The 230686-nt window shown below is 69.4% G+C and carries 183 protein-coding genes, 1 tRNA gene, 3 rRNA genes, 4 pseudogenes and 1 riboswitch (2 of these 192 running past the window's edge); of the genes and pseudogenes, 135 read left to right on the top strand and 56 right to left on the bottom strand.

Features of this window, described 5'->3' with window-relative positions:
- The 4 genes in view from OG963_RS13765 to OG963_RS13750 are tightly spaced (at most 23 nt apart) and all read left to right on the top strand, a layout consistent with a single transcriptional unit that may run on beyond the window.
- Nucleotides 1-1945: the 3' portion of a polyribonucleotide nucleotidyltransferase gene (locus OG963_RS13765; protein ID WP_030933195.1), read on the top strand. The gene continues 269 nt to the left of window position 1, outside the view; the window shows 1945 of its 2214 coding nt (coding positions 270-2214); its start codon lies off the left edge, out of view; the stop codon is at nt 1943-1945.
- Nucleotides 1942-3321: a pitrilysin family protein gene (locus OG963_RS13760; protein ID WP_030933192.1), complete on the top strand. Its 1380-nt coding sequence runs from the start codon at nt 1942-1944 to the stop codon at nt 3319-3321. The genes OG963_RS13765 and OG963_RS13760 overlap by 4 nt, the downstream gene beginning before the upstream one ends.
- A gap of 23 nt (nt 3322-3344) precedes the next feature.
- Nucleotides 3345-4097, top strand: coding sequence for a 4-hydroxy-tetrahydrodipicolinate reductase (gene dapB / locus OG963_RS13755; protein WP_093779680.1), 753 nt, complete (start codon nt 3345-3347; stop codon nt 4095-4097).
- Between the two features lie 14 nt (nt 4098-4111).
- Complete coding sequence (locus tag OG963_RS13750) at nt 4112-4606, top strand: tetratricopeptide repeat protein (protein WP_030933187.1); 495 nt, start codon at nt 4112-4114, stop codon at nt 4604-4606.
- Nucleotides 4607-4669: 63 nt separating this feature from the next.
- On the opposite strand, the gene OG963_RS13745 is transcribed toward OG963_RS13750, so the two are convergent.
- Both OG963_RS13745 and OG963_RS13740 read right to left on the bottom strand, forming a co-directional pair.
- Nucleotides 4670-5221, bottom strand: coding sequence for a hypothetical protein (locus tag OG963_RS13745; protein ID WP_030933184.1), 552 nt, complete (start codon nt 5219-5221; stop codon nt 4670-4672).
- 94 nt (nt 5222-5315) lie between these two features.
- Entirely contained in the window at nt 5316-5555 is a 240-nt protein-coding gene (locus OG963_RS13740; protein ID WP_030933181.1) for a hypothetical protein, read from the bottom strand.
- A gap of 186 nt (nt 5556-5741) precedes the next feature.
- Here OG963_RS13740 and thyX point away from each other — a divergent pair, with 186 nt between their 5' ends.
- From thyX to OG963_RS13705, 7 genes are all read left to right on the top strand, one after another.
- Nucleotides 5742-6479 carry an FAD-dependent thymidylate synthase gene (gene thyX, locus OG963_RS13735; protein WP_093779682.1) on the top strand — a complete coding sequence of 246 codons (738 nt, stop codon included), beginning with the start codon at nt 5742-5744 and terminating at the stop codon, nt 6477-6479.
- Between the two features lie 152 nt (nt 6480-6631).
- Nucleotides 6632-7531 (top strand): 4-hydroxy-tetrahydrodipicolinate synthase, encoded by a 900-nt coding sequence (gene dapA / locus OG963_RS13730; RefSeq protein ID WP_093779684.1) that lies wholly within the window; start codon nt 6632-6634, stop codon nt 7529-7531.
- A 129-nt stretch (nt 7532-7660) separates the two neighbouring features.
- Nucleotides 7661-9346, top strand: coding sequence for a ribonuclease J (locus OG963_RS13725; RefSeq protein ID WP_030933171.1), 1686 nt, complete (start codon nt 7661-7663; stop codon nt 9344-9346).
- A gap of 622 nt (nt 9347-9968) precedes the next feature.
- Nucleotides 9969-11494, top strand: a 16S ribosomal RNA gene (locus OG963_RS13720).
- A 298-nt stretch (nt 11495-11792) separates the two neighbouring features.
- Nucleotides 11793-14918 (top strand): 23S ribosomal RNA (locus OG963_RS13715).
- A gap of 79 nt (nt 14919-14997) precedes the next feature.
- Nucleotides 14998-15114, top strand: a 5S ribosomal RNA gene (rrf, locus tag OG963_RS13710).
- Together the 16S, 23S and 5S rRNA genes with 1 tRNA gene alongside form the textbook arrangement of a ribosomal RNA operon.
- 202 nt (nt 15115-15316) lie before the next feature.
- Nucleotides 15317-15389, top strand: a tRNA-Thr gene (locus tag OG963_RS13705).
- Nucleotides 15390-15518: 129 nt separating this feature from the next.
- On the opposite strand, the gene OG963_RS13700 is transcribed toward OG963_RS13705, so the two are convergent.
- A complete protein-coding gene (locus OG963_RS13700) occupies nt 15519-18146 on the bottom strand; it encodes a SpoIIE family protein phosphatase (protein WP_093777384.1) in 2628 nt (875 codons plus the stop codon).
- A gap of 403 nt (nt 18147-18549) precedes the next feature.
- Between OG963_RS13700 and OG963_RS13695 the strand changes: the two genes are divergently transcribed.
- The 9 genes and pseudogenes from OG963_RS13695 to OG963_RS13655 form a co-directional block, all read left to right on the top strand.
- Nucleotides 18550-23973 (top strand): HAMP domain-containing protein, encoded by a 5424-nt coding sequence (locus OG963_RS13695; protein WP_030927044.1) that lies wholly within the window; start codon nt 18550-18552, stop codon nt 23971-23973.
- Between the two features lie 244 nt (nt 23974-24217).
- The gene (locus tag OG963_RS13690) at nt 24218-24895 is read left to right on the top strand and encodes a two-component system response regulator (protein WP_093777382.1); all 678 of its coding nucleotides are present in this window, start codon (nt 24218-24220) and stop codon (nt 24893-24895) included.
- A gap of 167 nt (nt 24896-25062) precedes the next feature.
- Nucleotides 25063-27849, top strand: coding sequence for a DNA translocase FtsK (locus tag OG963_RS13685; protein WP_371798952.1), 2787 nt, complete (start codon nt 25063-25065; stop codon nt 27847-27849).
- 219 nt (nt 27850-28068) lie between these two features.
- Complete coding sequence (locus OG963_RS13680; RefSeq protein ID WP_371798951.1) at nt 28069-28869, top strand: helix-turn-helix domain-containing protein; 801 nt, start codon at nt 28069-28071, stop codon at nt 28867-28869.
- Nucleotides 28870-28990: 121 nt separating this feature from the next.
- Nucleotides 28991-30469, top strand: a complete 1479-nt coding sequence (rimO, locus tag OG963_RS13675) for a 30S ribosomal protein S12 methylthiotransferase RimO (RefSeq protein ID WP_319739471.1) — start codon at nt 28991-28993, stop codon at nt 30467-30469.
- Nucleotides 30466-31185: a CDP-diacylglycerol--glycerol-3-phosphate 3-phosphatidyltransferase gene (gene pgsA / locus OG963_RS13670; protein ID WP_030927054.1), complete on the top strand. Its 720-nt coding sequence runs from the start codon at nt 30466-30468 to the stop codon at nt 31183-31185. Before rimO ends, pgsA begins: the two co-directional genes overlap by 4 nt.
- The gene (locus OG963_RS13665; protein ID WP_030927056.1) at nt 31182-31691 is read left to right on the top strand and encodes a CinA family protein; all 510 of its coding nucleotides are present in this window, start codon (nt 31182-31184) and stop codon (nt 31689-31691) included. The genes pgsA and OG963_RS13665 overlap by 4 nt, the downstream gene beginning before the upstream one ends.
- Before the next feature lie 109 nt (nt 31692-31800).
- Nucleotides 31801-32184, top strand: a complete 384-nt coding sequence (locus OG963_RS13660) for a helix-turn-helix domain-containing protein (protein ID WP_030927058.1) — start codon at nt 31801-31803, stop codon at nt 32182-32184.
- A gap of 306 nt (nt 32185-32490) precedes the next feature.
- A pseudogene (locus OG963_RS13655) lies at nt 32491-32733 on the top strand (hypothetical protein); the annotation flags it as partial.
- Nucleotides 32734-32899: 166 nt separating this feature from the next.
- On the opposite strand, the gene OG963_RS13650 reads toward OG963_RS13655, so the two are convergent.
- From OG963_RS13650 to OG963_RS13640, 3 genes are all read right to left on the bottom strand, one after another.
- On the bottom strand, nt 32900-33664 hold the full coding sequence (locus tag OG963_RS13650; RefSeq protein WP_093777374.1) for an SDR family NAD(P)-dependent oxidoreductase: 765 nt from the start codon (nt 33662-33664) through the stop codon (nt 32900-32902).
- A gap of 36 nt (nt 33665-33700) precedes the next feature.
- A complete protein-coding gene (locus OG963_RS13645) occupies nt 33701-34501 on the bottom strand; it encodes a DNA-formamidopyrimidine glycosylase family protein (RefSeq protein WP_093777372.1) in 801 nt (266 codons plus the stop codon).
- A gap of 87 nt (nt 34502-34588) precedes the next feature.
- Nucleotides 34589-39280, bottom strand: coding sequence for a DEAD/DEAH box helicase (locus tag OG963_RS13640; protein ID WP_371798950.1), 4692 nt, complete (start codon nt 39278-39280; stop codon nt 34589-34591).
- A gap of 69 nt (nt 39281-39349) precedes the next feature.
- Here OG963_RS13640 and OG963_RS13635 point away from each other — a divergent pair, with 69 nt between their 5' ends.
- The 3 genes from OG963_RS13635 to OG963_RS13625 are packed head-to-tail and all read left to right on the top strand — an operon-like array spanning nt 39350 to nt 41326.
- Entirely contained in the window at nt 39350-40279 is a 930-nt protein-coding gene (locus tag OG963_RS13635) for an AraC family transcriptional regulator (protein ID WP_319739472.1), read from the top strand.
- Nucleotides 40242-41024 carry an AzlC family ABC transporter permease gene (locus OG963_RS13630; RefSeq protein ID WP_030927070.1) on the top strand — a complete coding sequence of 261 codons (783 nt, stop codon included), beginning with the start codon at nt 40242-40244 and terminating at the stop codon, nt 41022-41024. The genes OG963_RS13635 and OG963_RS13630 overlap by 38 nt, the downstream gene beginning before the upstream one ends.
- A complete protein-coding gene (locus OG963_RS13625) occupies nt 41021-41326 on the top strand; it encodes an AzlD domain-containing protein (RefSeq protein WP_030927072.1) in 306 nt (101 codons plus the stop codon). The genes OG963_RS13630 and OG963_RS13625 overlap by 4 nt, the downstream gene beginning before the upstream one ends.
- A gap of 67 nt (nt 41327-41393) precedes the next feature.
- Here the strand turns inward: OG963_RS13625 and OG963_RS13620 are convergent, their stop codons facing one another.
- Nucleotides 41394-42308, bottom strand: a complete 915-nt coding sequence (locus OG963_RS13620) for a hypothetical protein (RefSeq protein WP_093777368.1) — start codon at nt 42306-42308, stop codon at nt 41394-41396.
- Nucleotides 42309-42387: 79 nt separating this feature from the next.
- Between OG963_RS13620 and OG963_RS13615 the strand changes: the two genes are divergently transcribed.
- On the top strand, nt 42388-42582 hold the full coding sequence (locus tag OG963_RS13615; RefSeq protein WP_030927076.1) for a DUF3046 domain-containing protein: 195 nt from the start codon (nt 42388-42390) through the stop codon (nt 42580-42582).
- Nucleotides 42583-42765: 183 nt separating this feature from the next.
- Nucleotides 42766-43938 carry an AI-2E family transporter gene (locus tag OG963_RS13610; RefSeq protein ID WP_093777366.1) on the top strand — a complete coding sequence of 391 codons (1173 nt, stop codon included), beginning with the start codon at nt 42766-42768 and terminating at the stop codon, nt 43936-43938.
- 111 nt (nt 43939-44049) lie between these two features.
- Here the strand turns inward: OG963_RS13610 and OG963_RS13605 are convergent.
- Nucleotides 44050-44959, bottom strand: a pseudogene (locus tag OG963_RS13605) (SDR family oxidoreductase).
- Between the two features lie 267 nt (nt 44960-45226).
- Between OG963_RS13605 and recA the strand changes: the two are divergent.
- A complete protein-coding gene (gene recA / locus OG963_RS13600) occupies nt 45227-46360 on the top strand; it encodes a recombinase RecA (RefSeq protein ID WP_030927082.1) in 1134 nt (377 codons plus the stop codon).
- Between the two features lie 3 nt (nt 46361-46363).
- Nucleotides 46364-47041 carry a recombination regulator RecX gene (gene recX / locus OG963_RS13595; protein WP_030927083.1) on the top strand — a complete coding sequence of 226 codons (678 nt, stop codon included), beginning with the start codon at nt 46364-46366 and terminating at the stop codon, nt 47039-47041.
- A gap of 96 nt (nt 47042-47137) precedes the next feature.
- Here recX and OG963_RS13590 read toward each other — a convergent pair whose 3' ends face one another.
- Nucleotides 47138-47776 (bottom strand): hypothetical protein, encoded by a 639-nt coding sequence (locus OG963_RS13590; RefSeq protein WP_093777362.1) that lies wholly within the window; start codon nt 47774-47776, stop codon nt 47138-47140.
- Nucleotides 47777-47982: 206 nt separating this feature from the next.
- On the opposite strand from OG963_RS13590, the gene OG963_RS13585 reads away from it, so the two are divergent.
- Both OG963_RS13585 and OG963_RS13580 read left to right on the top strand, forming a co-directional pair.
- On the top strand, nt 47983-48621 hold the full coding sequence (locus OG963_RS13585) for a helix-turn-helix domain-containing protein (protein ID WP_093777360.1): 639 nt from the start codon (nt 47983-47985) through the stop codon (nt 48619-48621).
- Nucleotides 48618-51161, top strand: a complete 2544-nt coding sequence (locus tag OG963_RS13580) for an FtsX-like permease family protein (RefSeq protein ID WP_371798949.1) — start codon at nt 48618-48620, stop codon at nt 51159-51161. Before OG963_RS13585 ends, OG963_RS13580 begins: the two co-directional genes overlap by 4 nt.
- A gap of 60 nt (nt 51162-51221) precedes the next feature.
- Here the strand turns inward: OG963_RS13580 and OG963_RS13575 are convergent, their stop codons facing one another.
- The 8 genes from OG963_RS13575 to OG963_RS13540 form a co-directional block, all read right to left on the bottom strand.
- Nucleotides 51222-51629, bottom strand: coding sequence for a rhodanese-like domain-containing protein (locus OG963_RS13575; RefSeq protein WP_093777356.1), 408 nt, complete (start codon nt 51627-51629; stop codon nt 51222-51224).
- On the bottom strand, nt 51626-52189 hold the full coding sequence (locus OG963_RS13570) for a cysteine dioxygenase (RefSeq protein ID WP_371126463.1): 564 nt from the start codon (nt 52187-52189) through the stop codon (nt 51626-51628). Before OG963_RS13570 ends, OG963_RS13575 begins: the two co-directional genes overlap by 4 nt.
- Nucleotides 52190-52262: 73 nt before the next feature.
- Nucleotides 52263-52334: a putative leader peptide gene (locus tag OG963_RS13565; RefSeq protein ID WP_309544753.1), complete on the bottom strand. Its 72-nt coding sequence runs from the start codon at nt 52332-52334 to the stop codon at nt 52263-52265.
- Between the two features lie 48 nt (nt 52335-52382).
- The gene (locus tag OG963_RS13560) at nt 52383-53999 is read right to left on the bottom strand and encodes an FAD-dependent monooxygenase (RefSeq protein WP_093777354.1); all 1617 of its coding nucleotides are present in this window, start codon (nt 53997-53999) and stop codon (nt 52383-52385) included.
- Nucleotides 54000-54181: 182 nt separating this feature from the next.
- Nucleotides 54182-55093 (bottom strand): amino acid ABC transporter permease, encoded by a 912-nt coding sequence (locus tag OG963_RS13555; protein WP_093777353.1) that lies wholly within the window; start codon nt 55091-55093, stop codon nt 54182-54184.
- Nucleotides 55090-55755, bottom strand: coding sequence for an amino acid ABC transporter permease (locus OG963_RS13550; RefSeq protein WP_093777351.1), 666 nt, complete (start codon nt 55753-55755; stop codon nt 55090-55092). Before OG963_RS13550 ends, OG963_RS13555 begins: the two co-directional genes overlap by 4 nt.
- Nucleotides 55756-55830: 75 nt before the next feature.
- Complete coding sequence (locus OG963_RS13545) at nt 55831-56673, bottom strand: glutamate ABC transporter substrate-binding protein (RefSeq protein ID WP_093777349.1); 843 nt, start codon at nt 56671-56673, stop codon at nt 55831-55833.
- A 51-nt stretch (nt 56674-56724) separates the two neighbouring features.
- On the bottom strand, nt 56725-57510 hold the full coding sequence (locus OG963_RS13540; RefSeq protein WP_093777347.1) for an amino acid ABC transporter ATP-binding protein: 786 nt from the start codon (nt 57508-57510) through the stop codon (nt 56725-56727).
- A gap of 349 nt (nt 57511-57859) precedes the next feature.
- On the opposite strand from OG963_RS13540, the gene OG963_RS13535 reads away from it, so the two are divergent.
- Nucleotides 57860-58552 carry a response regulator transcription factor gene (locus OG963_RS13535; protein WP_093777345.1) on the top strand — a complete coding sequence of 231 codons (693 nt, stop codon included), beginning with the start codon at nt 57860-57862 and terminating at the stop codon, nt 58550-58552.
- 16 nt (nt 58553-58568) lie between these two features.
- Nucleotides 58569-59963: a HAMP domain-containing sensor histidine kinase gene (locus OG963_RS13530; protein ID WP_030927107.1), complete on the top strand. Its 1395-nt coding sequence runs from the start codon at nt 58569-58571 to the stop codon at nt 59961-59963.
- A gap of 122 nt (nt 59964-60085) precedes the next feature.
- Here the strand turns inward: OG963_RS13530 and OG963_RS13525 are convergent, their stop codons facing one another.
- Entirely contained in the window at nt 60086-61084 is a 999-nt protein-coding gene (locus tag OG963_RS13525) for a TAXI family TRAP transporter solute-binding subunit (protein ID WP_030927109.1), read from the bottom strand.
- Nucleotides 61085-61181: 97 nt separating this feature from the next.
- Between OG963_RS13525 and miaB the strand changes: the two genes are divergently transcribed.
- Nucleotides 61182-62684 (top strand): tRNA (N6-isopentenyl adenosine(37)-C2)-methylthiotransferase MiaB, encoded by a 1503-nt coding sequence (miaB, locus tag OG963_RS13520; RefSeq protein ID WP_093777412.1) that lies wholly within the window; start codon nt 61182-61184, stop codon nt 62682-62684.
- A gap of 120 nt (nt 62685-62804) precedes the next feature.
- Nucleotides 62805-63524 (top strand): class III extradiol dioxygenase subunit B-like domain-containing protein, encoded by a 720-nt coding sequence (locus OG963_RS13515; protein ID WP_093777341.1) that lies wholly within the window; start codon nt 62805-62807, stop codon nt 63522-63524.
- Nucleotides 63525-63622: 98 nt separating this feature from the next.
- Here the strand turns inward: OG963_RS13515 and OG963_RS13510 are convergent, their stop codons facing one another.
- Complete coding sequence (locus OG963_RS13510; protein ID WP_234322182.1) at nt 63623-63850, bottom strand: antitoxin; 228 nt, start codon at nt 63848-63850, stop codon at nt 63623-63625.
- 327 nt (nt 63851-64177) lie between these two features.
- Between OG963_RS13510 and miaA the strand changes: the two genes are divergently transcribed.
- The 6 genes from miaA to hflX all read left to right on the top strand — a co-directional run bounded on the left by miaA (nt 64178) and on the right by hflX (nt 72193).
- Nucleotides 64178-65116: a tRNA (adenosine(37)-N6)-dimethylallyltransferase MiaA gene (miaA, locus tag OG963_RS13505; RefSeq protein ID WP_093777339.1), complete on the top strand. Its 939-nt coding sequence runs from the start codon at nt 64178-64180 to the stop codon at nt 65114-65116.
- 107 nt (nt 65117-65223) lie between these two features.
- Nucleotides 65224-65661 (top strand): hypothetical protein, encoded by a 438-nt coding sequence (locus OG963_RS13500; protein WP_093777337.1) that lies wholly within the window; start codon nt 65224-65226, stop codon nt 65659-65661.
- 126 nt (nt 65662-65787) lie between these two features.
- Nucleotides 65788-66660: a diaminopimelate epimerase gene (gene dapF, locus OG963_RS13495; RefSeq protein WP_371798948.1), complete on the top strand. Its 873-nt coding sequence runs from the start codon at nt 65788-65790 to the stop codon at nt 66658-66660.
- Between the two features lie 142 nt (nt 66661-66802).
- Complete coding sequence (locus OG963_RS13490) at nt 66803-68974, top strand: bifunctional (p)ppGpp synthetase/guanosine-3',5'-bis(diphosphate) 3'-pyrophosphohydrolase (protein WP_093930914.1); 2172 nt, start codon at nt 66803-66805, stop codon at nt 68972-68974.
- Nucleotides 68975-69076: 102 nt separating this feature from the next.
- Nucleotides 69077-70528: a M1 family metallopeptidase gene (locus OG963_RS13485; RefSeq protein WP_371798947.1), complete on the top strand. Its 1452-nt coding sequence runs from the start codon at nt 69077-69079 to the stop codon at nt 70526-70528.
- Between the two features lie 144 nt (nt 70529-70672).
- The gene (gene hflX / locus OG963_RS13480) at nt 70673-72193 is read left to right on the top strand and encodes a GTPase HflX (RefSeq protein WP_371798946.1); all 1521 of its coding nucleotides are present in this window, start codon (nt 70673-70675) and stop codon (nt 72191-72193) included.
- 78 nt (nt 72194-72271) lie between these two features.
- Here hflX and OG963_RS13475 read toward each other — a convergent pair whose 3' ends face one another.
- Entirely contained in the window at nt 72272-73444 is a 1173-nt protein-coding gene (locus OG963_RS13475) for a hypothetical protein (RefSeq protein ID WP_371798945.1), read from the bottom strand.
- 260 nt (nt 73445-73704) lie between these two features.
- Nucleotides 73705-74931 carry a serine protease gene (locus OG963_RS13470; protein ID WP_371798944.1) on the bottom strand — a complete coding sequence of 409 codons (1227 nt, stop codon included), beginning with the start codon at nt 74929-74931 and terminating at the stop codon, nt 73705-73707.
- Nucleotides 74932-75285: 354 nt separating this feature from the next.
- Between OG963_RS13470 and OG963_RS13465 the strand changes: the two genes are divergently transcribed.
- Genes OG963_RS13465 through OG963_RS13445 form a run of 5 tightly spaced genes read left to right on the top strand, consistent with a single transcriptional unit; the run spans nt 75286 to nt 83457 of the window.
- Nucleotides 75286-76677, top strand: a complete 1392-nt coding sequence (locus tag OG963_RS13465; RefSeq protein WP_093777323.1) for a diaminobutyrate--2-oxoglutarate transaminase family protein — start codon at nt 75286-75288, stop codon at nt 76675-76677.
- Nucleotides 76678-76705: 28 nt separating this feature from the next.
- A complete protein-coding gene (locus OG963_RS13460; protein WP_371798943.1) occupies nt 76706-78601 on the top strand; it encodes an IucA/IucC family siderophore biosynthesis protein in 1896 nt (631 codons plus the stop codon).
- A 45-nt stretch (nt 78602-78646) separates the two neighbouring features.
- Nucleotides 78647-79516 (top strand): GNAT family N-acetyltransferase, encoded by an 870-nt coding sequence (locus OG963_RS13455; RefSeq protein ID WP_319739476.1) that lies wholly within the window; start codon nt 78647-78649, stop codon nt 79514-79516.
- 60 nt (nt 79517-79576) lie between these two features.
- The gene (locus OG963_RS13450; RefSeq protein WP_371798942.1) at nt 79577-81436 is read left to right on the top strand and encodes an IucA/IucC family siderophore biosynthesis protein; all 1860 of its coding nucleotides are present in this window, start codon (nt 79577-79579) and stop codon (nt 81434-81436) included.
- Nucleotides 81437-81486: 50 nt separating this feature from the next.
- On the top strand, nt 81487-83457 hold the full coding sequence (locus OG963_RS13445; protein WP_093777315.1) for an ATP-dependent DNA helicase: 1971 nt from the start codon (nt 81487-81489) through the stop codon (nt 83455-83457).
- A gap of 134 nt (nt 83458-83591) precedes the next feature.
- Here the strand turns inward: OG963_RS13445 and lexA are convergent, their stop codons facing one another.
- Complete coding sequence (gene lexA / locus OG963_RS13440) at nt 83592-84386, bottom strand: transcriptional repressor LexA (RefSeq protein ID WP_030927140.1); 795 nt, start codon at nt 84384-84386, stop codon at nt 83592-83594.
- 542 nt (nt 84387-84928) lie between these two features.
- Between lexA and nrdR the strand changes: the two genes are divergently transcribed.
- Together nrdR and OG963_RS13430 are read left to right on the top strand one after the other, a co-directional pair.
- Entirely contained in the window at nt 84929-85441 is a 513-nt protein-coding gene (gene nrdR / locus OG963_RS13435) for a transcriptional regulator NrdR (protein ID WP_030927142.1), read from the top strand.
- 160 nt (nt 85442-85601) lie between these two features.
- Nucleotides 85602-88505 carry a vitamin B12-dependent ribonucleotide reductase gene (locus OG963_RS13430; RefSeq protein WP_030927144.1) on the top strand — a complete coding sequence of 968 codons (2904 nt, stop codon included), beginning with the start codon at nt 85602-85604 and terminating at the stop codon, nt 88503-88505.
- A gap of 208 nt (nt 88506-88713) precedes the next feature.
- On the opposite strand, the gene OG963_RS13425 is transcribed toward OG963_RS13430, so the two are convergent.
- The gene (locus OG963_RS13425; RefSeq protein ID WP_319327197.1) at nt 88714-89250 is read right to left on the bottom strand and encodes a TerD family protein; all 537 of its coding nucleotides are present in this window, start codon (nt 89248-89250) and stop codon (nt 88714-88716) included.
- A 128-nt stretch (nt 89251-89378) separates the two neighbouring features.
- On the bottom strand, nt 89379-90359 hold the full coding sequence (locus OG963_RS13420) for a DUF1152 domain-containing protein (RefSeq protein ID WP_319327194.1): 981 nt from the start codon (nt 90357-90359) through the stop codon (nt 89379-89381).
- 80 nt (nt 90360-90439) lie between these two features.
- Between OG963_RS13420 and OG963_RS13415 the strand changes: the two genes are divergently transcribed.
- The 4 genes from OG963_RS13415 to OG963_RS13400 all read left to right on the top strand — a co-directional run bounded on the left by OG963_RS13415 (nt 90440) and on the right by OG963_RS13400 (nt 94718).
- On the top strand, nt 90440-91045 hold the full coding sequence (locus OG963_RS13415; RefSeq protein WP_051878748.1) for a YdbC family protein: 606 nt from the start codon (nt 90440-90442) through the stop codon (nt 91043-91045).
- A 151-nt stretch (nt 91046-91196) separates the two neighbouring features.
- Entirely contained in the window at nt 91197-91856 is a 660-nt protein-coding gene (locus tag OG963_RS13410) for a histidine phosphatase family protein (RefSeq protein WP_030927154.1), read from the top strand.
- A 12-nt stretch (nt 91857-91868) separates the two neighbouring features.
- Nucleotides 91869-92780 carry an ADP-ribosylglycohydrolase family protein gene (locus OG963_RS13405; protein ID WP_030927156.1) on the top strand — a complete coding sequence of 304 codons (912 nt, stop codon included), beginning with the start codon at nt 91869-91871 and terminating at the stop codon, nt 92778-92780.
- 183 nt (nt 92781-92963) lie between these two features.
- A complete protein-coding gene (locus tag OG963_RS13400; RefSeq protein ID WP_371798941.1) occupies nt 92964-94718 on the top strand; it encodes a DUF4153 domain-containing protein in 1755 nt (584 codons plus the stop codon).
- 177 nt (nt 94719-94895) lie between these two features.
- On the opposite strand, the gene OG963_RS13395 is transcribed toward OG963_RS13400, so the two are convergent.
- Nucleotides 94896-96449 (bottom strand): MFS transporter, encoded by a 1554-nt coding sequence (locus tag OG963_RS13395; RefSeq protein WP_030927160.1) that lies wholly within the window; start codon nt 96447-96449, stop codon nt 94896-94898.
- Between the two features lie 251 nt (nt 96450-96700).
- Here OG963_RS13395 and OG963_RS13390 point away from each other — a divergent pair, with 251 nt between their 5' ends.
- The 3 genes from OG963_RS13390 to OG963_RS13380 all read left to right on the top strand — a co-directional run bounded on the left by OG963_RS13390 (nt 96701) and on the right by OG963_RS13380 (nt 98835).
- On the top strand, nt 96701-97327 hold the full coding sequence (locus tag OG963_RS13390; RefSeq protein ID WP_030927162.1) for a TetR/AcrR family transcriptional regulator: 627 nt from the start codon (nt 96701-96703) through the stop codon (nt 97325-97327).
- A gap of 116 nt (nt 97328-97443) precedes the next feature.
- Nucleotides 97444-98154 (top strand): ribonuclease HII, encoded by a 711-nt coding sequence (locus OG963_RS13385; RefSeq protein ID WP_093777309.1) that lies wholly within the window; start codon nt 97444-97446, stop codon nt 98152-98154.
- A gap of 60 nt (nt 98155-98214) precedes the next feature.
- Nucleotides 98215-98835: a hypothetical protein gene (locus OG963_RS13380; RefSeq protein ID WP_093777307.1), complete on the top strand. Its 621-nt coding sequence runs from the start codon at nt 98215-98217 to the stop codon at nt 98833-98835.
- Between the two features lie 64 nt (nt 98836-98899).
- On the opposite strand, the gene OG963_RS13375 is transcribed toward OG963_RS13380, so the two are convergent.
- Nucleotides 98900-99523, bottom strand: coding sequence for a hypothetical protein (locus OG963_RS13375; protein ID WP_093777305.1), 624 nt, complete (start codon nt 99521-99523; stop codon nt 98900-98902).
- A 217-nt stretch (nt 99524-99740) separates the two neighbouring features.
- Nucleotides 99741-101861: a RecQ family ATP-dependent DNA helicase gene (locus OG963_RS13370; protein ID WP_371798940.1), complete on the bottom strand. Its 2121-nt coding sequence runs from the start codon at nt 101859-101861 to the stop codon at nt 99741-99743.
- A 110-nt stretch (nt 101862-101971) separates the two neighbouring features.
- On the opposite strand from OG963_RS13370, the gene OG963_RS13365 reads away from it, so the two are divergent.
- The 6 genes from OG963_RS13365 to OG963_RS13340 all read left to right on the top strand — a co-directional run bounded on the left by OG963_RS13365 (nt 101972) and on the right by OG963_RS13340 (nt 109949).
- Complete coding sequence (locus OG963_RS13365) at nt 101972-103279, top strand: DUF4192 domain-containing protein (RefSeq protein ID WP_093930908.1); 1308 nt, start codon at nt 101972-101974, stop codon at nt 103277-103279.
- Nucleotides 103280-103412: 133 nt separating this feature from the next.
- Nucleotides 103413-104177 carry an NUDIX domain-containing protein gene (locus OG963_RS13360; protein ID WP_093777299.1) on the top strand — a complete coding sequence of 255 codons (765 nt, stop codon included), beginning with the start codon at nt 103413-103415 and terminating at the stop codon, nt 104175-104177.
- 111 nt (nt 104178-104288) lie between these two features.
- Nucleotides 104289-106067: an ATP-binding cassette domain-containing protein gene (locus OG963_RS13355; protein ID WP_319739481.1), complete on the top strand. Its 1779-nt coding sequence runs from the start codon at nt 104289-104291 to the stop codon at nt 106065-106067.
- A gap of 181 nt (nt 106068-106248) precedes the next feature.
- The gene (locus OG963_RS13350) at nt 106249-107115 is read left to right on the top strand and encodes a FadR/GntR family transcriptional regulator (RefSeq protein ID WP_327129207.1); all 867 of its coding nucleotides are present in this window, start codon (nt 106249-106251) and stop codon (nt 107113-107115) included.
- A 322-nt stretch (nt 107116-107437) separates the two neighbouring features.
- Nucleotides 107438-108988 carry an RNA polymerase sigma factor gene (locus tag OG963_RS13345; RefSeq protein WP_030927180.1) on the top strand — a complete coding sequence of 517 codons (1551 nt, stop codon included), beginning with the start codon at nt 107438-107440 and terminating at the stop codon, nt 108986-108988.
- Nucleotides 108989-109118: 130 nt separating this feature from the next.
- Nucleotides 109119-109949 carry a trypsin-like serine protease gene (locus OG963_RS13340; RefSeq protein ID WP_093930907.1) on the top strand — a complete coding sequence of 277 codons (831 nt, stop codon included), beginning with the start codon at nt 109119-109121 and terminating at the stop codon, nt 109947-109949.
- A 105-nt stretch (nt 109950-110054) separates the two neighbouring features.
- On the opposite strand, the gene OG963_RS13335 is transcribed toward OG963_RS13340, so the two are convergent.
- Nucleotides 110055-110288, bottom strand: coding sequence for a hypothetical protein (locus OG963_RS13335; RefSeq protein WP_030927184.1), 234 nt, complete (start codon nt 110286-110288; stop codon nt 110055-110057).
- Between the two features lie 439 nt (nt 110289-110727).
- On the opposite strand from OG963_RS13335, the gene OG963_RS13330 reads away from it, so the two are divergent.
- The 6 genes from OG963_RS13330 (at nt 110728) to OG963_RS13305 (ending at nt 117503) form a co-directional block, all read left to right on the top strand.
- Entirely contained in the window at nt 110728-112848 is a 2121-nt protein-coding gene (locus tag OG963_RS13330; RefSeq protein ID WP_030927186.1) for a type IIA DNA topoisomerase subunit B, read from the top strand.
- A gap of 132 nt (nt 112849-112980) precedes the next feature.
- Nucleotides 112981-113499 carry a CcdC protein domain-containing protein gene (locus OG963_RS13325; RefSeq protein WP_093777293.1) on the top strand — a complete coding sequence of 173 codons (519 nt, stop codon included), beginning with the start codon at nt 112981-112983 and terminating at the stop codon, nt 113497-113499.
- A complete protein-coding gene (locus OG963_RS13320) occupies nt 113496-114662 on the top strand; it encodes a sensor histidine kinase (protein WP_371798939.1) in 1167 nt (388 codons plus the stop codon). The genes OG963_RS13325 and OG963_RS13320 overlap by 4 nt, the downstream gene beginning before the upstream one ends.
- Nucleotides 114659-115339, top strand: a complete 681-nt coding sequence (locus OG963_RS13315; RefSeq protein ID WP_319327168.1) for a response regulator transcription factor — start codon at nt 114659-114661, stop codon at nt 115337-115339. Before OG963_RS13320 ends, OG963_RS13315 begins: the two co-directional genes overlap by 4 nt.
- A 131-nt stretch (nt 115340-115470) precedes the next feature.
- Nucleotides 115471-115914, top strand: coding sequence for a DUF485 domain-containing protein (locus tag OG963_RS13310; RefSeq protein WP_030927194.1), 444 nt, complete (start codon nt 115471-115473; stop codon nt 115912-115914).
- Nucleotides 115911-117503, top strand: coding sequence for a cation acetate symporter (locus tag OG963_RS13305; RefSeq protein ID WP_093777287.1), 1593 nt, complete (start codon nt 115911-115913; stop codon nt 117501-117503). Before OG963_RS13310 ends, OG963_RS13305 begins: the two co-directional genes overlap by 4 nt.
- Nucleotides 117504-117569: 66 nt before the next feature.
- Here OG963_RS13305 and OG963_RS13300 read toward each other — a convergent pair whose 3' ends face one another.
- Nucleotides 117570-118247, bottom strand: a complete 678-nt coding sequence (locus tag OG963_RS13300) for a response regulator (RefSeq protein ID WP_093777285.1) — start codon at nt 118245-118247, stop codon at nt 117570-117572.
- On the bottom strand, nt 118244-119914 hold the full coding sequence (locus tag OG963_RS13295; RefSeq protein WP_371798938.1) for an ATP-binding protein: 1671 nt from the start codon (nt 119912-119914) through the stop codon (nt 118244-118246). Before OG963_RS13295 ends, OG963_RS13300 begins: the two co-directional genes overlap by 4 nt.
- 96 nt (nt 119915-120010) lie before the next feature.
- On the opposite strand from OG963_RS13295, the gene OG963_RS13290 reads away from it, so the two are divergent.
- Complete coding sequence (locus OG963_RS13290; protein WP_030927202.1) at nt 120011-121024, top strand: LacI family DNA-binding transcriptional regulator; 1014 nt, start codon at nt 120011-120013, stop codon at nt 121022-121024.
- Nucleotides 121025-121053: 29 nt separating this feature from the next.
- On the opposite strand, the gene OG963_RS13285 is transcribed toward OG963_RS13290, so the two are convergent.
- A complete protein-coding gene (locus OG963_RS13285) occupies nt 121054-122373 on the bottom strand; it encodes a citrate synthase (protein ID WP_093777281.1) in 1320 nt (439 codons plus the stop codon).
- Between the two features lie 111 nt (nt 122374-122484).
- On the opposite strand from OG963_RS13285, the gene OG963_RS13280 reads away from it, so the two are divergent.
- Both OG963_RS13280 and OG963_RS13275 read left to right on the top strand, forming a co-directional pair.
- Nucleotides 122485-123645: a citrate synthase/methylcitrate synthase gene (locus OG963_RS13280; protein WP_093777408.1), complete on the top strand. Its 1161-nt coding sequence runs from the start codon at nt 122485-122487 to the stop codon at nt 123643-123645.
- A 23-nt stretch (nt 123646-123668) separates the two neighbouring features.
- Entirely contained in the window at nt 123669-124802 is a 1134-nt protein-coding gene (locus OG963_RS13275) for a GTP-binding protein (RefSeq protein ID WP_176902316.1), read from the top strand.
- 44 nt (nt 124803-124846) lie between these two features.
- Here OG963_RS13275 and OG963_RS13270 read toward each other — a convergent pair whose 3' ends face one another.
- Entirely contained in the window at nt 124847-127297 is a 2451-nt protein-coding gene (locus OG963_RS13270; RefSeq protein WP_030927209.1) for a DNA topoisomerase (ATP-hydrolyzing) subunit A, read from the bottom strand.
- A gap of 224 nt (nt 127298-127521) precedes the next feature.
- On the opposite strand from OG963_RS13270, the gene OG963_RS13265 reads away from it, so the two are divergent.
- The 4 genes from OG963_RS13265 to OG963_RS13250 all read left to right on the top strand — a co-directional run bounded on the left by OG963_RS13265 (nt 127522) and on the right by OG963_RS13250 (nt 132446).
- A complete protein-coding gene (locus OG963_RS13265; protein WP_176902315.1) occupies nt 127522-128901 on the top strand; it encodes a pitrilysin family protein in 1380 nt (459 codons plus the stop codon).
- Nucleotides 128902-128927: 26 nt separating this feature from the next.
- Nucleotides 128928-130310, top strand: a complete 1383-nt coding sequence (locus tag OG963_RS13260) for a pitrilysin family protein (protein ID WP_030927213.1) — start codon at nt 128928-128930, stop codon at nt 130308-130310.
- A gap of 205 nt (nt 130311-130515) precedes the next feature.
- A riboswitch (cyclic di-AMP (ydaO/yuaA leader) is annotated at nt 130516-130686 on the top strand.
- Between the two features lie 12 nt (nt 130687-130698).
- The gene (locus OG963_RS13255) at nt 130699-131517 is read left to right on the top strand and encodes a M23 family metallopeptidase (protein ID WP_371798937.1); all 819 of its coding nucleotides are present in this window, start codon (nt 130699-130701) and stop codon (nt 131515-131517) included.
- Between the two features lie 212 nt (nt 131518-131729).
- Nucleotides 131730-132446, top strand: coding sequence for a GntR family transcriptional regulator (locus OG963_RS13250; RefSeq protein ID WP_093930902.1), 717 nt, complete (start codon nt 131730-131732; stop codon nt 132444-132446).
- Between the two features lie 205 nt (nt 132447-132651).
- Here the strand turns inward: OG963_RS13250 and OG963_RS13245 are convergent, their stop codons facing one another.
- A complete protein-coding gene (locus tag OG963_RS13245; RefSeq protein ID WP_030927219.1) occupies nt 132652-132933 on the bottom strand; it encodes an HPr family phosphocarrier protein in 282 nt (93 codons plus the stop codon).
- Between the two features lie 174 nt (nt 132934-133107).
- Here OG963_RS13245 and OG963_RS13240 point away from each other — a divergent pair, with 174 nt between their 5' ends.
- From OG963_RS13240 to OG963_RS13215, 6 genes are all read left to right on the top strand, one after another.
- On the top strand, nt 133108-136062 hold the full coding sequence (locus OG963_RS13240; RefSeq protein ID WP_371798936.1) for a GNAT family N-acetyltransferase: 2955 nt from the start codon (nt 133108-133110) through the stop codon (nt 136060-136062).
- 76 nt (nt 136063-136138) lie between these two features.
- A complete protein-coding gene (locus OG963_RS13235; RefSeq protein ID WP_371798935.1) occupies nt 136139-136747 on the top strand; it encodes a DUF5998 family protein in 609 nt (202 codons plus the stop codon).
- A complete protein-coding gene (locus tag OG963_RS13230; protein ID WP_093777271.1) occupies nt 136747-137934 on the top strand; it encodes an alkaline phosphatase family protein in 1188 nt (395 codons plus the stop codon). Before OG963_RS13235 ends, OG963_RS13230 begins: the two co-directional genes overlap by 1 nt.
- A gap of 54 nt (nt 137935-137988) precedes the next feature.
- Nucleotides 137989-138639 (top strand): thymidine kinase, encoded by a 651-nt coding sequence (locus tag OG963_RS13225; RefSeq protein ID WP_030927227.1) that lies wholly within the window; start codon nt 137989-137991, stop codon nt 138637-138639.
- Between the two features lie 83 nt (nt 138640-138722).
- Nucleotides 138723-139046, top strand: coding sequence for a helix-turn-helix transcriptional regulator (locus tag OG963_RS13220; protein ID WP_199822933.1), 324 nt, complete (start codon nt 138723-138725; stop codon nt 139044-139046).
- Nucleotides 139043-139462, top strand: a complete 420-nt coding sequence (locus OG963_RS13215; RefSeq protein WP_093777269.1) for an SRPBCC domain-containing protein — start codon at nt 139043-139045, stop codon at nt 139460-139462. The genes OG963_RS13220 and OG963_RS13215 overlap by 4 nt, the downstream gene beginning before the upstream one ends.
- A gap of 54 nt (nt 139463-139516) precedes the next feature.
- Here OG963_RS13215 and OG963_RS13210 read toward each other — a convergent pair whose 3' ends face one another.
- The gene (locus OG963_RS13210; protein WP_176902314.1) at nt 139517-140293 is read right to left on the bottom strand and encodes a VOC family protein; all 777 of its coding nucleotides are present in this window, start codon (nt 140291-140293) and stop codon (nt 139517-139519) included.
- A 231-nt stretch (nt 140294-140524) separates the two neighbouring features.
- Here OG963_RS13210 and OG963_RS13205 point away from each other — a divergent pair, with 231 nt between their 5' ends.
- Nucleotides 140525-141352 (top strand): sulfurtransferase, encoded by an 828-nt coding sequence (locus OG963_RS13205; protein WP_371798934.1) that lies wholly within the window; start codon nt 140525-140527, stop codon nt 141350-141352.
- 112 nt (nt 141353-141464) lie between these two features.
- Here OG963_RS13205 and sepH read toward each other — a convergent pair whose 3' ends face one another.
- The gene (gene sepH / locus OG963_RS13200) at nt 141465-142529 is read right to left on the bottom strand and encodes a septation protein SepH (protein ID WP_093777263.1); all 1065 of its coding nucleotides are present in this window, start codon (nt 142527-142529) and stop codon (nt 141465-141467) included.
- A gap of 496 nt (nt 142530-143025) precedes the next feature.
- On the opposite strand from sepH, the gene OG963_RS13195 reads away from it, so the two are divergent.
- Complete coding sequence (locus OG963_RS13195) at nt 143026-143979, top strand: hypothetical protein (RefSeq protein WP_093930899.1); 954 nt, start codon at nt 143026-143028, stop codon at nt 143977-143979.
- A gap of 16 nt (nt 143980-143995) precedes the next feature.
- On the opposite strand, the gene OG963_RS13190 is transcribed toward OG963_RS13195, so the two are convergent.
- Nucleotides 143996-145318: a D-arabinono-1,4-lactone oxidase gene (locus OG963_RS13190; RefSeq protein ID WP_093777259.1), complete on the bottom strand. Its 1323-nt coding sequence runs from the start codon at nt 145316-145318 to the stop codon at nt 143996-143998.
- On the bottom strand, nt 145275-146522 hold the full coding sequence (locus tag OG963_RS13185) for an MFS transporter (protein ID WP_093777257.1): 1248 nt from the start codon (nt 146520-146522) through the stop codon (nt 145275-145277). Before OG963_RS13185 ends, OG963_RS13190 begins: the two co-directional genes overlap by 44 nt.
- 164 nt (nt 146523-146686) lie before the next feature.
- Here OG963_RS13185 and OG963_RS13180 point away from each other — a divergent pair, with 164 nt between their 5' ends.
- Together OG963_RS13180 and OG963_RS13175 are read left to right on the top strand one after the other, a co-directional pair.
- Nucleotides 146687-147814, top strand: coding sequence for a ferrochelatase (locus tag OG963_RS13180; protein WP_030927245.1), 1128 nt, complete (start codon nt 146687-146689; stop codon nt 147812-147814).
- Nucleotides 147815-147847: 33 nt separating this feature from the next.
- Complete coding sequence (locus OG963_RS13175) at nt 147848-148666, top strand: inositol monophosphatase family protein (protein ID WP_093777255.1); 819 nt, start codon at nt 147848-147850, stop codon at nt 148664-148666.
- A 101-nt stretch (nt 148667-148767) separates the two neighbouring features.
- Here the strand turns inward: OG963_RS13175 and OG963_RS13170 are convergent, their stop codons facing one another.
- Nucleotides 148768-148941, bottom strand: a complete 174-nt coding sequence (locus OG963_RS13170; RefSeq protein WP_176902313.1) for a hypothetical protein — start codon at nt 148939-148941, stop codon at nt 148768-148770.
- A gap of 358 nt (nt 148942-149299) precedes the next feature.
- On the opposite strand from OG963_RS13170, the gene OG963_RS13165 reads away from it, so the two are divergent.
- The 4 genes from OG963_RS13165 (at nt 149300) to OG963_RS13150 (ending at nt 152906) form a co-directional block, all read left to right on the top strand.
- Nucleotides 149300-149953 (top strand): response regulator transcription factor, encoded by a 654-nt coding sequence (locus OG963_RS13165; protein WP_030927249.1) that lies wholly within the window; start codon nt 149300-149302, stop codon nt 149951-149953.
- A 6-nt stretch (nt 149954-149959) separates the two neighbouring features.
- Nucleotides 149960-151195, top strand: a complete 1236-nt coding sequence (locus OG963_RS13160) for a HAMP domain-containing sensor histidine kinase (protein ID WP_030927251.1) — start codon at nt 149960-149962, stop codon at nt 151193-151195.
- A 406-nt stretch (nt 151196-151601) separates the two neighbouring features.
- On the top strand, nt 151602-151898 hold the full coding sequence (locus tag OG963_RS13155; RefSeq protein WP_003965732.1) for a DUF4193 domain-containing protein: 297 nt from the start codon (nt 151602-151604) through the stop codon (nt 151896-151898).
- Between the two features lie 12 nt (nt 151899-151910).
- Nucleotides 151911-152906, top strand: a complete 996-nt coding sequence (locus tag OG963_RS13150) for a hypothetical protein (RefSeq protein ID WP_093777252.1) — start codon at nt 151911-151913, stop codon at nt 152904-152906.
- Between the two features lie 42 nt (nt 152907-152948).
- Here the strand turns inward: OG963_RS13150 and OG963_RS13145 are convergent, their stop codons facing one another.
- On the bottom strand, nt 152949-153404 hold the full coding sequence (locus OG963_RS13145) for a DUF3093 domain-containing protein (protein ID WP_093777250.1): 456 nt from the start codon (nt 153402-153404) through the stop codon (nt 152949-152951).
- A gap of 58 nt (nt 153405-153462) precedes the next feature.
- On the opposite strand from OG963_RS13145, the gene OG963_RS13140 reads away from it, so the two are divergent.
- The 12 genes from OG963_RS13140 (at nt 153463) to OG963_RS13085 (ending at nt 165968) form a co-directional block, all read left to right on the top strand.
- Nucleotides 153463-154047 carry a PaaI family thioesterase gene (locus OG963_RS13140; RefSeq protein ID WP_030927257.1) on the top strand — a complete coding sequence of 195 codons (585 nt, stop codon included), beginning with the start codon at nt 153463-153465 and terminating at the stop codon, nt 154045-154047.
- On the top strand, nt 154047-154583 hold the full coding sequence (dut, locus tag OG963_RS13135) for a dUTP diphosphatase (RefSeq protein WP_093777248.1): 537 nt from the start codon (nt 154047-154049) through the stop codon (nt 154581-154583). The genes OG963_RS13140 and dut overlap by 1 nt, the downstream gene beginning before the upstream one ends.
- 1 nt (nt 154584) lies before the next feature.
- A complete protein-coding gene (locus OG963_RS13130) occupies nt 154585-155358 on the top strand; it encodes a DUF3710 domain-containing protein (protein ID WP_319327123.1) in 774 nt (257 codons plus the stop codon).
- A 343-nt stretch (nt 155359-155701) separates the two neighbouring features.
- Nucleotides 155702-155791 (top strand): K(+)-transporting ATPase subunit F, encoded by a 90-nt coding sequence (gene kdpF, locus OG963_RS13125; protein WP_037823947.1) that lies wholly within the window; start codon nt 155702-155704, stop codon nt 155789-155791.
- A 7-nt stretch (nt 155792-155798) separates the two neighbouring features.
- Complete coding sequence (gene kdpA / locus OG963_RS13120) at nt 155799-157463, top strand: potassium-transporting ATPase subunit KdpA (protein ID WP_093777244.1); 1665 nt, start codon at nt 155799-155801, stop codon at nt 157461-157463.
- Nucleotides 157460-159598, top strand: coding sequence for a potassium-transporting ATPase subunit KdpB (gene kdpB / locus OG963_RS13115; protein ID WP_093777242.1), 2139 nt, complete (start codon nt 157460-157462; stop codon nt 159596-159598). The genes kdpA and kdpB overlap by 4 nt, the downstream gene beginning before the upstream one ends.
- A gap of 16 nt (nt 159599-159614) precedes the next feature.
- Nucleotides 159615-160283, top strand: a complete 669-nt coding sequence (locus tag OG963_RS13110) for a potassium-transporting ATPase subunit C (protein ID WP_093777404.1) — start codon at nt 159615-159617, stop codon at nt 160281-160283.
- Between the two features lie 157 nt (nt 160284-160440).
- Nucleotides 160441-161193 (top strand): ABC transporter ATP-binding protein, encoded by a 753-nt coding sequence (locus OG963_RS13105; protein ID WP_093777402.1) that lies wholly within the window; start codon nt 160441-160443, stop codon nt 161191-161193.
- 204 nt (nt 161194-161397) lie between these two features.
- A complete protein-coding gene (locus OG963_RS13100; RefSeq protein WP_093777240.1) occupies nt 161398-163941 on the top strand; it encodes an ATP-binding protein in 2544 nt (847 codons plus the stop codon).
- Nucleotides 163942-164005: 64 nt separating this feature from the next.
- Nucleotides 164006-164698 (top strand): response regulator, encoded by a 693-nt coding sequence (locus OG963_RS13095; protein ID WP_030927277.1) that lies wholly within the window; start codon nt 164006-164008, stop codon nt 164696-164698.
- Between the two features lie 109 nt (nt 164699-164807).
- A complete protein-coding gene (locus OG963_RS13090) occupies nt 164808-165215 on the top strand; it encodes an OB-fold nucleic acid binding domain-containing protein (RefSeq protein ID WP_037822942.1) in 408 nt (135 codons plus the stop codon).
- Nucleotides 165216-165218: 3 nt separating this feature from the next.
- The gene (locus OG963_RS13085; RefSeq protein WP_093777236.1) at nt 165219-165968 is read left to right on the top strand and encodes a DUF3159 domain-containing protein; all 750 of its coding nucleotides are present in this window, start codon (nt 165219-165221) and stop codon (nt 165966-165968) included.
- 144 nt (nt 165969-166112) lie between these two features.
- On the opposite strand, the gene OG963_RS13080 is transcribed toward OG963_RS13085, so the two are convergent.
- Complete coding sequence (locus OG963_RS13080) at nt 166113-166790, bottom strand: TrkA family potassium uptake protein (protein WP_030927282.1); 678 nt, start codon at nt 166788-166790, stop codon at nt 166113-166115.
- Complete coding sequence (locus tag OG963_RS13075; protein ID WP_030927284.1) at nt 166790-167458, bottom strand: TrkA family potassium uptake protein; 669 nt, start codon at nt 167456-167458, stop codon at nt 166790-166792. The genes OG963_RS13080 and OG963_RS13075 overlap by 1 nt, the downstream gene beginning before the upstream one ends.
- A gap of 428 nt (nt 167459-167886) precedes the next feature.
- Here OG963_RS13075 and OG963_RS13070 point away from each other — a divergent pair, with 428 nt between their 5' ends.
- Nucleotides 167887-169935: an APC family permease gene (locus OG963_RS13070; RefSeq protein ID WP_093777234.1), complete on the top strand. Its 2049-nt coding sequence runs from the start codon at nt 167887-167889 to the stop codon at nt 169933-169935.
- Nucleotides 169936-170034: 99 nt separating this feature from the next.
- Nucleotides 170035-171393, top strand: coding sequence for a class I SAM-dependent RNA methyltransferase (locus OG963_RS13065; protein ID WP_093777232.1), 1359 nt, complete (start codon nt 170035-170037; stop codon nt 171391-171393).
- A gap of 289 nt (nt 171394-171682) precedes the next feature.
- On the opposite strand, the gene OG963_RS13060 is transcribed toward OG963_RS13065, so the two are convergent.
- From OG963_RS13060 to OG963_RS13040, 5 genes are all read right to left on the bottom strand, one after another.
- A complete protein-coding gene (locus OG963_RS13060; RefSeq protein WP_371800290.1) occupies nt 171683-172078 on the bottom strand; it encodes a hypothetical protein in 396 nt (131 codons plus the stop codon).
- Between the two features lie 160 nt (nt 172079-172238).
- Nucleotides 172239-172634, bottom strand: a complete 396-nt coding sequence (locus OG963_RS13055) for a hypothetical protein (protein WP_371798933.1) — start codon at nt 172632-172634, stop codon at nt 172239-172241.
- A 215-nt stretch (nt 172635-172849) separates the two neighbouring features.
- Entirely contained in the window at nt 172850-174574 is a 1725-nt protein-coding gene (locus OG963_RS13050; RefSeq protein ID WP_319739526.1) for a stealth family protein, read from the bottom strand.
- Between the two features lie 267 nt (nt 174575-174841).
- A complete protein-coding gene (locus tag OG963_RS13045) occupies nt 174842-176320 on the bottom strand; it encodes an MFS transporter (RefSeq protein WP_371798932.1) in 1479 nt (492 codons plus the stop codon).
- A 253-nt stretch (nt 176321-176573) separates the two neighbouring features.
- Nucleotides 176574-178496, bottom strand: a complete 1923-nt coding sequence (locus tag OG963_RS13040; protein ID WP_371800289.1) for an anthranilate synthase family protein — start codon at nt 178494-178496, stop codon at nt 176574-176576.
- Nucleotides 178497-178899: 403 nt separating this feature from the next.
- Between OG963_RS13040 and OG963_RS13035 the strand changes: the two genes are divergently transcribed.
- The 15 genes and pseudogenes from OG963_RS13035 (at nt 178900) to OG963_RS12965 (ending at nt 193980) form a co-directional block, all read left to right on the top strand.
- Nucleotides 178900-180108, top strand: coding sequence for a 3-deoxy-7-phosphoheptulonate synthase (locus OG963_RS13035; RefSeq protein ID WP_371798931.1), 1209 nt, complete (start codon nt 178900-178902; stop codon nt 180106-180108).
- 9 nt (nt 180109-180117) lie between these two features.
- Nucleotides 180118-180288, top strand: a pseudogene (locus OG963_RS13030) (phosphopantetheine-binding protein); the annotation flags it as partial.
- Nucleotides 180289-180416: 128 nt separating this feature from the next.
- The gene (locus tag OG963_RS13025) at nt 180417-181613 is read left to right on the top strand and encodes a beta-ketoacyl synthase N-terminal-like domain-containing protein (RefSeq protein WP_371800288.1); all 1197 of its coding nucleotides are present in this window, start codon (nt 180417-180419) and stop codon (nt 181611-181613) included.
- Nucleotides 181606-182571 (top strand): beta-ketoacyl synthase N-terminal-like domain-containing protein, encoded by a 966-nt coding sequence (locus OG963_RS13020; RefSeq protein WP_371798930.1) that lies wholly within the window; start codon nt 181606-181608, stop codon nt 182569-182571. The genes OG963_RS13025 and OG963_RS13020 overlap by 8 nt, the downstream gene beginning before the upstream one ends.
- Nucleotides 182568-184112 (top strand): class I adenylate-forming enzyme family protein, encoded by a 1545-nt coding sequence (locus OG963_RS13015; RefSeq protein WP_093930890.1) that lies wholly within the window; start codon nt 182568-182570, stop codon nt 184110-184112. Before OG963_RS13020 ends, OG963_RS13015 begins: the two co-directional genes overlap by 4 nt.
- The gene (locus OG963_RS13010) at nt 184109-185251 is read left to right on the top strand and encodes a beta-ketoacyl synthase (RefSeq protein WP_371798929.1); all 1143 of its coding nucleotides are present in this window, start codon (nt 184109-184111) and stop codon (nt 185249-185251) included. The genes OG963_RS13015 and OG963_RS13010 overlap by 4 nt, the downstream gene beginning before the upstream one ends.
- Nucleotides 185248-186219 (top strand): beta-ketoacyl synthase N-terminal-like domain-containing protein, encoded by a 972-nt coding sequence (locus OG963_RS13005; protein ID WP_371798928.1) that lies wholly within the window; start codon nt 185248-185250, stop codon nt 186217-186219. The genes OG963_RS13010 and OG963_RS13005 overlap by 4 nt, the downstream gene beginning before the upstream one ends.
- A complete protein-coding gene (locus tag OG963_RS13000) occupies nt 186216-187535 on the top strand; it encodes a beta-ketoacyl synthase (protein ID WP_371798927.1) in 1320 nt (439 codons plus the stop codon). The genes OG963_RS13005 and OG963_RS13000 overlap by 4 nt, the downstream gene beginning before the upstream one ends.
- The gene (locus tag OG963_RS12995; RefSeq protein WP_371798926.1) at nt 187532-188515 is read left to right on the top strand and encodes a beta-ketoacyl synthase N-terminal-like domain-containing protein; all 984 of its coding nucleotides are present in this window, start codon (nt 187532-187534) and stop codon (nt 188513-188515) included. The genes OG963_RS13000 and OG963_RS12995 overlap by 4 nt, the downstream gene beginning before the upstream one ends.
- Nucleotides 188515-189321, top strand: coding sequence for an SDR family oxidoreductase (locus OG963_RS12990; RefSeq protein ID WP_371798925.1), 807 nt, complete (start codon nt 188515-188517; stop codon nt 189319-189321). Before OG963_RS12995 ends, OG963_RS12990 begins: the two co-directional genes overlap by 1 nt.
- A gap of 64 nt (nt 189322-189385) precedes the next feature.
- Nucleotides 189386-189640 (top strand): acyl carrier protein, encoded by a 255-nt coding sequence (locus tag OG963_RS12985; RefSeq protein WP_030927329.1) that lies wholly within the window; start codon nt 189386-189388, stop codon nt 189638-189640.
- Nucleotides 189641-189794: 154 nt separating this feature from the next.
- Nucleotides 189795-190541: a 3-oxoacyl-[acyl-carrier-protein] reductase gene (fabG, locus tag OG963_RS12980; protein ID WP_093777202.1), complete on the top strand. Its 747-nt coding sequence runs from the start codon at nt 189795-189797 to the stop codon at nt 190539-190541.
- 136 nt (nt 190542-190677) lie between these two features.
- Complete coding sequence (locus OG963_RS12975) at nt 190678-191625, top strand: alpha/beta hydrolase (RefSeq protein WP_143020015.1); 948 nt, start codon at nt 190678-190680, stop codon at nt 191623-191625.
- Nucleotides 191622-192680: an LLM class F420-dependent oxidoreductase gene (locus OG963_RS12970; RefSeq protein WP_093777198.1), complete on the top strand. Its 1059-nt coding sequence runs from the start codon at nt 191622-191624 to the stop codon at nt 192678-192680. The genes OG963_RS12975 and OG963_RS12970 overlap by 4 nt, the downstream gene beginning before the upstream one ends.
- 118 nt (nt 192681-192798) lie before the next feature.
- Nucleotides 192799-193980, top strand: a complete 1182-nt coding sequence (locus tag OG963_RS12965) for an NAD(P)/FAD-dependent oxidoreductase (RefSeq protein ID WP_093777196.1) — start codon at nt 192799-192801, stop codon at nt 193978-193980.
- A gap of 65 nt (nt 193981-194045) precedes the next feature.
- Here OG963_RS12965 and OG963_RS12960 read toward each other — a convergent pair whose 3' ends face one another.
- The 6 genes from OG963_RS12960 to OG963_RS12935 form a co-directional block, all read right to left on the bottom strand.
- Complete coding sequence (locus OG963_RS12960) at nt 194046-194468, bottom strand: thioesterase family protein (protein WP_030927339.1); 423 nt, start codon at nt 194466-194468, stop codon at nt 194046-194048.
- A gap of 25 nt (nt 194469-194493) precedes the next feature.
- Entirely contained in the window at nt 194494-196842 is a 2349-nt protein-coding gene (locus OG963_RS12955) for a LuxR C-terminal-related transcriptional regulator (protein WP_371798924.1), read from the bottom strand.
- Nucleotides 196843-197741: 899 nt separating this feature from the next.
- Nucleotides 197742-198362, bottom strand: coding sequence for an RraA family protein (locus OG963_RS12950; RefSeq protein WP_093777192.1), 621 nt, complete (start codon nt 198360-198362; stop codon nt 197742-197744).
- 48 nt (nt 198363-198410) lie between these two features.
- Entirely contained in the window at nt 198411-199082 is a 672-nt protein-coding gene (locus OG963_RS12945) for a DUF6445 family protein (protein WP_093777190.1), read from the bottom strand.
- Nucleotides 199083-199141: 59 nt separating this feature from the next.
- Nucleotides 199142-199564 (bottom strand): helix-turn-helix transcriptional regulator, encoded by a 423-nt coding sequence (locus OG963_RS12940; protein WP_093777188.1) that lies wholly within the window; start codon nt 199562-199564, stop codon nt 199142-199144.
- A gap of 204 nt (nt 199565-199768) precedes the next feature.
- Nucleotides 199769-201319 (bottom strand): FG-GAP-like repeat-containing protein, encoded by a 1551-nt coding sequence (locus tag OG963_RS12935; protein ID WP_093930886.1) that lies wholly within the window; start codon nt 201317-201319, stop codon nt 199769-199771.
- 389 nt (nt 201320-201708) lie between these two features.
- On the opposite strand from OG963_RS12935, the pseudogene OG963_RS12930 reads away from it, so the two are divergent.
- The 6 genes and pseudogenes from OG963_RS12930 (at nt 201709) to OG963_RS12905 (ending at nt 211560) form a co-directional block, all read left to right on the top strand.
- Nucleotides 201709-202487, top strand: a pseudogene (locus OG963_RS12930) (VOC family protein).
- Nucleotides 202488-202764: 277 nt separating this feature from the next.
- A complete protein-coding gene (locus tag OG963_RS12925; RefSeq protein ID WP_176902311.1) occupies nt 202765-205026 on the top strand; it encodes a SpoIIE family protein phosphatase in 2262 nt (753 codons plus the stop codon).
- Nucleotides 205027-205267: 241 nt separating this feature from the next.
- Nucleotides 205268-205471: a hypothetical protein gene (locus tag OG963_RS12920; RefSeq protein WP_143020014.1), complete on the top strand. Its 204-nt coding sequence runs from the start codon at nt 205268-205270 to the stop codon at nt 205469-205471.
- 171 nt (nt 205472-205642) lie between these two features.
- A complete protein-coding gene (locus OG963_RS12915; protein ID WP_093777178.1) occupies nt 205643-206197 on the top strand; it encodes a hypothetical protein in 555 nt (184 codons plus the stop codon).
- Nucleotides 206198-206482: 285 nt separating this feature from the next.
- The gene (locus OG963_RS12910) at nt 206483-210343 is read left to right on the top strand and encodes a S8 family serine peptidase (protein WP_371798923.1); all 3861 of its coding nucleotides are present in this window, start codon (nt 206483-206485) and stop codon (nt 210341-210343) included.
- Nucleotides 210344-210531: 188 nt separating this feature from the next.
- A complete protein-coding gene (locus OG963_RS12905; protein ID WP_319327046.1) occupies nt 210532-211560 on the top strand; it encodes a helix-turn-helix domain-containing protein in 1029 nt (342 codons plus the stop codon).
- Nucleotides 211561-211843: 283 nt separating this feature from the next.
- On the opposite strand, the gene OG963_RS12900 is transcribed toward OG963_RS12905, so the two are convergent.
- From OG963_RS12900 to OG963_RS12890, 3 genes are all read right to left on the bottom strand, one after another.
- Nucleotides 211844-213892 (bottom strand): PA14 domain-containing protein, encoded by a 2049-nt coding sequence (locus OG963_RS12900; RefSeq protein ID WP_371798922.1) that lies wholly within the window; start codon nt 213890-213892, stop codon nt 211844-211846.
- Between the two features lie 162 nt (nt 213893-214054).
- The gene (locus OG963_RS12895; RefSeq protein ID WP_371798921.1) at nt 214055-214930 is read right to left on the bottom strand and encodes an acyl-CoA thioester hydrolase/BAAT C-terminal domain-containing protein; all 876 of its coding nucleotides are present in this window, start codon (nt 214928-214930) and stop codon (nt 214055-214057) included.
- A gap of 13 nt (nt 214931-214943) precedes the next feature.
- The gene (locus OG963_RS12890; protein ID WP_371798920.1) at nt 214944-215828 is read right to left on the bottom strand and encodes an SIS domain-containing protein; all 885 of its coding nucleotides are present in this window, start codon (nt 215826-215828) and stop codon (nt 214944-214946) included.
- A 185-nt stretch (nt 215829-216013) separates the two neighbouring features.
- On the opposite strand from OG963_RS12890, the gene OG963_RS12885 reads away from it, so the two are divergent.
- Nucleotides 216014-216814, top strand: coding sequence for a DeoR/GlpR family DNA-binding transcription regulator (locus OG963_RS12885; RefSeq protein WP_030927378.1), 801 nt, complete (start codon nt 216014-216016; stop codon nt 216812-216814).
- Here the strand turns inward: OG963_RS12885 and OG963_RS12880 are convergent.
- Complete coding sequence (locus tag OG963_RS12880; protein WP_371798919.1) at nt 216801-217136, bottom strand: hypothetical protein; 336 nt, start codon at nt 217134-217136, stop codon at nt 216801-216803. The two genes, OG963_RS12885 and OG963_RS12880, sit on opposite strands and share 14 nt — an antisense overlap.
- Nucleotides 217137-217725: 589 nt before the next feature.
- Between OG963_RS12880 and OG963_RS12875 the strand changes: the two genes are divergently transcribed.
- The 13 genes from OG963_RS12875 to OG963_RS12815 all read left to right on the top strand — a co-directional run.
- Nucleotides 217726-218736 (top strand): sugar ABC transporter permease, encoded by a 1011-nt coding sequence (locus OG963_RS12875; protein WP_371126461.1) that lies wholly within the window; start codon nt 217726-217728, stop codon nt 218734-218736.
- The gene (locus OG963_RS12870; protein WP_093777162.1) at nt 218733-219692 is read left to right on the top strand and encodes a carbohydrate ABC transporter permease; all 960 of its coding nucleotides are present in this window, start codon (nt 218733-218735) and stop codon (nt 219690-219692) included. Before OG963_RS12875 ends, OG963_RS12870 begins: the two co-directional genes overlap by 4 nt.
- Before the next feature lie 56 nt (nt 219693-219748).
- The gene (locus tag OG963_RS12865; protein WP_093930883.1) at nt 219749-221386 is read left to right on the top strand and encodes a hypothetical protein; all 1638 of its coding nucleotides are present in this window, start codon (nt 219749-219751) and stop codon (nt 221384-221386) included.
- 39 nt (nt 221387-221425) lie between these two features.
- The gene (locus OG963_RS12860) at nt 221426-222598 is read left to right on the top strand and encodes a Gfo/Idh/MocA family protein (protein WP_371798918.1); all 1173 of its coding nucleotides are present in this window, start codon (nt 221426-221428) and stop codon (nt 222596-222598) included.
- Nucleotides 222599-222750: 152 nt separating this feature from the next.
- Nucleotides 222751-223926: a ricin-type beta-trefoil lectin domain protein gene (locus OG963_RS12855; protein WP_319739543.1), complete on the top strand. Its 1176-nt coding sequence runs from the start codon at nt 222751-222753 to the stop codon at nt 223924-223926.
- A gap of 338 nt (nt 223927-224264) precedes the next feature.
- The gene (locus tag OG963_RS12850; RefSeq protein WP_371798917.1) at nt 224265-225263 is read left to right on the top strand and encodes an MBL fold metallo-hydrolase; all 999 of its coding nucleotides are present in this window, start codon (nt 224265-224267) and stop codon (nt 225261-225263) included.
- A 91-nt stretch (nt 225264-225354) separates the two neighbouring features.
- A complete protein-coding gene (locus OG963_RS12845) occupies nt 225355-226725 on the top strand; it encodes an ATP-binding protein (RefSeq protein WP_319327029.1) in 1371 nt (456 codons plus the stop codon).
- Nucleotides 226722-227147, top strand: a complete 426-nt coding sequence (locus OG963_RS12840; protein ID WP_319327026.1) for a roadblock/LC7 domain-containing protein — start codon at nt 226722-226724, stop codon at nt 227145-227147. Before OG963_RS12845 ends, OG963_RS12840 begins: the two co-directional genes overlap by 4 nt.
- Nucleotides 227144-227497 (top strand): DUF742 domain-containing protein, encoded by a 354-nt coding sequence (locus OG963_RS12835; protein ID WP_030979254.1) that lies wholly within the window; start codon nt 227144-227146, stop codon nt 227495-227497. Before OG963_RS12840 ends, OG963_RS12835 begins: the two co-directional genes overlap by 4 nt.
- Nucleotides 227475-228089, top strand: coding sequence for an ATP/GTP-binding protein (locus tag OG963_RS12830; RefSeq protein ID WP_030927390.1), 615 nt, complete (start codon nt 227475-227477; stop codon nt 228087-228089). Before OG963_RS12835 ends, OG963_RS12830 begins: the two co-directional genes overlap by 23 nt.
- Entirely contained in the window at nt 228086-229354 is a 1269-nt protein-coding gene (locus tag OG963_RS12825) for a cytochrome P450 (protein ID WP_319327021.1), read from the top strand. Before OG963_RS12830 ends, OG963_RS12825 begins: the two co-directional genes overlap by 4 nt.
- Nucleotides 229355-229458: 104 nt before the next feature.
- Nucleotides 229459-229857, top strand: a complete 399-nt coding sequence (locus OG963_RS12820; protein ID WP_037822962.1) for a cell division protein SepF — start codon at nt 229459-229461, stop codon at nt 229855-229857.
- Nucleotides 229858-229912: 55 nt separating this feature from the next.
- Nucleotides 229913-230686, top strand: the 5' portion of a protein-coding gene (locus OG963_RS12815) for an AAA family ATPase (protein WP_371798916.1). 435 nt of this gene lie beyond the right edge of the window; 774 of the gene's 1209 nt are visible here — the first part of the coding sequence; its start codon is at nt 229913-229915; its stop codon lies off the right edge, out of view.

The raw sequence follows: 230686 nt of genomic DNA, 5'->3' as shown, positions 1-230686 counted from the left end.
CCCCTCCGAGGACGCGATCCTCACCTGCCGTCTGATCGACCGGCCGCTGCGCCCCTCCTTCAAGAAGGGCCTGCGCAACGAGATCCAGATCGTCGAGACGATCATGGCGCTCAACCCTGATCACCTGTACGACGTGATCGCGATCAACGCCGCCTCCTGCTCCACGCAGCTGGCCGGCCTGCCCTTCTCCGGCCCGATCGGTGGCACCCGTGTCGCCCTGATCAAGGGCCAGTGGGTCGCCTTCCCGACGCACACCGAGCTCGAGGACGCCGTCTTCGACATGGTCGTCGCCGGTCGCGTCCTGGAGGACGGCGACGTCGCGATCATGATGGTCGAGGCCGAGGCCACCGAGAAGACCATCCAGCTCGTCAAGGACGGCGCCGAGGCCCCGACCGAAGAGGTCGTCGCCGCCGGCCTCGAGGCCGCGAAGCCGTTCATCAAGGCCCTCTGCAAGGCCCAGTCGGAGCTCGCCGCCAAGGCTGCCAAGCCCACCGGCGAGTTCCCGGTCTTCCTCGACTACCAGGACGACGTCCTGGAGGCGCTCACCGCCGCCGTCAGCACCGAGCTCGCCAAGGCGCTCACCATCGCCGGCAAGCAGGAGCGCGAGGCCGAGCTGGACCGCATCAAGGAGATCGCCGGCGAGAAGCTGCTCCCGCAGTTCGAGGGCCGCGAGAAGGAGATCTCCGGTGCCTACCGCGCGCTGACCAAGAAGCTGGTCCGCGAGCGCGTCATCAAGGACAAGGTCCGCATCGACGGCCGTGGCGTCACGGACATCCGTACGCTCGCCGCCGAGGTCGAGGCCATCCCGCGCGTGCACGGCTCGGCGCTGTTCGAGCGTGGCGAGACCCAGATCCTGGGCGTCACCACCCTGAACATGCTCCGCATGGAGCAGCAGCTGGACACCCTCTCCCCGGTGACCCGCAAGCGCTACATGCACAACTACAACTTCCCGCCGTACTCCGTCGGTGAGACCGGCCGCGTGGGCTCGCCCAAGCGCCGCGAGATCGGCCACGGTGCGCTCGCCGAGCGCGCCATCGTGCCGGTGCTGCCGTCGCGCGAGGAGTTCCCCTACGCGATCCGCCAGGTCTCCGAGGCGCTGGGCTCCAACGGCTCGACGTCCATGGGCTCGGTCTGCGCCTCCACCATGTCGCTGCTGAACGCCGGTGTGCCGCTCAAGGCCGCCGTCGCCGGTATCGCCATGGGTCTGATCTCCCAGGAGATCGACGGCAAGACCCACTACGTCGCCCTGACCGACATCCTCGGTGCCGAGGACGCGTTCGGTGACATGGACTTCAAGGTCGCCGGTACGAAGCAGTTCGTCACCGCGCTCCAGCTCGACACCAAGCTCGACGGCATCCCCGCCTCGGTCCTGGCCGCCGCGCTGAAGCAGGCCCGCGACGCCCGCCTCCACATCCTCGATGTGATGAACGAGGCCATCGACGTCCCGGACGAGATGTCCCCGAACGCCCCGCGGATCATCACCGTCAAGATCCCGGTGGACAAGATCGGTGAGGTCATCGGCCCCAAGGGCAAGATGATCAACCAGATCCAGGAGGACACCGGCGCCGACATCACGATCGAGGACGACGGCACCATCTACATCGGTGCCCAGCAGGGCTCGCAGGCCGAGGCCGCCCGCGCCACGATCAACGCGATCGCCAACCCGACCATGCCGGAGGTCGGCGAGCGTTACCTGGGTACGGTCGTCAAGACCACCACCTTCGGTGCGTTCGTCTCGCTCATGCCCGGCAAGGACGGCCTGCTGCACATCTCGCAGATCCGCAAGCTCGCCGGTGGCAAGCGCGTGGAGAACGTCGAGGACGTGGTTGCGGTCGGAGCCAAGGTCCAGGTCGAGATCGCCGAGATCGACTCCCGCGGCAAGCTCTCCCTCATCCCCGTGATCGAGGGCGAAGAGGACGAGAAGAAGGACGACGCCGCCAAGTGACGTCCCGTAGTTCCGTGGCGACGGCCCGCACCTCTTCGGAGGCGCGGGCCGTCGCCCGTACCCAAACGCTTCTCAAGGGCACCAACGGCATCGGCACCGTTCGCCGCACGGTTCTCCCCGGCGGCCTCCGGATCGTCACCGAGACCCTGCCCTCCGTACGCTCCGCCACCTTCGGTATCTGGGCCAACGTCGGATCACGCGACGAGACGCCCAGCCTGAACGGCGCGACGCACTACCTCGAGCACCTCCTCTTCAAGGGCACGGCCAAGCGCAGCGCCCTCGACATCTCGTCCGCGATCGACGCGGTCGGCGGCGAGATGAACGCCTTCACGGCGAAGGAGTACACCTGCTACTACGCGCGGGTCCTCGACACCGACCTGCCGCTGGCCATCGATGTCGTCTGCGACATGCTGACCGGCTCGCTGATCGCCGCCGAGGACGTCGACGCCGAGCGTGGCGTCATCCTCGAAGAGATCGCGATGACCGAGGACGACCCGGGCGACTGCGTGCACGACCTGTTCGCGCACACGATGCTCGGCGACACGCCCCTGGGCCGCCCGGTCCTCGGCACGGTCGACACGATCAACGCGCTGAACCGTGGTCAGATCGCCCGCTTCTACAAGAAGCACTACGACCCCACCCACCTGGTCGTCGCCGCCGCCGGCAACGTCGACCACGCCACGGTCGTACGCCAGGTCCGCAAGGCCTTCGAGCGCGCCGGCGCCCTGTCGCGCACGGATGCCGTCCCGGTCGCACCCCGCGAAGGGTCCCGCACCCTCCGCACCGCGGGCCGGGTCGAGCTGCTGAACCGCAAGACAGAGCAGGCCCATGTCGTCCTCGGCGTCCCCGGCCTCGCCCGCACCGACGACCGACGCTGGGCGCTCGGGGTACTCAACACCGCCCTGGGCGGTGGCATGAGCTCCCGCCTCTTCCAGGAGGTACGGGAGAAGCGCGGCCTCGCCTACAGCGTGTACTCGTACACCTCGGGCTTCGCCGACTGCGGACTCTTCGGCGTGTACGCGGGGTGCCGGCCCAGCCAGGTCCACGACGTCCTGAAGATCTGCCGCGACGAACTCGACCGGGTAGCGTCCGACGGACTGAGCGACGAAGAGATCGGCCGCGCCATCGGGCAGCTCTCCGGCTCCACCGTCCTCGGCCTGGAGGACACCGGCGCCCTGATGAACCGTATCGGCAAGAGCGAGCTGTGCTGGGGCGAGCAGATGTCGGTCGACGACATGCTGAGCCGGATAGCGCAGGTCACCCCGGACGACGTCCGGGCAGTGGCCGGCGAGGTACTCGGACAGCGCCCCTCGCTCTCCGTCATCGGTCCGCTCAAGGACAAGCAGGCCGGCCGCCTCGACGAAGCGGTCTCCTAATCCACCCGTAAGGAAGCAGAGCAATGAGCAAGCTGCGCGTGGCCGTTCTCGGCGCCAAGGGCCGTATCGGATCCGAAGCGGTACGAGCCGTCGAGGCCGCCGACGACATGGAGCTGGTGGCCGCACTCAGCCGCGGCGACAAGCTGGAGACCCTTGCGGAGACCGGCGCCCAGGTCGCGGTCGAACTCACCACACCCGCGTCGGTGATGGGAAACCTCGACTTCTGCATCCGGCACGGGATCAACGCGGTCGTCGGCACCACCGGCTGGACCGACGAACGGCTCGCGCAGCTGAACACCTGGCTCTCCGCATCCCCGGAGACCGGTGTGCTCATCGCGCCGAACTTCTCCATCGGCGCCGTCCTCACCATGAAGTTCGCGGAGCAGGCCGCACGCTACTTCGAGTCCGTCGAGGTCGTCGAACTGCACCACCCCAACAAGGTCGACGCACCCTCCGGCACCGCCACCCGCACCGCCCAGCTGATCGCCGAAGCCCGGAAGAAGGCCGGCTGCACCCCGCAGCCCGACGCCACGGCCACGGCGCTCGACGGCGCCCGTGGCGCGAACGTCGACGGTGTCCCGGTCCACGCGATCAGGCTCCGTGGCCTCCTCGCCCACCAGGAGGTGCTGCTCGGCGGCGAGGGCGAGACCCTCACCATCCGCCACGACTCCCTGCACCACAGCAGCTTCATGCCGGGCATCCTGCTGGGTGCACGCCGTGTGGTGACCACTCCGGGCCTCACCTTCGGCCTGGAACACTTCCTCGACCTGAACTGACTGAGCCCACCGCCATGCGCGCAAAGATCACTTACTCCGTCACCGCCGCCGTCCTGGTCTTCTACTTCGCCCTGGTCGGCAGCCGTGGCGTGCTGCTCATCGAGCACGGCACACTGCTCACCGTCACCTTCGGGGTCGCGGTGCTGATCCTGCCGGTGATCGGCATCTGGTTCCTCTGGAAGAACACGCAGTTCGTCCGCAGGGCCAACGCCCTCGCCGCAGAGCTGGACGCCGAGGGCGGCCTGCCCGTCGACGAGCTGGTCCGTACCCCGGCCGGTCGTATCGACCGCGACTCGGCCGATGCCGTCTTCGTGCGGCGCCGCGAGGAGACCGAGGACTCCCCGGACGACTGGCGCTGCTGGTTCCGGCTCGCCGTCGCCTACCAGGACGCCCGGGACACCCCGCGCGCCCGCAAGGCCATGCAGCGCGCCATCGCCCTGCACAGGAGCACATCGAGCCCGGCGGCCGCATCGGCCCCGTCGGTCACATCGAGCTCGTCCGGCGACTGAGCACATCTTCCGAGCTCCTCCGGCGGCGGTGGACAGAACCGGCCGCCGGGCGGGCTCGGAGCTCTAGCTGTGCCGGTACTCGTCGTCCCAGGCCTCTATCGTGTCCGCGGCCCGGTCGAACGCCTCGCTGCGCCCCAGGAAGTCCGCGTTGCTGTCGGTGAGCAGCGGCGGGACGGCCTCGCCACCCAGACGTACGAGGATCAGGGCCTGCCCCTGCACCGTGCGCGGGAATCCGAGCCACTTCACCGGCTGCTGCACCGTACGGACGGCGGTGACCCGGTTCCACGGCACGGTCGTCGTTATGAAGAAGCCCACCCGCCGCACTCCGTGCCGGCTCACCCAGGCACCGACCCGGAGCATCCGCAGGGCGCAGAGGATCACCACAAGGGCGAGCCCGAGGCATGCCGCCGCACCGGGCAGCGCCCCGGCGAACGCGATGATCATTCCTGCGATCAGCACGAACGAGGCGAGCAACAACAGGGTGGCCGCCGCGGCGACCCGCCACGGCCCGGGGCGGTAGGGGCGCCGCCAGGTGTCGTGGTCGTCGAACGGCAGCGCGATGTCGTCAGCGCTCGCGTCAAACGCGCGGTCGGCCGTCAGAAAGGGCAGGGGCACGACTGATCCTCACTCACAAGCACGCTCGATTGCTGTGCCCGGTGAGGCTACCGAGCAGGCCACCGCGGCTACCACCCCAGGGGCCCCGTACGAGTCAGGGGCCGTGAGCGGCCTCGGTCTGCTGAGTGTGCGAGGGATCGTCGGCCGGGGCAAGCGCGGGAAGGCCGAGAATCAGTGATCCGGCGAGGCCGGCGAGCACGGTCAGTCCTACGAGGGAACGGGCTGCCAGCTGGGCGGCGGTGGCGCGTTGCCGGGGCGGTGGCGTGACGTTGCTACGGAATCGGTCGGCCTCGGCCACGAAGGCGAACGGGACGGCTTCACGCCGGCGGAACATGAGGAAGCTCTCCTTGATCTCTGTTACAGGTGCTGCTAGAGAGTCAGACGCGCGCCGCGCCCATTCGGTGCCCCGAATCACCGGATTGGCCGAAGAAATCCCCGGGCGGGCCTTCCGTGCCTCGTTGTCAGTGGCGGCCCGTAGAGTGGGCGCCGCCCGAGCGACGCAATTGGAAGGACCCCGCCGGTGACCGAGACCCCCGAGCCCGCAAAGCCCAGCTTCCGCAGCGATGTCACCGTCGAGCTGGTGAAGCACTCCGCGGCCGACTCCGACGTCCTGTTCGCCGCCCGTGTCTCCACGGCCGGAGAGCAGTCCCTGGAGGAGATCAACAAGGACCCGGAGCGTTCGAAGGGGCTCATCAACTTTCTGATGCGCGACCGCCACGGGTCCCCGTTCGAGCACAACTCGATGACGTTCTTCATCAGCGCCCCGATCTTTGTGTTCCGCGAGTTCATGCGTCACCGGGTCGGCTGGTCGTACAACGAGGAATCAGGCCGTTACAGGGAGCTGGAGCCGGTCTTCTACGTCCCCGGTGAGGCGCGCAAGCTCGTTCAGCAGGGCCGCCCCGGCAAGTACGAGTTCGTCGAGGGCACCGCGGCCCAGCAGGAGCTCACGGGCCGTGTGATGGAGGACTCGTACCGCCAGGCGTACGAGGCCTACCAGGAGATGCTCGCCGCCGGAGTGGCCCGTGAGGTCGCCCGCGCCGTGCTCCCGGTGGGGCTGTTCTCGTCGATGTACGCCACGTGCAATGCCCGCTCGCTGATGCACTTCCTCGGCCTGCGCACCCAGCACGAGCTGGCGAAGGTGCCGTCCTTCCCCCAGCGGGAGATCGAAATGGTCGGTGAACAGATGGAGGAGCAGTGGGCGCAGCTCATGCCGCTCACCCATGCAGCCTTCAACAAAAATGGACGCGTAGCCCCGTAGGCGGTGTCCGTATTGCGGCGTTTCGTGAAGTTCATCTAGGCTGATCAAACGGACCCGGCACTGCTTGAACCCCCGAGCAGGCAGTGCCGGGCTCCTATCCCTTGTCCCCCCGAGGGGACACCGCGCGCTGAGCAACGAGTAGCGTGTTACCCATGGCTCCGATCTCCACTCCGCAGACCCCCTTCGGGCGGGTCCTCACCGCTATGGTCACGCCCTTCACGGCGGACGGCGCACTCGACCTCGACGGCGCCCAGCGGCTCGCCGCCCATCTGGTGGACGCAGGTAATGACGGCCTGATCATCAATGGCACCACCGGCGAGTCCCCGACCACCAGCGACGCGGAGAAAGACCAGCTCGTAAGGGCTGTCCTGGAAGCCGTAGGGGACCGGGCCCATGTCGTCGCCGGTATCGGCACGAACGACACCCGCCACAGCGTCGAACTGGCCCGTACGGCTGAGCGTGCCGGCGTCCACGGCCTTCTCGCGGTGACGCCGTACTACAACAAGCCGCCGCAGGAAGGCCTCCTCCGTCACTTCACGGCCATCGCGGACGCCACCGGTCTGCCGGTGATGCTCTACGACATTCCCGGCCGCAGCGGTGTGCCGATCGACACGGAGACGCTGGTCCGGCTCGCCGAGCACCCGCGCATCGTCGCCAACAAGGACGCCAAGGGCGACCTGGGCCGCGCCAGCTGGGCCATCGCCCGGTCCGGCCTCGCCTGGTACTCCGGCGACGACATGCTGAACCTGCCGTTGCTCTCGGTCGGCGCCATCGGCTTCGTCTCCGTCGTCGGCCACGTCGTCACCCCCGACCTGCGCGCCCTCATCGAGGCGTACCTCGGCGGAGACGTCCAGAAGGCCACGGAGATCCACCAGAAGCTCCTGCCGGTCTTCACCGGCATGTTCCGCACCCAGGGTGTGATCACCACCAAGGCCGCGCTCGCCCTCCAGGGCCTGCCCGCCGGCCCGCTCCGCCTCCCTCTGGTGGAACTCACCGCACAGGAAACGGCGCAGCTCAAGATCGATCTCGCCGCCGGTGGGGTACAGCTGTAACCACAGACTTCACAACTGAATACGCGAAGAAATCTCGCAACAGCGACAACACAGACAACAGCAAGTGCACGATTGACATGCGCGCCACGTGCCTCAGCGGTACGTGGCGCGCGTGGTAAGGAGAGTCTTTTGAGTCATCCGCACCCCGAACTCGGCACCCCGCCGAAGCTCCCGAAGGGTGGCCTCCGCGTCACTCCACTGGGCGGCCTCGGCGAAATCGGCCGCAACATGACGGTTTTCGAGTACGGCGGCCGCCTGCTCATCGTCGACTGCGGAGTGCTCTTCCCCGAGGAGGAGCAGCCCGGAATCGACCTGATCCTGCCGGACTTCACGACGATCCGGGACCGTCTCGACGACATCGAGGGCATCGTCCTCACGCACGGCCACGAGGACCACATCGGTGGTGTCCCGTATCTGCTGAGGCTGAAGCCGGACATCCCGCTCATCGGCTCCAAGCTGACCCTCGCCCTGATCGAGGCGAAGCTCCAGGAGCACCGCATCCGTCCGTACACCCTCGAAGTCGCCGAGGGCCAGCGCGAGCGCATCGGCGTCTTCGACTGCGAGTTCATCGCGGTCAACCACTCCATCCCGGACGCGCTTGCGGTCGCCATCCGCACGCCCGCGGGCATGGCGGTCGCGACCGGTGACTTCAAGATGGACCAGCTTCCGCTGGACGGCCGTCTCACGGACCTGCACGCCTTCGCCCGGCTGAGCGAAGAAGGCATCGACCTTCTGCTCTCCGACTCGACGAACGCAGAGGTCCCCGGCTTCGTGCCGCCTGAGCGGGACATCTCCAACGTCCTGCGCACGGTCTTCGCGAACGCCCAGAAGCGCATCATCGTGGCGAGCTTCGCCAGCCATGTGCACCGCATCCAGCAGATCCTCGACGCGGCACACGAGTACGGCCGCCGGGTCGCCTTCGTCGGCCGTTCGATGGTCCGCAACATGGGCATCGCCCGTGACCTCGGCTATCTGAAGGTCCCCGCGGGCCTGGTCGTCGACGTCAAGACCCTCGACGACCTGCCGGACGACGAAGTCGTGCTGGTCTGCACGGGTTCCCAGGGCGAGCCGATGGCCGCACTGTCCCGCATGGCCAACCGCGACCACCAGATCCGGATCGTCCAGGGCGACACGGTGATCCTCGCGTCGTCCCTGATCCCGGGCAACGAGAACGCGGTCTACCGCGTGATCAACGGCCTGACCCGCTGGGGCGCCAACGTCGTCCACAAGGGCAACGCCAAGGTCCACGTCTCGGGCCACGCCTCGGCCGGCGAGCTGCTGTACTTCTACAACATCTGCAAGCCGAAGAACCTGATGCCGGTCCACGGCGAATGGCGCCACCTGCGGGCCAACGCCGAACTGGGTGCCCTCACCGGCGTACCCAAGGACCACATCGTCATCGCCGAGGACGGCGTCGTCGTCGACCTGGTCGACGGCAAGGCCAAGATCGTCGGCAAGGTCCAGGCCGGTTATGTGTACGTCGACGGCCTCTCGGTCGGAGACGTCACGGAGACCTCCCTCAAGGACCGTCGCATCCTCGGTGACGAGGGGATCATCTCGGTCTTCATCGTGGTCGACAGCTCCTCCGGCAAGATCACGGGTGGTCCGTACATCCAGGCCCGGGGCTCCGGGATCGACGACGCGGCATTCACCGCCGTCGTGCCGAAGATCGAGGAAGCGCTCAACAAGTCCGCCCAGGACGGCGTGGTGGAGCCGCACCAGCTCCAGCAACTGGTTCGTCGCTCGATGGGCAAGTGGGTGTCCGACACCTACCGCCGGCGCCCGATGATCCTCCCCGTCGTCGTCGAGGTCTGACGCCCCGACAGGAGCGAACTCCGGAGCGGGGTCCCCGATTTGCATCGGGGCGCCCCGCTCCAGTACGTTTACGGCTCCGCCTGATCGGGAAACACCCCGCGCACTCGTGCGTGGAGGTCACCTCGCAGGGGCGGGAATTCCGACTCAGAACTTCTGATAAAGTCGGTTCCGCCGAAAGGCAAAGGCCACTCCAACGGCCAATCGGAATCAAATTCGAACCGGTAAACGGAACGAAAATGAGTCTGGTAAGGTTGGAACCGCCGGAAAGGGAAACGCGAAAGCGAAGAACTGGAAAGCGGAACCCGCTTCGACCGGGAATCGGACACGAAAGAGTCTGATAAAGTCGGAAACGCAAGACCGAAGGGAAAAGCCCGGAGGAAAGCCCGAGAGGGTGAGTACAAAGGAAGCGTCCGTTCCTTGAGAACTCAACAGCGTGCCAAAAGTCAACGCCAGATATGTTGATACCCCGGCCTGCTTCGGCAGGTTGGTGGTTCCTTTGAAAGTCCTGCCGGGCCTTTGTGGTTCCGGTAGGCAATTACACAGCGAGGACGCTGTGGACGATCGGTCTTATTCCGGCTGATCGTCCCGCTCTCGTGATGTGTCTCCCGATTACGGGAAAACATTCACGGAGAGTTTGATCCTGGCTCAGGACGAACGCTGGCGGCGTGCTTAACACATGCAAGTCGAACGATGAAGCCTTTCGGGGTGGATTAGTGGCGAACGGGTGAGTAACACGTGGGCAATCTGCCCTTCACTCTGGGACAAGCCCTGGAAACGGGGTCTAATACCGGATAACACTCTGTCCCGCATGGGACGGGGTTAAAAGCTCCGGCGGTGAAGGATGAGCCCGCGGCCTATCAGCTTGTTGGTGGGGTGATGGCCTACCAAGGCGACGACGGGTAGCCGGCCTGAGAGGGCGACCGGCCACACTGGGACTGAGACACGGCCCAGACTCCTACGGGAGGCAGCAGTGGGGAATATTGCACAATGGGCGAAAGCCTGATGCAGCGACGCCGCGTGAGGGATGACGGCCTTCGGGTTGTAAACCTCTTTCAGCAGGGAAGAAGCGAGAGTGACGGTACCTGCAGAAGAAGCGCCGGCTAACTACGTGCCAGCAGCCGCGGTAATACGTAGGGCGCAAGCGTTGTCCGGAATTATTGGGCGTAAAGAGCTCGTAGGCGGCTTGTTGCGTCGGTTGTGAAAGCCCGGGGCTTAACCCCGGGTCTGCAGTCGATACGGGCAGGCTAGAGTGTGGTAGGGGAGATCGGAATTCCTGGTGTAGCGGTGAAATGCGCAGATATCAGGAGGAACACCGGTGGCGAAGGCGGATCTCTGGGCCATTACTGACGCTGAGGAGCGAAAGCGTGGGGAGCGAACAGGATTAGATACCCTGGTAGTCCACGCCGTAAACGTTGGGAACTAGGTGTTGGCGACATTCCACGTCGTCGGTGCCGCAGCTAACGCATTAAGTTCCCCGCCTGGGGAGTACGGCCGCAAGGCTAAAACTCAAAGGAATTGACGGGGGCCCGCACAAGCAGCGGAGCATGTGGCTTAATTCGACGCAACGCGAAGAACCTTACCAAGGCTTGACATATACCGGAAAGCATCAGAGATGGTGCCCCCCTTGTGGTCGGTATACAGGTGGTGCATGGCTGTCGTCAGCTCGTGTCGTGAGATGTTGGGTTAAGTCCCGCAACGAGCGCAACCCTTGTTCTGTGTTGCCAGCATGCCCTTCGGGGTGATGGGGACTCACAGGAGACTGCCGGGGTCAACTCGGAGGAAGGTGGGGACGACGTCAAGTCATCATGCCCCTTATGTCTTGGGCTGCACACGTGCTACAATGGCCGGTACAATGAGCTGCGATGCCGCGAGGCGGAGCGAATCTCAAAAAGCCGGTCTCAGTTCGGATTGGGGTCTGCAACTCGACCCCATGAAGTCGGAGTTGCTAGTAATCGCAGATCAGCATTGCTGCGGTGAATACGTTCCCGGGCCTTGTACACACCGCCCGTCACGTCACGAAAGTCGGTAACACCCGAAGCCGGTGGCCCAACCCCTTGTGGGAGGGAGCTGTCGAAGGTGGGACTGGCGATTGGGACGAAGTCGTAACAAGGTAGCCGTACCGGAAGGTGCGGCTGGATCACCTCCTTTCTAAGGAGCACTTCTTACCGGGCTTGCTCGGTCAGAGGCCACTACGTCGGCAAATGTTCGACGGTGGTTGCTCATGGGTGGAACGTTGACTATTCGGCACGACAGGTTGTTTTTCACTAGTACTGCTTCGGCGTGGAACGTGGGGGATGGTCGGTCGTGTCGGGCACGTTGTTGGGTGTCTGAGGGTATGGCCGCGAGGTTGCCTTCAGTTGCCGGCCCCAGTGAACTCGCCCTTAGGGGTGGGGTGATGGGTGGCTGGTCGTTGTTTGAGAACTGCACAGTGGACGCGAGCATCTGTGGCCAAGTTTTTAAGGGCGCACGGTGGATGCCTTGGCACCAGGAACCGATGAAGGACGTGGGAGGCCACGATAGGCCCCGGGGAGCTGTCAACCGAGCTTTGATCCGGGGGTGTCCGAATGGGGAAACCCGGCAGTCGTCATGGGCTGTCACCCGCTGCTGAACACATAGGCAGTGTGGAGGGAACGAGGGGAAGTGAAACATCTCAGTACCCTCAGGAAGAGAAAACAACCGTGATTCCGGGAGTAGTGGCGAGCGAAACTGGATGAGGCCAAACCGTATGCGTGTGATACCCGGCAGGGGTTGCGCATGCGGGGTTGTGGGATCTCTTTTTCATAGTCTGCCGGCTGTGAGACGAGTCAGAAACCGTTGATGTAGGCGAAGGACATGCGAAAGGTCCGGCGTAGAGGGTAAGACCCCCGTAGCTGAAACATTGACGGCTCGTTTAAGAGACACCCAAGTAGCACGGGGCCCGAGAAATCCCGTGTGAATCTGGCGGGACCACCCGCTAAGCCTAAATATTCCCTGGTGACCGATAGCGGATAGTACCGTGAGGGAATGGTGAAAAGTACCGCGGGAGCGGAGTGAAATAGTACCTGAAACCGTGTGCCTACAAGCCGTGGGAGCGTCGCTGTTGTTCTTCGGAGCAACAGTCGTGACTGCGTGCCTTTTGAAGAATGAGCCTGCGAGTTTGCGGTGTGTTGCGAGGTTAACCCGTGTGGGGAAGCCGTAGCGAAAGCGAGTCCGAATAGGGCGTTTTAGTAGCACGCTCAAGACCCGAAGCGGAGTGATCTAGCCATGGGCAGGTTGAAGCGGAGGTAAGACTTCGTGGAGGACCGAACCCACCAGGGTTGAAAACCTGGGGGATGACCTGTGGTTAGGGGTGAAAGGCCAATCAAACTCCGTGATAGCTGGTTCTCCCCGAAATGCATTTAGGTGCAGCGTCGTGTGTTTCTTGCCGGAGGTAGAGCACTGGATAGGCGATGGGCCCTACCGGGTTACTGACCTTAGCCAAACTCCGAATGCCGGTAAGTGAGAGCACGGCAGTGAGACTGTGGGGGATAAGCTCCATGGTCGAGAGGGAAACAGCCCAGAGCATCGACTAAGGCCCCTAAGCGTACGCTAAGTGGGAAAGGATGTGGAGTCGCAGAGACAACCAGGAGGTTGGCTTAGAAGCAGCCACCCTTGAAAGAGTGCGTAATAGCTCACTGGTCAAGTGATTCCGCGCCGACAATGTAGCGGGGCTCAAGCGTACCGCCGAAGTCGTGTCATTCGTACATGTATCCCCAACGGGAGTACGGATGGGTAGGGGAGCGTCGTGTGCCGGGTGAAGCAGCCGCGGAAGCGAGTTGTGGACGGTTCACGAGTGAGAATGCAGGCATGAGTAGCGATACACACGTGAGAAACGTGTGCGCCGATTGACTAAGGGTTCCTGGGTCAAGCTGATCTGCCCAGGGTAAGTCGGGACCTAAGGCGAGGCCGACAGGCGTAGTCGATGGACAACCGGTTGATATTCCGGTACCCGCTTTGAAACGCCCAATACTGAATCAGGCGATGCTAAGTCCGTGAAGCCGGCCCGATCTCTTCGGAGTTGAGGGTAGTGGTGGAGCCGACGAACCAGACTTGTACTAGGTAAGCGATGGGGTGACGCAGGAAGGTAGTCCAGCCCGGGCGGTGGTAGTCCCGGGGTAAGGGTGTAGGGCGTGTGATAGGCAAATCCGTCACACATTAAGTCTGAGACCTGATGCCGAGCCGATTGTGGTGAAGTGGATGATCCTATGCTGTCGAGAAAAGCCTCTAGCGAGTTTCATGGCGGCCCGTACCCTAAACCGACTCAGGTGGTCAGGTAGAGAATACCGAGGCGTTCGGGTGAACTATGGTTAAGGAACTCGGCAAAATGCCCCCGTAACTTCGGGAGAAGGGGGGCCATCACTGGTGATTGGATTTACTCCATGAGCTGGGGGTGGCCGCAGAGACCAGCGAGAAGCGACTGTTTACTAAAAACACAGGTCCGTGCGAAGCCGTAAGGCGATGTATACGGACTGACGCCTGCCCGGTGCTGGAACGTTAAGGGGACCGGTTAGCTGACTTTCGGGTCGGCGAAGCTGAGAACTTAAGCGCCAGTAAACGGCGGTGGTAACTATAACCATCCTAAGGTAGCGAAATTCCTTGTCGGGTAAGTTCCGACCTGCACGAATGGCGTAACGACTTCTCGACTGTCTCAACCATAGGCCCGGTGAAATTGCACTACGAGTAAAGATGCTCGTTTCGCGCAGCAGGACGGAAAGACCCCGGGACCTTTACTACAGTTTGATATTGGTGTTCGGTTCGGCTTGTGTAGGATAGGTGGGAGACTTTGAAGCAGCCACGCCAGTGGTTGTGGAGTCGCCGTTGAAATACCACTCTGGTCGTGCTGGATGTCTAACCTGGGTCCGTGATCCGGATCAGGGACAGTGTCTGATGGGTAGTTTAACTGGGGCGGTTGCCTCCTAAAGAGTAACGGAGGCGCCCAAAGGTTCCCTCAGCCTGGTTGGCAATCAGGTGTTGAGTGTAAGTGCACAAGGGAGCTTGACTGTGAGACCGACGGGTCGAGCAGGGACGAAAGTCGGGACTAGTGATCCGGCAGTGGCTTGTGGAAGCGCTGTCGCTCAACGGATAAAAGGTACCCCGGGGATAACAGGCTGATCTTCCCCAAGAGTCCATATCGACGGGATGGTTTGGCACCTCGATGTCGGCTCGTCGCATCCTGGGGCTGGAGTCGGTCCCAAGGGTTGGGCTGTTCGCCCATTAAAGCGGTACGCGAGCTGGGTTTAGAACGTCGTGAGACAGTTCGGTCCCTATCCGCTGCGCGCGTAGGAATATTGAGAAGGGCTGTCCCTAGTACGAGAGGACCGGGACGGACGAACCTCTGGTGTGCCAGTTGTCCTGCCAAGGGCATGGCTGGTTGGCTACGTTCGGAAAGGATAACCGCTGAAAGCATCTAAGCGGGAAGCCTGCTTCGAGATGAGTGTTCCCACCCCCTTTGAGGGGTTAAGGCTCCCAGTAGACGACTGGGTTGATAGGCCAGATGTGGAAGCCCGGCAACGGGTGGAGCTGACTGGTACTAATAGGCCGAGGGCTTGTCCTCAGTTGCTCGCGTCCACTGTGTTAGTTCTGAAATAACGAACGGCCGTGTTGTTGCCCGGTGTTGGTTAATTTCATAGTGTTTCGGTGGTCATTGCGTTAGGGAAACGCCCGGTTACATTCCGAACCCGGAAGCTAAGCCTTTCAGCGCCGATGGTACTGCAGGGGGGACCCTGTGGGAGAGTAGGACGCCGCCGAACAATTATTCCGGGAAAGCCCCGCACCTCTGGTGCGGGGCTTTTCTGTGTTTATCAGGTGCCGGCTCGCCGCGGTCAGGGCCGCTGTTCGGGCTGTAGGGCGGGCGAGGCAGGGGCCCACAAGAAGGTTTGAACTTGGGCCGCGTGTGGTTATGGATATCCCTGGGTTCGGGGTATGCTCTATCTCGTTGCCACCGCGCAACAGGCCCCAATAGCTCAGTCGGTAGAGCGTCTCCATGGTAAGGAGAAGGTCTACGGTTCGATTCCGTATTGGGGCTCAGGTAATGGGAAAGGCCCCCGCCGATGGCGGGGGCCTTTCCCATGTCCGGTGCCTTCATGCTCAATCGTCCTGAGGTGAACCGGGTTGCCGGTGCCGGGGCGGCGAGCAACTCACCGGTGAGTCGCCGTCAGGCCGTGTGCGGCTCCGGGACCCGCATCGCCAGGATGGCCATGTCGTCGGAGGCCGGTTCGGCGGCGAAGCGTTCGACGGCCCGCAGGACACGGGACGCCACCGCTCCGGCTGTGAGGCCCGTACACGTGGTGAGAACGTCGGCGAGGCCGTCGTCCCCCAGCATGCGGGTGCCTTCACGGCGTTCGGTCACGCCATCGGTCACACAGAGCAGGACATCGCCGGGGGAGAGGGTGACCGATTGCTCGTACAGGTCGAGGTCCTCGATGACGCCCAGCAGCGGCTGCGGCTCGGCGGCTGCCTCGACCGTCCCGTCCTGGCGCAGGCGCAGTGGCAGGGGATGCCCGGCGCACACCACCTTGAGCAGGGCGCTGCCGTCCTTCTGTGGCCACAGCTCTCCGTAGAGGAGGGTGAGGAAGCGGCTGCGGGAGCCCTCGTCGAGGATGGCGGCGTTGAGACGTTCCAGGACGGCCGGGCCGCCGAAGCCCTCTCGGGCGAGCAGTCGCAGGGCGTGGCGGGCGAGGCCCGTGACGGCCGCGGCCTCAGGGCCCGTACCGCATACGTCACCGATGGCGAAGCCGTATGCGCCGTCGCGGATCGGGAAGACGTCATAGAAGTCGCCGCCGACCTCGTTGCCCTCGCCGGCCGCCCGGTAGATGACCTCGATCTCGACATTGGGGACATCGGGGAGACCCGGCGGCAGCAGGCTGCGCTGCAGGGACTGACTGATCGCCATGCGCTCCGAGTAGAGCCGGGCGTTGTCGAGGGCGAGGGCGGCACGGCGGGACAGGTCCTCGGCCAGTTCGAGGATTTCCTGGCGGAAGTGGTCGTCGGACGGTTTGCCGAGCGTGAGCATGCCGATCACGCGGTTCCGGGCGACGAGCGGGAGGACCACCGTCTCGCCGCCCACAGCTGCCGCGGTGGCCAGCGTCGTGCGGACGCCGGCGCCGAGAGCGGTGGACTCGCTGAGGCCGAGGCTGCGCATGGAGGTACGCAGGGCCGCCTCGTGGGCGGCCTCGGAGGGTGCGGTCCAGACCCGGGCGCCGGGTGTCGGCACGGGGTCCGGCGGGGAGATCTTGGAGAGCAGTGCCTTGAGGCCGTCGATGAGCTCCTCGTCCTCGTGCAGCACATACGAGAGGTACGGCTCCGAGGACTGGTCGGCGATCGTGTAGACGGCGCACCAGGTGGCCAGGGTGGGGACCGTCATCTGGGCCATCAGCGCCAGTGTCTGGTCCCGGTCGAGCGTGCCGGCAAGGAGGTCGGAGGCCTCGACGAGGAAGGACAGCGAACCGCGGCGAAGCCGTTCGAGTTCGCCGAGGCGGGCCGATTCGACGGCGAGCGCGATGCGGTCGGCGGCGAACTGGAGGCGCAGGGCCTCCTCGTTGGTGTATCGGCCCGGCGCTTCGGCGGCGACACCGAGTGAGCCGGTGAGCCGGCCCTCGACCTTGAGCGGGACGGTGACCACGGAGCGCATCCCGGTCCCGCCGAGCAGGGGTACGGCCCCGGGCACGGCGGTGAGGTCCTCGTGGACGGCGGGCATCCGGGCGGATCCGTACCGTCCGGTGCCGGCCTCGACAGGGACCCGGGCGAAGCGCTGACGGGCGGACGGAAGACCGGTCGTGGCCCGTACCTCCAGCTCCGTCTCGTCGTCCGTGGCCAGCAGCAGGAAGGCCGAATCCGCGTCGAGCATGTCGCGGGCCCGCTCGACGGTGCGCTGGAGCAGTCCGTCGAGGTCGTCGGGGGCGGGGGAGCCGATGAAGACCTCGAACGGGTCCGTGGTGCGGCTCTCGGCGCCGACGTCGGAGACGGGGGTGCGGACCGGGGACTGCAGTACGGCGCGCTCGTAGTCGCGGACGAGCAGGCAGACCGTCGACGGTTCGCCCTGGGTGTCGCGGACTCTGAGGTGCGAGGCATAGACCGGGATGGTGCGGCCGTCGGCGCCGCGAATCCCGTAACTGCCCTCCCAGCGGGAGAGCTGTAGCGCGTCGGCGATGCCCGTGTTGGTGCCGGGGGTGTGCGGCCACGCCATGAAGTCGGTGAGTTGCTTGCCGGTGACCTGATCCACGCTGTAGCCGAAGAGGTACGCGCAGTCGTCGTTCCAGGCAGCGATGGAACCGGAGCTGTCGATCTGGACGACGGCGACCCTTACGCGTTCGTCGGCGACCGGGAGGAGATCGGTGGGAAGCAGGGGGCCTGCGGAGCGGATGCCCACCGGGCGTTCGGGGAGTTCGAGCTGGAACCACACATGCTTGTGCGTCGGGGAGTACTCGACGCCCCACCGGGAGGCGAGCGCCGCGCAGAGCAGCAGACCCCGGCCGCTCTCCCGGTCCGGGCTGCCGAAGTCCAGACCGGTGCTCTGGAGCGGGATCTCCCGTTCCGGATAGTGGTCGGAGACCTCGACCCGGACGCCGTCCTCCGTACGCAGACACAGCACGTCGGCGGCGGTGCCTGCGTGTACCACCGCGTTGGTCACGAGCTCGCTGGTGAGGACGACCGCGTCGTCCACGATGTCGGTGTACCCCCAGCCCTGGAGGGTGTCACGCACGAAGGCGCGGGCGGTCGCGACGGAGCGCCCGACCGGGTCGAAGGTGGCAGCCGCGCGCGCGGTGATCACAGCACTCCCCATATGGTGTCTCGTCGCTTCCCCGAGTCCTGTGCCCGTTTCTCGCCGCTTCGATTCGCTTAGCCAGGCTAGACGCTCGGTCTCGGTCCCGGGTACACGAGGGCCGGGTTCGGACACGGGCGACCAGGATGTGGTCGGCGAATGGACAAGTGTGGGCTTCCCAACGGAGGGATGAGGGACAACCGTTGGAGGTTCCACCTCGATCTGTTTCGGCCTGGTACGTTTCAACGATTTGACGTCCGCATGGTCACCCGTCGACGGTGGGCAGTGGCGGTGAGCCAATGTGGAACTGGGCAAGCTCCCAGATAAAGGCCCGAGCGATACGGTCAACCCCTGCGGGAGGGACACGGTGGAGTCTGGCGTGGCGGCGCGGGGATCAGGCACGCGCACAAAAGGCGGACAGTCCGTGAAGAAACAGCGCAATGGAACGATCGACGTAGATGCGGCGGCGCTCAACAGACTGCTCGCGGGCCTGGTGGCGATGCGCGACGGGAACTTCCGGCGGCGTCTGACGGTGTCGGGCGACGGCGTGATGACGGAGCTCGCGGCGGTCTTCAACGAGGTCGCCGACCGAAATCTTCATCTCACCGGCGAACTGGCACGTGTACGTCGCGTGGTCGGGCGCGAGGGGAAGCTGACCGAGCGGCTGGAGACGGGGGCCTGCGAGGGCTCCTGGGCCGCTGCAATCGACGCCTCGAACGAGCTGGTCGACGATCTGGCGCGGCCGGTGTCGGAGGTCGGGCGGGTGCTCTCCGCGGTCGCGGACGGTGATCTCGAACAGCGGATGGAGCTCCGGTCGCACACGACCGACGAGACCGTGCGACCGCTGCGTGGCGAGTTCCTGAAGGTGGCCCGTACGGTCAACAACCTGGTCGACCAGCTGTCGGCGTTCACCGAGCAGGTGACGCGGGTGGCGGTCGAGGTGGGTACCGAGGGCAAGCTGGGCGGGCAGGCCCAGGTGCGCGGAATGTCCGGTTCCTGGAAGGACCTCACGGACTCCGTCAACACCATGGCGTACCGGCTCACCGCGCAGGTGCGGGACATCGCGCTGGTGACGACGGCGGTCGCCAAGGGTGATCTCTCGCGGAAGGTCACCGTCCATGTGGCCGGCGAGATGCTTCAGCTGAAGAACACCGTCAACACGATGGTCGACCAGCTGTCGTCCTTCTCCTCCGAGGTGACCCGGGTCGCCCGCGAGGTGGGCACGGAGGGCGAGCTGGGCGGTCAGGCCACGGTGCCCGGTGTGGCCGGGGTGTGGAAGGACCTCACCGACTCCGTCAACACGATGGCCGGAAATCTCACCTCGCAGGTGCGCGGCATCGCCGAGGTGACGACGGCGGTCGCCAATGGTGACCTGTCGCAGAAGGTCACGGTCAGTGCACGCGGCGAGGTGGCGCAGCTCGCCGAGACGATCAACCAGATGACCGAGACGCTGCGGACCTTCGCCGACGAAGTGACGCGCGTGGCCAGCGAGGTCGGTGGTGAGGGGCTGCTCGGCGGTCAGGCGCAGGTTCCGGGTGCGGCGGGTACGTGGAAGGACCTCACCGATTCGGTGAACACGGTCTTCCGGAACCTGACCACGCAGGTGCGGGACATCGCGCAGGTGACCACGGCGGTGGCCAGCGGCGACATGACGCAGAAGGTCACGGTCGACGTGGCCGGCGAGATGCTGGAGCTGAAGAACACCGTCAACACGATGGTGGACCAGCTGCAGTCCTTCGGTTCCGAGGTGACCCGGGTCGCCCGCGAGGTCGGTGTCGAGGGCCGGCTGGGCGGACAGGCCGAGGTTCCGGGTGCGGCGGGTACGTGGAAGGACCTCACCGATTCGGTGAACACGGCGTTCCGGAACCTGACGGGTCAGGTGCGCGACATCGCGCAGGTGACGACTGCGGTCGCGAACGGCGATCTGTCGCAGAAGGTCACCGTGGACGTGGCCGGCGAGATGCTGGAGCTGAAGAACACCGTCAACACGATGGTGGCGCAGCTGTCGTCCTTCGCGGACCAGGTGACCCGGATGGCGCGGGACGTGGGCACGGAGGGCCGGCTCGGCGGCCAGGCGCGGGTCGACGGTGTCTCCGGTACGTGGAAGGAGCTCACCGACTCCGTCAACTTCATGGCGGGGAACCTGACCTCGCAGGTGCGTCAGATCGCCCAGGTGACGACTGCGGTCGCGCGGGGCGATCTCTCGCAGAAGATCGACGTGGACGCCCGCGGCGAGATCCTGGAGCTGAAGAACACCATCAATACGATGGTCGACCAGCTCTCCGCCTTCGCCGAGCAGGTGACCCGGGTGGCCCGCGAGGTGGGCACGGACGGACGGCTCGGAGGCCAGGCACAGGTGCCCGGCGTGGCCGGTGTGTGGCGCGATCTGACCGATTCGGTGAACGGCATGGCGGGGAACCTCACCGCCCAGGTGCGTAACATCGCGCAGGTCGCGACCGCGGTGGCGCGCGGTGACCTGTCGCAGAAGATCGACGTGGACGCCCGCGGCGAGATCCTTGAGCTGAAGAACACCCTCAACACGATGGTGGACCAGCTGTCGAACTTCGCGGAGCAGGTGACCCGGGTCGCCCGTGAGGTGGGTACGGCAGGCATTCTGGGCGGACAGGCCGAGGTACAGGGCGTGTCCGGTACCTGGAAGGACCTCACCCAGTCCGTCAACGGCATGGCGAACAACCTGACCCTGCAGGTCCGTAATATCGCCGAGGTCACCACCGCGGTCGCCAAGGGCGATCTCTCGAAGAAGATCACCGTCGACGCCAAGGGCGAGATCCTCGAACTGGTGACGACCGTCAACACGATGGTCGACCAGCTGCTCAACTTCGCCGACGAGGTGACGCGAGTCGCCCGCGAGGTGGGCACCGAGGGCATCCTGGGCGGCCAGGCCCGGGTGCGAGGTGCGACGGGTATCTGGAAGGACCTCAGCGACAACGTCAACCTGATGGCCAACAACCTGACCAGCCAGGTACGGAACATCTCCCGGGTCTCGTCCGCGGTCGCCAACGGCGACCTCACCAAGAAGGTCACCGTCGAGGCCCGCGGCGAGGTCGCCGAGCTCGCCGACACCGTCAACACGATGGTGACGACGCTGTCGTCGTTCGCCGACGAGGTGACGCGAGTCGCCCGTGAGGTGGGCACGGAGGGAGAGCTGGGCGGTCAGGCGCGGGTCCCGGGCGTCTCCGGTACGTGGAAGGACCTGACCGAGTCGGTGAACTCGATGGCGTCCAACCTGACCGGTCAGGTGCGCCAGATCGCCACGGTCACCACAGCCATCGCCAAGGGCGATCTCACCAAGAAGATCGACATCGACGCCCGCGGCGAGATCCTGGAGCTGAAGAACACCATCAACACGATGGTCGACCAGCTCTCGTCGTTCGCGGAGCAGGTGACCCGGGTGGCCCGCGAGGTGGGCACCGAGGGGCAGCTGGGCGGCCAGGCCCGGGTCCGGGACGTCGACGGCACCTGGCGCGACCTCACCGAGTCCGTGAACGAGATGGCCGGGAACCTGACGCGTCAGGTGCGAGCCATCGCGGCCGTCGCCACCGCGGTGACCCGTGGCGATCTCAACCTCAAGATCGACGTGGACGCGGCCGGCGAGATCCAGGCCCTCCAGGACAACATCAACACGATGATCGCCAACCTGCGCGACACGACCGCCACCAACAAGGAGCAGGACTGGCTCAAGGGCAACCTCGCCCGGATCTCAGGTCTGATGCAGGGGCGCCGTGATCTGGACGACGTCGCTTCGCTGATCATGAGCGAGCTGACCCCGGTCGTCTCGGCGCAGCACGGGGCGTTCTTCCTGGCCGTGCCGACCGGGGACATCGAGGCGATGGGTGCGGAGGCCGACAAGGAAGGCGCGTATGTGCTCCGGATGCGGGGCAGCTACGGCTACTCCGCGGGATCGATGCCGACGTCGTTCCGGCCGGGCGAGACGCTCATCGGCACAGCGGCGGAGGAGAAGCGGACGATCCAGGTGGACAACGTGCCGCCGGGTTATCTGAAGATCTCCTCGGGGCTCGGCGAGGCGCCGCCCGCGCATGTGGTCGTGCTGCCGGTGCTCTTCGAGGGGCAGGTCCTCGGTGTGATCGAGCTGGCCTCGTTCCAGCCGTTCACCCACATCCAGCGGGACTTCCTCAACCAGCTCGCCGAGATGATCGCGACGAGCGTCAACACGATCAGTGTCAACACCAAGACGGAGAAGCTCCTGGAGCAGTCGCAGGAGCTGACCGAGCAACTGCGTGACCGGTCGGAGGAGTTGGAGAACCGGCAGAAGGCGTTGCAGGCCTCCAACGCCGAACTGGAGGAGAAGGCCGAGCTGCTGGCCCAGCAGAACCGCGACATCGAGGTGAAGAACACCGAGATCGAGGAGGCCCGGCAGGTTCTGGAGGAGCGTGCCGAGCAACTCGCCGTCTCGATGCGCTACAAGTCCGAGTTCCTGGCGAACATGTCGCACGAGCTGCGTACGCCGCTCAACTCCCTTCTCATCCTGGCCAAGTTGCTCGCGGACAACGCCGAGGGCAATCTCTCGCCGAAGCAGGTGGAGTTCGCCGAGACGATCCACGGGGCCGGTTCCGATCTGCTTCAGCTGATCAACGACATCCTCGATCTGTCGAAGGTCGAGGCGGGCAAGATGGACGTCAGCCCGACCCGGATCGCGCTGGTCCAGCTGGTCGACTACGTGGAGGCGACGTTCCGGCCGCTCACCGCGGAGAAGGGGCTCGACTTCTCCGTACGGGTGTCGCCGGAGCTGCCGGCGACGCTGCACACGGACGAACAACGGCTGCTGCAGGTGTTGCGCAATCTGCTGTCCAACGCGGTGAAGTTCACCGACAGCGGCGCCGTCGAGCTGGTGATCCGCCCTGCCGGCGCCGATGTGCCGAACGCCATCCGTGAGCAGCTCCTCGAAGCCGGTTCGCTGCGCGACGCCGACGCCGATCTGATCGCGTTCTCGGTCACCGACACCGGCATCGGGATCGCGTCCAGCAAGATGCTGGTGATCTTCGAGGCGTTCAAGCAGGCGGACGGTACGACGAGCCGCAAGTACGGCGGTACGGGGCTCGGGCTGTCCATCAGCCGGGAGATCGCCCGGCTGCTGGGCGGCGAGATCCATGCGGCGAGCGAGCCGGGCCGTGGCTCGACCTTCACGCTGTATCTGCCGCTGCACCCCAGTGAGCTGCCGCCGCAGGGTTACCCGCAGATCGGTCCCGGTCCCATCGAGTCGCATGGCCAAGCGGTCGAGGAAGGGCTGATTCCGGAGGCGGGGGCGGGCGCCGGTCTGTTGGCGCCGTCGCACGGTCAGGTCGGTTCCGCAGGGCTGTTCCGGCATCGCCGCAAGGCGCTCGGCGGAAGGGAGCAGAGGCCCGCGCTGTCGGCGAGGAGCACCGCGCCGGTGCAGGAGTCGTGGGCGGCGGCCGGCCAGGAGGAGCCCGAGGTCCGCAGGGTGTTCCGGTTCGATGGCGAGAAGGTGCTGATCGTCGACGACGACATCCGTAACGTCTTCGCGCTGACCAGTGTGCTGGAGCAGCACGGTCTCTCGGTGCTGTACGCGGAGAACGGGCGCGAGGGCATCGAAGTCCTGGAGCAGCACGATGATGTGACGGTTGTGCTGATGGACATCATGATGCCGGAGATGGACGGCTACGCGACGACGACGGCGATCCGCCGGATGCCGCAGTTCGCCGGGCTGCCCATCATCGCGCTGACCGCGAAGGCGATGAAGGGCGACAGGGAGAAGGCGATCGATTCCGGCGCTTCCGACTATGTCACCAAGCCGGTTGATCCTGATCATCTGCTCTCCGTCATGGAGCAGTGGATGCGCGGAGAGTGATCGTCGATTGAACGGATCACGATAACTTGCTGATCGGCTGTGCTCGAAAGGGTGTGAGAGGGCGGTGGACGGGGAACCTTCTGGTCTCCCACCGCGTTTTTGGTATGTGCACAGTGACATCGCGGTGACAGGGTGTGGTGACGGGCGGGGTGCGGCTACCATGACCGGCACAAGGACGGACGGCGTAAGGGAGTCGTCCCCTGGGGCGGCGCCCGGTGCGATTCCGGGGCGAGGAGGACGGGCCATGGTGCAGAAGGCCAAGATCCTCCTGGTCGATGACCGGCCGGAGAATCTGCTGGCGCTGGAGGCCATCCTCTCTGCGCTCGATCAGACGCTGGTGCGGGCATCGTCAGGGGAGGAAGCGCTCAAAGCGCTGCTGACGGACGACTTTGCGGTCATTCTGCTGGACGTCCAGATGCCAGGCATGGACGGTTTCGAAACCGCCGCGCATATCAAGCGGCGGGAGCGGACCCGGGACATCCCGATCATCTTCCTCACCGCGATCAATCACGGTCCGCATCACACCTTCCGCGGGTACGCGGCGGGCGCGGTGGACTACATCTCGAAGCCGTTCGATCCCTGGGTGCTGCGCGCCAAGGTCTCGGTCTTCGTCGAGCTCTACATGAAGAACTGCCAACTGCGCGAGCAGGCCGCACTGCTCAGGCTCCAGCTCGAGGGCGGCGGTCGGCCGAGCGCGGAGCAGGACAAGGAGCCCGCCGGGCTGCTGGCCGAACTCTCGGCGCGCCTCGCGGCCGTCGAGGAGCAGGCGGAGGCCCTCTCGAAGCAGCTCGACGACGAGTCGGCGGACGCCGCGGCGGTGGCCACTGCCGCCCATCTCGAACGGAAGCTGACCGGACTGCGGCGTGCGCTCGACGCGCTGGAGCCGGGCGCCGGGAGTGGCACGGCCGCGCTTCCTTCGTAACACGTCCTCGGCGGAACTCCCCGGCCCCGAGCCGTATTCCGGGCCGGGGCGCTGACGGTCCGTCCACGGTGAGGGCACGTCAGTTTCCGGCCCCCGTGGGGCGACACGGTCGGGTGAACCCGGAGGCACACGTGTTCACGGCCGCCGACACCGGTAACCTCGGCACCATGGCCTCACGTACGTCCGGCAAGGGTTCCCAGGGCACGGCGGGCACCGCGAAGCGTTCCGGCCGTACCGCGGGTCCGGCGAAGAAAGCCGCGCCCGCGAAGAAAGCCGCCGCGAAGAAGACGGCGCCCGCGAAGAAGGCACCGGCCAAGAAAGCACCGGCCAAGAAAGCGGCTGCGCCCAGACCCGCACCGTCACCCACCGGCGGTGTGTACTGGCTGGTGCGCGCCGTCTGGCTCGGTGCGGCCCATGCCGTCGGCGCGATGCTCCGCGGCATAGGGCGCGGCGCCAAGGGACTCGATCCCGCACACCGCAAGGACGGCCTCGCCCTTCTGCTGCTCGGCCTCGCGCTGGTCGTCGCCGCGGGCACCTGGTCGAATCTGCGGGGACCCGTCGGCGACCTCGTCGAGATGCTCGTCACCGGCGCCTTCGGCCGGCTCGATCTGCTCGTCCCGATACTGCTCGGCGCGATCGCCGTGCGGCTGATCCTCTACCCCGAGAAGCCCGAGGCCAACGGCCGTATCGTCATCGGACTCTCCGCCCTGGTCATCGGGGTGCTCGGACAGGTGCACATCGCGTGCGGATCGCCGGGCCGCGAGGACGGCAGCGAGGCGATGCAGGACGCGGGCGGCCTGATCGGCTGGGCCGCCTCCAAGCCGTTGATCTACACCATGGGCGAGGTCCTCGCCGTACCGCTCCTCCTGCTCCTCACCGTCTTCGGACTGCTCGTCGTCACCGCGACCCCCGTGAACGCGATTCCGCAGCGACTGCGACTGCTCGGCTCCAAGCTGGGGATCGTCGACCCGGAGTACGACCCCGAGACGGATGACGAGAGCGACGACGAGCGGTACGACGAGCAATGGCGCGACGCGCTGCCCGCCCGCTCCCGACGCTCCTCCGCGCGCCGCTCCGAGGCGCCCGAGGAGTACGACCCCGCGCAGGCGGAGGCCGAGGCGCTCTCCAAGCGCCGCAGGTCGCGCAGGCCCTCCGTGCAGCCCGCGATGAACCGCACCATGGACGCCGTGGACGTCGCCGCGGCCGCGGCCGCGGCGCTCGACGGGGCGGTGCTCAACGGCATGCCGCCCTCGCCGATCGTCGCCGACCTCACCCAGGGCGTCACCGTCGAGCGGCACCGTGAACGGTCGGGCACCCCGGTACCCGGCGCCCGGGACGCGGAGCAGGCCCAGGAGGCGGGGAAGCCGGAGAGAGGTGCGGCACTCTTCGACGGCGTACCCGATCTGACGAAGCCCGCGCCGGACCGCTCACAGTCCCACCCGCTTCCGGCCCGCGCCGAGCAACTGCAGCTCTCCGGAGACATCACGTACGCGCTGCCCTCGCTCGACCTGCTGGAACGCGGCGGCCCTGGCAAGACCCGCAGCGCCGCCAACGACACGATCGTCGCCTCCCTGACGAACGTCTTCACCGAGTTCAAGGTCGATGCCGCGGTCACCGGCTTCACCCGCGGACCGACGGTGACGCGCTACGAGGTGGAACTCGGCCCGGCTGTGAAGGTCGAGCGGATCACGGCGCTCGCCAAGAACATCGCGTACGCCGTCGCCAGTCCCGACGTCCGGATCATCTCCCCGATCCCGGGGAAGTCCGCCGTCGGCATCGAGATCCCCAACACCGACCGCGAGATGGTCAACCTCGGCGATGTGCTGCGCCTCGCGGACGCGGCCGAGGACGACCACCCGATGCTCGTCGCGCTCGGCAAGGACGTCGAGGGCGGCTACGTGATGGCCAACCTCGCGAAGATGCCGCACGTGCTGGTCGCCGGTGCGACCGGTTCCGGCAAGTCGTCCTGCATCAACTGCCTGATCACCTCGGTCATGGTGCGGGCGACCCCCGAGGACGTAAGGATGGTGCTGGTCGACCCCAAGCGCGTCGAGCTCACCGCGTACGAGGGCATCCCGCACCTGATCACACCGATCATCACCAACCCGAAGCGCGCCGCCGAGGCACTGCAGTGGGTCGTGCGGGAGATGGACCTCCGGTACGACGATCTCGCAGCGTTCGGATACCGGCACATCGACGACTTCAACCAGGCCGTGCGCAATGGCAAGGTCAAGCTGCCGGAGGGCAGTGAGCGAGAGCTCTCCCCGTACCCGTACCTGCTGGTCATCGTCGACGAGCTGGCCGACCTGATGATGGTCGCTCCGCGCGACGTCGAGGACGCCATCGTCCGCATCACCCAGCTGGCTCGCGCCGCGGGCATCCATCTCGTGCTCGCCACCCAGCGGCCCTCGGTCGACGTGGTCACCGGTCTGATCAAGGCGAATGTGCCCTCCCGGCTCGCCTTCGCGACCTCTTCGCTGGCCGACAGCCGCGTCATCCTCGACCAGCCCGGCGCCGAGAAGCTGATCGGCAAGGGGGACGGACTGTTCCTGCCGATGGGGGCCAACAAGCCCACCCGCATGCAGGGCGCGTTCGTCACGGAGGGCGAGGTCGCGGCCATCGTCCAACACTGCAAGGATCAGATGGCGCCCGTCTTCCGCGAGGACGTGGTGGTCGGCGGCGCCAAGAAGAAGGAGATCGACGAGGACATCGGCGACGACCTGGATCTGCTCTGCCAGGCCGCCGAGCTGGTCGTCTCCACCCAGTTCGGATCCACCTCGATGCTCCAGCGCAAGCTGCGGGTCGGCTTCGCCAAGGCCGGCCGGCTCATGGACCTCATGGAGTCGCGGAACATCGTCGGACCGAGCGAGGGGTCCAAGGCGCGCGATGTCATGGTGAAACCGGATGAACTGGACGAGGTGTTGGCACAGATCCGCGGGGAAACTGCTTCGTAAGGGTCTGATGGGCAACCGTTTCGCCGGGTCGCACGTCAACTTGAGGGAAGGGGCAGCAGGATGTTCTTCCAGAGGGCGTCCGGCGAATGGGACGGTGTTCGCATCCGATGGTGTTCGAATCCGATGGCGTACAAAGTCCTTGCTCCCGGTTGCCTCACCCTTTCGTACCCCCCCTAGACTGAACACCCAGCAGGTGGCTCACGCTCGAAAGGCGCCCCCGTGTCCATCGGCAACTCCCCCGAAGACGACCGGCCTTCGATCGGTCGAGTGCTTCAGCAGGCTCGTATCGCCGCAGGTCTCACGGTCGAAGAGGTCAGCTCGTCCACCCGGGTGCGCATCCCCATCGTGCACGCGATCGAGGAGGACGACTTCTCCCGCTGCGGCGGCGACGTGTACGCCCGCGGCCATATCCGCACCTTGGCGCGTGCCGTCTCCATCGATCCGGAACCGTTGGTCTCGCAGTTCGACGCCGAGCACGGCGGCCGTCCTGCGCCCACGCCGGCGGCGCCGATGTTCGAAGCCGAACGGATCCGTTCCGATCCCCGTCGGCCCAACTGGACCGCGGCCATGGTCGCGGCGATCGTCGCCGTGGTCGGTTTCGTCGGCTTCACCTTCTTCAAGGGTGCTGACGACGGCGGCACGTCCACGCAGGTCGCGGAAGGTTCCACGCCCAACACAACCAGCCCCAAGCCCAAGCCCACCAAGACCACCGACCCCAAGCCCGTACCGTCCGACAGCGCCATCGCCGCGGCCCCGCGGGACAAGGTCACGGTCAAGCTCAGCGCCAGTCAGGGCAAGAGCTGGATCTCTGCCAAGGACCACAACGGGCGGCAGCTCTTCGACGGGCTGCTGCTGCAGGGCCAGTCCAAGACCTTCCAGGACAAGGAGCGCATCGACCTCGTCCTCGGGGACGCAGGCTCGATCGAGCTCTTCGTCAACGGCAAGAAGGTCGAGGACAAGTTCCAGCCGGGCCAGGTCGAGCGACTCTCGTACACGAAGGGCGACCCCGAGGTCGGCTGACGGCGATGTCCACACCGCGAGCGCCCGGCGATCCTGCCGGGCGCTCGCGTCATTGTCACTCCCTGTAAGGACGGAACCCTGCTCGGCGGGGTGACCGCCGGGACAAAGTAGTCTTGAGCCCATGCCCGAACGCCGTACCGTCGCCCTTGTCACTCTTGGCTGCGCCCGTAACGAGGTGGACTCGGAGGAGCTCGCAGGCCGCTTGGCAGCGGACGGCTGGGAGCTCGTCGAGGATGCCTCCGACGCAGATGTCGCCGTCGTCAACACCTGTGGATTCGTCGAGGCCGCCAAGAAGGACTCCGTCGACGCTCTTCTCGAAGCCAACGATCTGAAGGACCACGGCCGGACCCAGGCCGTGGTCGCGGTCGGCTGCATGGCCGAGCGCTACGGCAAGGATCTTGCCGAAGCCCTGCCGGAAGCCGACGGGGTCCTCGGTTTCGACGACTACGCCGACATCTCCGACCGCCTCCAGACCATCCTCAACGGGGGCATCCACGCCTCGCACACCCCGCGGGACCGGCGCAAGCTGCTGCCGATCAGCCCGGCCGAGCGGCAGGACGCCGCGGTCGCGCTGCCCGGGCACGCGCAGGAAGCCGTCCCGGCCCCTGCGGACCTTCCGGACGGTGTGGCGCCCGTCTCCGGGCCGCGCGCGCCGCTGCGCCGCCGGCTGGGCACCAGCCCGGTCGCCTCGGTGAAGCTCGCCTCCGGCTGCGACCGCCGCTGCTCCTTCTGCGCCATCCCGTCCTTCCGCGGCTCCTTCGTCTCGCGGCGCCCCTCGGACGTTCTGCAGGAGACGCGCTGGCTGGCCGAGCAGGGTGTCAAGGAGGTCATGCTGGTCTCCGAGAACAACACCTCGTACGGCAAGGACCTCGGCGACATCCGGCTGCTGGAGACGCTGCTGCCGGAACTCGCCGACGTCGCCGGGATCGAGCGGATCCGGGTCAGCTACCTGCAGCCCGCCGAGATGCGGCCCGGCCTGATCGACGTGCTCACGTCGACGCCGAAGGTCGCCCCGTACTTTGATCTCTCCTTCCAGCACTCCGCCCCCGGGGTGCTGCGAGCGATGCGCCGCTTCGGGGACACAGACCGCTTCCTGGAGCTCCTGGAAACCATCCGAAGCAAGGCGCCGCAGGCTGGTGCACGGTCGAACTTCATCGTGGGCTTCCCGGGGGAGACCGAGGCCGACCTCGCCGAGCTGGAACGCTTCCTCACAGGTGCGCGGCTCGATGCCATCGGCGTCTTCGGGTACTCCGACGAGGACGGCACCGAGGCGGTCGGCTACGAGAACAAGCTCGACGCCGACGTCATCGCGGAGCGGCTCGCGCACATCTCGCAGCTGGCCGAGGAACTGACCTCCCAGCGCGCCGAGGAGCGGCTCGGAGAGTCTCTTCAGGTGCTGGTCGAGTCGGTCGACGCCACGGACGACGAGCCGCGCGCGGTGGGGCGTGCGGCCCATCAGGCTCCCGAAACGGACGGCCAGGTGCTCTTCACCGGGCGCGAGGGCCTCGCGCCGGGCCGTATGGTCGAGGCAAAGGTGGTGGGCACCGAGGGAGTGGACCTGGTGGCCGAGTGTTCCGAACTTGTGGAGGCAGCCAGATGACCGGAGTCCCGGCATCCGCGGCAGGCGGATCCGGCACGAAGCCGGTCCGCGGCGGCAAGCTGGGCACTGCGGCCGTCAATCAGGCCAGCCTGTGGAACATCGCCAACATCCTGACCATGGTGCGGCTGCTGCTGGTGCCCGGGTTCGTCATGCTGCTGCTGCACAACGGCGGCTACGACCCGGCCTGGCGTTCGTTCGCCTGGGCGGCGTTCGCCATTGCCATGATCACCGACCTCTTCGACGGTCACCTGGCGCGCACGTACAACCTCGTCACCGACTTCGGCAAGATCGCCGACCCGATCGCCGACAAGGCGATCATGGGTGCGGCGCTTATCTGTCTGTCGTACCTCGGTGATCTGCCGTGGTGGGTCACGGGCGTGATCCTCTTCCGCGAGATCGGCATCACCCTGATGCGGTTCTGGGTGATACGGCATGCGGTGATTCCGGCCAGTCGCGGCGGCAAGATGAAGACACTGGCGCAGGGGACGGCCGTCGGGATGTATGTCCTGGCGCTGACCGGCCCGCTTGCCACGCTGCGCTTCTGGGTGATGGCGGTGGCCGTCGTGCTGACGGTCGTCACCGGGCTCGACTACGTGCGTCAGGCGGTCGTGCTGCGGCGCAAGGGGCTGGCGGCCGAGCGGGCTGCTGCGGCCGACCGGGCTTCCGGGGCATCCGCGTCCGCCCGTGCTTCGGATTCCGCGGAGGCCGAGCGGTGACTTCCGCTGCCCGGGTGCTGCAGCTGCTCGTGGAGCGTGGTGAGACTCTCGCCGTCGCCGAGTCGCTGACCGGCGGCCTGGTCGCGGCGGAGCTGACCTCCGTACCCGGTGCGTCGCACTCCTTCCGTGGGTCCGTGACGGCGTACGCCACGCCCCTGAAGCGGGACGTGCTGGCTGTGGACGGGGCCCTGCTGGCAGCGCACGGTGCGGTGGATCCCGAGGTCGCGCGGCAGATGGCGACAGGTGTGCGGCGCGTTCTCGGTGCAGACTGGGGATTGTCGACCACCGGCGTCGCGGGACCGGAGGCACAGGACGGCAAGCCCGTCGGGACGGTCTACGTAGCGGTCGTGGGGCCGGACGGCGCGGAGAAAGTGACCGCGCTGCGGTTGAACGGCGACCGGGCGGACATCCGTAGAGAGAGTGTACGGAGCGTGCTCGAATTGCTCTCCGGCGAACTCGGCGAGAATGCGAGCGCACAGGATACGGAACACAACGGGGGGAATTGATGTTTGCAGCCCTGAGTGAACACGACATCGCTCCCCGCACGGCCGCAGCGCAAGGCGGTACGGTGGGGCGTGAAGGATGCGGCTACGCGGTCCGAGGAGGGAGCCACCGATGATTCTGCTCCGTCGCCTGCTTGGTGACGTGCTGCGTCGGCAGCGCCAGCGCCAAGGCCGTACTCTGCGCGAAGTCTCCTCGTCCGCCCGAGTCTCGCTCGGCTATCTCTCCGAGGTGGAGCGGGGGCAGAAGGAGGCATCCTCCGAACTGCTCTCCGCCATTTGCGACGCGCTTGACGTACGGATGTCCGAACTCATGCGTGAAGTGAGTGATGAGCTGTCGCTGGCTGAGCTGGCCGAGTCGGCAGCAGCCGGCGATCCGGTACCTGTACCGGTACGCCCCATGCTCAATTCCGTCTCCGTGACGTCGGTGGCAGGTGTGCCGACGGGACGGGTGACAATCAAGGCACCCGCGGAAGCGGTGGATGTCGTCGCCGCCTGACCCGCGCACTCGGTGTGCACCGGAGCCCCGGTCGGCCCCTTCTGGGGTCGGCCGGGGCTTCTGCGTATGCGGAGGGCTCGGACGGGGGATGCGCGGGATGAGGTGCTCGGGAAGTCTGCATATCAGCTGAATTTCCCGAATTACGGTTTCAACTCATATGTGCCATCGTGGGTGATGCGTTGATGACTGTGAGGTCATGAGGCCCTACGAATGGAGGCTCGTCCGCGCCGTGCGCGCCGGTACTGCACCGGTGCGCTCTCCCGCCGGGTGATCGGGCCGGACTAGGTTCGGTCGGAGGAGGCAGCCATGGTACGGCGATGGGTGCCCGCGCTCGTTCTCGGCGGGGTGTGGTGGTGGGCTGTGCTGCGGCTGCTGCTGGAGCCGGAACGCGTAGGGCTGGTCGAGGGCGCGGTGGCAGCAGGCGGTTGGGGGCTGAGCCTCCTGCCCGTCCATGTGGCCGCGAGCGCCGGTCCGACCGGGACGGTGGGGGCCGACGGGGACACGGCCGGGTGGTTCGCGGTCGGGATACGCCGCGCCGGCAGCGCGTGGCGTACTGCCGGAGTGTGGGGCGCCACCGGGGCGCGGCTGGCTTCGGAGGCGTGGCGTACTGCGGGAGCGTGGGGAACCGTCGCGGCGCGGCTGGCTGTGGAGGCGTGGCGTACTGCCGGAGTGTGGGGCGCCATCGGGGCGCGGCTGGCTGCCGAGGCGTGGCGCACTACCAGGGCATGGCGACGCCGCCGTTCGGGCGGAGGATCTGGCCGGTCATAAAGGCCGACGCGTCGGACGCCAGGTGCAGGACCGTGTGGGCGACATCTTCCGCCTCACCCACCCGGCCGAGCGGAGAGATCCGGACCATCGCGGTCTCTGTCCGATGTTGCAGCTCCGCGTCGTGCTTGGCGGTCATCGGCGTGCGGATCCAGCCCGGCGCGACGGCATTGACGCGGATGGAGCGAGGCCCGAGCTCGGTCGCCAGGGTCCTGGTCAGTTGGACCACCGCCGCCTTGGCGGCGCTGTAGCAGAGCAGGCCCGGACTTGCGGCGTCGACCGCGCCCGAGGCCATGGTGATCAGTGAGCCGGGTGCGTCGCGCGCGATCATGCTGCGGGCCACCTCCTGGCAGGCGTACAGAACGCCTTTGAAGTTGACGCCGAGGACGCGGTCGAGGTCCTCGTCCGCCGTCTCCAGGACGCTGCTCGTGTGCATGATTCCGGCGACGGCGGCCAGGATGTCGAGGTCGCCCGCCGCGGCCACCGCGTCCCGTAGCTGACTGCGGTCGGTGACGTCGAGCTGATGGGTGTGGGCTGCGCCACCCGCTTTGGTGATCATCTCCTGTGTTTCCAGGAGGCCTGTCCCGTCGCGGTCCGCGCAGTGGACGGTTGCTCCCGCCTCCGCGAGCAGGACGGCACTGGCCCGCCCGATACCGCCGGCTGCGCCGGTGATGAACGCGGAGCGGCCGGTGAGGTCGTACGCGGTGAGAGGCATGTCCGGACCGTACGACCGTATCTGACGAGGCGTCAACTATGGTGTGGGGCCCGATTGACAGCGTGGGCACCAATATGTGGGTCGGGTGTCCTGCTCCGCCGTACGAATGGGGGCGCCGCACCTCAGACATTCGCGGTGGGTCCGGCCGTACACCCACAGCCGCTCGGTCGGGCCGAACCCGCGTGCCCGGGAACCGGTGGTCGTGCGGACCGGTCGGTCCCGATTGGCCTCGAGAAGCTGCTTGGCCGTGGTGACCAGGCGCACAGCGGTGGTGGCGGGCAGGTCACCGACGGGGAGCCAGGGCGTGGCGCGGGCGAGGAAACAGAGCTCGGACTTGTAGACGTTGCCGATGCCGGCCAGGTTGCGCTGGTCCAGGAGGGCTTCACCGAGGGGGCGGGCGGGGGCGGCGAGCAGGTTGCGCAATGCGGTGTCGGGGTCCCAGTCGGGGCCCAGCAGATCGGGGCCGAGATGGCCGACCGCCTTCTCCTCGTCGGCTGTGCGGAGGAGTTCCAGGACGGGCAGCCGGTAACCGACCGCTGTGTGGTCCGCGGTGGAGAGAATCGCGCGGATCTGATGGGCCGGGCCGCCGCGCCAGCGCTCGCCCGGGGCGTAGACGCGCCAGGAACCGTCCATCCGCAGATGGCTGTGGAGAGTGAGGCCGCCCTCGATCCGGGTGAGGAGATGCTTGCCGCGCGAAAGGGTCGCGAGGACGGTCCGGCCGGTGAGGTCGGCGGTCGCGAACCGGGGGACGCGCAGGTCGGAGCGGGTGAGGACCTGGTCCGCCAGTGCAGTGTGCAGACGCTTGGCGGTCTGCAGGACGGTATCTCCTTCGGGCATGTCTCCATGATGCGTGGTGGGGGCGGGGTGCGAGGGGGTGCGGGCGCGTGGGTGTGGTCGCGGGCGCGGAGGGCAGGGTGACGGGGGTCAGGCCCGCAGACGGAGACCTCTCGGGGTGGCGAGGAAGCCGGCCGCCTCCAGTGTGCGGCCCAGCGGCGAGGTCAGGGACGAGGAACCGTTGGTGCGCTCCACGGTGACCGTGCCGAGCGCCCCTGCGCGGGCCGCCGTGGCCAGCGCCTCGGCCGCCGCCCGGAGCGAGGGGGCCTCCGGATCCGTCGGCCAGGCGAGCAGGGTCTTGCCGCCGCGCTCCATGTACAGCGTCAGTTCGCCGTCGACCAGGACCACCAGGGCGCCGGCCTTGCGCCCCGGTCGGTGTCCGGCGCCGTCCGGGGGATCGGGCCAGGACAGGGCGGCGCCGTACGCGTTGGCCGGGTCGGCGGCGGCGAGGACCAGGGCCCGTGGCGACGCTCCCGGTTCCGTGCGGTCGCGGGCGGTTGACGCCGCACGGAGCCGGTCGACCGCTCCGTCCATCGCGAACTGGGCTGCCCCCAGCCCCTCGACGACGTAGCCGCGGCGGGCCTGACCGTTGTCCTCGAACGCGGAGAGGATGCGGTACGTCGCGGAGAAGCCGCCCTCGACGCCTTCGGCCTGGACCGCGCCGCGGGTCACCACGCCGTGACGGTCCAGGAGCGTGCGCGCCAAGGCGTGTGCGCGGTGTGTGGGATCGGGCTCGGCGGTGGGCAGCAGGGACCAGCGGCCCGAGACAGTGGGCGGGCCGGTGCGTGACGCGGGGCGGGCGGCGGCAGTGAGCGAGCCGTAACGGCCTCGCGGGACGCTGCGCTTGGCGCGGTGGGCGGTCGATCCCGCCGTACGTCCGGAGCCGAGGAGCGAACGCAGCGGCGCCAGCGTGTCGTTGGTCAGCCGACCGGACCAGGTCAGCTCCCAGATGGCGTCGGCCAGTTGAGGATCGGTGCAGTCCGGGTGGGTGGTGGCGCGGACCTGATCGGCGATCTGCCGGAAGAACAGCCCGTACCCGCCGGCGAGGGTGGTCAGAACGGACTCGTGCAGCGCGCTGAGTTCGAGTGGGTACGGGGGCGGCAGGAGCAGGGGCGCGCTGTCGGCGATATAGAGGGACAGCCAGCCGTCCTTGCCGGGAAGGGCGCCCGCGCCGGCCCAGATCACCTCGCCGGTGGTGGTGAGTTCGTCGAGCAGGGCGGGGGCGTATCCCGTGACCCGGCCGGGCAGGATCAGCTTCTCCAGCGCCGACGCGGGAACGGGGGCACCCTGCAACTGCTCGATGGCGCGGGCCAGTCCGTCGATCCCGCGCAGGCTGTTGTTGCCGAGATGCTGCCACTGGGGGAGGAAGCCGGCCAGGGCGGCGGGCGGGACCGGCTCCAGCTCGTGCCGGAGTGCGGCGAGGGACCGGCGGCGGAGCCGACGCAACACCGTGGCGTCGCACCATTCCTGGCCGATGCCTGCGGGGTGGAACTCGCCCTGGACGATCCGGCCGGACGCGGCGAGCCGCTGCAGCGCGCCGTCCGTGACCGCGGTGCCCAGGCCGAAGCGGGCGGCCGCGCCGGTGGAGGTGAACGGGCCGTGCGTACGGGCGTAGCGGGCGAGGAGATCGCCGAGCGGGTCCTTCACCGGTTCGGTGAACGCCTCGGGGACGCCGACCGGGAGGGCCGTGCCCAGCGCGTCACGCAGTCGGCCCGCGTCCTCGATCGCCGCCCAGTGGTCGGCCCCACCTATCCGTACTCGGATGGCCCGGCGGGCCGAGGCCAGCTCCGGGGCCCACGGCTGCTCGGCGCCGCGCTCGGCCAACTCGGCGTCGGTCAGCGGGCCGAGGACGCGGAGCAGGTCGGCGACGCCTTCGACGTCCTTGATCCGGCGGTCCTCGGTCAGCCACTGGAGCTCCTGCTCCAGCTCGCCCAGCACCTCGGCGTCGAGCAGCTCGCGCAGTTCAGCCTGGCCCAGGAGCTCGGCGAGGAGACGGGAGTCGAGGGAGAGCGCGGCCGCCCGGCGCTCGGCGAGCGGAGAGTCGCCCTCGTACAGGAACTGCGCCACATAGCCGAAGAGGAGCGAGCGGGCGAACGGCGAGGGCTCCTGGGTGGTCACCTCGACCAGGCGGACGCGGCGCGCTTCGAGATCGCCCATCAGTTCCGCGAGCCCGGGAACGTCGAAGACGTCCTGCAGGCATTCACGGACCGCTTCGAGGACGATCGGGAAGGATCCGAACTCCGAGGCCACCTGGAGGAGCTGGGAGGCGCGCTGACGCTGCTGCCAGAGAGGAGTGCGCTTGCCCGGGCTGCGGCGGGGCAGCAGCAGGGCGCGCGCCGCGCACTCGCGGAAGCGGGAGGCGAACAGGGCGGATCCGCCGACCTGATCGGTGACGATCTGGTTGATCTCGCCCTGCTCGAAGACGACATCGGCGGCGCCGACGGGGGGCTGATCGCTCTCGTACGCCGCTGCGGCCAACGGCGCAGGCTCCCGTGGCGAGTTCCGGGACGAATTCTGCGACGGGTCGAGTGCGAGGTCCTGGACCGGATCGAAGTCCAGGAGGTCCAGGCCCATCATGTCGGCGTCGGGCAGGCGCAGCACGATGCCGTCGTCGGCATGCATCACCTGGGCATCCATGCCGTACCGCTCGGCGAGGCGGGCTCCCAGCGCCAGCGCCCACGGAGCATGGACCTGCGCGCCGAACGGGGAGTGCACGACCACCCGCCAGTCGCCCAGCTCGTCGCGGAATCGCTCGACGAGGATGGTCCGGTCGTCGGGGACATGGCCGCAGGCGGCTCGCTGTTCGCCGATGTACGACAGGACGTTGTCGGCGGCCCAGGTGTCGAGACCGGCGGCGAGCAGCCGCGACCTGGCGTCCTCGGACGACATTCCGCCGACCTCGCGGAGGAACGCGCCCAGGGCACGGCCCAGCTCCAGCGGGCGGCCCAGCTGGTCACCCTTCCAGAACGGCAGCCGTCCCGGAACGCCGGGGGCCGGCGACACCAGCACCCGGTCGCGGGTGATGTCCTCGATCCGCCAGGACGTGGTGCCCAGAGTGAAGACATCGCCGACCCGGGACTCGTAGACCATCTCCTCGTCCAGCTCGCCGACCCGGCCGCCACCCTTCTTGGGGTCGGCCCCGGCGAGGAAGACCCCGAAGAGCCCACGGTCGGGGATCGTGCCGCCGGAGGTGACCGCGAGCCGCTGGGCGCCGGGGCGGCCCGTGACCGTACCGGCGACGCGGTCCCAGACCACGCGCGGGCGCAGCTCGGCGAAGGCATCGGACGGATAGCGGCCGGCCAGCATGTCCAGCACGGCCGTGAACGCCGACTCCGGCAGCGAGGCGAAAGGGGCGGCACGGCGGGTCACGGCCAGCAGATCGTCCACCTGCCAGGTGTCCAGGGCGACCATGGCGACGAGCTGCTGGGCCAGCACGTCCAGCGGATTGGACGGGATCCGGAGTGCCTCGATCGAGCCGCTGCGCATCCGCTCGGTGACCACCGCCGCCTGGACCAGGTCGCCGCGGTACTTCGGGAAGACCACTCCGGTGGAGACCGCACCGACCTGGTGCCCGGCACGGCCGACCCGCTGCAGCCCGGAGGCGACCGACGGCGGGGACTCCACCTGGACCACCAGATCGACCGCACCCATGTCGATGCCCAGCTCCAGACTGGAGGTGGCGACCACCGCAGGCAGCCGGCCCGCCTTCAGGTCCTCCTCGACCTGGGAGCGCTGCTCCTTGGAGACCGAACCGTGGTGTGCGCGGGCGAGCAGCGCCGGAGCGCCCTTCGCCGCACCGGACTCGGCCATGATCTCGGCGGGGGAGTGGGCCTCCGGCAGCGTCTCGCCGGTGGCCCGCTCGTAGGCGATCTCGTTGAGCCGGTTGCACAGTCTCTCCGCGAGACGGCGGGAGTTGGCGAAGACGATGGTGGAGCGGTGCGCCTGGACGAGGTCGGTGATCCGCTCCTCGACATGCGGCCAGATCGACGGCTTTTCCGCCTGGCCCGCCTGGTCCGGGTCGGTGGCGGGCGAGCCGCCGAGCTCGCCCAGATCCTCCACCGGCACGACCACCGACAGATCGAACCGCTTCGTGGACGGCGGCTGGACGATCTCCACCTTCCGCTGCGGCGAGAGGAACCGCGCCACTTCGTCGACCGGACGGACCGTCGCCGACAGACCGATCCGCCGTGCCGGACGCGGCAGCAGCTCGTCGAGACGCTCCAGCGACACGGCGAGATGGGCGCCCCGCTTCGTACCGGCCACTGCGTGCACCTCGTCGAGAATCACCGTCTCGATCCCCGACAGGGCCTCTCGAGCCGAGGAGGTCAGCATCAGGAACAGCGACTCGGGGGTGGTGATCAGGATGTCCGGCGGCCGGGTCGCCATCGAGCGGCGCTCGGCGGGCGGCGTGTCCCCCGAGCGGATACCCACCCGCACGTCGGGCTCGGGCAGCCCGAGCCGCACAGACTCCTGGCGGATCCCGGTCAGCGGTGAGCGCAGATTGCGCTCCACGTCGACCGCGAGTGCCTTCAGGGGCGATACGTACAGCACACGGCAGCGCTTCTTCGCCTCGGCGGGCGGCGGCACCGCGGCCAGCCGGTCCAGCGCGGCGAGGAACGCGGCGAGCGTCTTGCCCGATCCGGTGGGCGCGACGACCAGCACGTCCGAACCCTCGCCGATCGCGCGCCAGGCACCCTCCTGCGCGGAGGTCGGCGCGCTGAAGGCACCCGAGAACCAGCCGCGGGTGGCGGGGGAGAACGAATCGAGCGCAGAGCCGGCCATGTCCCCCATCGTGCACCCGACCACTGACAACGGACGGTGACAGTGGTCGGCAACTGCGAGAATTCGGGAATGGCGGCAGGATCGGGCTCGGGCTTCGGCTCGGCTTCCGGAGAGTGGGCGAGGTACTGGCAGTACGCGGAACTGCCCGACCTCGATCTGCTGCGCGCCCGGTACGTGCGTCACACCTTCCCGCGCCACAGCCACGAGGGCTACGTCTTCGGCACCATCACGCGAGGGGTGGAGGACGTCGGGCTGCCCGACGGCACCGTGCACGCAGGCCCGGGCGTCGTCGTCATGATCAATCCGGAGGTGCCGCACACCGCGCGGGCCGGTGTCCCCGAGGGCTGGGTCTACGCCACGCTGTACCCGTCCGCACGGGTGATCAACGACATCGCCGCCGATACGACGCGCCTGCGCGGCACTGTCGGTTTCGCCGAGACCAGCGTCGTCGACCCGGAATCGGCCCGGCTCATCGGCGAGGTGCACCGGGCGGCCGAGGAGGGCAACGCGCTCGCCGCCGACAGTGTCCTGCGGATCCTGGTCGCGCGGCTGCTCAGCAGCCATGGCAGTGTGCTGCCCACCCGCTCTCCCCGGTCGGCGGGCGGCCGGGACGCGGCGCGGGCGCGTGCGGTGCTGGAGAGCAGGATGGCCGAGCCGCCGACTCTGGAGGTGCTGGCCGTCGAACTCGGGACCAGCCCGTTCGCCCTGCTGAGGGCCTTCAAGAAGCAGTACGGGATGCCACCGCACACCTGGCTCACCGATGCCCGGGTGAGGAGGGCACGGCGGTTGCTGGACGCGGGTGTGGCGCCCTCGGTCGCCGCGGCCGAGGTCGGCTTCACCGATCAGCCGCACCTGAACCGCCATTTCACCCGGATAGTGGGGGTGCCGCCCGGCGCCTACCAGCGCGAACGCGCAAGAACGTACAAGACCGGTCGCGATCTCTCCCCGTACCGTTCCGTCTGTGCCAGAACAGACAACATCCCCAGAGAAAACCGGTGAGCCGGCCGAGACAGCGGCCGGTGAGGTGAAGTCCGATGCGGCCGTTGTGCGAGACGCCCTCGGCGTCGGCATCGCCGTGGGGCTGTCCGGCTTCGCCTTCGGAGTCACCTCGGCAGGCTCGGGCCTCAGCCTGCTCCAGACCTGCATACTCAGCCTCCTCGTCTTCACAGGCGCCTCGCAGTTCGCGCTGGTAGGCGCCCTCGCGGCGGGCGGTAATCCGTACACGGCGGCTGCCGGGGCGTTCTTCCTCGGCGTACGCAACGCGTTCTACGGCCTGCGGCTGTCGCAACTGCTCGCGCTCCCGCGAGCGCTGCGACCGCTCGCCGCGCAGTGGGTGATCGATGAGACGACCGCTGTGACGCTGGCCCAGCCCACCCGGCGGGCCGCGCGGATCGGTTTCACCGTCACCGGAATCACCTTGTACGTGCTGTGGAACCTGACCACACTGCTGGGGGCCCTTGGCGCGGAGGCGCTCGGCGACACCGACAGCTGGGGACTGGACGCGGCGAGCCCCGCCGTCTTTCTTGCCCTGCTCGCACCCATGCTGAGGAGCACGACCGAGCGCATCACCGCCGCGCTCGCCGTCCTGCTCGCCCTCGGTCTGCTGCCCGTGCTGCCCGCGGGTGTACCGGTGCTGCTCTCCGCGCTGGCGGCGCCTGCCGTTCTCTTCCTGATGGGACGCAGGAACGGTTCATCCGGTGACACCCCCGCCATGGCGGCGACCCCGACGGAGGACGGCCGATGAACGTCTGGACAGCGATAGCACTCACTGCCGTCGGCTGCTATCTCGCGAAGCTGCTGGGACTGCTGGTGCCGGCGGGCGCACTTGAACGCCCGCTCGTCCAGCGCCTTTCCGCGCTCCTGCCGGTGGCGCTCCTGGCGGCCCTCACGGCGCAGCAGACCTTCGGAGACGGACAGCAGCTGGTGCTGGACGCCAGGGGTGCGGGACTGGCTGCCGCGGCGCTCGCCCTGGTTCTGCGTGCTCCCTTCCTGGTGGTCGTGGGAGCTGCCGTGGTCGTCACGGCAGGGGTGCGTGCGCTCGGATAGAGCCCGGTAAGGGGCTCGATCCATCGAGTCGAGCCCCTTACGGACCGGCCGACCAGCGAACGAGCACTCAGCCGAGGCTGCGGCCGTGGGCCCGCAGCGTCAGCAGAGCCTTGAGCGTCACCAGCGGACGGCCCTCCAGAGCTGTGCCCGGTGCCCACTGCCGCCAGTTCAACGGCCAGCCGCCGTCCGCCTGCTGCTCCGACGCCAGATGGTCGAGGGAGCGTTCCAGCTCCTCGTCGGTGAACCAGCGACGGGCGAGCGAATCGGGTGTACGGGCGTAGTCGTACGGGAAGTGCTGCTCACCCGGTGCATATCCGGCCGCCACCGGGTACTCCGCGCGCCGCTGCGGATCCAGCACGGCCAGCCGCTGTTCCCGCACCAGCCGTCCGAGGCGGTCCGCCGCGGCCTCCGCCCGGGGCCGGTCCGGTGCACCGTCCAAGAAGGCGACCGCCGCCTCGATCTCGTACGGATGCGAGTGCTCCAGTGCGTCGACCGCCGCCCAGCAGAAGTCGGTGGCCCGGAAGAGCCAGGCGTGCCAGACCGCATTACGGTGCAGCAGCCCGACGACGGGACCGGTGGCGAGCAGCTCCGCCGGCGGGTCGTCGGCGAGCGGGATGAACGGCGCGGCCGGATAGCCTCGCTGCGAGGGCAGGAGGGCGGGCAGCGCACCCTCCTTGGTCGACACATCGGTCAGGAAGCGGCAGATCCGTTCCACCCGCAGACCGCTGCAGCGCCCGATTGAGTCGAGCACGTTCAGCGCATGGGCCGTGTGCAGCGGCTGGCTGACGGGGCCCCGCAGATCGGGTTCGAGTGCGTGACCGTATCCGCCGTCCTCGTTGAGATAAGCGGTGAGCGCGGTCTCCACGGCGTCGGCGCTTCCAGCCAGGAAGTGGTGGGCGAACCTTCGCTGTTCGAGGACACGGGCCGTGAGCCAGATGAACTGCTCGGCGCGGTTGAGGGAGCTTGCTCCTGTTCCAGCCATGGACCGACCGTAGGCCGGTAAGCGCTCTCGACATGTCGTAGCGGCATGGCTGCACTCTCAGGAGCGGGATACTGAAGTCATGCGGTTGACGATTTTCTGGGAACGGATGGAAGACCACTTCGGCGCGGGGTACGCCGACTCCTTCGCGCGCGATCATGTGATGGCCGAGCTCGGCGGGCGGACGGTGCACCAGGCGCTGGCCGCCGGCTGGGAGGCGAAGGACGTCTGGCGCGGGGTCTGCACGGCGGTCGGCATCCCCGCCGACAAGCGCTGACGAACCGCTCGTCCCCGCGGGACCGCACCCGCTCTCCGGGGCGGGCGGCCGGCTGTCGCAGCCGTGGGCGAGACTGGGTCCGTGGCACTGACAGACGAGACCGCCCAGACCCCGCCCGTCCCCACTCCGCCCGTCCCGCCGGCCGCGCCACCGACTCAGCCGTCCGGCGCCGGGGCGGCCCGAATGCCTGCGTGGCTGCCGCGCGCCATGGTCCTCGCCCTGGCGCTCTATGCCTGCTTCCGGCTCGGCAGCTGGGCTTTCGACCAGCTCATCGGGCTGTTGATCAACGTGCTGATCGCCTTCTTCCTGGCGCTCGCCATAGAACCCGCGGTGGGCCGGATGTCGGCGCGCGGTATGCGTCGCGGCCTGGCGACCTTCCTGGTGTTCCTGGCGATCCTGATCGCCGGGGCCGGGTTCGTCGTACTGCTCGGATCAATGCTCGCGGGCCAGATCGTCGAGATGGTCGAGGAGTTCCCCAAGTACCTGGACTCGGTGATCAACTGGGTCAACCAGAACTTCCACACCGAGCTCTCGCGCGTCGAGGTGCAGGACAGCCTGCTGCACTCCGACTGGTTGCAGAAGTACGTCCAGAACAGTGCGACCGGTGTGCTCGATGTCTCCACCACCGTGCTCGGCGGACTGTTCCGACTGCTGACGATCTCCCTGTTCTCGTTCTACTTCGCGGCCGACGGCCCCCGGCTGCGCCGCGGTCTCTGCTCCGTACTGCCGCCCGCTCGGCAAACCGAGGTCCTGCGGGCCTGGGAGATCGCGGTCGACAAGACCGGTGGCTATCTCTACTCGCGCGGGCTGATGGCTCTCATCTCCGGGATCGCCCACTACATACTGCTGGTGTTCCTCGATGTGCCGTACGCGCCGGCCCTCGCGGTCTGGGTCGGTCTCGTCTCGCAGTTCATCCCCACGATCGGTACGTATCTGGCGGGCGCCCTGCCGATGCTGATCGCGTTCACCATCGACCCCTGGTACGCCCTGTGGGTGCTCGGATTCGTGGTGATCTACCAGCAGTTCGAGAACTATGTACTGCAGCCCAAGCTCACCTCCAAGACCGTCGACATCCATCCGGCGGTCGCCTTCGGATCGGTCATCGCCGGTACGGCGCTGATGGGCGCCGTGGGCGCGCTGATCGCGATCCCGGCCGTCGCGACGTTGCAGGCGTTCCTGGGCGCCTATGTGAAGCGCTACGACGTGACGGACGACCCACGGGTCCACGGCCGTCACCAGCGGCGGCGCGGTGAGTCGTTGTTCTCGCGGCTGCGCCGCGCGACCCGGGATCCCGGGAGCGACGGCGGAGAGGACGCGGAGCGACCGGAAGCACCGGGTCCGCGGCCGCGGGGCTGAGCGACGGCGCGACGCGGGAGTTCCGGCGCGGTGCGGGACCGCCGGCGGGGCGCGCGAGGCCGGGCGCGGTGCGGCGTTCTCGCAGGGTGCTCAGCGATAGTCGCAGGGAGCTCAGCGATAGCCCGTCACGTCGGCCGGCCGGCCCGCGTCCTGGACTTCGGGGACGTACCTCCAGGCATCGGGCCGGCTGCCGTCCAGATCGGTGAAGCCGTAGACCCGCGCCAAACTGCCCGCTGGACAGCGACTGCCCGTTCCAGCGCGCCACCCCGGGGTCCTGCGCGAGCGCGGCCACGGCGCGGCCGACGAAGGCCGGACTCTCGGAGATCGCGAAGTGGGGTGCGTGGGTGATCGCGTCGCGCCAGTTCGCTTCGGTGACGCCATGGGCGTCCAGCATCGCTTCGGACCGCAGCCAGCCGGGCGTGAGCGACACCGCGGTCGCGCCGTGGGGCTTCAGCTCGTGCGCGAGGGCGAACGCCATCCGGTTCACCGATGCCTTGGCCAGGTCGTAGAAGAAGGAGACCCGGTAGTGAGCGGCGTTGTACTCGTCGGTGCCGTCGGTCACCTCGACGACCAGGCCCCCTGGCTGCTCGATGAGGAGCGGGAGCGCGTAGTGGCTGGTGATGGCGTGTGTGTCGACGGCCAGACGCAGGGTGTGCAGCCCCGTCTCCAGCGAGGATTCCCAGACCGACCTGTCCCACTCGATCTCGGCTCCCCAGATGTCGTTCACGAGGACGTGCAGGTGTCCCTGGTCGCGCCGGATGCGCGTCACGAGCGCGCTGACCTCCGAGGGCACGAGGTGGTCCACCCGGACCGGGATCCCGTGGCCGCCCGCCTCGTCCACGAGAGCTGCGGTCTCCTCGATGGTCTCCGGGCGGTTCATCTCCGACCGCTGGGTCGTGGTTGACCGCCCGGTCACATAGACGGTTGCTCCGGCCGCTCCCAGCTGAACGGCGATCCCACGGCCCGCACCTCGCGTGGCCCCGGCGACCAGGGCCACTCTCCCTGCCAGCGATGTCCCCATACGGCCGGAATCTAGCATGATGTTGACCACTTGATCTTGACTCGTCAAGTGTAGAGTGCTAGGGCGCTATTCTGGGGGCAGGTCGGTCCGGCGCGGTGTGCTTGACACCAAAATCGAACATCCATTCTCATGGGATTCCGGCCGGGTTTTCCCGGGCCCGACCGTGGAGTTGTCCACAGGCCGGGAGGACGTCGAGGCCCATTGTCAGTGGCAGGGGTTAGCGTCTTTGACGTGAAGCGATCGACTCAAGCAAATCGGGTGGAACCCATGGCAGGAACCGACCGCGAGAAGGCGTTGGACGCCGCACTCGCACAGATTGAACGGCAATTCGGCAAGGGCGCGGTGATGCGCCTCGGTGAGCGGCCGAACGAGCCCATCGAGGTGATCCCCACCGGGTCGACCGCACTCGACGTCGCCCTCGGCGTCGGCGGACTGCCGCGCGGCCGTGTGGTGGAGGTGTACGGGCCGGAGTCCTCCGGTAAGACGACGCTGACGCTGCACGCGGTGGCGAATGCACAGCGGCTCGGCGGCTCGGTGGCCTTCATCGACGCGGAGCACGCCCTCGACCCCGAGTATGCGAAGAAGCTCGGTGTCGACATCGACAACCTCATCCTGTCCCAGCCGGACAACGGTGAGCAGGCGCTCGAGATCGTGGACATGCTGGTCCGCTCGGGCGCTCTCGACCTGATCGTCATCGACTCCGTCGCGGCACTCGTGCCCCGTGCGGAGATCGAGGGTGAGATGGGCGACTCGCACGTCGGTCTGCAGGCCCGACTGATGAGCCAGGCACTCCGCAAGATCACCAGCGCGCTCAACCAGTCCAAGACCACCGCGATCTTCATCAACCAGCTCCGCGAGAAGATCGGTGTGATGTTCGGCTCCCCGGAGACCACGACCGGTGGCCGGGCGCTGAAGTTCTACGCATCGGTGCGCCTCGACATCCGTCGTATCGAGACGCTGAAGGACGGCACCGACGCCGTCGGCAACCGCACCCGCGTCAAGGTCGTCAAGAACAAGGTCGCGCCGCCCTTCAAGCAGGCCGAGTTCGACATCCTCTACGGCCAGGGCATCAGCCGTGAGGGCGGCCTGATCGACATGGGCGTGGAGCACGGCTTCGTGCGCAAGGCGGGCGCCTGGTACACGTACGAGGGCGACCAGCTCGGCCAGGGCAAGGAGAACGCCCGCAACTTCCTCAAGGACAACCCCGATCTCGCCAACGAGATCGAGAAGAAGATCCTCGAGAAGCTGGGCATCGGTGTCAGGCCGGAGGCGGCTCTCTCCGCCGAACCCGGTGCGGACGCGGCGGGCGGCGCGGCGGCTGCGGCCGACAGCGCGGCGAAGTCGGTGCCCGCTCCGGCCGGCAAGGCGAAGCCGGCCAAGACTGCGGCGGCCAAGAGCTAGACCGTGACACGTCGTACGGAGTGGCCGGGCAGTGACGCCGAGCCCGCCCCCGACTCCGGCGCCGGTCCCGATTACGGCACCGGCTCGGGCGGAGGGTTCGGCGAGGGCGCGGGCCGTCGGGCCCGCTCCCGTTCCAGGAGCAGCGGCTCCCCTTCCTCGTCGAGGGCCGAGAAGGGGGAGCCGCGAGACCCGGTCGAGCAGGCGCGCAACATCTGTCTGCGTCTGCTCACCGGGACCCCGCGCACCCGCAAGCAACTTGCGGACGCACTGCGGAAGCGGGAGATCCCGGATGAGGCAGCCGAAGAGGTGCTGTCGCGCTTCGAGGACGTCGGGCTCATCGACGATGCGGCGTTCGCGGACGCCTGGGTGGAATCCCGGCACCACGGCCGGGGCCTGGCCCGTCGTGCTCTTGTGCGGGAGCTGCGCACCAAGGGGGTGGACTCGGCGGTGATCGACGAGGCGATCGGTCAGCTCGACTCCGAGCAGGAGGAAGAGACCGCCCGGGAGCTCGTCGTGCGCAAGCTGCGCTCCACCCGCGGCCTGGACCGCGACAGGCGTCTGCGCCGCCTGGCGGGCATGCTCGCGCGCAAGGGGTACGGGGAGGGTATGGCCTTGCGTGTGGTGCGTCAGGCGCTCGAAGAAGAGGGTGAGGACACGGAAGGTCTCGACGAGCCGTTCTGACGGGGCGCTCATCGACGACGGTGGGTGCATCGAGGGTTGGGCTCAGAGGCGCGGCGGGGGAGGCGCGGCCGTTGCGCGGTGGGTGGCGCGCAGGAGTCAGTGTCCGGCGAACGAGGCGCGCCGGATGGTGGCGTCCAGCAGGGCGAGGGCATCCGATGCGGTGCGGCTGGGGTGGCGGTTCCATGGGCCGATGAGGTCGGTCCAGCCCTGCGAGCGGAGTTCCGCGATGAGCCAGGCGCCGGCCCGGTCAACGGTGTCGAGGGAGCCGTAACCCAGACGGTGCGCGGTGAGGAGGGCGCCGCAGATGCAGCGTGCGCCGCGGGCGTTCCGCAGCCGGTACGGGGTGTTCTGCCAGCCCCACTCGGTCAGGATCTGCCGTGCGTAGGCGAGGTGGGTGGAAGGCCGCAGTTCGGGCTGCCCGATGCGACGCCAGGCGTGGAGCCGGTCCGGGAGGATCGCGCCGAGTCGTCCGGGGAGAGGACGCTCGCGCGGCGGGGCCGGGGGCAGGGCGCGAACCGAGTCGGCGATCAGCTGGTCGACCGGCACGGACAGCAGATCGCGCCAGTCGGCCGGGTGCCGGTCCGGCGGGTGCGGCGCGCTGTCGGGCGAGACAGGACGCACGGGTTCGGGGGTGGTGACGTCCCAGCCCGCGACGATCTGCTGCCAGGCCTCGGTGTCGTAGAGACGTGCGGCCTGACGGTCGAGCTGGTCGGGGGTGAGGGTGATGGTCGGCATCGGTGCGACGTCTCCGTCATGTCAGTCCTAGGTGTTGGGGTAAATGTCCACCTTGTGCCGTATTTGCTCCACTGAGGTAAGGCGTTCGGGTGTGTCGGGGCTGAGATCCGGGGGACATGAGAGCCGCCGAGGGGGGCTAGCCCCCGCACGAAGACGCAGGCATGCTCCAGTGCACAGGCATCTGTGCACAGAGCACTGTGTGACGCATGGCAGACAAGCCCGGCGGTACCGAAATCACAGAGCTGGCCGCTCTCAAGGCGCTCGCTCAGCCGCGACGCCAGCAGATCCTTCAGCACCTCACCCTGCACGGCCCGGCGACATCCGCGATCCTTGCCCGCGTCCTGGAGCTGAACACCGGGGCCACCAGCTATCACCTGCGTGAGCTCGCCAGGTACGGGTTTGTGGAGGACGCCGCGGTCAAGGAACCGGGCAGCCGACGGGCGAGGTGGTGGCGGGCTGTTCCCGGCGACCGGCGCTTCCCGCCCCGTTCCCGCCAGAGCCCCGAGGTGCGGCTCGTCATGGACGAGCTGAACCGCCATGCATACGCCGCCGACCTCGCCCTCTTCGAGCGGCTCCAGCGCGACGGTGGCGAGTCGGGTGGCGACCTGGGCGAGTGGGCCGATGCGTTCCCGTACTCGCGGGGATCCATCCGGCTCACGCTTCCCGAACTCCGCGCGTTCTTCGAGGAGTTCATCGCCCTCATGAACCGCTACAAGCGGCCCGACGCCGACGTCCCGCCGGGCGCCCGTACTGTCCACACCCGGCTGCTCGCCTTCCCGGCCCCTTTCCAGCCCCCGGCGAACGACGGCGCGGACGACAACAGAAGAGAGACGGACGCATCATGATGCTGCGCTATGCCCTACGGACAATTCGGGACCGCAAGGGCGGGTTCCTGGGTGCCCTACTGGCGCTGATGTGCGCCGCCGCCCTCATCACCGCCTGTGGCACGCTTCTGGAGACCGGACTGCGCGGAAGGATCGCCACGGAGCGCTATGCCGCGGCTCCGCTCGTCGTCTCCGCCGACCAGAACATCCACCGGACCACCGTCAAGCACAAGGGCAACGGAGAGACGAAGGCCAAGCACAAAGCGAAACCCGTCGCCGAGCGCGCCTGGCTCCCCGGGGCCACCGCCGACCGGATCCGGCCTCTGGAAGGCGTACGCCAGGTGATCCCCGAGCTCACCTTCCTGGCCGAGCCGGTAGCCGAGCCCGTTGACCGGCCTTCATACGGACACTCCTGGGCGTCGGCCTCCCTCACTCCGTTCAAGCTCACCACGGGCCGAGCTCCTGCCACCGCAGACGACATCGTGATCGACCGAGGGTTCGCCGAGCGAGCCGGCCTGAAGCCAGGGGACCGGCTCACTGTGCAGTCCACCGGCGCTCCCCGCCCCTACCGCATCAGCGGCATCGCGGCCCCGGCCGGCCGCGGTGAGCTCCAGCAGCAGACCTCCCTGTTCTTCTTCGCCACCGAGGCCGAGCGGCTCGCCGCCCGCCCCGGCCAGGTCACCGCCCTCGGAGTGCTGCCCACGCCCAACACGGACCTCACCGAGCTGAAGCGGCAGGTCGAGCGAGCACTCAAGGGCACCACCGCACAGGTGGCCACGGGTGACGACCGCGGTCCGGTCGAGTTCCTGGACGCCGCCGGCGCCCGCATCAAGCTCGTTTCGATGGGCGGCGCGATGGGTGGCACCTCGCTCCTCGTCGCGATCCTTGTGGTCGTAGGCACCTTTGCGCTCTCCATTCAGCAGCGCCACCGCGAACTGGCACTGCTGCGCGCCATCGCCGCCACATCGCGCCAGATACGCCGTCTCCTCGGCCGTGAGGCGCTGATCGTCGGAGCCGTGGCCGGTGTGCTGGGCTCGCTGGTCGGACTGCCGCTCACCACCTGGCTGCACAGCCGATTCATCGACATGGGGGCGATTCCCGCGAACCTGGAACGCACCGCGGGCATCTACCCGGCCGTCGTCGCCGTCGCCGTTACCCTCCTCGGAGCCTGGTCAGCCGCCTGGATCTCCGGCCGCCGGATCGCCCGTATCCACCCGGCCGAAGCCATGGCCGAGTCCGCGGTCGAGCGTGACCGGCCGGCCCGGGGCCGGATCGCCGCCGGTCTGGTGCTGCTCGTGGGCGGCGCAGTCCTCGTCGCCGTACTCAGCGGTCTCCGTACCGAGGCGGCCTCGACCCCGGTCACCTTCCTGGCCGTCGTGGTGCTGGCCACGGCAGTGTCGCTGCTCGGTCCGCTCCTCATCAGGACGGCGTCGGCGCTGCTCGCGGGACCGCTTCGACTGGCCGGTTCCGGCGGCACTCTCGCCACCGCGAACATCCGCGGAAACTCGACCCGGATGGCCGCCGTCGTCACCCCGCTCACCCTGCTCATCGGGATGACCTGCACGGTTCTCTTCGTCCAGCCGACCCTCGGAGGTGCCGCCCGCACCCAGGCCCGAGAAGGTACCCGTGCCACCTGGGTCCTGGCCGCGCAGGGCCCTGGAATCCCGTCCGTCGCCGCCGAGGCCGTCCGTACGACCCGGGGCGTCACGGCCGCCACCGAGGTCGTACGCACCACTGTCCGCGTCGGACTCGACAAGTACCAGGCCCAGGGCGTCACGCAGGCCGGTCTCAGCCGCACCTGGGATCCCGAGGTGACCGGCGGTTCGCTCGCGGACTTCGCGGCGGGTCCCCGCACCGCCGCGGTCAGTGAACTCGCCGCAGAGCAGTTGGGACTGCACCCCGGCAGCACACTGAGACTGCACCTCGGCGACGGGACGCCCGCCACCCTCACCGTCGCGGCCGTCTACGCCCGCGGCCTGGGTTTCGGCGACCTGACCCTGCCCCACGACCTGGTCGCCCGCCATATGGACAACCCCCTTGCTGCCACGGTCCTGGTCGCCGGGGACAGCGACCGCGGCCGACTCGCTGCCGCACTGAAGAAATTCCCCGGCATCGCCGTGCTCGCCCCTGCCGCTGCCGACCAGCTCCAGGCAGAGCGGCAGCAGGAGAACTCCGAGGTCAACTATCTCGCCATGGGCCTGATCCTGGCCTTCACCGCGATCGCGGTCGTCAACACCCTTGCCATGTCGGTGTCCGAACGGATCAAGGAGTTCGCCATGCTCCGTCTGGCCGGTGCCACCCGGCGCCAGGTCCTGCGGATACTTCGTATCGAGGCGCTGTCGCTCCTGCTGATCGCCGCCGTCCTCGGTACCGGCATCGCACTCGCCGTACTCACCGCCTTCAGCATCGGCATGACCGGCAGCGCGCGGCCGACCGTCACGCCGGTGGTGTACGCGACGGTGGTGGGCGCAGCCGCGCTGCTGGTGCTGGTTGCCTCCGCGCTGCCCGGCCGGGTGGCCCTGAAGGCCCGCCCGGTGGAGGTGGCTGCTTCCAAGCAGTGACCCGCCGGTGGCCGTGCGGCCGGTTTCCCGCACGGGCACCCCGGCCGCAGCTGTCACCCGTCAGGCGTCGACCGGAAGCCCCGCCGCACGCCACGCCTGGAACCCGCCGATCAGGTCCGTCGCCCGGTGCAGTCCCAATTGCCGCAGGGATGCGACCGCGAGACTCGACGCGTAGCCCTCGTTGCACACCACCACCACCTGCAAGTCATGGCTGTCCGCCTCCGGCGCGCGATGGCTGCCGTGCGGGTCGAGGCGCCACTCCAGCTCGTTGCGCTCGACGACCAGCGCCCCCGGAATCAGTCCGTCCCGGTCGCGCAGCGCCGCATAGCGGATGTCCACCAGCAGGGCCCCGTCCGAGGCGGCGGCCGCCGCCTCGTGCGGACCGATCCGGTCGAACCCGGCCCGGACCCGCTCCAGCAGCTCCTCGATTCCCACCCGCTCCGTACCGCCGTTCCGGTCGCCGCTCACTGCCAGTCCTCCGGGTGCTCGACGTGCTCGAGACGGAGTACCGCGCCCGTGCGGCTGTAGCGCCGGATCTGCGGCAGCGGCGGATAGTACGCATGGACGGAGACGGCGTGCTCGGTGTCGGACTCGTTCAGCACCTCGTGCACATGGTGCCGGCCGAACGCCCTGCCCTGACCGGTCGACAGCTGCCGGGACCGATCGACGCCTTCGGCCAGTTCAAGCGTCTTCCAGCCGTCGGTGGGCAGCCGCACCGCGAGCGACTGCTCCTTCAGGGTGCCGGCCGCCGTGCTGAAGGCACCGAGCGAGTCGGCGTGGTCGTGCCAGCCGGTGCCGGTGCCCGGCGGCCAGCCGATCAGCCAGGCCTCACTGCCACCGGGCCCGTCGAGCCGGATCCAGGTACGGCCTTCGGGATCGAGGGGGAGTGCGGCGATGAGATCGGTGTCCGCCGCCGTGCGGCGGACGAATTCGAGCAGCTCCGCGGCTGTGGGGCCGAGTCCGGCACCGGAGTGCGGACCGGAGAGAGGCGTGCGCAGGGAGGGCGAAGGAGAGCGAGAGGCAGACACAGGGACCGTCCTGGGAGTTCGCGTGTGATGCCCGGGGTGCGACAGGGCGCACACCGCAGCAGGAAGAGGCGATTCAGCAGGACGGACGACACACGCAGCCCGCGTAGCGGACGAGGTCCATATGGACCCTCCGCCACAGGCGCACATCGGTGTCGGTCACGTTTCGGAGTACACCATGTGCCGCCTGCGGGGGTCAATTGATGTCTGCGGTCTGGTCAGCCCGTACGGACGCACGGGGCTCACCGCCGCGCGCCGCGTTCGCCGCCGCGAAAAGTTCCGCCGGCCGGACCCCGGTGAACGACGCCACCAGGTGTCCGTCCGGCCGGACCAGCAGCACGGTGTGGGCCGATGCCCCGGGGTAGGCCTCGGTCACGAGGAGCTCGCCCTTCACCGGCAAGGCGTCGACCGCCTCGACGAGCCGGGGCATCACGCCCGCCATCAGCCAGTGCCGTCGGTCCCACACCCCGGTCCCCGGAGCGACCAGCAGCACCAGCAGATGCCCCTGCCCCAGCCGCTCGCGCAGTCGTACGGTCGTGCCGTCGGGCGCCGTCACCCGCACATCGGCAACCGGCGCACCGGGGGGCGTACCGACCGTTGTGTGCGCCTCGGCGCGTGGAGGTGCAAGGGGGGAGTGCGTGTACGAGGGGGGCGCACCGAGCGGGCCGCAGCCCAGATGACCGTCGGCGAGCAGCGAATCGTGCCCGCGTGCGCCCCCCGGAAGCAATGTCCGCAGACCTCCGCCACCACGCAGTATCGGCAGCGACTGGTCCGCGGCGCGCAGCCGCGAGGCGACCGCGGCCCGGCGCTCCGTCTGGTAGCTGTCGAGCAGTACGTCCGAGGCACCGTGATGCCAGGCCTGTGCCAGCTTCCAGGCCAGGTTCTCGGCGTCCCGCAGCCCCTCGTCGAGCCCCTGCGTGCCCAGGGCGCCCAGCAGATGTGCGGCGTCCCCGGCCAGGAAGGCCCGCCGGACACGCCAGCGCCGGGCCAGCCGGTGGTGCAGGGTGTAGACGCCAGTGTCCAGGAGTTCGTACGGGGGCGTCTCGCCGCCGCACCAGCCGGCGAGGGTGTCTCGCACCCGGGTGATCAGGGCGTCGGGCGTGACGAGCTCGCCGCGCGGCGGAAGCAGCCAGTCCAGCCGCCACACTCCGTCCGGCAGCGGCCGCGCGGTCACCTCGGCGCCGCCGCTGCGCCACGGCGGCAGCCGGTGCAGCACGGCCTGCCCGGGCCAGGGCAGCTCGGTGCGCAGCGCGGCGACGGCATGCCGCTCCACCGCCGTGCGTCCGGGGAACCTGATGTCCAGGAGCTTGCGCACGGTGGACCTGGCGCCGTCGCAGCCGACCAGGTAACTCCCGCGCCACCACGTCGAGTCGGGCTCCCTGGTGTGCACCGTGACGCCGGCCGGGTCCTGCTCCAGGGTGTCGATCCGGCTGAGCGGTGCCATCTGGACCAGCTCCTGCCGGGCGACCGCGTCCCGCAGCCCGCGCGTCAGTGCATGCTGGGGCACGTGGACCGGGGTCGGCAGCTGATCACCGTACGGGGAGTCCTCGCCGAGCCGCAGTTCGCGTACCAGCTGCTTGCGCCGCATGGACCGCCAGCCCGACCACTGGACGCCCTGGTCCCGGAGCGTCGCGCACCCGAGCCGCTCCACCAGCGCCGCGGTGTCCTCACGCAGCACCACGGTCCGGGCAGGACGCGTCTCGTCCTTCCCCGCGTCCTCGTCGAGAAGTACGGAGGGCACGCCCTGCGCGGCGAGGGCGAGCGACAGCACCAGGCCGACGGGCCCGGCACCGACGACGATCACCGGGTCCACGGCGCGACTCCCTGGGCCCGTGCGGTCGTAAGGGTGGTGGCGGATGTGGAAGCGAGCATTCGGTCGGCGATCACAGAACGTATGCAACCCACTGCCGGTGCTTGCGTCAAGTGACGCCGGAACGCGGCGAGGGGCGCCGGTGCATGCACCGGCGCCCCTGCGGGGAGATTGTCGACGAACCGTCAGACGGCGCGTCCGTCATCGACGATGAGCGTCGGCACACCGATGGTCTCCAGACCGCCGGCGGTTCCGGCACCGACCACGGCGCCCGTGCTCTTCTTCCTGCGCCGCAACCGGCCCTCCAGCCAGCCCGCGAACGAGGTGAGCGCGAAGTTCACCGCGATGTAGATCACCGCGACGATCGTGAAGCACGCGATGGTGTTCGCGCCGTAGTTCGCACTCATGGGGCGGACCGACGCCAGCAGCTCGGGGAAGGTCAGCACCGCGCCGCCGAGGGCGGTGTCCTTCACGATCACGACGATCTGACTGACGATCGCGGGCAGCATGGCGGTCACGGACTGCGGCAGCAGCACGTACAGCATGGTCTGGCCCTTGCGCATACCGATCGCCTTGGCCGCGTCCGTCTGGCCCTGGGGAAGGGAGTTGATGCCCGCCCTCACGATTTCGGCGAGCACCGAGGCGTTGTAGAGCACCAGACCGGTCACCACGGCGTACAACGGCCGCACATCGGTGCTGATGTTCGTGTACTCCGAGTACGCAGCGTTCGCGGTGATCATCAGGATCAGGACCGGGATGGCGCGGAAGAACTCCACGACTACACCGGCCGGTATCCGCACCCACCGGTGGTCCGAGAGCCGGCCGATACCGAAGAGGGCACCCAGCGGCAGGGCGATGGCCAGGGCGAACGCCGCTGCCTTCAAGGTGTTCTGCAGTCCCGGCCAGATGTAGGTCTGCCAGGGCTGTGAGCTCGTGAAGAACGGCTTCCACTTGATCCAGTCGAGCTGGTGCTTGGAGGCCAGGCTGTCGTACACCCACCACACGGCGACAGCGGCGACGATCAGGAACAGGACCGTGTACAGGATGTTGCGCTGCTTGGCGCGCGGACCCTGGGCGTCGTAGAGGACGGAAGTCATCGCTTCACCGCCACCTTCTTGCTCACCCAGCCGAGGATCAGGCCGGTCGGGAGGGTCAGACAGACGAATCCGAACGCGAAGACGGCGGCGATCAGGACCAGCTGTGCCTCGGCCTCGATCATGCCCTTCATCAGGTACGCGGCCTCGGCCACGCCGATCGCGGCGGCGACCGTGGTGTTCTTCGTCAGCGCGATCAGCACATTGGCCATCGGGTTGACGACCGAGCGGAAAGCCTGGGGGAGGACGATCAGGCGCAGTACCTGACTGAAGCTGAGCCCGAGTGCGCGCGCCGCCTCCGCCTGGCCGACCGGCACGGTGTTGATGCCCGAACGCAGCGCCTCACAGACGAAGGCCGAGGTATAGGCGATCAGCGCCAGCACCGCGAGCCGGAAGTTGATGTCCTTGAAGTCGCTCGCCCCGAGGCTGATGTTGAGCGTCTGGAAGAGGCCCAGGGACGAGAAGACGATGATGACGGTCAGAGGAATGTTCCGGACGACATTCACGTAGGCGGTGGCGAAACCGCGCATCAGGGGGACCGGGCTGACCTTCATGCCGGCCAGCAGCGTTCCCCATATGAGGGAGCCGAGGGCGGAGTAGACGGTGAGCTGCACCGTCACCCAGAAAGCCCCCAGCAGGTCGTAACCTTCAAGAAAGTCGAACACGATCTCCCGCGCTTCCGCGTGTAGGAGGGCATGGCGCGCCGCCGTTCACGGACGGCGCGCCCTGTCAGCCCTGCTTCACTTGACGACGTTGCCGATCTTCGGGGCGGGCTCGTTCTTGTAGTTCGCCGGACCGAAGTTGGCCTTCACGGCCTTGTCCCAGGAACCGTCCGAGACCATCTTGGTGAGCGCGTCGTCGATCTTCTTCTTGAGGTCGGCGTCGCCCTTCTTCAGGCCGATGCCGTAGTTCTCGTTGCTCATCTTGAAGCCGGCCAGCTTGAACTTCCCCTGGAAGTCCTTCTGCGAGGCGAAACCGGCCAGGATGCTGTCGTCCGTGGTGAGCGCGTCGACAGCCTTGTTCTCCAGGCCGGTGAGGCACTCGGAGTAGCCGCCGTACTCCTGCAGCTGGGCCTTGGGAGCCAGCTTCTCCTTGACGTTCTGCGCCGAGGTCGATCCGGTCACCGAGCACAGCTTCTTGCTGTTCAGGTCGGCCGGGGACTTGATCGAGGCGTCGTCGGCGCGGACGAGGATGTCCTGGTGCGCCAGCAGGTACGGACCCGCGAAGTCGACCTTCTGCAGACGCTCGTCGTTGATCGAGTAGGAGGCGGCGATGAACTTGACGTCACCGCGCTCGATCGCCGTCTCGCGGTCGGCGCTCTTGGTCTCCTTGAAGTCGATGTCCTTGGCGTCGTAGCCGAGTTCCTTGGCGATGTACGTGGCGACATCGACATCGAAACCGGTGAACTTGCCGTCGGGCGTCTTCAGGCCGATACCGGGCTGGTCGATCTTGATGCCGATCGTGATCTTCTTGCCGCCGCCCGCGGAGTCGCCGCCCTTGTCGTCGGAGGAGCCACAGGCGGTGGCGGTGAGAGCGAGCGCGAGCACGGCGGCCGATGCGGCGGTGACCTTACGAAGCTGCATGGTGAACTTCCCTAGAGTTGACGCGATGTGAGTGAACGGCTGATCCGGAAATCAGTGGTGCAGGATCTTCGAAAGGAAGTCCTTGGCACGGTCACTGCGCGGGTTGCTGAAGAACTGGTCCGGGGTTGCCTCTTCGACGATCTTCCCGTCCGCCATGAAGACGACGCGATTGGCCGCCGAGCGCGCGAAGCCCATCTCGTGGGTGACGACGACCATGGTCATGCCGTCCCGGGCGAGCTGCTGCATGACCTCCAGCACCTCGTTGATCATCTCCGGGTCGAGGGCAGAGGTCGGCTCGTCGAAGAGCATGACCTTGGGGTCCATCGCCAGCGCCCGTGCGATGGCCACCCGTTGCTGCTGCCCGCCGGAGAGCTGGGCAGGGTACTTGTCGGCCTGCGTCGCCACGCCCACCCGGTCGAGCAGCGACCGCGCCTTGTCCTCAGCAGCCGTCTTGTCCGCCTTGCGGACCTTGAGCTGCCCCAGCATCACGTTCTCGAGCACCGTCTTGTGCGCGAAGAGATTGAACGACTGGAAGACCATGCCGACGTCGGCACGCAGCCTGGCCAGCTCCTTGCCCTCATGGGGCAGTGGCTTGCCGTCGATAGAGATCGCGCCCGAGTCGATCGTCTCCAAGCGGTTGATCGTGCGGCACAGCGTGGACTTCCCGGACCCGGAAGGCCCGATGACGACCACGACCTCGCCCCGGGCGATGGTCAGGTCGATGTCCTGGAGCACATGCAGCGCGCCGAAGTGCTTGTTGACGTTGCTCAGTACGACAAGGTCGTTCGCCGCAGGTACGGCATCCTCGGCGGCCTTGGTCACTGAAACTCCGCTCATCGGCTTCTTGCTCCGTCCTCCTCGGTTGGGAAGGACCCTAATGACGCGGTGCGACCACCGTCATTACATCTGAGCGGAAATTGAGCATAACGATCCGGCGGCAACCGGACACACCGCGTGAACGGGACGATGCAAGAGGTAGCGGGGGCGTACCGGGTGCATAACGGAAACCTCGATGTAATGGGCGGGCTCTTGACTGACGTACCGGTCATCGGCGTGGATGCCCTGATAGGTCATGACGTGAAACACCCCGGAACGGGGAAGTACCGGGAAGTGTGGACAAGCGCTCGGAAGCGCTTGAAGACAGCACCGCGGGGGAGAGACCGCATCGCGGAGAGGAAGGGGGGCCATGAGACTGCTGCTCGTCGAGGACGACAACCATGTGGCGGCCGCCCTGTCCGCGGTGCTCGCCCGGCACGGTTTCCAGGTCGTGCACGCGCGCAGCGGTGAGGAGGCCCTCACCGCCCTTCTGCCCACGGACACGGAACCCTTCGGGGTCGTCCTCCTCGACCTCGGGCTGCCCGACCAGGACGGTTACGAGGTCTGCGGGAAGATTCGCAAGCGCTGTTCCATCCCCGTGATCATGGTGACCGCGCGGGCCGATGTCCGGTCGCGGATCCACGGCCTCAACCTCGGAGCGGACGACTACGTCGTCAAGCCGTACGACACCGGTGAACTCCTCGCCCGCATCCACGCGGTCAGCAGGCGCAAGTCGGTCGGCGAGGAAACGGTGCCGACGCCCGTCGCCGCCCTGCGGCTCGGCCATGTCCACATCGAGCTCCCGACCCGCCGGGTCAGTGTCGACGGCGCCGAAGTCCAGCTCACCCGCAAGGAGTTCGATCTGCTCGCGCTGCTCGCCCAGCGCCCGGGAGTGGTGTTCCGCCGGGAGCAGATCATCAGCGAGGTGTGGCGCACCAGCTGGGAGGGAACGGGCCGCACGCTCGAAGTGCATGTCGCGTCCCTGCGTTCCAAGTTGCGGCTGCCCGCACTGATCGAGACCGTGCGCGGGGTCGGCTACCGGCTCGTCGCCCCGTCCGCGTAAGGGGCGTACGTCCCAGGTGCGTACCCGTCTCCTTCCCCTGCTCATCATCCTCATGGCGGCCGTGCTGCTCGCCCTCGGCTTCCCGCTTGCCGTCAGCGTTGCGGCCGCTCAGCAGCAGCGCGTCGTGATCGATCGCATCGACGACACGGCCCGCTTCGCCGCGCTGGCCCAGTTCGTCGCCGAACAGACCAGCGGCACCGATGAACGGCGTCGCACGCTCCAGGACGAACTCGAGACGTACGACTCGGTGTACGGGATCCGGGCCGGCGTCTTCTATCGCGACCGCAGCGCCATGGCGGTGGCTCCCGCAACGTGGCGGCTTCCGGTCGAGGGTGAGGGGCGCGAGGCGTTCAGCGAGGCGCTGCTCGGACGTCGCAGCCACGATCCGCCGCAGGTCTGGCCCTGGCAGCGCGGCCGGGTCGTCGTCGCCTCGCCCGTAGTGCGGGACGGCGATGTGGTCGCCGTCGTGGTACTCGACTCGCCCACCAGTGAAATGCGTTCCCGGACGATAAGCGGCTGGCTGCTGATCGCGGTAGGCGAAGTGGTCGCGATGCTGGTGGCCGTCGGTGCCGCGATCCGGCTCACCGGCTGGGTCCTGCTGCCTGTGGAGACCCTGGACGCGGCGGCGCACGACATCGCCAGCGGCCGGATGAGATCCCGGGTGGTGGCCTCCGGAGGACCGCCGGAACTCAGACGCCTGGCCCGGTCGTTCAACGAGATGGCGGACAACGTCGAAGAAGTGCTCGAGCAGCAGCGCGCCTTCGTCGCCGACGCCTCGCACCAGCTGCGCAACCCCCTCGCCGCGCTGCTGCTGCGCATCGAGCTCCTCGCGCTCGAACTCCCTGAGGGCAACGAGGAGATCGCCTCCGTCCGTACGGAGGGCAAGCGGCTCGGTCAGGTTCTGGACGACCTGTTGGACCTGGCGCTGGCCGAGCACACCGCAGCCGATCTCCAGCTCACGGACATCGGCGCGCTCACCACCGAACGGGTCGCCGCGTGGCGCCCGTTCGCGGAGGAGAACGGCGTGCGACTGACGGCGGACGGGGCATCCGCCGTGACGGCCTGGGCGGACCCCGTCGCACTGTCGAGCGCCCTCGACGCCGTCATCGACAATGCGTGCAAGTTCACCCCCGCCGGTGAGGAGGTCCGTGTGACGGTCGCCTCCGGCCGGGAGGACGTCACGGTGGTCGTCGCGGACCGCGGGCCGGGCCTGACCGACCAGGAACTGGAGCGGATCGGGGACCGCTTCTGGCGCAGCACCCGGCATCAGAACGTGCGGGGATCCGGCCTCGGGCTCTCCATCTCGCGCGCCCTGCTCGCCGCGGGCGGCGGCTCCCTCACGTACGCACCGCACGAGCCGCACGGGCTGAGGGTGACGGTGACGGTCCCGCGCAACGGCCCGAACGGCTGACGGCGGCGTCCGCGGTGCGGTCGCCCCGTGCGGCCGAGTGGAGAGCACAAGGGTGTGGGGCAGCCACGTCCGTACCGAGGGGCTCGGCAGGGCGGAGGCGCGCGGGACGCCGCCTCCTCACTTCAGGGTTTGACCGAGCGGTAGTAACGCCTCGCCCCGTCGTGCAGCTGCAGCGGATTGGTGTAGATCGCCGTCCGAAGGTCCACCAGCTGCGCCGCGTGCACCTCGCGCCCGATGCGGTCCCGGCTGTCGATCACGGTCCGGGTGAACGCCTCGGTCATCGCGGCATCCGTACGGTCCGTGGTGACCACCACATTGGCGACCGCCACCGTCGGCACGGCCTGCCCCTGCTGCGCGTTGCGATAGGCGTCGGCGGGCATCATGGCCGAGCGGTAGTAACGGGTCGACCCGCCGCCGGCCTGAAGCTGCTTGATCAGCGGGTCCTCCAAGGGCACCAGCCTGATCGCGAACCGGTCCGACAGCTCCTGCACCGCGGTGGTCGGCAGCCCGCCGGACCAGAAGAACGCGTCGAGCAGGCCGTTCTCCAGCCGCTTCGGCATCGTGTCGATTCCGGCCGGAACCGGAGTGATGTCATGCGTCGGATCAAGACCCGCGGCAGTCATCAGGCGGTCGGCGACCAGCCGCACGCCCGAACCCGGCTGTCCCACCCCGACCTGCTTGCCCATGAGGTCCGAGACCTGCTGCACGTCGGAGTCCCGGGGCACGACCAGCTGGATGTAGTCGTCGTACAGCCGCACGCAGCCACGCAGTCGTTCGGCGCCCGGCTTGCCGTCCCGTAGATATGTGGCCAGGGCGTCTGCCGTGGCGATGGTGAAGTCGGCCTTCCCCGTGGCCACCCGCTCGATGTTCTGCTGAGAGCCCTCCGAGGTCTGCAGCCGTATCGACACCTCTGGCATGTCCTTGGCGAGTGCCCCTCTGAGCCGCTCGCCGTAGCGCTGGTAGACCCCGCTGCGCACCCCGGTGCTGAAGGTCAGCGACCCGCTGGGGGTGGGTTCCCCGAGCGGCAGCACCCACCACAGCAGCAGCCCGAGAACGACGACGACCGCGGCGCCCCCCTGGAGGGTTCGCCGCCGGCCGGTACGGGACAGTGCATCGAGCATGGCGCGATCCTGCCAGGTCGCTGAGTGCGATGGCCAGAGCCGCCCTGTGGAAGGGGGCGGCGAGAGGGCCGCGCGACCTCGTACCCTGGTGGACGAGATGAGCGAGGTAGAGGGTTTGAAAACGTACGAGGTGCGCACCTACGGGTGCCAGATGAACGTCCACGACTCCGAGCGGCTGTCGGGGCTGCTGGAGGGCGCTGGTTACGTACGTGCGCCCGAGGGCGCCGACGGTGACGCCGATGTCGTCGTCTTCAACACCTGCGCGGTGCGGGAGAACGCCGACAACAAGCTCTACGGCAATCTCGGCCGGCTCGCCCCGATGAAGACGAAGCGGCCCGGGATGCAGATCGCGGTCGGCGGCTGTCTCGCGCAGAAGGACCGCGACACGATCGTCAAGCGGGCCCCGTGGGTCGACGTCGTCTTCGGTACGCACAACATCGGCAAGCTGCCGGTGCTCCTGGAGCGCGCCCGTATCCAGGAGGAGGCGCAGATCGAGATCGCCGAGTCCCTGGAGGCGTTCCCCTCCACCCTCCCCACCCGCCGTGAGTCCGCCTACGCGGCGTGGGTCTCCATCTCCGTCGGCTGCAACAACACCTGCACCTTCTGCATCGTCCCGGCGCTGCGCGGCAAGGAGAAGGACCGTCGGACCGGCGACATCCTGGCCGAGATCGAGGCGCTGGTCGCCGAGGGTGTCTCCGAGATCACCCTGCTCGGTCAGAACGTGAACGCGTACGGCTCCGACATCGGGGACCGAGAGGCCTTTTCCAAGCTGCTGAGGGCCTGCGGGAAGATCGACGGACTGGAGCGGGTCCGCTTCACCTCGCCGCACCCTCGCGACTTCACCGACGACGTGATCGCGGCGATGGCCGAGACACCGAATGTGATGCCGCAGCTGCACATGCCGATGCAGTCGGGATCGGACACGATCCTGAAGGCGATGCGCCGCTCGTACCGACAGGAGCGATTCCTCGGCATCATCGAGAAGGTGCGCGCCGCGATGCCGGACGCCGCCATCTCCACCGACATCATCGTGGGCTTCCCCGGCGAGACCGAGGAGGACTTCGAGCAGACCATGCACGCGGTCCGCCAGGCGCGCTTCGCGAACGCCTTCACCTTCCAGTACTCCAAGCGCCCCGGAACGCCGGCCGCCGAGATGGAGGGGCAGATCCCGAAGGAGGTCGTCCAGGAGCGGTACATGCGCCTGTCCGCCCTCCAGGAGGAGATCTCCTGGGACGAGAACAAGAAGCAGGTCGGCCGGACCCTGGAGGTCATGGTCGCGGAGGGCGAGGGCCGCAAGGACGGCGCCACGCACCGGCTCTCCGGCCGCGCTCCCGACAACCGTCTGGTCCACTTCACCAAGCCGGACGAGGACGTGCGTCCGGGCGATGTGGTGACAGTCGAGATCACCTACGCCGCCCCCCACCACCTGCTCGCCGAGGGCGCGCCGCTGAGCGTACGGCGCACGCGTTCCGGCGACGCGTGGGAGAAGCGCACCGCCGCCGAGGCCGCCAAGCCGGCCGGGGTGATGCTGGGACTGCCCGGCATCGGCGCCCCGGCGCCGCTGCCTGCCGCGTCGGCTCCCGGCTGTGGGTGCGACTGACCAGCGGCAGAAGGCGGTGACCTGCGGGCTGCAAGCTCGCGGTCGGCGCGAATCCGTGGGCGGCAGGAATCCTCAGGCCGTACGACCAGGGGAAACAGCCGACGCAGTACGCTGCCCAGCATGCTTGTCGCCGCAGCTGTCTGCCCCTGTCCGCCCCTGCTGGTACCCGAAGTCGCCGCCGGTGCCGCGTCCGAGCTCGACGCCGCGAGGACCGCGTGCATCGATGCCCTGGGTGTGCTCGCTGCGGCCCGGCCCGACCTGCTGATCGTGATCGGGCCCGCGGACGTCGACGGACGCGGTCCGCACCCCGAGGGGAGCCAGGGCTCCTTCAAGGGTTTCGGCGTCGATCTCGATGTACGGCTGGGGCTCGGAGGAGACCCCGGCGCATCGGCGGAGCGTCCGCTTCCACCGTCCCTCGCTGTCGGCGCGTGGTTGCTTGCCCGTGCGGACTGGGCCGACGCCCCGGTCGAGGGTCTCGGGGTGGGGGAGACGCTCGAGGCCGAGCGCTGCGCGAGCGCCGGGCGGGAGCTGGCGGCCAGGGCCGGCCGGGTGGCTCTGCTGGTCATGGGTGACGGAAGCGCCTGCCGCACGCTCAAGGCGCCGGGCTACCTGGACGAGCGCGCCGTTTCGTTCGACGCGGAGGCGTCCCGGGCTCTCGCGGTCGCGGACCTCGCCACGCTGAGGGCGCTGGACGAGTCGCTGGCGTACGAACTGAAGGTGGCGGGACGGGCGCCGTGGCAGGTGCTGGCGGGCGCAGCGGAGGGGGCGGGCCTGAACGGTCGGCTGCTCTACGAGGACGCCCCGTACGGCGTGGGATACATGGTCGCCACCTGGTTCTGAGACCGCATCACACGCAGCCCCCGCCGTACGCCCGACGGCCGTGGAGCAAGACGGCTCCACGGACGTCAGGTGCGTGACATGACGTGAGGGTGTCGAGGTCAGGGAGTAGGCGGCATACCGCCCTCGCTCTTGTGGGACAGCCGTTCGACCGCATCCTTGGCCTTTCGTGTGCCGGACTCGATCTTCTCGGTGTACTTGCCCTTGGTCTTTTGATCGACCGTCCGAGCAGCCTTGTCGAGTCCCTGGTCGATCTTGTCCCCGTGCTGCTGCGCGAAATCGCCGACCTTGTCCCTTGCCGGGCTGAGCTTGGCCTTCAGACTGTCCATGAGGCCCATCGGACACCTTCTCTGCTGGGGGACCGAGTGCGGGCGTCCTCGCCGTCCCGTCGGTCGTCGTTTTGATGGCGGCTGTGGCTTCCCTGACCGTCCGCGGGAACGACTGGCGAAACTGCTGAACAACGCCCATATCCACTCAATATTTTACTCGGGCGAGCGTAATCCCGCGTCGACCGGGAGCCTCATTGCGCCACTCGCGGCTCGTGTGCGCGCCAGGGCTGCGAAGGCCCTCCGGCCTCGCACCGTCACGTAGCCGTCTCAGGGAGCCCGCCCGTAGCTGGTTCGGGAAGGGGGCTGGAGGTTTGCGAGACTGGGGCGGTGAGAAGTCCATCTCCCGCACCGCGGGTCATTGCCGTCGTCGGTCCCACCGCAGCCGGAAAGTCCGATCTGGGGGTATTTCTTGCCCAGCAGCTCGATGGCGAAGTGGTCAACGCCGACTCCATGCAGCTCTACCGGGGGATGGATATCGGCACGGCCAAGCTGACGCTCGCGGAGCGTGGATCCGTACCCCACCGTCTGCTGGACATCTGGGACGTCACCGAGACCGCCAGCGTCGCCGAATACCAGCGCCTGGCCCGCCTGGAGATCGACCGGCTGCTCGCCGAGGGCCGCACCCCCGTCCTGGTCGGTGGCTCCGGGCTGTACGTGAAGGGTGCCATCGACGCCCTGGAGTTCCCCGGGACGGACCCTGGCGTACGCGCCGGGCTGGAGCAGGAACTGGCGGAGCACGGCTCCGGTGCCCTGCACGACCGGCTCGCCGCCGCGGACCCCGAGGCGGGCCGGGCCATCCTGCCGAGCAACGGACGGCGAATCGTCCGGGCACTCGAAGTCATCGAGATCACCGGCAAGCCGTTCACCGCCAATCTCCCGGGTGGCGAAGCGGTCTACGACGCCGTTCAGATCGGGGTCGACGTGGCCCGCCCCGAACTCGACGAACGCATCACCCTCCGGGTCGACCGGATGTGGGAGGCCGGGCTCGTGGACGAGGTGCGTGCCCTGGAGGCGCAGGGGCTGCGCGAGGGGCGAACCGCCTCCCGCGCGCTCGGCTATCAGCAGGTGCTTGCCGCGCTGGCGCAGGAGTGCACCGAGGACGAGGCGCGCGCCGAGACGGTACGCGCCACCAAACGCTTCGCGCGCCGTCAGGACTCCTGGTTCCGCCGCGACCCGCGTGTCCGGTGGCTGAATGGTGCCGCCGACCACCGCCGGGAACTCCCGCACGAGGCGCTGGCGTTGGTCGAACGAGCGGTTACAGCCTGATCACGTGATGGCATCGGGAAGCCCTGCCCGTCATTTCGGTGACCCGGAGCGTGCCATCATCGAGCATCGATCGACCAGTGGAGTCCGAGTTGGGAGGGCGCGTGGCGATGGAGGCCGGCCCTCGCGACACAGAACAAGACGCACCGGACACACAGCACGAGGCGGGACGTCTGAGCCCTGACGGGCCCGACGAGCTCGAGGTGACCCCCGAGGTGGAGGTCGAGCTGCGACCCGCGCGCCGTCTGCGGATCTGGCAGCTCGCCCCGATCGTCATGCTCGCAGCAGTCGGCTCGCTGATGTTCGCCTTCCCGCTCGCCTTCGAGTTCGGCGACGGCGGCGCGGTCGTCGCCATGCTGGGACTGCTGATCAGCTGCTGCGCCGCCGGCTGGGGCATGATGGCCGCCCGCCGGGTCGGGCACACCTGGCCGGGCCTGCCCGCCAGGGGCATGGGCGAGCGCCCCGACTGGCGCGTGATCGCCCTGTACGTGGCCGTGTGCGGGGTGCTGGTGGCGCTGGCCGTGTGGCGCGTGGCCCGACTGCGCTGACATGGGTCCCGGCGCGGCCGTCTCACCTGCCGGTCCGCCTCGTCCCCACCATCCTGTCTCCGCCCTGTCCGTCGACTGCGTGGGCCGCCTTCGCCCGCTGGCGGTGCGGCCTCGTACAGTTGCCCTGTGAGCACCTCGCAGATCGCCTTCCTCAAGGGCCACGGCACCGAGAACGACTTCGTGATCGTTCCCGACCCGGACGACGCCATCGACCTGCCCGCATCCGTCGTCGTCCGGCTCTGCGACCGCCGGGCCGGTATCGGAGGTGACGGTCTGCTGCACGTCGTGCGCTCTGCCGCGCATCCCGAGGCGCGAGCCATGGCGGGCGAGGCCGAGTGGTTCATGGACTACCGCAATGCCGACGGCTCCATCGCCGAGATGTGCGGCAACGGTGTGCGGGTCTTCGCCCACTATCTGAAGCGCGCCGGGCTCGTCGAGGAGGGCGATCTCGCGGTCGCGACCCGGGGCGGCGTGAAGAAGGTCCACATCGCCAAGGGCGGCGACATCACGGTCTCCATGGGGCGCGCGCTGCTCCCGGGCGCGGGCGTCACCGTCACGGTGGACGGCCGCAGCTGGGACGCCCGGAACGTCAATATGGGCAACCCCCACGCGGTCGCCTTCGTCGACGACCTGGCGCACGCCGGTGAGCTGCGCTCCGTACCGCCGTTCACCCCCGCGGCCGTCTACCCCGACGGCGTCAACATCGAGTTCGTCGTGGACCGCGGACCGCGCCACGTCGCGATGCGGGTTCACGAGCGCGGTTCCGGCGAGACCCGCTCCTGCGGCACCGGCGCCTGCGCGGTGGCCGTCGCCGCGGCCCGCAGGGACGGCGCCGACCCCGCGCAGACGGGCACTCCGGTCACGTACACGGTCGACCTGCCCGGCGGGACCCTGCTGATCACCGAGCAGCCGGACGGCGAGATCGAGATGACCGGCCCCGCTGTCATCGTCGCCGAAGGCATGATCAATCCGGCCTGGCTCGAAACGGTCACCGGCTGAAGCTTCGCTCGAATGGGTGATCCGTTTCACGCTGAGCGAGAGCCGGACTCCGCCACGTGGTGGGGTCGGTAGCATCAAGCACCGGCCCGGAGGCGCGTCCGCACCTCCCCACCGCCGGTCGACGTTTGCCGGAGGTGCCCCCATGAGCGCAGAGGCCACCGACCCAGGTGCTCCCATCCGCAGACGAGGCCGTCCCCGGATCGATCTTCGCAGGCTCGGCCGGGTCGCCCTTCTCGGACCCGTCTCCCGCGACCGGCTGCCCGATGCGATCGGTCATGTCGCCGAGGCCCACCGGGCCCATCATCCGGACGCCGACCTGACAGTCCTGCACAAGGCCTACGTCCTGGCAGAGTCCTCCCACCGGGGGCAGATGCGCAAGAGCGGTGAGCCGTACATCACGCACCCGCTCGCGGTCACGTTGATCCTCGCCGAACTCGGCGCCGAGACGACGACACTCACCGCGTCCCTCCTCCATGACACCGTCGAGGACACCGAGGTAACCCTCGAACAGGTGCGGGAGCAGTTCGGCGAAGAGGTCTGCTACCTCGTCGACGGCGTCACCAAACTCGAAAAGGTCGACTACGGTGCGGCGGCCGAGCCCGAGACATTCCGCAAGATGCTCGTCGCCACCGGGGACGACGTCAGGGTGATGTCGATCAAGCTCGCAGACCGGTTGCACAATATGCGCACCCTCGGGGTGATGCGCCCGGAGAAGCAGGCGAGGATCGCCAAGGTCACCCGCGATGTACTGATCCCGCTCGCCGAACGGCTCGGGGTGCAGGCGCTCAAGACAGAGCTGGAGGACCTCGTCTTCGCGATCCTCCACCCCGAGGAGTACGAACACACCCGGGCACTGATCGCCGCAGCGTCACCGGGGTCGGCGGCCTCGGGTGACGCGGGCGCTACCGCCACCGCCACCGAGGACCCTCTCTCCACCATTGCCGAGAACGTCAGAGCCGTGCTGCGGGACGCCGGCATTTCTGCCGAAGTTCTCATCAGGCCACGCCATTACGTCTCCGTGCACCGCGTCCGGATCAAACGCGGCGAACTGCGTGGCACCGACTTCGGCCGCCTGTTGGTGCTTGTCGGCGAGGACGCCGACTGCTACGGCGTCCTCGGCGAGCTCCACACCTGTTTCACCCCGGTGATCTCCGAGTTCAAGGACTTCATCGCGGCCCCCAAGTTCAACCTCTACCAATCGCTGCACACCGCTGTCGTCGGCCCGGGCGGCGCGGTCGCCGAAGTGCTCATCCGTACGCATCGGATGCACAAGGTCGCCGAAGCGGGCGTGATCGCGCTCGGCAACCCTTACGTGGCGGACGGCGTCTCCGCGCCGCAGACGGCCGAACCCGCGGACGGCGAGCGCGCCGACCCGACCCGTCCCGGCTGGCTCTCACGGCTGCTCGCATGGCAGCAGTCCGCACCCGACCCGGACACCTTCTGGACCACACTCCGCGCCGACCTCGCCGAGGACCGCGAGATCACCGTCTTCCGCACCGACGGTGGCACCCTCGGCCTCCCGGCGGGGGCCAGTTGCGTCGATGCCGCCTACGCTCAGTACGGCGACGAGGCGCACAGCTGCATCGGAGCCAGGGTCAACGGACGGCTCGCCAGGCTCTCCACCGTGCTCAGCGACGGGGACACCGTGCAGCTGCTGCTGGCCGAGGACGCGACGTCCGGTCCTTCACCCGACTGGCTCGACCACGCCCGTACCCCCACCGCGCGCATCGCGATCACCGGTTGGCTCGGCGCCCACCCGCAGGACCCCCAGGGCTCCTACGGCAGCCGGCCCGCGGGCCGCAGGCCCGACCCGCAGCCCATGGCTTCGGCACCTTCCGCGAGCGACCGGTCCGCCGACCGCGCCGCGACCGTCGTCGTGGACCGGCCGGACGCCACCGTACGTCTGGCGGGCTGCTGCACACCCGTACCTCCCGACGCCGTCACCGGATTCACCGTGCGCGGCGGCGCCGTCACCGTGCACCGGCAGGAGTGTCCCGCGGTGGCCCGGATGCAGGCCGCCGGCCGGACGCCCGTCGCGGTCGGCTGGGGCGATGCGGCGGCCTGCCGGGTCACCCTCGTCGCCGAGTCCTTCGGACGCCCGCGGCTGCTCGCCGATCTCACCGAGGCCATCGCGACAGCGGACGCCGCGATCATCGCCGCCACCGTCGAACCACCCAGTGAGCAGCGCGTTCGGCACACCTACACCCTTCAGTTGCCGGACGCCGCCGGACTGCCCGCGCTCATGCGCGCGATGCGTGACGTGCCGGGGGTGTACGACGTGAGCCGTGCCCAGCACCCGGCCGCCGCCGTCTGAACCACCGCCTCGCAGCGCCCGGCCGCCGCACCGGCCCCTCGTTCGAGTGGCGCGGCGCGCGCCGCACCCGGCCCCGGCGGTCGTCGCTGGTAGCCGTAGTCCATGCCGCTCATCCCCCGCCGCCTGCGGGCCGCCCTGCTTGCCACCGCCTCGGCCACCCTCGTTGCCGCCACCCTGCCCGCGCCCGTGCCGCTCGGCATCGGAGATTCGCTCTTCCCTCACCTCGGCAACCCGGGATACGACGTCCTGTCGTACGACATCGGGTTCACGTACCACGGCAACAACAAGCCACTGGACGCCATCACCACGATCGACGCGCGGACCACCGAGCCGCTCGACCGGATCAACCTCGACTTCGCCCGCGGCACAGTCCGTACTGTCGACATCAACGGGCAGCGGGCCGACTTCGCCGCCGCGGACGAGGACCTGGTCGTCGAGGCCCCGGGCAGGCTTCCGGCCGGAGTGCCGCTCCACATCACCGTCCGGCACACCAGCGACCCGAGCGGCGACCAGAAAAGCGGCGGATGGCTGCGCACCTCCGACGGCCTCGCGATGGCAAACCAGGCGGACGCCGCCCACCGGGTCTTCCCCAGCAACGACCACCCGGCCGACAAGGCGTACTTCACCTTCCGGGTCACCGCACCCGAGGAACTGAAGGTGGTCGCCAACGGCCTGCCCGCAGGCAAGGTCCGGGACGGCTCCTCGACCACCTGGACGTACCGGACCGCACACCCCATGGCCACCGAGCTGGCCCAGGTCTCCATCGGGCGCTCCACCGTCCTGGAGCGGACCGGACCCCACGGACTGCCGGTTCGCGACGTGGTGCCGGCCGCCGACGCCAAGGCCCTCGAACGGTGGCTGAAGACGACGCCGGGGCAGTTGGAGTGGATGGAACGGCAGGTCGGCCGCTACCCCTTCGAGACGTACGGACTGCTGATCGCCGACACGAAGACCGGCTTCGAACTGGAGACCCAGACGCTCACGCTCTTCGAACGGTCCGTGTTCACCAGCGGCATCTACCCCGAGTGGTACGTCGAATCGCTCATGGTGCACGAGCTGGCCCACCAGTGGTTCGGTGACAGCGTCTCCCCGCGGTCCTGGTCCGATCTCTGGCTCAACGAAGGACACGCCAGCTGGTACGAGGCCCGCTACGCCGAGGAACACGCCAAGCGGCCGCTGGAACGCCGGATGCGCGACGCGTACACCAGGTCCGACAGCTGGCGCGCCGCCGGAGGCCCGCCCGCCCGCCCCGCCGCCCCGGCGCCCGGCGAGAAGATCAGCATCTTCCGGCCGTCCGTCTACGACGGCAGCGCACTCGTCCTCTACGCGCTGCGCAAGGAGATCGGTGAGCCCGCCTTCGACCGGCTGGAACGACGCTGGGTCAGCACCCATCGCGATTCCACCGCGACCACGAAGGACTTCGTCCGGCTGGCGTCGCAGATCGCGGGGCGAGACCTGACCACGTTCTTTCACAGCTGGCTGTACGGGGCGAAGACCCCACCGATGCCGGGGCACCCGGACTGGCACAGCACACAGCCGGCCGGACGGGGGTAAACCCGGGTGACGGGCCCAGCCGGGCCATGCCACTATCGACGGGTCGCCGCGGCGGCCGGACCGGAGATTCTCACCGGAGGGAATCATCCAGGAAGGTCACACGTTGTGACACATGTAACGGACTTCTATCGACGTAAGGATCCAATGACCTCCTCTTCTTCCCTTCCCCAGGACGCGCAGAACGCGCAGAGTGCCACGGAGAACGTCACCGAGAGCCTCACCGAGAGCCTTCGGGCCGACGCCCTGATGGAAGAGGACGTCGCCTGGAGCCACGAGATCGACGGAGAGCGGGACGGCGAGCAGCTCGACCGTTCCGAGCGTGCCGCGCTACGACGTGTGGCGGGCCTCTCCACCGAGCTCGAGGACGTCACCGAGGTCGAGTACCGACAGCTGCGCCTGGAGCGCGTGGTGCTGGTCGGCGTCTGGACCTCCGGGACCGTGCAGGACGCGGAGAATTCGCTCGCGGAGCTTGCAGCGCTTGCGGAGACGGCGGGCGCCCAGGTGCTCGACGCCGTCTTCCAGCGCCGCGACAAGCCCGACCCGGCTACGTACATCGGCTCCGGCAAGGCGCTGGAACTGCGTGACATCGTCCTCGAATCAGGGGCCGACACCGTCGTCTGCGACGGTGAGCTCAGCCCCGGCCAGCTGATCCATCTCGAGGACGTCGTCAAGGTCAAGGTGGTCGACCGGACCGCCCTGATCCTCGACATCTTCGCCCAGCACGCCAAGTCCCGAGAGGGCAAGGCGCAGGTCTCCCTCGCACAGATGCAGTACATGCTGCCGCGACTGCGCGGTTGGGGTCAGTCGCTGTCCCGGCAGATGGGCGGTGGCGGGTCCAGCGGCGGTGGCGGCATGGCGACCCGTGGTCCCGGTGAGACCAAGATCGAGACCGACCGGCGTCGGATCCGCGAGAAGATGGCGAAGATGCGCCGGGAGATCGCGGAGATGAAGACCGGCCGCGAGATCAAGCGTCAGGAGCGCAAGCGCAACAAGGTGCCTTCAGTCGCGATCGCGGGCTACACCAACGCGGGCAAGTCCTCGCTGCTCAACCGGCTGACCGGTGCGGGCGTCCTTGTGGAGAATGCACTGTTCGCCACGCTGGACCCGACCGTCCGCCGAGCCGAGACGCCGACCGGCCGGACCTACACCCTGGCCGACACGGTCGGGTTCGTACGGCATCTGCCGCACCACCTCGTCGAGGCGTTCCGCTCCACCATGGAGGAGGTCGGCGAATCCGACCTGATCCTGCATGTGGTGGACGGATCCCACCCGGTGCCGGAGGAGCAGCTCGCCGCCGTGCGCCAAGTGATCCGCGATGTGGGTGCGCTGGACGTGCCCGAGATCGTGGTGATCAACAAGGCTGATGCGGCCGACCCGCTGGTCCTCCAGCGCCTCCTGCGGATCGAGAAGCACGCCATCGCCGTCTCGGCGCGCACCGGTGCCGGTATGGCGGAGCTGCTCGCGCTCATCGATTCCGAACTGCCTCGGCCGTCGGTCGAGATCGAGGCACTCGTGCCGTACACCCAGGGCGGGCTTGTCTCCCGGGTGCACGCCGACGGCGAAGTGATCTCCGAGGAGCACACCTCGGAGGGCACGCTGCTCAAGGCGCGGGTTCATGAGCAACTGGCCGCGGACCTCGCATCGTTCGCGCTCGCAGCGCACTGAGAGCACGACAGTCTACGGACCGAAGGCCCGTTCCCTCGCGATGAGGGAGCGGGCCTTCGGGCGTGAACGGGGCTCCTGCTACCGACCGGCGAACTTGTCGCTCATCATCGTGAAGGTCTCCTGCGCGCCCTGGCCCAGGTGGGGTCCGGCGAGCCAGCCCGAAGTCACCGGGCCGATGGAGGTGTTGGACACCAGGGCCAGCTTGCCGTCGGCGCCCTCGCTGAACCAGCCGCCGCCGGAGGAACCGCCGGTCATGGTGCAGCCGATGCGGTACATCGTCGGGGTGCTGGGGCTGATGGAGAGCCGACCGGGACGGTCGACGCACTTGTGCATGATCAGACCGTTGTACGGGGGAGCGGCCGGGTAGCCCCAGGCGCCCATGGCGCTGATCTGCGAGATCTCGGGGGCGTCGAAGTTGACCGGCAGGGCGTTGCCGACGGTCTCCTCCAGGGACTTCGTGCCGTTCTCCGGCTTCACGTGCAGCACCGCGTAGTCGTACGGAGCACCCTCGCCGCCGGTGGGACCGCCACGCGCGATCCACTCGCCGGAGGACGTGGCCCAGTCGGCCCAGAACGCACCGTACGGGGCGATCTCCTCCGGTCGGGCGTTCTGCAGTGCGGCGGCGGACTTGCCCTTGTCGTTGTACGCGGGCACGAAGACGATGTTGCGGTACCAGCCGCCCTTCGCACCGGCGTGGACACAGTGTCCGGCTGTCCACACCAGGTTGGACCTGCCCGGGTTCTTCGGGTCCTTGACGACCGTGCCCGAGCAGACCATGGAGCCCTCGGGGGAGTCGAAGAACACCTTGCCGACCGGAGCCGCGTGGTCGTGGTAGGGAAGGGCCTCGGGCCGGGCCTTGACCGGTGCGGGCTCCGGGTCGGTGACGCCTTGGTCGCCGGAGAGGTCACCGGCCGCCATCGTCTTCGCCGGGTCCTTGGCGGACTTCATCCGGTCGGGCTTCCACAGCCCGTCGATCACCGGGTTGACGAAGTCCTTGGCCTCACGCAGCCACTTGTCCTTGTCCCAGTTCTTCCACTCGCCGTCCCTCCACTTCTCCGGGTCGACGCCGTGCTTCTTCAGCGTCTCGGCCAGATCGGCGGGGATGCCGCCGCCGCTTTCGTTGCCACCGGCGGATCCGACGGCGGCCGGCTTGTCGGCAGCATCGTCCTCGCTCGGACCACAGGCTGTTGCCGACAGCGCGAGCACGGCGACGAGGCCGGTCGCGGCCAGCAGCGGACGTATGGATCGCATGGAAAAGATTCCCCCTGAAATCTCTGAGAGTTGCCATGAACGTGTCATGTGAAGGGGTGGTCGTGCGAGCGACCACCGAATGTGCAGAGACACCCTATGACGGTCCGGCGCACGGCTTTTGCCACCGGGGTACCGGATGACAGCGTCCCGTGCGGGCCGGGCTGCCGCCCGGCCCGCACGGGCCTCCGGTGGACAGTTGTCGCCCCGAAGGCCCCTGGGTGACCGTCACCCGCCAGGCGGCGGGCGCCAGTTCGTACGGTTCACTGCCCGGCGTACTTCCTGCTGACCGCGTCGTAGACGCCCTTCGCTTCCTTCCCGAAGCGCGGGCCGGCCAGCCACCCCGCCGTCACCGGTCCGATGGACGTGTTCGATACGAGGGCGGGCTTGCCGTCCTGGCCTGCCGCGACCCAGCCGCCACCGGAGGCGCCGCCGGTCATGGTGCACCCGACGCGGTACATCGTCGGGTCCTCCCTCGTGAGCGAGAGCCGGCCCGGCTTGTCCTTGCACTGCAGCAGCTTCTGACCGTCGTACGGTGGCGCGGCCGGGAAACCGGTTGCCGTCATGCTGTCGATCCTGGGAACGGCCGGAGCGTTGAAGTCGACGGGCAGCGCCGCACCGACCGTTTCCTCCAGCGACTTTCCGGTCGTCCCCTTCTCGGGGGCGACATGCAGCACCGCGAAGTCGTACGGAGCACCCTGACCGCCGGTCGGTCCGCCGTCGGAGATCCACTGGTCGGACGTCTGCGCCCACTGGCCCCACCACACGCCGTACGGGGCGATCTGCTCCTTGGGCGCGTTCTGCAGCTCGGCGATCGACAGGCCGCTGTTGTTGTAGGACGGCACGAAGGCGATGTTGCGGTACCAGCCGCCCTTCTTGCCCGCGTGCACACAGTGGCCGGCCGTCCACACCATGTTGGACTTTCCGGGGTGCGCCGGGTCCTTCACCACGGTCGCGGAGCAGACCATGGAGCCCTCGGGGCCGTCGAAGAAGAGCTTCCCGGACTCCGCGGCGCTGTCGTGGTAAGGCGTCTGCGCATTCGTGGCCTGCACCGGTGCCGGCGTCGGATCCGTCACGCCGGCGTCGCCCGAGATGTCGTTGTCGACCGGCTGCTCGGGCGCCTTGTCGGCATCCCGCATGCGCTCCGGGTCCCAGAGGTCCTCGATGATCGGGTTGACGAAGTCCTTGGCCTCACGCAGCCACTTGTCCTTGTCCCAGTTCTTCCACTCGCCGTCCCTCCACTGGTCGAGGTCGATCCCGTGCTCCTTGAGCCGGTCCTTCAGATCGTCCGGAATGACGATCTTGTTGTCTACGGAGGACCGGTCGGCGGAACTGCTGGGCTCGGCACTCGCCTTCTCCTCGCTCGGCCCGCAGGCGGTGGCGGTGAGCGCGAGAACGGCCGTGGCCGCGGCCACGGCGAGCAGGGAGGAGGGCGAGCGATGTGCTCTCCGCCCCTGACGTGCCGTGAGAGCTGGTCGAATGAGTCGCATGTGGTGATCCCCCTGGGACTTCGTAACTCAATACTTCTGTACTGCCCTCGGACAGTGTGCTGAGGTGCTGACCCAGACACCGCTCCGAACGCCTCGCTGTCAACGCGCCGAGGTCTCCGAGAAGTTGCCCGAAGTCTCGGCGCGGTCCCCCACTATGCCGGTGCCGGTGGGGACGGAACGCGGCAGGGCCACGGTTCCGTCTCCGCCAGGATCTTCCGATTTACCCGTGATCCCCTGCGTCCGGCGTCGTTGGTACGTACGCGGGGCTTGCGGACAGCGTTCAGCTCAGCAGTCCGTCCTTGCGGAAACGTACTGACGTGCAACGCAACTGTTATAGCGGGAGGACCAACAGCCGTGGCCGTGACCGAACCTGCACCGTTGGCGCCACCCTCGGTGCACGAGGGGATCCTGCGCCGACAGTCGCTGCGCGAGTCGGCCGCCCGTACCTATGCGCGGTCACTGCCGATCGTGCCGGTTCGGGCCCGCGGGCTGACCATCGAAGGCGCGGACGGACGACGCTATCTCGACTGTCTCTCCGGAGCGGGCACGCTGGCCCTCGGGCACAACCATCCGGTCGTTCTGGAAGCGATCAAGAACGTCATCGACTCGGGTGCGCCCCTGCACGTCCTCGACCTGGCAACCCCGGTCAAGGACGCCTTCACCACGGAACTGTTCGCCACACTCCCACCACAGTTCGCCGACAACGCCCGGATCCAGTTCTGCGGGCCGGCCGGCACGGATGCGGTCGAAGCGGCCTTCAAACTGGTTCGTGCCGCGACCGGGCGCAGCGGACTTCTGGCCTTCACCGGTGCCTACCACGGGATGACGGCGGGAGCCCTCGCGGCCTCGGGCGGCGCCGAGGACGTCCGGGTCACCCGGCTTCCCTTTCCGCAGGACTACCGCTGCCCCTTCGGTATCGGCGGCGAACGAGGGGCCGAGGTCGCCGCGCGGTGGACCGAGAGTCTCCTGGACGATCCCAAGGGCGGAGCGCCGGCGCCGGCCGGGATGATCCTCGAACCGGTACAGGGCGAGGGCGGTGTGAACCCCGCCCCCGACGGCTGGATGCGCCGGATGCGCGAGATCACCGAAGTCCGGTCCATCCCCCTGATCGCCGACGAGGTGCAGACGGGCGTCGGCCGGACCGGCGCGTTCTGGGCGGTGCAGCACAGCGGGATCGTCCCCGACGTGATGGTGCTGTCCAAGGCCATCGGCGGCTCCCTTCCGCTCGCTGTGATCGTCTACCGCTCCGAACTCGACACCTGGCAGCCGGGCGCCCACGCAGGCACCTTCCGCGGCAACCAACTCGCGATGGCCGCCGGTACGGCCACCCTCGCCTACGTTCGCGAGAACCGGCTCGCCGAGCGTGCCGCGACGCTGGGCGCCCGCATGCTCGCCCGCCTCCAGGCACTGGCGATCGACCACCCGTGCATCGGGGACGTCCGCGGACGCGGCCTGATGATCGGTGTGGAGCTCGTCGACCCCGAGGCCGAGATGCCCGCCGGGGGTACCGGTGGCGGCCCCGAGGCCCCGCCCGACCCGGTCCTCGCCTCCGCAGTGCAGCAGGAATGCCTGCGCCGCGGTCTCATCGTCGAACTCGGCGGACGCCACTCCGCCGTCGTACGCCTGCTCCCTCCCCTGACGCTCACCGACGAACAGGCAACCGCGGTCCTCGACCGCCTCGCCGACGCCCTGGCAGCAGCCGAGCGTTCGCCGCACCGCCGAACCATGACCGGGTCGGCTCGCTGATCCCGGAAACCTCACAAGGAAGACCGCCGTGAACCCCACCCCCGCGCCCGAGGCCGACGGCCTTCCCTCCGGCCAGCAGCGAGGACAGGCCGGGCTCGTCGGCCGACTCGCAGTCGAGCAGACGATCGTGCCGCGCCAGAAGGCCGCGCCTCGCGGCGGTCGGCGCACCCAGCAGGTACAGGTACCACATACCGGCACAGGAGCAGCCGATCTGCTCGACCACCCGGACCCGCTCATGGCCGCAGACACAGCAGGTGTCGAGAACCTGCTGCGCTGCTGGGTCCGGGAGAACGACCTGCCCCGACCGGACCGCGACAGCCTTCGCATCCCGTTGCCCGCCAGCGGAACGGCTCTGCTCGTCCCCGTTCTCTACTGGTCCGCCACGGGATGGCACCGTTTCGGCCGGCCCGCCCTGGAGGAGGCACCCGACGGCGCGCCGAGCACCGATGCCGTCACCGTCGCGGCCCTCCTGGGCCGCGAGGCGGACCGGAACGAGGGCGCCGACATGGTGGCCAGAGTCGCCGACTCGGTACGCCGCACGGCCGGGTTCATCGCCGAGCGGCGCCGTACACCCACGGCTCCCGACGACGCCGACCTCTTCCTCACCGCCGAGCAGTCTCTTCTGCTCGGACACCCCCTGCACCCCAGCCCCAAGAGTCGCGAAGGCCTCTCCGAGGCCGAATCCCGCCTCTACTCGCCCGAGTTGCACGGCTCCTTCCCGCTGCACTGGATGGCTGTCGACCGCTCCGTGCTGGCCACCGATTCCTCCTGGACGGAGGGGGGTCGCCCCGTACCGGCCGAGGGCCTGGTCGCCCAGCACGCGGAGGGACTGCAACTACCCGAGAACACCGCACCGATTCCGCTCCACCCCTGGCAGGCCCGCGAACTGAGCCACCGGCCCGAAGTGGCGGCACTGCTCGATGCGAAGCTCCTTCACGACCTGGGACCGCACGGCAAGCTCTGGTACCCCACCTCCTCCGTCCGGACCGTCCACCAGCCCGGTGCCGACGTCATGCTCAAACTCTCCCTCGGCGTACGCATCACCAACTCCCGTCGTGAGAACCTCCGCAAAGAACTCCACCGAGGGGTGGAGGTCCACCGGCTGCTCCGCAGCGGACTCGCCACGGAGTGGCACGCCGTCCACCCCGGCTTCGACATCGTCCGCGACCCCGCATGGCTCGCCGTCGACGCGCCGGACGGCGAACCCGTCTCCGGTCTCGACGTCATGCTGCGCCACAACCCGTTCCACCCGCTCGACGACGCGGTGTGCATCGCCGGTCTCACGGCCCCGCGGCCCTGGCCCGACCGGCCAGGCGTGCACTCGCGCCTCGCGGATGTCGTCGTCCGCCTCGCCGCGGCCACCGGCAGAAGCAAGGGAGCCGTCGCTGCCGAGTGGTTCCTGCGCTACCTCGACCGCGTCGTACGCCCCGTGCTCTGGCTCGACGCCACAGCAGGCGTCGCCCTCGAAGCCCACCAGCAGAACACGCTGGTGCTGCTCGACGCCGACGGCTGGCCCGTCGGCGGCCGCTATCGCGACAATCAGGGCTACTACTTCCGCGAGTCCCGTCGCGCGGACCTCGAGCTCAGGCTCCCGGGGATCGGAGCCGCCAGCGACACCTTCGTCTCCGACGCGGTCACCGATGAGCGCTTCGCCTACTACCTCGGCATCAACAACCTCTTCGGCCTCATCGGAGCCTTCGGTTCCCAGCGCCTCGCCGATGAGCAGGTGCTGATCGCCGCGCTCCGCCGCTTCCTCGGCGGAGTCACCGGCCTCGGCACCCCGCTTCCCGCGCAACTGCTGGAGAAGCCGAACCTGCGGTGCAAGGCCAACCTGCTGACCCGGCTGCACGGCCTCGACGAACTCGTCGGTCCCGTCGACACCCAGTCCGTCTACGTCACCATTGCCAACCCCCTCGTCGTCTGAAGGAACATGACCCCCGCCTGAACTGCTGAGAGGAGAGGCCTCACCGTGCCTCCCGCCGATGCGCACACCGGCGCCGGAACCGGCCCTTCCTCCCAAGCCGGTACGGGCGCCGAGGACACCCTGGACCTGCAACTCCCCGACGAATTCCTCGCCCTGTTCGGGGAAGACGAACCGGCGACGGTAACGCCGACGCCGATCCACGCTTCTCTCGACGGGCCCCTGTCCCTTAAGGAGTCCCTGGCCCGGGGCGGATCCACGTCGACCGAGGGGGAGGACGTGAGCACAGGCACGGTCACGGACGCAGGCCCTGGCACGCCTGGTGTGGCGAGCAGGCTGGAGTCTTCCGACCTGCTCGACAACCCGGCCGAGTGGAGACCGGTCACCACGCCGGCCGGAGTGTTTCAACTGGTCCCCGTACGGCTGGAACGCGATCTCGCGGTGATCAGCCGCTGGATGAACGACCCTGCAGTCGCCGCGTTCTGGGAACTGGGCGGGGAGGAAGCCGTCACCGCCGCCCACCTGGGCCCCCAACTGGAGGGCGACGGACGTAGCGTTCCCTGCCTGGGCGTGCTGTCCGGCGTTCCCATGAGCTACTGGGAGATCTACCGCGCGGACCTCGACCCGCTGGCCCGTCACTACCCTGCCCGACCGAATGACACCGGACTCCACCTCCTCATCGGTGGCGTGTCCGACCGCGGGCGCGGCATCGGCACCACCCTTCTCCGGGCCGTCTCCGACCTCGTACTCGACAACCGTCCGCAGTGCGCGCGCGTCGTGGCGGAACCCGACCTGCGCAACACCCCCTCCGTCTCGGCTTTTCTGAGCGCCGGCTTCCGGTTCTCCGCGGAAGTCGAACTCCCCGACAAACAAGCCGCTCTGATGATCCGAGACCGAGCCCACCGAGCCCAGCTGTGATCGACCTGCTGCATTACATACACCGCTCGAACCCCATCGGTTCCGTCCCGAGGAGTCCCCGTGCCGTCATATCCTGCGAACCATGAGTCAGCGGAGTCGCCCGAGCTGCTCAGCACTCCAGAGCTGAACCTGACGGTCTGGGACCGAGTCGCCGCCCGGCTGCTCGCGAAAATGCTCGGCGAGTTCGCGTACGAGGAAGTCATCGAGCCAGCCGCTCGGTCCGGCGGGAGCGACACCTACACCCTCACGCTGGACGACGGTGCAACGCTGAGCTTCCGAGCCGGACGAGGCGTCTACGGCAGCTGGCACGTCGCCGCCGACTCGATGCGCGCAAGCGATCGGGACGCTCCTGCCGGGACCGGCGAGGACGGCAGCACCCGCACCGTCCCCTTCCGTGATCCGCTGCAGTTCCTCGCCCGTGCACGGCACCTGCTCCGCCTCGACGGAACCACCCTCGGCCACCTCATCCGAGAGATCACCACCACGCTCGCCGCCGATGCCCGGCTGGAGCACACCACCTTCACCGCCGCCCGACTCGCCGAGCTCGACTATGCGGAGCTCGAAGGACACCAGACCGGTCACCCCTGGCTCGTCGCCAACAAGGGACGCCTCGGGTTCTCCGCCGCCGATGCCTCCCGCTTCACTCCGGAAGCCCGCAGACCGGTCAAGCTGCCCTGGATCGCTGTCAGTACCCGGATCGGCGGCTACCGGGGTGTGACCGGCCTCGCCACCCCCGAGCAGCTCTACGCACAGGAACTGGACGCTTCGGTACGCGCATCCTTCGCCGCCGAGCTCCGCGCCCGCGACCTCGACCCCGGCGCGTACCTCTTTCTCCCGGTGCACCCCTGGCAGTGGGACGAGTGGATCGTTCCGCTGTTCGCACCGGCCATCGCCGCCGGCGACATCGTCCCCTTGCACACCGACGACGATCTCCGGCTGCCGCAGCAGTCCATCCGTACGTTCACCAATCTGGGGCGCCCCGACCGGCATACCGTCAAACTGCCTCTGTCGATCCTCAACACGCTGGTCTGGCGAGGCCTCCCCACCGAGCGCACGCTCGCGGCCCCCGCCGTCACCGCCTGGGTCCAGAGCCTGCGCGACCGCGACCCGTTTCTGCACGACACCTGCCGCGTCATTCTGCTCGGCGAGGTGGCCTCCGTGACCGTCGAGCATCCGCTCTACGACCATCTCCCCGAGGCGCCGTACCAGTTCAAGGAGATTCTCGGCGCGATCTGGCGCGAGCCGCTCCATCCACGGCTCATGCCCGGCGAGCGCGCCCGTACCCTCGCCTCACTGCTCCACACGGATCCGCAGGGCCGCGCCTTCACCGCCGAGCTCGTGACCCGCTCGGGTCTGACCCCCACCGCGTGGCTGACCCGGCTCTTCGCAGCGCTGCTCCCGCCCCTGCTGCACTTCCTCTACCAGTACGGAACGGTCTTCTCCCCGCACGGCGAGAACGCCATCGTCGTCTTCGACGAGCAGGACGTCCCCGTGCGGCTGGCGATCAAGGACTTCGTCGATGATGTGAACATCAGCGCCCAGCCGCTGCCCGAGCACGCGACGATGCCGGAGGACGTGCGCCGCGTCCTGCTCACCGAGGAGCCCGGCTTCCTCACCCAGTTCATCCACTCGGGGCTCTTCGTCGGCGTCTTCCGCTTCCTGTCCCGCCTCTGCGAGGAACAGCTCGGCGTCCCGGAGGCCGAATTCTGGTCACTTGTGCGGGCCGAAATCCTGCGACACCACGCCCGCTTCCCCGAGCTGAAGGAGAGGTTCGAGATGTTCGACATGCTGACGCCACGCATCGAGCGCCTGTGCCTGAACCGCAACCGCCTGTATCGGGACGGTTACCGTGACCGGTCGGAGCGCCCGCACGCCGCCGTTCACGGCACCGTTCCGAACCCGCTCCACCCCTCCGCATGAGTCCGGGAGTGAGCGCCGTTGTCAGTGGTGCCCCGTAGGCTGGTCGCGCTATGACGAAGCCATCCCTCCCCGAGCTCCTGCACGCCGCCGTGACCGCCGTCGGCGGTACGGAGCGGCCTGGCCAGGCCGCCATGGCCGAGGCAGTCGCCGAAGCCGTCGACGACAACTCCCATCTGCTCGTCCAGGCCGGCACAGGGACGGGCAAGTCCCTCGGCTACCTGGTGCCCGCACTGGCACACGGGGAGCGGGTCGTGGTGGCGACGGCGACCCTGGCGCTGCAGCGCCAGCTCGTGGAGCGCGACCTCCCGCGTACGGTCGACGCACTGCACCCCCTGCTGCGCCGCCGCCCCCAGTTCGCGATGCTCAAGGGGCGCTCGAACTATCTCTGTCTGCACCGGCTTCACGAAGGCGTGCCGCAGGAAGAGGAAGAGGGGCTCTTCGACCAGTTCGAAGCCGCGGCTCCGTCGAGCAAGCTCGGCCAGGATCTGCTGCGGCTGCGGGACTGGTCGGACGAGACCGAGAGCGGCGACCGCGACGACCTCACCCCGGGTGTTTCCGACCGGGCCTGGGCCCAGGTCTCGGTGTCCTCCCGGGAATGCCTGGGTGCCAGCAAGTGCGCGTACGGTGCGGAGTGCTTTGCGGAGATGGCCCGCGAGCGCGCCAAGCTCGCCGATGTCGTCGTCACGAATCACGCACTGCTCGCGATCGACGCGATCGAGGGTGCTCCGGTGCTCCCGCAGCACGAGGTACTGATCGTCGACGAGGCCCATGAGCTGGTCTCCAGGGTCACCGGAGTGGCCACCGGTGAGCTCACCCCCGGCCAGGTGAACAGGGCGGTGCGCCGCGCGGCGAAGCTGGTCAACGAGAAGGCCGCCGACGCCCTGCAGACCGCGTCGGAAGGGTTCGAGCGGGTGATGGAGCTGGCGCTCCCCGGCCGCCTGGAAGAGGTCCCCGAGGACCTCGGCTATGCACTGATGGCGCTCCGGGACGCCGCTCGTACGGTGATCTCCGCGCTGGGTTCCACAAGGGACAAGTCCGTCCAGGACGAGGACGCCGTCCGCAAGCAGGCCCTGGCGTCGGTGGAGACGATCCACGGTGTTGCCGAGCGGATCACCCAGGGGTCCGAGTACGACGTCGTCTGGTACGAGCGCCACGACCGCTTCGGCGCATCCGTCCGCGTCGCCCCGCTCTCCGTGTCCGGCCTGCTGCGGGAGAAGCTCTTCGCCGACCGCTCGGTCGTGCTGACGTCGGCCACGCTCAAGCTCGGCGGGGACTTCAACGGGGTGGGAGCTTCCCTGGGACTGGCCCCCGAGGGCACCGCGGGCGACGACATCCCGCAGTGGAAGGGCCTCGATGTCGGTTCGCCCTTCGACTACCCACGGCAGGGCATCCTGTACGTCGCCCGGCACCTGGCCACGCCCGGCCGGGAGAGTTCTCGTTCCGACATGCTGGACGAGCTGTCCGAACTGGTGGAGGCCGCCGGCGGGCGCACCCTCGGGCTCTTCTCCTCCATGCGGGCGGCGCAGGCTGCCGCCGAGGAACTGCGCGGCCGCCTCGACAAGCCGATCCTGCTGCAGGGCGAGGAGACACTCGGGGAGCTGATCAAGAACTTCGCCGCCGATCCCGAGACCTGCCTCTTCGGCACGCTCTCGCTCTGGCAGGGCGTCGATGTCCCCGGGGCCAGCTGCCAGCTGGTGATCATGGACCGGATCCCGTTCCCCCGTCCCGACGACCCGCTGATGAGCGCGCGGCAGAAGGCGGTCGAGGAGGCGGGCGGCAACGGGTTCATGGCTGTCGCGGCGACCCATGCCGCGCTGCTGATGGCTCAGGGAGCCGGCCGCCTCGTCCGGGCCACGGGTGACAAGGGAGTGGTCGCGGTGCTCGACCCGAGGCTGGCCAATGCCCGGTACGGGAGCTACCTCCGGGCCTCGCTGCCTGACTTCTGGTACACGACGGACCGCAACCAGGCGCGACGCTCACTCGCGGCGATCGACGCTGCGGCCAAGGCCGACGCGCAGTGATCCCGCACGAGGCCGGGGTCCCCGCTCGTCCTTGGTGACCACCACTGCCACGGGAAGTTTCGGCGGCCCGGACGCACAAGCGGGCCCCGGGATCGGCGCAGTGGATCCCGGGGCCCGGTCGGAACCGGCGAGCTTCACACTCGCCGCAGCACCGCCACGACCTTGCCGAGGATGGTCGCCTCGTCGCCAGGGATCGGCTGGTACGCGGAGTTGTGCGGGAGCAGCCATACATGGCCGTCCTCCCGCTTGAAGCGCTTGACCGTCGCCTCGCCGTCCAGCATGGCGGCCACGATGTCGCCGTTCTCCGCGACGGGCTGACGGCGCACGGTGACCCAGTCGCCGTCGCAGATCGCAGCCTCGATCATCGAGTCACCGACGACCTTCAGGACGAACAGCTCGCCGTCCCCGACCAGCTGGCGGGGGAGCGGAAAGACGTCCTCGACCGATTCCTCGGCGAGGATCGGTCCGCCGGCTGCGATCCGGCCGACCAGCGGTACGTACGAAGCGGCGGGCTTGCCGGTCGTGTCGGTCGGCTGTGTGCTGGGCTGGTCCGAACCGCGGACCTCGTACGCCCGGGGGCGGTGAGGGTCGCGGCGGAGGAAGCCCTTGCGTTCCAGAGCCATCAGCTGATGGGCGACGGAGGACGTGCTGGACAGCCCCACCGCCTGGCCGATCTCCCGCATCGAGGGTGGGTATCCCCGTCGCTGCACCGAGTCGCGGATGACCTCGATCACTCGCCGCTGCCGGTCCGTGAGCCCCGAGCTGTCCGCTCGGATTCCTGGAGGTCGACCGGGGAGCGAGCGCGCTGGGCGCGCAGGCTCTGGCCCCTCCGTGTTCCTGACTGAGTCATTCATGGCATGCACCGGCTCGAGTCGGCTCTGGGAGCGGTCCTGGGCAGTGATGGTGGCACTGTCTGCGGTGGTGGTCACGTCGGCCCCTCTCGAATGTTCTCCCTAGTTGGACAACGGTAGTAGCTTTCGAAAGGTTGCGCCAAACACACGTTCGAGTGAAAAACGAATAAAAGTGTGTGCCGCGTTCATTGCCGGGTGTATGAGCGGGGCGTGGGTCGGATTCCTGCCCGGTGCGGCGGGTTCGACGCGTGCCGTTCGCGACCGGCTGTTCGGCTCATCACGCTAGCGTTCGCGGCTGCGCCGTCGCCACGCGGGGTGGTCTCCCGGCCCTCGTTCCGATCCGGTGCCGGGCGCCCCGCGATCCGGGCGGTCGAGCGTGTCCCGTAACCTCGTGGTCGGTCGTACGCTGCCTGCGGGCCGCCCGGGATGCGCGACACGCACTAGGGCCGAATGCGCGACCAAACCCAAGATCTAGTGGTTGGATTGTTCCAGCCACCCAGAAGTTGTGGTCCCTGGTCGATCGAGGCCGTGGCCATCGCCTATGCTTATGGCTGCTTCGAGGGCCCCTGGCGGGGTCTGAAGAGGCCATTCAGTCGTGCTGTGAAGGAGGGTTGGGAGCCATGCACTGCCCCTTCTGCAGGCACCCCGACAGCCGGGTCGTCGACAGTCGAACCACCGATGACGGCACGTCGATCCGCCGTCGCCGTCAGTGCCCCGACTGCTCCCGCCGTTTCACGACGGTGGAGACCTGCTCGCTGATGGTGGTGAAGCGCAGCGGCGTCACCGAACCCTTCAGTCGTACCAAGGTCATTTCCGGCGTGCGCAAGGCATGCCAGGGGCGACCCGTCACCGAGGACGCCCTCGCCAAACTCGGCCAGCGGGTCGAGGAGGCGGTGCGCGCCACCGGAAGCGCCGAGCTGACCACCCACGACGTGGGTCTGGCCATACTCGGCCCCCTGCAGGAACTCGACCTCGTCGCCTACCTGCGCTTCGCGTCCGTGTACCGGGCGTTCGACACACTCGAAGACTTCGAGGCCGCCATCGTGGAACTTCGCGAGCGGCGGCCTCCCGTGGAGGGATGCGGGACCGGCAAGACCCTGGAGGTCCCCGTTCCCGCCGTCGCCGCCGACTGAGCGACACCGGCTGATCGACACAGGTGTACCGATCGGCGGCAGGGCGGCTACATAGATCTGCTCCGGGTGCTGCGCGCGGCGTCCGAAGCATCAGACACAGAACGTGCCCCGGGAAGTTCTGGGCACTGCAGGGCGTTTTTGCCCACATATGGGAGGCGGCATGACAGAGACGGCGAGCGGCCCGGCACGAGGTTCCCGAGCCAAGGGATCCAAGTCGACTGCGACCAAGCAGGGCCTGCGTATCGAGCGCATCCACACCACCCCCGGCGTGCATCCGTACGACGAGGTGGCGTGGGAGCGCCGTGACGTCGTCATGACCAACTGGCGCGACGGCTCGATCAACTTCGAGCAGCGTGGCGTCGAGTTCCCCGACTTCTGGTCGGTGAACGCGGTCAACATCGTCACCAGCAAGTACTTCCGCGGAGCTGTCGGCACGCCGCAGCGCGAGACCGGGCTGCGACAGCTGATCGACCGGATCGTGAAGACGTACCGGAAGGCGGGCGAGGACTACAACTACTTCGCCTCTCCGGCCGACGCCGAGATCTTCGAGCACGAGCTGGCGTACGCCCTCCTGCACCAGATCTTCAGCTTCAACTCGCCGGTCTGGTTCAACGTCGGCACGCCCCAGCCGCAGCAGGTCTCCGCCTGCTTCATCCTGGCCGTCGACGACTCCATGGAGTCGATCCTCGACTGGTACAAGGAAGAGGGCATGATCTTCAAGGGCGGCTCCGGCGCCGGCCTGAACCTCTCCCGTATCCGCTCCTCCAAGGAACTGCTGTCCTCCGGTGGCAACGCCTCCGGTCCTGTCTCCTTCATGCGCGGCGCCGACGCGTCCGCCGGAACGATCAAGTCCGGTGGGGCCACCCGTCGCGCGGCCAAGATGGTCATTCTCGACGTCGACCACCCCGACATCGAGAACTTCATCGAGACCAAGGTCAAGGAGGAGGAGAAGATCCGCGCCCTGCGCGACGCGGGCTTCGACATGGACCTGGGCGGCGACGACATCACGTCCGTCCAGTACCAGAACGCCAACAACTCGGTCCGTGTGAACGACGAGTTCATGAAGGCCGTGGAGTCCGGCGGTAAGTTCGGGCTGCGCGCTCGGATGACCGGTGACGTCATCGAAGAGGTCGAGGCCAAGTCCCTCTTCCGCAAGATGGCCGAGGCCGCCTGGGCCTGCGCCGACCCCGGCATCCAGTACGACGACACGATCAACCAGTGGCACACCTGCCCCGAGTCCGGCCGGATCAACGGCTCGAACCCGTGCAGCGAGTACATGCACCTGGACAACACGTCGTGCAACCTGGCCTCGCTGAACCTGATGAAGTTCCTCAAGGACGACGGCAAGGGCAACCAGTCCTTCGAGTCCGAGCGCTTCGCCAAGGTCGTCGAGCTGGTCATCACCGCGATGGACATCTCCATCTGCTTCGCCGACTTCCCCACCCAGAAGATCGGCGAGAACACCCGCGCCTTCCGTCAGCTCGGCATCGGTTACGCCAACCTCGGCGCCCTGCTGATGGCGACCGGGCACGCGTACGACAGCGAGGGCGGCCGTGCCCTCGCCGGTGCCATCACGTCGCTGATGACCGGCACCTCGTACAAGCGCTCCGCCGAGCTCGCCGCGGTCGTCGGCCCGTACGACGGCTACGCCCGCAACGCCGAGCCGCACCAGCGCGTCATGAAGCAGCACGCCGACGCCAACGCCGCGGCCGTCCACATGGACGACCTGGACAACCCGATCTGGGCCGCCGCCACGGAGGCCTGGCAGGACGTCATCCGCCTCGGCGCGAAGAACGGTTTCCGCAACGCGCAGGCCTCGGTCATCGCGCCCACCGGCACCATCGGTCTCGCGATGTCCTGCGACACCACCGGCCTCGAGCCCGACCTCGCCCTGGTCAAGTTCAAGAAGCTCGTCGGCGGCGGCTCGATGCAGATCGTCAACGGCACCGTCCCGCAGGCGCTGCGCCGCCTGGGTTACCAGGAGGAGCAGATCGAGGCGATCGTCGCCCACATCTCCGAGCACGGAAATGTGATCGACGCCCCCGGTCTGAAGACCGAGCACTACGAGGTCTTCGACTGCGCGATGGGCGAGCGCTCCATCTCCGCGATGGGCCACGTGCGCATGATGGCGGCCATCCAGCCGTGGATCTCCGGTGCACTCTCCAAGACGGTGAACCTGCCGGAGACGGCCACGGTCGAGGACGTCGAAGAGGTCTACTTCGAGGCGTGGAAGATGGGCGTCAAGGCGCTCGCCATCTACCGCGACAACTGCAAGGTCGGCCAGCCCCTCTCCGCCAAGACCAAGGAGAAGGAGAAGGCCGAGGTCACCGCCAAGGCCGAAGACACCATCCGTGCCGCGGTCGAGAAGGTCGTCGAGTACCGCCCGGTCCGCAAGCGTCTTCCCAAGGGCCGTCCCGGCATCACCACCTCGTTCACGGTGGGCGGCGCCGAGGGCTACATGACCGCCAACTCCTACCCGGACGACGGTCTCGGTGAGGTCTTCCTGAAGATGTCCAAGCAGGGCTCCACCCTCGCGGGCATGATGGACGCCTTCTCCATCGCCGTCTCGGTCGGTCTGCAGTACGGCGTCCCGCTGGAGACATACGTCTCGAAGTTCACCAACATGCGCTTCGAGCCGGCCGGCATGACGGACGACCCGGACGTGCGGATGGCGCAGTCGATCGTCGACTACATCTTCCGCCGCCTGGCGCTGGACTTCCTGCCCTTCGAGACCCGCTCCGCGCTCGGCATCCACTCGGCCGAGGAGCGTCAGCGTCACCTCGACACCGGTTCGTACGAGCCGTCCCTCGAGGACGACGAGATGGACGTCGAGGGCCTGGCCCAGTCCGCCCCGATCCGGACGGAGCCGCTGAAGGCGGTCGCTCCTCCGAAGGAGACGGAGATGCCCGCCCCGAGGACGGCGCACACCTCGGCGGAGCTCGTCGAGATGCAGTTGGGCATCAGCGCGGACGCACCGCTGTGCTTCTCCTGCGGCACGAAGATGCAGCGCGCCGGATCCTGCTACATCTGCGAGGGCTGCGGCTCGACCAGCGGTTGCAGCTGATTTTCGGGACCTGCTGGGCATGAACTAGCTGGTCAGGGCGGTGGAGTCGATAACGGACTCCACCGCCCTCCGCGTTTCTCGAACCAGGGCTGTGGAGTCTGATGTCCCGGATCGCGCGGCCAGGGGCTCGGCTCCGCGCGTGCTGCGGTGCCATGCTCCTGGACACGCTCGGCGAGCCGGCTGCCACACCTCGGTCGCGGCCGAGGCGTCACCTTCCGGGCGTGCTGCTTCCCATCGTGGCGGCGAACGAACCGGGGTCGCCCTCGAAGCCTTGGATGGTTTCGTGGAACTCCCAGCCGCCCGAGCCGCGCCGGACGAACTCGGCGACCGTTGCCGCGGTGGCTCCGCCGACGGAGGCGAAGTCGTCCTCCGCCAGATTCGTGTAACCCTCACGGATCTGTACTCCGGCGCTCGCTATGTCGGCGAAGGTCCTTCGGCCGTCCCGCTGCTGGATGGCGACCCCGACGACGACGCGGACGTACGCGGCCGACAGCCGGTTCAGCTCCAGAGTCATCACCTCGTCGAAGCCGAGCCCCTGGCCGGTCCGGCTGTCGCGGTTCAGCGTGATGGTGCCGTCCGGCGAGCGGCTGTCGAAGTGCACGAGATACGAGGGGTTGCCGTACGGCTCGTCCGCCGGGTAGGTCGCGGCGATGATGTCCAGGTCATGGGCCGGGGCACCCGGAGGACTCGGGTCCCATTTGAGCCTGACTTCGACCTTCGCGAGGTCCTTGTTGGGCGTGCTCATCGGACTTCCCTCCTTGCCGCTGGGCCGTCGGACCGGTCGTACCACCCGATCATGTCCGTAACTGTCCGTGGATCCAACCGGCTCGATATCGGGCGGTGGAATCGGGCCAATATCGAATCCTGTGCAGTTCAGTGCGGGATACGGCGCGGCGGACGCTGCCTGATCTCCTCGCGGAAGAGCTCGATCGCGCTGCTGACCTGGCGCATCAGGTAGGTGTGCTCGATGCGGTCGAGATACAGACAGTTGCGGGCCAGCCCCTCCAGTTCGAAGGCGAAGCAGAGCGACATCAGTGGGTTGATGAACAGCTCGCTTCCGCGGGTGCGCGAGGTGAACTGGACGTCCCCGAAAGCTCCCTGTACCGCCGCGGCGATCGATCCGTTGACGATGCTCGGGTGGTCGGGGGTGTGCTTCTGGGCATGGGCGACCGCGTCGAGAAAGAGAGCGCCCTCACGGGTTGTACGGGAGACGGAGAAGGCCCCCAGGCAGGCGCCGTCGCGTTCAAGGGCCGCGATGTTCTCCAGGACGAGTCCGTGACTCACCCCGTGATAGGCGTCGATTCCGAAGCCGATGGAGACGACGAGGCGCTCCGGTCCGTCGATTCCGGCGAGCGCCGCGACGCTGGTGAGGTCCTCCTCCGGTGTGCCGAGCCCGGATTCGTCGCCGCGCATCAGGATGTCCGTACCGCCGTCGACGAGGACGACCGCGTCGATGTCGTACCGCTCGATCAGCGCTCGGTAGGCGGCTCGTAGCGGCTGCACTCCCACCCGGGCGAAGGCGTGCACGGTGCTCGGGTAATGGTGCAGTTCGAGCCACTGGGCGAGCGTGCGTTCCGGGAAGTACGGCTGGTGGAGGGAGGTTTCGGGGGTGATCACCGCGACATCGGGCGCGAGCCAGGCATCGACGGGAAGCCCTTCGAGGGCGCTGAACGAGAGATTGGCGAGCTGGACCTCCTTGCCTTGATGCAGCAGCGAGAGTGCGACCGGAAGCCCCGCGTAGACGTCGAAGCCGCCGCCCGCTCCGGCGACGAGGACGCGTTCCGCGGAGTCGAGGCGGGCGAACAGGGAGTTGGCGGCCAAGGGGTTGGCGGGCGGCGTCGTCATGGAGATCATTCTGCGATTCGCGGCGCCCGGTTCGGGTGTACTCCGTCAGAGCGTGACCCGCGCCACGTTCGGCGCCGTACGATGGCGCGGTGCTGGTCAAGTGGATTCGCTGCACCGTGATGGATCGTCGCGGTTTCGAGCGGGGGCAGCGAAAGTGGGCGGGGCTGCTCGGTGAGCCGGGGTTCAGGGGACAGGGGGGTGGCTGGAGCCGAGGGCGGCCGGAGGTTGCCCATGTGTTCGCGTTCTGGGAGAACCGGGTCTTCTACGACTCGTTCATGGCGCGTGCGCACGACCGGCTGGCTGCCGCTCAGTCCGGAACGTACAGCGACATCCAGGTCAAACTGTTCGACTACCGCTTCGATGTGAAGACCGGCTTCGAGCCGCGCTTCACCGATGCGGATGTGGTCAGAGTGGCGCACAGCAGGGTGCACGAGGACCGGGTCGAACACTTCGCCCTGATGCAGGAGAGGGTGTGGAATCCGGCGATGGCCGGCTCGCCCGGCATGCTGCGTGGCGTGTTCGGCGAGGCGCCGGGGCACGAGTTCCTGGTGTTGTCGATGTGGCAGTCGAGCGCCGAGCGCGGCAAGTACCGGCCGGGGAGCGTCGAAAGGCTCTCGCAGCGGGCAGGGACCGAGGACGATGTGGCGGCGCTGGCGGGGGACGTCGTGCAGCTCGACCCGTCCTGGACGGTGTGATCCTCGGAAACCTCGGGCCGGCCCCTGATCGGCGGGTCCCAGGCGGGGCGGGAAGTACCGGACGCATCGAGGCCCAGCTTCGCCGGCAACATGCGGCGGACGGATTCCGGACAACTGCTCGAATGGTCCGGAACCGATCTAGGGTCTTTACATGGCACGACCGCAACGCATTGTCCTCGTCCGGCACGGCGAGTCCGAGGGCAATGCCGATGACACGGTGTACGAACGTGAGCCCGACCATGCATTGAGGCTCACCGCGACGGGGTTGCGGCAGGCCAGGGAGACGGGGGTGCAGCTGCGCGACCTCTTCGGCCGGGAGCGGGTCAGCGTGTACGTCTCGCCCTACCGCCGCACGCACGAGACCTTCAGGTCCCTCGGGCTCGACCTGGAGCGCGTGCGGGTGCGCGAGGAGCCGCGGCTGCGCGAACAGGACTGGGGGAACTGGCAGGACCGGGACGACGTGAGACTGCAGAAGGCCTACCGGGACGCGTACGGACACTTCTTCTACCGCTTCGCGCAGGGGGAGTCCGGCGCCGATGTGTACGACCGGGTCGGGGCATTTCTGGAGAGCCTGCACCGAAGCTTCGAGGACCCAGACCATCCGCCCAACGTTCTGCTGGTCACTCATGGACTGACGATGCGGTTGTTCTGCATGCGGTGGTTCCACTGGTCGGTGGCCGAATTCGAGTCGCTGTCCAACCCCTGCAACGGAGAGACGCGAACGCTGATGCTCGGCGAGGACGGGCGGTACACGCTCGACCGGCCTTTCGAGCGGTGGCGTACCCCCGAGCCGTACGGGATCACCGGATAGAGTGGAGAAGCGATGACCGTTGACTCCGCTTCCGCCCAACGCTTCGAACGCGCCCTGGCCAGCCTGCGGGGGCTGTCCGTGGGGGACGCTCTGGGCTCCCAGTTCTTTGTGCCCGCCAACTATCCGTTGCTGAAGCAGTGCGCACTGCCGCTCGGTCCCTGGCAATGGACCGATGACACGGAGATGGCCTGCTCCGTCCTGGCCGTGCTCGCCGGGCACAACCGCATCGACCAGGACGCCCTGGCCCACTCGTTCGCCCACCACCACGACTTCGACCGGGGATACGGCCCTGCTGTGAACCGGCTGCTGCGGCTGGTCCGGGAGGGTAGCGACTGGCGCGAGCTGGCGTCCGCGCTCTTCCAGGGCCAGGGCTCCTGGGGCAATGGTTCGGCCATGCGTATCGCGCCCCTCGGTGCCTGGTACGCGGACGACCCCGAGCAGGCCACGCACCAGGCCGAGATCTCCTCGTACACCACGCATCAGCACCGCGAGGCCGTCGTGGGGGCGATGGCTGTCGCGGCGGCCGCCTCGCTCGCCGCCGCCCCTGGTGGCCCGCCGACGCCGACCGATCTCCTCGACGGGGTCATCGCCCTCGTGCCGCGCAGTGCGGTAGGCGCCGGGCTGCGCCGGGCGCGCGACATGCTCGACTACAGCGATGCCGGGACCGTCGCGGCAGTCCTCGGCAACGGCCGTCGGACAAGTGCACACGACACAGTGCCGTTCGCCCTCTGGTCGGCGGCGCGGAGCCTCGGCGACTTCGAGCAGGCCTTCTGGGTGACCGCTCAGGCCGGTGGCGATGTCGACACGACCTGCGCAATCGTCGGCGGGGTCATCGCGGCAAGCAAGGCGGGGGCTCCGCCGGCCGCCTGGTCGGCACAGACGGAAGAGCTGCCGGGCTGGCTTCCCCGGCCGGGTCGCAGCTGACACGTCTCGACTGTCACGGTACTGCCACATCCCCGCCGCGCACGTCTGCGAGCGGTAGCGGGGGGCTACCCTTTCGGCCACGCCGCCGTCAATGATCATCATGACGGCCGTGCGCCGAATGAGAGCCGAGGTGCTCGCGCTGCTCAGCAGCCGTGTGAGCGGAACTCGGTGGGAGGGGGTCCCATGTCCGATCACACGTCAGAATCATCCCGGAAGCCAGAGGCGCCCGAGTCGTCGCGCCCGGGGGAGACGGCGACGACGCCGGAACCGCCGGCGCCGTCCGACTCGCCCGGTAGCTCGGCAGCGCCGAGCATGCCTGACTCCGGCGACGCAGTCCCGGTGTCGCCGAAGAGCCCGGCGAACGCGCAGCAAGGAGGGCAACCGCAGCCGCCGCCCAACCCCTGGCAGAGCCGCCAGCAGCAGGTCGGCACGGTCGCGCGGCTGCGCCCGGCCCCGCCGGTCGCCATCCGCAACGCCACACTCTGGTCGGTCGCCGCGACCGCGCTCCTCAGCGGTCTGTTGCTGGGGGACGGTCTCGGCCCGAACCTGCTGATCGTCGCAATTCCTGCCGCGCTCGCGGCCTTCTTCGCTGCAGAGGCCGCGGGTCGACGGCTCCGCCCCTGGTCCGCAGTCTGGGCGCTGGGCGGTCTGTCGCTGCTCATCGTCCCGGCACTCCGGGACGCGGGCTGGCCCACGTTCCTCGCTGTGGTGTCAGCCGTCGCGCTGGGCTCGCTCACCCTGCACGGCAGCCGCAGCTGGCTCGGGGTGTTCCTCGGCTCGGTGGGCCTGTTCTCCTCCGCCGTCGAGGGAGTGCGATGGGGCGGCCGGGGCATGCGCGACCGGATGGCTGGTTCTCGCGGTCGATGGGGTGTCGTCTTCCGGTCCACCGCGGTAGCCGTTGTCCTGCTCATCGTCTTCGGAGCGCTGTTCGCGAGCGCGGATGCCGCGTTCGCCGATGTGCTCGGCAATTTGATGCCGGATGTGTCGCTGGGCGACGGCCCCTGGCGGTTCTTCCTCTTCGTGGTCGGTCTGGTCGGTGCGCTCGCTGCCGCGTACACGGCCGCCGCCCCCATCCACTGGGACCGCATCACCGTGCGGGCGGGCAAGGCCCGAGGCCGGCTGGAGTGGGCGCTTCCGCTCGTCGTGCTGAATTTGCTCTTCGCCGTCTTCATCGCCATCCAGCTCACCGTGTTGCTCGGCGGATACGACAAGGTGATGGCCGAGACCGATCTCAGCTACTCCGCATACGCCCGCCAGGGCTTCTGGCAGTTGTTGTGGGCGACGCTGCTCACCCTCCTCGTGATCGCGCTCGCCCTGCGCTGGGCCCCTCGCGGTGAAACGCGCGACCGAACTCTCGTGCGGATCGTCCTGGGCACGCTGTGTCTGCTCACCCTCGTGGTGGTGGCCTCCGCGCTGCGGCGCATGGAGCTGTACGTCGATGCGTACGGTCTGACCAGGCTGCGCATATCCGTGGCCGCGGTGGAGCTGTGGCTGGGCGTGGTGCTGATCCTGATCCTGGCGGCGGGCGTGTTCGGCGCCCGGCTGCTGCCGCGCGCCGTGGCGGCGAGCGCGGCCGTCGGTGTGCTCGTGTTCGGTCTGGTCTCGCCCGACGGGCTGATCGCGGAACAGAACGTTCAGCGCTACCGCAACGATCACGCGATCGACATCGACTACCTCCGTGGCCTCTCGGCCGACGCCGTACCGGCCCTCGACACACTGCCCGAACCGCTGCGCTCCTGCGCCCTCGGCGAGATCCAGCGCACGCTGCGCGTGTCCGACGCTCCCTGGTACGCAACCAGCTGGGGCGAGGCGCGGGCACGCGACATCCTGGAGAACCGGAGCGCGAACGCCCTCGTGACGGACTGCGCGGGCCTCGGAAGCGGTGAGGACGGCGGTGACCGGGGCGATTACGAAGACGGTACGTACGACCCGTACTGATGACGCCGCCTGGTGATGAAGCCCCCTACGACCCGTACTGATCCGGATCGCTGAGCCGTACCCGGCGATCCGGGCAGGTGCAGGCCGCATCCCTGTGGGCGGCCTGCACCTGCGCCGACGCGCGTGCCTCTGGCTGCGCGCCGTCCGGCGTACCGGTGTCCGCACCGGCGTGCGACGCTAAGCTCCAGGGCCACCCGCGGACGCCTTGCCGCTCAACGCATCCAGATCGCTCCGGCGTACCCGGATCACCAGCACCGCAGTCAGCAGGGCGAGTGCGGCCATCGCCACCGCAGCCGTGAACGCCGTCGAAATGCCGTGCGTGAGCACCTCGTGTCCCCAGGGCGCGGGCAACTCGTGCGTCTCGGCGAATTTCGCCTTCTGTTCCGGCGTCGCCTGTGCCATGAACGACGGAAGTTGCTTCTCCGCCTCGTTGCGGCTCGCCGTGCCGAAGACCGTCACCAGGATGGACAGCCCCAGCGAACCACCCACCTGCTGGCTGGCATTGAGGAGTCCGGACGCCGCACCGGCCTCGTGCTGCGCGACCCCGGAGACAGCGGTCAGGGTCAGCGTGACGAAGTTGAGGCCCATACCGAACCCGAACAGGAACATCGGCCCCAGCACCCCGCTCACATAGGAGCTGTCGGACGAGATGAAGGTCTGCCAGAAGAGGCCGAGTCCGGTGAGTGTCGAACCGGTGATCATGAACGGCTTGGGGCCGAGCACCGGCAACAGCCGCTGCGACAGGCCTGCGCCCGTGATGATGGCGACTGTCACGGGCAGGAAGGCCAGACCCGATTCGATGGGGCTGTAGTCCAGCACGTTCTGTACGAACAGGACGATGAAGAAGAACATGCCGACCATGGCGGCGGCCAGGCTGAGCATGATGAGGTACGTCCCCGACCGGTTGCGGTCGGCGAACATCCGCAGCGGGGTGATCGGTTCCTTCGCCCGCATCTCGATGAGTACGAATGCGGCGAGGAGCACCACTGCGGCGCCGAAGGAACTCACGGTGAGGGAGTCCCGCCAGCCCTCCTCGGATGCCCGGATGAATCCGTACACCAGCGAAGCCATGCCGAGGGTCGAGGTCAGTGCGCCCGAGACGTCGAAGCGGCCGGGATGCCTCTCGGACTCGTTGATGTACATGGGTGCCAGGACCGCGATCAGCACACCGATCGGTACGTTGACGAAGAAGACCCAACGCCAGTCGAGCCATTCGGTGAGCATCCCGCCGGTCAGCAGGCCGATCGCGCCGCCGCCCGCAGAAACTGCGGCAAAGACTCCGAACGCGCGGTTCCGCTCGGGGCCTTCGGGAAACGTGGTGGTGATCAGGGCGAGCGACGTCGGTGAGGCGATGGCTCCGCCGACGCCCTGGAGGGCCCGGGCCGCGAGCAGTTGCCAGGGCTCCTGGGCCAGTCCGCCCAGCAGGGAAGCAAGGGTGAAGACCAGGATTCCGGATATGAAGACCCGGCGTCGGCCGAGGATGTCACCGGCCCTGCCGCCGAGGAGCAGCAGTCCACCGAAGGTGAGCGTGTAGGCGCTGAGGACCCAGGACAGATCGGTGGTGGAGAAGCTGAGCGCGTCCTGGATATGCGGAAGCGCGATGTTGACGATCGTGGCATCGAGCACAACCATCAATTGACATGCGGCGATGACCGTGAGGGCGATCCCCCGTCGCCCCTGCCGTCGGGCCGCGCCCGGCGGACTCTGTGCTTCTAACTGAGAGGTTGTCACTATGGATCCCCCACAAGTGAATTAGTGAACGGAAGCGTTCACTGTCTCGTCAACGGTAGTGAGTCCCCGTCAGTGAACGCAAGCGTTCACTGAAGCTGCTGTTGCCGGGATGTCGGCGGAATCGCTCGGTCCGGGCCGGCTCGGTCCGATGACGACCGGTTCCGACTGGCCTTGGTCCGCCTCGGTGTCCGAATCCGCCTCGCCGTCCCGACGGGCCCCACCGTCCGACCTGTTTCGATGGAGAAAAGCTGATGGTTACTTCGCGCTCGGCGGCCGCCGCTCGGCCGTCGATGGCGTCACCGCGCCGCCGTGGGCCCGTACTGGAACGCGCGATCCTCGATGCCGCCCTGGAGCAGCTGAGTACGGTGGGCTGGAACGGGCTGACCATGGAGGGCGTCGCCGCCGGGGCCCAGACAGGGAAGGCGGCGGTCTACCGGCGATGGCCCTCGAAGGAGGACCTCGTGGTCGACGCACTGCAGACGGCACTGCCGGCGCTCGGCGAGGCGCCCGACTTCGGCAGTGTTCGCGAAGACCTCTTCCAGCTCTGTCGGCGGCTGCGCGACGCCATGCTTTCCAAGCCCGGATGCGCGCTGCGTTCCGTACTTCACGAGTGCGACGCAAGCGCCGCCGAGCGGTTCCAGTCGGTGATCCTCAAAGGGGTGATCCAGCCGTCGACCGAGCTCCTCAGGGAGGTGGTCGGCCGGGGAATCGCGCGCGGAGACGTCCGCTCCGACGCCACGAGCGAGCTGTCCTTCGAAGTGATCCCCGCCATGATGATGTACCGCAGCAAGGTGTGCGGCAGCGAATGGACGGACGGGGAGCTCGCCGAAATGATCGATCAGGTCGTGGTGCCGCTGTTCCGCTCCTCCGACAACTGAACGCGACGGCCGGCGGCCGGTCCGTGAGCATCCTGGTGGGGGCGTCGCGGACAGCACGACGGTCCGGCGCCCCGGGGTGTTCTCGGCGTTCTCGTCGGCGTACGCTGGCTGGCGCCATGCCGTACGAACCACCCACGCACACCGTCGAGCGCTCACTGCGCGCTACCACTGGTGCCAAGACCGTCGCCGGTGTCGACGAGGTCGGACGCGGAGCGTGGGCGGGACCGGTCACCGTATGTGCGGCCGTCACCGGCCTCCGCAAGCCTCCTGCCGGACTCACCGACTCCAAGCTGATCACCCCCAAGCGCCGCGCCGAGCTGGCGCCGCTGCTCGAGGGCTGGGTCACCGCCTACGGTCTCGGAGACGCCTCGCCGCAGGAGATCGACGACCTCGGGATGACCGCGGCCCTGCGCCTCGCCGCTGTCCGCGCCCTAGAGGCGCTGCCCGTACGCCCCGACGCGGTGATACTCGACGGCAAACACGACTACCTGGGCGAGCCCTGGACGGTCCGAACCGTCATCAAGGGCGACCAGTCCTGTGTCGCGGTCGCGGCCGCCTCGGTGATCGCGAAGGTTCGCAGGGACACGATGATGGCCGAACTGGGCGCGGAATCGGGGGAGTACGCCGCCTTCGCCTTCGATGCCAACGCCGGCTACCCGTCCCCCGTGCACAGGGCCGCTCTGGAGGCGCTGGGACCCACGCCCCACCACCGCCTCTCGTGGTCGTACCTCGACGCGCTGCCCGAGTGGCAGCACCTGAAGAAGGTCCGCATCTCCGCCGAGGCGGCTGCACTGGAAAGCGGGGGCCAGCTCGGCTTCGACTTCTGATCGCGCATTTGTGCCCACCCGCTGATGCTCATTGCGTCGGCGTTTGATAGACAACCACCCATGCCTCTCATCCCCGAGGAGCCTCAGATTCACGAGAGCGCCCAGGGTCCCCGCGTCACTCCGGCCACAGGCCGAACCGCGCCGACCCCCCGTCCCGTACCCGGTCCGCGTTCCGCGGCCACGCCGCGCCCCGGTCGTCCGGGTCCCGGTCCTGTGAGGCCCGCGCCCCCGGCGCAGCGCCCGCACACCACCGCCGGTCAGTCCCAGGCGGCCCGCTCGGATAACCGTTCCGTGCCGCAGATCCAGCTGATCCCCGCCTCGGCCGCCGGTGCGCTCGACGCCGCCGACGAGGCAGTCGATCTGCTGCTCGACTCCGGACGCGCACCGGGCGACATCCTGGTCCTCACCACCGGTGAACAGCACCCGTGGGCCGCACACGAGCTCTCCTTCGGGGAGGCCGCCTACTGGGCCCAGCACGAGGCCGGTGAAGACGTCTTCTTCGCCGGTGCCCCGGGCGCGGACCGGGTGCAGGCCCGTCCCGTGGTGATCGTCGCGGTCAACGGAGCGGCCGACGACGACGCCGCCCGTGCGCTGCTTCTCGCGCAGAAGCGCGCCGGGGCGCTGTTGATCGTCTGCGGTGACCCGCAGCAGATCAACACCGTGCTCGGCGTCGGCGTCTGAGCCGTCGGCACGTACGACCGTCGTGACCCGGCTGCCCGACGGGCGGCCGGGCCGACGGGTCGGGTCAGCGGGCGGCGGTGCGGCGCAGTGCCTCAGTCGCTCCGCCACCGGTGCGAAGCGGGAACGGGTCGTGCTCGCGCACCGTGTCGGCGAGAGACGAAGGCGCTGACGTGGAGCTGGGCCGACGGCCACCACGGCCCTCACCCAGCACCTGCCACCCGCCATGGGTCAGCGTGATGTACGCGCCGCAGCGCAGGCCGTGCAGCGTGCAGGCGTCTCGCAGACCCCACATCCACGCCCCGTCCTCCTCCGTCCACCGCTCGTCCCCCTCGCGGCAGTAGAGCAGTACCGCAGTCCGCACGGGCGTGCGGCGTCGTAGATCGTGCGGGATGACCCGGCGCAGATGCGACAGCAACGCGTTACGGAACTCCCAGCCGTCCGCGGCTACGGAGCGGCGGGTGAACGACGCGCTGGCCGTGAGGCGTTCCTCATGGTCGAGCACGGCGACGACGGCAGTTGCCGGAGTCGGCCGGTGCCGGGCGTGCAGTCCGCTGACGACCTCGCGCGGGCTGCGCAACAACGGTATGCCCGCAGCGGCCCATTCGGCCGGTTCGAGCATTCTGGCAAGGCGGTTGGTGGAGTCGGCGGACACCGAACTGGCTGCGGACGGAGCGAATCCGAAGGTCACGGTCCTCCCTTCGCATACGCGCCCACGGTGCGGGCAGGGTCGGGTGGGGGCGCACCGCGGCACAGCCCTTCCGGGCCGCGAAAGGACCGTGCGGGGAGCGAGTTCAATTCTCCCTGGCGTATCGGCAGGCGGCAACGAGCAATTGGCGAGGCTGACGGGAATCGGCCGGAATGACACGGATATCCCTGCCCAGATCCTGGACAGATGACGCCTCGTGTCACGCCTGAACAGCGAGGACCAGCGGAAACACTCCTTCCGCCCCTGCCCGGCGCAGCAGCCGGGATGCCACGGCAAGCGTCCAGCCGGTGTCCGAGAGATCGTCCACGAGCAGCACCGGGCCTCCCGCCGACGCCAACGCCTCGGTCAGCTCCGGCTCCACGACGAGCGCCTCGTGCAGGGCCCGCACCCGCTGCGCGCTGTTGGTCCGGGAGATCCGCGCCTCGGCCGCTTCTGGCGCGTAGGTGACGCTGCCGAGCAGTGGCATCCGGCCGACCTCGGCGATACGTCTGCCGAGTGACTGGATGAGCTGCGGTCTGCTGTGCGAGGCGACCGTGACGACGCCGACGGGCCGGGGTACGGCATCGGCGGTGCCGGATGCCCACCCACCCGGCCCCTTGGCCCAGTCGGCCAGCACGGTCACCACCGCGTTCGCCACATCGTCCGGTACCGGGGCGTCCTGCGTCTGCGCCGCCAGCATCGGCCGCAGCCGGTTGCCCCAGCCGATGTCGGAGAGACGGCCGAGGGCGCGCCCAGAGAAGGAGAGTTCGCCCGCCGGGATACGGCCCTTGAGGTCGACTCCCACCGCGGCGAGACCCGTCGGCCACATCTTGCGGGGCTCCGTCGACACCTGGTCGTCGAAGCGCGCACCCGCGCAGTTGTCACAGCGTCCGCAGGCCGCCGCTTCCTCGTCGTCCAGCTGGCGACGGAGGAACTCCATCCGGCAGCCGGTCGTCATTGCGTAGTCGCGCATCGCCTGCTGCTCGGCGGACCGCTGGCGTGCAACCCAGGCATAGCGCTCGGAGTCGTAGACCCAGGGCTCTCCCGTGGCGATCCAGCCGCCCTTCACCCGCTTCACCGCACCGTCGACGTCGAGGACCTTGAGCATCGTCTCCAGGCGGGTGCGCCGCAGCTCGACCAGCGGCTCCAGAGCAGGCAGCGAGAGCGGCCGGCCGGCCTGGGCGAGCACATCGATGGTCCGCCGGACCTGCTCCTCCGGGGGGAAGGCGACCGATGCGAAGTACTGCCAGATCGCCTCGTCCTCCCTGCCCGGGAGCAGCAGCACCTCGGCATGCTCGACGCCTCGGCCCGCGCGACCCACCTGCTGGTAGTAGGCGATGGGGGAGGAGGGCGAGCCGAGGTGCACGACGAAGCCGAGGTCGGGCTTGTCGAATCCCATACCGAGCGCGGACGTTGCGACCAGGGCCTTGACCCGGTTGGCCAGGAGATCGTCCTCCGCCTGCTGCCGGTCTGCGTTCTCGGTGCGGCCGGTGTAGGAGGCCACGGTGTGCCCGCACTGGCGCAGATACGCCGTGATCTCCTCGGCGGCCGCGACAGTGAGCGTGTAGATGATCCCGGAACCCGGGAGTTCCTTGAGATGATCACCCAGCCAGGCCAGCCGGTGTGCAGCGGTCGGCAGTTGGAGCACGCCCAGACTCAGACTCTCGCGGTCGAGAGGTCCACGCAGCACCAGCGCGTCCGTGCCCGCGCCCGTACCGAGCTGCTCGGCGACGTCCGCGGTCACCCGCGCGTTCGCAGTGGCGGTCGTCGCGAGCACGGGCACGCCTGCCGGCAGATCGGCGAGCATCGTCCGCAGCCGACGGTAGTCCGGCCGGAAGTCGTGACCCCAGTCGGAGATGCAGTGTGCTTCGTCGACCACGAGCAGCCCGGTTGCGGCAGCGAGCCGGGGCAGGACCTGGTCCCGGAAGTCGGGGTTGTTGAGCCGCTCGGGGCTGACGAGCAGGACATCCACCTCCCCTGCTGCCACCTCGGCCTGGACGGTGTCCCACTCCTCGGTGTTGGACGAGTTGATCGTGCGGGCGGTGATCCCGGCCCGGGCCGCGGCCGCTACCTGGTTACGCATCAGTGCGAGCAGCGGCGAGACGATCACCGTCGGGCCGCTGCCCTGCGCCCGCAACAGCGAGGTCGCGACGAAATACACGGCGGACTTGCCCCAGCCGGTCCGCTGGACGACCAGCGCTCTGCGTCTGTCCGCGACCAGTGCCTCGATGGCCCGCCACTGGTCCTCGCGCAGCCGCGCAGTGTCGGTGGTGTCCCCGACGAGTCGGGCCAGTACGGAATCGGCCGAAGCCCTGAGCTCTGGGCGGTCTGCGTTGGTCATGCCCCCATGCAACCCGATGGCTGTGACAAACCGCGAACGGCCCCGCGGTCCTGTGGATAACTTATCCACAGGGGGTCGCGGAATTCTGCCGCTCGCGGGACGGTCGTGCCATGAACAAGCACCACGAATCCACCGGGCCGGCCGACGAACAGCAGATCACTCTGCGCGGGCCCGCCGAACTCGCCGATGCCCTCCCGTATCTCATGGGGTTCTATCCGAACGACAGCGTGGTCATGGTCGCCCTGCACGGCGGCCGCGGCCGCTTCGGCGGGCGGCTCAGGCTCGGAATTCCGCAGTCATCGCAAGAATGGCCGTCCACCGCCGAGCAGCTCGCCGAGTGTCTGGTCAAGGGCAGCGAGCGGCGCGGGGAGCGTCCTGATGCGATCGTCATTTTTCTCTGTCAGGATCCTGCCGACGGGGAGACCCCGGGGCAGGTGATGGAGCGGCTGCGCCCGCTGGCTCAACGTCTGCGCACGGCCTGCGGAGCACTGGACGTACCCGTACTCGAGGCGCTCTGCATCTCCGACGGCCGGTACTGGTCCTACTGCTGCCCCGACCCGCGCTGCTGTCCTGCTGAGGGAAACTCGCTTTCCCTTCCAGGCACCTCCGTGATGGCGGCCGCGGCCACCTACGCGGGCATTCAAGTGCGGGGATCTCTGCGGGAGATGGAAGCCAGGCTCATGCCTCTGAAGACCCCGTCGGTGGCGGATCAGCCACGGGCTCTGGACGCGGCGGGCGCGGCACTGGTGCCGAGGATCCTCGACGAGGAGGGACGCAAGGAGGTGGCCCGGGAGACGCTGGTGCTCGCCCGTGCGCTGATGAAGCGCCTCCGGGCGGCGCCGGCGACGACGCCCTCCGCTGCGGACGTCCAGGACGACTCCCTGATCAGCCATGACGAGGCCGCCGCGGTGATCCTCGGCCTGCAGGACCGGGAGACCCGGGACAAGGCCGCCGAATGGATGGAGGGGTCGGAAGCGGAATCCGCGTTGCGGTTGTGGCGGGCACTCTCGCGTCGCTGCGTAGGACCTTACGGGGAGCATGCCGCGGCGCCTCTCACCCTGACCGGCTGGGTCTCCTGGTCCACCGGCGACGAACCGGGTGCGCGGGTCGCTCTGGGCCTGGCCCTGCAGGCGGACCCCGACTACACCTTTGCTCAACTCCTCCACCAGGCGTGCAACCAAGGACTCGACCCGGAGACCCTGCGCCGTTGTCTGCGAGGGGAGCGCGGTGACCGGGCGGGCCGAACCGGCCATCGTTCGGAGCGGAGTGCGGCGCCCCGCGCGGCACGCCCGCCGGCCATGAGGCGGAAGCGGGCGCAGCCAGGCTCCGCCCGTCCCGGAACGGCGGTTGCCCGACGGCGTGCCCGGGTGTCGCGGGGCGATGGCGGGGGCGGGACCAAGGGCGGTCGACAGCCGTGACCGGGCGCGGTGTGGGGGCGGATGTCAGGAGCGAGGCGAGTGGAGAGGGGGCAGCGGGGGCACTTGGTCCGGAACGAATGAAGAGCGTGACGAAGGGAGTGTTTATCGTCAGGCAGACGACTATGATCACGGCATGCCGCCCTACGACCCGTCGACCTTTCCGCCCTTCGCTGTCACCGTCGACCTCGTTGTGCTCACCGTGCGCCGCCATGCGTTGTGTGCGCTGGTGGTTCGCCGTGGCGAGTCGCCGTTCCAGGGCCGGTGGGCGCTACCCGGCGGCTTCGTCAAGGCCGATGAGGACCTCGGGGCCGCCGCGGCACGCGAGCTGGCGGAGGAAACCGGGTTGTGCGCCCACGACCCGGCAGCCCCGGCAGTCGGTAACGGTGCCCATCTCGAACAGCTCGCCACCTACGGCGACCCCAAGCGGGACCCGCGGATGCGGGTCGTCAGCGTCGCCCACCTCGCACTGGCACCCGACCTGCCCGCCCCCCGTGCGGGCGGTGATGCGAACAGCGCGCGGTGGGCGCCCGTCGACGACCTGCTCGGACCGGAGGGTGGCTACGGTCGCGAAGGCGAGCAGCAGGCCCCGCTGGCCTTCGACCATGCGCAGATTCTTGCCGACGGTGTCGAGCGGGCCCGTTCCAAGATCGAGTACTCCTCGTTGGCCACCGCCTTCTGCCCGCCGGCGTTCACGGTCGGCGAGCTCCGTCGGGTGTACGAGGCCGTGTGGGGCGTGGTCCTCGATCCGCGGAACTTCCACCGCAAGGTGACGGGCACGCCCGGATTCCTGGTCCCCGCCGGTGGAACCACCACCCGCCAGGGCGGGCGTCCGGCCCAGCTCTTCCGGGCCGGTGCGGCCACGGTGCTCAATCCGCCGATGCTGAGGCCCGAAGTCTGACCTGCGGAACGCCCGCGAGTTCGGTGCTGCACGAAAAGTCCTAAATGTCGCGTTATGTTGCTGCGGTAATCACCCTGCCGCCGAGCGGTCTCACCTTCCGCGAGAGAAGCGATGCTCCAGGCCATCGGACTCACCAGCGCTCCCCACCGCGGCCGTCCGCCCGCCGTGGACGACCTCACCTTCGAAGCGGGGCCGGGCGCCGTCACCGCGCTCCTCGGTGCCCCCGGCTCCGGCAAGACCATGGCCCTTCGTCTGATGCTCGACATCGAGTCGGGGCGGGGGATCACCTACTTCCGTGGCAGACCGCTGCACCGCATCCCGCAGCCCGCCCGTGAGGTGGGAGTGCTCCTCGGGGACGTACCCGGTCATCCCGCTCGTACCGCCCGTGGCCAGCTCCGTATGCTCTGCGCCGCCGCGGGGGTGCCCGCCTCCCGGGCGGACGAGCTGCTCGAGACGGTCGGCCTCGCCGCGCTCCGTGACCAGCGCATCGGCTCGATGTCGGTCGGTATGGACCGCAGGCTCGGCCTCGCTGCGGCGCTGCTCGGTGACCCTCACGCACTGATCCTCGACGATCCCGGAGAGGGGCTCTCCCCGCACGAGAAGAGCTGGTTGCACGGCCTGCTTCGCTCCCATGCGGCCCGGGGAGGGACGGTTCTGTACACCACCCGTGACCCCAAGGAGGCCGCGCGTTCGGCCGACCATGTGGTCACGATCGACTCCGGACGCCTCGTCGCCGACCAGGGCGGCGCCGCCTTCTCCCGCACCCGGCTGCGCCCCCGCGTCGTCGTCCGCACTCCGCACGCTGCCCGGCTCGCCACGGTGGTCAGCCGTGAGGCGCGCGCGGCGCAGCGCTCCGTCGAGGTGGTCGCCGAAGCGAGCAGTCTGCTGGCGGTGTACGGCAGTAGTTGCGCGGAGATCGGCGACACGGCATTCCGTCACGGCGTACCCGTGCATCAACTGGCCGACGAGATCGGTGACACCGGCCCGGTCACCACCGGTCCTTCCGGAACAGGTGCCGCACCTCGTCCGGAGTCGCCGGCCACCGATCCGGAGGCCGCACCGGGGCCCGCGTCACCCGCATCCGCGTCGGAACCGCCGCCGGTCCGACGGCGTCCGGCCCGGGGGCCGCTCCAACCGCTGCGCTACGAACTGCGCCGATTCTTCGGCGTCAGAACAACGGCGGTGATCATGGTTGCCGTTCTGGTCGTGTCGGTCGGGATCTCGGTCCTGCTCGCCCGCGGTGACCATGCCCGGCTCCCCGATGTGCTCGCCGGCTGGCCGTCGATGCTGCCGCTGCCGCCCGTCGCGTTCGGCGCCGGGCTGCTCGGAGCGCTCTCGTTCGGTGACGAGTTCCGCTACCCCGCGCTCGCGGCGGGTCGGGGTACCGTTCCCCGCCGCATCGGTCTGCTGCTGGCCAAGCTGCTCGTCTCGGCGGGCGTCGCGGTGCTGCTCGCGCTGCTGACCGTTCTGGCATCCGAGGAAGCCCTCCATGTCTTGCACGGAGGCGACTTGATCCGTGTCCCGCGGAATGCGACGTATCTTGCGGCGAGTTGGGCGGCCCTGAACGTGGGGTGCGCCTGGGCCGGTCTGCTGGCCGCCGGAATCTTCAGGGTGACGTCCGCCGGACTTTCCGCGGTACTCGCCGTTCCCGTGCTCGTCGTCCCACTGATGGAGAAGATGCCCGCGGGGCCGACCGCACATTCGATGCTCGGACTTCCGGCCAGGCTCCGCGAGCTGGCCTGGGTGCAGTGGCCGCACGTGATGGACCGATGGATGTTGGCTCTCGTGCGCATGGTGGTGCACCCGGTGGGGGTGGCGCTGTCGTTGTCGCTCTCGGTCCTGATCTGCGCTTATCTGTTCACCAGTCTTCGCGGCAGGGTTCGTTGGTGATCGCGAAACATGGCCGGACTCCCGAGGGGCGCGAAAATCCGTGAGAAGTGCCCGTTTTATGCGCATAAGGCGTCAATTGGGGGGCTGGCGCTGATCACCCTTTCGTGTGCTTTTCACCAAAGACCTCAAGGGGTGGCTGGGCCGCGCCGACAAAGGATGCGTGAGTACCCTTGCGCACACCATGATGACCGCCGCCCGCTCCGTCGACTCCGGCCTCGCCGGCTCGGGTGATCTCGATCGCTACCCCTATACGGAGGCGCCGGCCGGCGAGCATGCAGCCGTTCGTTCCTGGGGCGGCGCCGACGCCGAGCTGGGCCGGGCGGGCCGACGGGGCTCGGCAAGCCGCGGCCGCGGCCTCCACGGCCAACTCGTTCAGCAGCTGGGTCAGATGATCGTCTCCGGTGATCTGGGCGCCGACCGCCCGCTCGTGCCGGAGGAGATCGGCCAGCGTTTCGAGGTCTCCCGCACCGTCGTGCGCGAGTCACTGCGCGTTCTTGAGGCCAAAGGCCTGGTCAGTGCCCGGCCGAACGTGGGTACCCGGGTCCGCCCGGTCAGCGACTGGAATCTGCTGGACCCCGACATCATCGAGTGGCGAGCTTTCGGTCCGCAGCGCGACGACCAGCGTCGTGAGCTCGGTGAGCTCCGATGGACGATCGAGCCGCTCGCCGCTCGCCTGGCCGCCGGTCACGGTCGCGAGGACATCCAGCAGCGCCTCGGTGACATGGTCGAGATCATGGGGCACGCTGTCGCCCAGGGTGACGGGATCACCTGCTCCCGGGCCGATGCCGAGTTCCACTCACTGCTCATCCAGGCCGCCGGCAATCGCATGCTTGAACACCTCTCCGGCATCGTTTCCGCCGCCCTGCAGGTCTCGGGCGGTCCGATCACGGCCTGTGACCGTCCCGGCGAGGCGTCCCTCGGTCACCATGCCCGGATCGTCGAGGCTCTCGCCACCGGTGACGCGACGGGTGCCGAGGCGGCCATGCGCCAACTTCTTGTCGTCCACCCGGAGGTGGAGCGAGTGGTACCGGCGCCGCGCGAGCACTGAGCGCGACGCGCCCAGGGTACGGACCACGTGTCGCCGGACCCTCGCGGTCCGGCGGCACAATTGTGGAGAGATGTCCTTCCTGGCGATGTTCGTCGCAATTGAGGTGTGACTCGGGCCACGCGGATTGGGCGTAACACTCCTCGAGACAGTGCGATGACTTAAGAGGTGACCGCCGCGGAAGGAATACAGCAGCCATTGGGCGCGCTGTGCAGTTCTGAGGCCAAGCCCGCGCCGTCGGTTTATTCCCAGCCCGGCGGTCGTCGGTTCCAGCCCTCACCGGGGCCGGGCCGGAAGCCGTTTCCATCGTTCCGAGAGGTTGTTCGTGTCGGCCAGCACATCCCGTACGCTCCCGCCGGAGATCGCCGAGTCAGAGTCTGTGATGGCGCTCATCGAGCGGGGAAAGGCTGATGGGCAGATCGCCGGCGATGACGTGCGTCGGGCCTTCGAGGCTGACCAGATTCCGCCAACCCAGTGGAAGAATGTTCTGCGCAGCCTCAACCAGATCCTCGAGGAAGAGGGTGTGACGCTGATGGTCAGTGCCGCGGAGTCGCCGAAACGCGCCCGCAAGAGCGTCGCAGCGAAGAGCCCGGTCAAGCGCACCGCCACCAAGACTGTCGCGGCCAAGACGACCGTGACGAGGACCGTCGCGGCCACCGCCGCCCCGTCGGCCGAGACCGTGGACGTGGTGGCCGACGATGCCGCCGCGGCCAGCCCTGCGAAGAAGGTGGCAGCCAAGAAGACGGCTGCCAAGAAGACCGCTGTGAAGAAGACGGCGGCCAAGAAGACAGCAACGAAGAAGTCCGGCAAGAAGGACGCCGACGAGCTGCTCGACGGCGATGAGGCGACCGAGGAAGTACAGGTAGGCAAGGGCGACGAAGAGGAGGGCGAGGGCGAGACCAAGGGCTTCGTCCTCTCCGACGACGACGAGGACGACGCGCCTGCGCAGCAGGTCGCCGTCGCCGGTGCCACGGCCGACCCGGTCAAGGACTACCTGAAGCAGATCGGCAAGGTTCCCCTCCTCAATGCCGAGCAGGAGGTCGAGCTCGCCAAGCGCATCGAGGCGGGCCTGTTCGCCGAGGACAAGCTGGCGAACTCCGACAAGCTCGCGCCGAAGCTCAAGCGCGAGCTGGAGATCATCGCCGAGGACGGCCGTCGCGCCAAGAACCACCTGCTGGAGGCCAACCTCCGTCTCGTGGTCTCGCTGGCCAAGCGTTACACCGGCCGCGGCATGCTCTTCCTGGACCTGATCCAGGAGGGCAACCTCGGTCTGATCCGCGCGGTCGAGAAGTTCGACTACACCAAGGGCTACAAGTTCTCCACGTATGCCACCTGGTGGATCCGTCAGGCGATCACCCGCGCCATGGCCGACCAGGCCCGTACCATCCGTATCCCGGTGCACATGGTCGAGGTCATCAACAAGCTCGCGCGCGTGCAGCGCCAGATGCTCCAGGACCTGGGCCGCGAGCCCACCCCGGAGGAGCTGGCCAAGGAACTCGACATGACCCCCGAGAAGGTCATCGAGGTCCAGAAGTACGGTCGTGAGCCGATCTCCCTCCACACCCCGCTGGGTGAGGACGGGGACAGCGAGTTCGGTGACCTGATCGAGGACTCCGAGGCGGTCGTTCCGGCCGACGCGGTCAGCTTCACGCTCCTCCAGGAGCAGCTGCACTCGGTGCTGGACACGCTCTCCGAGCGTGAAGCCGGCGTGGTCTCGATGCGCTTCGGTCTCACCGATGGTCAGCCGAAGACCCTCGACGAGATCGGCAAGGTCTACGGCGTGACGCGTGAGCGCATCCGCCAGATCGAGTCGAAGACCATGTCGAAGCTGCGCCACCCGTCGCGTTCGCAGGTGCTGCGCGACTACCTCGACTAGGTCGCAGGAGTACATGGTCCAAGGGCCCGGTTCCGATGGGAACCGGGCCCTTGGCCTATGTGCAGGTGCGGTCACCGACGGCCTGGATGACTCTGAGTGGGCATGATCCATCACAGAGTCAGGAGTACGCATGTTCCGCACCGTCGCCCGCGCCATGACCGGGGTCCTCGCCCTGACTGCTGCCGCGGCCGTGATACCGCTCGGCTCCTCGGTTCCGGCGGCTGCGGACAGCATTGTCATCGGTGGGCAGCCCGCTCATGTCAAGGACAGTCCCTGGGTCGTCGCGCTGTCCAGCCGTGACCGTTTCGGAGGTACCCGCGCGGGCCAGTTCTGCGGCGCCGTGATGGTGGCTCCGACGAAGGCCCTGACCGCCGCGCACTGTCTGAACCAGGAGGAGTTCGGCACGGATGTGACCAAGGCGAGCGATCTGCGGATCATCGCCGGGCGGGACGAGCTGAACGGGACCGGAGGCCATGAGATCGCGGTCAAGGATGCATGGATCAACCCGCGATACGACCGCACGACCAATGTCGGCGATCTGGCGGTGCTCACCCTGGCCAACGCGCTTCCCGGGCAGAGCGTGATCTCGATGGCCCCGGCCGGCGACCAGGCGTACGAGCCGGCTGCCGGCGCCGTGGTCTATGGATGGGGGGACACGACAGGGCGCGGTGATTTTGCGTCGTCTCTCCACTCCGCCCAGGTGAACGTCCTTCCGGACAGCACGTGCGAGCAGGCCTACCCGGGGGGCAGGGCGGGGAAGTACCAGGCCTCGGCGATGCTCTGCGCGGGAGACCCGCTGGGTGGGCACGACGCATGCCAGGGAGACAGCGGAGGCCCGCTGGTCGCCCGCGGGCGACTCGTCGGGCTGGTCTCCTGGGGGAACGGCTGCGGGCTCCCGGGTGCCCCTGGTGTCTACACGCGGATCTCCGCCGCCATCGGCTGGATGGCGGGCAGTAGCTGACCGGCCTCGCTCCGTGGGTATGAGAACGGGCGCCTCCCCCTCGCAGGGGGAGGCGCCCGTCGGCCGGTAAGGAACCGGACCCTGGCTCGTCGTGGATGCGAGGTGTCAGTGTTGTTCCTCTTCGGCGGCGTTGGCCTGCACGGCCGTCAGCCGGTCCGTCTCATCCTGTATTTCCGCGGCGATCTTCTTGAGTTCCGGCTCGAACTTGCGACCGTGGTGGGCGCAGAAGAGCAGTTCACCGCCGCTGATCAGGACGACGCGCAGATATGCCTGGGCGCCGCAACGGTCACAGCGGTCTGCTGCGGTCAGCGGGCTCGCGGGGGTCAGAACAGTAGTCACGTCGCCTCTTCTCTAGCTCGACGAGCTGTCGTACCAGGGTCAACATCCAACCAGGCCGAAAACGTTCCCGCTCGTGGCTTTTCTTCGAAACTTCTTCTCAAAATGGCTGTCTGTTGCCGGTTGGCGGCGAATGTGCCGTATTGCGTAGCGCTACGGTTTCGCGTTGCTTGTCTTGGTCGGTCGTCCGTCCGGCCGGCTTGCCGGTTTGTTCATGAGGACGTGCCCGGAGCCTAAATGGTTCATGCCTCGAAGGGAACGTGATGTGCGCGTCACTCCAACGAGGGATCGAACGCGTATGCGACGCTGGACTACTGTGAGCATTCCCCCGAGGGTGGCGTTACAACCGCTCTACCAGGCCTCGGTACGCTCTCAGCGGCTACCGAAGCCGAGCCCGTTACCCACTCGGGCCCCAAATGAAATTCAGCGAGGAGCGAACCGCGTGACCGCCGATACGTCCGTGCCGTCCACTGCGCTGCTGACCGGAGCAGACCAAGACGGCTCCAACTACACCGCGCGGCACCTTCTCGTACTCGAGGGGCTCGAAGCGGTGCGTAAGCGCCCCGGGATGTACATCGGGTCGACTGACAGCCGCGGCCTCATGCACTGCCTCTGGGAGATCATCGACAACTCGGTCGACGAGGCTCTCGGCGGTCACTGCGATCACATCGAGGTCATCCTTCACGACGACAACTCCGTCGAGGTCCGGGACAACGGCCGCGGCATCCCGGTCGACGTGGAGCCCAAGACCGGACTGTCCGGTATCGAAGTCGTGATGACCAAGCTGCACGCCGGCGGCAAGTTCGGTGGCGGCTCGTACGCCGCGTCGGGCGGTCTGCACGGCGTCGGGGCCTCCGTCGTCAACGCGCTCTCGGCCCGGCTCGACGTCGAGGTCGACCGCAACAGCGCGACCCACTCGATCAGCTTCCGGCGCGGCGTTCCGGGCATCTTCACCGAGCAGGGGCCGGACAGCCCGTTCGACCCGGCCAACGGCCTGCGCAAGGGGAAGCGGGTGCCGAAGACGCGCACCGGCACCAGGGTGCGCTACTGGGCGGACCGGCAGATCTTCCTCAAGGACGCCAAGCTCGGTCTGGAGACGCTCCACCAGCGGGCGCGGCAGACCGCCTTCCTCGTCCCCGGCCTCACGATCGTCGTGCGCGACGAGCGCGGTCTCGACGGTGAGGGCAAGACCGAGGAGACGTTCCGCTTCGACGGCGGGATCAGCGAATTCTGCGAGTACCTCGCGCAGGACAAGGCCGTCTGCGACGTTCTGCGGCTGACCGGGCAGGGCACCTTCAAGGAGACCGTGCCGGTCCTGGACGAGCGCGGGCACATGACGGCGACCGAGGTCACCCGTGAGCTCGTCGTCGACATCGCCATGCGCTGGGGCACCGGGTACGACACCAACCTCAAATCCTTCGTCAACATCATCGCCACCCCCAAGGGCGGCACCCATGTGACCGGCTTCGAACGCTCCGTGACCAAGACGGTCAACGAGGTGCTCCGCTCCGTGAAGCTGCTGCGCGTCGCCGAGGACGACATCGTCAAGGACGACGCCCTGGAAGGCCTCACCGCGGTCGTCACCGTCCGGCTGGCGGAACCGCAGTTCGAGGGCCAGACCAAGGAGGTGCTCGGCACCTCGGCGGCCAACCGGATCGTCGCCAATGTCGTGGCCAAGGAACTCAAGGCGTTCCTGACCTCCACCAAGCGTGATGCCAAGGCGCAGGCCAGGGCGGTCCTGGACAAGGCGGTGGCCGCCGCGCGGACCCGCATCGCGGCCCGTCAGCACAAGGACGCGCAGCGCAGGAAGACGGCCCTGGAGTCCTCCTCGCTGCCGGCCAAGCTCGCCGACTGCCGCAGTGACGACGTGGAGCGCAGTGAGCTGTTCATCGTCGAGGGAGACTCGGCGCTGGGTACCGCCAAGCTCGCCCGGAACTCAGAGTTCCAGGCCTTGCTGCCGATCCGCGGCAAGATTCTCAACGTTCAGAAGGCGTCCGTCACGGACATGCTCAAGAACGCCGAGTGCGGCGCGATCATCCAGGTCATAGGAGCGGGGTCCGGCCGGACCTTCGACATCGACGCGGCTCGCTACGGGAAGATCATCCTTCTCGTCGACGCCGATGTCGACGGCGCGCACATCCGCATTCTGCTGCTGACTCTTTTCCAGCGCTACATGCGGCCCATGGTCGAGGCCGGCCGGGTCTTCGCGGCGGTGCCGCCACTGCACCGGATCGAGCTCAGTCAGCCGAAGAAGGGCCAGGACAAGTACATCTACACGTACTCGGACCGTGAGCTGCGGGAGACGCTCCTGGAGCTGCAGCGGAAGAACGTGCGCTACAAGGACTCGATCCAGCGGTACAAGGGTCTTGGCGAGATGGACGCCGATCAGCTGGCGGAGACCACGATGGATCCGCGACACCGCACACTGCGGCGGATCAACATCGGCGACCTGGAATCGTCCGAGCAGGTCTTCGATCTGCTGATGGGCAACGAGGTCGCGCCCCGCAAGGAGTTCATCTCCAACTCGGCGGCCACGCTGGACCGCTCCCGCATCGACGCATGACCGGCAGCCGCAGTCTCCACCCGTGGGTGGAGACTGCGGCTCCACCCACGATCAACCCCTGAGCCGATCCCCTGACCTGGGCCTTTCCGTAGCGTCGAAGGCGATGACCTTTCCCGCACCTCGGAGGCCCCCATGCCCGGGCTCGTCAATGCCCTCCTGATCATTGCCGTCGTGGCCATCGTCGTGGTCCGCCAGTGCTCGGCACGGCGGATCTCCGATGACCGGCGGTGGTGGATTCTGCCGGGCATCCTGCTCGTCATGTCCTTGCGCGAACCCGGGCTGATGGACGCGCACCACGAGGCGTTGTCCGTCGTGGTTCTCGGCGCCGAACTGGCGGTGGGGCTGGTCACCGGTGCCGGCTGGGGCTGGACGGCCAGGCTGTGGCGTGAACCGGACGGCTCACTGTGGAGCAAGGGCAGCAAGGCCACCGTCTTCGTCTGGACGGGCGGTCTGGTGCTGCGAGCCGCTCTGTACGGGGCCGCCGCGCTGATGGGCATACATCAAGGCAGTGCCGCCCTGATGACGGCTCTGGCGGTGACGCTGCTGGTGCGCAGTGGCGTGCTCATGTGGCGCGCCCGCCAGATGCGTCCGGCGTACGGTGGCGCTGCGGGCGGCATGCCGTCGCGGTCGGCGTGGAAGGACTCCGTGTGACAAGCGAGACCTGGACGAGCTGGCCGTCCCGGGAGGCTCTCTCGAGAAGGGGCCGTACCCGCCCCCGGACGGCCATCGCCTGGTCCGTCCGCGTTCTGGTGCTGACCCTCATGCTCTGGGGCACCTTCTCCAACGGCAGGTTCGGGCCCTGGGAAGTCGTGGTCGGCCTGCTGGGTGTCATCGGCTGTGTCTGGGCCGGGTGGGCATTCTTCCGGACCAGCCTGGAGCATCGGCTCTGGCCGTCCCTGGGGCTGTTGGCGTTGCTGATGGCGGCCGCGTTCGGGGCTGAGCAGGCCGGTGCGAGTGTGCCGGCCGTGATCCTGTGGTGCGGCTGCGCGGTCACGGCTCTGGAGCGGTTGCCGCTCTCGGCGGGCATCCCCGCCACGGCCGTCGCGCTGGCCGCGTACGCCGCCGTCAACACCGAGGGCTGGATGACGACGGCGGTGACCACAGCGGGGCTTTGCCTTGCGGGATACGTGCTCCGGCTGGATGCCGAGGCCCGCGGCAGTGCCCAGCGGCTCCTCGAGCAGGAGCGGGCTGCCAGGGTGGCCGAAGCCGAGTCGGCGGCGCTGGACGAACGCTCCCGGATCGCCCGCGAGATCCACGACGTCCTCGCGCACAGTCTCTCCGCGCAGTTGGTGCACCTGGAGGCGGCACGGCTGCTCATCGAGAGAGAACCTTCGGGGGAGTTCCGGGACCAGGTGCTGGAGCGGGTGGTGGCGGCCCGGTCGATGGCGCGCGACGGGCTGGCCGAGACCCGGCAGGCGCTCTCCGCCCTGCGGGGGGAGATCTCCCCGGTGGAGGACTACCTGCGACAGCTGGTGGCCGCGGTGGAGCCGGGTGAGGTGACGGTGGCCGGGGAGCAGCGGCCGCTGACGGCCGAGGCCTCGCAAGCGGTCAGACGGGTGGCGCAGGAGGCGCTGACCAATGTGCGCAAGCACGCGCCGGGGGCCGACGTGCTCGTACGGCTCGAATATCTGCCAGGAGAGGTGGCCCTGGAGGTCAGGGACCGGGGTGGCCGTCCACCCGTGGACGAGCTCGCTGTCAGTGGCTCCGGCTACGGTCTGCTGGGAATGAGGGAACGTGCCGAGCTGCTCGGCGGGACTCTCGAGGCCGGTCCGGGCGAGGAGGGGTTCGTGGTGAGACTGCGGGTGCCCGCGTGACCGCGCGTGTCGTGGTCGCCGACGACCAGTCGGTGGTGCGCGAAGGAATCGTGATGCTGCTTGGGCTGCTGCCGGGGATCGAGGTGGTGGGATCGGCCCGGGACGGGGAAGAGGCCGTCGCGCTCGTCGCGGAGGTGGCTCCGGACGTGGTTCTGATGGACCTCCGCATGCCGCGTTGCGACGGGGTGGAGGCCACGCGGCGTATCCGCGCGGAGTACCCGAACACTCAGGTGGTGGTGCTCACGACGTTCGCGGAGGACGACTCGCTCTTCCCCGCACTGGAGGCGGGGGCCCGCGGATACCTCACCAAGGACGCCGGGGGCGACGAGATCGTGCGGGCCATCGAGGCTGTGCTGTCGGGTGAGGCCGGACTCTCGCCCGCGGTGCAGCGGCGGCTGCTGGAACGGGTCACCACGGCACCCGCGCCGGCCGGTCCGCCGGCCGGCGAGCAGCAACTGCCCGACGGCCTCACGCCCCGCGAGGCGGAAGTGCTCGTCCTGATCGCCGAAGGACTGTCCAACCCGGAGATCGCCCGCAAGCTGCACATCTCGCAGGCCACCGTGAAGAGCCACATCAACAATCTCTTCGCCAAGACCGGAGTTCGCGACAGGGCGCAGGCCGTGCGCTATGCGTATGTTCGCGGGCTCGCACACCCGCCCGGGACATCCTTCACCTGAAGAGGTGAAGTGCGGCAAATGACGTGCCCGGGAACTTCCCGATCTGTCCATTCTTGGGTACGCGGCCGAAGTGGTCCGTGGACCAGGGGAGTTGTTCGGTGGAGAAGGAAGCAGGGAGCGAGGCGGCAGCGATGCGGCTCGGCGACCCGTGGTACGACGCGCTGGCTTCCGGATGGGGTGAGCTGGACGGTACGGGAGGCTTCGTGCCGGCCGGGCCACCCGGTTCCGTGCCTCCGCAGCGCGGTCACAGCGCGGCCGACATCTATCTGGAGGTGCAGCGCAGCGAGGCCTTCCAGGAAGTGCGCCGCAGGTACCGGCGGTTCGTCGTCCCCGCAACCCTCGCGTTCCTCGTCTGGTACCTGGCCTACGTCGTGACAGCGATCACCGCACCCGGGCTGATGGCCCGGCCGGTGGCCGGCGCGGTCAATGTCGCGATGGTCGCGGGGCTCGGGCAGTTCCTCACGACGTTCCTGCTCACCGGGGCGTACGCACGTCATGCGCGGCTGCGCAGGGACCGGGCGGCGCTCGATCTGCGCTGGGACACTCAGGAAATGACGCGGGGGATCGGGCGTTGATCGGGAACCACCAGACCCTGGCGCTGCTGCTGTTCAGCGTGTTCGTCGCAGTGACGCTCGCCATCACCACCTGGGTGAGCCGCAACCGGCACGGATCGGCGGAGGAGTTCTATGCGGGCGGCCGGCTGTTCTCCCCCATGGAGAACGGGTTCGCCATCGCCGGCGACTACATGTCGGCCGCGTCCTTCCTCGGTATCTCCGGCCTGATCGCCCTGTTCGGTTACGACGGCATGCTCTACTCGGTCGGATTCCTCGTCGCCTGGCTCGTCGTCCTGCTGCTCGTCGCGGAACTCGTCCGCAACTGCGGCCGGTTCACCCTCGCCGATGTGGTGGCCGCCAGGATGGCGGAACGTCCGGTCAGGATCGCGGCGGGCACCTCCTCCGTCACCGTCTCCGTGCTCTATCTGGTGGCGCAGATGGTGGGTGCGGGCAGCCTGGTCGCTCTGCTTCTCGGCGGCACCAGTGGAGCCGCGCGCTCCTGGACCGTCATCGGGGTCGGAGCGCTCATGGTGATCTATGTGTCCTTCGGCGGGATGCGCGCCACGACCTGGATCCAGATTGTCAAGGCCGTTCTGCTGATGGTGGGCGCGAGCGTGCTGACCGTGCTCGTGCTGGTCCACTTCCACGGCAATGTCAATACGCTGCTCAATTCCGCCGCCGAACGGAGCGGGCACGGGCTGGAGTTCCTCTCTCCCGGCCTCAAGTACGGCGGGAGCTGGACCGCGCGCTTCGACTTCATCAGCCTGGGTCTTGCCCTGGTGCTCGGCACGGCGGGGCTGCCGCACATCCTGTCGCGCTTCTACACGGTGCCCACGGCCCGCGCCGCCCGCCGCTCGGTCGTCTGGTCGATCGGCCTCATCGGCAGCTTCTACCTGATGACGATCGTGCTCGGGTTCGGCGCGGCGGCGCTGGTCGGTTCCTCGGACGTCCGGGCGTCGAATCCCGCCGGGAACACGGCCGTTCCGCTGCTGGCGATGGTGCTCGGCGGCGGCGAGGGCTCCACCGGGGGAACGATCCTGTTCGCCGTGGTCGCCGCCGTGGCCTTCGCGACCATCCTCGCCGTCGTCGCCGGGATCACGCTCGCCTCGTCGGCCTCCGTGGCCCACGACCTCTACGCCTCGCTCAGACGTCCGGGCTGGAAGCAGCACAGTGAGGTCACCGTGGCCCGGGTCGCAGCTACCGGGATCGGGGTGGCCGCCATTGCGCTCGGGTTGGTCGCGCAGAATCTGAACGTGGCGTTCCTGGTGGCGCTCGCCTTCGCCGTCGCCGCTTCGGCCAATCTGCCCGTGCTGCTGTACTCGCTGTTCTGGCGCAACTTCACCACGCGAGGGGCGGTCTGGTCGGTCTACGGAGGGCTGATCCCCGCGGTGGTGCTCGTACTGCTCTCCCCGGTCGTCTCCGGCAGCGCCACCTCGCTCTTCCCCGGAGTGGATTTCCAGCTCTTCCCGCTGGAGAACCCCGGCCTCGTCTCCATCCCGCTCGGCTTCCTGGCAGGCTGGATCGGCACGGTCACCTCGGCCGAGCCACCGGATGCCGCCAAGCATGCGGAGACCGAGGTCCGGGCGCTGACCGGGGCCGGTGCCGTGTAGCCGGAGGCGTCTCAGCAACCGGTGCAGTGTCGGCCGGCCGGACGCGCTTCGGGAACGGGTGGCCCCTCAGGAACCGGTGGCCCAGGTGTAGCGGTGCTCCGGGCGGCCCGTCTCGCCGTACCGCAGTGTCAGCCGTACCCGACCCGTCCGCTCCAGCAGCTTCAGATAGCGCTGTGCCGTCTGCCGGCTCATCCCGGCGCTCTCCGCGATCTCCTGCGCGGAGAGCGGACCGTCGGCTCCGCGGAGCGCCTGGCGGACCAGCTCTGCCGTCGTCGGCGAGTGCCCCTTGGGCAGACCGGGTTCGCCCGCGGCCCACAGGGCGCCGAAGAGCCGGTCCACGTCCCCCTGTTCGGCCTCGCCGCCGCCCTCCAGGGTCTGGTGCAGCGCCGCGTAGGCCTCCAGCTTGGTCCGCAGCCCCGCGTACGTGAACGGCTTCACCAGGTACTGGAGCGCACCGTGGCGCATGGCCTCCTGGACGGTTGCGACGTCGCGTGCCGCCGTCACCATGATCACGTCGGTGCGGTGGCCGAGCCTGCGCAGCTCCCGCACGACGGTCAGGCCGTTTCGGTCGGGCATGTAGTGGTCCAGCAGGATGAGGTCCACGCGCTGTGACTCGACCGCTGCGAGGGCCGCTGCGGCGCTGTGCGCCTGCGCGGCCACCCGGAATCCGGGCACCCTGGAGACATAGGCCGCGTTGATCTGCGTAACCCGGATGTCGTCGTCGACGACCAGGACCTCGATCACTGAACTTCTCCTGCGGTGCTCGGCTCCGGAAGCGCTGTCGCCGTCAGCCCCGGTTCGGTGAGGGCCTCCGGCAGTACGACGGTGAACTCGGCGCCGCCCTCCGGCGCCGAGCCGACGGTGACCCTGCCGCCCTGCCGTTCGGCCAGCCGCCGTACCAGCGCGAGACCCAGACCGCGTTTGCCGTGCGCCGGGAGCTCCTTGGTCGACCAGCCCTCGGTAAAGATCGAATCGTGCTGCTCGGGAGGGATGCCCGGGCCGCTGTCGCGGACGCGCAGCACCACCGTACGGCCGTCCGTCCGCAGCCCCACCTCGATCACGGCGCCGTCCGACCCGGCCGCCGCGTCCAGGGCGTTGTCGACGAGATTGCCGACGGCGGTGACGAGACCGCGCGAATCCACCAGCCGGTCCGGGAGCAGTGTGCCGGGCGCCATCCGCAGGGAGACGCCGCGCTCCGCCGCGACCGTCGCCTTGCCTACCAGCAAGGCCGCCAGCAGCGGGTCGTGAACCTTCTCGGTGACCTGCTCGGCGGTGGCCCGGTGACCGCCGACGACCTCCGTGACGAACTCCATCGCGTCCTCGTGCATGTCCAGCTCCAGCAGCCCCAGGAGCGTGTGCAGCCGATTGGCATGTTCGTGGTCCTGCGCGCGCAGGGCGTCGATCAGACCACGGGTGGAGTCGAGTTCTCGGCCGAGATACTCGAGTTCGGTCCGGTCGCGGAGGGTGGCGACCGCACCCCCGTCGTCGGTCGGCATCCGGTTGGCGAGCAGTACCCGGTTGCCCCGTACGGTCAGCAGATCGTGGCCGACCACCCGGCCCGCCAGCACATCGGCCGTCCGCCCCAGGCCGAGCACCTCGTCGAGCGGACGGCCCGAGGCATCGGGGCCGAGTCCGAGCAGCCGCTGGGCCTCGTCGTTGAGGAGCCGGATGCGTCCCGTCCGGTCCAGTGCGACCACCCCTTCCCGGATGCTGTGCAGCATTGCCTCGCGTTCGGTCAGCAGCGCGGAGATGTCGGAGAAGGCAAGGTCCTGGGTCTGCCGCTGGATACGACGGGAGACGAGATAGGCGGCGACGGCCCCGACGGCCAGCGCCCCGCCCGCGTAGGCGAGCAGCCCGGGGATCGCCGCCAGGAGGCGGGCGCGGACACTGTCGTACGCGATACCGACCGAGACCGCCCCGACGATGTGGCCCGACTCGTCGCGGAGCGGCACCTTCCCACGGGCCGAGCGGCCGAGCGTGCCGCTGTCGATCTCCATGACCTGGTCGCCCGCGAGCGCCTCACTGGGATCGGTGGAGACGACCTTTCCGATCCGGCCGGCGTCGGTGTGCGACCAGCGCACCCCGCGCCGGTCCATGACGACGACGTACTCGGCACCGGTGGACCGCCTGATCCGCTCGGCCGCCGACTGCACGGGCCCGCCGGGGACCGGGGCGCTGGTGAGCAGTGCCTCGGCGATCTGCGGCTGGGCCGCCGTGCTCTGCGCGATGGCGAGCGCACGCTGCATCGCCTCGTCGTCGAGCTGTGCGCTGAGGGGTGCCAGAAAGAGGCCGGTGGCGAGTACGGTGACGCCGGTGGCGATGGCGAGTTGTATCAGCAGCACCTGGGAGAAGACCCGCTGCGGCCATCCGAGCCGTCGCGGTCTGCGAGGGGTGGGCGGTGGGGCGCTCATCGTACGAAGGTAAAGGGCATACCGGCGCTTTCCGAAATTTTTGTTGTTTCCAGCTCCACGCAACCCACTTGCGTTTCTTGCGCTAATCTTGCGTGTATGACGCGACGACTTGCTCAAGTGGCACAGAAGGTGGGAGTCAGCGAGGCCACGGTCAGCCGGGTGCTCAACGGTAAGCCCGGCGTCTCCGATGCCACCCGGAAGGCCGTGCTCTCCGCGCTCGACGTCCTCGGTTACGAGCGTCCGACCCAGCTGCGGGGCGAGCGGGCGAGACTGGTCGGTCTGGTCCTGCCCGAGCTGCAGAACCCGATCTTCCCGGCCTTCGCCGAAGTCGTCGGCGGTGCGCTGGCGCAGCAGGGCCTGACCTCCGTGCTGTGCACCCAGACCAAGGGCGGCGTCTCCGAGGCCGACTACGTGGAACTGCTTCTGCAGCAGCAGGTGTCCGGGGTGGTCTTCGCGGGCGGGCTCTACCACCAGGCCGACGCCGCACACGATCACTACAAGGTGCTGGCCGACCGCAAGATCCCGGTGGTCCTGATCAACGCGCCGTACCTCGACTTCCCCGGTGTCTCCTGCGACGACTCCGTCGCCGTCGAGCAGGCCTGGCGCCATCTCGTCTCGCTCGGTCACGAGCGCATCGGCCTGGTGCTCGGCCCCGCCGACCATGTGCCCTCGCGGCGCAAGCTGGCCGCCGCCCAGGCGCTGGCGGCAGAGGCCGGCACCACCGTTCCGGACGAGTGGGTGGCCCGGGCCATGTTCTCGCTGGAGGGTGGACAGGCCGCCGCCATGCGCCTGTTGGACCGGGGCGTCACCGGCATCATCTGCGCGAGCGACCCGCTCGCTCTCGGGGCGGTGCGTGCGGTCCGTCGCCGCGGCCTCTCCGTGCCCGGCGACGTCTCGGTGGTGGGGTACGACGACTCCGCCTTCATGAACTGCACCGAGCCGCCGCTGACCACGGTCCGTCAGCCGATCGAGGCCATGGGGCGGGCCGCCGTCGAGCTGCTCTCCCTTCAGATCGGGGGCCGTACCGTGCCGTCGGACGAGCTGCTCTTCGAACCGGAACTGGTGGTGCGGGGGTCCACCGCGCAGCCCCCGCGGGACATTTCCGGCTGATCATCGATATTTTGCGCCCAGTGGCCCGTCTATTGCGGTCGGCCTCCTTGGGGGGAGGCCTGTCCCGGGGCAGGCAGTGACTGAGGTGGGCGAGGGCCTGCGTACTGGCCGCTGGGGCGCATCCGCAGCGGACGTTCCCCGTACTCCTCCAGCGCATGGGCGATCCAGCCCGCTGTACGGGACACCGCGAACACGGTCTCACCCGCCTCCGCCGACATGCCGGAGGCGACGGAGAGCACGGCCAGCGCCAGGTCGATGTTGGCGTGCAGTGGGGTGTGACGCGCGGTCGTGGTGACCACGTCGCGCGCCGCGGCCAGCGCGGGCGCCGCCTGCGGGACCTCCGCGAGCCTGGCGAACAGCGTCCGTGCGCGCGGATCCTCGGCGGTGTAGAGCCGGTGTCCGAGCCCCGGCACCTGACGGCCGGTACGGAGATGGTCCGCGACCACCGGGTTCGCACCGCCCCGCTCCAGGACCTCGGTCAGCATCCTGTGGGCGAGGCTGCTCGCGGCGCCGTGCAGGGGGCCCTCCAGGACGCCGAGGCCCGCGGAGACCACCGCGTACGGATGGGCGCGGGCGGATGCGGCGACCCGCGCGGCCAGTGTCGAGGCGGCCAGATCGTGGTCGATCAGCAGGCCGAGAGCCGTGTCGAGCGCGGCCAGTGAAGGCGCGTCGGCCGGTCGGGCGGTGAGTTTCGGCCACAGGCACTGGGCCAGCCCGGGTGGGTGCGAAGCGGCTTCGCCGTCAGCCGTCGCGGGTGCACCGACAGCGGTGGGCAACGCGCCGACCAGGATCGGGATCAGGCTCCGCGCGCTGCCGAGCACGGCCTCGCGCGAGAGGTCGAAGCGCAGCGGATCGACGGCTGCCGCAGCGACCACGGCGACCCGCAGCCGGTCCGTCGACCCGCTGTGCGCGGGCAGCGCGCCGACGGACCGGCGCGCCGCGGCCAGGGCCTCGGCAGGCGCGGTGAAGCGGATGCCGGGCCGGAGGTCGCCGGTCCACAGCCATTCGGCGATCTCTTCGTAGGAGTAGTGCGTGGTCAGCTCGGTCGCGTCGACACCCCGGAAGTAGTACCGGTCGGTCTCGATCAGCGTGATGCCGGTACGGAACACCAGGTCGCCGCCGGCCGGGGAGGGTTCCTTCCGGCCCGTACGCCGTACCAGTGCATCGACCTCCGCGGAGTCGAACGTACTGCCGCGACCGCCGGGGGCGCGCCTGCTGTTCAGCTGACCCCGGCTGACATACGCGTACACCGTCTCGGGCTTCACGCCCAGGCGCTCGGCCGTCTCGCGCGTCGTGAGCCGCTCCGCACGCGCGTCGGCGCGGTCGTCGGGTGCTGCTTGATCCGTCATGCTGCTCACCGTATCCATATTGATTCAATCAACATTGACAGGATGGGAGTCAAGCATAGACAGTCGAATCAATATTGATGGGCCTGCACAGTGAAGCTCGCGGAGGAAGACATGCCGACCATGACCAACGGAACCCCGCTCGACGTACCCCGAGGTCTCGCGGGTGTCGTCGTCACGGACACCGCCCTCGGAGACGTCCGGGGACGCGAGGGCTTCTACCACTACCGGCAGTACTCGGCGATCGAGCTCGCGCGGACCCGCAGCTTCGAGGACGTCTGGTACCTGATGTTCCACGGCGAGCTGCCCGGTCCGGCCGCCCGCGCCGAATTCGCCGCGCGCACCGCCGCCATGCGCCGACTGCCTCCGGAGGTACGGGCTGCCCTGCCGGCGATAGCCCGTGCGGGCGCGGTCTCCGGCCCGCTTGCCGGGCTGCGCACCGCACTGTCGCTGCTGGGCGCCTCGGCCGGCTTCCGCCCGGTGTACGACATCGACGGCGACCGGCGCCGCAGCGACGCGCTGGCTGCCTGCGCGGCCGTCCCCACCGTGCTGACCGCCCTGTACCGGCTCGGCCAGGGCCTCGAACCGGTAGAGCCGCGCGACGATCTGCCGTATGCCGCCAACTACCTCTACATGCTCACCGGTTCCGAGGCGGACGCATCGCGCGTGAGGGCCGTCGAGCAGTATCTGATCTCCACCGTCGACCACGGCTTCAACGCCTCGACCTTCACCGGCCGGGTCGTCGCCTCCACCGGCGCGGACATCGCCGCCTGCCTGGTGGCGGCCGTCGGCGCACTCTCCGGCCCGCTGCACGGCGGAGCTCCCAGCCGCGCGCTCGACACCCTGGACGCGATCGGCACCCCCGACCGCATCGACGGCTGGATCCGCGAGCGCGTGCTCGCGGGCGAGCGGATCATGGGCTTCGGCCACCCCGTGTACCGCACCGAGGACCCGCGCTCACGCATGCTGCGCGGGATCGCCCAGGGCTTCGGCAGCCCGCTCGTCGACCTCGCCGTCGAGGTGGAGCGTCAGGTCGAGGCGATCCTCGCCGAGCTCAAGCCGGGGCGTGAGCTGCACACCAACGTGGAGTTCTACGCCGGGGTCGTCATGGAGCTGTGCGGGCTGCCGCGCGAGATGTTCACGCCGACCTTCTGCGCGGCGCGAGTGGTCGGCTGGAGCGCCAATATCCTGGAGCAGGCGGAAGACTCCAAGATCATCCGTCCGGCGGCCCGCTATGTCGGTCCGACCCCGCCCCAGCCGGTCCCGGCGCCCTGACGTATCCCCGAGGAAGGCCCCCGTTGAACCCGTCGTCCCCGCCCCGTAAGCAGCACATCCCGGTCATCGTCCTGGCCGGGTTCCTGGGATCCGGCAAGACGACTCTGCTCAACCATCTCCTGCGCCACCGTGCGGGAAACAGGATCGGCGTGATCGTCAACGATTTCGGCTCCATCGAGATCGATGCGATGACGGTCTCGGGCCAGGTCGGTTCGACCGTCTCGCTCGGCAACGGATGCCTGTGCTGTGCCGTCGACGTGAGCGAACTCGACACCTTCCTGGAGACGCTCACGCGGCCCGCCGCCCGCCTCGATGTGATCGTCATCGAGGCGAGCGGACTCGCCGAACCCCAGGAGCTCATAAGGATGCTGCTGGCCAGCGACAACCCGCACATCGTGTACGGCGGACTGGTCGAGGTCGTCGACGCCGCCGAATTCGACGACACCCGGGGGCGTCATCCGGAGATCGACCGCCATCTCGGCGTCGCCGATCTGGTCGTGCTGAACAAGACCGACCGGATCGAGGACGAGGAACGGAGCCGTATCCGCAAGGCCATCGCGGCGACCGGCAGCGGGGCGGCCGTCATCTCCGCCACGTACGGACGCATCGATCCGGAGCTGCTCTTCGACCCGGCGCTGCGGCCGGACGGTGAGGAGAGGATGCGTCAGCTCACCTTCGAGGATCTCCTGCTGGAGGAGGGGGCGGAAGGGAGCGCCGAGGCACACGCGGGGCACCTGCACGCCGCGTACGAGAGTGTCTCCTTCACCTCCGACGTGCCCATGAACCCACGCCGACTGATGGCGTTCCTCGACTCCCGGCCCGAGGGCCTCTACCGGATCAAGGGGTTCGTCGACTTCGGCGCGGGCGACCGTGGGAACACATACGCGCTGCATGCCGTCGGCAGATTCCTGCGCTTCGGCCCCCGGCCCTGGAAGCGCGACGAACCGCGTCTCACGCAGCTCGTACTGATCGGCTCCGGCATCGACCCGGGCACCCTGCACAGGGAGCTGGCCACCTGCCGCGAAAACGCCTCCCCTGAGCCGCCGGACAACGCTCCGCACGCTGCAATCTCCCCGGACACGCCGCAGGACGCCGCACATGAGCAGAGCATGTGGGGCGTCCTGCGGTACGTACAACAGCCGGTCGACGACGCGTAGCCCATCGGCCCGCCACCGCCCGGCCGCCGGGGCCGGGCGGCCGGCTACGCCGGTCCGGCGATCACCGCGACCGGCTTGGCCAGCGGCGTACCCGAACCGTCGCGCCGCGGATCCGGCTCCGGCAGCTCCGTCGGAGTGCCGTTCTTGAGCGCCGCCCGCGCCGGCATCGCACCAGCCCAGGCGAACACCAGGACGTCCTCGCCCTTGAGGAACCGCTGACAGCGCACCCCACCGGTGGCCCGGCCCTTGCGCGGATACTGGTCGAACGGGGTGAGCTTCGCCGTCAGCACCGAGTCGTCCAGCGTGCCGTGCGAGCCCGCCACCGTGAACACCATCGCGTCGACCGCCGGATCCACCGCGGCGAACGAGAGCACCTCGGCGCCCGCCGCCAGCTTCACCCCCGCCATACCGCCGGCCGCCCGGCCCTGCGGTCGCACCTGCGCCGCGGGGTAACGCAGCAGCTGCGCGTCGGACGTGATGAAGACCAGGTCCTCCTCACCGGTACGCAGTTCGGCGGCGCCGACGATCCGGTCACCCTCCTTGAGGGTGATGACCTCCAACTCGTCCTTGTTGGCCGGGTAGTCCGGCACCACCCGCTTGACGACCCCCTGCAGGGTGCCGATCGCCAGACCGGGGGAGGACTCGTCGAGCGTGGTGAGGCAGACGACTTCCTCGTCGTTCTCCAGCGTGAGGAACTCCGAGACCATCGCGCCACCCGAGAGATTGGGCGCCGCGTGCGTGTCCGGGAGCTGCGGCAGATCGATCACCGCGAGCCGCAGCAACCGCCCGGTGGACGTCACCACACCCACATCGCCGCGCGCCGTCGCCGGGACGGCCGACACGATCACATCGTGCTTGGCCCGCTTGGCGTCCTCGTCGAACGCGATCGGGTCGCCGGTGGCCGTACGGGCCAGCAGACCGGTCGAGGAGAGCAGCACCCGGCACGGGTCGTCCGCGACCTCCAGCGGTACCGCAGCGACCTGCGCACCGGCCGACTCCAGCAGCACCGTACGCCGGTCGGTGCCGAACTTCTTGGCGACCGCGGCCAGTTCGGTGGAGACCAGCTTGCGCAGCTCGGCGTCCGATTCGAGGATCGCGGTCAGCTCGTCGATCTCGGTGTTGAGCCGGTCCCGCTCGCTCTCCAGCTCGATCCGGTCGAACCGGGTGAGCCGGCGCAGCGGGGTGTCCAGGATGTACTGCGTCTGGATCTCGCTCAGCGAGAAGTGCTCGATGAGCCGCTCCTTCGCCTGCGCCGAATTGTCACTGGAGCGGATGAGCCGGATGACCTCGTCGATGTCGATCAGCGCGACGAGCAGACCCTCGACCAGATGGAGCCGGTCGCGACGCTTGGTCCGGCGGAACTCGCTGCGGCGTCGTACCACGTCGAAGCGGTGGTCGAGATAGACCTCGAGGAGCTCCTTGAGGCCCAGCGTGAGCGGCTGCCCGTCGACCAGCGCCACATTGTTGATGCCGAAGGACTCCTCCATCGGCGTCAGCTTGTAGAGCTGCTCCAGAACGGCCTCGGGCACGAAGCCGTTCTTGACCTCGATGACCAGGCGCAGGCCGTGCTCGCGGTCGGTGAGGTCCTTGACGTCCGCGATGCCCTGGAGCTTCTTCGCCGAGACCAGGTCCTTGATCTTGGCGATCACCTTCTCGGGGCCGACGGTGAACGGCAGTTCGGTGACGACCAGACCCTTGCGGCGCGCCGTGGCGTTCTCCACGGAGACGGTCGCACGGATCTTGAACGTGCCGCGGCCGGCCGCGTACGCGTCCTTGATGCCGCCGAGGCCCACGATCCGGCCGCCGGTCGGCAGGTCCGGACCGGGAACGAACCGCATCAGGGTGTCCAGGTCCGCACCCGGATGTTTGATCAGATGGCGGGCGGCGGCGATGACCTCGCCCAGGTTGTGCGGCGGCATGTTGGTCGCCATGCCGACCGCGATCCCGGACGAGCCGTTGACCAGGAGGTTCGGATACGCGGCCGGGAGGACGACCGGCTCCTGCTCCTGGCCGTCGTAGTTCGACTGGAATCCGACGGTGTCCTCGTCGATCGACTCCGTCATCAGCGACGTGGCGTCGGCCATCCGGCACTCGGTGTACCGCATGGCGGCAGGCGGGTCGTCGTTTCCGAGCGAGCCGAAGTTGCCGTGTCCGTCGACGAGGGGGAGCCGCATCGAGAACGGCTGCGCCATCCGCACCAGCGCGTCGTAGATCGACGCGTCGCCGTGCGGGTGCAACTTGCCCATGACCTCGCCGACCACGCGGGCACACTTCACATAGCCGCGGTCGGGGCGCAGCCCCATTTCGTTCATCTGGTACACGATGCGGCGGTGCACCGGCTTCATGCCGTCGCGGGCGTCCGGCAGGGCCCGTGAGTAGATCACCGAGTACGCGTACTCGAGGAAGGAGCCCTGCATTTCGTCGACGACGTCGATGTCGAGGATCTTCTCCTCGAAGTCGTCCGGCGGCGGGGTCTTCGTACTGCGGCGGGCCATCGCTGCTGCGACTCCTTCACAGATCTGTTCGGGCAACCTCTGGTTCTGACGCGGACCATTGTGGACCGCCGCACTGACAACCCCGACCTCGACCCGTCTCTAGGGGCCGTCCGGCGCTGTTTCACGCGAACTTCCACGGCACGGGAACTTCGCCAGGTGTCGGTCCGCTTGCTTACAGTGGCAGGTCTCGCAGGAAATCCAGTATCGCGATCGAAGGGACGTACATGCCCATGGGTCACACGGCCACAGCCCAGGCCGGCTCCGGCGGCTTGACAGCGACCGAGCACCGTCTGGCCAACGGCCTGCGCGTGGTGCTCTCCGAGGACCATCTGACCCCGGTCGCCGCGGTGTGCCTCTGGTACGACGTCGGTTCGCGCCACGAGGTCAAGGGGCGCACGGGTCTGGCTCACCTCTTCGAGCACCTGATGTTCCAGGGTTCCGGACAGGTCAAGGGGAACGGACACTTCGAACTGGTGCAGGGGGCCGGCGGCTCCCTCAACGGGACCACCAGCTTCGAACGCACCAACTACTTCGAGACGATGCCCACGCACCAGCTGGAGCTGGCCCTGTGGCTCGAGGCCGACCGGATGGGCTCACTGCTCGCCGCGCTCGACGACGAGTCCATGGAGAACCAGCGGGACGTCGTCAAGAACGAGCGCCGTCAGCGCTACGACAACGTGCCGTACGGCACGGCGTTCGAGAAGCTGACCGCCCTCGTCTACCCGGAGGGCCACCCGTACCACCACACCCCGATCGGCTCGATGGCCGACCTGGACGCCGCGACGCTGGAGGACGCACGCACCTTCTTCCGTACGTACTACGCGCCCAACAACGCGGTGCTGTCCGTCGTCGGCGACATCGACTCCGAGCAGACGCTCGCCTGGATCGAGAAGTACTTCGGCTCCATCCCGTCCCACGACGGCAAGCAGCCGCCGCGCGACGGCGCGCTCCCCGATGTCATCGGCGAGCAGTTGCGTGAAGAGGTCCGTGAGGAGGTCCCGGCGCGGGCGCTGATGGCCGCCTACCGGCTGCCGCACGACGGCACCCGGGAGTGCGACGCCGCCGACCTCGCGCTGACCGTGCTGGGCGGTGGCGAGTCCTCCCGGCTGCACAACCGCCTGGTCCGCCGCGACCGGACGGCCGTCGCGGCCGGATTCGGGCTGCTGCGGCTCGCCGGTGCGCCCTCGCTCGGCTGGCTGGACGTGAAGACGTCCGGCGGGGTCGAGGTGGCGCAGATCGAGGCCGCGGTCGACGAGGAGCTGGCCCGGTTCGCGGCCGAGGGTCCGACACCAGAGGAAATGGAGCGCGCCCAGGCCCAGTTGGAGCGCGAGTGGCTGGACCGGCTCGGTACGGTCGCGGGCCGCGCCGACGAACTGTGCCGGTTCGCCGTGCTGTTCGGCGACCCGCAGCTCGCCCTGACCGCCGTCCAGCGGGTGCTCGACGTCACCGCGGAGGAGGTCCAGGCGGCTGCCAGGGCCCAGCTTCACCCCGACAACCGGGCGGTACTCGTCTACGAGCCGGTCGAGCCGGCCGAGTCCACCGACGGGGCGGCCGCCGACGAGACGGACGCCGACACCGACGCGCACGAAGGGGCGGACAAGTGACCGACGCTGCCGCGACTGGAGTATCGATGGAGTACCACCCGCAGCCGGCCCCGGGCACGGCCAGGCCCTGGGCCTTCCCCGCCCCCGAGCGCGGCGCCCTGCCCAACGGGCTCACGGTGCTGCGCTGCCACCGCCCCGGCCAGCAGGTCATCGCGGTCGAGATCTACCTCGTCGCCCCGCTGGACGCCGAACCCGAGGGCCTCGACGGTGTGGCCACGATCATGGCGCGGGCGCTGTCCGAAGGCACCGACAAGCACTCCGCGGAGGAGTTCGCAGCCGAGCTGGAGCGCTGCGGGGCCACTCTCGACGCGCACGCCGACCACCCCGGCGTCCGGGTCTCCCTCGAGGTCCCGGTCTCCCGGCTGGCCAAGGCGCTCGGTCTGGTCGCCGAGGCGCTGCGGGCACCCGCGTTCTCCGACAGCGAGATCGAGCGGCTGGTACGCAACCGGCTCGACGAGATCCCGCACGAGCAGGCCAACCCCGCCCGCCGCGCCGCAAAGCAGCTCTCCAAGGAGCTCTTCCCGGCCACCGCGCGGATGTCGCGCCCGCGCCAGGGCACCGAGGAGACGGTGGAGCGGATCGACTCCGCGGCCGTCCGCAGCTTCTACGAGGCGCATGTGCGCCCGTCCACCGCGACCGCCGTGGTCGTCGGTGACCTCACGGGCATCGATCTGGAGGCGTTGCTCGCCGACACCGTGGGCGACTGGTCCGGGAACAGTGCCGAGCACCGGCCGGCCCCGCCGATCACCGCCGACGACACCGGCCGGGTGGTCATCGTCGACCGTCCCGGAGCCGTGCAGACCCAGCTGCTGATCGGCCGGATCGGCGCCGACCGGCACGACAGCGTGTGGCCGGCCCAGGTCCTCGGCACGTACTGCCTGGGCGGCACGCTCACCTCCCGGCTGGACCGGGTGCTGCGTGAGGAGAAGGGCTACACGTACGGCGTGCGGGCCTTCGCGCAGGTCCTGCGGTCGTCGGCGCCGGACTCCGCCTCCGGGGCGACGGGCGCCGCGATGCTGGCCATCAGCGGTTCGGTGGACACGGAGTCCACCGGACCGGCGCTCGGCGACCTGTGGACGGTCCTCCGGACGCTGGCGGCCGAGGGCCTGACCGACGCCGAGCGCGAGACGGCGGTGCAGAACCTCGTGGGTGTCGCCCCGCTGAAGTTCGAGACGGCGGCCTCGGTCGCGGGCACGCTCGCCGACCAGGTCGAGCAGCATCTCCCGGACGACTACCAGGCGCAGCTGTACGCCCGTCTCGCCGAGACCGGCACGGTCGAGGCGACCGCGGCGGTGGTCAGCGCCTTCCCGGTGGACCGTCTGGTCACGATCCTCGTCGGCGACGCCGCGCAGATCGAGGAGCCGGTCCGGGCGCTGGGCATCGGTGAGGTGTCGGTCGTCACCGGCTGACGAATCGGATAGCCCATAGCGAGACAGAGGGAGACCCCGCGAGCCGATTCTCGCCGGGGTCTTCCCCTTTGTCCGTATTGCCCGATAACTGCCTGTGTGCCCTGTGGGATGTGCTACAAAGCGCCCTGTCCGTTTGGTGAATGAAAGTCCCCCCGCTTAGCGTCGGCAGCGCTGTCCGTCACCCGTATGCCGCATCCGCGGCGCCGGGCAGCTATCGCCGAGTCCCCGTCAGGCGCGAGCCTGGGGAGCCGGGGACCCACGCAGTCCCTGGGGTGAATCGGATGCCTGCGCGCCTCTTCAGGGGCCCGCGGATCCGTAGGAGACCTTCCTGCTCCGAACCCGTCAGCTAACCCGGTAGGCGAGAAGGAAGGAAAGGACCAGCCACCTCATGGCGTTCACCCGCCCCACCGGGAAGCACCGTGCCCCGAACCGTCTGACGCGCAAGAGCGCGCAGGTAACCGGCATCGCAGCTCTGGCCACCACCGGCGTCATCGGTGGGCTGGCCTCTCCGGCGCTCGCCGCCGGCACCGAAGCCCCCTCCGTCAGCGAGACCGGCCTGAACCAGGTCATCGCCATCGAGGGCACCCTCGCCGAGCAGGTGGCCACCCAGGCCGACGTGCAGAAGCACCAGGCCGAGGTCGCCGCCAAGGTGAAGGCTGCCGCGAAGGCGAAGGCCGATGCCAAGGCGAAGGCCGAAGCGAACGCCAAGGCCGCAGCCAAGGCCAAGGCCGAAGCCCGCGCGAAGGCGGCCCGTGAGATGAAGGCGCGCGCCGCCCGTTCCGCCGAGCGCACCCGCCTCGGTGCCTTCCAGCTCCCGGTCGCCGGTTCGTACGTCACCACCGGCTACAAGTCCAGTGGCTCCCTCTGGTCCTCCGGCCGCCACTCGGGCATCGACTTCCATGCCGCCTCCGGCAGCTCCGTCGTCGCCGTCGGCGCCGGCACGGTCGTCGAGGCCGGCTGGGGCGGCGCGTACGGCAACAACATCGTGCTCCGGATGACGGACGGCACGTACACCCAGTACGGCCATCTGTCGTCGATCGGTGTGTCGGTCGGCCAGAGCGTCGGCGCGGGCCAGCGGATCGGTTTCTCCGGCTCGACCGGCAACTCCACCGGACCGCACCTCCACTTCGAGGCCCGGACCACGCCGTCGTACGGCTCCGACATGGACCCCGTCGCGTACCTGCGCGCCCACGGCGTCACCGTCTGACCGACGCGGCACCGCCGAAGGCCCCGGCTTCCCGCCGGGGCCTTCGGCGTACCCGCACCGGCCCCCGCCGGAGACGCTCGCCGAACCGTCTTCGGACCAAAAGATATTCATGGATTTCGACCCGGCGTCGGAAATGCAGCCGCATTGCAATAGAGTCACAGAACAGGCGTCGATCGGCCGCGTTTCGCGGGGATTAAGGCGGAGGTTCGGACATGCGCATTCCGGCGCATTCGGTATGCACGGCAATCCGTGACGACATCGTCTCCGGTGTCTTCGAACGCGGCAGCAGACTCACCGAGGAACTGCTCGCACGCCGTTACGGGGTCTCCCGGGTCCCGGTACGGGAAGCGCTGCGCACCCTGGAGTCCGAGGGTTTCGTGGTCACCCGCCGGCACGCCGGCGCCTGTGTCGCCGAGCCCACCGAGCAGGAGGCCGCCGACCTGCTGGAGGTCCGGATGCTGCTGGAGCCACTGGGTGCGGCCCGTGCCGCGCAGCGCCGCACCGAGGCGCACCTCAAGGTTCTCCGTGGCCTGGTCAGGCTCGGTCAGGAGCGGGCCAGACGGGGTGAGGGCGAGGATCTGCGCTCGCTGGGCGGCTGGTTCCACGAAACGCTCGCCCAGGCCTCCGGCAGCCCCGGGCTCATCGCACTGCTGACCCAGCTCCGGCACAAGATCGCCTGGATGTACGCGGTCGAGCAGCCGGCCCGCCCCACCGATTCCTGGGCCGAGCACGGGGCCATCGTGGACGCGGTCGCGCGCGGTGACGCGGAACGGGCCAGGGCGCTGGCCGCTCAGCACGCCGAGCGCGCCACCGCCGCGCACCGGCTGCGGCGCGCGGACCGCATCCCCGGCCGGGACGCCGCCCCGCCGCGGCCCGGCCGGGTGAGAACTTCGCAACATGTCGTAAACACCGCGAGCGGCCGTCATTAACACATGCGCCGTATACAAAGAGATGCAATTCGGCGGGGCTTTGTTTCGGCTGCCCGAATTCACTCCGGAAATCTCGGAAACCGACTCGGGAGCGGACCGGTGATCGGCGCGACTCGCGAAAACGAAAGAGCCGCGGCTCCGGTCGACGGTGCCGCGGCTCTGCCGCAGAAATGCGTCCGGCTCGAACGGCCGGCGAGGTCCTGAATCAGACGGTCTCCGGGAGCTCGTCGAGCCCCTCCGCGACCAGCCTCGCCAGCCGGTCGAGTGCGGCCTCGGAGTCGTCCGCCTCGGAGGAGAGCACGATCTCCTCGCCGCCCTGCGCGCCGAGGCCGAGCACCGCGAGCATCGAAGCGGCGTTCACCGGGCTGCCGTCGGCCTTGGAGACCGTCACGGGGACGCCCGACGCCGTGGCGGCACGGACGAAGATGGAAGCGGGGCGGGCGTGCAGGCCCTCGGTCCAACCGACATTGACGCGGCGCTCAGCCATGGTTCTGCCCTTCACGAATCAATGGTTGTCTAGACCAGTCTCTCATGTGGTGCGCGATGTCCCGCCCGACCCGCGACCCGGTGCCGCAGCCCGTGCCGCAAGGCCGATCGGCCCTCTCAGACTGCCCCGGCCCCGAGCCGTACGCGACCGCTGACCGAGCCGTAGGCTTTGGCCATGCAGCCCACGCCGGAGCAGAGTCCGCATCACGCGTACCCCGACCACTGGGAAGCGGACGTCGTGCTCCGCGACGGTGGCACGGCCCGGATCAGGCCCATCACCACGGACGACGCCGAGCGGCTGGTCAGCTTCTACGAGCAGGTTTCTGACGAGTCGAAGTACTACCGGTTCTTCGCCCCTTATCCGCGGCTCTCCGCCAAGGACGTGCACCGCTTCACCCATCACGACTACGTCGACCGGGTGGGTCTCGCCGTCACGGTCGGCGGCGAGTTCATCGCCACCGTCCGCTACGACCGGATCGACGCGACCGGCCGGCCGGCCTCCGCCCCCGCCGACGAGGCCGAGGTCGCCTTCCTCGTCCAGGACGCCCACCAGGGCCGTGGCGTGGCGTCGGCGCTGCTGGAGCACATCGCCGCAGTGGCCCGCGAGCGCGGCATCCGGCGCTTCGCCGCCGAGGTGCTGCCCGCCAACAACAAGATGATCAAGGTGTTCCGGGACGCCGGATACACCCAGCAGCGCAGCTTCGAGGACGGCTCCGTCCACCTCACCCTCGACCTCGAACCGACTGCCGAGTCCCTCGCCGTCCAGCGCGCCCGTGAGCAGCGGGCGGAGGCGCGGTCGGTCCAGCGGCTGATCGCGCCGGGTTCGGTCGCCGTCATCGGCACCGGCCGTAACCCCGGCGGAGTGGGCCGCACGGTCCTGCGCAACCTCCTCGCTGCCGGATTCACCGGCCGCACGTACGCGGTGAACAGCGCGTTCGCCGCGGACCAGGACACGATCGACGGTGTTCCCGCGCACCGCTCCATCGGCGGGATCAGCGAACCGGTCGACCTCGCGGTCGTCGCCGTGCCCGCCGACCGGGTCCCGGAGGCCGTGACCGACTGCGGCGAGCACGGCGTCCAGGGCCTGGTCGTCCTCTCCGCCGGATACGCCGAGTGGGGGGCCGAAGGCAGGGAACGGCAACGCGAACTGGTGCGCCAGGCCCGCTCGTACGGCATGCGCATCATCGGTCCGAACGCCTTCGGCGTCATCAACAACTCCGACGCCGTACGGCTGAACGCCTCACTCGCCCCCGAATCGCCCGCGCCCGGACGCATCGGCCTGTTCACGCAGTCCGGCGCCATCGGCATCGCGTTGCTCTCCGGGCTCTACCGGCGTGGCGCCGGCCTGTCCACCTTCATCTCCGCGGGCAACCGCGCCGACATCTCGGGCAACGACTTCCTGCAGTACTGGTACGAGGACCCGGACACCGACGTCGCCCTGCTGTACCTCGAATCGATCGGCAATCCGCGCAAGTTCACCCGCCTCGCCCGACGCACCGCGGCGACGAAGCCCGTGGTCGTGGTGAAGGGCGCCCGGCACAGCGGCAGCACCCCACCGGGCCATGCGGTACCGGTCAGCCGGATCCCGGACGCGACGGTCTCCGCGCTCATGCGGCAGGCGGGCGTGATCCGCGTCGACACGGTGACGGAGATGGTCGACGCGGGCCTGCTCCTCGCCGACCAGCCCCTCCCGGCGGGTCCGCGGATCGCCATTCTCGGCAACTCCGAGTCCCTCGGCCTCCTCACGTACGACGCCTGCCTCGCCGAGGGGCTGCGCCCGAGGCCGCCCCGCGACCTCACCACGGCGGCCACCCCGCAGGACTTCCGGGACGCGCTGGCCGAGGCGCTCGCCGACAGCAACTGCGACGCGGTGGTCGTGACGGCGATCCCCTGGGTGGGGGAGAACGGCGAAGCGGAATCGGGTGAGGGCGAGGTCCTGGCGGCCGCCCTGCGCACCGCCGCGGCCACCGGTCCGGCCAAGCCGGTGGCCGTGGTCCATGTGGAGATCGGCGGCCTGGCCGAAGCGCTCGCCGCCGCCACGAGCACGGCCGCGGTGCCACCGGTGGCTCGTGCGTCCGCGCCGGCTGCCCCGGACGCTTCGGCTGCGCCGGCCCCTCGAACCGCCCCGCCGACCGCCCAGGCCGCGCCGCCGGCCGCCAGGACCGGGCCGTCCGTGTCGACCACCCCCGGCGACAGCCCCACGCAGCAGCGGTCCGACACGGACCCGGGCGACACCCCCGCCGTCCCCGTCCTCGGCCGGATCCCCGCCTACCCGGCGGCCGAGCGTGCCGTGCGCGCTCTGGCCGAGGCCGTGAAGTACGCCCAATGGCGGCGGCAGGCCGCCGTACCCGGGAAGGTGCCCGAGTTCCTCGACGACACCATCGACGAGGCAGGCGCCGCCGCGCGTATCGACGCGCTCCTCGGGTCCGACCCCGACCCGCGCGGCCGCTCGCTCGGTCACGACGAGGCGTGCGAGCTCCTGGGCCGCTACGGCATCACCGTACGACCGACGCTCCCGGCCCCCGACCCGGACGCCGCCGTCGCGGCGGCGGCCCGGCTCGGCTATCCGGTCGCGCTCAAGACCACCGCACCCCACCTGCGTCACCGCGCAGACCTCGGCGGCGTCCGGCTGGACCTTGCCAACGAGGCCGCGCTGCGCCGGGCCTACGGCGAGCTGACCGACCTGCTCGGCAAGCCCACCGAGCTCCAGCCCGTCGTCCAGTCCATGGCACCGCGCGGGGTGGACACCGTCGTACGGGCCACGATCGACCCGGCCGCGGGTGCCGTCCTCTCCTTCGGGCTGGCCGGCGCGCCCTCCGAACTTCTCGGCGACACCGCCCACCGCCTCGTGCCGGCCACCGACCGCGACGCAGCCGAGCTGATCCGGTCCATTCGGGCGGCGCCGGTCCTCTTCGGCTGGCGTGGCTCGGCGCCCGTCGACTCCGCGGCGCTCGAGGAGCTGCTGCTGCGGGTGTCCCGGCTCGTCGACGACCACCCCGAGGTGGTGTCCGTCGCACTGGAGCCGGTCGTGGTCGCCACCCAGGGCCTGACCGTGCTCGGGGCGAGCGTCCGGCTGGCGCCGTCGCTCGCCCGCACCGACCTGGGACCTCGTCGCCTTCCCAACTACTGAAGCCACCGGCCGCCCGGCCCCTGGCCCTTTCGCGCAGCGTCCCCGGCAGCCATTCACCCCCCGTAGGATGGTGCGTATGGCGAAGACCGGTACGACGACCCAGGGGCTGCGCGCGGCGATCGAGCGCAGCGGCTACTACCCGGCCCTTGTGGCCGAGGCGGTGGAGGCCGCCGTCGGCGGTGAGCCGGTCGCGTCGTACCTGGTGCACCAGGAGACCACTTTCGACTCCAGCGAGGTGCGCAGGCACGTCACGGTCCTGGTTCTGACCGACAACCGTTTCATCGTCAGCCACACGGACGAGCAGAACGCCGACACCAGCTCCCCGTCGCCGTACGCCACCACCTCCACCGAGTCGGTCAAGCTCGACCGGATCTCGTCGGTCGTCGTCAGCCGTGTCGTGGCCAACCCCGAGAAGTACGTGCCGGGGACGCTGCCCCGTGAGGTCGTTCTCACCATCGGCTGGGGTGCGGTCTCCCGGATCGACCTGGAGCCCGCCGCCTGCGGCGACCCCAACTGCGAGGCGGACCACGGCTACACCGGCAGCTCCACCGCCGACGACCTGAGTCTGCGCGTCAGCGAGGCCGGCGACGGCCCCGACACGGTGCGCCAGACGCTCGCCTTCGCCCAGTCGCTCTCCGAGGCGACGGCCGCGGCTGCGACCGCGACCGCGGCGACCGGCCGCTGATGGCCCATCCGGCCTGGCAGGACCCCGTCCTGCTCCCCCTCGACACGGCGCCCGTCCCCGAGTACGGCAGTGGCTCGCTCGCCGATCTGCTGCCGACGCTCGTCGCCGGACAGGGCGTGCCCGGCTTCACGGCGGCGATCCCCGAGCTCACCCCCGCCGACCGGAACTGCGTCTTCCTGATAGACGGTCTGGGCTGGGAGCAGATCAAGTCCCACCCGGACGAGGCCCCGTATCTGCACTCGCTGCTCCCCACGTCGCGTGGGGGCACCGGCCGTCCGATCACGGCGGGCTTCCCGGCCACCACGGCGACCTCGCTCGCCTCGGTCGGTACGGGGCTGCCGCCCGGCGCACACGGCCTTCCCGGCTACACCGCCCGCAATCCGGAGACCGGCGAGCTGATGAACCAGCTCCGCTGGAAGCCCTGGACCCCGCCGGAGGTCTGGCAGCCGTACCCCACCGTCTTCCGCCTCGCGGACGAGGCGGGCGTGCAGACCGCGCAGGTCTCCGCGCCGACCTTCCAGCACACTCCGCTCACCAAGATCGCGCTGAGCGGTGGCATGTTCCACGGCAGGCTCACGGGCGAGGAGCGGATGGACCTGGCCGCGGACCGGCTCGCCGCCGGTGACCGGTCGCTCGTCTACACGTACTACAGCGAGATCGACGGCAAGGGGCACCGCTTCGGCGTCGACTCCGACGCCTGGCGCGGCCAGCTGATGTATGTGGACGGTCTCGTGCAGCGCCTCGCCGAACAGTTGCCACCCCGCTCCGCCCTGTACGTCACCGCGGACCACGGCATGATCGACATCCCGTTCGACGAGCAGTCCAGGATCGACTTCGACGAGGACTGGGAGCTGCGCGCGGGCGTCGCCCTGCTCGGCGGCGAGGGCCGGGCCCGTCATGTGTATGCCGTGCCGGGCGCCGAGGCCGATGTGCTGACCGTCTGGCAGGAAGTGCTCGGCGAACAGTTCTGGGTGGCGAGCCGGGACGAGGCGATCGCGGCCGGCTGGTTCGGCCCGCAGGTCGACGAGCGGGTGTACGGCCGGATCGGCGATGTGGTCGCGGCCGCCCACGACGACGTCGTGGTCACCGCCTCCGTCCAGGAGCCGAACGAGTCCGCGATGGTCGGCATGCACGGCTCGATGACCCCCGTCGAACAGCTCGTTCCGCTCCTCGAAGTGCGTTCTTGACCTGCTCGTCCTGCTCGCCCCACCCCGTTCGAATCGAAAGGTGCTCAACCCCTCATGCCCGAGCTTGTGTTCTTCTCCGGAACGATGGACTGCGGAAAGAGCACGCTGGCGCTGCAGATCGGCCACAACCGGTCGGCCCGCGGTCTGCAAGGTGTGATCTTCACCCGTGACGACCGGGCGGGGGAGGGCAAGCTCTCGTCGCGGCTGGGGCTGGTCACGGAGGCCGTCGAGGCCGACGAGGACATGGATGTGTACGCGCATCTCGTCGACCACATCACCCGCGGCGGCAGGGCGGACTACGTGATCGTCGACGAGGCCCAGTTCCTCGCCCCCGCACAGATCGATCAGCTGGCGCGGGTCGTCGACGACCTCGGTCTGGACGTTTTCGCGTTCGGGATCACCACCGACTTCCGCACCAAGTTGTTCCCAGGGTCCCAGCGCCTCATCGAGCTGGCCGACCGGGTCGAGACCCTCCAGGTCGAAGCGCTCTGCTGGTGCGGTGCACGGGCCACGCACAACGCCCGCACCGTGGGCGGCGAGATGGTCGTCGAAGGCGCCCAGGTCGTCGTGGGGGATGTCAACCAGCTGGCGGGCGAGGTGGGTTACGAGGTGCTGTGCAGGCGCCACCACCAGCGCAGGATGACCAGCGCGAGGGCCCGTGCGAGCGCTCTGTCGCCGGATGTCCTCCCGGTCACGCCCGGCTGAACCGCCGCTGCGGACCGCAGGGCCACCGCCCGCTGCCTGTCTCGTTTTCGCCCGCTTGACGTGTCGGAGTTTTCCGACGCATCATGGTGGGCATGGCGGCAGCAGATGTGTTCAGCGCTCTGGCCAGCCCGGTGCGACGCACGCTCCTGGAGGCTCTCCGTGAGGGCCCGCGCGCGGCGGGAGATCTCGCCGGCGCGTTCGAGCTGAGCAGGCCCGCGGTCTCCGAGCACCTGGCGGTGCTCAGAGGTGCGGGGCTGGTGCGTGAGGAACCGCGGGGGCGGTACCGCTACTACCACCTGGAAGCAGCCCCACTGGCCGAGGCCGTCGAGTGGCTGCATCCCTTCGAACGCTACTGGCGGGCCCGGATGGGCGCGCTCAGCGACCTGATCGACGAGGAGAACCGATGACCGGAGCAGAGCCGTCCGTCATTCATTGCGATCAATTCATCGCCCATCCGCCGGCGGCGGTCTGGCGGGCGCTGACCGACCCCGAACTGCACGCGCGGTGGTGGGCCGCCGGTGATGTGCGGCCGGTCGTGGGGCACCGCTTCACCCTGGACATGGGCCCCTGGGGACAGCAGGCGTGCGAGGTGCTCGCCGTCGAGCCGGAGCGCCTCCTGCGCTACAGCTTTGCCCCCGATTCGCTGGACACCACGATCACCTGGCGGCTTGAAGCCGAGGGGACGGGTACCCGGCTGTTCCTGGAACACGCCGGGTTCGACCTCGACTCGCCTCTGGGCAAGACGGCGTTCCACGGCATGGGCGAAGGGTGGCCGGGCCTCCTGCAGCGCATCGAACCGGCGCTCGCCGCCGGGGACCGGTAAGAGTTCGCACGAAGGGAAGAGGTCCCGGACGGCGTGGCGATCGGCAGTGCGGAATCAGCGATCCGCCGACCGTACGATCGTGAAGACCGCGCCCTCCGGGTCCGCGACCGTCGCCACGCGCCCGCTCGATCCCTCCCGCGGCGGCTGCAGCACATGCCCGCCGAGGTCCACCACCCGCGCGGCGGCCTCGTCGGTGTCGGCGACCTCGAAGTACGTCATCCAGTGCGGGCCCCGGTCGCGGGGCAGCGCGCGGCCGACCCCGTGCAGCGAGGCCACCGGGCGGCCGTGCAGATGCAGCGTCTGGTAGTCGAAGTCCGCCGAGACGACCGCTTCCGGCTCGAATCCGAAGACCGCCTGGTAGAACTTGGCGACCGTCGAGGTCTCGCTCGTCACCAGCTCGTTCCAGACCGGGGTTCCAGGAGCCCCCGCGAGTGCCGTACCGATGTGCGCCGCGGCTTGCCAGATCCCGAAAACGGCGCCGCTCGGGTCGGAGACGATGGCCATACGGCCCGCTTCGGCCGCGTCCAGCGGCCCGACGCCGACAGTCCCGCCGCAGGAGCGGATCGTCTCCGCCGTCACGTCGGCGTCGTCGGTGGCCAGGTAGGTCGTCCAGGCGACCGGCAGGTGCCGGTCGGGCGGCAGCTGTCCGATGCCCGCGACCTCCTTCCCGTCGATCAGCGCGCGGACGTAGGGGCCCAGCTGGTCCGGGCCGGGCACGAACTCCCAGCCGAACAGGTCGGCGTAGAACTCCTGTGTCGTACACAGACCGTGCACGATCAAGCTCACCCAGCAAGGTGTTCCGGGTGTGCGCCGGGCGGCAGCCTCGGTCATCGTCACTCTCTTCTCGGACCATCGTGGTGGCCGTACGGGGAACGGGGCCGACGCGCCGACCGGCGGTGCGAGAGGTGTGCGCCCCGTGCAGATGCTTGCATCACCCGGCGTGCGATACGTCCCGGCCGCGCCGCATTTTCCGGTATGTCGACAGAGGAAGCCCGGTTTATTGCGATGTGACCGCTTCGGTGCTGTTACGGGTTTGACGCCTCCTGCGCGAGGATGGCACCCATGAAGCCCATCATCTCCGCATCCGAATGCGTGAGCGAATCGGCGGGGCCGCGTCCGCCGGTGCTCCTGGACGTACGTTGGCAACTCGGCGGTCCGCACGGCCTCCCCGACTACGAGGCCGGGCACATCCCGGGCGCGGTCTTCGTCGATCTGGACGCGGAACTTGCCGGTCCTGCAGGCAGCGGCGGCCGTCATCCGCTGCCGGACCCGGAGGAATTCGGCGCAGCGATGCGCCGCGCAGGCGTCAGCCGGGGCACTCCCGTGGTGGTCTACGACGGCGGTCAGGGCTGGGCCGCCGCGCGCGCCTGGTGGTTGCTGCGCTGGACGGGGCACCCGGACGTCCGCGTACTGGACGGCGGTCTCGCCGCATGGGAGGGCGAGCTCTCCACCGAGACGCCCACCCCCGCCGAGGGCGACTTCAGGCCCGTGCCGGGGGCGCTGCCCCTGCTGGACGCCGACGGCGCCGCGGCAACGGCCCGCTCCGGCCTGCTGCTCGACGCCCGGGCCGCGGAGCGCTACCGAGGCGATGTGGAGCCGATCGACCGGGTCGGTGGTCATATCCCGGGCGCGATCTCGGCCCCGACCTCCGAGAACGCCGGCGCCGACGGGCGGTTCCTGCCGGCAGAGGTGCTGACCGCCCGATTCAAGGAGCTCGGCACGGACGGCGCGCCGGAGGTCGGTGTCTACTGCGGCTCCGGCGTCTCCGGCGCGCACGAGGTGCTGGCCCTGGCCGTCGCCGGGATTCCCGCTGCACTGTATGCGGGTTCCTGGTCCGAGTGGTCCGCCGACGAGTCCCGGCCGGTCGCCAAGGGTCCCGATCCGCAGTAGCGGCGTCGGCGCCCCTTGTAACCGGAACTGCGGCATTGGGTTCCGGTCGGATGGAGCACGAGGGCCCGTACGCAGCGGCGTACGGGCCCTCGTCATGCCACGGTCACCCCGGTCAGTCCTGCTTCTTGCGGCGGGTGCCGAAGACGATCTCGTCCCAGCTCGGCACCGCGGCCCGGCGGCCCGGACGGACGCCGTCCGCCTCTGCCTGGCGGTCCGTCGTGCCGGTCAGCCGGTCGCGGTGGCCGGCCACCGCTCGCGGCATCAGCACATCCGCATAGGCGGAACCGGCCCCTGCGGAAGCCGCCGCAGCCGGCGGCTCGTCGACCTCCGGCTCCTGTGCGGCAGGAGTGGTCGTCGGTGGCTCGGGCGGCGTGGGCCGCTCCGGCACCACCATGTCGCCACGGAAGCTCGGCACCGCCTCCAGCAGGCTGGTCAGCGAGTCGCGCTCACTGGCCGAGGCGCTGACGACGTGGTCGTCCGGCTCGGGCGGGGGTGGCGGAGCGGGCCGTTCCATCTGACGGTCGAGGGCACGGTCCAGCGGCCGGTCACGCGGCAGCCGCGCGATCCGCGGGACGAACGGGAAGCTCGGCTCCGGCGCGGCGACGTCGTCCGTCTCGCCGATCAGCGAACGCGCCTCGTCGTCCACGGCCTGCACCAGCCGGCGCGGCGGGTCGTACGTCCAGCTCGCCGAGTGCGGCTCGCCTGCGACCCGGTACACGAGCAGGACCTCCCAGGTGCCGTCGTCACGACGCCACGAGTCCCACTGGACGGTTTCCTTGTCGGCACCGCGCAGCAGGAGTCGCTCCTGCACCGCCTCGCCGAGCTGGGGGCCGGTGTTCTCGCCGGGACGGCGCACGGGAGTCTTCCGGGCCCGCTCCGCCATGAAGGCACGCTCGGCGAGCACGGGGCCCTCGAAGCGGCGGACACGGTCGACCGGAATTCCGGCGAGCTGAGCAACCTCCTCCGCGGAGGCACCGGCTCGTATCCGGGCCTGGATGTCGCGGGGGCGGAGGTGGCTCTCCACCTCGATCTCGATCTGGCCGAGCCGCGCGCGGTCGTTGCGCACGGCGGCGCGCAGCCGCTCGTCGATCGGAAGCGTGTACTCCGTGCTGTCCGCAGCCTTGAGCACCAGTCGTGTGCCGTCGTTGGAGACGGCCACGACACGCAGTTCGGGCATGGGGACCTCCCGGGTGGTGCCTGCCGACGTCACGTGCGTCGCTGCTTCCGCTAGTCGAGTGTGGCCTGCCCGGGTGCAGCCTGCCACAACATTGCCGTGTTGCCCGGCGTGTCGAGCGTGAGCCCTTGATCGCCGGTATGACACGGTGACCTCTTGTGCGACGCTGAGTGACTGCCTGTCACCCTGCGTAGCAGGCCTCCGTGCGATGCCGTGGCGCCGCCGGATCGAGTGCCTCCTTCGGCCCCCTCCCGAAGATCCCGGACACCACGTGGGAGTCCGGCCCCAGGGCTCGCCACAGTACTCCATTCGGGCCATGTGGGTGGACCGGCGCGCCGCCGAAGTTCTCGTCAGGCACGGGAGTTCAGCTACCCACTTGGCCGCGATATGCCCATGATGCGTGTCCTGCTTCACAGAATCGCCTGAAGTGGAACCATTTACTTCGCCCAATTGTCCCTTCCTGTTGCATGGTGGGAGAGATGTCAATCAAGGGCTGGGAATGGTGCAGAAGCCGGAAACTGACATAGAACCCAAGGAAAGGCGTATAGATCTGAACGTGCCACAGGTGGCGGGGAGCGCCGTGGCAGCGGTCGCGGCAGCTGTGGCGGCCTCGCAACTGGGCGTGTACGGAACGATTCTCGGGGCCGGAGTGATGAGCGTCGTCGCCACCTGTGGCGGCTCCGTCTTCCAGCACTTCTTCCGCCGTACGGGTGAACAGATCCGTGAAGTCACGGTCTATACGCGGGAGACGCGGGACACCCGGGGGGCGCACGGGGCGGGTGGATCGGGGAGCGGGCGACGGTTGCCGGACGGATCCGTGGACGCCACGACGGTGCTCCGCACGGTGACGGTCGATCCGGGCCGTACGCAACTGCTGGAGCCGCTCGCCGGAGACGCGACCCGGCCGCTCGCGTCGTATCCGGCGTACCCGGACGAGGAGTTCACCGCGTCCACCACCCATGGCACCCGGATCCGCGGCTGGAAGCGGCCCGTGCTGGGCGCGGTGGCGGTCTTCGCGGTGTCGATGGCCGGCATCACCACGTACGAGCTGATCTCCGGCAACGATCTGAGCGGTGGTCAGGGAACGACCGTCGGCTCCGTCGTGCGCGGTGGGGCCCAGGGCCCGAGGCACGACGGCCCGGCGCCTTCGGTCGGCGGCGACCCGGGTCAGGGGCTGACGCCGGGTCAGGAAAGCGGCGGGACGCCGGGCACGGACCCGCAGGACGGGCAGAGCCGGAGCCCGGACGCGGGACAGGGGGACCGCCCCACGACCGAACCGACGCCCACCCCGACACCGTCGCGCCCGGGTGGCGACGAGACGGCACCGGCCGCCACGCCCACCCCGACGCCGAGCGGCGGCGACGGCAGCAGTGTCGCCCCGGACTCCACCGGCTCGGGCATCGCCCCGGGGCAGGAGGCCCCCGCCACGACCGGCACGGACTCCGGTCGGTGAGTGGCTGCCGTCGTGGTCAGTCGCCCAGGACCCGGCGCAGATAGTCGTTGCCGAACAGCCGGTCGGGGTCCAGCCGGTCGCGTACGGCGGTGAACTCGCCGAACCGCGGATACACGCCGGCCAGGTACTCGGCATCGCGGGTGTTGACCTTGCCCCAGTGCGGGCGGCCGCCATGGGCGGTCATGATCCGCTCGACCGCGGTGAAGTACGCCTGGTAGGGCGTGCCCCTGTAGAGATGGACGGCGATGTACGCGCTCTCCCGGCCCGAGGCCGTGGAGAGCGCGATGTCGTCGGCGGGGGCCGTGCGTACCTCCACCGGGAAGCTGATCCGCAGCGGGGAACGGTCGACCATCGCCTTCAGCTCGCGCAGCGCGTCGACGGCGGCCTCGCGCGGAAGGGCGTACTCCATCTCCACGAAGCGGACCCGGCGCGGGCTGGTGAAGACCTTGTACGGGATGTCGGTGTACGTACGGGCCGACAGGGCGCGGCTGGAGAGCTTGGCGATCGACGGGATGGCTGCGGGAACCGCCCGGCCGAGCGAACAGGCCACCTGGAAGATCCCGTTGGAGAGGAGCTCGTCCTCGATCCAGCCGCTGACCTTGCCGGGCGGAGCGGCGGGGCCCGCGCTGCGGTTGTTGCGCTTGGTGTTGCAGTTGCCGGTGTGCGGGAACCAGTAGAACTCGAAGTGTTCGTTCTCGGCTACCAGCTGATCGAAGTCGGTCGTGACCTGGTCGAAGGCCATCGGCTCCTCACGAGCCGTCAGCAGGAAGACCGGCTCCACGGCGAAGGTGATCGCCGTGATGACGCCCAGGGCGCCGAGCCCGATCCGGGCGACGGCGAAGATGTCGGCGTTCTCCTTCTCGGAGCAGGCCAGTACCGTGCCGTCCGCCGTGACCAGTTCCAGGGCGCGGATCTGGGCCGATATGGACGCCGAGTCGCGGCCGGTTCCATGGGTGCCGGTCGAGGTGGCCCCGGCGACCGTCTGTTCCATGATGTCGCCCATGTTGGTGAGCGACAGGCCCTCCCGGGCGAGCGCGGTGTTCAGCCGCTTCAGCGGGGTGCCTGCCTCGACGGTCACCGTCATCGCCTTGCGGTCGATCTCCCGGATGCCGGTGAGCAGGTCGGGGCGGATCAGGAGTCCGTCGGTGGCCGCGGTCGCGGTGAACGAGTGGCCGGTGCCGACCGGCTTCACCTTCAGACCGTCCTCGGAGGCACTTCGCAGTGTCTGCACCAGCTCGTCGACGGATGCGGGGGAGGCCGTCCGTGCCGGACGGGCGGTGACGTTGCCCGCCCAGTTACGCCACGCGCTCGTCGTCGTCCGTGCGTAGGTGTCGGTCATCTTCCCCGCGCCTCCCCGTAGGAACCGGCTCGGCCAGCCGGCGATACCCCAGGAACGCCACCGCGGCCGCGAGCGCTCCCGCCACGACGGGCACCGCGTACCCCGCCGCAGCCCCGGACGCGTCGACCACCCAGCCTGCGGCCGAGGAGCCGAGCGCCACACCGACGGCGAGCCCGGTACCGGTCCAGGTCATGCCCTCGGTCAGTTTGGCGCGTGGTACGTGCTGCTCGACGAGGGCCATGGTGGTCACCATCGTCGGTGCGATGGCGAGGCCCGCGACAAAGAGCGCCACGGCCAGAAACGGCAGGTTCCCGGCCAGTTGGAGGGGGATCATACTCACGGCCATCGCGCACACGCCCACCAGCCACCTGGTGGCCGGTTTTCCCTTGAGGCTCAGCAGCCCGAAGACGGCTCCGGCCAGACAGGACCCCAGTGCGTACACGGCCAGCACCAGGCTCGCCGCGGCCTTGTGGCCGTGTTCCTCGGCGAACGCCACCGTCACCACATCGACCGCCCCGAAGATCGCGCCGGTCGCCACGAAGGTGGCCACGAGCACCTGAAGACCGCGGGAGCGCAGCGCCGAGCCACTGCTGTGCTGCTCGCGCGGGTGCGGCACCGGCTCCGTGGCACGCTGGGCGGTCAGCCAGAAGACGCCGACGATCAGGAATCCGGCGGCCAGCAGCGGACCTGCCTCGGGGAACCAGGCGGTGGACAGGCCGATCGAGACGATCGGCCCGAAGATGAAGCACACCTCGTCGACGATCGACTCCCACGAGTACGCGGTGTGCAGCTGCTGCGGCGAACCGTGGTAGATCTCCGCCCAGCGGGCCCGGGTCATCGCACCCACGCTGGGGACGCAGCCGGCGCCCGCGGCGAAGACGAACAGCGTCCAGTCCGGCAGCCGCTGCTGTGCACAGATCAGAAGACCGGCCACCGCCGCGATCGCGACCAGGGTGACCGGACGCAGGACGCGCCGCTGCCCGTGCCGGTCGACGAGCCGGGACACCTGGGGACCGAGCACCGCGGCCGACATGGCCAGCGTCGCGGAGAGCGCGCCCGCGAGCCCGTATCGGCCGGTGATCTGGGACACCATGGTCACCACGCCGATGCCCATCATGGACAGCGGCATCCGGCCGAAGAAGCCGGCCGCCGAGAACCCCTTGGTGCCGGGGGCGGCGAATATCGCACGGTAGGGACTGGGCAAGCGGGGCTCCGGTACAGCGAGGTCATGCACGGGTGTAATGCGTGAAGGTGGCTGCTACAGCTTACGGGCGGCCAACTGCGCAGGAGACCGCGGCAGGTGCCCGACGGGCGCGCCGGTGGACGTCGGTCGACGCGCTGTCACAGGCGGGTGGCAGGATCGTTCCCATGTCCGATCTGTGCGCTCCCGCTCCCTACGACGCCCTGCTGCTGCTCTCCTTCGGCGGACCCGAGGGTCCGGACGACGTGGTCCCGTTCCTGGCGAACGTGACGCGCGGCCGCGGCATCCCCGAGGAGCGGCTCAAGGAGGTCGGCAAGCACTACTTCCTGTTCGGCGGCGTCAGCCCGATCAACGCGCAGAACAGGGCCCTGCTGGACGCCCTGCGCAAGGACTTCGCGGAACACGGACTCGATCTGCCGGTGTACTGGGGCAACCGGAACTGGGCCCCGTACCTCACCGACACCCTGCGCGAGATGGTCGCGGACGGGCACCGCCGTATCGCGGTCCTCGCCACCAGCGCCTACGCCTCGTACTCCGGATGCCGTCAGTACCGCGAGAACCTCGCCGAGTCGCTGGCCGCCCTGGAGGCCGAAGGGCTGCCGGTGCCACGCGTCGACAAGCTCCGGCACTACTTCAACCACCCCGGCTTCGTACGGCCCATGGTGGACGGCGTCCTGAAGTCGCTGGCCGATCTTCCCGAGGACGTCAGGGCCGGGGCCCACCTCGCCTTCACCACGCACTCCATCCCCACCTCCGCCGCGGACACCTCCGGCCCCGAGGAGACGCACGGCGACGGTGGCGCCTATGTGGCCGAGCATCTCGACGTCGCACAGCTGATCGTCGCCGCGGTCCGCGAGGAGACCGGCACCGACCACCCGTGGCGGCTCGTCTACCAGTCGCGCAGCGGTGCCCCGCACATCCCGTGGCTGGAGCCCGACATCTGCGACCACCTGGAGACGCTCCACGGGGAGGGCGTGCCCGCGGTCGTGATGGCCCCCATCGGCTTCGTCTCGGACCACATGGAAGTCCTGTACGACCTCGACACCGAGGCCACCGCGAAGGCCGCCGAGCTAGGCCTGCCGGTCCGCCGGTCCGCGACGGTCGGCGCCGACCCGCGGTTCGCCGCGGCCGTGCGCGAGCTGGTGCTGGAGCGCGCCGCCACCGAGCAGGGACGCCCGGTGGACCGGTGCGCGCTCGGGGCGCTCGGCCCGAGCCACGACCTCTGTCCCGTCGGCTGCTGCCCGGCGCGTGCCCTCAAGCCCGCCGCCGCGGGCGCCGACAGTCCCTACGCCTAGGAGCGCTGTACCGCTGTGACCCCTGTGTCCTCTGTGACCGACCCCGTCCTGTCCGAACTGCTCGGCCTCGCACGGGAGGCCGCCCGGCGCGCCGGTGCGCTGCTGCGCGACGGCCGCCCTGCCGATCTGGGTGTGGCCGCGACGAAGTCGAGCCCCATCGATGTCGTCACCGAGATGGACATCGCGGCCGAGAAGCTGATCACCGGCTTCCTCGCCGAGCACCGTCCCCAGGACGGCTTCCTCGGCGAGGAGGGCTCCAGCTCCGCGGGCAGCAGCGGCATCCGCTGGGTCATCGACCCGCTCGACGGCACGGTGAACTACCTCTACGGACTGCCGACATGGGCCGTCTCCATCGCCGCCGAGCGGGACGGCGAGCGGGTCGTGGGCGTGGTGGAGGCCCCGATGCGCGGCGAGACGTACTTCGCGGTCCTCGGCGGCGGTGCGTACGCAAACGGCGGGGCGTACGGGGAGGGTGCCGCGCTGCGCAGCCGTCCCGCACCGCCGCTCGATCAGGCGCTGGTCTCCACCGGCTTCAACTACGTCACCGACGTCCGCAGGCATCAGGCGGATGTTGTCCAGCATCTGATCCCGAAGCTGCGCGACATCCGGCGTGGCGGCTCGGCCGCCATCGATCTCTGCGACGTCGCCGCCGGCCGGCTGGACGGCTACTACGAGCGCGGCCTCCATCCCTGGGACCTCGCGGCCGGCGACCTGATCGCCCGGGAGGCGGGAGCCCGCACCGGCGGGCGGCCCGGGCTGACCGCCGACGGCGAGCTGACACTGGCCGCCTCGCCGGGAGTCTTCGAGCCGCTGCAGGCACTGCTGGAGGAGCTGGGCGCCTGGCACGACTGACGGCGCCGCCGACAAAGCCCCTGGTACGGGCTGTGGCGGACGTTCACGGACGGCACAGGGCCCCGGCGCCGCCAGCGGCGCCGGGGCCCTGTGCCGACGACTCAGACGGCCGTGGCGCCGACTTCGACGCCGTGCTCGGCGGCCAGGCGGTGCAGGTCGTCCAGTTCGCCCTGCTCGACGTCCGCGAGGAAGTCGTCGCCCGTCTCACGAGCACGCGTGAGGTCGGACTCAGTCGTCCTGATTCGTTGCAGCAGACCTGCGGTGAAAGCGTCCATGGTGCGCCCCCTCATCGTGGGTCGGTGGCACGGGGGTGTGCCCGGGTTTCCCTCCGCCGAGGGCGGTAGGGCGGGTGATCACGCACTCTCCGGGGGACGGAGCGGCCGTGGAGTGCCACATACATGGCGTGATCGCGGGTGTGAATTCGTCCTCCCCAGCCCCGGGCTCAGAGAAACCTCAACTGGCCCGGAAATCCGGTGAATTCCCGGAAGCCGCAGGTCGTGCCGCGCCGCCTTACCGCCGGTTTATACGCGTTGCGGGCAGGATGGTGCCGCACAGACAGTGCTGCTGAGCGGCCCGGATCACGGTCCGTGCGCTCGATCGGACGTTCTGAAGTTTCAAAGGAAGGACAGCGCCGTGCGCGTACTCGTCGTGGAGGACGAGCAGCTGCTCGCCGATGCGGTGGCCACCGGACTGCGCCGGGAGGCCATGGCCGTCGACGTCGTGTACGACGGTGCGGCCGCCCTGGAGCGCATCGAGGTCAACGACTACGACGTGGTGGTGCTGGACCGGGACCTCCCCCTGGTGCACGGCGACGACGTCTGCCGTCGCATCGTCGAGCTGGGCATGCCGACCCGGGTGCTCATGCTCACCGCATCCGGGGACGTCAGCGACCGTGTGGAGGGTCTGGAGCTCGGCGCCGACGACTATCTGCCCAAGCCGTTCGCCTTCAGCGAGCTGACCGCGCGGGTACGGGCCCTCGGGCGCCGTACGACGGTCGCGCTGCCGCCCGTCCTGGAGCGCGCCGGCATCAAGCTGGACCCCAACCGCCGCGAGGTCTTCCGCGACGAGCACGAGATCCAGCTCGCGCCGAAGGAGTTCGCCGTACTGGAGGTGCTCATGCGCAGCGAGGGAGCGGTCGTCTCGGCCGAGCAGCTGCTGGAGAAGGCCTGGGACGAGAACACCGACCCGTTCACCAACGTCGTTCGCGTGACGGTCATGACGCTGCGCCGCAAACTCGGAGAGCCGCCGGTGATCGTCACCGTGCCCGGCTCCGGCTACCGGATCTGACGGCCGATGTCCGCCGCCCCGGCGCCGCCCACGGCGCCCCCGAAGCCCACCTGGGACCCCAAACAGCTGGAGCCCCCGTACCCCTGGCTGCGCCCGACCATCCGGATACGGCTCACCCTCCTGTACGGCGGGATGTTCCTGATCGCCGGCATCCTGCTGCTGTCGATCATCTACATGCTGGCCGCCCAGGCCCTGCACGTGGGCAGCGAGCTGCCGTTCAAGATCGTGAGCGGCCAGGTGTCCAGCGACGTGTGCAACCTGTCCGGTGAGGGGTCGTCGCCGAGCGCTGTCAACGCAGCGATGAACTCGTGCGTCAACCATCAGCGGCAGCAGGCGCTCGACACGCTCCTGAACCGCTCGCTGCTGGCCCTCGTCGGCCTGAGCGTCATCGCCTTCGCCTTCGGCTACGCCATGGCGGGGCGGGTGCTCTCCCCGCTGGGCCGGATCACCAGGACCGCCCGCCAGGTCGCCGGTACGGACCTGTCCCGGCGCATCGAGCTGGACGGTCCGGACGACGAGCTCAAGGAGCTCGCCGACACCTTCGACGACATGCTCGACCGGCTGGAACGGGCCTTCACCGCCCAGCAGCGGTTCGTCGGGAACGCCTCGCACGAACTGCGCACTCCGCTCGCGATCAATCGCACGCTGCTGGAGGTCCATCTCTCCGACCCGCAGGCGCCGCCGGAGCTCCAGCAGCTCGGCAAGACCCTGCTGGCCACCAACGAGCGCAGCGAGCAGCTGGTCGAGGGCCTGCTGCTGCTCGCCCGGAGCGACAACCAGATCATCGAGCGCAAGCCGGTCGACCTGGCCGAGGTCGCCTCCCGGGCGCTCGACCAGACGCGCGGCGAGGCCGAGGAGAAGGGCGTGGAGTTCCGCGGGGAGATCGTGCCCGCCGTCGTCCAGGGCAACGGTGTGCTGCTGGAGCGGATCGCGCTGAACCTCGTGCAGAACGCCGTGCGCTACAACGTCCCGGAGGCGGGCTGGGTGGAGGTCACCACCGAGCTGCAGCCGGGTCAGGCGGTGCTGGTGGTCTCGAACACCGGCCCGGTGGTGCCGGCGTACGAGATCGACAACCTCTTCGAGCCCTTCAGACGGCTCCGTACGGAGCGAACGGGCAGCGACAAAGGGGTCGGGCTCGGCCTGTCGATCGCGCGATCCGTGGCGCGCGCTCACGGCGGCCGTATCATCGCGGAGCCCCGTGAGGGTGGTGGTCTCGTGATGCGCGTCACCCTGCCGGTCTGAGAGGCTGGTCCGAGCGATTCGCACACAGATCGCCCTGTTCGCTTTGAGCGGAATTTTCGGGACCCGTGCCCGGACGAGCCGTGTGTGATCGATCACAGGAGCGAATTTCGGACCATCCACGCTCCGTGATCAGGCCTCCCACCAAAAATCCGGCAAAAGTCGGGGTTTTCGGGGGTCGATATCACGGGAAGTACACGGGGTGGCGCCCGTGAAGCACGGCGTTCGGACCGTGTACGGTCCCCTTCGCCACCCAAGCCGATCGCTCTCGAGAGGTCCGCTCGGGTGTCGATTGAGTAACAGACCTTGATGTGAGGCAAAATCTCCGCCTCGGGTCGGGCACAAGTCCGGCCTCTCACGCGTTACGTGCGCTGAGACACCGCAGACACCCAGAGGGGGAGTGCGACAAATGGCAACGGATTACGACACCCCACGCAAGACCGACGACGACGTCGACCAGGACAGCCTTGAAGAGCTCAAGGCGCGCCGGAGCGACAAGACGGCGTCCGCCGTCGACGTCGACGAGTTCGACGCGGCCGAGGGACTGGAGCTGCCCGGCGCAGACCTGTCCAACGAAGAGCTCGCTGTAAGGGTTCTGCCCAAGCAGGCCGATGAGTTCACGTGCATGAGCTGCTTCCTCGTGCACCACCGGAGTCAGCTGGCTCGCGAGAAGAACGGCCAGCCGATCTGCCGCGACTGCGACTAGGTTCGGTCGGCCGTGGCAGGCGACACACCGTTCCGGAAGCGGCGCTTGTGGCGTAAGAGGTCGTCGGAGGCGTATCAGGGCGGTACAGGCCCGGTGGAAGGCGTAGCAGCGCCTGCCGAGCGGTCCGCCCTGCCACCCTCTCCGGGCGAGTCTGACGACGAGCGGGGCCGCTGGGCCTCGCTCGAAGCAGTGGAAGCCGCCATCGCGGCAGAGGTGGCACGAGCGGGACGAGTAGCAGCACCAGCAGTCGACGCGGCCGATGGGGCCGAGCAGCAGGTCGACAGGACGGAGCCCGTGACCGGGGCAGGCCGTCTGCAATCAGTGAAACGGGGCGTCCGCAAGGGCGGGGAGAGCACCAGGGCGGCGATCGGTCATATCGCCGACCGGATCATCGAAACGGCTCCCCGCGTCCCTGTGCGAGACCTTGCCACCCTGCGCAGGCAGTTCCCGGGACTCGGTCCCGAGGAGCTCGCCGACAAACTCGTCGCAGGCGCGAGCAAGGGCACGGCGACCGTCGGCGCCGGTATCGGCGCGGCGGCCATGATGCCCGTACCGCCGGCCATGCTCGCCGAGCTGGCCGCGGAGATCACCGGCGTGGCCGCGATCGAGATGAAGCTCGTGGCCGAACTGCACGAGGTCTACGGTCAGCGTCCGCCGGGCGGCCTCACCCAGCGCAGCACCGCGTACCTCACCTCCTGGACGGAGGAGCGCGGCATCGACGCCCGACACCCCACGACGATCAATGCGGCGCTGGGCGGCCAGATGAAGCGGGAGCTGCGCCAGCAGATCATGAAGCGCATGGCGCGCGATCTGCCGAACCTGATTCCGTTCATGGTCGGCGCCGCCGTCGGCGCGATGATGAACCGCCGCGACACGAAGAAGCTCGCCGAGAAGATCAGGACGGACCTGCGCAAGGGCCAGGTCCCCTGGGACCGGCTCCCGGAGCAGCCGCCGCTGGAGCGGCCCCGGAAGCTGCACAAGGACCTCCCGAAGGAGATCGAGGGCTGACCCCTCCCGCGCCGCCCCGGCGGCCGCCGCCGGCCGCGCGTCCTACGCCCGTACCGCCGTGAGCGCCGCCACCAGGGCCTGCGGCTCCCGGGTGGACAGATAGACGTACGGGGTCGGGTCCTGCGGGTCCGTGACCTCCACCCGCACCGCCGTGGGGATGTAGCTGCGCAGCAGCATGAACGCCCGGGTGTCCGCCTTGTACGAGCGCCACGCGCGCGCCTCCTCGGCGTCCAGCGCCTCGGCCGCGCCGAGGGCCGAAACCGGGATCCGGGCGTCGCCCGCGACCAGGGCGCCCGCCACCACCCGGATCCGGGCGGAGCCGTACGAGCTGACCGCGAGCGAGGCCAGGGCCGTGCCGCCGACCAGGCCGGCCAGCAGCGGCAGGGTGCCGAGCGGCAGCAGCATCAGGGCGCAGGCGACGCCGATCAGGAAGGCGATGAGCCACCACGAACGGGGCGCGGTCAGACGTTCGTCGAAAGGCGGGGTGGAAGGCTGCATGAACCCAAGCTTGGCACGGCGCGACCTGCGGGTACCCGCGCGGGTAAGGTCTGCGCCTGTGAGTGGAACATCTGCGGCTCTGAAGCCACCGGCCGGCGCGGTGAAACCGGTCCGGCACCCCGACGCCCCGGCCCCCGGCGAGCTCCTCGGTTCGCACTACGAACACTGTTTCGGTTGTGGCGGGGGGCAGGCCCACGGTCTGCATCTCCAGGCGCGGGCCGGCGAGGGTGTGAGTGTCACCGCCGAGTTCACCGTGAAGCCCGCCCACCAGGGTGCTCCGGGGCTGGCGCACGGCGGCGTACTGGCCACCGCGCTGGACGAGACGCTCGGCTCGCTGAACTGGCTGTTGCGGGTGATCGCGGTGACCGGACGGCTGGAGACCGACTTCGTGCGTCCGGTGCCGGTGGGCACCGTGCTGCACCTGGACGCCGAGATCACCGCCGTGCACGGCCGGAAGATCTACTCCTGTGCGACCGGCCGGATCGGCGGCCCGGACGGGCCCGTCGCGGTCCGCGCCGAGGCCCTCTTCATCGAGGTCAAGGTCGACCACTTCATCGAGAACGGCCGCCCGGCCGAGATCCAGGCCGCGATGGCCGACCCGGACCAGTCCAAGCGTGTCCGCGCCTTCGAGGTGAACCCGTGATGCGCCATCCCGTCGACGTACTTATTCGCCGGGTCGATCCGGAGGTGCCGATTCCGGCATATGGGCACCCGGGCGACGCGGGGGCCGACCTGGTGACCACCGAGGCCGCCGAACTCGCCCCCGGGGAACGGGCGGTGCTGCCCACCGGCGTGTCGATCGCCCTGCCCGACGGGTACGCCGCCTTCGTGCACCCACGGTCCGGCCTCGCAGCACGCTGCGGAGTCGCGCTCGTGAATGCCCCGGGGACGGTTGATGCCGGGTACCGTGGAGAGATCAAGGTGATCGTCATCAATCTCGACCCGCGCGAGACCGTACGGTTCGAGCGGTTCGACCGGGTTGCCCAACTGGTCGTCCAGCAGGTCGAGAAGGTGCGCTTCCACGAGGTGTCGGAGCTGCCCGGCTCGGCCCGGGGCGAGGGTGGTTTCGGATCCACCGGTGGGCATGCCACCGGCGATGATGTTGATGGCGTCAGGGGCGGGATCACCCAGGGCGGGAACAGCTACGCTTCGGTCGTACCCGACCGGGAAGGACAGTGACGTGTTCGGACGTCGCAAGAAGAGTGGTTCCGCCGAGGATGTGGCGGACGAAGCGCGCGAGGCCGAGCAGGTCGTCGACGAGCACGATGGCACCGACGCCGCCGAGAACGGTGCGCGCCGGGTGAATCTCCCGCCGGCGCCGCGCCCGGACGGACCGTGGGACATCGACGAGGTCTCCCAGCCCGGCGAGGGCCGGGTCGACCTGGGCGGCATCTTTGTCCCCGGGGTCGAAGGCATGGAGCTGCGCGTCGAGGTCGCCGGAGACGCGATCGTCGCCGCCACCGTCGTGCTGCGCGACAGCGCGATCCAGCTGCAGGCCTTCGCCGCCCCCAAGAAGGAGGGCATCTGGGGCGAGGTCCGCGAGGAGATCGCCACCGGCATCACCAAGCAGGGCGGGATCATCGACGAGCTCGAAGGTCCGCTGGGCTGGGAGCTGCGGGCGCAGGTCCCCGTACAGCTTCCGGACGGGACGAACGGCGTGCAGCTGGTGCGCTTCGTCGGCGTCGACGGGCCCCGCTGGTTCCTTCGCGGAGTGATCTCCGGTCAGGGTGCCGTGCAGCCGGAGGCCGCCGGACTGCTGGAAACGATCTTCCGGGACACCGTGGTCGTCCGTGGCGAGGGCCCGATGGCGCCGCGCGACCCGATCGTCCTCAAGCTCCCCAACGACGCCCAGATGGTGCCCGAGGGCGTGCAGCAGGAGGACCAGGAGGGCTCGAAGTTCTCCGGTGGCATGGGTCAGCTCCAGCGCGGGCCCGAGATCACCGAGGTGCGCTGAGCCGCCGACCGCGGCTCGAGACAGCTCAGGCCGGTGGGCCGTACTTCCCTTCGAGGGAGGTGCGGCCCACCGGCCTTCTGTGTGCCCGAGGTGCCCGCGCGGCGCGCGTACCGGCGCGTATATCGGGCGCGTATGAGGCACGTATGGGCGCCGTCAAGGGCGCACGCCTCTCCGTAAGAAAGGCATCAACGCAGGCCGCAAGGGCTTCGGACGAGGGTTTGCTCATGAGGTCCGAAAATCCGAACCTCATCTAGGAGCACACGGTGGCCGACATGGCCTTCGTCGTCACCACGATCGCGGTCTTCGCGCTGGTGGCTCTCGTTGCCAAGGGGGTGGCGAAGCTGTGACTGCCGAGAACGTTGTCGGTCTGATCGTGGCCGTCGCCCTGCTGGGCTATCTCGTCCTCGCCCTTCTCTACCCGGAGAGGTTCTGAGCCCGATATGAGCCCCGTCCTCGCTGGTGTGCTCCAGTTGCTCGCGCTCGTGGTGGCGCTGGGTCTGGCGTACCGCCCCCTCGGCGACTACATGGCCGCCGTCTACTCCTCGAAGAAGCACCTGCGTGTCGAGAAGTGGATCTACAAGTCCATCGGCGCCAATCCCGATACGGAGATGCGCTGGCCCGCCTATCTGCGCGGTGTCCTCGCGTTCTCCGCGGTGAGCGTCCTCTTCCTCTACCTGCTGCAGCGTGTCCAGGGCAGTCTGCCCGGCTCGCTCGGCTTCGCCTCGATCGATCCGGACCAGGCGTTCAACACGGCGGCGTCCTTCGTCGCGAACACCAACTGGCAGTCGTACTACGGCGAGCAGGCCATGGGCCACGTCGTGCAGACCGGCGGCCTGGCGGTGCAGAACTTCGTCTCGGCCGCGGTGGGTATCGCTGTCGCGGTGGCGCTGGTGCGTGGTTTTGCCCGCTCGCGCACCGGTGAGCTCGGCAACTTCTGGTCCGACCTGGTGCGCGGCACCGTACGGATCCTGCTGCCGATCGCCGTGGTCGGTGCGATCCTCCTGGTCGCGTGCGGCGCGATCCAGAACTTCTCCGGTATCCACGGTGTCGGCCAGTTCCTGGGCGGCTCGCAGCAGTGGAACGGTGGTGCGGTCGCCTCCCAGGAGGCGATCAAGGAGCTGGGCACGAACGGCGGCGGTTACTTCAACGCCAACTCGGCCCACCCGTTCGAGAACCCCAACGGGCTCTCCAACCTTCTCGAGATCTTCCTGATCCTGGTCATCCCGTTCGCGCTGACCCGTACCTTCGGCCGGATGGTCGGCTCCCTCAAGCAGGGTTACGCGATCCTCGCCACGATGGGCGTGATCTGGCTCGGCTTCAGCGCGCTGATGATGTGGACCGAGTTCGCCCACCACGGGCCCGCGTTCGACATCGCGGGTGGGGCGATGGAGGGCAAGGAGACCCGCTTCGGAATCGGCGGTTCGTCGATCTTCGCGGTGGCCACCACGCTCACCTCGACGGGCGCGGTGAACTCGTTCCACTCCTCGTTCACCGGTTTCGGTGGCGGTATCACCATGCTGGGCATGCAGCTCGGTGAGATCGCTCCCGGTGGTACCGGGTCGGGTCTGTACGGGATGCTGATCATGGCGATCATCGCGGTGTTCATCGCGGGTCTGATGGTCGGCCGTACGCCGGAGTATCTCGGCAAGAAGATCGGCACCCGTGAGATCAAGCTCGCGGCCTGCTACATCCTGATCACTCCGGCGCTGGTGCTCTGCTTCACCGCCGCGGCGATGGCCCTGCCCACCCCGGTCCATTCGATGACCAACTCCGGTGCGCACGGGTTCTCCGAGATCTTGTACGCGTACACCTCGGGTGCCAACAACAACGGTTCGGCCTTCGCGGGTCTGAACGCCGACACGCAGTGGTTCAACACCACGATCGGGCTCGCGATGCTGCTGGGCCGGTTCCTGCCCATGGTGTTCGTTCTGGCGCTGGCCGGTTCGCTCGCCGAGCAGAAGCCCGTCCCGGCGACCGTCGGCACGCTCGGCACGCACAAGCCGCTCTTCACCGGTCTGCTGGTCGGCACGATCCTGATCGTGACCGGTCTGACCTTCTTCCCGGCGCTGGCGCTGGGACCGCTGGCCGAGGGGCTGGCGTCATGACCACTCGTACAGAGAAGCAAGAGGAGCCCGGCTCCATGTCCACCATCACTCCGACCCGTGCGCCGCACCAGGACGTGCCCTCCGGGCACAAGCCCGACAGCGGGCGCGTCGGCGCCGGGCTGTTCGACCCCAAGCAACTGCTCAAGTCCTTCCCCGACGCGGTGCGCAAGCTCGACCCCCGGGTGATGGTCAAGTCACCGGTGATGTTCGTGGTCCTGGCCGGTTCGGTGCTCACCACCGTCCTGGCCGCCCTGGACCCGACCGACTGGTTCGGCTGGGCGATCGCCGCGTGGCTCTGGCTCACCACGATCTTCGCCAACCTGGCGGAGGCGGTCGCCGAGGGCCGCGGCAAGGCCCAGGCCGACACGCTGCGCAAGGCCAAGACCGACACCGTCGCGCGCCGGCTCGTGGGGAAGAACGAGGAGCGCGTACAGGGCACCGATCTGCGCATCGGTGACCTGGTGGTCTGCGAGGCGGGCGACATCGTCCCCGGCGACGGTGACGTCGTCGAGGGTGTCGCCTCCGTCGACGAGTCGGCCATCACGGGTGAGTCGGCGCCGGTCATCCGGGAGTCGGGTGGCGACCGCAGCGCGGTCACCGGCGGCACGAAGGTGCTCTCCGACCGCATCGTCGTCAAGATCACGACGAAGCCCGGTGAGACGTTCATCGACCGGATGATCAGTCTGGTGGAAGGTGCCTCCCGGCAGAAGACGCCCAACGAGATCGCGCTGAACATCCTGCTCGCGTCCCTCACCATCGTCTTCCTGCTGGCCGTCGTCACCCTGCAGCCGTTCGCGATCTACGCGGGTCAAAGGCAGTCGATGATCGTGCTGACCGCCCTGCTGGTCTGCCTGATCCCGACCACGATCGGCGCGCTGCTCTCCGCGATCGGTATCGCGGGCATGGACCGCCTCGTCCAGCGCAATGTGCTCGCCATGTCGGGACGCGCGGTGGAAGCCGCCGGCGATGTGTCGACGCTGCTGCTCGACAAGACCGGCACCATCACGCTCGGCAACCGGCAGGCCGCCGAGTTCGTACCCGTCAAGGGCACGACGGAGGCCGAGCTGGCGGACGCCGCCCAGCTCTCCTCGCTGGCCGACGAGACGCCCGAAGGCCGCTCCGTCGTCGTACTGGCGAAGGAGAAGTACGGGCTTCGCGAGCGCCACCAGGGCCAGCTCACCGGGGCCGAGTGGGTCGGCTTCACCGCACAGACCCGGATGTCGGGTGTGGACGTCGAGGGACGCAGGATCCGCAAGGGTGCGACCGGCTCGGTCGTCGCCTGGGTCGAGGAGCGGGGCGGCACCGTCTCGCCGGACGCCCGCACGCTCACGGATCGGATCTCCCAGGCGGGCGGTACGCCGTTGCTCGTCGCCGTCGACGACGAGCGGGGCGCCCGGGTCCTCGGTGTCATCCACCTCAAGGACGTCGTCAAGGAGGGCATGCGGGAGCGGTTCGACGAGCTGCGCCGCATGGGCATCAAGACGGTCATGATCACGGGCGACAACCCGCTGACCGCGAAGGCCATCGCCGAGGAGGCGGGGGTCGACGACTTCCTAGCGGAGGCCACGCCCGAGGACAAGATGGCCCTCATCAAGCGTGAGCAGGCGGGCGGCAAGCTCGTCGCGATGACCGGTGACGGTACGAACGACGCGCCCGCGCTCGCTCAGGCGGACGTCGGCGTGGCGATGAACACGGGCACCTCGGCCGCCAAGGAGGCCGGGAACATGGTGGACCTGGACTCCAACCCGACCAAGCTCATCGAGATCGTCGAGATCGGCAAGCAACTGCTGATCACCCGCGGTGCGCTGACCACCTTCTCGATCGCCAACGACGTCGCGAAGTACTTCGCGATCATCCCGGCGATGTTCGCGGTGGTCTACCCGGGCCTGGACAAGCTGAACATCATGCAGCTGTCCTCGCCGCAGTCGGCGATCCTGTCCGCGGTCGTCTTCAACGCGTTGATCATCATCGCGCTGGTGCCGCTCGCCCTGAAGGGCGTGCGCTACCGGCCGAGCAGTGCCGACTCGATGCTCCGCCGCAACCTCGGGATCTACGGACTCGGCGGCCTGGTCGCCCCGTTCATCGGCATCAAGATCATCGACCTGATCCTCTCCCTCATTCCCGGAATCGGCTGATCGCGCCATGACCTCCATGAACAACTCCGCAGGAAACACCGTTCGGCTGCTTTGGGCCGGGCTGCGCGCCCTGCTCGTCCTCACGATCGTCTGCGGCGTGATCTACCCGCTCGCGGTCACCGGTGTCGCCCAGGGCATCCTCCCGGGCAAGGCCAACGGTTCCGAGATCACGGCGAACGGCAAGGTCGTCGGTTCCGAGCTCATCGGCCAGCGCTACGACCTGCCGCTGAAGAAGGGCGAGGAGACCGCGGCCCCGGACCTCAAGTGGTTCCAGCCGCGCCCGTCCAACGGACTCGGCACCAACAGCGTCAACACCCAGTACAAGCTGATCCTGTCCGGCGCGACCAACCGGTCCGGCGACAACAAGGACCTGATCGACTGGGTCACCGCCGCCAAGGCCGCCGTCGTCAAGGACAACTCCGTGCCCGGCCACCCGGTCAGCCCCTCGGACGTGCCGGCCGACGCCGTCACCTCCTCCGGCTCCGGTCTCGACCCGGCCATCTCCCCGCAGTACGCACAGATCCAGGTACGCCGCGTCGCCGAGCGGAACCACCTCGGCGTCGACCAGGTGGAGAAGCTGGTGGAACAGCACACCGACGGCCGGATCCTCGGTTTCGTGGGGGAGCCGCGAGTCAACGTCCTGCAGCTCAACATCGCACTCAAGGAGCTGGTGAACGGGGGTTGATTCTCCGCCGACGGATGCGCCGGGCCGCCGTGGTCATGCTGTACGGACCACGGCGGCCCGGCGCTGTGCCTGCCCGGAGGATCTCGGGCATTGCCCGGCCGTGTGCCTCATGCACATACTGGCGGCCGACGGGGACCGACCACGCATGGGGGAGCGCATGACCGACAGCACCGGCGGAAAGAGCACAGGCGGCCAGGGCGGCACGGCGGTCGCCGAGGACCCGGCCCGTGGGCCGATGGTCCGAATCGAGGGCCTGCACCGCTCGTACGGAACCGGCGCCGGTGCCGTCCACGCGCTGCGCGGCATCTCCTTCGACGTGCCGCGCGGTGAGCTCGTCGCACTCAAGGGGCGCTCGGGCTCCGGCAAGACGACCCTGCTGAACCTGGTCGGCGGCCTCGACAGCCCCGACCGCGGCCGGATCACCGTCGACGGCACGGACCTTTCCGAGCTCGGCGAGGACGGGCTGCTGGAGCTGCGCCGGGACCGGCTCGGCTTCATCTTCCAGTCGTTCGGCCTGATCCCGATCCTGACCGCCGCGGAGAACGTCGGCGTACCGATGCGGCTGCGCAAGGCGGACCCGCGCGAGCGGGAGGACCGGGTGGCGTTGCTGCTCTCCCTGGTCGGGCTCGGCGACCACGGTGCGCAGCGGCCCGGGGAGCTCTCCGGCGGCCAGCAGCAGCGCGTCGCCATCGCCCGTGCACTCGCCAACCGGCCCGCGCTGCTGATCGCGGACGAGCCGACAGGACAGCTCGACGCGGAGACAGGGCTCGCCGTGATGGAGCTGCTGCGGGCCGTCGTACGGAGCGAGGGAGTGACCGCGCTGGTGGCGACGCACGATGCGCAGTTGCTGGGGCTGGCGGACCGGGTGCTGGAGCTGAGGGACGGGCATATCGTCGAGCAGCAGGCGTAGGGGCGGGGGAGGGGCGTCCGGGTTCGCCCGGGCACTTTTCGTTACCTGTCGTGATATGCGGCATCTCCCTGATCCGGCGCATCAGAATTCCGTCAATTCGGTCTCCTGTCCGACCTTGTGTCCCCTTTGCGGCAAATATTCGAGGTAGCTTCGTGAGCGGCTGCCGCACCGGCCGCAGTCGCTCATCTGAAAGACAATGGGGCCATGGCACGCGGCAAGCTTCGGATCTACCTGGGCGCGGCACCGGGCGTCGGCAAGACGTACGCGATGCTCTCCGAGGCGCACCGCCGGGTGGAGCGGGGCACCGACTGCGTCGTCGGGTTCGTGGAACACCACGACCGGCCGCGCACCGAGGTGATGCTGCACGGCCTGGAGCAGGTCCCGCGTCGCGCGATCGACTACCGGGACACCGTCTTCACCGAGATGGACGTCGATGCGGTGCTGGAGCGCCGCCCGGCCGTCGCCCTGGTGGACGAACTGGCCCACACCAATGTGCCGGGCTCCCGCAACGCCAAACGCTGGCAGGACGTCGAAGAGCTCCTCCAGGCCGGCATCGACGTCGTCTCCACCGTCAACATCCAGCACCTGGAGTCGCTCGGTGACGTCGTCGAGTCGATAACGGGCGTACGGCAGCGTGAGACCGTCCCCGACGAGGTTGTCCGCCGGGCGGACCAGATCGAACTGGTCGACATGTCACCCCAGGCGCTGCGCCGCCGGATGGCCCATGGCAACATCTACAAGCCGGACCGGATCGACGCGTCCCTGTCCAACTACTTCCGCCCGGGCAACCTCACCGCCCTGCGCGAGCTCGCCCTGCTCTGGGTCGCCGACCGGGTCGACGAGTACCTCCAGCAGTACCGCGGCGAGCACAACATCAGCACCACCTGGCAGGCCCGCGAACGCATCGTCGTCGGCCTCACCGGCGGCCCCGAGGGCCGTACGCTCATCCGCCGCGCGTCCCGGATGGCCGCCAAAGGCTCCGGCGGCGAGATCCTCGCCGTCTACATCGCCCGCAGCGACGGACTGACCTCCGCGTCGCCCAAGGAACTCACCGCTCAGCGCACTCTCGTCGAGGACCTCGGCGGTACGTTCCACCACGTCATCGGCGACGACATACCCTCGGCGCTCCTCGCGTTCGCCCGTGGTGTCAACGCCACCCAGATCGTGCTCGGCTCCAGCCGCCGCAAGGCCTGGCAGTACATCTACGGCCCCGGCGTCGGCGCCACCGTCGCCCGCGAGTCCGGCCCCGACCTCGACGTCCACATCGTCACGCACGACGAGGTCGCCAAGGGCCGCGGACTCCCGATCGCCCGCGGCGCCCGGCTCGGCCGGGCCCGGATCATCTGGGGCTGGTTGACCGGGGTCGGCGGTCCGGTCCTGCTCACGCTGCTCCTGACCAGCATGACGAACGGTCCGGGGCTCGCCAACGACGTCCTGCTCTTCCTCTTCCTGACGGTCGCCGCGGCCCTGCTCGGCGGGCTGCTGCCCGCCCTCGCGTCCGCGGCCGTCGGCTCGCTGCTGCTGAACTACTGGTTCACCCCGCCGACCCACACCCTCACGGTGCAGGACCCGAGGAACTTCGTCGCCATCGTGATCTTCTTCGCGGTCGCGGTGGCGGTGGCCTCCGTCGTCGACCTGGCGGCCCGGCGTACCCATCAGGCGGCCCGACTGCGCGCCGAGTCCGAGATACTGTCCTTCCTGGCCGGCAGCGTTCTGCGCGGCGAGACCACACTGGACGCCCTGCTGGACCGGGTCCGCGAGACCTTCGCCATGGAGTCCGTGGCGCTCCTGGAGCGGCGCAGCGACGTCGACCCGTGGACCTGTGCGGGCAGTGTCGGCCCTGCGCCCGTCTCCCGCCCCGAGGACGCCGATGTGGACATGCCCGTCGGCGACCACATGGCGCTCGCGCTCTCCGGCCGGGTGCTGCCCGCCGAGGACCGCCGGGTGCTCGGTGCGTTCGCCGCCCAGGCCGCCGTCGTACTCGACCGGCAGCGCCTGGTCGGGGAGGCGGAGGAGGCGCGGCGGCTCGCCGAGGGGAACCGGATAAGGACCGCGCTCCTCGCCGCCGTCAGCCACGATCTGCGGACCCCGCTCTCCGCCATCAAGGCCGCCGTCACCTCGCTGCGCTCCGACGACGTGGCCTGGTCGGAGGCGGACGAGGCGGAGCTCCTCGAAGGCATCGAGAACGGCGCCGACCGGCTCGACCATCTGGTCGGCAACCTCCTCGACATGTCGAGGCTGCAGACCGGCACCGTCACCCCGCTGATCCGCGAGATCGACCTCGACGAGGTGGTCCCGATGGCGCTCGGAGGCGTACCGGAGGGCAGCGTCGACCTGGACATCCCCGAGACGCTGCCGATGGTCGCCGTCGACCCGGGGCTGCTGGAGCGCGCCGTCGCGAACATCGTCGAGAACGCCGTCAAGTACAGCCCCGACGGAGAGCGCGTCACCGTGGCCGCCAGCGCGCTCGGCGCCCGGGTCGAGCTCCGGGTGGCCGACCGCGGTCCCGGCGTCCCCGACGAGGGCAAGGAGCGGATCTTCGAGCCCTTCCAGCGCTACGGCGACGCCCCGCGCGGCGCCGGAGTCGGCCTCGGGCTCGCCGTCGCCCGCGGCTTCGTGGAGTCCATGGGCGGCACCCTCGGCGCCGAGGACACCCCCGGTGGTGGCATGACCATGGTCCTGACGCTCAAGGCGGTGTCGGGATACGTTCCGACCGGTACCGATCTGCCCGCACAGGCCGTCTCATGATCGCGGCGGTGATACCCGTAGTGCTCCCCGCAGCAATTCCGTACAGCAGAAAGGCAGGTTCCCGATGACCCGGGTGCTTGTGGTCGACGACGAGCCGCAGATCGTACGCGCCCTCGTGATCAATCTGAAGGCGCGCAAGTACGAGGTGGACGCGGCGCCCGACGGCGCGACGGCACTCCAGCTCGCCGCCGCGCGTCACCCCGATGTCGTCGTCCTCGACCTCGGACTGCCGGACATGGACGGCGTGGAGGTGATCAGGGGGCTGCGCGGCTGGACCCGGGTGCCCATCCTGGTGCTCTCCGCCCGCCACACCTCCGACGAGAAGGTCGAGGCCCTGGACGCGGGAGCCGACGACTACGTCACCAAGCCGTTCGGCATGGACGAGCTGCTGGCCCGGCTGCGTGCCTCGGTCCGGCGGGCCGAACCGGTCGGCCAGGACGGCGCCGACGACATCGTGATGGTCGAGACCGAGGGGTTCACCGTCGACCTGGCGGCGAAGAAGGTCCAACGCGAGGGACGCGACGTGCGGCTCACCCCGACCGAGTGGCATCTGCTGGAGGTGCTGGTCCGCAACAGCGGCCGACTGGTCAGCCAGAAGCAGCTGCTGCAGGAGGTGTGGGGGCCTTCGTACGGCACCGAGACCAACTATCTGCGGGTCTACATGGCCCAGCTTCGGCGCAAGCTGGAGACCGACCCCTCGCACCCCCGGCACTTCGTCACCGAACCGGGCATGGGTTACCGCTTCGAACGCGGCTGAGCACTGTGCGTGCGGCGGACGGTCGTCAGCTTCGCTCCGTCGTGAGTCGCCCGTCAGGGTGAGAGAACGGACACCTGCCCGGAGCACCCTGGCCCGGTACCCTTCGGGTATGAGTGCTGTCCCTCGTTCCGAGAAGGCGGAGCGGCCGTCCGGCCGCTTCCGTCGGATGCTCGACCGGCTGTCCAGCTCCCAGCAAGACCTGGAATCGGAGGAGCTGCAGGAGGACTCGCAGGCATCGGGATGCACGCGGATCTCCGAATGCAACGACCGCCAGATCGTCAAGGTGACTGGTACCTTGCGGACCGTCACCCTGCGGCCGCGCGCCGGAGTGCCCGCCCTGGAAGCGGAGCTCTTCGACGGCACCGCCCCGCTGGACGTGGTCTGGCTGGGCCGGCGTTCCATCGTGGGCATAGAGCCGGGCCGTAAGCTCATCGCCTCCGGCCGGATCGCCATGAGCCACGGGCGCCGGGTGCTGTTCAACCCCAAATACGAACTCCGACCGCTCGGCAAGGAGTAGCCGGTGACGTCTCTCGACAAGCCGACACCCGATACGGACCGCACCGACCAGCAGGAGGCCGACGCGAAGGCGGTCACCGAAGCCGCACTCTTCGAGGCCTTCGGCGGTATCCGCGGGATGGTGGAGACAGTCCTGCCCGGGCTGCTCTTCGTCACGATCTTCACCATCAACAAGGACCTGCACACCTCCGCCATCGCGGCCGTGGCTGTGTCCCTGGTCCTCGTCGCCGTACGGCTGATCCGCAAGGACACCGTCAAGCACGCCTTCAGCGGGGTCTTCGGCGTCGCCTTCGGTGTGGTCTTCGCGATGATGACGGGCAACGCCAAGGACTTCTACCTGCCCGGCATGATTTACACGCTGGGCCTGGCCCTCGCCTACATCGTCACGACGATCGCCGGGGTGCCGCTGATAGGGCTGATCCTCGGGCCGGTCTTCAAGGAGAACCTCTCCTGGCGTACCCGGAATCCCGGCCGCAAGAAGGCGTATGCCAAGGCCAGTTGGGCCTGGGGGCTGATACTGCTCGCCAAGTGCGCGATCCTCTTCCCGCTCTACTGGTGGGCCGACACCGCCCAGCTCGGCTGGGTGCTGGTCGCCCTGAAGATCCCGCCGTTCCTGCTCGCGGTGTACCTGACCTGGGTCTTCCTCGCCAAGGCGCCGCCGCCCATCGACGTCTTCGCCGAGATGGAGGCGGAGGAGCAGGCCGAGAAGGCCCGCAAGGAGCAAGCCGCCGCGGCCCGTAACACCGAGGCCTGACCGGCAGCGACATCGAAGAGGCCTGACCGTCGGCGACAGCGAAGGGGCCCGGAACCGTGACAGACGGTTCCGGGCCCCTTCGTCGTACGAGATGCCGTGCGGACGACGTACCGAAGTCGAGGCCGGTCAGCCGGCCGGCCGTCCTCAGTCGTCGGCGACCTCGCGACGCACCGACAGCAGGTCCTCCAGCTGCTCCTCGCGCGCCTGGGCGGCCACGAACAGCAGCTCGTCACCGGCCTCCAGCGTCTCCTCCGAGCCCGGGGTCAGCACCCGCGTACCGCGGATGATGGTGACCAGAGAGGTGTCCTCGGGCCACGCCACATCGCCGACCTGGGTACCGGCCAGGGCCGACTCCGGGGGCAGCGTCAGTTCGACCAGGTTGGCGTCGCCGTGGCTGAAGCGCAGCAGCCGGACCAGATCGCCGACGCTCACCGCCTCCTCGACCAGGGCGGACATCAGACGCGGCGTGGACACCGCGACATCGACACCCCAGGACTCGTTGAAGAGCCACTCGTTCTTCGGATTGTTGACCCGGGCGACGACCCGCGGTACGCCGTACTCGGTCTTCGCGAGCAGCGAGACGACCAGGTTCACCTTGTCGTCGCCGGTCGCGGCGATCACGACGTTGCAGCGCTGGAGCGCCGCCTCGTCCAGCGAGGTGATCTCGCAGGCATCCGCGAGCAGCCACTCGGCCATGGGCACCCGCTCCACCGAAATGGCGGTCGGTGCCTTGTCCACGAGGAGCACCTCGTGGCCGTTCTCCAGGAGCTCGCCGGCGATGGAGCGGCCCACCGCGCCGGCCCCGGCAATCGCGACACGCATCAGTGACCGCCCTCCTCAGGACCCTCGGCGAAGGCCTCCTCGACCTTCGCGATCTCGTCCGTGCGCATCATCACGTGGACCAGATCGCCCTCCTGCAGCACCGTCTGCGACGACGGCAGAATGGCTTCGCCCAATCGGGTGAGGAACGCCACGCGGACGCCCGTCTCCTCCTGCAGCGTGCTGATCTTGTGCCCGATCCAGGAGGGGGTGGTGTGCACCTCGGCGAGCTGAACACCGCCGCTCGGGTCGCGCCACAGCGGCTCGGCGCCCGAGGGCAGCAGCCGCCGCAGCATCTGGTCCGCCGTCCAGCGCACGGTGGCGACCGTGGGGATGCCGAGGCGCTGGTAGACCTCGGCGCGTCGCGGGTCGTAGATCCGCGCCGCGACGTTCTCGATGCCGAACATCTCGCGGGCCACCCGGGCGGCGATGATGTTCGAGTTGTCGCCGCTGCTCACCGCGGCGAACGCGCCGGCCTCCTCGATACCCGCCTCACGGAGGGTGTCCTGGTCGAAGCCGACACCGGTGACGCGCCGACCACCGAACCCCGACCCGAGACGGCGGAACGCCGTGGGGTCCTGGTCGATCACGGCGACCGTGTGCCCCTGCTGCTCCAGGGTCTGCGCGAGAGCGGCTCCTACTCGCCCGCAGCCCATGATGACGATGTGCACCTTGCGCCTACCTCGCAGTCCTGGTCGTCCGGCTGACCTGCGAAAACACCCTGCTCACACTCTTTCCTCGGCTTGCCGGGCAAACAACGGGGCAACGTTTTTCGGCGTTGCCCGGGATGAGCTTATGCGGCCACCGATGCGTTGCCTCATTCGAGTGTGCTTTCGCCACGGCCGTAGCTGCAAAGGCGCGGTAAAGAGGAACGGGTGACGGAATGGCGGGAGCGGAGATCCACTGGAACGCCACCGTCCGCCAAGCCTGTCCTCGTGGCCGACCGGAACGGAACGATTACAGCGCGCTCATGCCATAAGGGGGGAGTGCAAGGATTCCGTTAAGGATTCCGTGCCGATTTCGGCTGAGTGCAGGAGATTGCAGGACCGCAGGGGTGGTGCGTCGGCGGCCTCCATACGGAACCCTTACGATCCTCAGCGTGTCCAAACTGACCGACGTGCCCAAACGGATCCTGATCGGCCGGGCCTTGCGCAGCGACAAGCTGGGGGAAACGCTCCTCCCCAAACGCATCGCCCTCCCCGTCTTCGCATCCGACCCGCTGTCCTCGGTGGCGTACGCACCAGGAGAAGTCCTCCTCGTGCTGTCCATCGCGGGCGTGTCGGCCTACCACTTCAGCCCGTGGATCGCGGCCGCTGTCGTGGTCCTGATGTTCACGGTCGTCGCCTCGTACCGGCAGAACGTGCACGCCTACCCGAGCGGCGGCGGCGACTACGAGGTCGCCACCACCAACCTCGGCCCCAAGGCCGGTCTGACCGTCGCCAGCGCCCTGCTGGTGGACTACGTCCTGACCGTCGCCGTGTCGATCGCCTCCGGCGTGGAGAACCTCGGCTCCGCGGTCCCGTTCGTCGTCGAGCACAAGACGCTCTGCGCGATCACGGCCATCGTGCTGCTGACCCTGATGAACCTGCGGGGCGTCAAGGAGTCCGGCAAGCTCTTCGCCATCCCCACCTATCTCTTCGTGGCCGGCGTCTTCGTCATGATCGTCTGGGGCGCGTTCCGCGGTCTCGTCCTCGGCGACACGATGCAAGCCCCGACGTCGGACTTCGAGATCAAGCCCGAGCACCAGGGCCTCGCCGGCTTCGCCCTCGTCTTCCTGCTGCTGCGGGCCTTCTCCTCCGGCTGTGCGGCGCTGACCGGCGTCGAGGCGATCAGCAACGGCGTGCCGGCCTTCCGCAAGCCGAAGAGCAAGAACGCCGCGACCACGCTCGCGATGATGGGTCTGCTCGCCGTCACGATGTTCTGCGGCATCATCGGCCTGGCCATGGCCACCGATGTGAAGATGGCGGAGAACCCGGCCAAGGACCTGATCCACAACGGCGCCGCCGTCGGTTCGAGCTTCGTCCAGGACCCGGTGATCTCCCAGGTGGCGGCCGCCGTCTTCGGCGACGGCTCGTTCCTCTTCATCATCCTCGCCGCGGCCACCGCACTCGTGCTCTTCCTGGCCGCCAACACCGCGTACAACGGCTTCCCGCTGCTCGGCTCGATCCTCGCCCAGGACCGGTACCTGCCCCGCCAGCTGCACACCCGCGGCGACCGGCTCGCCTTCTCCAACGGCATCGTGCTGCTGGCCGGCGCGGCCATCCTGCTCACCTGGATCTACGGCGCCGACTCGACCCGGCTGATCCAGCTGTACATCGTCGGCGTGTTCGTCTCCTTCACCCTCAGCCAGACCGGCATGGTCCGGCACTGGAACCGTCATCTGCGGACCGAGAAGGACCCGGCCAAGCGCCGCCACATGATCCGCTCCCGCGCGATCAACACCTTCGGCGCGTTCTTCACCGGCCTGGTGCTCGTCGTCGTACTCGCCACCAAGTTCACCCACGGCGCCTGGGTGGCGCTGCTCGGCATGGTGATCTTCTACGGGACGATGACGGCGATCCGAAAGCACTACGACCGCGTCGCCGAGGAGATCTCCGCCGACGAGGCCCCGTCCGACGACAGCATGAAGCCCTCCCGGGTCCACTCGATCGTTCTGGTCTCCAAGCTGCACCGGCCCACGCTGCGCGCACTGGCGTACGCCAAGCTGATCCGCTCCGACCATCTGGAGGCGCTGTCCATCAGCGTCGACCCGGCCGATACCAAGGCGCTCAAGGCGGACTGGGAGCGGCGCGGTATCAACATCCCGCTGAAGATCCTCGACTCCCCGTACCGCGAGGTGACCCGGCCGGTCATCGACTACGTGAAGGGCCTGCGCCGGGAGAGCCCGCGCGACGTGGTCAGTGTCTACATCCCGGAGTACGTGGTCGGGCACTGGTACGAGCATCTGCTGCACAACCAGAGCGCCCTGCGCCTCAAGGGGCGGCTGCTGTTCACCCCGGGTGTGATGGTGACCTCGGTCCCGTACCAGCTGGAGTCCTCCGAGGCCGCGAAGAAGCGCGCCAGGAAGCGTGCCGAATGGAACGCTCCCGGCTCGGTCCGGCGGGGTCCCGTGGAGCGCCGGGCCAAGGAGCCCAGCAGCAAGAGCTGACTCTCCGCGCCCGCAAGTGGTAAGCGGCCGGACACCACCCACGTAGACTTGTGGGTTGTTGTCCGGCCGTTTTCCTTTGATCTCTGGAGCCACCCCCTCATGCAGAACGAATCCACCTCGTCGCCGGCCGAGGACTCGCAGACCGGGGACTCACTGATCGGCGAGGAGTACGAGGTCGAGGTGGGCCCCGTCGCACACGGCGGCCACTGCATCGCCCGTACCTCGGAGGGCCAGGTCCTCTTCGTACGGCACACGCTTCCCGGCGAGAAGGTCATCGCCCGGATCACCGACGGCGACAAGGACTCCCGCTTCCTGCGCGCCGACGCCGTCACGATCATCGAACCGTCCAAGGACCGCGTCGAGGCGCCCTGCCCGTACGCCGGCCCCGGCAAGTGCGGCGGCTGCGACTGGCAGCACGCCAAGCCCGGCGCCCAGCGTCGGCTCAAGGGCGAGGTCATCGCCGAACAGCTCCAGCGCCTCGCCGGGCTCACCCCCGAAGAGGCCGGCTGGGACGGCACGGTCATGCCGGCCGAGGGCGACAAGCTCCCGAAGGGCGAGGTGCCCGCCTGGCGCACCCGCGTCCAGTACGCCATCGACGAGAACGGCCGCGCCGGCCTGCGCAAGCACCGTTCGCACGACGTCGAGCCGGTCGAGCACTGCATGATCGCGGCGCCCGGCGTCTCGGAACTCGGCGTCGAGAAGCGCGACTGGACCGGCATGGCCTCGGTGGAAGCCATCACCGCCACCGGTTCCAACGACCGCCAGGTCATCCTCACGCCGAAGCCCGGCGCCCGGCTGCCGCTCGTCGAGCTCGACAAGCCCGTCTCCGTCCTGCGCGTCGACGAACGCGACGGCGGCGTCCACCGGGTCCACGGCCGCGGCTTCGTCCGCGAACGCGCCGACGACCGCACGTACCGCGTCGGCTCGGGCGGCTTCTGGCAGGTCCACCCGCAGGCCGCCAACACCCTCGTCCGCGCGGTCATGCAGGGCCTCCTGCCCCGCAAGAACGACACCGCCCTCGACCTCTACTGCGGCGTCGGCCTGTTCGCCGGCGCCATCGGTCAGCGCATCGGTGAGAAGGGCGCGGTCCTCGGTATCGAGTCCGGCAAGCGCGCCGTCGAGGACGCCCGCCACAACCTCCAGGACCTCGACCGGGTCCGCATCGAGCACGGCAAGGTCGAACAGATCCTGCCCCGCACCGGCATCACCGAGTGCGACCTGATCGTCCTCGACCCGCCGCGCGCGGGCGCGGGCAAGCAGACGGTGAAGCACCTCTCCGGCCTCGGCGCCCGCCGCATCGCCTACGTCGCCTGCGACCCGGCGGCACTCGCACGCGACCTGGCTTACTTCCGCGAGGGCGGCTACAAGGTGCGGACGCTGCGCGCGTTCGACCTGTTCCCGATGACGCATCACGTGGAGTGCGTGGCGATTCTGGAGCCTGCTGAGAAGGGCGCCTGACCCGCGGTTTTGTGTGTGCGCATTATGTGCGGTGTGGGCGTTACGGGCGATGTCTCGACGCTGGAATGACGCTCGTGGCGCTCGCTCTGATGGGGTGTCAGTCAACCTGTTGGGCAGGTCAGGCCCTGTCGAGATGGCGGATGTCAATCGGGTGTCGGGGTGAGGGACACTCTGCGCGGAGCTGCTGGTCCCTGATGGTCAGTTGTCCTGGAAGGGGCGAACGAGCGGGGTGACCAGTTGTGATGGGGGCGTGTGAGCTCTGAGGTGCACGAATGGGCTTTCGGTCGTTTCACACTCGTGTCGGTTGATGGGGCCGGAAGTCCAAGAGGACTCCCACGGCTGGCGGATGCCCTTTCGGTACCCGTGCCATGGTCCGGCGGGCCCTCGCCCCCTCGGCGCCGCGGTGTCCGCTGCCCGGCACCTTGGCGAAAGTCCCGCGCTCGTCGTGGTTGCCGGTGCAGAAGGCCACGGCGGCCCGATTGCGGAGGGCGGACTCCCGCACCATGCGGCGCGCCGCCGTGTACGCCTCCACGGAGCCGTCGTCGTCGGCGTCCCCGCTGACGGCGACGACGACGTCCGGGACGTTCACGGTCTCCGGGTCGGTGAGCATCCGGCGGGGTGTCTCCCTGGTGTTGATACAGCGGGAGTTGGAGGCATCCGAGGGGCCGATATGGATGTCGGATATGTGAAGGATCTGTATCCCTCACAGAATTCCGTCGCTTTGAGGGAGTGTCACTATTGCCCGGGCGGCCTGCGTGCACCTGACGACGCGCGGAGCGGCGCCGTGGAGTTCCTGGCGCCGACGGCCGGCCGGCGCCAGGAACCTCACCCCGTTGCGTGAGGGCTCACTTGAGGGGTTCGAGGCAGAGGGTGAAGTCCCGGCCCGCGCCGCCCTGGGTGTAGCGCTGGTACTGGTCCTCGCAGGTTCCGTCCGTGCCGGAGGCGCGGCTGGAGACCTTGAACTGGGCTTCGGGTGTGCCGCAGTCCACGATCTCGAACTCGGGATCGCCGACGGATATCACCGCCGTGGCCGCCGCGTTGCCGGCGTGCAGGCAGTCACCCGCGTCGGCGGTCGCGGCGCCCCCGAACCAGGTCGTGTAGCCGCCGTATGCGACGACACCGACCACGACGACGCTGACGACTCCCTTGAGGACGCGCCTGACGCCCCAGCGGCGGGCGGGGAGCGGCGCGGCGGGGCGTTGTCTGTACGGGTTCTGGCCGGGCGGCGGCGGAGTGGTCATCGGGTCCCCCTGAGGTGTCGTGGGCAAGGTCAATCGGCGGCAGAAAATACCACCATTGACGCGACACCGGGACCAGCCAGCGACTACCGGGGCCACTGATCCGGTTTCGGGCAGGCCGCGCTGTTCGAAGGGCACCAGTGCTCACCTCGGCGCCCCGGCATCCGGCACAGGCCGGTGACCGCCCTGCCTGATCTCGCGGTGCGACGTGGGTGCCGTCAGGTGTGTGTGACGGTGGTGCGCTCGAAGCGGCTGGGGAAGGGGAAGTAGCTCTCCAGGAAGGCATGGATCTTTTGGTGGATCTCTTCCTGCTGCTCGGAGGGGGTGTTGACGTCGTTGAGGCAGAAGAAGTCGAAGCGGCGGTTCGTCAGGAGTTCGGCGAGCCGTTCGTCCGCGTCTCCCCGGGCCACGTCCACGTAACGTGCCTTGTACGTCGCGGGCACCGCTCGGCCGGTGAGGAAAGCCTGATGGTGATGGAACGACGCTCCCATGGCGATGTCGCTGGGGGCGCGGAACCGGGACCTGCTGGTGCGGTCGACGTCCTCCGCGTAGCGCTCCTCTATTTCGCGCATCACTGAGCGGAGTTGAGGGTGCGGGGCGTGCGCGAACTTGTTCACTGTCATGCGTCCGTGATTCCCCTGCAGCAGGCGCCGGACGTTCTTGCCCGCCGAATTGGGGGCCGGTTCGTCAGGATGCGGTGCCCCGAGGCCGAGTTGGGAGGGCGAGAAGGGCACCTTGGCGATGCCGTTGCCGTGGAAGAAGTGTCCTGGCGTGATCGGGCGGCCCAGGAAGACGTCGTCGTTGAAGTACAGGTACTGCTCGGAGAGCCCGTCGATGTGGTGCAACTGGGTTCCGATGGCGTGGGAGTTGAAGACGGGGAGTGCATCCGGGTCGCTGAATATCTCCTTGTGGTCGACGACTCGGATGCCGGGCGCCGCGGTGTCCAGCCATGAGGGGCTCTGGCCGTCGGTGACGATGTAGATGTTCCGCACGAACGGCGCGTACATCTCCAGGGAACGCAGTGAGTACTTGAGCTCGTCGTGGCTGGTGTAGCGGGAGGCGCCCGCCTCACGGGACTGCGCGTCGGGTGCTCGGCCGGTGCGGTGGGCCTCGCGCTTTGCGGCCAGAGCTGGGTCGTCGCCGTCCACCCATGTGTAGACGACGTCCAGGGGGAAAGTGACGGTGTCGATGCCGGGTTCGGTGAAATCGGCGAACGTGGGGTGGTCTGTGCCCCGGATTGTCCGGGTGGCGGGCTTCTGGGCCTCGGCCGGTACGACGTCGGAGACCGCGTTGGGGCGGGGGCCAACCAGTGCGCCGTCGAGGAGTGCGGGCGGCGCCTGGAAGCGGAGGCTGCCGAGCAGCTCGGTGGCACGGGCGTCGCCCTGTTCACGCTGCTCGTGGAGCAGGCCGCCGTCCCGCCAGAACTCCACGTCGCAGCCTCGGACGAGCCCGGCGAGAACCTGGCCCGAAGGGCCGAGGAGGATCTCGCCGAACCGTATGACCGGGCGCCGCTTGAGTTCCGTGGGCAGTGCGCCTTCGGCGTAGAGCGCCGCGTTGGCGGGCCAGATGTCCGAGACGGGCTCCGCCGCATACAGGGCGGTACCGGCGTACAGCTCTCGCAGGGAGCTCAGCAGGGCCTTGCGGTCGGCGAGCCGGATCCCGACGACGTATCGCTGTACGGAGCGTCCGGGCACCAGGAAGTATTCGACGCCACCGTGTTCCAGGGCGGCCGTGACGAGCCGGAGGTTGCGCTCGGCCGCCCGTCCCTCCTCCAGGCTGGTCACACGCCGTCCTACCCAGGTGCGCCCGTCGGTCGTCAACTCGGCCAGTGACGGGTCACCCGCCAGGAGCCTGGCACGCCGGTCCACCGTGGTGACCTCGGGTGCGGGCTGCTGCCGTGTGTCTCGGCGGAAGCGGGACAAACGGGGTCTGGGCGTCGCCATTGTGTGTCCGATCTGTGGAGCGGGGCGGGCCGCGTCGCGCCTCCAGGCGGCGCCGCTTCGTCTGCGGCGGGTGGCCTACCCCGACATGGGGTCACCACTGAGGCGTCAGGTGACGCAGGTGCCGTGAGAGACCGCCTCAGGCTATGTCGGTCGGACGGCTGTTCGGCCGGGGCGAATGCCGGAGCGGGAAGCGTGAGGGAGACGTGATGGATTCTCTGCCAAAGAGTCGCCTTATGTCGTACAACCATTCCGGGAACATGGAGTGCGTCACGCCACCCGGTCGCCCGCCGCTGCGGGTCGTACGACCTTCTGGTGCGGGACGGCCTCGATCCGCAGACCGGTGAGAGCGATGAGGGCGACCAGTGCGAAGGCGGCGGCGCCGAGAGCGAAGGAGAGCGTGTACTGGCCCTCGGCGGGCACCGCGGGCGTACCGGGGGGAAGTCCGGTCAGCAGGCGGGCGCTCAGCAGCGCGGTGATCACGGCGCTGCCCAGCGAACTGCCCAGGGACCGGGCGATCGAGTTGATGCCGTTCGCGATGCCGCTCTGATGGACGGGAACGCCCGCCACGATGAACGCGGGCAGGGTCGCGAAGCCGAAGCTGACCGCGATGCCGGTGAGCAGCCCCGCTGCCACGACGCCCCCGGGACCGCCGTGGCTGACGGCCAGCCAGCCGAAGCCCAGGACGCCCGACCCGGCTCCGGCGGCCAGGGTGACGCGGGCGCCGATCCGCCGGACCAGCACACCGCCGAACTGCGCGGCGATCAACGACGCGACGGTGCCGGGCAGCAGATAGACCACGGCGGCGTCCAGCACCGAGGCCGAGAAGCCGTACCCCGCGATCCGGTGGGGCGTCTGCACCAGGTACGAGATGCCGATGAACTGGGTGAACATGCCGAACCCCAGCAGCACCCCGGCGAGGTTGGTGAAGACCACCGGCCGCAGGACGAACATGCGCATGTCCACCAGAGGTTGGCGTACCCGGCGTTCGACGAGGACCCACAAGGCGGTCAGCACCGCCGCGCCCCCCAGCAGCCCCAAGGAGCGCGCCGAGGTCCAACCCCATGTACCGCCTTGCGAGATGGGCAGCAGGAGCAGGACCAGCGCGCCGGCGAGTGTCGTCACTCCCAGCCAGTCCGTACGGCCGCCGGTGGAGGAGGGCGACGGCGGGACGGCGATCGCCACGGTGATCAGTGCGACCAGGGACAGTACGGTCGCCAGCCAGAACACCCGGTGGTAGTCCGGGTGCGGTCCCTGGGTGAGCAGCCCCGCGCCGACCAGGGCGAGACCGCTGCCGAACGCCAGCGTCCCGCTGACGAGCCCCATCGCCCCCGCCAGCCGCCGTGCGGGCAGCTCGTCGCGCAGTACCGACAGCGCGAGCGGGAAGATCGCCGTCGAAGCTCCCTGCATCGCGCGGGCGACGAGCAGCAGCGGCAGCGAACTGGTGGTGGCCGCCAGCGCGGATCCGACGACGGTCACCCCCAGCACGCACAGGAGTACGGGTCGCTTCCCGCGCATGTCGCCCAGGCGACCGAGCAGCGGGGTGAACACAGCGGCGGACAACAGTGTCGAGGTGGCCAGCCAGCTCGTACTCGAGGAGGACAGCGACAGGTCTTTCTGGACCACCGTCAGGATCGGGACGACCAGGGTCTGCATCATCGACACGATCATGGCCGAGAGGCCCAGCGCGAGGACGAGACCGCGGCCGCCGGGCTCGTCCGTGGCCGGGCGCCTGTGGGTGAGTGGCATCAAGTGCGCTTTCGGGTGAGGTCTGCGGGGGAACCGGCGAGCGGGACCGCTTCGCGGGACGCGACGGAGCTGAGGTGCGTGGCGGGATCGCGGCGTGGCGGGATCGGTGCCGGGCGCCCGTCACGGTGGCGGGGGACGCGTCCGCCCGCGCTGTGGATCCGTGGTGGAGACGAGGGCCTCGGCAGGTGTGGGACCGCGTGCCGGGATCGCGGCGGGGGACGGGAGTCGTGCCGGGCAGCGACCCGTTCTCCGGTCAGCCCGTCGCGCGGACGGGGGCGGGCAGCAGCGCCGACAGGTCGTCGGCGAGGATGCGCAGTCCGTCCTCGGACAGGAGCGACTCCGGGTGGAACTGCGTCGATCGCAGCCGTTCGCCGCGCAGCGCGTGGACCTCGCCGCTGTGCGGGTCCCGGCTGACATCGATGCCCTCGGGGACCTGGGGGGCGGTGAAGCGATCGGTGGGGGAGAGGGCCGCGTAGGTGTTGTAGAAGCCGAGCCCGGCCGGGCGGCCGAACAGGTCGATCCGGCGCCGGACGCCCTGGTTGGGCGGGTTCTTGCGGATCAGATCGAGCCCGAGTTCCGCGCAGAGCACCTGGTGTCCGAGGCAGACCGCCAGGAACGGCCGCCGTGCGGCCAGGAGTTCGCGGACGGTGCGGCGCAGGACGGCGATCTTCGGGTGGTTCTGCTCGCGCGGGTCGCCGGGACCGGGGCCCACGATCACGAGGTGGTGGTCGGCCGGTTCGTACGGCTCGTCGAAGCGCCGGACGGTGACGCGCAGGCCCAGGGCGTGGAGTTGGTGGGCGAGCATCGCGGTGAAGGTGTCCTCGCCGTCGATCAGCAGCACTCGCCGTCCGGCCAGCACCTCCCGGTGGCCGCGGTGCGCCTCCTCGTCGAACGGTTCCAGCCAGAACCGGGCGAGGGTCCGGTTGCGGTCCGCCAGTGAGCTGAGGACTTCGGGGTCCGCCGCGAGCGCGGGGCCTTCCGCCGATGCCTGCTGGACGCCACCGTGCAAGGCCTGGAGCACCGCCGCCGCCTTTGCGCGGGTCTCGGCGACCTCGGAGCCGGGGTCGGAGTGGCGCACCAGTGTCGCGCCCACGCCGATCCGCAGGCGGGAGCGCGCGTCGATGTCGGCGCTGCGGATGAGTACCGCGGAATCCATCCGCCTGGTGCCGGTCTCGTCCCGGCCGATCACGGCGAGCACCCCGCTGTAGTAGGCGCGGCCCTCGGTCTCGTACCGGTTGATGACCCGACAGGCGTTCTCCAGCGGGCTGCCCGTGACGGTGGGCACGAACATCGTCTCGCGCAGGATCTCGCCCACCTCCAGGGTGGTGCGCCCGCTGAGGTGGTACTCGGTGTGGGCCAGTCGCGTCATCTCCCGCAGGTACGGCCCCTCCGCCCGGACCCCGGGTTCGCAGATGCGCGCCATCATCTTCAGTTCCTCGTCGACGACCATGTACAGCTCGTCGGTCTCCTTGGGGTCCGCGAGGAAGCGGAGCGTCCCGGGGACGGTGGGGCCGGCGGCGGGGTAGCGGTAGGTGCCGCTGATCGGGGTCATGGTGACGGTGCCGTCGTTCAGCGCGACATGCCGCTCGGGGGTGGCGCCCACCAGGGTGCGCGTGCCGGTGTGGACGAGGAAGGTCCAGTACGCACCGGCCTCACCGGCCAGCAGGCGACGGAACACCGTCAACGCGGCATCGGTGGGCGACCCCTGGACCGTGGCGACGAAGGAGCGTTTGATCACGAAATTGGCGCCCTCGCCGCGCCCGATCTCCTCGTTCATGATCTTGCGGACGATGGTCCCGTACTCGGCGTCGTCGGTCTCGAAGCCGGCGTCGGCCAGCTCGAAGGGCCGGTCGGGGACGGTGGCCAGCGTCTCCTCGACGCTCAGCCTGGTCTGCTCGTCCACCTTCATGGCGAGCAGCGGAGTGCCGTCGTCCTGGTGCGCGTAACCGCGCTCGGCTATCTGACGGTACGGAACCAGCACCACCAGATCGTGGCGGCCTTCTGCGCTGTGCGACGGCGCGCCCGAGGGCAGCGGCAGGTCGCCCAGACCCGGAACCTCCGTGACGTCCCCGAGCAGGATCTCGACGTCGTCGTGGCCCGCAGAATGCGGTCGGTGGAGCAGGGCGAACGGCGGCGCGTCGGGACTCAACAGGGACTGCAGACGTGCCGAATTCATCTCACTCACGAGAACTCCCCAGAAACTCGCACGGTACAGGTCATGACTGCCACCTCTTGTCCTGCTTTTCTTTTCCTGGCATCTCCTGCGTTCCGATCAGCCTGGCAGCCGGGTGGGTGTGCGGGCCACTACTCACATGCGCTGCGGTCTGCGGTCGACGAGTAGGTTGTCAACCGCACTCGGCTACCCACACGGGTAGTCCTCAGGGGCTTCCGCACGGCTACAGTCGAAATCGGCCGGGCGCACCGAACTCGGCCGTTCACGCCGGACATTCGATCGCGGCGCCCGGTCGGTACGCCGTCGTTCGGCTGCAATCAGCCGGACCTTCGCGATTCACGCTTGCGCCTCATTCACTTGCGCCTATTCCAAGGCAGCCGACAGGGGATACGAGGATCGAACCTTTATGAACGTCGCCATCAACTGGGCCGGACTCACCGAATCCCATTCCGCCCTCACCGAGGACGAGATGCGGTCCTGGCGGCTGCTGCCGTCCCGTCAGCAGCCCGCCTGGAACGACGACTGGCTCGTCACCGGCATCAGGAGGGACATCGCCTGTCTGCCGGAACTCGTGGACGCCGACGAGATCCACTCGCTGCGCTCGGCCCTGGCCGACGTCGCGGCCGGCCGCCGGCAGGTCGTCCAGGCCGGCGACTGCGCCGAGGACCCGGCCGAGTGCACGCCCGCCCACCTGGGCAGGAAGACCGGCCTGCTGGACGCTCTTGCCGGAGTGATGCAGATCGGTTCCGGACTGCCCGTGTTGCGGGTGGGCCGCTTCGCCGGCCAGTTCGCCAAGCCCCGGTCCGGCCCGACGGAGGTCGTCGACGGCGTGGAACTGCCGGTCTTCCGCGGGCATCTGGTCAACGGCCCGAAGGAGACCGAGGAGGACCGCAGGCCCGATCCGCTGCGCATGCTCGCCTGTCACGAGGCCGCGACCACCGCCATGACCTACCTGCGCAAGCAGCAGGAGATCACCAGGGTTCCGGTGTGGACCAGCCACGAGGCACTGCTCATGGACTACGAGCTGCCGCAGCTGCGCCGTGGCTCCGAGGGCGACATGCTGCTGACGTCCACACATTGGCCGTGGATCGGCGACCGCACCCGCCAGCTCGACGGTTCGCACGTCCGCATGCTGGCCGCGGTCTCCAATCCGGTCGCCTGCAAGGTCGGTCCCAGCATGACGGAGGAGGAACTCCTGCGGCTGTGCGCGCTCCTGGACCCGGCGCGCAGGCCTGGGCGGCTGACGCTCATCTCGCGGATGGGAGCCGGAGAAGCGGCCCGTCGTCTGCCCGCACTGGCTGCCCGGGTGCGAGAGGCAGGGCACCCGGTGGTCTGGCTGTGCGACCCGATGCACGGCAACACCGTACGGGCCACCAGCGGCCGCAAGACGCGGCTGCTGAGCTCCGTCACGCAGGAGATCGTCGAATTCCAGGCGGCCCTGCGTGAAGTCGGCGCGATTCCGGGCGGACTTCATCTGGAGACCACCCCGGACACGGTTGGCGAATGCATCGCCGCCGCATCGGAGCTCACCAGCTGCGACGGCCGCTCCACCACGCTGTGCGATCCCCGGTTGAACGCGGAACAAGCAATTTCCGCTGCTGCGAACTGGAATTGAGGGACGGTCATGTCCGATGTGCAGAGCATTGCCGCTCTCGACCGGGTGCGCGGCATCGTCGCGGAAATCCTGGAGATCGACATCGAAAGCGTGGAACCGGAAGCGAGTTTCTACGACGACCTGGCGGCGGACTCCCTGGAGAAGGTCGAGATCGCCGTGCGGGTGGAGCGGGAATTCGAGATCTCGGTCAGTCCCGACGAGGCGGGCGAAATGACGTCGGCGTCGGCCGTGCTGGCGCTGCTGCGCGACAAGGGAAAGGTGGTCTGATGGCGACTGCCGTCGAGTGCCCACCGGGGCGCGCCGGCATCGTGGTGACGGGGGTCGGCGCGGTGTCGCCGGCCGGACTCGGTCACCGGGCGCTGTGGGACGCCGTACGCGAAGGCCGGGTGACCACGGGGCCCGTCACCCGCTTCGACACCTCCCGCCACCCCTCGCACCGCGCCGGGGAGATCCCCCGGTCCGCGCTGTCACGGCTCGACTCCCTCGTGCCGCCGCACCGCTCGCTCGCCGCCCGCTGCCTGGCTGCCGCCGCGGCGGAAGCGGCACACGGCGCGGGGCTCACCCGCACCGGGAGCCGCGCCCGTACCGGCGTCTTCGCCGGGACGGTCATGGGCACCAGGCCGGTCCTGGACCACGGCATCACCTCCGCCGGACTGACGGCCGAGGGCACCGACTGGGCCGAGCCGGAACGGCTGCTCGACCTGGTGCCCGAGGTCGTACCGGTCGACGGGCCCGTGGTGTTGCTGGCCTCCGGCTGCTCCGTCGGCGGCGACGCCGTGGCATGCGGGGCCGCCGCGATCTCCGAGGGAGAGGTGGACGTCGCGATCTGCGGCGGGGCCGAGGAGCTCTCCCAGGAGGTGTTCGCCATGTTCACCACGCTGCGGGCGCTCGCCCCCGACGTCGCCCGCCCTTTCGACGGCGACCGGCTCGGCATGCAGCCCGCCGAGGGCGCCGCCGTCGTGATCCTGGAGAGCGCCGAGCACTGCGCCGCACGCGGCGGACTTCCGCTGGCCGTTCTGCTGGCACACGGTGCTGCGGCCGACGCGTACCACCTCACCCGGCCGCGGCCGACCGGCGACGCCCTCGTCGAGGCGATCGGCACCTGTCTGCGGGACGCGGACCGTGCGCCCGAGGAGATCGACTGGGTGTGCGCGCACGGCACCGGCACCCCCGCGAGCGACGGCGTCGAGGCGCGGGCGATCGTCTCCGCCCTCGGCGGACCCGGGCGGCGCAGGCCGGCCGTGTCCTCGCTCAAGGGCATGCTCGGCCACACCCAGGGCGCGGCGGGAGTACTCGAAGCAGTGGTCGCGGTGCTCGCACTGGCCGCAGAACACCTCCCGGGCAACGCCACCCTCCGCCGGCCCGACCCGGCCTGCGCCGGCCTGGACCTGGTGCCGCCGCGGGGCCGCGAAGCCCCGGTCGCCACCGTGCTCAGCCTCGCCTTCGGGCTGGGCGGCGGGGTGTCAGCGCTCCTGCTCGGCGCAGCCGGGGGCGACGATGCCTGAGACCGTACGCACGGTCCTGCGTGCCCCCGCACGGCCGAGCGCGGTAGCGGTAGCCGGGCTCGGCGTCCGACTTCCGGGAGCGTCAGGTCTGTCCGGTCTGCTCGCCCCGTCCGCCCTCCGCCGCTTCGCGAACGAGGCCCCGGAGCACGAGCACGCGCTCGCCGCCGCCACCGACGCGATGGCAGCCGCGTCCCCCCGCACACCCGGGGCGCCGGGAGCAGGCGGCAGCACCGCCACCGTGTGGGCCTCGTCCACCGCGGGCCTGGCCGCGTACGCGCAGACCTGCGCCGACATCACCGAGTTCGGGCCAGGACGGGTCTCCCCACGGCGCACCGCGCACTCCGCGTTCACCGCGCCCGTGACGGCGGTGTCCGTGCGCTTCGGCCTCGACGGGCCGTACCTGAACGTGACCGGGGAGCAGGACGCGGGCGCCCAGGCCGTCACCGAGGCCGTACGGATGCTGACGCGGGGCCGGTGCGAGCGCGTCGTGGTCGGAGGCTCGGCGGACACGTCCGCGTGGCGGTTCCGCCCCGGCGGCGACCCGGCGGAGGGCGCGCTATGCGTGGTGCTCCAGCGGCACGCCCCGTACGGCGGGGGAGCGGCCGTCCGGCCGGTCCTCAGGGCCCGTACGGCCCGAGACGGCATCGACGCCTTCGTCCGTTCCTGCCTGGAACGACTGGACGGGCCGCCGGACCACCTGGTCCTGTCCGCGCCCGCGACAGACACCCGTGCCGCGGGCGCCCGGGCCCTGCTGTGTGCGGCGCCGCTGCTGCGGGTCGAGGAGCGGCTCGGCGACCTGGGGGCCGCCGGGGGCGTCGCCGCGCTGGTCACCGCCGTCGCCCTGACGGCCGCCCCCGGCCCGCTGGAACAACCGGGCCCGCGCGTCCTCGCGCTGGCCCTCGGCAGCGGCAACGCCGTCGCCGTGGAAGTGACGTCCCGAAGGAAAGGTCCGCGATGAAACTGGTGGAACTACTGGTGGGCAAGCACGTGTCGGCAGGCGCGGGGGACCGCGTCAGCCATGTGGACCCCGACGTCGGCGAGGTGACCTACGCGCAGCTCCACGACGCCGTGGTCGGCTACGCGGGGGCCCTGCGCGAGCGCGGGATTCCGGCAGGCACCCGGGCCCTGGTGCTGGCCGACGACTCGGTGGCGACCACCGCGGCGATCCTGGGCCTGTGGTGGCACGGCTGTGTGCCCGTGCCGGTCAGCCCCGCGCTGTCCGACCCCGAACTGCGCTTCATGGCCGCCGACTGCGAGGCCGGGTTCGCGCACTTCGACGTACCGAACGCCGCCCGGCGGGAGCTGGGTGCGGACATCGACCGGCTGCCGCACACCACGGGCGACGAGGTCCGCACGATCTTCAGGAGCGACACCGGGTCCCAGGCGTACGCCCCCGACGCGGCGGCCGAGGAGGCCGACTGGGCCGCCGGGCAGCCCGCTCTGATCCAGTACACCTCGGGCAGCACCGGCTCGCCCAAGGGCGTGCTGCACGCCGCCACCGGCATCGAGGCCGTCGCCGCTTCGGTCGGCTCACTGCTCGGGCTCGGACCCGACGACGTGGTGCTCTCCACCGCCAAGGTGTCCTTCGGGTACGGCTTCGGGAACTCCGTCATCCTGCCGCTCGCCGCCGGCGCCCGCACCGTGGTGCTGCGCGGTGGCGTCGACGCGCACGCGGTCCACAGCGCGCTGCACCGCCACCGGCCGACCGTGCTGTTCTCCGTACCCAGGATGTACGTCGCCCTGCTCGCCCTGGCCGCCGGCCACGGCGCCGCGGCGACCGCCTCGTTGCGGCTGGCCGCCACTGCGGGCGAGCACTGCCCGGCCGCGCTCGCCGAACGGGTGCGCGAGACGTTCGGCGTGCCGCTCGTCAACGGCCTCGGCGCCACCGAGGCCCTGCACTTCGTCGTCGCCACCCCGCCCGCGGCCATCACCGTGGGGGCCACCGGATTCCCGGTCCCGGGCGCCACCGCGACCGTCAGGGGCGAGGACGGCGGACCGGTCCCGGAAGGAACCGAGGGCAGGCTGCACGTGGCCGGGCCCTCCGTGGCACTCGGCTACCTCAACCGGACCGAGGCCACCCGCCGCACCTTCGCCGACAGGGGCGTGTACACCGGCGACATCGTCCGCCGCGACGACACGGGCGAGCTCTGGTACCTGTGCCGCGCCGACGACCTGCTGAACATGGGTGGCTACAAGGTGGCCCCCGGCGAGATCGAGGCGGTCGTGCGCGAGGCCGACGAGGTGGCGGAGTGCGCGGTCGTGGCCGTGAGCGACGAGAACGGACTCGACCAGGCGGTGGCCTACGCCGTCCCCGTGCCGGGCGCCGACCCCAGCGTCGTCCGCAAGGCGATCCTCGCCCTTCTCCGCACCCGCCTGGCGGCCTTCAAACGCCCGGCCAGGGTCGAGGTGATCGACGTACTGCCCACCACGTCCACGGGAAAGCTCGCACGTAACCGGTTGCGGGAGTCGGCGGGCCGGGAAGCGGTGGTCGACCGATGAGCTGGGACATCACGGGCCTCGGGGCCGTGGCGAGCATCGGCGACGACCCGCGCTCCGTCTACGACGCGCTGTGCGCGGGCCGCAGCGGCCTCACCGACCTGCACGCCTTCGACGGGGACAAGTACCGTGCGAAGCAGGCGTACGAGATCGACGACCGTGGCCCGGACGGCGCCGATCGCCCACTGCGCGCCACCCGGTGGCTGGAGACCGCGGTCGAACAGGCCCTCACCGACGCCGGTCTGGACACCGCGGCCGACGGCATCCCGATCCTCGTCGGGACGACGCTGCGGGAACAGCGCTCGGCCGAGCTGTGGTGGCGCGACGGCGCACCGCTGACCGTGCGGGACCTGCACTTCGGCAGCGCGCTGCGGGACCGGTTCGGCACGGCGCGGAGCTACACCTTCGCCAACGCCTGCGCCGCCACGCTGTACACGCTGGGCATGGCCACCGACATGATCGAGCTCGGACTGACCGACACCGTGGTGGTGGCGGGCACCGACTCGATCACGGAGAGCGCCTTCGGGACGCTCGACCGCGTACAGAACGAGACACCGCACGCACTGCGGCCGTTCGACCGGGCCCGCGCGGGCATGCTGATGGGCGAGGGTTCGGTCGCCGTCGTCGTCCAGCGAACGGGCGCCGCCCGCAGGGGAGTTCACGCCGTCGTCCGCGGCGTCAGCATGAACTGCGACGCCGCACACCCCACCGCCCCCGACCCGACGACCATCTCCTGGGCGATCAGGGACGCGCACCGCAGGGCCGGGCTCAAGGCCGACGAGATCGACCTGGTGATGCTGCACGGCAGCGGCACCCAGCTCAACGACTCGGCCGAGGCGACCGCGGTGTCCGGAGTCTTCGAAGGCGCCGGCGCCGGCCCCCTGCTCACCGCGATCAAGTCCATGACCGGACACACTCTGGGCGGCTCCGGACTGCTCAGCCTGGTCACCGCGGCCTTCGCCCTGCGGCACGGCGTGGTCCCGCCCGTGCTGGGCCTGACCGACCCGATCGACGAGGCGGCCGGACTACGCCTGGTACGCGACAGGGCCGCCACCGCCCGACTGTCCACCGCACAGATCAACGCGTTCGGCTTCGGCGGCATCAACGCCGTGGCCGTCCTGGAGAAGGGGGACCGCACGTGACCGCGCGCCACGAAGCGGGTTCGGCGGAAGCCGTCGTGATCACCGGAGTGGGCACCGCCGTCCCCGGTCTGACGGAGGCCGCCGATCTTCTGGGCCCGGACGCCCCCGACGGGGGGTTCGACCCGGCCACCGGCCTCAAGGGCAGGGCGATGCGGCACAAGGACCGGGCCTCGCGCCTCGCTCTGCGCGCCGTCGGACCCGCACTGCGCCAGGCGGGCCTGCTGTCCGACGACGGTGAGACGTACACCGGACCCGGCGACACCACGGCCGTGGTGGTCTCCTCCAATCTCGGCAACCTCGACAGCGTCTGCGACTTCGTCGAGACCATCACCGAACACACGGTCACCGGACTGAGCCCGCTCGGCCTGCCGCACACCTCGTCCAATGTGATCGCGGGCTGGATCGCCATCCGGTACGGGATGCGCGGGCCCAACCTCACGGTGTGCAACGGGGCGACGAGCGGGGCCGACGCGCTGTACTGGGCGCGCAACCTGCTCGCCGTGCGCAGGGCCGAGACGGTCGTCGTCATCGGGGTCGAGCCGCACACCGAGCCCGCCGCCAGGCTGCTGGCGGACGGCTCGGGCCACGACGTCCTCGACGGGGCGGCGGCGCTGGTCCTGGAGTCCGCCGAGCGGGTCGCCGAACGGGGCGCCCGCCCCCTGGCCACGTTGTCCCGCAGTGTGCGGGCCGCCGACTCCGCGACGGCCGTCGCCCAGGCGCTGCACGAGGGCGCGCCCGCCGCCGGACTGTGGCTCGGCTCGGCCGAGGACGCGGCAGCGGCCTCGGCGGTGGACCTCACCACGCGGCTCGGCCACTGCTCGGGAGCACTCGGCGTCGTCCAGGCCGCGGTGGGCGTCGCCCACCTCGTCGCGGGCGGCCCCGGCCCCGTCCTGGCCACCAGCGGCGGGGGAGCGACGGACGACGCGGCTGCCGCACTGGTGCTGACCGGAGCAGGTGAGGGGGCGTGAGCGCCCGAGGAGCAAACGGCCGCCGGGTGGTCGTCACCGGCCTCGGGGCGATCTCCTGTCTGGGCTCGGGCGTGCCCGCTTTCTGGCAGGGCCTGACCTCGGGAGGCGGCGCGCCCCGGCCCATGACCGACCCGGACGCCCGCATGGCCAACCGGCTGATGTACCTGGTGCCGGAGGCCGACGTCCCCGACGGGCCCGAGCGGCATGCCCACGTGGAGCTCGGCGCAGGACCCCGCATGGCGATCGCCGCCGCCCACGAAGCGGTGGCGGACGCCGGTCTGGACGACGCGCGGCGCGAACGGCTCTCCGTCGTACTGGGCGTGGAGATGGGCAACGCCGGCCGGCACGAGGCCCGGCGGGCCGCCGAGCACGCCGTACCGCTTCGCCAGGCCGTCGGCAGGTGGTCGCCGATGACGGTGACCTCCGCCGCGGTCTCGGCCGCGATCGGCGCCACCGGCGGCAGCACCAGCGTCGGCAACGCCTGTGCGGCCAGCGGCTACGCGGCGGCGATCGCTGCGGACATGATCCGGGCCGGGGAGGCGGACATGGTGCTCACCGGCGGTGCGGAGGGACCGACCCGCGTGGGCATGGGCGTCTTCAACCGCATCGGCGCGGCCGACCCGGTCGCCTGCCGGCCCTTCGACACCGACCGGCAGGGCACCCTCTTCGGCGACGGCGCGGCCATGCTGGTCCTGGAGTCGGCCGAGCATGCCGAGGCCCGTGGGGCGACGCCGTACGCGGAACTGTCCGCCGCCGCTTTCAGCTGCGACGCCCACCACCCCACCGCCCCCGACCCCGGCGGCACCCAGGCCGTGCGTGGCATGCGCCGGGCGCTGGCCGACGCGGGTCTGCGGCCCGACGACGTCGGGGGCGTGGTGCCGCACGGCACGGGCACCCCGCTCAACGACGTCGTGGAGAGCGAGGCGCTGCGCGAGGTGTTCGGCGAACTCTGCGACGAGCTCCCCCTGTTCAGCCTCAAGGCCATGATCGGGCACACGGCGGGGGTCGCCGGCGCGTTCGGAGTGCTGACAGCGGCGCTGATGCTGCGCCACGGGCGCGTCCCGGCCAACGCGCCCGTCTCCGCGCAGGACCCGCGCTGCGCGGTGTGGTTGCCGCAGGACCGGCCGGTGCCGCTGAGCGCGTCCGCCGTACTGGTCAACGCCTACGCCTTCGGCGGCAACAACGTCTCGCTCGTCCTGTCGGGCGTGCCGGGAGCCGGATCCGCACGTGAACGCCCAGGCACGGCGGGGCAGGCGGCCACCGCGCGGCACGATCCCGTACACCAGGACACGGGCCCGCGGGGAGCCGCCGCATGAGCGCGCTCGACATCCTCGGGGTGGGCGTCTGCCTGCCCGGCACCGACAAGCCCACCGAGGCCCTGTCCCCGGCCGTCACCGGCACCCCTGGCCCCGGCTGGCTCGACGTGGCCGCCGCGCTGCCGGGCCGCGGCTACAAGCGGCTGCCCTCGGCCTGCCAGTACCTGCTCGCCGCCACCGGGAACGCCCTGGCGGACGCGGACGGAGCACTGTCCGCCGTCCCCGCCGAACGCCGTGGCGTCGTCGTGGGCACGGACAACGCGGGCATGGCCCTGCTGGACGAGCAGGACCGCACGATCATCGGTCGGGGTGCGGACGCCATCGCCCCGCTGACCGCGCCGTACTTCGCGATGAGCCTGTTCGCCTCCCGGCTGGCCACGGAACATCAGATCAACGGCTTCACGCTCACCGTCAACTCGCCGCGCACCGCCGCCCTGGACGCGCTCGGCGCCGGTGCCAGGGCACTGGCCGCCGACCGGGCCGACGTGCTCGTCGTCGGCGCGACCGAGGAATCGCTGCCCGCCGGCGAACCGGGCGCCGACGGCAGTGACACCGGAGCCGTCGCGCTGATCTGCGCCCGCGCAGGCGACACGCCCCCGGCGTCCTCGTACGGCACCGTGCAGGTGCGCGACGCCTTCCTGGAGCCGGGCGCCCGTTCCGGCCGCGCGCTGGAGAACGCCTGGCGCGCCCTGACCGAGGACGGGGACAGTCCCTCACGGGTCGACGCGGTCGTCGACGACTCGCCCGTCGGCGAGGCGGTCAAGGCCTGGCTCGACAACCGGTGTGCGGACCTCACGGTCTCCCCGGCCGGCGCCGGAGCGCTCACCCCGCTGCGCCACCTCGTCGCCGCGCTCGCCGCCCGGGACGGCCACAGCAGGATCGTCGTGACGGCCGCGGCGGAGGGCAACGTGGCGTTCGCCCGGCTGGACGCCTCCGCGCACGTACCCCTCATCCACCCCCCGCAGAACAGGAGCCGATAATGATCACAGAAATCCAGGGGTCCTGGTCCCTCGTCCTGGGTGTCTCCAGCGGCTTCGGCCGGGCCGTCGCCCGGGCGCTCGCGGAACGCGGCGGCAACGTCATCGGAGTGCACTTCGACACCGCCGACGGCGCGGAGGCCGCCGCCAAGTTCGCCGACGAACTCCAGGACACCGGAGTGTCCGTGCACTTCTTCAACCTCAACGCGGCGAGCGCGAGCACCCGCAGGGAGGTGATCGGCCAGGCCGTCGAACTCGCCGGTGACAAGGGCGTCCGCATCCTGCTGCACTCGCTGGCGTTCGGCTCGCTGCTGCCGTTCGCGCCCTCGCCGGACGGGCCGCAGGAGCAGGAGACGGTCAACTCCAGGCAACTGGCGATGACCCTCGACGTCATGGCCAACAGCCTCGTCTACTGGACCCAGGACCTGCTCGCCGCAGGCCTGCTCCGACGCGGCGCGAAGATCTACGGAATGACCAGCGCGGGCAGCACCCAGGTCCTGGACAGCTACGGTCCCGTCTCCGCCGCCAAAGCGGCCCTGGAGGCCCATCTGCGCCAGCTGGCCGCCGAATTGGCGCCACGCGGCATCGCGGCCAACGCCCTGCGTGCGGGCACCACGCTCACGCCGGCCCTGGAGAAGATCCCGCACGGCGCCGCGTACGCCGAGGTGTGCCGGGCCCGCAATCCGCACAGGCGGCTCACCGAGCCCGAGGACGTCGCCGAGGCGATCGTCCTGCTGTCGATGTCCGACTCGTCGTGGCTCACCGGCAACGTCATCGGCATCGACGGCGGCGAAATCCTCACCGCCTGACCCCCTTTCACCACCGCACGTCATCCGCAACGCCCAGCAAATCCGTACGGAAGGAAGTCACCACATGTCCGAGAACACCGCCGTCGCCGTCGACACCGAGGAACTGCGCTCGCTCGTCGCCGACGCACTGGAGCTCCCCGTCGAAGAGGTCACCGACGAGGCGCACTTCGTCGACGACCTCCAGGTCGACTCGCTCATGGCCCTGGAGATCGTCGTCAACCTGGAGAAGAAGTACGGCATCAAGGTCGCCGAGTCCGACTTCAAGCAGGTCTCCAACCTGCTCCAGGTGCGCACGCTGGTCGACTCGAAGCTCAAGTAGTCGTCGTACGGCTGGTGTGCGCGGGGCCCCGCGCCCGTCGCAGGGCCCCGCGCAGCGGTCCGTACCACCTGCCCGCCCGGACAGCTGTGCTCGACGCCGCTCCGGAGCAACGCTCCCGAATGACCGACCCGCAAGCCCACCGAAAGGCAGCAACATGTCAGAAGGCGCACGACCGGTCGCCCTCGTCACCGGCGGCTCCCGCGGCATAGGACGGGCCGTGGTCACCCGGCTCGCCCGCGACGGCTTCGACGTGGCGCTCTGCTACCGCTCCGACACCGGTGCGGCCGAGCAGGTCGCCAAGGAGGCCACCGCGCTCGGCGCACGGGTCCTCACCCGGTCGCTGGACGTCGCGGACCCGGCCGCGGCCCGCGACTTCGTCGACCGGACCGAAGAGGATCTCGGCCCGCTGGACGCCGTGGTCACCAGCGCGGGCATCGTGCGTGACAACCCGCTCGTCCTGATGGACGACGAGCAGTGGCGCGACGTCATCTCCACCAACCTCGACGGCACCTACACCATCTGCCGTGCCTCGGTCTTCTCCCTCATGAAGCGGCGCACCGGCACCATCGTGACCATGTCGTCCGTGGCGGGCGTGTACGGCAACGCCACCCAGAGCAACTACGCGGCGTCCAAGGCCGGCATCATCGGCTTCTCCCGCTCGCTCGCCAGAGAGGTCGGCAAGTACGGCATTCGCGTCAACTCCGTCGCGCCCGGCCTCATCGAGACCGACATGACGGCCGACATGTCCGACGCCGTCAAGAAGCAGATCCTGGGCAAGGTCCCACTGGGCCGCTTCGGGGCAGCCGACGAGGTCGCCGACCTGGTCTCCTTCCTGGTGTCGCCGCGGGCCGCGTACATCAGCGGCCAGGTGCTCGGCATCGACGGAGGTCTGGTGGTGTGAGCGGTATCAGAGGTACGAACCGCCGCACGCGCCGCGACGACGCCCGCCGGACACCCGCGGCGGGTAACCGGACGCACGGACCGGGAAGCCGGAGGTCAGGACCCGGGAAGTGGACACCGGGGCCGAGGAAGTGGACATGAGCAACCGGCCGGCCGCGCTGCTCGCCGCGCCCCTCGACGCCCTGCGCACCGCGTACACCGCGTTCCATCCGCCCAGGCCCGAACGCCGCCGCCGACCCGAGCAGTTCGGGCTCAGGGTGCAGGAGGTGACCATTCCCGCGGGCAGGGGCGGCCGGACTCTCGCCGGCTGGCTCTGCCGGGGCGAGCGCACGGACCGCGTGGTGCTGCTCGGCCACGGTCTCGGTCTGGACAAGTCCCGCAGCCTGCCCTACGCCCGCTGTCTGCACCGGGCCGGACACACGGTGCTGCTGTTCGACTACCGCAACCACGGCGACAGCTTCCAGGACCGCGGATTCGCCGGCTTCGGCCGGAAGTTCGGGCAGGACACCGTCGCCGCTGCCCGGTACGTGACCACCCTGCCGGAGCACGCCGACGCACGGCTCGTCCTGTACGGCTTCTCGCTCTCCTCGTTCGCGATGCTGCGCGCGCTGCAGACGCTGCACCCGGTCGTCGACGCGGTGGTCTGCGACAGCGGGCCCGCCTGCGACCCCCCGGCGATATCTCCCAACCTGCTCCGTGAGGGCCTGCTCCCGCTGCCGGAGCGGACCCGCGGCGGCAGGGCCGGTGCGGTCGCCGAGCGGTCCTTCGAGCTGTTCAACCACCTCACCATCGGTGGCGCCGACTGGCCGCCGGCCCCGACCGCACCCGGATACGCCACCACCCCGATGCTGTTCATCGGCGGCGGCGCGGACGCCGTGGTGCCCGCCGACGAGATACTGCGGCTGGCCCGCCGCTACCCGCACGCCCAGACCCTCGTGCTCCCCGACGCCCGCCACCTGCGCGGCCTGTGGGCCGACAAGGAGCGTTACACCTCGACCGTCCTGGAGTTCCTGGACCGTGCCTGCGGCCGGACCGGGAACGCCCCGGGGGCGGTCGCCGATCCGACCAGGACGGTGCACCGATGAGACTCGGACTGAACCTGCGCTACCTCGGCAACCTCGGCGCGGGCGCCGACCCGAGGACTTCCGCCAGGTACGTACAGGAGGCGGAGCGGCTCGACTACGCGGTGGCCTGGACGGCCGAGGCCTTCAGTTCGGACGCGGTGTCCCTGCTCGGCTACCTCGCCGCGCAGACCAGCCGCATCGAACTCGGCACGGCGGCCATGCAGATCCCCGCCCGCAGCCCCGCCATGACCGCGATGACCGCCACCACCCTCGACATGCTCTCCGAGGGACGCTTCCGGCTCGGCCTGGGCGTATCGGGGCCGCAGGTCGCCGAGGGCTGGCACGGCGCGCGCTTCGACAGGCCGCTGGCGCGCACCCGCGAGTACCTGGACATCGTCCGCATGGCACTGCGCAGGGAAGACGTCGTCTACGACGGCGCGCACTACCGGCTCCCGCTGCCCGACGGACCGGGCAAGCCGCTGCGCCTCGGCACCCGGCCGCGCCGCAAGGACGTGCCGGTCTACCTGGCGGCGGTCGGCCCGCGCAACGTGGAACTGGCCGGGGAGATCGCCGACGGCTGGCTGTCCGTGTTCTTCCAGCCCGAGACCGTCGCCGAGCACCTGCCGCTGCTGCTGGCCGGGCGGGCGAGGACAGGCCGGGACCTGACGGGGTTCGACATCGTGTCCTCGATGCCAGCGGTCGTCGGCGACGACATCGCCGACTGCGCCGACCGCGTCCGCATGTACACCGCGCACTACCTGGGCGGCATGGGCTCCCGCAAGGAGAACTTCTACAACCGTCTCGCCGCCCGCATGGGCTACCCGGAGGCCGCACAGCGCGTCCAGGAGCTCTACCTGGATGGCCGACCGCGCGAGGCAGCCGCGGCGATCCCCCAGCAGTTCCTGGAACGGACCTGTCTGCTGGGCCCCGTCGAGCGCATCGCCGACACCTTGCGGGAACACGCCGAGGCGGGAGTCACCACGCTCTCCGCGATGATCTTCCCCACCGACGCGGAGGACGGCCTGCGGACCCTGCGCGCGCTCGCCGACGCGCTGAAAAAGGCGGGCGTGGGTTGACGGCCCCTGCCCGCGGACTTCGCCCGGAGCCCGTAACCGCCCGCACGCCGCGCGCCGCGTCTCCCGACGCGGACCTCCGACCCCGGACCTCCGATCCCAGGAAAGGCACGGTCGCCCCGTGTACGACGTCATAGTGGTGGGAGCGCGGGCCGCCGGTTCCCCGACAGCGATGCTCTTCGCCCGCGCCGGATACCGCGTGCTGCTGCTGGACCGCATCCGCCACCCCCGCGACACCCTCTCGACCCTCTACATCCATCAGCCCGGCGTCGCCCACCTGAACCGCTGGGGCGTGCTCGACGCGGTCGCCGCCACCGGCTGCCCGCCGCTCGACCACGCCCGTCACCAGGTCAAGGACGTGGTGCTCGAAGGCTGTTCGTGGCCCGCCGACGGCGTCACCTCCGCGTACGCCCCACGCCGCTACCTGCTGGACCGCATTCTCACCGACGAGGCGGTCGCGTCCGGCGCGGAGTTCCGCGAACAGTCCACAGTCGACGAGCTGGTGTTCGAGGAAGACCGGGTGGTCGGCGTCCGTTACCGCTCGGGCCGGCAGCAGTTCGAGGAGCGGGCCCGACTGGTGGTGGGCGCGGACGGTATGCGCTCCAAGGTCGCCGAACTCGCGGGTGCCCGGCCAGAGTTGGAGGATCCCATGCTGACCTGCGCGTACTACTCGTTCTGGTCGGGGATCGACACCGGCTTCGAGGTGTACGAGTGCACGCGCAAGTGGGCCGGATTCGTCCCCACCAACGACGGTCTGACCCTGGTCGGCACCTACTTCCCGATGGCGGACTACGACCGGGTGCGCGCGGACGCCCGTACCGCCTACCTGGAGAACATCTCCGCGATCACACCCGCACTCGCCGACCGGATGGCAGGCGCGACGCAGGAGGACCGGCTCTTCGGCACCGGGGACCAGCGCAACTTCTTCCGCCAGGCCGCGGGCCCCGGCTGGGCGCTGGTGGGGGACGCGGGCCACCACAAGGACTCGCTCACCGGCAAGGGCATCACCGACGCCTTCCGGCAGGCGACCGCGCTCGTCGAGTCAGTCGGCGACGGACTGAGGGATGAGCCCGGTCTGGACAAGTCGCTGCGCCGGTACGGCGAGCGGCGTGACGAGCTGGTCATGGACGGATACCGGGACACCCTGGCCGCGGCCGAGCTGCGACCGGGCCGTCGGCTTCCGCTGATGCGCGCCATCGTGGACGACTCGGAGATGACCGCGCGGTTCTTCTCCACGATCTCCGGAGTACTGCCCTCCGACGAGCTGATGACGCCGGAACTGCGGGGACGCGTCGGGGTGTGACGCGCCGCGCCGGTCCCCTCACGAGGAGAAGCGAGGAGACCGGCGCCGCCCGGGGCGCAGCGCGGTCAGAGCCCGGCCACTGCCGGATTGGCCGCCACCGAACGGAAGCACTCGCGGGGATCGGGGACCAGCTTGCGAGCGTCCAGGTCGAGGATGCCGCCCACGTTGAAGACCTCCGCCACGAGCGTGCCGTCGGCCCTGGTCATGGTCTGCTCCACCCGGAAGCTCTTGCCCTCGCCGAAGACGAAGACACAGTTGATGTCCACCTCGTCGCCGGCGACCACCTCACGGTGGTACCTGATGGTCGTCTCCAGGTTGACCGGACTGACGCCCTTCTTCAGCAGGTCCCCCTGGTTGATCCCGGCCGCGCGCAGCAGTTCCCAGCGCGCGTGCTCCGCGTGCTGGAGGTACACGTTCCCATTGAGGTGTCCCTGCGCGTCGGTCTCGTAGACGCGAACGGTGACCCGGACCGTGAACGGCTTTGCCATGTTCTTCCTTTCTGCGGTGCGCATTTCATGCGCTGTGGGTGATGTGGCGGGCGACTTCCACCCGTGAGCCGATGCCGAGCTTCCGGAAGATCGCCCTGAGGTGGTAGTTGACGGTGTGCGGGGACAGGCTGACCCGCCGTGCGACCTGGCGGTTGGTCAGCCCGTCGCTGACCAGGTGGGCGATGGACCGCTCGGTCTCCGTGAGCGCCTCCCAGCCCACGGTGGCGGCCCTGCCCTGGCGGGGAGCGCTCGTGACGGACGTCCCGTGCTCCTCCATGAAGGCCCGGATACGTTCGATGTCGCCCTGTGAGCCGATCTGTACGAAGCGCTGCAGCGCGGACCGCAGAGCGGCGGCGCCGAGAGCGCCGTTCTTCTCCTCCTGAGCGCTCAACAGCATCCCCAGGTCCTCCTCGGCGAGCGCCCCCGCGCACGGGCTGACGTGCTCGCGTGCGGCCTGCCGCAGCGCCTCGGAGTCCCGCTCCAGCAACCCCCTGGCGTGCAGGGCGGCGACGGCCAGGGTGGGGCGCCCGGGGTTGGCGGCCGCCAATCTTTCGCTGGCCGTCACGACGGCCGACGCGAGCGGCATGTCGTCCGCCGCCAGAGCGAGCCTGACGAACCAGGCCGCAGCCGCCGCCTCCTCCACGAACAGCTGGGGAGAGGTGAGGAGATGGGCGTACGTGGTGGTCAGCAGTTCCGCCGTGCGCCTCGCGCCGAGCTGCGCGGTGGCCACCAGACACTCCCCCCAATCGAAGTGGATCGAGGGGAACACCGTGCTGTCGGCGCCGACGGCCGCCCGGCAGCGCCACGCGTAGTCGGCGGCGGACGCCAGGTCGCCGCGGCGCAGCGCGACCAGGATCAGCACCGCCTGCCCGACCGGTACGACCCAGCCGCCGCCGGTCTTCGCCGCGACCTCCAGCCCGGTCTGGGCGGAGTCCTGGGCCTCCTGGAGCCGGCTGGACTGGAGCAGCAGCATGGCCCTGGCGATCGACGGCGTCGCCGTGTGCGGGTGGCCGAGCGCCGCGGCCTCCGTCCGGGCCGTGCAGATCATCCCCTCGGCCTCTTCGAACCGGCCGATGTCGGACAGCTTGGTGGCCAGCGCCAGTCTGACGTACGGGGACCACATCGGCGGGGTGGCCGGGCCCAGGCGCTGGACGGCGCGCTGCCCCCATCTGAGCCCCTCGGCGAGGTTCCCCACGGCCCATTCCAGGTTGGACAGGACGACGGTGGCCGTCACCGCGTCGGCGTCGTCGTCACGGCCCTGGTGGGCGGCGAGCATCGCCCGCGCACGGGTGGTGGCGCGCTGCAGATCGTCGGCGAAGAGGGAGACCGTGTTACGGGTGATCCGGTCGGCCCGGTCCGCGAGCCGTGCGTCGGCGGCCCCGCTGAACTCCACGTCGGCGTAGTGGGCCTGCAGTACGGCGGTCAGGCTGGCTCGCAACTCCTCGGCGAGCCCCAACGGCAGGGGCTCGGTGCGGGTACTGCGGGCCATCAGCAGGGCGGGCAGCAGCCGGTGGACGATCCCGGGTTCCGTGGACGAGGCCGGCAGGCGGGCGGGCCCTGGCAGCGGGGCGGGCGTGTCCGTGGACCCCGGCACCGGCGTGCCGTGCGGGCGGCCCCCGGTGACCAGGAACTCCGGTGGCATCGGAACCTGGAGGCAGTGCTGTCTGCGCAGGGCGCTCACGTCCTGGCGCAGCGCCTGCCGGACCGCGGCGGGCAGCGCGTCGGCGATGGAACGCCGTACCAGCTCGTGCTGGAACACCGTCTGCTCGCCCGGACAGATCAACAGGCCCGAGGCGATGGTCTCGTTCAGCGCGGGAAGCATCGATGCCGTGGTCTCCCGCAGCATCGAGGCGACCTCGACGACCATGAAGGACCCGCCGACTGCCGCGGCCACCTGGACGAGCTGGCGGGCCTTGTCCGAGAGCGAGTCCAGCCAGTGCTGCGCGAGGTCGCGCACGCGTCGTGGAATGCGTTCGTCCAACAGCCGGGCCCGCTCGTGGGAAATCTCCACAGAACCCTCTTCGCGCAACCCCTGGACGAGTTCCACGATCAGGAGGGGATTTCCTCCGGCGCCGGAGATCATGGCGGCGAGCTTCGGGTCGGGAGCGGCACCCATGACGTCGGCGGCGAGTTCCGTCGAGGCGGCCTCGGAAAGCCTGCCGAGTTCTATTCGGTGATACCCGGAGAATTCACTGGAAAGGCGGCGCATCGATGCATTCCGCAATCCGGTGCGAAGCCCGATCATCCGAATGATGGGAGCCGTTCGAGAATTTTTCGGGGGCTCGTAGTGGGCCAGGGACGCCACTGCGCCGGTCAATTCCTCGGGGACGTCGTACAGGTTGTCCACCACGACCAGGCGGGGCTTGGAGCTCACTGCGGCGGAGTCGAGCACCGCCATCAGGGACGCGGCCTCATGGCGTCCCGCCGGTCCACCCGCAGCGGGGTTCAGGAACGAGGAAACGGTGAAGTCAAGTTGTTCTGCGGCCCGTTGGGACTCCAGTAAGAGCCTGGTCTTACCTGTTCCTGACGGCCCCTGGATGATGAGAGTGCCGCTGTACCCCGCAGAGCCAGCGGCGAGTAATTGCGCTATTCGATCTGTTTCTGTTTTCCGGCCGAAAGTCTGAATTAATTCAGCACGTTCCGTCATGGTGTCTTAGACTTTCAGTTCAAGTGAAGGCCTGGACGTCAGGTCGGGTAACGCCGGGTGGCAGGTCATGGAATTCTCCCTCCGTGACGGCGGTCGAATGGCAGGTCAACACCGGTCCAGACTGGCATGCGTACCGTCGGAAAATAGAGACGGCTCGTCCGATTTCACGTGTGACCTTCGTCTCAGTTCCACGATTCCGTAAAATTTACATGGTTCCGTTTCTGAATGTTTTGTGGCGACCGGGTGTCGCCGGGCCGGTGTGTTCCTCGTGCAGGGCGGTCGTCCCGGTCCGGGCGTGACGGATTTCGACACCCACTCAACAAATGCGGGCGGACGGCCAAGAGGGAGCGGCGTTGCTGCGGCAAGGGCTGTCCCGCAATTCCTGGCGGGCGCACGGCAACGGCTATGGCACCTCGTCGCGTTGAAGGCCTGAACCGGCAGGCCGAGCCCGGGGCGAGGTCGGCTGCGCCACTTCGCCGCACAAAGGGTCACAGCAACTCCGGCCCGATCCGCGCGCGTTGACGACCGGTCGGCGAAATGGCCGGTACTGCGCGCTGGTGAGCCGGAGCACCGGCAGGAAGCGTCAGCCGGGTCAGGCTGAAGACCTCTCCGGAGCGGGTGGGCTGCTACGCGGCGCCGTTCTCGCCAAGGATCTTGTCGATGCGGGCGCGATGCGCTTCTTCCCACGCGTCGAGGGATTCGCCGGCCTCCTTGGCCAACTTCGCCCGGGCGTCGCGGAGTACCTGCTCCCGGTGGGCGCGGGGAGTGACCACGATGCCCTCCTCGTCGGCCACCACGATGTCCCCGGCATGCACGTTCACGCCGCCGCACCGCACCTGGCCACCCAGGGGCACGACGGCCGACTTCGTTCCCGGGATGGGGATGACCCCCTTGGCGAAGACGGGAAAGCCCATCTCGCGCACCTCGGCGAGGTCACGGATCACCCCGTCGAGCACGAATCCGGCGACCCCTCGGCGCTGGGCGACGGCGCAGACATTTCCTCCGGCGAGTGCGTAGTCCACGTCACCCGCTTCGACGACGATGACCGAGCCCGGCTCCGCGCGATGGATGGCCGCGTGAAGCATGAGGTTGTCCCCCGGAGGGCACCGCACGGTGAACGCCGGGCCGGCGATGCGCGGCATCGAGGGCCACAGAGGGCGAATGCCGATGTCCATGACCTGCTCGCGTCCCAGGACGTCGGCGAGGGTGGTCGGCGAGATGTCCTCGAACTCGGTGACGTCGCTCATGTTCTTCCTTCGTTCGTTCCGGTGCTCGTCCCACCGTGGGCTGTCGGGTCAGGCCTTCCAGAAGAAGACGGCCGTCATCCGTTTCTCCTCCAGCGTGTGACCCGAGTAACCGGTGGCGCTGTGGATCATATTGGCGGAGTAGAGCAGCAGTCGGTTGGCGCGGTGCGGGACCCGTACGTCCTCGACGAAGGAGTCCGGCGACACGAAACGGGTGCCCAGCGCGTCGACGAGGTTGTTGTGCGGTGCGGTCACCTGGTTGCCGCCCAGCACCCCACCGGGCAGGCTCTGGCGGTAGAAGCTGGTTCCGCAGTCCTTGGGTACGCCGGGGTTGAGATAGAGCACCGCGGCGTAGCGGCAGAGTGTCCGCGAGTCCGTGTGGGGGCGCGGCTCACATTCGCCCTCGCCGACGACCTGGACACAGTTGTGGTTGAACGTGCCGCCGCCCGAAGGGCGTTCGGCCCGGAGTTCCCGGGCGCCGGTCGCCTTTCTCACCAGCCGCTCCACATGCGCCAGCTCTCCCGGCTCGAGCCCCGGCATGGCGCGCAGTCCCGGCCAGCTCTCGGGCTTGTGCGGGTAGCCCTCCGTCCAGTCGTCCCTGGCCAGGCAGCGCTCCCGGGTGGCGTCCGGATCCGGCAACACGTCGTCCAGTACCCAGTAGTCCCGGCCGCGCGTCGGCTTGCGGTACGGGAGGACCGGGAGGGGAGGAGGTCTCAGAGACATGGGAGGGACCGTAGTGGCCCGAGGTCCCTCGGATCCCCACGCAAGCGGTCAACCTTGCGTCAAGGGCTGCCCAAGCGAGTCGTTTCCGATGCTTCGTCAAAGTGGCTGGTGGACAACTCGGTTGGGGCATCGACGAGGCCGAGGCGGAGGTGTTCCACGTGGTGGAGGGCCTGGTCGAGAAGTGCGGCGACGTGGTTGTCGTGGAGTGTGTAGACCACGGAGCGGCCCTGGCGGGTGCCGGTGACCAGGCCGAGATTGCGCAGCAGGCGAAGCTGGTGCGAGCAGGCGGACTGCTCCATGCCGACAGCGGTCGCCAGCTCGGTCGCCGCGCACGGGCCTTCGCGCAGCCGGGCCAGGATCAGCAGTCGGGAGGGCGTGGACAGGGCCTGGAGCATGGCGGCGACCTGCGGTGCGTTCTGCGGGGTCAGGCGGGTGTGCGGCGCTGCGGCACTGCTGTCGGGGGTGTTCGCTCCGTGGCCCATGGTCACCATCCTACGGAGGTCTACACATGAATGGATGCTCATATATTCATGTGTAGTGGAGTCCGTCCGTCGGCCCCCGACCGCTGGTTGCGCAGCGCAGGGGTGCGGGGCCGCAAGCAGGAGTCCGTCGAGACCACCCGGTGCCCTGGAGAGCGGTGTCCAGGGCACCGGTGACGCTGGGCGGACAGGTGTCCGGTACGGACGTCAGTCGTCGATCGCCGCCCCGTACAGCGCGTCCGTCGTCGGTCCGCCGAAGTCGCCCGCGCCGTAGCTCCAGGAACCGGAGGTGGTGATGCCGCCGGTGCCCGCGGAGAAGACCCAGACGAACCCGTCATTCGTGTTCTCGCTCGGCGCCGAGACGAGCAGGCCGAACCGGCCGTCGTCGTTGGGGTCGGTGAAGGAGACCTGGCCGCCGAACTTGTCACCCTTCTCGACGGCACCCGGGACGTTGGCGGTCCCCTGGTTCGCCGACAGCGCGCCGGTGGCCGTCAGACCCCGTGCCGAACCGCGCAGGACGACGAAGGCGCCGGCGTCCGGGACGGTGCCGATGTCCTCGCCGGAGACCCCGACCGCCAGGTCCGCGAATCCGTCCTTGTTGGTGTCGCCGACGGAGAGGTCGGTGCCGAAGCCGTCTCCCCGCTCGTTCGTGCCCGGCACGCCCGGTGAGTCCTGGGTCCACCAGACCGGCGGGGTGCCAGGGCCCTCCTGGCCCGCGAGTCCGGCCTCGCTGCCGTAGTAGACGCCGACCATGCCGCCGGTCATGCTCTCGCCGCCGTCGTCCGGGCTGTGCGGCTCACCGGTGACCAGGTCGTCGTAGCCGTCGCCGTTGATGTCGCCGGAGGCGACGACGGGGCCGCCGCGTACCGCGGTGACCGGCAGCGGCTCGTCGCCGGAGGCGGTGCCGGGGAGGATGTACGACCAGCCGTGGCCGGGTTCGTCGCCCACGCTGGTGCCGGAGACGATCAGGTCGGCGTAGCCGTTGTTGTCGTAGTCGCCGGTGGTCATCGACTTGGGCTGGATGCCCTGCGGTTCGTCGGCGTCGGACCGGGCGAGCGCCTTCTTCGGCGGCGAGGCGAGCGTCGTACGCGCCTTCTGGTGCGGCTGCCGCGACTGCGGGACGGCGCTCTTCGCGACGGGTTCGGTGGCCGGCTCGAACTGGTAGGTGGTCAGTCCGACCGAGTCCATGACCGCCAGCAGGTCGCCGGGTGTGGTGTCCGAGAAGCGGGCCGCGGCCAGCGAGGCGCCGAATTTGCCGCCCTTGGTGAGATCGTCGGCCTCCAGCCAGTTGCTCACCGAGCCGGTGAGGCCCTTGGGTGTGCCCCACAGGACCACCACGCCGCCCGCGTCGGAGACGGCGCCGATGTCCTCGCCGGGGATACCGACGACCGCGTCGTCGTACCCGTCGCCGTCGAGGTCGCCGGTGGTCACGGCCTTGCCGAAGCTGTCGGCGGCCTCGGCGGCTCCGGCCACCCCGGAGGAGTTCTGGCTGAAGGCCCTGACGTTGGTCGTGCCCATGCCCTTGGGCCCGCCGTACTGCACGGTGACCATGCCTGCGCCCTTGTGCCCGCCGACCGCCGCACCGGGAGAACCCACGAGCACGTCGTCGTAGCCGTCGCCGTTGAAGTCGGTGTTGCGGTCGTTGGCGTGCGTGCCACCGGGGGTACCGGCGTAGGCGGACGGGGCCGAGGCGATGGCCGCGCCCGTGACGAGGAGAAACGATGCCGCCGCGACGGCGGCCGAGCGGTACTTGCGCATGAGCGGCTCCTTGGTCCGGTTCACGAAGGGCCGGGCTTGCTCGGGGGGCGCGGGGGTGACCGGACAGGGCCCGTTCCTGGTCCGGTGCCGTGTATGACAGCGCATGGGGCACAAGGGTTGTACGGAGGGTGTGTCCGGTTTTACGAAGAAGATCACTTGGGGGTCGTTGCGGTCCGCGCGTCGTTCACGCCGGATCGCGATCGTTCGGAGGAACGTCGGGATCCGGAGGATTGCGGAGCGTCATTCCGGTGTCCCGCGCACTTCGGGTGTCAGATGGCCATGACCATCTCCGGGGCGACCCGTGCGGGACTCGGTCCGGTCGACACGGCAGCGTGAGCGCGGTCCCACGGGACCGGTCACGCGTCGATCCGTCGAAGGAGGACACGCCCGTGCTCAGCACCCGTTTCGTGACCGGCGCACCCAGCTGGCTGGACCTCGGCAGTACCGACACCGCGGCCGCCGCGGATTTCTACGCCGCCGTGTTCGGCTGGCGTTTTGATTCGGCAGGACCCGAGGCGGGCGGCTACGGCTTCTTCCGGAAGGACGGCAGGACCGTCGCCGCTGTCGGCCCGCTCACGGAGGAGGGCGCGAGTCCGGCCTGGACGGTGTACTTCCAGACCCCCGACGCCGACGCGACGGCGAAAGCCGTGGAACAGGGCGGCGGGACCGTACGCGTCGAGCCGTTCGACGTCATGGACGCCGGACGGATGTCCTGTCTCACCGACCCGGGCGGCGCCGACTTCTCGGTGTGGCAGCCCGCCGGTGTCAAGGGCCTGGAGAAGACCTCGGAGCCCGACACGCTGATCTGGGTCGAGCTGCACGTCGGTGACACCTCCGCCGCACTGACCTTCTACCGATCGCTGTTCGGCTGGCGGAGCAGGAGATGGAAGCCCCCGGAATGACGTACACCGTGCTCTCCACCGCAGACGGCGATCAGCAGGACGCGAGCTTCGGCGGCCTCACCCGGGCCCAGGAGGGCATGGAGCCGCGCTGGATTCCGTACTTCGCCGCAGCGGACGCCGACGACATCGTCGCCAGGGCCCAGGAGAACGGCGGATCGGTGCTGATGCCCGCGGAGGACGTGCCGGACGTCGGCCGGATCGCCTGGCTCGCCGACCCGTTCGGCGCCCCCTTCGCCGTCCTCAAGCCCGCACCCCGGTCGGCCTGACGAAGGAAGCCGTACATCTCCCCCGGACGCTGCTCCGCCCATCGGTGCGACGGGCGGAGCAGCGTCCCAGCTCGTCCGCGACCGAGTGCGGACAGCAGTATTCCGGCGGGCACGTGACGCCGCTGGCCGGGGTATATCCGGTCGTGGGTACCCGGATGGCGCCGCGTGGGGCGCATACCTGGAGTTTTGCGCCCATACTGGAATGGCTACGGCGCATGTCGCCGAGCAGCGGGGTAGCCGCACCCCCACCTGTCGTCGATGCCCCGGGGCGGATCTCATGGACTCCCCATCCTCCGCGGCAGACCCCAAGGGGCCGACCGGGCCGCAGTTGATGTGCCGCGACCGCGTCATCGCCGCTGCGCTGCGGCGGCTGAACCGCGGCCTCGACTGCAGCACGTGCACGGCCTATCTGCTGACCGAGGACGACCGGGCGCTCGCAGCAGCGATGATGGTCGACACCACCCTGAGCTTCACTGTTCCGTCGGGCATGGCGGCGGACGACCGCAACTTTTCCACGGCGAGGGCGCACCAGGCCGGGAAGCTGGTGCTGTTCGAGAACACCGATCTCCAGGAGCTGACCCGCCGGTCTCCGGCCCTCTTCATCCACAGTTCGTACCCGATGATGGTCGCCTCCGCGCCGGTGCGGACCCTCCGGTACCGGTTCGGCGCGCTGAGTGTGCGCTGGGTGCCGCCCCGGCCGGTGGCCACCGATTCGCTGGATTTCCTCCAGGCCGTCGCGGACGACCTGGCGATCGAACTGGCGGACCTCGCGGAACAGGGCGCCTGGATGAAGGCGCCGGATGTGCCGCTGTTCATCGCCGAGGTGTCGCGTGCCCGGGCCGCCGCCCCGGTCACGGCAGGGGCTGCGGAAGCCGGCCCCCGCCGACCGGAGGCGCCGGTCGTGCCCAAGCCGACCGGCAGCACGTTTCTCTACCAGTTGCAGAGGCTCGCCGCCGAACTCACGGCCGCGGTGCACATCCGGGACGTCCTCGCCGCCGCGGACACCCAGGTGGTCCGGCCCTTCGGCGGCCGGGCGGTGATGCTGTGTCTCGCCGAGCAGGGGCGGCTGCATGTGGTCGGGGCCTCAGGGTTCTCTCGCGAGTCGGTCCAGCGGGTCGAAGGCACCCTGCTGTCCCGCCACACGCCGGAGACGGACACACTCCGCGCGATCGAGATCCTGTCCTTCCCGACGGCCGAGGCGCTGCGGCAGGCCTATCCCGACGTCGATCCCGATCCGGAGGTCCAGGCCCGCTCCTACCTCCCTCTGGTGTCCAAGGGACGGGCCACGGGCTGCTGCGTCCTGGAGTTCCCGGAGCCCGCGCTTCCGTTCGCCCCCGAGCAGCTCGCCGTACTGACGATCATGCTGGAGCAGGTGGGCCAGTCCCTGGAACGGGCCCGCTCCTACGAGATCGAGCACGCGCTCACCCAGACCCTGCAGCGCAGCCTGCTGCCGCGCAGCCTCCCGCACATGACCGAGGCGGTCGCCACGGCCCGCTATCTCCCGGCGACCGATCGCGCGGATGTGGGAGGCGACTGGTACGACATCGTTTCGCTGCCCGGCGGCGGAATCGGCCTGGTCATCGGCGATGTGGAGGGCCACAGCCTGGAGGCGGTGGCGGTGATGGGTCAACTGCGCAGCGGCGTCAGGGCATACGCCGCCGAGGGACACGATCCGGCCATCGTGCTGGAACGGAGCAATCGGCTGCTCTCCGGGCTGGGCACGGATCTGTATGCCACGTGCTGCTGCGTGTGGCTCGACCTGGCGAGCGGGACCGCCACCACGGCGACCGCGGGCCACCCGAGCCCGCTCATCGTCGACGCGGACGGGAACGGCGTCACCGAATCGCTGCCCGTGGGGGTGCCGTTGGGTGTCGACGCACAGGCCCGGTACGAGCAGAGCGAGGTACAGGTGGTGGCAGGGTCGGTGATGGCACTCTTCACCGACGGTCTGCTGGACGGGCGGCTGCTCGGATCGGATGCGGCGATGGAGAGGCTCGGCCGGGTGCTGGCCGATCACTGCGGCGACAACCTCGAGGTGCTGGCCGACCGTCTCGTCCAGGACCGCCGCGGGTGGCAGGTTCTCGCCGACGACGCGGCCCTGCTGCTGGTGCGGTACGAAGGAGTGCAGTCCCGGGAGCACCGGCGGGTGGCACGGATGTCCGTGCAGCGTCACCACCTGCAAGGGGTCGCACAGGTCCGGGAGTTCCTGCGGGACCTGCTGCACCGATGGGACATGCTGCCGGTGCTGGACACCTTGGAACTTCTGACGTCCGAGGTCGTCACCAACGCCCTGATCCACGCCGACAGTGAAGTGGAGCTACGGCTGCGGGAGTACCCGGACCGGATCCGGGTCGAGGTCCGTGACAGTGACCCGCATCCACCCGTGCCCACCGCGATCGTCGCGGACGAGGAGAACAACCAGGAAGCGGAATCCGGGCGCGGCCTGCTGATCGTCGACGCGCTGGCCGGCGATTGGGGTAGCTCGCCGGCGGGGCGCGGAAAGACGACCTGGTTCGACATTGCGATTCCGGCTGAGTGACGGCATTGACGCGCAATCTCGCTGGTCAGGAGATGTCGAGCGAGAAAAGTACCCTATTTGTGGGCTAATGGGCGGTTCCACTTCGCGCTTTGTCGCTATTTGCGGTGCTGATCGTCGCGATCGTCGGTGAACGAATCGACTTGTCCATGTGATGCGTCGTGGCCCGGGACCTCAATCGGAAGAGCTTCCCTCCTCGCCACCAGGGCGGACCCGGACGCATGTGGTCGGCGTGTGGTTCGGGGTGGAGACCGCCTACCGGAAATCGCTGATCGCGAAGAACGAATCGTCCCGGGGTGGCGCGCTCAAGGCGAAGGGGTCCCGGCTCGCCGCGGCTACGGCCGTCAATACCGCCGAACGACCGGTCGGTGACGTGTGGGGGCGGGCACCGGCGGCGTGCCCGCTCTTTCCCGGCGCATGGGTGAATGCCGATCAGATCCCCCTGTGACCGGTGGTGTTGACCGACCTGTCGGCGCGCTGTCCGCCGAAGCCGGCCGAGCCCCTGTGTCCCGTGCGATGAGGTCCGCGCCGGCCCCGGGGCCTGCCGACGTGCGCGGCACCGACGGCTCCGTCGGGCGCTTGCTGGTCTCGTACAGGTTCGTCGGCCATACTGCCCGCCGTGGAGCAGCGCATAGATCCGAACACTCAGCCCGCGTACGCCGCAGGGACAGACCCGGCGTACATCCCTGGTCTCACGGCCCCCCACCCCGCGGGGACGCCTGACGCGGACCAGGAGAAGACCGAGGAGCCGGCGCCCGAGGCGGCCGTCACCGATGGACCGGCCGTCGAAGAGGCTGCCGTGTCCGACGAGGCCCCGGACGCGGAGGCCGCGGCGGTACGGAGCGACGGCGAGAAGGAGGGAGAGGAGAAGGGCGAACAGGTCGAGAAGGCCGAGGGCGGGCCCGTGTTCGAGGTCAGCGACCGCCGGGGTTCGATCACCGCGGACCGTGACGGTGTCCGGTTCACGCTGGATGACCAGGAGGCCGATTTCCGCTGGGACGAAATCGGTGCGGTCGAGGTGAAGTCGCCACGGTTCGGGCGCCGGTTCACCGTCACCGTCCATATGTCGACCAACCGCTGGTTCAACGCCGAAGTCGAGGCGGCAGCCAGGAGCAGCCTCAAGGAGTGGGAAAAGGAACTCGACGCGGTTCTGGACGCCTACTTCGAGGAGTAGCGAAAGGCAGCCCGACCCGCGTCGGTGGTGAGTGTCCGGGGGCCCGCGGCCGTGAAGGCCGCGGGCCCCCTCGCGGTTGTGGAACGGACATCTGGGCAGCCCCGCATGGCGACAAGGCGCCATCTGGCACAGAGCCGCCACTTTGCATCTGGATCTTGCGGGCTACACGCAATTAGCTTCCGGGCGTGCGTGGCAACGTCCGGACGTTCGGTTGGTTCGCTGTGATGCGGCCGAGCATCAGTTCCCTTGACGCGCACGCCTGTTGAGCCTGCGTAAGGAGTCCTGATGCGTAAGACCCGCGAGAGACGGCGGCGTACCGCTGCCGTCGGTGCGGTGACAGCGGCGGTCGTCCTGTCATTGACAATCCAACCCGGGGCGGTGGCGGCCGTGCCGCCGTCGACCGGCCCGAGCGTCGCCGGCGCACCGTCCACGCACCAGGAGGGGTCGACCACCTCGACGCTGACGCTGGTCACCGGGGACAAGGTCGCCCTGACCACCGGGCCGGACGGCAAGCAGTCGGTGAACATTCTCTCCGGTGCGGGAACGTCCAAGACGTACCAGACCGCCAGTGGACAGAACGGCGACCTGTACGTCTACCCCGAGGACGCCATGGCCGCCCTCGCCTCCAGCACGGTGGACGGCGAGCTGTTCAACGTCAGCCGGATGATCAGGGACGGCTACGGCGACGCGCAGACCGACGAGGTCCCCGCCATCGTCGACTTCCAGGGGAAGCCGACCGCCGCTGTCCTGAAGCAGAAGACCGAGGACCTGCCGGGCAGCGGCAGCGAGCGGGTCATGCCCCGGCTGGGGCTGTCCGCGGTGCATGTCGACAAGCGCAGCGCGAAGGGCTTCTGGCGGGCCGTCAAGCCCGCCCCGGCACGCACCAGAAGCGCCCAGGCCGCCACGGTCCCCGGCACTGCCGGGGTCTCCAAGCTGTGGTATGACGGCAAGGCGAAGGTCGCACTGGACAAGAGCGTGCCGCAGATCGGCGCCCCGGAGGCATGGGCCAAGGGGTACGACGGCAAGGGCGTGAAGGTCGCCGTCCTGGACACCGGTGCCGACCTGAACAACGCCGACATCAAGTCCGAGATCGTCCAGAGCCAGAGCTTCGTCAACGGCCAGACGGTCCAGGACGGTCACGGCCACGGCACCCACGTCGCATCCACCATCGCGGGCAGCGGCGCCAACTCCGACGGCAAGTACAAAGGCGTCGCCCCCGGCGCCGACCTGCTGATCGGCAAGGTCCTGTCCAACTCGGGCCAGGGCGCGGACTCCAGCATCCTGGCCGGCATGGAGTGGGCCGTCGAGCAGGGCGCCGACATCGTCAGCATGAGCCTCGGCGGCACCGACGCCCCCGGTGAAGACCCGCTGACCAGCGCGGTCAACTCGCTCAGCGCCTCCTCCGGCACCCTCTTCGTCATCGCCGCCGGCAACAGCGGCCCAGGCGAGAGCACCCTGGGCACCCCCGGCGCCGCGGAGGCGGCCCTCACCGTCGGCGCCGTCGACAAGTCCGACGCGCTCGCCGACTTCTCCAGCCGCGGCCCGCGCCTCGGCGACATGGCGATCAAGCCGGAGATCACCGCCCCGGGTGTGGACATCGTCGCCGCCCGCGCGGCCGGCACCACCATGGGCACTCCGGTGGACGCCGACTACACCTCGGCCAACGGCACCTCGATGGCCACCCCGCACGTGGCCGGCTCCGCTGCGATCCTCAAGCAGCGCCACCCCGACTGGACCGGGCAGCGCATCAAGGAGGCACTGACCGCGCACGCCAAGTCCGCTGCCGACCAGACCGTCTACCAGCAGGGTTACGGCCGGGTCGACATCCCCGCCGCGCTCGACCCGTCGCTGGAGCTGTCCGGCACCGCCGACTTCCGCGTCATACCGTGGCAGAAGGGCACCTACCCCACCCGCAGCCGCACCCTGACGCTGCACAACGACGCCGCGACCGACACCGTGGTGACCGTGACGGCCGCCGCCGAGGACGCGAGCGGAACCGCGGTCCCGGCCGGCACGCTGTCGCTGTCGGGAGCGGGCCTGTCCGACGGCCGGGTCACGGTCCCGGCCGGCGGCACCGCCGAGGTCACCGTCACGCTCGACAACAACGGCCTGAAGACCGGCCAGTACGGCGGCTCGGTCACCGCCACCTCCGACAGCGGCGAGTCGGTGCACGCCGCGCTCGGCTTCGTCACCTCCGTCGAGCAGCACGAGGTCACGCTGAAGGTCACCGACCGCTTCGGCAACACCCCCAGCGCGTTCAGGTTCACCCTGCACGGGATGGACAACAACTTCTGGCAGAGCCAGACCCTGTACGCCAGCGGCACCACCACCCTGTCGGTACCGCTCGGTAAGTACTCCATCGAGGGCTCGCTCTACTCGGCGGACCCCGCCGGGGGTGCGATCTCCTACGCGGCCGACCTGTTCGACGTGCCGAACATCGAAGTGAGTGACCGGGACCAGACCTTCACCGTCGACGGCACCACCGCCACCGACCTCAGCGTGAAGATCAAGGGTGAGCACCGGCCACTGGAGAACGGCCAGGTGACCACGTTCATCGTTCGTGACGACGGCACCGCAAACGGCCACGCCAACTTCTCCGGCATCGGCAACCTGCTCAACCTCGCCGACCTCAGGCAAGGCGCCATCCCCAGTGCCGCCGCCACCACCGGCGCGCTGCGCCTGGAGACATCCCTGGCCCGACGCGAACCGCTGGTCCAGCTGGAGGTGATGGGCCCCGGGCACGTGACCATCCCGCTGAAGTCTTCGGTGAACGCGAAGCGCTTCGAGGGCACCAAGCGCACCGAGCTGGTCGACCTGGGCGCCGGCTCCGAGCAGGACTTCGCCGGTACCGACGTCAAGGGCAAGACCGTTCTGGTCTCCGCGGCCGACGTCACCAAGGCCGACGGCCAGGTCGTCAGGGCCGCGGCTGCCGGAGCCGTCGCGATGATCGTGGCCCCTGCCGACCCCGGGCCGAGCGGAAGCGGCGTCCCCGCCGGACAGACCATCCCGGTCGCCCACGCCACGTACGACAACGCCGCAACCCTCAAGGGCTTGCTGGCCAAGGACAAGGTCCGGATCGCCCTGAAGGGTGTCCTGGAATCGGGCTACACCTACAACCCTCACTTCACCGACGAGCGGATCCCCGCCGACCTGGCCAAGACAGTCGACGTCAAGGACTTCGCCAAGGTCACCAATACGTTCCACTCCGACGGAGCCCGGCGCCTGGGTGCCGAGAGCATGAACGTCTGGGGTCCCCTGCAGGTGACCGCGCTCTCCGTCGGCCAGCCGCTCTACCAGGGCACCACCCGCGACGACTACTTCCTCGCGGGCAGCGGGGTGTCATACCAGTCGGCGATAACGGCCGGTTTCCAGTCCGGTGCCTGGCGGATGAGCGACCTACGCACCACCTACAGCACCCCGGGCAAGTCCTACACCCGGAGCTGGTTCGATGCGCCGAATCGCCTGTCCCAGTACGAGTTCGGACCGTGTGCGTTCTGCCGCAGCGACGTCTGGCAGAAACTGCCCGGCAACAACGGTGCGGACAACGATCCCACCCACACCCTGTCGGGACTGACCGGCACCTGGAGCTACTACCTCAACGGGCAGCCGATCACCGGCTTCGGCCAGCTGGCGCAGGAGAAGGCGGACTACCGGTACGTCCTCGATCAGAAGCTGACCACCGACGTCCCGGGCGTCGCCCTGGGCCGTCAGATACGCACGGAGTGGAACTTCAGTCAGGCGGCACCGACCACCATGGCCGTCAAGGACTGCGATACGGCGTTCATCCCCACGCCCAAGGTCTGTGAGTCCATGCCCGTGCTCCTGCTCGACTACGACCTGCCGCTGAACGTGCTCAACCAGACACGGGCCGGACTGCCGTACACCTTCACCGTGAACGCGGCACGCCCCAAGGGCTGGGCCGGCTCCACGGCGGTCGCCGGTGCCAAGGTCTCCGTCTCCTACGACGACGGCGCCACCTGGAAGTCCGCCGCAATGCTGCGCAAGGACGACAACTCCTTCCAGGCACTGCTGTGGCACCCCAAGCTGGCCGACACCAACGGCTTCGTGACCCTCAAGACCGAGGTCTGGGACTCCGCGGGCAGCCGCACCGTCCAGACCATCACCCGGGCCTACGCCCTCAAGTGAGGTCCTGAACCAGAAGTCCGCCGGACAGTACAGGGCGCCCGGCGCAGGGGCGAGATATTCCCTGCGCCGGGCGCCCTGCCTGCGCAAACGGCCGTATTGTCATCGCGTTCACGGATGCTCCGGGCACGCCGTGATGCGCTGCACAGGTGAAGGGGCTCCTCGGGAGCCTGCGAGGGGGGAGCACGGAGATGCTGGAGACGCTCGGTCTGAGCACCATCGAGTCGCAGGTGTACGAACTGCTCGTTCGGACAGGACGTACCGATGCGGACCGGATCCGGCACCTTCTCCGCCTCGGTGCCGGGCATGTCGAGGAGGCGGTAGGCGGACTGGTCGACCGGGGGATGGTGACGACCACCGACGATCAGCCCGCACAGCTGATTCCGTCCCCTCCGGACATAGCGGGGGAGGTGCTGCTCCTGGCGCGGATGACGGAGCTGACGAAGGCCCGCGGAACTCTGGACCGGCTCGCGGACGAGTACCGCAGTGCGCCCCGCCCGGACGTCTTCTCGGGGGACATGGCCGAGATCGTCCCCGACGAGGAGGTGGCGCTGCGTTACCAGCAGATCCAGGCCCGGGCCCGCAGGGAGGTCGTACGGTTCGACGCCCCGCCGTACCTGGTGTCCGAAAGCGTCAACGAGGTCGAGATCGAACAGCTGGCGGCGGGGGTGAGGTTCCGGACCGTCTACGACCGGCTGGGGCTGGAGGCGAACGGGTCGCGAGAGGAGGTCCTTCAGTACGCGGAGGCGGGGGAGCATGGCCGGGTTCTGAATCATGTGCCGGTCAAGATGGTCATCGTCGACGGCTCGACGGCCCTGCTTGCGATGCGCTCGGGCGAATCGTGTACACAGCCGGTCGTCCACATCCACCCAAGTCCGCTGCTGGACGCGCTGGTCACGCTGTTCGAGCTGGTGTGGGAGTCCGCACTGCCCCTGCACCCCATGGCCGCCCAGCCACGCAGCGAACTGACGGACGACGACATCGAGCTGCTGACGCTGTTGCTCTCGGGACTGACCGACGCCGGTATCGCCCGGCAGCTGAGAATGGGCCGACGGACCGTTCAGCGCCGGGTGCGGGATCTGATGGACCGTTCCGCTGCCACCAGCCGGATCCAACTCGGATGGCAGGCAGCCCGGTTGGGGTGGATCGCCGGGCCGACGGACCCGGTGGGGACCATCCCGGAGGACAGAAGTCCGGGCAGCGGCCTGACGGAGGCCTGACGTCGTAGGGCCGGGGCCGGACGATGCCGTACGGATCCCGTGGAACGGCAGTGGGCTGACCGCCCGCCACGACCTGCGGCGCTGGAACGGGCGGGGATCGGCTCGGCCGCCCCGTACCCAGGGTCCAGGACCGCCCGGTCGTCACGGGCGATGAGGAGCTGCCGTCGGGCAGACGCTGCTGAGTGTGTGCGACGCCAACGGCATGGCGAGGGGGACCGGAAGCCGAACCTCCGGTCCCCCTGGCTGAGCGCCACCCGTGTGGATGCGCTCGGTGGCGGTGCGCTCAGTCGGTCACGGCGGTGGTCTGGGAAGCGCCCGACTCGGTGCCGTCCTCGTAGCGGACCGTGACGCGGTAGAACACCGTGGTGCCGGCCGGCTGGGTGTTGTCCCACCAGTAACCGTCGCGGGAGTCGTCCACGCCGATCAGGTCGAAGGTCTCGGTCTGCGGGTTCCAACGGTGGACAGCGACACCCGACACCCGGCTGCCGTTCTCGTTCCTGTCGCCGGTACCGCCCCAGGAGATCCGGCCGCCGGGGCTCGTGCTGAGGTAGGTGACCGGAGCGCCGGTCGCCGGCGGGGCGGTCGGACGGAGGTCCAGCTCGGTGACGTCGACGACGCTCGCGCCGGTGTCCGGGGTGAGTTGGTTGCCGTACTGGTCGATGGCGACCACGCCGTAGCGCGCCTGCTGACCGTCGGCCGGCACCGCGTCGTGGAAGGTCGTCTCCGTGATCTCCCGCGGCCGCAGGGTCCATGGGTCCTGCACCGGGGTGTACGTCCACTGCCCGTCGACGAGGGTGCCGCGCAGCACGCGGTAGTGGTCGAAGCCGGGCACGTTGCTCGCGTCCCAGGAGAGGGTGACACCGTTCTTCTTCGGCGTGGCCGTCACGCCGGTGAGCGGTGCGGGGGCGGTCGTGTTGCCGGTGACGGCGACAGTGAGCTCGTGGGAAGGGGTACCCCCGTTCCCTGCGTGGTCCAGGGCGACCACCCCGTAGTAGTACGTGACGCCGGGCGGCGGGGCGGCGTCGGTGAAGGTGGTGCCCGTCACTGCCTTGCCGACTTCCTCGCGCTGGGCCCCGGCGACGGTGCGCGGCTGGCGTGACCGGAAGATCGAGTAGCCCGCGAAGTCGTTGCTGGTCCGCTCGGAGGCGTCCCAGGTCAGCGTGACGCCCGCCTCGCTCTCCGAGGCCTGCGCGTTGAGGGCGGTGTCGACCGGGCCCGTCAGGTCGCGGGTGTAGTACATCGCCGCGCCCGAGGCCGCCGACTCCAGGCCGTGCGTGTCGACCGCTGTGACGACGTAGTAGTAGATGGCGCCGGTCTGCGGCAGGGGTCCGGTGTAACCGCCGCCGGACAACGTGTCGCCGGTCAGCCGGTTCTCGGGGGTGAGGGCGACCGGTGAGGACGTCGAGCGGTACACGCGGTAGCCGGCGAGGTCGGACTCCGTGTTGCTGTCCCAGTAGAGGGTGATCTTGGTCGGGTAGCCCATGGCCCAGTTGTCCTCGACGCCCTTCGGGGCGGCGGGGGCGGTCCGGTCGACGGTGGTGATGCCGAGGTCGGCGGTGCCTGAGGAGGCATTACCGGCCTTGTCGTAGGCGCGGACCTCGTAGTAGTAGACGTTGCCGTCCTTCGGGACGGTCGTGTCGGTGTACGAGGTGGACGTCGTGGTCGCGATCGGCTTCGTGGGGTAGGAGGTGCCCTTCAACCGCCGGTACACGCGGTACCCGGCGAGGTCCATCTCCTTGTTCTTGGCCCAGCTGACCTTCGTGGACGTGGTCGCCGTGCTGTAGGTGGCGGTGGTCCCGGTCGGGACGAGCGGCTTGACCTTGTCGACGGTCGCCGAAGTGCGGGGAGCATAGGCGAACTTGACGTTGGCTGCGCCGGTCCAGTTGACGAAGTCGACGCGGAGACTGTGCTTCCCCGACGGGATGGTCACGTTGACGGTCTTGGAGACGGTGGTGGCGACGTTCTTCCACATGTCGACCTTGCGGACGCCGTCGAGGTAGACGCGTATGCCGTCGCGGGAGGAGGCGGTGAACGTGAAGGGCCCGCCGGAGCCGAAGTCGCGGGTCGTCGACCAGCGGACGCCGAAGTTGTTGGCGGGCATGCCCTTGAAGCCGGGCGCGCCGGTACCCCAGTTCTGGTCGATCACGGAGTCGCAGTCCGTGCCCTTGGGGGTCCCGGAGAAGGTGGTGTTCGCGTAGAACGTCCGCTTGAAGACAGGTGACGCGCAGGTCACCGTGGCGGAGGCGGGGCCGGCCGCGGCGAGCAGCCCGCCCGAGGTGGCGAGCACGACGGCGCCTGCGGCGGCGACCGTTGTGCTTCTTGGTCGGTTCATGCGTTCCTTCGCTCTTGATCCTCGGCGGCAGGGTGAGACCGCCGACGATCAAGACTCGTGATGAACGCGCTTGGTTGTAGGCCCGGGAGTTGCGATTCCGGCCCACTGCCCCGCTTGCTCGACGGGCTGGAGAAATCGGCAACAGCCAACGGGCCGGCCGGCTCAGGGGCCGCCCGGCCCCCGCAGTACATCGAGTACGTACGGCCAGGCAGCAGCGCCGAGTGCCGCATCGGCGACGGGCGAACCGCCGTACAGGAACCGGTCGGAGACCGGCGCCGGGCCCTCTCCGGGAAAGCGCGGACGGTGCCCGCCGTCGGCGCGGGCGATCAGCCGGACCGGCCGCCCGGCCGCACGCCGCCGGGCGGCCAGTTCCTCGGCGGAGCGCAGTGACGGCCAGATCGCGTCGTCCGCGCCCGCGACGAGCAGCAGGTCCGCGGCGGACCGCTCCACCGGGATCGCCGCTGCCCCGACACGGTCGGCGAAGGTGTGCCGACTGCGTTCGTACCAGCCGAGGACGCTGACCGGAGCCCCCTCCGCCCCGGTCGGCGTCCAGCTGTCGTCATAGGGGACGAACGGCAGCGCCTCGCCCCGCCAGGTCCAGGAGGACCGGTACGGCCGTGTCCTGCCGTCGCGGCCGGGGCCGACATTGGCCCACGTCAGCGAGGTGGGGGAGAGCGCCACCACGGCATCGACACCGAGATCCAGCACCGAGAGATGCAGGGCGGCCTCCGCGCCCTTGGAGGTGCCCAGCACTCCGATACGCTGCGCGCCGCGCGACCGGAGCAGTCCGGTCGCGGACTCGAATGTCTCCAGCGGGACTTCACAGATGCCCGGCGGCTGTCCCGGGCCGCCGAACCAGCGGACCGACAGGGCGGTCAGGCCCGCCCGGGCCAGGATCCGGCACCGCTCGTCCTCGATCCGGCCGCTCGACCCGGCAAGGACGAGGACACCGGCCTCGCTGCCCCGCACCGGCGCAGCGAGGAACCCCTCGCACGCGCCGACACCGTTGTGCGCAACGGTGAGCGCGCGCTCGACCATGTCCATCCGCCGGTCAGGCGTCCGCGAGGACCACCGAGCGGGTCAGGTGGCGGGGGCTGTCCGGGTCGATGCCGGCGGCCTCGGCCCGGGCGATCGCCAGGCGCTGTACGCGGACCAGCTCGGCCAGCGGGTCCAGACCGCTCTCCACCCAGCGAGCCCCGGTCGACAGCACCTGGTCGTCGAGACCCTCCGGCGCGGCGCCGAACATCCAGGTGGCGGTGCCGGTGGTGGTGATGCTGATCGGGCCGTGGCGGTACTCCATCGCGGGGTACGACTCCGTCCAGGACAGCGACGCCTCCTTCATCTTGAGAGCGGCCTCGTTGGCGAGGCCGGCTGTCCAGCCCCGGCCGAGGAAGGTGAACTGGGTGCAGTCCAGCAGGCCTTCGGGCAGCGGCTCGGCGAGCGCGGTCTCCGCGTCGCGGACCACGGCGTCGGTGTGCAGGCCGAGGTGGGCGCGGAGCAGAGTGAACGCGGTGGTGGCGAACCGGGTCTGCACCACGGACTGCTCGTCGGCGAAGTCGAGCACGACGACATCGTCGGCCGCGGTCATCACCGGGGTGTTCGGGTCGGCCGTGATCGCGACGGTACGGGTGACGCCGCGCAGCCGGCCCAGCAGGTCCAGTACCTCGGTCGTGGTGCCCGAGCGGGTGAGCGCGACGACCCGGTCGTAGCGGCGGCCGAAGGGGAACTCCGATGCGGCGAACGCGTCGGACTCGCCCTGACCGGATTGCTCGCGGAGCGCGGCGTATGCCTGAGCCATGTAGAACGACGTGCCGCAGCCGACGACGGCGATGCGCTCCCCGGCGGCGGGCAGTGCGGCCGACCGGCTCGGTGCCAGCTCGGCGGCGCGACGCCAGCACTCCGGCTGGCTTGCTGTCTCAATCTCGACAAACGACACTTTTGCACTCCGTACAGGTGATGGGATGCTCGTTCACGCACGTTATAGGTGAACTACAAGCATTATCAAGCATTCTTGTTGCAGGAGACTTGACTGATCAGAGCCTTGTGCGACGCTTGCGCGTGTCCGGTGAGCGTGCCCAAGGGGATGGGTGCGCGAATCCCGGACCCGTAAGGAGAGTTCTCTTGTCCAGGGATGCCCGGTGGAACGCGCTGCTGGAGCTGGTCGGGAAGCACGGCAGGGTGGAGGTCGAGGACGCCGCGACGACGCTGGATGTTTCGGCCGCGACCATCCGCCGTGACCTGGACCAGCTCGCCGAGCAGCAGCTGCTCACCCGTACCCGCGGTGGTGCCGTCGCGCACGGGGTCTCGTACGAGCTGGCGCTGCGCTACAAGACGGGACGCCACGCCCCGGAGAAGCAGGCCATCGGCCGCGCCGTGTCCGAACTCGTCGCCGTGGGTGAAGTGGTGGGACTGACCGGCGGCACCACGATCACCGAGGTCGCCCGCTCGCTGGCCGTGCGCTCCGACCTCGTCGGTGACACCGGCCCCGGGGTCGGCGGCCAGCCGACGCTGACGGTGGTGACCAACGCCCTCAACATCGCCAATGAACTGGTCATCCGGCCGCAGATAAAGATCGTGGTGACCGGAGGTGTGGCCCGTCCCCAGTCGTACGAGCTCACCGGCCCGCTGGCCAGCGGAGTGCTGGGAGAAATCACCCTGGACGTCGCCGTACTGGGCGTCAATGCGATCGACACCGAGCGCGGGGCGTACGTCCACCACGAGGGCGAGGCGAGCATCAACAGGCTGCTCGCCGAGCAGGCGCAGCGCGTGGTCGTGGCCGCCGACTCCTCGAAGATCGGCAAGCGGGCCTTCGCCCGGGTCTGCGATCTCGGCCAGGTCGATTTCCTGGTCACCGACACCGGCATCACCCCCGAGGCGAAAGCCCGCTTCACCGAGGCAGGTGTCACCGTCATCGCTGTGTGACGGTGACGCAGGGCCGTCCGGCGGGGCTGTCGGCGCGCAGGACCGGCTGCACGGCGCGGGTCCACCGCTGGTCCGCCATGTCGGTGAGGAGGCGCAACTCCACGCTCCGTCCGGGCCTGTGGCCGACCGGCGTGTACGGGCACCGGCCGGTCGCGTCGTCCACGATCGAGCCGTGTGCGCCGTAGGTCCAGGTCGTCAGTGATCCCGGGGCTCCCGCGCAGGTCGTGATCGTGGCCGGCGCCTTCTTGGCGTCCCCGGACTTCTCCGGTGCGGCCGGTCGGAAGTTGTTCGCCGGGCGCAGGGTCCGGTCGGCGCCACGCACCCAGCCCCGGGCGGTGCGTCTGCGGCAGGTGTCCGCGACGGCGGCCCGGTCCTCGTCGGCGGCCGGATCGGCGTCCTCGGCTCACTCGTGGCCGGGCCGCGTGTGCCGTGGCCGCCGTGGGCATTCCTGGCCCGGTCGCAAGTGCCGGTGCCGCGAAGGCACTTCCGGTGAGCGGGCCGATCAGACCGATCCGACCGGGTCGGCCGGGGCCGGACACGGACAAAACCTCCTTGCTTGAGAATGCTGGGAGAGATGGTTGTCGATGCAAGATCGAGCACGGTGGACCTTCTCGTCCCGCGACGAACTCCCTGGCGGGAGGCTCGGATGACTCGTCGAGTGCTTTCGCGCTCCCTTTATGCCCTTTTCACCTGGCTTCAGGCCCCACCTGGATCAAAACGGACGTTCGCATTCCGATGTCTGTAGATGTTCGTTACCTCTGCGAAATGAACAACTCTTGCCATCCAGGCGCACCGTCGTGAACTATGTGGCTGTCGCCGCGACGGAGCAGCGGCCGCACCGTCGCAGGTGTGTGCCGCCTCCGTACTGCGGGACTTTCTCTGCTCCATCAGCCCTGGAGGTGCCTGTGACGATGGCAGATGCGCCGGTCTCAGCCGTGCGGTCGCCTGTGCCGCAGCCCCGCGACCCGGATGACGCGGACTCACCCGCCGGGAAGAAGCGCACCAAAGCCCGAATACGGCAGCCGCTGCGTCATCGCCTGAGGCGGGACAGAGCCCTCCTGCTGTTCTGCCTGCCGGGCGTCCTGTACTTCGTGCTCTTCTTCTATCTGCCGCTCGCGGGCAACGTCATCGCCTTCCAGGACTACCAGCCGTTCCTGGGCTTCAAGCAGAGCCCGTTCGTCGGCCTCGCCAACTTCACGGCGCTGCTCTCCGAGCCGGAGTTCTGGTCCGCGGTCTCCAACACCCTGCAGATCACCGCGATTCAGCTGCTGCTCTACTTCCCGGCCCCGATCGCCCTGGCGCTGCTGCTCAACTCGCTGATCAGCGAGAAGATCAAGCGGTTCATCCAGACCATCGTCTACCTCCCGCACTTCCTGTCGTGGGTGGTCGTGGTCGCGATGTTCAAGCAGGTGCTCGGCGGCGCGGGTTCGGTCACCACGCTCCTGATGGAGCACGGGGTCAACATCGGCAACGTGATGACGGACCCCGGCACCTTCAAGCTGCTGATCACCGCGCAGGCCATCTGGAAGGACTGCGGCTGGGGCACGATCATCTTCCTGGCAGCGATCGCGTCGATCGACATGGGCCAGTACGAGTCCGCCGCCATGGACGGCGCCGGCTGGCTCCGCAGGATCTGGCACATCACCCTGCCGGGCATCCGGCCGGTGATCCTCATGCTGCTGATCCTGCGGCTCGGCGACATCCTCTCGGTCGGCTTCGAACAGATCATCCTGCAGCGCGACGCGGTCGGCCCGGATGCCTCCGAGGTGATGGACACCTATGTCTACTTCCACGGCGTCATCGACGGCGACTGGGGGATGAGCACGGCCGCCGGTCTGATGAAGGGCGTCATCGGATTCGCCCTGATCCTCGCCGCCAACAAGCTGGCCCACCGCTTCGGTGAGCAGGGAGTGTACCGATGAGTCAGCAGACCTTCGCGAACCGGTTGCGCACCGCCGGATCCGGCCGGCGCGTCACCCTCCGCGGCCGCGCGTCGTCCAGCCGTCCGCCGTGGATGGAGCGTCCGCACTGGTACGGACAGGGAGCGAAGGCAGCGGCGCTCGCCGTCCTGACCGTGATCGTGCTCTACCCGTTCGTCCTGGCCATCGGCACCAGCCTGGCCGGCCGCGAAGAACTCAACGCCAACGGCGGCTACGTCCTGCTGCCGAAGCACCCGACGTTGGAGGCGTACCGGGTCATCCTCTCCGGCGGTGTCGTCACCCAGGCCGCGGTGGTCTCCATCTTCATCACGCTGATCGGTACTGCGCTCAGCCTGGCGTGCACGGTGCTGATCGCGTACGGCACCTCGCGTCCCGGCACCGTCCTCGGCAAGCCGATCCTGCTGCTGGTACTGGGCACCTTCCTCTTCGCCCCCGGAATCATCCCGACGTACTTGGCGGTCCAGCAGTTCCAACTGCTCGACACCTACGCCTCGCTGATCCTTCCCGTACTTCTCAACGCGTTCAACATCGTGGTCGTCCGCTCCTTCTTCCAGAGCATTCCCGAGGAGCTGTACGACGCCGCGCGGATCGACGGCGCGGGCGAGGTGACCGTCCTCTTCCGGATCGTCCTCCCGCTCTCCAAGGCCGTCCTCGCCGTCGTCGGCCTCTTCTACGCGGTCGGCTACTGGAACAGCTTCTTCAACGCGGTGCTCTACCTCAACGACTCGGGCAAGTTCCCCATCCAGGTGATCCTGCGCTCGTACGTCCTGAACGGCCAGAGCATCAACGCACAGGCCATGGGCGTGCATGCGATTCCGCCCGCGACCTCGCTGCAGATGGCCGTACTGATCATCGCGATCGTGCCCATCTTCTGCGTCTACCCCTTCCTGCAGAAGTTCTTCGTCAAGGGCGTTCTCACCGGGGCGATCAAGGGCTGATCCGCCCGCCGCAGCCCCCTCCCCCCCCCCGCACTTCGCATACTTCAAGGAGAACCATGTCCACCAACTTGTCCAGGCGCGGTTTCATGGGCGCGGCGGGGATCGCCGGGCTGACTGTGGCGGGCTTGTCGTCGCTGACCGCGTGCGGCAGTGGCGCCACCGTCAGCAAGGGTGGCGCCAAGGCGTCGGCCAAGCTGAAGCTTCCGACGTACGTGGCCGCCCAGACCGCCCCCGCTGACCTCGCGGGCAACGCTGCCGGACTGGACGCCACGTACCTGCGCTACCCGAAGAAGCTCACCAAGTCCGTGGCCAAGGCCCCCGGCGACGGCAGCCGCATCACGGCGCTGACCGAGACCTTCACGACACCCGCACCGGCCCAGGGCAAGAACGCCTACTGGCAGGAGCTGAACAAGCGTCTCGGGTCGCAGTTCGACATGACGATCGTGGTCGAGGAGGGTGCCGGTTACCCCGGCAAGTTCAACGCGATCGTCGCCAGCGGGGACATCCCCGACCTCGTGTGGTTCCCGCCGAACCAGGGCCTTCAGCACGTGCCCGAGCTGTTGGACGCCAAGTTCCACGACCTCACGCCGTACCTGTCCGGTGATGCGGTGAAGAAGTATCCGAACCTGGCGAACCTGCCCACCACCGCGTGGAAGACCGCCGTCATCAACGGAAAGATCCGCGGTGTGGCCGTCGCCTACGGCTCCATGGGCCAGGTCTACGTGGTCAACCAGGACTTCTGGAAGCCAGTCGGTGGCGCCGAGTTCACCAGCGCCGAGGACTTCCTCGCCAAGGGCAAGGAGCTGCTCGACGCCAAGCGCAACAAGTACGTCCTGGAGCCTGCGTACGTGAACCACGTCGGGCAGTTCGCCCAGTGGTTCGGCGCGCCCGCCGCCTGGCGGCTGGAGGACGGCAAGCTGACGCACCTGTACGAGACGGAGGAGTACCTGGAGGCCGTGGCTTTCGCGGTCAAGGTCCGCAAGGCCGGTCTGTTCTGGCCGGACCCGAACCTCAGCACCACGATGGAGAAGGTGGCGCAGGGGTCGCTCGGTGCCTATGTCCAGTCCTTCCCGAGCTTCCTGACCGACGTCAAGACGTACGACTTCCCGTTCGGCGTCATCGTGCCGTTCGCCGGCAAGGCCGGTGCCACGCCGTCGTACACCCTGGGCTACGGCTCGGTGGGTTACACCGCCATCTCCAAGAAGGCGGACACCAAGCGCGTCGAGATGCTGCTGCGGGTGCTCGACTACCTGGCTGCCCCGTTCGGCACGGAGGAGCGGCTGTTCCTCGACAACGGCATCGAAGGCACGCACTACACCCGCACCTCCAACGGCGACATCAAGCTCACCGCCAAGGGCAACGCCGAGGCCGTCACCACCGCCATGCCCCTGGCCTTCCTCGCCAACACCCCGGAGTACATCTACCTGCCCGGCAAGTCCGAGCTGGCCTCGAAGATCCACGGCTGGCAGGAAGAGCTCCTCAAGCTGGGCAAGGCCAACCCCACCAGCGGCCACTTCTCGGACACGTCGACCAAGAGGAGCGCTTCCATCGGCACCGCTGTGAGCGACACCGTCCTCGACGTCGTCGCGGGCCGCAAGCCGGTCTCCGCCTTCCAGGACCAGGTGAAGAAGTGGCGCTCCGGCGGCGGCGACCAGATGCGTGCCGAGTACGAGGCCTCGATCGCCGGTAAGTAGTCTCCGCCCGCACCACCCGCACAGACAGAAGGGACCCCCGTGTCAGACCTGCGACTCGGCGTCATCGGGCTCGGCCTCCGCCGTTCCATCGCGATCTCCGCCCACCACCCCGGTAAGGGCTCGGCGATCACCGCCGTCTGCGACCTCGACCCCGAGGTGCGGCAGCGCGAAGCCGAGCGCTTCGGCACCGATGTCGCGGTCGAGGACTACAAGCTGCTCCTCGACCGGGACGATCTCGACGCGGTCGTCATCGCCACCCCGGACGACACCCACGAGGTCATCGCCATCGATGCCCTGCGGGCCGGCAAGGCGGTCTTCGTCGAGAAGCCGCTCGGGATCACCGTCGAGAGCTGCGACAACGTCCTGCGCGCCGCGTACGAGACGGGGACCCGGCTGTACGTCGGCCACAACATGCGCCACATGGGCGTCGTGCGGCTGATGCGCGACATCATCGCGCGCGGTGACATCGGCGAGCCGAAGGCCGTCTGGGTGCGGCACTTCGTCGGGTACGGCGGCGACTACTACTTCAAGGACTGGCACGCCGACCGGACCCGCACCACCGGACTGCTGCTCCAGAAGGCCGCGCACGACATCGACGTCCTGCACTGGCTGGCCGGCGGCTACACCCGTCGGGTCAACGCCCTCGGCGACCTCCTCGTCTACGGCGACCTGCCGCGCCGCGAGGCGGACACCCCGCGGCCGGACAACTGGCTGCGGGAGTTCGACTGGCCGCCGACGTCCCGCAAGGACCTGCATCACATCGTGGACGTCGAGGACGTCTCGGTGATGAACATGCAGCTCGACAACGGCGTCGTGGCCGCGTACCAGCAGTGCCACTTCACGCCGGACTACTGGCGCAACTACACCGTCATCGGCACCGAGGGGCGGCTGGAGAACTTCGGCGACAGCCCGGGTGACGAGGTCAAGGTCTGGAACACCGGCCCCAGCGGATACCGCGCCGAGGCGGACATCACCTACCGGGTGCCGGAGGCCAACGGCTCGCACGGCGGCGGGGACAGCCGGATCATGGAGGAGTTCTGCCGGTTCGTCCGCGACGGCGGCATCACCGACACCTCTCCGGTCGCCGCCCGGATGAGCGTCGCCGCCGGTGTGCTCGCGACCCGCTCGCTGCGTGAGGGCGGTGCACCGTACGACGTGCCGGCTCTCGACCCCGAGCTGATCGCGTACTTCGAACGCGGTCAGGTTCGCTAGGAAACTTCTGGCCGGATTCTGACCGGGAAGTGTCGGACAGGGCTTCGGCCCTGTCCGGCGGATCTCACTCGCACATCGTGCACCTCCTCATCCCGGAGGTGCAGGCAAGAGAGCACGATCCCCATTCCCCCCATCAGAAGCAGGTGCAACGCATGACTCTGCGCCACTTGTTCGGCACCACCCTCGCCACGACCGCCGCGGCCGCCCTGGCCCTGTTCGGCGTGGCCGGCCCCACCCACGCCGCGGACCTCGGCACGACTCCCGGCACGTACACCAACTACTCCTTCTCCGGTGCGCCGGTCCTGACCGAGGTCACCTGGTCCACGACCGTCCTGCACGACCCCGGATACACCGCCAACGTCTTCTGGAGCCATCAGTTCGGCTTCAACCAGGGCAACGGCGCCTACCTCGGGATGCAGTCCAACGGCGGGTCGAGCAGGGTGCTCCTCTTCTCCGTCTGGGACGTCTCGGAAGCCACGGCCGGCTCCGCCGGCTCCTGGTGCCAGAGCTTCGGCGGCGAGGGCGAGGGCATGAGCTGCCGGATGAACCTCGACTGGACCGCCGGCCACACGTACACCTTCAAGGTGGCAGCCGAAGGCGGTGGCTGGTTCGGTGCCACCGTCGCGGACACCACGGCGGGAACGTCGTACAAGCTGGGCAGCATCAAGACGCCCGCCACCGCCATCTCGCCGTCCGGCATGGTCGACTGGACGGAGTACTTCGAGTGGAACGACCCGCGTGCCACCTGCTACGACCAGCCGTTCAGCGACGCCCGTTTCGGGCTGCCCAAGGGCAACGGCGGTACGGTCACCGCCGCCGTCTCGTCCACCTCGAACAGCGGAAACGCCTGCGCGTCCATGACCCGGACCGACACGGTCAGCGGCGGCACGGTGCAGAACCTCGCCGTCGGCAACTCGGTGCGCGGACCGGTGACGGGTCTGGCCGGAAAGTGCGTGGACGCGTCCGGCGGCGTCTCGGACGGAACGGTGGCCGATCTCTACGGGTGCTCGGGCAACGAAAACCAGGCATGGGTGAAGGCTGCCGACGGCACCCTGCGGCTGCCCTCCGACTACTGCCTGACCGCGGCCGGCACGGGTAACGGAGCGGCCGTCCTGGTCCGCGACTGCGCCGGTACGGGCGCCGGGGGCGCCGTCACGGACACGGCCAAGCAGTGGACGTACAACACGTCCACGCACGCGCTCGTCAACAAGGCCTCCGGTCGCTGTCTGGACGTCCCGGGCAGCGACAGCACCAGTGGGACCGCACTCGATCTCTGGGACTGCCACGGCGGCGCCAACCAGCAGTGGACGGTGCCCGCCACGTACTAGCCGCACTCGGCCACGACGCCGAGGAGACCTCCGGGGGCCGTGCCGTCGGGCACCGTCACCGGAGGTTTCTACGCATCTGTTTTCAGTCATGCTCGGTGGGTAATCGGCGCATTCCGGTGCGGCGACCGCCCGATCAGCCGTCGCCGCGATGGGTGGCATTGTCGGGTGAATTGAAGCGGATCGTCCGGAAGGTGTCGCACGGAGGCACCGGCGGCCGGTCTCGTACCGTCACCGCCGGACTGCCACCGCAGGGCGCGACCGTCGATTTTGCGCCAACCAGGACGCGCGGCGGCCAGGCTCGAACGCGTGGCCGGATCGGGGTCGGCATAATCGCGTCCATGTCGATCACGGGTGGAGACTTCGTCGAGCTGGGGCGGGACCTGTACGCGTGGCTCCCGCCGAAACGCGGCTGGGGTCTCGCCAACTGCGGCCTGCTCACCTCGCCGCGTGGCGCGATCTGGATCGACACCCCGTACGACCCGGTACTCGCCGGCCAGTTCCTGGCCGAGTCCACGAAGCGGCTGCCCGACGGTGCCTCCATCGACCGGGTGATCGTCACGCACGCCAACGGGGACCACTTCTGGGGCGCGGGCGTGCTCCCGGACGCCGAGATCATCGCGACCCGCGAGGCCCGGGAACACATCCACTACGAGCCCACCCCGAAACAGCAGCACGCGCTGGTCCAGGGCGGCGATCCGGCCACCGCGCTCGGCGAATACCTCAAGCGCCACTTCGGCACCTTCGACTGGTCGCAGACCGAACCGGTGCAGCCGACCACGTACTTCACCGGGGAGCTCGAACTGACCCTGGGGGAGTACCCGGTCCAGGTGTCGGCCCTGCCCGCCGCCCACACCACGGGCGACCTGATCGTGCACCTGCCGGCGCAGCGCACCGTGTTCAGCGGCGACGTCATCTTCGCCTCCACGCCGCAGCAGCCCGGCGACCACCCGGTGCACTGGGCGGGCCCCCTCTCCCATGTGATCGCGGCCTGCGAACAGGTGCTGGCCACCGGTGCCGAGACCATCGTCCCCGGCCACGGTCCGGTCCTCGACCCGGCCGGGGTGCGGGCACACATCGGCTACCTCGAGCACGTACGGGATCGCGCCCACGCCCTCCATGCGGTGGGGGTGCCTGCCCTGGAAGCGGCCCGCCGGGTGATCGGCGAGCGACGCCACCCCGAACTGGGCCTGGCCGAACGGCTCGTGGTGACGATCGGCAGCGAGTACCGGCATCTGGACGGGTCGGAACTGCCCGGTGTGCTGCAGGTGATGACCGATGTCGCCGTCGTGGCTCAAGAAGTCGCCGCTCAAGAACTCCTCGATCGAGAAGGGGAGTAGTCCGTGCGGCGGCAGGCCGTGCGGGGTGACAGCCGGATCTCCCGCCGCCCCGGCAGGGAGTCGGACCCGACAACAGAAATGCGGTGACGGCATGGCATGGATCGTGGCGCTGATCGCCGTCGTCGCTGCCGTGACGGCCGTGGTCCGTTCCCAGAACGCGGCCCGTGACGCCAATGTGGCGTGGGGCCGCGTCGAGCTGGCCGAACGCCAGGCGAAGGCGGCCGATGCCCGTACCGCCGCCCTCACCGACGAGATCCGGCAGCTGGCCCAGAAGCGAATACCCGCCGCCGCGCTCGCCCTCTCCCACCCCAGCGCGCCGGTGCCCGGCCTGCGCGAGGCGGCCGAGGTCGACGGCGGCTCCGCACGGCTGCTGACCGAGGCGGTCCAGGCAGCCCGAGCCGCGGTCATCGAGGAGCGGCAGCGCGTCGACGCGGCCGCCCGCGCGGCGATGCGCGGCACCTCCGCCAAGATCCAGTCCCTGCTCAACCAGTCACAGCAACTGCTGCACGAACTCCAGCACGAGTACGACGACCCGCGGATCCTGCAGCTGGACTTCCGTAACGAACTGGCGTTGCGCCGCACCCAGGCCACCGCGGTGCTCTGCGACGCCTGGCCGGGCCTGGCCCGGCAGAGCTCGCCACTCGTCGAGATCGTGCTCGGCGCCCAGTCCCGCGTCGCGGGATACGAACGCATCAAGGTGGCCAACCATCTGCGCGACGAGTGGCTCGCCGTCGTCGCCCGGGCCGCCGAACCTCTCGCGATCGCCCTCGCTGAACTGCTGGCCAACGCCACCGCCTACTCGCACCCCGACACCGACGTACAGGTGACGGTCCAGCAGAGCGGCGGCCGTGGTGCCTTCCTGGTGGTCGACGACGCGGGCATCGGCATGGACGACGACGCGCTCGAACGGGCCCGCGCCCTGTTGGCGGGCCCGTCCGAAGTGCTCCTGACCGAGCTGGGCGATCCGCCGCAGACCGGCTTCGCCGTCGTCGGCCGGCTGGTCGTCCAGTACGGCCTCGGTTGTCATATCGAGCCCTCACCGTTCGGCGGGATGCGTACGATCCTGCGGGTCCCTGCCCACCTCCTGACGGTGCTGGAGGACGACCGCAGCCTCTCCGCCCTCGTCCCGAAGCCGGTGCACGCGCACACCGCGGGCACCGCCGCCGCCGAGCCGGAGGCCGCCGCCGAGCCCGAACCCGCAGCCGAGCAACGCAACGGACTGCCCAGCCGGCGCCGTCGCGTACCCCGTCCGGCACCCGCCCGGTCCGCGCCCGCCCCCGCCGTGACCCCGGCCGCCCCACCGCCGCCCCGCACCCCCGAACAGGCCGAGTCGTCGTGGGCGGCTCTCCAGCAGGGCACCCTCAGCGGCCGCAGCGCCCCCGCCGCCCCACCGGAAGCGGAACACCACGACAACGAAGACGGCCAGGACGACCGGAACGACCAAGGAGACGACGAGACGTGAGCGCCCCTACCCCCACCACCGGTGACCTCGCATGGGTGCTGACCCCGCTGCTGGAACTGCCCGGAGTGCAGCACGCCGTGGTCGCCACCGGCGACGGCCTCGTCGAAGGGGCCTCATCCGGCCTGGATCGCGCCTCCGGCGAACGCGTCGCCGCCATGACCGCAACCCTGCACGCCGCGGCCCGGGCCTTCACGACCGCGTTCACCGACGTCGAGGCGCCGCAGCTGGCCCAGACGGTCGTCGAGTCCGACCAGGGCTTCGCCATCGTCGTCCCGGCGGGGAAGAACACCACACTCGCCCTGTTCGCGGAACCGGGGGCCAAGCTCGGCGACATCGCGTACCAGATGCAGGTGCAGGTCAACGCGCTGACCCGGGCGATGAACGCACCCGCCCGCCGACCGGACACCGCCGCCCGGCCATGACCCCCGGTCCAGGACGCCGTCTGATCCCCGCCTACCTGGTCACCGGTGGCCGGACCCGGCCCACCGGCCCCGCACTCGACCGGCTTGCCGTGCTCGTACGCACCGACTCGGCCCTGCCCGACGACACGGGCTCGGAACAGCGCAGGCTGTGCGAGCTGCTCGAACCGGGCGCCCTCAGCGTCGTCGAATGCGCGGCCCACCTGGACCTTCCGGTCAGCGCCACCGTCTTCCTGGCCACGGACCTCGCGGCCGCCGGACATCTGCACACCCGACCGCCGATCCCCAGCGCCGGGGAGACCGACCGGTCGCTCGTCGAGAGGCTGCTCGTTGGACTCCGCTCCCTCCACTGACCGCACCGGCATCGGCTACCTGCCGCATGCCGACCAGACCCTGATGAAGCTCGTCGTCACGGGTCCCTTCGGCGTGGGCAAGACGACCCTGATCCGTACGCTGTCGGAGATACCCACGCTCCACACCGAAGAGGCGATGACCCAGTCCAGCACCCGTCTCGACGACACCGCGGGACTGCCGGACAAGACCACCACCACCGTCGCCGTCGACTTCGGTCGGCTCACCGTCCTCGACGACCTGGTGCTCTACATGTTCGGCACGCCCGGCCAGGAACGGTTCTTCCCGCTCTGGGAGGACATCGCGCGTGGCGCCCTCGGCGCCCTCGTGCTGGTCGACACCCGCCGGCTCGGCGACTCCTTCGCCGTCATGGACATGGTCGAGGAGCAGGGACTGCCGTACGCCGTCGCCGTCAACCGCTTCCCGGACGCCCCCGCCCACCCCGACGAGGTGCTGCGCAAACACCTCGATCTGCACCCCGACACTCCCCTGCTGCAGTGCGACGCCCGCGAACGCCGCGGCAGCATCGACGCCCTGATCGCCCTCGCCGAGCATGTGCTGACCCGCCTGCCCCAGCCTCAGGACCCGTCATGACACCTCCCGTCGCCTCCGTGCGCTCCGTGCAGCCGCCACAGCCGCTCGCGCTGTACGGCCCGGACTTCGCCGCCGATCCGCACGGTCACTACCGGCGGCTGCGGACGCACGGCCCGCTCGCCCCGGTCCGGATCGCCGCCGGTATCGACGCCCTGCTGGTCACCGACTACCAGGCGGCCGTCGATCTGCTGCGCGACACCCACACCTTCACCAAGGACCCCCGCGCCTGGCAGGCCACCGTCCCCGCCGACTCACCGGTACTGCCGATGCTCGGCTACCGGCCGACCGCACTCTTCAGCGACGGCGACGTGCACGCCCGCTACCGCGAGGCCATCAACGACGGCCTCGCCATGATCGAACCGCACATCCTGAGGGCCGAGGTGGCCCGAGTCGCCCGCCGGCTCATCCGGGAGTTCGCCGCCTCCGGCAGCGGCGACCTCGTCGAGCAGTACGCGCGACGGCTACCGCTGCACGTCTTCACCACGTGGTTCGGTGTACCGCCCGAGGACCGCGAACGGATCGTCGAGGGGATCGGCGGCATGTTCAACTCGGCCGATGACGCCGCCGCCGCGTACGCCGATCTCGTCACCGTCGTCACCCGCCTCGTCGCCGACCGGCGCGCCCGGCCCCGCCGCGATCTCACCTCGTACTTCCTCGGCCATCCGGCCGGTCTCGACAACGACGAGACTGTGCGTCAGATCACGCTGATGATGAGCGCGGGCCATGACCCGACGACCAATCTGATCGGCAACGCGCTGCTGCACATGCTCACCGACGCGCGCTACGCCGGCTCACTGCAACGCGGTGCGATGACGGCCCACGAGGCCATCAACGAGGTCCTCTGGCAGGACCCGCCGCTGGCCAATCTGGCCGCTCACTACCCGCGCCAGGACACCGAGTTCCATGGCGTCCGGCTGCGTGCCGGACAACTGCTGCTGGTCTCCTACGCGGCGGCCAACACCCAGTCCGCGTCCGCCACTTCGGACCCCGGCGTGCGTTCCGGCGGCAGTGCGCACCTGGCCTGGTCGGCGGGGCCGCACCGGTGCCCGGCGAAGCAGCCGGCGCTACTCATCGCGATGACCGCGATCGAGCAGCTGACCAGTCAGCTGTGCGATGCGGAACTGGCCGTCCCGGCGGGCGAACTGATGTGGCGGCCCGGCCCGTTCCACCGCGCCCTGGTGCATCTGCCGGTCCGATTCACCCCGCTCGAGGTGAACCCGGACGCGGAGCCCGCGGGTCCGTCGGAGGTGTCGATCAGCCACTGACCCGTGTCGCTGGTACGCCGAACGGGTGAGGGGCGAGAGAATTGCCCGATGAACAGCGAGCGCAGCCGGTGCGAATCCGACCGATGCACAGACGGGGTGGTCCGGTGAGCAGATACGACAGGTACGACGTCACGGACGAGCAGTGGGAGGGGCTGGCCCAGGTCGTACCGCTGCGCAGCCGCAACGAGTGGCCGTCCCGGGTCGACCATCGCACGGTCCCCGACGACCACGAGACCGCCGAACAACGCCGCATGGTCGTGCTGCGGGTGCAGGTCTTCGCGGACGCGCGGGAGGTGGCCGAGTACCTGGTCGCGCAGATCCCCGTGCTGCTCGATCTGACCGGCGCCGAGACCGATGTGGCCAAGCGGATCCTGGACTTCGCCAGCGGTGTGGTCTTCGGGCTGGGCAGCGGAATGCACCGGGTCGACCGGAACGTCTTCCTGCTGTCGCCGGTCGGCATGGAGGTCGAGGGGGTTGCGACGGCGGGCGTACCCCGATCGTAGGAAGGTCCGTCCGGCGGAACGGTTCGCCGGTCGACGGCGTGCGTACGGTCCGCTCATGACTGCACTCCGCCCGGGGACCACCCCGCTGCCGCCCGCCGCCCCCGATGTCCGTCCCGGATCACCGCCCGCCGCCGGGGCTGCCCGGTCCGCCGGACCCGTCGTGACCGAACTGCGGCTCTCCGCCTTCGCCTCGCACCGGGGCACCGTTCTCCCGATCGGGCCGCTCACGCTCTTCGCCGGGGCCGCGGGCAGCGGCAAGTCCAGCGCGCTGCGGGCGTACGAGGCACTTGCCCGGCTGGCAGCCGGCGACCCGCTCGCCGAGGTGTTCCCGGACCCGGAGGCGTACGTACCCGAACGGGCCGGGGTAGACGCGCAGGGCCGCCGCGGCTTCCGGATCGGCTGCACGACGGACGGCCCGGCCGGTCCGGTCCGGCTCGATCTCGCCGTCCAGGCCGAACCCACTCTCCGGATCGTCGGCGAACGACTGACCGGCGGAGGCGAGACCCTGCTCACCACCGCCCTCCGCGATCCCGGGCGTTCGACGGTCCAGGCGGCCTGGCACACGGCAGGCACGGTCCCGGTGACCCGCGCCCCACTGCCGGACGACGTGCTCGGCACGGCGCTGCTGCCGCTGCGGGTCGCAGGAACGACCGAGGGGCAGGTACGGGTCCTGGCCGCCGCCGAACAGACGGTGGTGGCCCTGCGGTCGGTATTCGCGTGCGAACCGCAGCCGCAGCGGATGCGGGCACCGGTGCCCAGCGGCGAGGACCGGCTGCGTCGCGGCTGCGAGAACCTCGCGGCGGTGCTGGAACGGACGCACACCCAGTGC

Source organism: Streptomyces sp. NBC_01707, from assembly GCF_041438805.1.
Lineage (GTDB): Bacteria > Actinomycetota > Actinomycetes > Streptomycetales > Streptomycetaceae > Streptomyces.
The sequence above is the reverse complement of the archived record's forward strand: the minus strand, read 5'-3'. Positions and strand labels throughout refer to the sequence as shown.

What these genes read in the sequence shown, in the direction of transcription:
- OG963_RS12935 (WP_093930886.1), bottom strand. Translation starts at nt 201,319, where the DNA reads ATGCGCAAGTACCGCTCGGCCGCCGTCGCGGCGGCATCGTTTCTCCTC.
- OG963_RS12835 (WP_030979254.1), top strand. Translation starts at nt 227,144, where the DNA reads ATGACCCCCGGTCCAGGACGCCGTCTGATCCCCGCCTACCTGGTCACC.
- OG963_RS13430 (WP_030927144.1), top strand. Translation starts at nt 85,602, where the DNA reads ATGACAGAGACGGCGAGCGGCCCGGCACGAGGTTCCCGAGCCAAGGGA.
- OG963_RS12970 (WP_093777198.1), top strand. Translation starts at nt 191,622, where the DNA reads ATGAGACTCGGACTGAACCTGCGCTACCTCGGCAACCTCGGCGCGGGC.
- OG963_RS12865 (WP_093930883.1), top strand. Translation starts at nt 219,749, where the DNA reads ATGTCCACCAACTTGTCCAGGCGCGGTTTCATGGGCGCGGCGGGGATC.
- OG963_RS13020 (WP_371798930.1), top strand. Translation starts at nt 181,606, where the DNA reads ATGCCTGAGACCGTACGCACGGTCCTGCGTGCCCCCGCACGGCCGAGC.
- OG963_RS13660 (WP_030927058.1), top strand. Translation starts at nt 31,801, where the DNA reads ATGATTCTGCTCCGTCGCCTGCTTGGTGACGTGCTGCGTCGGCAGCGC.
- OG963_RS13035 (WP_371798931.1), top strand. Translation starts at nt 178,900, where the DNA reads ATGAACGTCGCCATCAACTGGGCCGGACTCACCGAATCCCATTCCGCC.
- OG963_RS13615 (WP_030927076.1), top strand. Translation starts at nt 42,388, where the DNA reads ATGCGGTTGACGATTTTCTGGGAACGGATGGAAGACCACTTCGGCGCG.
- OG963_RS13385 (WP_093777309.1), top strand. Translation starts at nt 97,444, where the DNA reads ATGCCGTACGAACCACCCACGCACACCGTCGAGCGCTCACTGCGCGCT.
- OG963_RS12985 (WP_030927329.1), top strand. Translation starts at nt 189,386, where the DNA reads ATGTCCGAGAACACCGCCGTCGCCGTCGACACCGAGGAACTGCGCTCG.
- OG963_RS12905 (WP_319327046.1), top strand. Translation starts at nt 210,532, where the DNA reads ATGCTGGAGACGCTCGGTCTGAGCACCATCGAGTCGCAGGTGTACGAA.
- OG963_RS13500 (WP_093777337.1), top strand. Translation starts at nt 65,224, where the DNA reads ATGGAGGCCGGCCCTCGCGACACAGAACAAGACGCACCGGACACACAG.
- OG963_RS13585 (WP_093777360.1), top strand. Translation starts at nt 47,983, where the DNA reads ATGGCAGACAAGCCCGGCGGTACCGAAATCACAGAGCTGGCCGCTCTC.
- OG963_RS13190 (WP_093777259.1), bottom strand. Translation starts at nt 145,318, where the DNA reads ATGACCGACACCTACGCACGGACGACGACGAGCGCGTGGCGTAACTGG.
- OG963_RS13700 (WP_093777384.1), bottom strand. Translation starts at nt 18,146, where the DNA reads ATGGGGAGTGCTGTGATCACCGCGCGCGCGGCTGCCACCTTCGACCCG.
- OG963_RS13380 (WP_093777307.1), top strand. Translation starts at nt 98,215, where the DNA reads ATGCCTCTCATCCCCGAGGAGCCTCAGATTCACGAGAGCGCCCAGGGT.
- OG963_RS12875 (WP_371126461.1), top strand. Translation starts at nt 217,726, where the DNA reads ATGGCAGATGCGCCGGTCTCAGCCGTGCGGTCGCCTGTGCCGCAGCCC.
- OG963_RS12900 (WP_371798922.1), bottom strand. Translation starts at nt 213,892, where the DNA reads ATGAACCGACCAAGAAGCACAACGGTCGCCGCCGCAGGCGCCGTCGTG.
- OG963_RS13290 (WP_030927202.1), top strand. Translation starts at nt 120,011, where the DNA reads ATGACGCGACGACTTGCTCAAGTGGCACAGAAGGTGGGAGTCAGCGAG.
- OG963_RS13740 (WP_030933181.1), bottom strand. Translation starts at nt 5,555, where the DNA reads ATGTTCCGCCGGCGTGAAGCCGTCCCGTTCGCCTTCGTGGCCGAGGCC.
- OG963_RS13525 (WP_030927109.1), bottom strand. Translation starts at nt 61,084, where the DNA reads ATGCTCGATGCACTGTCCCGTACCGGCCGGCGGCGAACCCTCCAGGGG.
- OG963_RS13370 (WP_371798940.1), bottom strand. Translation starts at nt 101,861, where the DNA reads ATGACCAACGCAGACCGCCCAGAGCTCAGGGCTTCGGCCGATTCCGTA.
- OG963_RS13535 (WP_093777345.1), top strand. Translation starts at nt 57,860, where the DNA reads ATGAGACTGCTGCTCGTCGAGGACGACAACCATGTGGCGGCCGCCCTG.
- OG963_RS13045 (WP_371798932.1), bottom strand. Translation starts at nt 176,320, where the DNA reads ATGCCACTCACCCACAGGCGCCCGGCCACGGACGAGCCCGGCGGCCGC.
- OG963_RS13545 (WP_093777349.1), bottom strand. Translation starts at nt 56,673, where the DNA reads ATGCAGCTTCGTAAGGTCACCGCCGCATCGGCCGCCGTGCTCGCGCTC.
- kdpA (WP_093777244.1), top strand. Translation starts at nt 155,799, where the DNA reads ATGAGCCCCGTCCTCGCTGGTGTGCTCCAGTTGCTCGCGCTCGTGGTG.
- OG963_RS13050 (WP_319739526.1), bottom strand. Translation starts at nt 174,574, where the DNA reads ATGGCGACGCCCAGACCCCGTTTGTCCCGCTTCCGCCGAGACACACGG.
- OG963_RS13080 (WP_030927282.1), bottom strand. Translation starts at nt 166,790, where the DNA reads ATGCGTGTCGCGATTGCCGGGGCCGGCGCGGTGGGCCGCTCCATCGCC.
- OG963_RS13310 (WP_030927194.1), top strand. Translation starts at nt 115,471, where the DNA reads ATGCGGCTCGGCGACCCGTGGTACGACGCGCTGGCTTCCGGATGGGGT.
- OG963_RS13490 (WP_093930914.1), top strand. Translation starts at nt 66,803, where the DNA reads ATGAGCGCAGAGGCCACCGACCCAGGTGCTCCCATCCGCAGACGAGGC.
- OG963_RS13410 (WP_030927154.1), top strand. Translation starts at nt 91,197, where the DNA reads ATGGCACGACCGCAACGCATTGTCCTCGTCCGGCACGGCGAGTCCGAG.
- OG963_RS13015 (WP_093930890.1), top strand. Translation starts at nt 182,568, where the DNA reads ATGAAACTGGTGGAACTACTGGTGGGCAAGCACGTGTCGGCAGGCGCG.
- OG963_RS13265 (WP_176902315.1), top strand. Translation starts at nt 127,522, where the DNA reads ATGCCCATGGGTCACACGGCCACAGCCCAGGCCGGCTCCGGCGGCTTG.
- OG963_RS13260 (WP_030927213.1), top strand. Translation starts at nt 128,928, where the DNA reads ATGGAGTACCACCCGCAGCCGGCCCCGGGCACGGCCAGGCCCTGGGCC.
- nrdR (WP_030927142.1), top strand. Translation starts at nt 84,929, where the DNA reads ATGCACTGCCCCTTCTGCAGGCACCCCGACAGCCGGGTCGTCGACAGT.
- OG963_RS13690 (WP_093777382.1), top strand. Translation starts at nt 24,218, where the DNA reads ATGGTGCAGAAGGCCAAGATCCTCCTGGTCGATGACCGGCCGGAGAAT.
- rimO (WP_319739471.1), top strand. Translation starts at nt 28,991, where the DNA reads ATGCCCGAACGCCGTACCGTCGCCCTTGTCACTCTTGGCTGCGCCCGT.
- fabG (WP_093777202.1), top strand. Translation starts at nt 189,795, where the DNA reads ATGTCAGAAGGCGCACGACCGGTCGCCCTCGTCACCGGCGGCTCCCGC.
- OG963_RS13620 (WP_093777368.1), bottom strand. Translation starts at nt 42,308, where the DNA reads ATGGCTGGAACAGGAGCAAGCTCCCTCAACCGCGCCGAGCAGTTCATC.
- OG963_RS13285 (WP_093777281.1), bottom strand. Translation starts at nt 122,373, where the DNA reads ATGACGGATCAAGCAGCACCCGACGACCGCGCCGACGCGCGTGCGGAG.
- OG963_RS13065 (WP_093777232.1), top strand. Translation starts at nt 170,035, where the DNA reads ATGCAGAACGAATCCACCTCGTCGCCGGCCGAGGACTCGCAGACCGGG.
- OG963_RS13390 (WP_030927162.1), top strand. Translation starts at nt 96,701, where the DNA reads ATGGTTACTTCGCGCTCGGCGGCCGCCGCTCGGCCGTCGATGGCGTCA.
- OG963_RS13350 (WP_327129207.1), top strand. Translation starts at nt 106,249, where the DNA reads ATGATGACCGCCGCCCGCTCCGTCGACTCCGGCCTCGCCGGCTCGGGT.
- OG963_RS13580 (WP_371798949.1), top strand. Translation starts at nt 48,618, where the DNA reads ATGATGCTGCGCTATGCCCTACGGACAATTCGGGACCGCAAGGGCGGG.
- recA (WP_030927082.1), top strand. Translation starts at nt 45,227, where the DNA reads ATGGCAGGAACCGACCGCGAGAAGGCGTTGGACGCCGCACTCGCACAG.
- miaB (WP_093777412.1), top strand. Translation starts at nt 61,182, where the DNA reads ATGAGCGAGGTAGAGGGTTTGAAAACGTACGAGGTGCGCACCTACGGG.
- OG963_RS13590 (WP_093777362.1), bottom strand. Translation starts at nt 47,776, where the DNA reads ATGCCGACCATCACCCTCACCCCCGACCAGCTCGACCGTCAGGCCGCA.
- OG963_RS13645 (WP_093777372.1), bottom strand. Translation starts at nt 34,501, where the DNA reads ATGCCCGAAGGAGATACCGTCCTGCAGACCGCCAAGCGTCTGCACACT.
- OG963_RS13235 (WP_371798935.1), top strand. Translation starts at nt 136,139, where the DNA reads ATGGCGAAGACCGGTACGACGACCCAGGGGCTGCGCGCGGCGATCGAG.
- dapA (WP_093779684.1), top strand. Translation starts at nt 6,632, where the DNA reads ATGGCTCCGATCTCCACTCCGCAGACCCCCTTCGGGCGGGTCCTCACC.
- OG963_RS13240 (WP_371798936.1), top strand. Translation starts at nt 133,108, where the DNA reads ATGCAGCCCACGCCGGAGCAGAGTCCGCATCACGCGTACCCCGACCAC.
- OG963_RS12975 (WP_143020015.1), top strand. Translation starts at nt 190,678, where the DNA reads ATGAGCAACCGGCCGGCCGCGCTGCTCGCCGCGCCCCTCGACGCCCTG.
- hflX (WP_371798946.1), top strand. Translation starts at nt 70,673, where the DNA reads ATGACCTCCTCTTCTTCCCTTCCCCAGGACGCGCAGAACGCGCAGAGT.
- OG963_RS13090 (WP_037822942.1), top strand. Translation starts at nt 164,808, where the DNA reads ATGAGTGCTGTCCCTCGTTCCGAGAAGGCGGAGCGGCCGTCCGGCCGC.
- OG963_RS13245 (WP_030927219.1), bottom strand. Translation starts at nt 132,933, where the DNA reads ATGGCTGAGCGCCGCGTCAATGTCGGTTGGACCGAGGGCCTGCACGCC.
- OG963_RS13170 (WP_176902313.1), bottom strand. Translation starts at nt 148,941, where the DNA reads ATGGACGCTTTCACCGCAGGTCTGCTGCAACGAATCAGGACGACTGAG.
- OG963_RS13685 (WP_371798952.1), top strand. Translation starts at nt 25,063, where the DNA reads ATGGCCTCACGTACGTCCGGCAAGGGTTCCCAGGGCACGGCGGGCACC.
- OG963_RS12825 (WP_319327021.1), top strand. Translation starts at nt 228,086, where the DNA reads ATGACACCTCCCGTCGCCTCCGTGCGCTCCGTGCAGCCGCCACAGCCG.
- OG963_RS12855 (WP_319739543.1), top strand. Translation starts at nt 222,751, where the DNA reads ATGACTCTGCGCCACTTGTTCGGCACCACCCTCGCCACGACCGCCGCG.
- pgsA (WP_030927054.1), top strand. Translation starts at nt 30,466, where the DNA reads ATGACCGGAGTCCCGGCATCCGCGGCAGGCGGATCCGGCACGAAGCCG.
- OG963_RS13610 (WP_093777366.1), top strand. Translation starts at nt 42,766, where the DNA reads ATGCCTGCGTGGCTGCCGCGCGCCATGGTCCTCGCCCTGGCGCTCTAT.
- OG963_RS13210 (WP_176902314.1), bottom strand. Translation starts at nt 140,293, where the DNA reads ATGACCGAGGCTGCCGCCCGGCGCACACCCGGAACACCTTGCTGGGTG.
- OG963_RS13225 (WP_030927227.1), top strand. Translation starts at nt 137,989, where the DNA reads ATGCCCGAGCTTGTGTTCTTCTCCGGAACGATGGACTGCGGAAAGAGC.
- dapB (WP_093779680.1), top strand. Translation starts at nt 3,345, where the DNA reads ATGAGCAAGCTGCGCGTGGCCGTTCTCGGCGCCAAGGGCCGTATCGGA.
- OG963_RS13055 (WP_371798933.1), bottom strand. Translation starts at nt 172,634, where the DNA reads ATGACCACTCCGCCGCCGCCCGGCCAGAACCCGTACAGACAACGCCCC.
- OG963_RS13405 (WP_030927156.1), top strand. Translation starts at nt 91,869, where the DNA reads ATGACCGTTGACTCCGCTTCCGCCCAACGCTTCGAACGCGCCCTGGCC.
- OG963_RS12950 (WP_093777192.1), bottom strand. Translation starts at nt 198,362, where the DNA reads ATGAGCGACGTCACCGAGTTCGAGGACATCTCGCCGACCACCCTCGCC.
- OG963_RS13180 (WP_030927245.1), top strand. Translation starts at nt 146,687, where the DNA reads ATGTCCGATCTGTGCGCTCCCGCTCCCTACGACGCCCTGCTGCTGCTC.
- sepH (WP_093777263.1), bottom strand. Translation starts at nt 142,529, where the DNA reads ATGCCCGAACTGCGTGTCGTGGCCGTCTCCAACGACGGCACACGACTG.
- OG963_RS13650 (WP_093777374.1), bottom strand. Translation starts at nt 33,664, where the DNA reads ATGCCTCTCACCGCGTACGACCTCACCGGCCGCTCCGCGTTCATCACC.
- OG963_RS12910 (WP_371798923.1), top strand. Translation starts at nt 206,483, where the DNA reads ATGCGTAAGACCCGCGAGAGACGGCGGCGTACCGCTGCCGTCGGTGCG.
- OG963_RS13750 (WP_030933187.1), top strand. Translation starts at nt 4,112, where the DNA reads ATGCGCGCAAAGATCACTTACTCCGTCACCGCCGCCGTCCTGGTCTTC.
- OG963_RS12995 (WP_371798926.1), top strand. Translation starts at nt 187,532, where the DNA reads ATGAGCGCGCTCGACATCCTCGGGGTGGGCGTCTGCCTGCCCGGCACC.
- OG963_RS13255 (WP_371798937.1), top strand. Translation starts at nt 130,699, where the DNA reads ATGGCGTTCACCCGCCCCACCGGGAAGCACCGTGCCCCGAACCGTCTG.
- OG963_RS13195 (WP_093930899.1), top strand. Translation starts at nt 143,026, where the DNA reads ATGGTGCAGAAGCCGGAAACTGACATAGAACCCAAGGAAAGGCGTATA.
- kdpB (WP_093777242.1), top strand. Translation starts at nt 157,460, where the DNA reads ATGACCACTCGTACAGAGAAGCAAGAGGAGCCCGGCTCCATGTCCACC.
- dut (WP_093777248.1), top strand. Translation starts at nt 154,047, where the DNA reads ATGCGCCATCCCGTCGACGTACTTATTCGCCGGGTCGATCCGGAGGTG.
- OG963_RS13155 (WP_003965732.1), top strand. Translation starts at nt 151,602, where the DNA reads ATGGCAACGGATTACGACACCCCACGCAAGACCGACGACGACGTCGAC.
- OG963_RS13425 (WP_319327197.1), bottom strand. Translation starts at nt 89,250, where the DNA reads ATGAGCACGCCCAACAAGGACCTCGCGAAGGTCGAAGTCAGGCTCAAA.
- OG963_RS13470 (WP_371798944.1), bottom strand. Translation starts at nt 74,931, where the DNA reads ATGCGACTCATTCGACCAGCTCTCACGGCACGTCAGGGGCGGAGAGCA.
- OG963_RS13095 (WP_030927277.1), top strand. Translation starts at nt 164,006, where the DNA reads ATGACCCGGGTGCTTGTGGTCGACGACGAGCCGCAGATCGTACGCGCC.
- OG963_RS13540 (WP_093777347.1), bottom strand. Translation starts at nt 57,510, where the DNA reads ATGAGCGGAGTTTCAGTGACCAAGGCCGCCGAGGATGCCGTACCTGCG.
- OG963_RS13400 (WP_371798941.1), top strand. Translation starts at nt 92,964, where the DNA reads ATGTCCGATCACACGTCAGAATCATCCCGGAAGCCAGAGGCGCCCGAG.
- OG963_RS12845 (WP_319327029.1), top strand. Translation starts at nt 225,355, where the DNA reads ATGGCATGGATCGTGGCGCTGATCGCCGTCGTCGCTGCCGTGACGGCC.
- OG963_RS13110 (WP_093777404.1), top strand. Translation starts at nt 159,615, where the DNA reads ATGAACAACTCCGCAGGAAACACCGTTCGGCTGCTTTGGGCCGGGCTG.
- OG963_RS13160 (WP_030927251.1), top strand. Translation starts at nt 149,960, where the DNA reads ATGTCCGCCGCCCCGGCGCCGCCCACGGCGCCCCCGAAGCCCACCTGG.
- OG963_RS13230 (WP_093777271.1), top strand. Translation starts at nt 136,747, where the DNA reads ATGGCCCATCCGGCCTGGCAGGACCCCGTCCTGCTCCCCCTCGACACG.
- OG963_RS12925 (WP_176902311.1), top strand. Translation starts at nt 202,765, where the DNA reads ATGGACTCCCCATCCTCCGCGGCAGACCCCAAGGGGCCGACCGGGCCG.
- OG963_RS13445 (WP_093777315.1), top strand. Translation starts at nt 81,487, where the DNA reads ATGACGAAGCCATCCCTCCCCGAGCTCCTGCACGCCGCCGTGACCGCC.
- OG963_RS13635 (WP_319739472.1), top strand. Translation starts at nt 39,350, where the DNA reads ATGGCGGCAGGATCGGGCTCGGGCTTCGGCTCGGCTTCCGGAGAGTGG.
- OG963_RS13475 (WP_371798945.1), bottom strand. Translation starts at nt 73,444, where the DNA reads ATGCGATCCATACGTCCGCTGCTGGCCGCGACCGGCCTCGTCGCCGTG.
- OG963_RS13010 (WP_371798929.1), top strand. Translation starts at nt 184,109, where the DNA reads ATGAGCTGGGACATCACGGGCCTCGGGGCCGTGGCGAGCATCGGCGAC.
- OG963_RS13360 (WP_093777299.1), top strand. Translation starts at nt 103,413, where the DNA reads ATGCCGCCCTACGACCCGTCGACCTTTCCGCCCTTCGCTGTCACCGTC.
- OG963_RS12945 (WP_093777190.1), bottom strand. Translation starts at nt 199,082, where the DNA reads ATGTCTCTGAGACCTCCTCCCCTCCCGGTCCTCCCGTACCGCAAGCCG.
- OG963_RS13340 (WP_093930907.1), top strand. Translation starts at nt 109,119, where the DNA reads ATGTTCCGCACCGTCGCCCGCGCCATGACCGGGGTCCTCGCCCTGACT.
- OG963_RS13220 (WP_199822933.1), top strand. Translation starts at nt 138,723, where the DNA reads ATGGTGGGCATGGCGGCAGCAGATGTGTTCAGCGCTCTGGCCAGCCCG.
- OG963_RS13325 (WP_093777293.1), top strand. Translation starts at nt 112,981, where the DNA reads ATGCCCGGGCTCGTCAATGCCCTCCTGATCATTGCCGTCGTGGCCATC.
- OG963_RS13205 (WP_371798934.1), top strand. Translation starts at nt 140,525, where the DNA reads ATGAAGCCCATCATCTCCGCATCCGAATGCGTGAGCGAATCGGCGGGG.
- OG963_RS13040 (WP_371800289.1), bottom strand. Translation starts at nt 178,496, where the DNA reads ATGAATTCGGCACGTCTGCAGTCCCTGTTGAGTCCCGACGCGCCGCCG.
- OG963_RS12895 (WP_371798921.1), bottom strand. Translation starts at nt 214,930, where the DNA reads ATGGTCGAGCGCGCGCTCACCGTTGCGCACAACGGTGTCGGCGCGTGC.
- OG963_RS12940 (WP_093777188.1), bottom strand. Translation starts at nt 199,564, where the DNA reads ATGGGCCACGGAGCGAACACCCCCGACAGCAGTGCCGCAGCGCCGCAC.
- OG963_RS12960 (WP_030927339.1), bottom strand. Translation starts at nt 194,468, where the DNA reads ATGGCAAAGCCGTTCACGGTCCGGGTCACCGTTCGCGTCTACGAGACC.
- OG963_RS13145 (WP_093777250.1), bottom strand. Translation starts at nt 153,404, where the DNA reads ATGCAGCCTTCCACCCCGCCTTTCGACGAACGTCTGACCGCGCCCCGT.
- OG963_RS13295 (WP_371798938.1), bottom strand. Translation starts at nt 119,914, where the DNA reads ATGAGCGCCCCACCGCCCACCCCTCGCAGACCGCGACGGCTCGGATGG.
- OG963_RS13640 (WP_371798950.1), bottom strand. Translation starts at nt 39,280, where the DNA reads ATGGCCGGCTCTGCGCTCGATTCGTTCTCCCCCGCCACCCGCGGCTGG.
- OG963_RS13215 (WP_093777269.1), top strand. Translation starts at nt 139,043, where the DNA reads ATGACCGGAGCAGAGCCGTCCGTCATTCATTGCGATCAATTCATCGCC.
- OG963_RS13555 (WP_093777353.1), bottom strand. Translation starts at nt 55,093, where the DNA reads ATGACTTCCGTCCTCTACGACGCCCAGGGTCCGCGCGCCAAGCAGCGC.
- OG963_RS13250 (WP_093930902.1), top strand. Translation starts at nt 131,730, where the DNA reads ATGCGCATTCCGGCGCATTCGGTATGCACGGCAATCCGTGACGACATC.
- OG963_RS13280 (WP_093777408.1), top strand. Translation starts at nt 122,485, where the DNA reads ATGCCGACCATGACCAACGGAACCCCGCTCGACGTACCCCGAGGTCTC.
- OG963_RS13625 (WP_030927072.1), top strand. Translation starts at nt 41,021, where the DNA reads ATGAACGTCTGGACAGCGATAGCACTCACTGCCGTCGGCTGCTATCTC.
- OG963_RS12850 (WP_371798917.1), top strand. Translation starts at nt 224,265, where the DNA reads ATGTCGATCACGGGTGGAGACTTCGTCGAGCTGGGGCGGGACCTGTAC.
- OG963_RS13365 (WP_093930908.1), top strand. Translation starts at nt 101,972, where the DNA reads ATGAACAAGCACCACGAATCCACCGGGCCGGCCGACGAACAGCAGATC.
- OG963_RS13515 (WP_093777341.1), top strand. Translation starts at nt 62,805, where the DNA reads ATGCTTGTCGCCGCAGCTGTCTGCCCCTGTCCGCCCCTGCTGGTACCC.
- OG963_RS12870 (WP_093777162.1), top strand. Translation starts at nt 218,733, where the DNA reads ATGAGTCAGCAGACCTTCGCGAACCGGTTGCGCACCGCCGGATCCGGC.
- OG963_RS13420 (WP_319327194.1), bottom strand. Translation starts at nt 90,359, where the DNA reads ATGATCTCCATGACGACGCCGCCCGCCAACCCCTTGGCCGCCAACTCC.
- OG963_RS13485 (WP_371798947.1), top strand. Translation starts at nt 69,077, where the DNA reads ATGCCGCTCATCCCCCGCCGCCTGCGGGCCGCCCTGCTTGCCACCGCC.
- OG963_RS13105 (WP_093777402.1), top strand. Translation starts at nt 160,441, where the DNA reads ATGACCGACAGCACCGGCGGAAAGAGCACAGGCGGCCAGGGCGGCACG.
- OG963_RS13355 (WP_319739481.1), top strand. Translation starts at nt 104,289, where the DNA reads ATGCTCCAGGCCATCGGACTCACCAGCGCTCCCCACCGCGGCCGTCCG.
- OG963_RS12990 (WP_371798925.1), top strand. Translation starts at nt 188,515, where the DNA reads ATGATCACAGAAATCCAGGGGTCCTGGTCCCTCGTCCTGGGTGTCTCC.
- OG963_RS13270 (WP_030927209.1), bottom strand. Translation starts at nt 127,297, where the DNA reads ATGGCCCGCCGCAGTACGAAGACCCCGCCGCCGGACGACTTCGAGGAG.
- OG963_RS13100 (WP_093777240.1), top strand. Translation starts at nt 161,398, where the DNA reads ATGGCACGCGGCAAGCTTCGGATCTACCTGGGCGCGGCACCGGGCGTC.
- OG963_RS13510 (WP_234322182.1), bottom strand. Translation starts at nt 63,850, where the DNA reads ATGGACAGTCTGAAGGCCAAGCTCAGCCCGGCAAGGGACAAGGTCGGC.